Genomic DNA, 230024 nt, shown 5'->3' on the forward strand with positions numbered 1-230024 from the left:
AACGGCCTGGATAAACTCAATCTATCCAGCAAGGCGGCCTCGAAAGTGGAATGGTTATCCGGTGGCGAGGCGCAACGGGTGGCTATCGTTCGCGCCTTGATCAACGATCCGCAGATCATCATTGCCGACGAGCCGACCGCGCATCTGGATACCAAGCTGTCGTACCGCTTCATGGAAATCGTCGAACAATTCAAGGCTCAGGGCAAGACCGTAATTATCACCAGCCACGATCCGTTGGTCTACGATTCCAAGATAGTCGATGACGTGGTGAACCTGCGCGACGGCAAACTCGAGGACAAGCCGGCGTGATCCTGAATCCCACCGTCATCGCCAACTTGCTGGCATCGTATATCTCCAGCTTCATGCTGGTCTATGCGGCCTATTACGGCGCGCAAATCCTGAAGCACTGGAATATCGAAAGTGGCGACGAATTGCAGCTGATATTGGAGCGCAAGACCTATCTGATTTCGACCGTCCTCAGTTATGTGTTCGGTCTGCAATTATTGTCATTATTTTTGTACATCTTCACCGCCGATGCGCTATGTCCGTTATTCGTCGGCGCGATGTGCGCGGCCGGCACCTTGAATGTGAATGCCTTCGGCTATCCGACCCTGGAATTGAAAATTCTCAATTTCATCCTGGCCGGGCTTTGGCTGGTACTGAATCACGCCGATAATCAGGGCTACGACTACCCGCTGATCAAGAAAAAATACCTGCTGCTGGTTTTGGTCGCGCCATTCATCGTCATCGAAACCGTGCTGGAAAGCTTTTATTTCCTGGGGATGCGGGCCGACGTGATCACTTCCTGCTGCGGTAGTCTGTTCAGCAGCGAAAAGGCTGGCGGCTTGGGTTCGGAAATCGCCTCGTTGCCGGCAAGGCCGATACTGTGGACTTTTTATGTCCCGATGAGCGTCACCTTGATTTATGGGCTGTTCTTTTACCTCAAACGCATCGGCGCTTATTTTTATGCCGGTTTGAGTCTGTTGATGTTCATCGTCTCGATGTTGGCCATCGTCTCGGCGATTTCGTTGTACATCTACGAACTGCCGACTCATCACTGCCCGTTCTGCATCATCATGCAGGACTATCATTACATCGGCTATTTGCTGTATGTGCTGTTGTTCGGCGGAGTGGTGTCGGGCATGGGCGTGGGCGTATTGACGCCTTTTCGCGGGGTGGAAAGTCTAAAGCAGGTGTTGGATGGTTTCATCGGCAAGTTAGCGTTGGCATCCGTGCTGTTTTATGCGGCGTTTACCGCGCTGGTGACTTATGAAATCGTTAGCTCCAGTTTGGTGATCAGTTATGAAGTGGTCTATTAAGTTCGGGGGAACCATGAAAATAAAAATTCAGTTTGCCAGGATAGGTGCGGGCTTGTTGGTGCTATGGCTGTTTTTCGGTGCCGTCAATAGCCGTGCCGAAGAACAAAAAGTCGAAATCACCAAACAGGATCGCTGCCCGGTCTGCGGCATGTTCGTCTACAAATACCCTAAATGGGTCGCGCAAATCTATTTCAAGGACGGCAGCGCTTATTTCTACGACGGCGCCAAGGATATGTTCAAGCATATCTTTAATACCGAAAAATACACACCGGGCAAGACCGTGGAGATGATGACCGAGATACTGGTCACCGATTATTACGAAGTGGAACTGATAGATGCCAAATCGGCGTATTACGTGATTGGCTCCGACGTATTGGGGCCCATGGGGCATGAATTGTTGCCGTTCAAGGATCAGGACGCGGCGAAGGAGTTTCTGGAGGATCACAAGGGTAATTCCATTATCCGTTATCAGGATGTGACACCGACGATCATCGAATCCTTGGATAGACGTGGATGAGCACGGCGAAATTTCGGAATAGGCTCCGATTGATACTCCTGATTTTAATCGTATTAACCGGCTGTCATAAACGCAGTGGGCTGCAAATCGACGATCCAGTTCCGGTCGTTAGTTTGCAAGATTTTCACGGTCGGAGCCTTACCTTGCCGCAAGACTTGCAAGGCAAGACGATGTTGATCCGCTTCTGGTCACTGGAGTGCGGTTTTTGCGACAAGGAGGTTTTGCTCGGTTTGGAACAGCTCTATCAAAAGTATAAGGGTCGCGGCTTCGTGCCGGTGGCGGTCAATGTCAGCAAAATCGATCCCAACGACGAGCGCTTGCAACGTTTCGAGCACCTGACTTATCCGATGTTGGTGGACGAGCGGGGGCTAGTGGCGAAAAAGTTCGGCGTGATCGGTTTGCCGACCAGTTTTGTAATCGATAGTGAAGGTGTATTGAAGGGAAAAATTACCGGCGAAGCCGGGCTGGATGAATTTGAAAAGCTGTTTACGGCAGTCTTAAAATAAGGAGAAAGTGATGAAGACAAAAACAATGTTATGGATGGTATTGCTGTTTCAATTGTTGCTGATGCCGGCCTGGGTAGTGGCTGAAGAGCAGCAGATGAAGCCTGTCGTGGTAACTCCGCACGATAACGAGAAGCGGCCTAGCTGCCGGGTCTGCGGGATGTGGATAGACCAGTACATCAAGACCGCCGGTGTCATTACCTATAAGGACGACAGCAAGGAATATACCTGCGGCGTGGCTTGCTTGTTGCGCGAAGTCGAGGATGCCGGCGGCATCTCCGAATTGAAGTCGGCCAAGGTAACCGACTGGGTATCCGGTGAATTGGTCGATGCGGATGCCGCGACTTATGTGGTTGGCAGCAAGGTGATTCCCGACATGCTGCCCAACTATATCGCCTTTGCCAAACGTAGCGAAGCCGAAGAATTCGCAGCCAAAGAGGGCGGAGAAATCATGGAGTTTGGCGTTGCATTTCAAGACTCCTCGCCGGTCGGCACTACCGCGCCGTTTCGGATTCGGACCGCGGTAACGCCGGGAGCGGGCAACTTCAGCGTGGGCATGGTATATGGCTACACCGAGAAAAATAACGTCAAGAATGGTTCGAACGGTATTGATGCCAGCGAATTCATTCACAATAACAGGGGGCAAGCTCAGGCGCCTGGCGATGTTCAAATCCATTCGCAAGCGATTACCTTCAACTATTCGCCCACCGATAGCCTGGCGTTGTTCATGAATATTCCGATGGCTGAAAGAAGAACGCATACACTTACGCAAACAGCCCCCAATGTAGCGCAGCGCTTTAACGAGACGGTTGCCGATGAAAGCGGTATCGGCGATATTCAGTTAGAAGGCCGCTATAACTTCTGGCATAGCACCCGATACGATCAGTTTGCCAGTTTGCTGCTCGGTACCAGTTTGCCTACCGGCGATTTCGACGGCACACGAGCCTTCAATGCGCGTGTCGGACGAGATCTAGTTGCGAGGGGACCCGCGTTGCAATCAGGCAAGGAGGTTGCGACATTTACCGCCGGTTTGTTGTATTCGCAACGTTGGAAAGACATCTGGTTTCATGCCTCCGCGCTTCACACGGTCAATCCCGAAAATGATCAACAGTTCAAGTTCGGTGATGTCACCACCGGCGGCTTGGCCTTGCATTACACACCCAATTACGATTTGATGCTGGGCATTGAAATGGACGCCAGCTATACCCAGAAGAACCAGGATATGGGCTATAACGTCGGTAACAGCGGTGGTGTCGTCACCAATCTGGCATTCGTCGGCGATTATCGGTTTCTCAACGCCTTTGGCGGTAACTTCAAGTTGCGAGGTTCGGTGGGTCTGCCGATCTACGAAGACTTGAATTCACAACAGATAAACTATGTATCCAACGGGCCGCGGTCGCTGACACAAGTACAAGCTGGCGACGGTTTCTTCGCCAACTTAGCCGTTCAATGGACTTTCCGCGACGCGCCCGATTACCATAATCACTAACACCTATTCCGTGGGCCTGTTTGTCCGAGTCGGGCAAATCGGCGCAAATGCCGGTTAGTTGCAAATGTTTTCGCCAGCCATGGTGACTGAGGCGATTTATGGTAATAAATGTACCCAATCCAAGCAATTTACCGTTGACTGAGCGGAGTCGAAGTCAACCGTTCGCTTCGGCTACTTCGGCTTTGCTCCGCACAAGTCCGCTCAGCGAACGACACATATTTGATATTGGCAATGGGTACAAACTTTCTCAAAAATCACCTAAAGGAGACATCGTGAGAAGCCCGTTCGTCTCAAGGCCATGGCTATTAGTGGTATTCATGTTCGCGGTCAATCCGGCGCTGCTGTTAGCTGGCGAACAAACGCTGGAATCAGAGCAGGCTTTTGAATTGAGTGCCGACCTCAAGGATGCCGAGACGGTGCGCTTGTCTTGGAATATTGCCGATGGCTATTATCTGTATCGGCAAAAATTCAAATTCGTCTCGTTGACGCCCGGCCCAAGGCTCGGCGAACCGTTGTTCCCAGTAGGGCAAAGCAGACAGGACAAGTCTCTTGGTTTGGTGGAAGTCTACCGGGAAAGCCTGGAACTGGAACTCCCCATTCGGCCGCCGGCGGCTAAAGCGGAGCCTTTGAGTCTGGAAGTAACATTTCAGGGCTGCGCGGATGCCGGGTTTTGTTATATGCCGGTTAAAAAAGTCATCACGCTTGATCTGAGCGATTAACCCGAGCCGGCCTGAGCCTGGCGATGTTTTATTGATGGAGCAATATTTTGATACCGCTCGGTCAACAGCGCGGACCGAGCGGCATCTCGCCAGCAAGAGTTTATTTTTGATTAACTAGACCCAGTCCGAGTCGGATTCGCTATCGTCAAAAAAACTGTCGCTGTCATCGCTGGCCAAATAATTATGCTCTGAGGCGGGAAAATGATCGTCGCCGTAATAATTGTTGATGACGGTTTGGTCGGGTGTCTGTTCCGGTGTGTGTTCTGAATGTGCCTGTTGATCGGGGACCGGCTGATGATGGCCCATCAGGTTTTGAATGCCTTGAAATAAAAACGAGCCGGCTACCACGCCAGCCGCCGTGGTGGCAACATTGCCCAGAAAACTGGAGCCAAAGCCGGCCGCACCTGGTGTTTGGGGTGCGGCCCGTGAAAATCCCGGATTCATTGCTCCCGAGGCTGCGGCAGGCATTTGGTAATTGGAGGCGCCCGGTACTGGTTGGGCGTTGGCTGGTGTTTGCGCCCAGGGATCGCCGTTCAGAAAACTATTGCCACTGGAAGCCGTGTTTGTTTGTTGTAGCTGATTTTGCAATTCAGCAATTTTGGCTTGAGCAGTCGCCAGGGCCTGGTTCTGTAGTAAACAGCGTTGCACCAACAAATAGGCTGCATCCGGCTGGCGGGCAATGGCCTCTCGAATCAGGTTTTCCGCTTCGTTGTTTTTGCCGGTTAATTTGACCTCGACCAATTGGCTTAAAAATTGATTCAGTTGTTCGCGTTCTTGTATGTTCATATTCATCTCTCCAGTCGGTTCGGGTATGCGCGGGGGGCGATCAAGGATTCAATTGCTGTTTGTCCAGTATGGTGCCGTTGTCCTTGATTGCCACTTTCCAGTTTTTCCCCGCGCTGGCCAAATAAATTTCGTATTCTTCGCCGACGCTGTTGGGGTTGACGATCAGTTCGGCTCTTTGCAGCTCGTAATTGGGAAATTCCTGTTTTAGGCTGGCGATGACCGGTGGAGTGATCTCGCTAAGATCTTCGATCTTGATTTCGTTGGTGAATAGATGGCCCTTGGCGGTAAATAACTCCAGAATTTCTTGGCCGGTTTCGTCCTTAAAACTGACTTCCAGCAATTTTTGCCCAAAATGAGTTTCCTGGGTCGCCAGCATGTCCTGTGCTTTGGGGTGCCTTTTTAGAATGTTGCTGCTGACTTTTTCCGGAATGCTGACGGATGGGCCTGGCTCCGCATTGACAGCCAATGCCAGAGACAAAGCGAAAAAGCCGAGTGATGAAGCAAAAAGTTGAAGCATGGTTTCCTCATTGAGTTGAAAAAAGATCGCTGGAACCGGTTTGATGTCAAGAAACAGGTTTTGTTCGCCGTGGTTCAACGAACCCGTCTAAATTATGCCATGAGCTGTGCCGTTCTTGATGGCCAATTTGGAGAGGTCAGCCTCGAAAGTCAGAATTCTCCGGCATTTACCTAGCGGTTTTAACCAAAAAAAATTATGTGGGCCATTGCAAATTTGTTCTTCACTTAAACTCTAAATAAAGGCTATTATTTGTTGAAAGTTTTGGTGATTATTTGCCAACTATTTAACCAATCGCAGCAAAGCTGATCCTGTTGAATCAACCCACAAAAGACCATGAATCGACTGATCCTAAGAGTGTCCCTGTTACCCGTGATTTTGCTGCTGTTAAATGCTTGTGGCGGCAATAGCTCGGTCGTCAAGCGCGATAATAAAACCACGGTGTACAGAGCTAACGCACAGAAACAGCCTATCCAGTCCGTTCAGCCTCGACAGACTTATCAACCGGCAACCTATTCCGGGATTTTTCCGAAACCCGCCGCGCTGGAGCCGGCGGTCGACTTTTGGCGTAAAACCTATGCGGTCTGGCAGCGCTCGGAAGTGGCATTTCACGACGATCGCTATATGGATGTGGTTTACGAGGTGATGAGGTTTCCCGGCTATGTGGCCGAGGGGCTGACTAGCGAGCAAAAGCAGATCATGAATGAGCGGCGGGAGTTTTGGAAATCGCGACTGGCTGCCTTGGAATCCAAATTACGCTACAACGCCGCCTTGAATGCCGACGATAGGCAATTGATTGCCAAGCTGGAAAGCAACGGCCATTCGTTGAACAGTATCTTACCGGGTGCCAGCGATCGGGTCCGATCTCAACGGGGAACGCGCGAACGATTCAAGCGAGGCTTGGAAATCAGTGGCCGTTATAATTTGCAATTTAGACAAATCTTCCGTGATGCCGGATTGCCGGAGGAATTGGCTTATCTGCCGCATGTGGAATCTTCGTTTCAGCCCGCGGCCAGATCGTCGGCCGGTGCGGTAGGGATGTGGCAGTTCACCAAGGCTGCGGCGCAAACCTTTATGCCCGGCAACGATAGAGTCGATCAGCGCCTGGACCCTATTGCTTCGGCCAATGGCGCGGCCCGCTATCTGAGTTATGCCTATGCCAAGCTAGGCGATTGGCCGGCGGCATTGACCTCCTATAATCATGGGGTAGGTGGTATGAAACGGGCGCAAAATCAAATGGGTAGGGACTTTGTCCAAATTGTCGAACAATATGACGGGCCGGCATTCGGTTTTGCCTCTCGTAATTACTATGCGCAATTTTTGGCCGCGCGCGAGATCGCGGCAAATCCGGAACCCTTTTTCCGCGAAGGTATCTTGTACGAGTCTCCGCTAAGTCCTGGACAGTATCTGGCCGCGGAATAAACCGTAAGTCAGGTTAGTTCCTGTCTGTATGAAGTGTGTCCCCTTAAAATGGCGGCGTCAGCCGCCGTGCATCATTTGCTTGCTGCTTGGTGTAATCGCCATCGGTGCGGTTATCGCCTTGCAAATATCGGGCAGTTTACAAGGCTTTGAATTGCGGGCTTTCGACCAGTATTTGTTGCATCGCCCCACTGTAGCCATCGATGACCGTATTGTTTTAATCGACGAAACCGAAGCCGATATCAGGCGCCATGGTCATCCCTTGCCGGATCAGGTTTTGGCGGATGCCTTGTTGGCGTTGGAAAAGGCCGGTGCCAGGGTTATCGGTGTCGACAAATACCGTGATGTCGCGGTCGAGCCGGGCACCGAGGCTTTGAATGCCGTATTGCAGCAACACAACAATATCGTCTGGATTTTTTTTGCCGGTAATTCGACCGAAGAATATATCCCGGCACCCTCGGTATTGCTGAACAATCCGGAACGGGCCGGATTTAACGACATCATCGAAGACCCTGACGGCGTGTCGCGTCGTGGGCTGTTGTTTCTGGATCTCGACGGCAACAGCTACTACGCGTTTCCATTATTATTGACTCTGCATTATCTGGCTCACGAAAACATCGGTGCTCAAAGCGATTCCGACGGCTATCTCAGCCTGAACGGTGTCAGTCTTCCCCGCATCGATGCGGATTTTGGCGCCTACAGCGGGATTGATGCCGCCGGTTATCAGATTATGCTGGATTTTCCGGGATTGCAGCAGCCCTTCAAAATTTTTAGCCTTTCCGATTTGCTGGATGGAAAGATCCCGGTAGACGTTTTGCGGGATAAGCTGGTACTGCTGGGCAGCACCTCGCCCAGTTTGCATGATTACCGGTTGTTGCCGAATGAATTCAGGGGCTTCGGGATCGACTACCATGCCTATTTTAGTAGCCAGCTACTGAATTCGGCCTTGAATCGGAAACAACCCTTACGTGCTTGGCCGAATGCCATCGAGTATGTTTGGCTGGGTTTATGGTGTCTGGTAGGCGTGTTTACCGGCTTGCGCCGTGGCGGTTTACGCCGCTTGATGCTGTTGATCGTAGCCGAACTGTTACTGCTATTGATCTGTAGCCAGTTGTTATTCAATCAGGGCTGGTGGTTACCCTTGGTGATGCCGCTGCTAGGCTGGGCCGCGGCCCTGGGGGCCAGTGTGCTGTTCTTTTTTACCCGAGAGCGGGCCGAACGCCGACAACTGATGCAGTTATTTGCCAGTCATGTGTCGCCGGAAGTGGCGAATCGGCTTTGGGAAGTGCGTGACCAATTTTTCAGCGAAGGCGGGGTGCGTCCCGATACCTTGACGGCGACCGTGTTGTTTACCGATTTGTCGAATTTCACCACGGTGGCCGAATCGATGGAACCGCTGGTATTGATGAGCTGGCTCAATCAATACATGGATGAAATGAGCCGTATCGTCATTGATCATGGCGGCATCATTAACAAATATATCGGCGATGCGATCATGGCGGTGTTCGGCGTGCCGGTTAAACGTGAAACGGAAACCGATATTGCCATTGATGCCCGGCATGCGGTTCAATGCGCACTGGATTTCAATTTTAGATTGCGAGAACTGAACCAGCAATGGCAGGCGCAAGGGCTACCCACTATTACCATGCGTACCGGAATTCAAACCGGGCCATTGGTTGCCGGTAGTTTCGGCGGGGCGCTTAGGATGGAGTACACTGTGATAGGTGATACAGTAAATACTGCTTCGCGCCTCGAAAGCTTTGATAAAACTGTTGCCACGCCTGATTCGGATCATCCTTGTAGGATTTTGATTGGCGAAACAACTTACAAATATGTTTATCATAGCTGTAAGGCCTTAATGGTCGGAGAATGTCAGCTGAAGGGTAAAAATAAACAATTAAAAATTTATCGGGTTATCCCGCCCGGGATGTAAGAACAACTGTTTAACCGGAGTCTTGCAATGCACAAAAAAATCATGCCTTTACTTGTTTTAGCCAGCTTAACCCCTAACTGGGCCAATGCCGAAGGCTTATTATTATACAAGCCGCCGCAAACTGGCGCGCCGGCCGCCCGAATCGGTGGCGGTACGCGGGGGCTGAGCTTGTCCGTGGCCAATATTCAGGTGCTGGCGCCTCAGCAGATGGCTTTAACCGGCGAGGCCCAGCCGGTCTTATACTGGTATGCATCCGAAGCCAGTCAACAATGGATTGAAATTACCTTGCTGAAGGACGGCACCGATCAACCTGTTTTGCAAAAACAATTACCGCCTATCGCCAGCGCCGGGTTACAAAGCTTTTCCTTGGCCGACCATGATGTGTCACTGGAAGCCGGACAGGATTATCATTGGTCGGTTGCGCTGATTAATGATGTTGAAAACCTCAAGCAAGAGACCTCCAAGGCCGGGCTGCGTTATCAAATGCCGCCATCCAAGTTGAACAGTGCGGAAAAGTTAGCCGAGGCCGGTTATTGGTACGATGCATTGCAACAGTTGGTTGAAAGTCGCTCGCCCCGGGCCAATGAGTTGTTGTCGCAAATCGGTTTGTCGGTATCGCTTTGGTAATCATTGTGCGCAATCTATTTTTGCGACTGGCGGGAAATAAGTGACTCGATCCGAGAAATTGACCAATATCGCTGGGATTTAACCTTACAAATACAGCCTGTTATGAGTGATCGTGGAATTATCCAACAAATAGACAAGCTGATCGATATTGGTATTGCTTTATCGAACGAGCGGGATAAGGAAATTCTGCTGGAGAAAATTCTGCTTTCCGCAAAAGCCATCGCCGGGGCGGATGGCGGCAGTTTGTACCGGATCGAAGGTAGTGATATTTGCGCGGCCATCATTCATTCCGATGGCCTCAAAATTCACTTGGGTGGTTGTTCGGGAATGCCGGTGAAGATGGCGAAAGTACCGCTGTATCTTGATAACGGCGCGATCAATTTAAGCCATGTAGTCAGCTATGCCTACCATAGTCAACGCGCGGTCAATATCCCGGACGTTTATGATCCCAATGATGATTTCGACTTTTCGGGGCCAAGGGAATTTGATCAGACTTATCACTATCGGACCAAATCATTATTGACTATCCCGCTAAAAAATCACAAAGACGATGTGATCGGCGTCTTGCAACTGATCAATGCGATGGACTCGGAAACCGGCCAGGTGATCGAGTTCGACGACATCTCGCAGAAAATGACCACCGCAATGGCTTCGCAGGCGGCCATTGTGTTGACGCAACAACAATTGATCGGCGATCTGGAAAAATTATTTCAATCGCTGGTCAAATTGGTCGCTACCGCCATCGATCAAAAATCGCCGTATACCGGGGCTCATTCACGCCGGGTGCCGGTGATTACGATGCTGTTGGCGGAAGCCGTGCATGAAATCGATCATGGCTGTTTCAAGGATTTTTGCTTGAGCGATGCCGATCGTTACGAACTTGAAATCGCTTCCTGGCTGCATGATTGCGGAAAAATCACCACGCCTGAATTTGTGATGGATAAGGCGACCAAGTTGGAAACCATCTTCGATCGTATCGAATTGGTCGAAACCCGCTTCGAGATAGTCAAGCGGGATTTGGAAATCGAAAAGTTGAAGCGGCAAGTCGCCGCAATCGAAAACGGAGTGGCTTTGGACGAGGAGGTCGAACGGCATTTTCAACGGCAAATCGCCCAACTCGAGGACGATCTGGCCTTTATCAGGCGCGTGAATATCGGAGCGGAATTCATGTCCGAACAGGATCAGGCGCGGATCAAGGCCTTAAGCAGTCAAGTTTGTAGGTTTGGCCAGCAGGATAGGCCGTTGCTGTCGGATGACGAAGCCTATAACCTGAGTATTTCGCGCGGAACACTCACTCAAGAAGAACGGCAAGTGATCAATCATCATATTGTCGCCACCATTGAGATGTTAAAAACCATCGATTTTCCCAAGCATTTGAAAAATGTGCCGGAATTTGCCGGCGGTCATCATGAAAGAATGGATGGCAAGGGCTACCCAAACGGCCTGCGTCGAGAACAAATGTCGGTACAAGCCCGGATAATGGGGATTGCCGATATTTTCGAAGCCTTGATGGATTCCGATCGGCCTTATAAAAAAGGCAAAAAATTGTCCGAAGCCCTATCCATCTTAAAAAACATGAAGGAAAACGGCCATATCGATCCTGATCTATATGATGTGTTCATGGAGAAAAAGGTTTATAAAGCCTATGCCGACAATTATGTCCCGGCCGAACAGATTGATGTGGATTAAGCGTGTAAGTCGGCAATCAGCTTCTGATGTAACGGCTGTCATGGATGTTGGTTCAGATAGGTTTGCAAAATCATCGGCCAAATGTCGATCCAACAACAGGCGTGTTCATATTCCGGTTGGGCAAGATATAAGGCGTTCTGTTGGGTTAGGCTGAAGGACTCGATGATTTTGGCCGGTACATTGTCGTCTTTAAGCCCGGCCAGATGAATTTGACGTACGCTGGCCGGAATATGCGCATCATTGATCGGATTTAAAGAGCCGGCGGGTTGCAGGTAGCCATGATAATCGCTCCAAGCTTTAACGTTCAGATTGGCGGCGATGGTTACCACGGCCGAGGTGTTTTTGATGCGCGTGGCCAGTAAGGTGGCCAACGTGCCTCCGCCGCTGAAACCGATCAGCACCAGTTTTTTGACTTTTTTGGTCGACAACCAATTCTCAAGCGCCGTTTGCATGCTGCTTACTACTTCGGCCGAATAGCGATGCGAAGTCCATAAGGAATTGTTGCATGAGTGCGACAAACTGATTTCGTAGTAGCAAGGTCTGCCTAATAGAATGGAGGCCGCCGGATCCGTTGCCATCAATTCCAAAATCAGTGGATTCCTGGGGGTCGGATCGTCGGCGACGCCGGTTCGGGTCCAAGGAGTGCCGTCTCCATCCAGATATACGTGTAATTCTTCGATGGCATCGGCATGGTGGGCTTGGTTATTGCTGAACAATCGATGTCTATGATCCATGCCATCGACCAACTGGTTGCCGAATCCCATTCGGGTTGCCGTGGTGATGAATTTTTCCGAGGGTGTAGCGCATCCTTGGAGTAATAAGACCAGGCCAAGGCATAGGGCTGAAGGCAAATTGACTAGGGTAAAAAAATCATTCATTTTTGAAAATTGTACTAGAATAACAACAGTTGTTGTTTTGTAGGTGTCTGGATACGGGATTGTTTCCAGGTTGCCATAAATAACATGAATTGAGCGGCCAGCGTTTCAATCGATTTTGTTAATTTTTATTTAGGTGATTTTATGGCAAGTTATAAACAAATGCGGTTACTGTTTTCCGCGGGGGTTCTAAGTGGAATGGCTCTCAACGCCGCCCATGCTTCGGGTGTGGAAGACATTATTTCGGATCAGCGCGCAAGACAGATTTCCCGTCAAATCAGTGATAACATCGCTCGGCGGGTAACGAGCGATATCGACGCCACCTTTACCGGGCCTTTAACCGAAAAAGCCAAGGGAGCCTCGGCGGATCGTAATTCTCTGTTACCCGACTCTTTGTGGTCGTCCTTTTCATGGTCAAGAATTAGCGATGACGCGGACCTTGGTAGTTCATTTGACGTCGACATCTACCAAACCACGACCGGCATCGACAAGAATATCGGCAATTTTTATTTCGGTACTACTTTGACTTATGCGGGGACCGTCAGCGAGATTGCTCCGGGTGACCCTTTTGAAATCGATGGTTCGGTTCATTCGGTAGGTATGACACCTTATGCCGCTTATGTGATTAACAAAAATGTGTTTTTGTCGGCCATGTCCGGTTATACCTATTCAAATAGCAACTCTAAGGGAGCTTTCGAGATTCCGGAATCTGAATCCGATGCTTACCAAACCGAGATTGATTTGAACGGTCTGCATGTGATCGATCAATGGTTCATGAAAGGTAAAATCGGTACCCGGTACCAACATACCCATACTAAAACCGATCCATTCTTCCCTGGCGGCGATGTTGCACGCATCAATGGAGACAGCTGGACCTATTTGGTGGACTCCGAAATAGGCTATGCTTTCAACAATGGCATAAAAGCCTTCACTGGCGTGTTATTCGAGTATAACAACCCATCGAAAGATCAAGGATTGGCCGATGGCGTTTTCTATTACAGCGCGGGAATGGATTATTCGGTCACCAAAAAACTGAATTTGGGTGCAAAAGTTCAGACCGATTTGTCGAATGAGGATATCGATTTGACTACCGTGGCGTTGACCGCCCGGTTGGCATTAGACTAAACATTAAATTGGTCCGCACTCCTGTTGGATGATAGGCGTGCGGCCACTTGTTTGTTTCTTTCTAGCTCAAGAGCATAAATCAAGGAACGCAAAGGTCTTTCGTAATCTGGGAGAAATTTTGTAGTTGTAAAAACGTTACTGGAGCTTTTTTAGTGAGCCTCGTGAGTGGTGATTTCAAAAATCGCTAAACGTTTTTTTGTATTGGAGTCAGCACTTAAATACAACCAGTAATTTCAACAAATATATAACGGTAATTTTATGATTAGCAGAAAACATATCCATTTATCGTTGCCTTTGTGGATTGTAGGTTTGGCTACAAGCAATATTGCAAACGCAGCTCCTTTTTTCACCTGCCCTAGTGGAGACATCATAGACCTTGCAGTCACTACTTCCGCATCCTGTCCTACTATAACTCCCACTGCCACGTCTACCCCGACTTCTTCGCATGCCGAGAACGAACAGCGTATCGTTTCTGACCAACAAACCCGGCAAGTATTCAGGCAAATCAGCAGTTACATCAATAGCCGAATCGAAAGAGATATTAATCCGGAGTTTTTCGGTCCTTCGATGGCGGTAACTAGAGGGGCTTCGGCGGACGGCAATTCCTTATTACCCGACTCATTATGGTCTGCTTTTTCCTGGTCTCGGCTTAGTAACGATGTCAAGGCTAATGGCGATTTTGATGCCAATATCTATCAAACCACCACGGGCGTGGATAAAAAATTCGGGAATTTTTATATAGGCACAACGTTGAACTATGCCGGTACCAGTGTCGATATTAACCCAAACACGGTTGGCGGCATGGTGGGATCTAACCATAACGTGGGTTTGACACCTTACGCGGCTTATATCATCAATAAAAATTTCTTTGTTTCCGCCTTGACGGGTTACATGTATTCAAACAGCAGCTACAGAGGCGCGGCGCCAGGGTCAGAGATGGATGCCTATCAATCCGAGGTCGATCTGAATGGGTTGCACGTTATCGACCAATGGTTCATGAAAGGTAAGGCCGGCGCTCGGTATATTCATTCGCATACGAAAACCGACCCAGTCATTGCCGGCGGGGAGATCGTAAGGGATAATCAGGATAGCTGGACCTATTTAGCCGAGGTTGAAGGCGGCTATGCTTTCAAGAACGGCCTAAGAGCGTTTACCGGTGTGCTGTACGAATATAACGATTCTTCGGAACAAAATCTGAATGGTGTGATTAATGTCGCGGGGAAGAGCACCTTTTATTACAGTGCCGGGGCCGATTATTCGGTCAGCAACAAACTCAGTCTGGGTGCAAAAGTCCAGACCGATTTGAATAATCATTACGTTGATTTGACCACGGTGACCCTGACTGCGCGTTTATGGTTTGACTAGGTTTCCATTATTTCTGTTTATGACAAGCCCCCGGCTCCATAAGGAACGGGGGTTTTTGTTTTAGGGGGTATCATGAAAATGCATGTTGCAAAAACAAGCTTTATCGTTATTTTGCCTTTGTTATCGGAACTGGCATACGCGCAAGCCATAGATGGCTTTATAGCCGATCAAATCCAGAACCAAGTTTCACGCCAAATCAGTTCCGGAATTTCCAAGAATCTGAACGAAAACTTGCTGATTCCGATGCTCAAGATTCGCAACGAGTCCGGAGAGGTCAAGGACTTTAGCCTGAGTAGCGACGAGCGTTACTACAATCTGCTGCATCAGGATGGCACGGTTCGGGTTTGGGATTCCAAACAAGGCGTGCAAAGACCGACCATACAGCCGGCGGGAAGGCGGTTTAGCAAGGTCGTTTCCAGTTCGGCCGCCGGCATCGTCTGTGTCGGTGGCGAGGATGGTAGGGTCAATGTTTTCGACATTCCGACCGCTAAACCGGTCACTGAATTAGCAGGCGTTTCCGGCGAGGCCGTCGTGGCGATGTCGGTATCCAAGGCCGAGAATAAACTGGCTGCGGCCTTTGCCGACGGCACTATTGTGGTATGGGATTTAAACGGTTATCAAAATGTTGCCAAATTGAATACCCGGCATGAAAACGAGCTGACGCGGATTGCCTTTACCGATTCCGATAAATCTTTGTTGATCGCGGGCGAGGGCGGTTTTTCCGAAGTCTGGGATTTGGACCAAGCTCGGAAAAAATCTTCTCTGCCCAAGCAGTCCGGCGATCCCTTGGGGGCCTGGGAAAGCAATTCCGGTGATCTGATCAATGTGGATAGCGACGGTAATCTGCAGTGGCTTGAACAACCTGGAGGGCAGGTTCGGCTTAATAAAAAAATAGACGCTGGAGACGATTTGGTTTCCGTTGCGGTTAGTTTTAATGCCAATTTACTGGCGCTGTCGACCAATGCCAATCAAATCAAATTATTCAATCTCAACGGCTTAACCCTAGCCAAGCAAATTGCAACTCCAGAATCTATTTCGCATCTGCAATTCATCAATCAAGGCAAGCAGTTAGTGGGCGCGGATCAGAAAGGCGTTCTGCACGTTTGGGATAGCGGCATGGCTACCGAGCTGTTGAAATTGATCTCGACCGATAGTGGCTGGACCGTGGTCGATAATGCCGGACGGTTTGACAGTTCCGAAGCGGGAATGCCAAATGTATCCTGGGTGGCGGCGGACAAGGATATCCCCATCGATAACTTTTCCGGAAACTATTACGAGCCGGGTTTGTTGGCGACCCATTTGACTAAGGACGCCTTTATCAACCAACCGCCGCGTAAAGTGCAGGAGGGTATCACGCTTCCGCCGGATGTCAGTTTGACTCTGCCTGCTAGCGGGGCGGCGGGTGACGAAATCGAAGTGTCTTTCCTGATGCTGGACGCCGGAGGCGGGTTAGGCGATCACCGTTTGTACCATAATGGTAAAATCGTCGACAAAAGCCTGTTGGAGGATAGCAGCGACAGTGAAGTCAACGGCAAGGCCCAGCGTAAAGTCAGTTATAACGTCGTACTTACGGCCGGAGCCAACACCTTCAAAGTGGTCGCCGCCAATATGATGGGGATAGACAGCCAACCCCAGCAACAAATTGTGCAGGTCGGCGGTGCCGATACGCCGGCTAAATTGCACGTGCTGACGGTCGGTATCGACAAGTATTCCGACAGCAAGCTGAATCTGGCCTACAGCGTGGCGGATGCCAAGGCGATTGAGTCGACCTTGAACGCAAACAGTAAAGTGGTGTTTCGCGATGTGGTTATGCATGATTTATTGGATCAAAATGCCACCAAAAGCTCGATTACCGACAAGTTGACCGAAATAGCGGCGGATTCGCAGAATGATGTGTTGGTCGTTTATCTGGCCGGACATGGGATTGCGATGAAAGGTGAGTGGTATTTTCTGCCCCACGAAACCCGGTTGCCGATCAGCGAGCAGTACATCAGCAATGTCGGTGTTTCGGCTAAGCAGATTCAGGCTTTACTGGCTAAAATACCAGTTCAGAAAGTGCTGGTGATGATCGATTCCTGTTATTCCGGGGCGGGCTTGAGTGCATTGCAAAACCTGCAAAATACCCAGCGCCATTTCAGTCGGGCGTTGAGTAAAACGGTCGGAGTCGTGGTATTGACCGCTACCCGTCAAGATCAGGAAGCAATGGAATTGACCGAACTGGGGCATGGTTTGTTCACTTATGTAACCAATAATGGTATGCAGGGCGCGGCCGACACGTCTCCTCGCGATCAAAAAATCAGCGCGCATGAGCTGGTGACATATTCGACGGCGACCATTCCGACCTTTTCCAAAAAGTATTCGGCCGCATCGCAAGAGCCATCCTCGTTTACCATTGGCGACGACTTTGTTTTATTGAAACAATAATTGAACGCTAGGTTTGGTTTCGGGGGTATTGTCATAATGTAATGGGTTGATCCGGCTACCGGCTGGGACCGGATATATCAAACACTAGCTCTTAAGCACTATGGGTTGATTTCATCTTTTTTTGGGAGGTTATTATGGGTTTTCAACAACGAAACAGTTTGTTTATAGTGCCGTTGCTATTGCTTCTGTCGAATGCGCAAGCACAACAACATGAAGAAAACTTCGGCAAGAGTACGCCGAGTCAGGAACAAATCATCGACTTGTTTAAATCCGGCGAGGCTGACTCGGAAGTAACGCCGGGGGTTAAAACTCGCGGCCTGAATATCATCGACAGCGGCAAATCGAAACCGAAACATAAACCGGTTACGCCGGCGATGGAAGAAAAAGCCATTTCGATGGAAATTCTGTTTGATTACAATTCGGCAACCTTGACCGCCGAGGCTAAGCAGCAGTTGGGACCGGTTGGGATGGCCTTGGCCTCCGACGATTTAAAAGGCTTGAATTTCAGAATCGAGGGCCATACCGATGCCATCGGCAGCGATCAGTATAATATCGACTTATCTCGCCAGCGCGCGGAAGCGGTCAAGCAGTTTTTGACCGAGCAATATGGACTGGCCGGTGTTTCGATTGAGATTGTCGGTAAAGGCAAAAATGATCTGGCCGACAAGGACAATCCGACCAGCGAAGCCAACCGGCGGGTCCGAATCGTTCGGTTGGGCAAATGAATGTAACTTGCGCCCGACCCAAGTGGGTTGTAAGCGCGAGGCGATGGATAATTTTTAACAGAGAACATTGAGCTTGTGACGGACGACGATAAAACGCATTTGCAGCAAGACAACAAGACAGTAGCGACCGGGTTTAATCCAAACCGCCCAACAGCCACTGTCGCGCCACATGGTCAATCTCCCGTCGTCCATTCGGTCGGCAAGGATAGCGCCTTAGCCATGGATGCCGAAAAAACCAGGATGACTACCGGGCCGGGTGTGGTAACCCCCGCACCTGCCAATCCGGTAGCACAACCAACCAGCTATCCGACTCAATTGATTACGCCGTCGGGCCAAACCGCATCGTTGGCGGTTGGCGATGTGTTGAAAGGCCGCTTCGAAATCGTGGAGGCGCTTGGCGAGGGCGGAATGGGGATGGTGTTCAAGGCGATCGATGCGCGCAAGTTGGAAGCGAAGTCTCGAAATCCCTATGTCGCGATCAAGGTTTTGAGTCCGGCGTTAGCCCAAAACGCCGTGTTGATTGCCGGTCTGCAGCGCGAGTGCGAAAAAGCCCAGGAATTGTCGCATCCCAATATCATCACCGTATATGACTTCGACAGGGATGGCGATTTTGTCTTTATGTCTATGGAATATCTGGCGGGACAACCGTTATCTAAAATCATTCGGCAATCCGCGGTATCAGGCGGTCTCAAACTGGAACGGGCCTGGCCCATTATTCGGAAAATGGGCGAAGCCCTGGTTTACGCGCACAAAAAACATATTGTTCACAGCGATTTCAAGCCGGCCAATGTGTTTGTCACCGATAACGATGACGTCAAGGTGTTGGATTTCGGCATTGCGTCCCGGCTCGGTCAAACCGAGGCGGACGAAACCATTTTTGATGCCCGCGCCGAAGGTGGTTTGACACCACCCTATGCCAGTTTCGAAATGCTGAACGGTTCCAGGGCCGATCCACGCGACGATATCTATGCCTTCGGCTTGGTGGTTTATGAGTTGTTGAGCGGCAAGCATCCCTACGATCGTAAGCCGGCCTCCAAGGTGTTTCTGGAGCAGCGTAGCGGCCAGCAGGCGATGCCGAAGCCGGTGGCGGGACTCAACCGGAAACAATGGCAGCTGTTGAAATCGGCGATCGAGATCTTGCAAGAGCAACGGCCCATGCGTTTGGACGAATGGCTGGAACTGTTCGAACCGAATAATCAACCGAAATGGGCTTATGGGGTGACGGGTGGCTTGTTACTACTGCTGCTGGGTGGCGGCGGCTTTTATTATTTACAGTCACAATCACGGCCGGATCGCCCTGTTGAAGCTCAATCGCCGCCGGTAGCACCAGCTGAGGTAGCGCGGCCGCAAGTTGAAAACTCGGTAATACCCGCCGAACCGCCCCTGGCAAATGCGGGTGACAATCTCAACGCAATCGTAGGCCAGACTGTGGTATTAAACGGCGGCCAGTCCCGCTCGCGCGATGGCGGCCCGTTAAAATATGCATGGCGCATTATTACGCGCCCGGCCGATAGCAAAGCCGCCTTAACCGACGCCGATAGCGCGACCCCACGTTTCATTCCGGACCAAGCCGGCAATTACACGGCCGAGTTGAGTGTGACCGATACCGGCAACCAATTGTCGCAGCCGGTTACGGTATCAATCAATGTCGATCAAGCGATGCCGTCGGCGCCCGAGATAGAGGCGGTGCTGCATGAATCGACCAGTAGAGACGGGGTGCTCTATTTGGCCGCCAGTAAACCTAAATACCTTATTGGCGACCAACTCGCGCTGAATTTTCGAGTTGCCAAAGCTGGTTACTTGCGGGTGGCTTATTTGAGTAGCATGGGGGAGATCAGTGAATTGCTGCCTAACAAGTATCAACCGGGTAAAGTCAAGCCGGGCGTGGAATACCGGATACCGCCCAAGGCGCAGTCATTCAAATTACAAGTGACGGGTCCCGCTGGGATAGACCGGATCGTGGCGGTTTTCAGTGAATCGCCGATAGCCAAAGTCAAAAATATTGCGACCGCGGAGGGAACGCTGGTCAACGAGTTGCAGGATTTGGCCGCATCCTCCGTCATGGTTCAATACGATGTGTTGAACAAGCAATAGCCGTATAAGGTGCAGGTCCGGTTCTGCTCGGGAAAAGGCTCGATCAAGCCAATTTCTTGATGCCGACAAACTTGCGTTGCGGAGTCAGTTCCATTTCGAAATAACCTTGTATGCCGGCTTTGGTTAAAAAACGCCGAATGTTGCCGGCCGGAAAGACGATACGGCGGCCATCGTCCGCAATCACCGATACGGTCTTGGCGATACCCTGATAAAACGCCAGGTACTGGTCGTAACTGATGTTCATGCTGAAGCGGATGAATTGATTATCGGACATGCAAAAAGACTGTGCCGGTAAAACCGGCACAGTAGGGATAGGTTAACGATTGTTTTGCAGCGCCGCGATGCGTTCTTCCAGCGGCGGATGGCTCATGAACAGCCGTTGCACGCCGCCACCGTTGATGCCGAAGGCGGCCAGTTCGCCCGGCAACTGAGCAGGTTCATGCGAGCGTTGCAGGGCTTGTAAAGCGGAGATCATTTTTTGGCGTCCGGCCAGTTGCGCGCCGCCAGCGTCCGCTCGGTATTCGCGGTAACGCGAGAACCACATCACCAGCATTGAGGCCAGAATAGACAAGGCGATTTGCGCCACCATTTGGGTGACGTAATAGGCCGGGCCATAGCCGCGTTCGGTTTTGAACACCAGGCGGTCGACCAGATGGCCGATCACAGTGGCGAAGAAATACACAAAGGTATTGACCACGCCTTGCATCAACGCCATGGTCACCATGTCGCCGTTGGCAACGTGGCTGATTTCGTGACCGACTACCGCTTCCACTTCGTCGGCATTCATGTTTTGCAGTAATCCGGTACTGACGGCAACCAGCGCGCTATTGCGGTTGGCGCCGGTAGCGAAGGCGTTGGGTTCGGCGGTATCGAATATGCCCACTTCCGGCATGCCGATACCGGCTTGTTGCGCTTGTCTGGCCACGATGCCGACCAGCCATTGTTCGGTTTGGTTTTGCGGTCTATCGATCACATGCACGCCCATGGCGTTTTTGGCCGACCATTTGGACATGAATAATGAAATTACCGAGCCGGTCATGCCGATAATCGCCGACATCATTAACAGTGCATCTAGGTTGAGATTGACGCCCTGCGCATCCAGTGTGCTTTTCAGGCCTAGTACATTGAAAATCACGCTAATCGCGATCATGATGGCCACGTTGGTAGCCAGGAACAGCAATATTCTCATCATGGTAAAAAATCCTGTGTTGTAAGGGATGGAAACGAGGTGGGTGCTGAATGGTTAAATTCAAGGGTTAGAGTGGTAAGATGCGGCAAAGTTTATTTGAGGGGGGAGAAAAATGAAAGGCATAAAATTGCTATGGCTACTGCTGGTAATGACACCGTTGTGTTTTGCCGCCAAACCGGAGCACGAAGCGGTGTTGAAGCAGCTTCATCTGCCGTATGGATTTAAAATCTCGATATTCGCCGACAATCTGCCCAATGCCAGACAAATGGCGTTGGGCGAGCGTGGGGTGCTGTTCGTCGGGACTCGGGAAGGTAACGTTTATGCCGTGCAAGATCAGGATAATGACGGTTTTGCCGAGCAGCATTATACGCTGGCCCGAGATCTTTATTTGCCTAATGGGGTAGCGTATAAGAGCGGGGCTTTGTATGTCGCCGAAGTCAATCGGATCATACGTTTTGATGAAATTGAAGCCCATCTGGATAATCCGCCCGCTCCTGTAGTGGTTTTCGACAAATTGCCTTCCGATAAACACCATGGCTGGAAATATCTGCGTTTTGGTCCAGACGGCAAGTTATATAGCGCGGTCGGTGCCCCTTGCAATATTTGTAATCCTGAGCAGCAAATTTATGCCTCATTGTTTCGCATCAATCCGGATGGCAGCGGTTTCCAGATTTTAGCCCAGGGTGTCCGTAACAGCGTGGGCTTTGACTGGGAACCTCACACCCATCACTTGTTTTTCAACGAAAACGGCCGCGACTATCTGGGGGAGGATGTGCCGCCCGACGAATTGAATCAATGGACCGGAGACAATGAACATTACGGATTTCCGTATTGTCATGCCGGAACCATTCCCGATCCCGATCATGCCGGGGACAAGAAATGCGGACAGTTCAAGGGGCCGGTCTGGCGTTATAAAGCGCATATCGCGCCGTTGGGCATGCGGTTTTATACCGGTTCGCAATTTCCCGAGCACTATTACAAGCAGCTGTTCGTGGCGCAACATGGTTCCTGGAATCGTTCCGCGCCGCAAGGTTATCAAGTGGCGCTGATCAAATTCAGCGCGGGTCATCCATTTAGCGAACAACCCTTTGTATCCGGTTGGCTGACGCCAGCGGGCGAGGTTTTGGGGCGGCCGGTAGATATTCTACAATTGCCGAATGGTAGCTTATTGATCAGCGACGACAAATTGGGCGTGATTTATAAAGTCGAGTACACCCAGTGAGCGCCAAGCAATTCGAGGTATTGGAAAAAGAAACCGTCTACCAAGGTTTCTTCAGATTAGAGCAATATACGCTCAAACATACCTTGTTCAAGGGCGGTTGGAGCGCGCCGATCACCCGTGAGCTGTTTCGTCGAGGTAATTGCGTGGCCGTGCTGTTGTACGACCCCGAACGCGACGAAGTGGTGTTGATAGAGCAGTTTCGGGTCGGAGCGGTACATCAACCCCACAGGGCCTGGTTGATAGAAATCGTGGCCGGTGCTATCGAGGAGGGCGAAACCGCCGAGGAAGTGGCCTATCGGGAAGCGCGGGAAGAAGCTGGTTGTGAAATCGAGGAATTAATCGAAATTCAGCAATTCTATACCACGCCAGGCGGTTGCTCGGAACGCATCACGCTGTTTTGCGGGCGGGTGGATAGCCGCGATGTCGGCGGTGTGCATGGCCTGGTAGAAGAGGATGAAGATATACATGTCAGCGCCGTCAAATTCGATGAGGTGTTCAAAATGCTAGAGGATGGCGAAATTGAGTCGGGGATTCCGATCATCGCCATTCAATGGCTGTATATTCACCGTAATAAACTTAGGGCTCGCTGGAGTAAAACCGAATTATAAAATTGACAGCGTTCATGCGAGAATAATCAGGCTCGGCCGCTTAGCGGGTAAGTTGGGCGCTTTCGTTTTTGCCGCAATCGGATGAATTGTTACAGAGCTAAAATAAGAAAAATTACGTGGCCAATATTCTGATTTATTCCAATAATCCGCGGCTCACCGCCGAGTGGACCCATACATTGATTAGCGAGCATAGCGTTAGCAGGTTATTGAATATGCAGCATGAATACCATGCCGACGCCGTCATTTTCGATGCACGCAAGCTGGACGAGGATGCCAGTCTGATAGCGGTTTTTGCCAATAAAAACACCCGTTTTTTGGTGATGGGCTCGAATTGGCCCGAGCAAAAACAAATCGATGTGTTGGTACATGGCGCGGCGGGCTATTGCGAGGAAGCCGAAGCGACGCTATTATTGAAACGCGCGGTGGAGTGTATCCTAAAGGGCGATATCTGGATCCGGCGGGCGTTGGTGCCGAAAGTGATAGGCGTGTTAACCGGCAGCCTAAACAACGGACATAATAACCACCATCTATCCGCCACCGATATTGATAAGTTTAACAAGATGGCCGATTCATTGTCGGCGCGGGAATTGGAAGTCGCCAATATGATCAGGCAGGGTGAAAACAATAAAACGATCGCTCAGGCCATGAATATTTCCGAACGCACGGTCAAGGCCCACTTATCCTCCATTTTTAGAAAGTTCGAAGTCGACGATCGCTTGCGGCTGGCCATACGTCTGAAAGAAATCGATCAATATCGGTAACAAACCGGTTCAGTCATCCCCGTCGGATGGCGGCGCAAGGGCTAGCTGTTTGATGCGCTCAGCTTAAAAAGTCGTCCAGTTCCAGCCCGATAAAGCCCCGTTGATACGCTAGTGTTTTGTCTTCGGCGGTGTTGTAACCCCACGAAGCGAACAACAATTCAACCTCGGCCAGTTCCGGCTGTTTTTGCACATTAATCAAGGTCGGTAAGCGGTCTTCGACAAAATGCATGGCTTGATGGGGATGGGTTCTCAACAGGCCTTTCAAGACTTCCGATTTACTCATATTACGGTCCAGCCCGAAAATCCGTTCCTCGGCCAGTTCGATGGCATTGGCTTGCAAAATCTGTTTTACAAAACGTTCTTGTTTGGTGGTGATCACATACCAGGTATTGGTTTGACTCAGTTTTCGCAGCTTTTCGGCAACGCCGGGAAATAAGGGGTTCATGGCTATCCAGTCGGCCAAGTCGGCGGCTATCCAGTGATCTCGAGTTTCGCCGAACAGTTTTTTCAAGTCGTCGCTGCCGACCTTGGCTTGCTGCAATAACTGCCCGGTTTTTTCGGCATAGTCGCTGAAAATGGCTTCGCAGCTTACGCCCAAATCCAGCAGCCGCATCGCCAGGATGGCTTCGTAGCCGGTTTCGATGATGGGGCGTACCCGGCGGAATTGATCTATCATGATTTGCGGAGCGGAGGCGGGCATATCTTCCCAGATTTGGCTGGCCGCTTTCCAGCCGGTGATGGCGGTTTCCACCGCGCTGTCACAGATGACGCCGTCAAAATCGAGGGCATGGATAATCGAGTCGTTCATGTGCTTGTTCGTGTAATGGGATAGGATTAAAGGTAGAGGGTTCGGCTCCGCCAAGCCAACCGGTAATTCATCAGAATGCATGCGGGGAAGGGGCGCTTCAGGACGCGTCCATTTTGTAGCCGTAGCCTCGCACGGTTTTCAGCAGTTTCAGTTCGTATTCGTCATCGATCTTGCGTCGCAATTGCCGGATATACACATCCACCACATTGGTCAACGGGTCGGCGCTGTAACCCCAGACTTGCTCCAGAATGCGGGTGCGGCTCAATACCTTGCCGGGCATGCGCATGAAACATTCCAACAGGGCGAATTCCTTTGGCGTCAGCTCGATCTGGTTGGCGCCACGTCTGACGTCATGGGTGGAGACGTTCAGGATCAGGTCGGCAATCTGCAATTCCTTCAGGTCCAGTTTGATCTCGCCGGTGCGCCGCCGCATCAGCACTTCTATCCGCGCCAGCAGTTCCTCGAAGGCGAAGGGTTTGGTCATGTAGTCGTCGGCACCGGAGCGCAAGCCCGTGACTTTATCCTGTACCGTATCGCGCGCGGTCAGCATCAGTATCGGGGTGTCTATGCCCATGCCGCGCAAGCGTTCACAGACTTCCCGGCCGTCCACGATCGGCAGGCCCAGGTCCAGAATGATGGCCTGAAATTGGCCTTCGCCGCCAATCGCGATGGCTTCCTGGCCGTTGCGAGCCACCTCGACCGCATAGCCTTCGGCCTTGAGACCCCGCTCGACAAAGTCGGCGATCCGTTTGTCGTCTTCCACCAGCAGAATGCGCATGTAACCATCGTCGGTTTGGAAATTGGACTTAAGTTGTCGTTCACTCATGGCTGTCATTATCCCCTTCCGCGGAAATTAGCGGTAGTGTCACGGTAAAGGTGGAGCCCGAGTTTTCAATGCTGGTCACGGTGATGTTACCTCCATGTGCCTTCAGAATGGATCGGGCCAGCGGTAAGCCCAGACCCGAGCCATCGCTACGGGACTGTTGGGCGTTATCGCTACGAAAATGGCGCTCGAAAACCCGCTCCAGATCCTGGGCGGGAATGCCTATGCCTTGATCACTCAGGCTAAAAAAGGCTTGATTGTGCTCCAACCACAGCGCCATGGCAATATGGCCGCCAGGCTTGGAATAGCGGCAGGCATTGTCGCCTAATATGAACAACACCTGCCGCAGCCTTTGTTTATCGCCTTGAACCCAAACAGGTTGGCCGGGAGCGTCGAATGAAACCGCAATGGCGTTTTCCTCGGCCATGACTTGAAAGTCTTCAACGCTAGCGGCAATCAGTTCCTTCAGATCCAGTATATCCCATTCGAATTGTAGGTTGGCGGTTTCGGCGCGGGCCAGAAACAACAAATCGTTAACGTATTTTCCCAGTTGCATCGACAGTTCGACTATGCGCTGCAAGGTGTCCTTGTAATCCTCGGCATCGTGTCCGCTCCCGCGCAGCGTGACTTCGGCTTCGCCGCGAATGACCGTAATCGGCGTGCGCAGTTCGTGGCTGATATCGGCTAAAAATTCGCGTCGCTCGCTATCCATGCGCTTCAATTCTTCATTGAGTTGATTCAACTCATGGGTGCGGGCGGCCACCCGATTTTCCAGTTCAAGCCGGCCCTGATGCAATTTTTCCTGCTGCACGCCGAGTTCGAGCGCCATTTTATTGAAGTGGCTGGCGAGGTAGGCAAACTCGTCCCGGCTATTCAGCGCGATGCGGTAATTCAGATTGCCCGAGGCAATCTCGTTGGTGCCTTTCATCAAGGCTTCGATCGGCTTTTTGACTCTGCCCAGCAGTAATATGCCGGCCGTCAGGCTGAAGATGGCGGCGGTCACCGATGCTAAAATAGCGATCCAGCGCGACTGGCTAACCAGGCTCTCCAACTCCTGTTTGGCTTTCGCGGCTTTTTGGCGCTCGGCGTCGATGGCGGCATCGATTAGCGGTTGAAACTTGATGTCGATTTCTTCGTCGGAAAACTTGGACAAGGCTTGCACGGCCTGATCGCGCTTGCCTTGCTGGTACAAATGCTCGACTTCGTTGAAACGGTATTCGCTGGCGTCCAGAAAGGCGGTCAAATTGGCCACCCGTTCCAGTTCGGCCGGTTTGTCCTGCTGGTCGGCGTCGTTAGTCGGCTCCTTGACCGCCTCATTCCGCAAGGTCTGCATCGCTTCGAACAAACGTTGTTTGGAGGCGCCCACGCCGGCCTCGGCATCCGGCCCACCCGTTATCAAACGATCCATCTGCTGTTTGAAATAACGATAGGCTTCCTGCGACAAATTTTCGTAACGGTCGAAGGCCTGGTAGGCGCGCTGGCTACGTTGAAAATGGCCGGCGACCTGATCCGACCCCCAGTGCATCACGGCGCCCAACAGTAATACGAAGCCGAAGGATACGATGATCACCAAGGCCAGTCTGAAACGGAACATCGGGATTAATTACTCTCCACGCTCTCATCCATTTGTTTTTCCATCGATCGGATGGCGTCCAGTTTTTCTCGCAACAATCGGTTTTCGTCCTTTTTGGGTTCCGCGGTTTCTTTCGATTCAAGCACGGTTTTGACTTTTTTCTGTTTTTGTTCGGCCGTGTTCAATTTTTTCGACTGGTTATGCATGCGCGTCAAGGTCTGGGTGTGAATGGCTATCAGCCTTTGCACCCGTTCATCGGAAGCATAGCCGGGACTGACCGCTTGGACGCCGTCCAGAATCCTCGGAATGTCGCCGCAAGCCTCGGAAAGCAGTCTGCCTACCATCAGGTGTAACTGTTTGCCGTCCGAAGGCGAGAGCTTTTGGGTATTCAGCAACGATCTGCAAACATCGGCCCGGCCGGATTCCGGCATATTGGCCATGCTGGCGCCGAAGGCAAGTAGTTCATCGATACCGGATTGGGCGTAAGGATCGTAAATATCGGCCGGCCGGTTCGAATAGGCGGAATTGTAGCCGGCGCAGCCGGGCAGTAAAAAAAACAGCGAAGATAACAGCAGTAAACGCATGGCTAAATAGAGTGACATTAGAAAATTCCGGGGTTTCAGGCTTCAATATCCAGCGGTAGTTGCACCCTGACTCGGGCGCCTTGATGATCCTGTCTGGGGTCGATGAATTCGATATTGCCTTGGTGATGGGTGACATACTCGCGAACCATGGCCAAGCCTAAACCGGGATTGTCGCCGGGCTGATCGGCGAGGGTTTTGTTACCGCGGTAAAACGGCTCGAATACATGGATACGCTGGTCGGATTCAATGCCGGGGCCGTCGTCCTCGATTTCCAATTCCAGGTGTTCCCCGGCATCGCGCAGCATGATGCGAATTTCACCGTTTGCCGGCGAATAATGGATGGCGTTGGTTAGCAATTGTTCGAATATACCGCGCAGTTGCTCCGGTATACCGTCAATCCGGATCGGACGCAGCAGTTTTTTGATGCGTATTGACTTGGTTTGTATCGAGTCCTGAAAGGACTCGATCACTGTTTCCAGCAGTTCCTTCATGTCGACCGCTTGTTTTTGATGCGGGGCCGGCGCCGCATGGAGCTGGCTGTATTTCAGCAATTGCTCGGAGACGAGCTTCAGCTTATCGACACCGGTTCCCATTTGTTGGACGATGCCCGCTTCCGGGATCAATTCGGGTTGATCGAGCGGGTTGGTCAGGTGTTCGCTAGCCTCGCGGATGGCTTGCAGCGGTTGCTCGATTTCACGGGCTAGATTCTGCATCAATTGCTGTTTGGAGGATTCCAGCACGATCAAATGCGTGCGCAGCCACTCCAGGCGGTCGCCCAGATAACGCAAATCGGCCGGGCCATTGACTTCGATCGGTTCTTGCAAATCGTTGGAACCCAAGCGGCGGATCGAGCTATCCAGTTGCCGCATCGAGCGGGACAGCACCGTCAGCAAGGCCAAAACAAATGCACATGACATCGCCAGTAAAACCAATCCCTTGATCAATAGGCCTTGTTCCAGCGATTCCGATAGCTGGCGCAACTCGTTGAAAGTGTGTTCGACATGGTTTTCGAACTCGCGCGACAGGGTATTCGAGGATTCGCGCAAACCCTGAAAGGCTTCGTCTATGGGTAGTTTGAAACTATCCTCGGTTTCCGAGCCGATGATTTGCTGGTAAATCAAATTTTCCTTTTCCGACAGTTCATTGACCAGCAACGCGATTTTGTTGTCGACGTGCAGTTTCAGCAAATCGCTCAAGGCTTGTTTGAACGAAGCCCGAGCCGATTCGTAAGACTCGCGTTCATAAGGTTGCCGCAAGGCGGGGTCCGACAACAGCACGAACAGCCGGGCCTTGCGCTCGATGTCCGAGGATTTTTGCAGCACCAGGCGTATGGTTTTGGTTTGTTCGAATACTTGGGAGTTGATGGTTCTGCCCAGGGCGGCTGTTTCCCTCAGCCCGAAAGCCGCATAGATGACGCCGACAAAAAGCGGAATCACGGCCACGGCAAAGCCCAGCACGATCAGGGATTTAAGCGATAAAAGATTTTTGAATTTCATCCGCGCGCAAGAAGTAAATAACCCGTCCATGGTAACGGTAAATCCGATTTTAATGAAAATTTCAGGTCAAAGCCTGTGATGATCGGGTACATTGGTTTTTTGAAGTGATCCGGTACGGCGTCGGTTTGCTAATGCTTTGATTTATCTATTCCAAACAGGCAACGGAAACATCCGCTCATTTGACTTGTAAATGCTTATGATACGCTTAAAGTCCGGTTGCTTGTCACCTTACCATCCGTTGCCGCCGATTTGCCAGGTTAAAACATTATGAGACGAGTTTCCGCGATGGTGATCGCATTGTTCGCGATAGCTGCTTTGTGCTTGGCGCATGCCGATAACGCGGCGACACTACCGATTCAGACCTCGAGTTCATGGCCGGCTTTATTGCTCGATCTGGGCGGCGAGAGCATGGCAACGGCCGGCAAAGCCGATGCCATCCAGGTAATCCAGGGAGCGGCTTCAACCCAGGAAGCCGGTATTTCGCTGCGGGCCGATAACAGCGAAGTCACGGTTTTGCATCCCGGCTTCGGCAGTTGGAAGGTCGATTTTCGGTTTCCGTTAACGGCGGCTCCGCCGGCAACGGCGTATCGATTTTGGGCCCGTTGGCGTCAAGGCGGCGAGCCGGATGTGTGTGTGCAAACTTTCGAGATTTGGGCCGGGCCGGATGCCGATCATCTGCAACAGCGGGCCACATATCAGCTAAAACCCAAGGGCTGGGAGTCGGCCTGGATCAGCAGTCAGTCCCTGGTCAGTTTAAAAGCCGACGACAAGCTAATCGAAATCCGCGACAGCGGCGCCGGGCATGATGCCAAGGTTTTTGATGCCTTTTTACTGGCGCCGCCCTTGGCTACCTTGCCCGTTAACGGAACTGTGGAAAATCCCGCCGTGCTGTTGGAACTGGGAAAATCTCCCGTTTTCGCCGGCATGGCGGCGCAACCCGGATTACGGGTTCTGGCCGGCGGCGCGCAAGCCGGCCCAGGCGCCGAATCGCTATTGACCGAAACCGATGAAGTACAGGTTTTTCACCAGGGTTTCGGGGCGTGGCAAGCCGATTTTCGTTTTCAACTCGATCCCTCGATTAAGCCTGGACGTTACCGTTTTTTCGCCCGCTACAAAAGCGGCGGCGAAGTGTCGCAAGTCACGCAGCGTTTTGTCGTCAAGGCCGGCGCCAGTCCAGAGCAAATGGCGAATCGTGCCGAATTGACCACGCTGAACAACACGCCATGGGAATATCAATGGCTGCAAGCCGAAGATATGCTGACACTATTGCCTGGCGATCGCTGGCTGGAAATCAACAACAGTGGGCAGGCGGACGGCGCCAAGGTGTTCGATGGTTTTGTGCTGAAAATGGATGCCGGAATAGGCAACTGGATGAGTGCCGAACAGGCCCGGGCCAGAAACCGGTTTTTGGCCTTGACTCAACCTGTGTCCAATCCGAAGCGGTATCTGTATGTTTTGGACGGCAAAGGCGAAAACGACAAGCTATTGTTTGCCGGGCTGGCAAGCGCGCAAGCTAAAACCCAGTATGCGCAGTTGCCGGTTTCCTACCTGATCGGCGAGCAGGCCGAGACGCTGGCAAACCGTTTGAACATCAGCCAATTTCCCGCTGCGGTAATCAGTGACGATCATCATACCTTGCTGGGCGTATTGAGCCGGCCCAAGAGCGAAACCGAGGTGGTGCAATTCTTGGCCGAACCCGAAAAAGCCGGCGGCATGCCGACCCCAACCGTAGCCGTGGCCGATAAAGCCACAACCATGCAACACGGCATGCCCGCCGCCTGGTTGGTGGGTGGCGTGCAGGATGGTCTGGCGGGGATGTCGGTAGCCGGTCTGGACAGCGAAAGCGTGTTGCGGCCCAATCCCGGCCAAGCCTATTTGAGTTTGCAAATGATGGGCGGCGAAATGAAAACCTGGCAGCCCGCGCAACCCCAGCTCGACGGCAGTGTCGACATTTTGAAATCTACTCCGCATGCCTACGGCTGGTCGCGCGGCACCGGTTATGCCCAGCTTTATCTGCATACCGGGCAGGCGACCCAGGCCTGGTTGCATCTAACCCAATCCGGCATCAAAACCGCCGTCTGGCTGGATGGAAAAACATTGGAGGTTGTCGATGATCCCCGGCCGCCGGCGGGATGGGGAACGGCCGGCGAGCGGATTAAAACCTTGCTGAAAGGGCTGAAGACCGAAGGCTTGACGGCAACCGCTGTTGCCGAACAGCACGAAACGCCACGGATGGCCAAGCTGGAACTGGCGCCGGGTTGGCATAGCTTGCTGCTGAAACTGGCAATGCAGCACGATGAAGGCCAGCGCTTCTTCTTTAAGGCGCTATTCACCGATAGCCAGGGGCAAGCTATCAATGGTTTGCAAACCCAACTTGATGATCCTACCGTTAATCCGGCGCTGAATCGGATCGCGTCCCAAATCCGGCCGCTGATCCGTGTCGATGCGCCGGCCAATTTACCGCATCCGGGTGACAGGATAAAACTGAAGCTGGATATGCGCTGGCATCCGATATTGGAACAAACTCGATTGCCGGCTCCGCTGCCGCGCTTTAAAGCCAAATTGCTGCTGCGGTTGCTGGACTATAACGGCAAACAAATCGGGCAGAGGGAAGTTCATGATCTGTTTCCGGGACAGGTTGAAATCGATTTCGACCGGATCGAACTGCCGGGTTACTACGCGGTTTATCCGTCTCTGCACGCCGAGGATGGGCAATTGATCATGAACTATCCCGCCGACGGCTTTTCGGTGGTGGCGGGCGCGGCCGAACAAAAGCAGCGGCTGGCCGACAAAAAACTGTGGAACAACGATTATTACGCGCTGGCCGATGGCGATAAAAGCTTTAGCCAAACGGGCGATTATTTTAGCTGGCTGCAACGCATGGGAATTTTTAACAGCTACGGTAGTTATCCGGGCTTCGATGCCCAATACCGAGCTAAATGGGAACAAGCCAAACAATCGGGTTTGCAAGTGTTTGCCGATTCGGCCGGCGATAGCCACTGGCTGAACGACAAGCCGGAAGATGGTCGGCGTTTCATCGACGCCGCCGCCGGCTATAGCCGTTATTTCAAGTCCAGCAACGAGATAGACATTCGCCACGAACCCGAATGGCAAAAATTGCGCGAGCCGGCGCATTGGCTGGAACGGGCTAAATCTGAATATCAGCGGATTCATCAAGCGCGCAAGGACGGTCATTATGTCGGAGGCAGTCTGGTGCGTCCGGCGGAGGGCGACTGGTTCAAACAAGTGCTGCAACTGGGTCTGGATCGCTATCAGGATGCCTGGGATGTGCATGCCTATCCGCAAAAATCCCCGCGTTTCGGCCAGCCTTTGGGTAACGGCGAGACCGAGGACGAACGCGGCGTGCTGGCGGTGTATGCAGGTTTGGGTAAAAAAAATACCCTGCCGTTCTGGTTGGGCGAAACCGGTGCCAAAGCCATGCATGGTTTTAGCGGCAGGCGCTGGCAGGCGGAGCAGGTGGCTAAAATGATCGCCTGGGTCAACAGTCGCCGGGATTATCTGGGCCTGGCCTTTTGTATCGCGCATGAGTACGATCAGGCCTATGGCCGGATCTGGGATTATTCCATGGGCCACAAACCCGGCGAGGCGGCCTTATACACCGCCGGCGCCTTGATCGACGGTTTGCCGTATCAAGCCGTCGATACGCGCGATGCGGCTATCCAAGCGGCCAAGTTTGGTTCAACCTTCATGGTCTGGCGCGATGACGCGGCCGTTAGCGAATGGCCGTTACGGCTCGATCCGGGCAAAACCTGGGTGATGGTGGATGTGGTGGGGAATAATCAGGCATTAACAGTCGACGCTACTTCCGGCAATGCGAATATCCCTATTTCCGCCAGTCCGGTCTATGTGCTGCCGAAAACCGACTATGAGCGGTTGACCCGAAATTAGTGCCGATTAACCAAGCGGGCGGTTGTAGTGTTAGAACTCATATTGCAGGACTTCATAACTCTGATGCGTTAGTCAGGCAGTGTTCATAGAACGCCCTATCCTCGGCGGACAAAACGAGGCGATTGAATCCCGGCCAGCCTTGTAACTGCGCGACCGCCAAGTTCCATGCATCTTTGAAATAGCTGTCATCAAGAGTATGCCGGTCTAAGTCGTGAAAAAGGATAAGCCTCGCGATCCAAAGGTCAGCTAATTTTTCGCGGCCATCTTCGGAGAGCCCAACGATGAAAAGCCCCTCATCGTCCCAGACTAAGCAACCCTTCAGTGCTTCGTAACCGGGTTTCAAGCTTGGGTTGTACTCAAGACTCTCGATTAGCTGGCGGTCTTCAGCGCTGAAATACATCTTTAATACTCGCTGATAGGAGCTAATGATAGGCATGATCCACGCAGCGAAGCGAAGCCGGGCTGATGCGTTGGTTGGGCTATCATTTCAGAAATTCTGAGATTTCAAGTGCTGCCGTACTAAGAGTTACACCGACAAAGAGCCACGATGCACCAATAGCAGAAATGTGTACTCCACCAGTACCGGTTGCTTCAAGTTTACTATGAAGCGAATCAACTTCCGATTGTCTCTCGCGTTCCTCGTTTTTCAGAGCATCAGAAACTTTTCGGAACTCGTCATCCATTTCCTTTTCAGTTCCAGTAATTCGCTCATGAATCAAAGTGATATTTCGCTCAAGAGATGCAATGCGATCCTCAATAGTAGGGTTTGTACCAGGGTTATGAGTTGAGTGGGCCCGTGCTTTTCCGGTCGTAAGAAAGCCCGAACCCGAAACAGTAGCTGTATATTGTCGTCGAAGTAGTGGAAACCCTGTTAACCAGGATTTTGCCTTAGCAACAAAAGAAGGTTGCCCGAAGAGAACTCTTGTTTCAGATATACCCCAAATGACGGTGGCAATCCCAAGAATTTGAAGTGCCAGACCTGTGATGCGAATAACCGGCTCCGGGGTATTTGGCCGAAGAGATATGATGAGAGCGACTAAAATCACACCTACCGAGAACCAAGTGTAGCGAGCCTCAGCCAACCAAGGCCTAATGGCTTTAATTCGTGAGATATTTATTTGCATGGGAACCCTTTTCTATATTCCTAACAAATGATTGGATAGTTTTCGTATATCTACCAAGAAACTTGCATCCTCCTAATAAGTCTTTGATAGGCAAGGATTCTCCCTTTTTGTATATCATTCAGCTCGTACTTATCAGGGCTTTTAGAGGTTGTGATGCGACAACTTCGGCGGGCGTTCGAAGCTCTGCTGGTCGCTGTTGGATTCGGTCGAGTCAATTATTCAGTTGCCCGAGAATGCCGAAGCCAAGTCCTTGGGACGGCAATCTTATCCGGAACAGGCGTCGCTTCAACGCTTTACTGACACGGTGATTTGGTTGGAAATAATTTCCTTGAATTCATTGTAGGGGCGATTTTAATCGCCCAAGGCGAATGAATTCGCCCCTACGGGATATTCGAATATCGGGAACTTATTTGTCACGGAACCTTAGTGCGCTTACAGTTTTTTTACCGCTTCGGCCACGATGTCCATTAACTCCGCGCCGCCATTTTCAAGATAGGCAACGATCTGGTGGCGCATGCGCGGTTCCCAGAAATTTCTGATGTGCTGCTCCACGCCTTGAATGGCGAGATTTCTGTCGGGTTCGGATTTAAAAAAAGCGCCGATGTTATTGGCCATTTTGATCAAATTGCTGTTGTCCATGAGTTACGCGACCGATTCTTGAAAATGTTGTAAACGATGAGGGTGAGTATAGATGACGTGATTGTCATTGCGGGCGAAGCCAATTAGAGTCAGGCCGCATTCTTCGGCCAACTGTATCGCCAGTCCGGTGGGGGCCGAGATGGCCGCCAGCAGGGTGATGCCGACGCTGGCGGCTTTTTGTACCATTTCATAACTGGCGCGGCTGGTGACCAGCAGCCAGCCCGCATCAAAATTGCAGCCGGCCTTGGCCAGCGAGCCTATCAATTTGTCCAGGGCATTATGTCGGCCCACATCCTCGCGCACGGCAATGATGCCGCGATCAGGATCCAGCCAGGCGGCGGCATGCACGGCGCCGGTCAATTGGTTCAGGATTTGTTTGCCGGGCATTTCCCGCAAGGCGTTAGCTAATAACTCGGCATCCAACGGCAAGCCTATACCCACCGGTTTTGGCGGGCGGATAGCTTGTTCCAGCGTGCTGGCGCCGCACAGGCCGCAACCGGTGCGGCCCGTCATGTTGCGGCCCTTGCCATGCATGTTTTCGAAACGTTGTTCCGGAATGGTCATGCGCACTTCAACGCCCTTGGAGCGCTGTACCACTCTGACTGATTGCAGTTCAGCCGGATGCGGAATGATGCCTTCGGTCAGGCTAAAGCCCAGCGCAAAATCCTCCAGATTTAATGGCGTGGCCAGCATCACCACATGAGGAATGGTGTTGTAGACCAGCACCACCGGTACTTCCTCGGCCACCGAATCTTCCTTGTTCTGATGGGCTGGGCCGCGCCAGACATCGTAATGACCTTTGCGGTAACTGCTCCAGCCCAACTCACTGATTGCATCCATATCCAAGATTGCGGCTTATTCGTCCGCCGAGATACGGTTTTCCAGCAGTGACAATTGCTTGTCGGAGAAGCTTTGGTATTGCTGCTGCCATTCCGACGGTTGCGCGACTTTGGCGACATGCACGGCGGTTACCTTGTATTCCGGACAATTGGTGGCCCAGTCCGAGTTGTCGGTGGTGATGACGTTGGCGCCGGAATGCGGGAAGTGGAAGGTAGTATAGACCACGCCCGGTTGCATGCGGTCGGTGACCCGCGCGCGCAACACGGTCTCGCCGGTACGACTCTTGACGCCGACCCAGTCGTCATCGGCGATCCCCAGAACTTCGGCATCGTGCGGATGGATTTCCAGCTTGTCTTCTCCGTGCCAGGCGACATTGTCGGTACGGCGAGTTTGGGCGCCGACGTTGTATTGCGACAGAATCCGGCCCGTGGTCAGAATCAGCGGATATTTACTGCTGGTGCGCTCTGCGGTGGGGATGTACTCGGTCAGCAGGAAACGGCCCTTGCCACGCACGAAATGATCGGCATGCATGATGGGCGTGCCATTGGGTGATTCATCGTTGCAAGGCCACTGTATGCTGCCCATTTCGTCGATTTTCCGGTAGCTGACGCCGGCAAATTGCGGAGTCAGGCTGGCAATTTCGTCCATGATTTCCGACGGATGGCTGTAGTTCATCGGATAACCCAACGCATTGGCCAAATCCTGGGTGACTTGCCAGTCTTCCTTGCCTGCCAGCGGCGTCATTACCTTGCGCACCGGCGAAATACGGCGTTCGGCATTGGTAAAGGTGCCGTTTTTCTCCAGGAAGGAAGAACCCGGCAAAAATACATGGGCAAACTTGGCGGTTTCATTGAGGAATATATCCTGGACGACGATGCATTCCATTTCCCGCAAGGCATGATGCACATGGTTGATGTCGGGGTCGGACTGAGCGATGTCTTCGCCTTGCACGTACAAACCCTTGAAGCTGCCTTCAATGGCGGCAGCAAACATGTTGGGGATGCGTAGGCCGGGTTCCGATGCCAATTTGACGCCCCAAGCGGCTTCGAATTGGGCGTGAACTTGCGGGTCGGATACATGGCGGTAACCGACGAATTCGTGCGGGAATGAACCCATGTCGCAGGAACCTTGCACGTTGTTTTGACCGCGCAATGGATTGACGCCGACGCCTTCGCGACCGATGTTGCCGGTGGCCATCGCCAGATTGGCGATGCCGATCACGGTGGTCGAGCCTTGGCTGTGTTCGGTAACGCCCAGGCCATAGTAAATCGCGCCATTACCGCCGGTTGCATACAATCGAGCTGCGCCGCGAATGGTCTCGGCGTCGACGCCGGTTAATTCGGCGACGGCTTCGGGCGAATTTTGCGGCAGAGCGACAAAAGTTTTCCATTTATTGAAGGATTCGACATCGCAACGCTCGCTGGCGAACTGTTCGTCGGCCAAGCCTTCGGTGACGATGACATGAGCCAGGGCGGTGACCACGGCGACATTGGTGCCGGGACGCAGTTTCAAGTGATAATCGGCTTTGACATGCGGACTGTTGCGCACGAGGTCGATGCTGCGCGGGTCGATCACAATCAGTTTGGCGCCTTGGCGCAGACGACGTTTCATCATCGAACCGAACACCGGGTGGCCGTCGGTCGGATTGGCGCCAATCACCAGTATCACGTCGGATTTTAATACCGAGTCGAAGGTCTGGGTGCCGGACGATTCGCCGAAGGTGGTTTTCAGGCCGTAACCGGTCGGGGAGTGGCAGACGCGGGCGCAAGTGTCGACGTTGTTGTTGCCGAAGCCGGCGCGGATCAGTTTTTGCACCAGATAGGTTTCTTCGTTGGTGCAGCGTGACGAGGTAATACCGCCGATCGAGTCTTTACCGTATTTGGCTTGCAGTTGTTTGAAACGGTCGGCGGCGAACTGGATGGCTTCTTGCCAGCTGACTTCGCGCCAGGGATCGGAAATCTTGTCGCGCACCATTGGCGTGGTGATACGGTCTTTGTGGGTGGCGTAACCGAAGGCGAATCGGCCCTTGACGCAGGAGTGTCCGTGGTTGGCCTGGCCGTTTTTATCGGGCACCATGCGTACCAGTTGTTCGCCTTTCATGTCGGCGCGGAACGAGCAACCGACGCCGCAATAGGCGCAAGTGGTGATGGTGCTGTGTTCCGGTTGGCCGAGATCGATCACGGCTTTTTCCATCAAGGTCGCGGTTGGGCAGGCTTGCACGCAGGCGCCGCAGGAGACGCATTCCGATTCCATGAACGGCTGGTCCTGGCCCGGAGAAACTTTGGAGTCGAAGCCACGGCCATCGATGGTTAGCGCGAAAGTGCCTTGCACTTCCTCGCAAGCACGCACGCAACGCGAACAGACGATACATTTGGCTGGATCGAACGCAAAATAGGGGTTGCTGGTGTCCTTTTCGCTATCGAGGTGATTTTCGCCTTCGAAACCGTAGCGTACTTCGCGCAGACCGACTTGGCCGACGGTATCCTGCAATTCGCAATCACCGTTGGCCGCGCAAGTCAGACAGTCCAGAGGGTGGTCCGAGATATACAGTTCGGCGATCCCGCGCCGGATATTGGCCAGTTTGTCATTCTGGGTGCAGACCTTCATGCCTTCGGCAACCGGTGTGGTGCAAGAGGCCGGATAGCCGCGCGCGCCTTCGATTTGCACCAGACACATGCGGCAGGAACCGAAAGGGTCGAGACTATCGGTGGCGCACAGTTTGGGGATGCTGATTCCCGCTTCGGCGGCTGCGCGCATCACGGAGCTGCCGGCATTGACGGTCACCTGGCGGCCGTCGATCTCCAGGGTGACTTGATTTTCGGACGGACTGGCGGGTGTTCCGTAATCGATTTCTATATTGGCTGACATGAGCTACCTCCGGGTGATCGATCAGGCTTTGGCGGCTGGAAGGCCAAAGTCTTCGGGAAAATGATTCAGCGAACTCAACACCGGATAAGGTGTCATGCCGCCCATCGCACACAAGGAACCGTACATCATGGTGTCGCACAAATCGCGTAGCAGTACGGTATTTTTGTCTTTTTGAGTGCCGTCGACGATGCGGTCTATTACCTCGACGCCTCGGGTCGAACCAATCCGGCAGGGTGTGCACTTGCCGCAGGATTCTTCGACGCAAAACTCCATCGCATAGCGGGCCATATCGGCCATATTGACGCTGTCGTCGTGGACGACGATACCGCCGTGGCCCAATACCGCCGAAATCGCCGCGAAAGCTTCGTAGTCTAGTGGTGTGTCGAACTGGCCTTCATGCAGATAGGCGCCCAAGGGGCCGCCGACTTGCACGGCACGGATCGGCCGGCCGCTGGCGGAACCACCGCCGTAAGCGTAGAGAATTTCGCGCAAGGTCATACCGAACGCGGCTTCGAACAAACCGGGATGTTTGATGTTGCCGGCCAGTTGCAGGGGTAGGGTGCCGCGCGAACGGCCCATGCCATAGTTTTTATAGTATTCGCCGCCCTTGTCCAGAATGACCGGAATCGAAGCGAGTGAAATGACGTTGTTGACGACGGTTGGTTTACCGAACAAGCCGACGATGGCGGGAAGCGGTGGTTTGAAGCGGACCAGGCCGCGTTTGCCTTCCAGACTTTCCAGCAACGAAGTTTCCTCGCCGCAGATATAAGCGCCGGCACCGCTGCGCACTTCCAGATGGAAGGTCTTACCGCTGCCTTGAATGTTTTCGCCCAGATAACCGTTTTTATACGCGGCTGCTATCGCTTGGTTCAGTGCAACCTTGGCATGCGGGTATTCGACGCGCAAGTAGATGTAACCTTGAGTCGCACCGACCGCCAAGCCGGCGATGGTCATGCCTTCGATCAGTACGAAAGGGTCGCCCTCCATGATCATCCGGTCGGAGAAGGTGCCGGAGTCGCCTTCGTCGGCGTTGCAGACGATGTATTTTTGCTCGGCGGGTGCGTTCAGCACGGTGTTCCATTTGATGCCGGTCGGAAACGCCGCGCCGCCGCGGCCGCGCAATCCGGAATCGGTGACGTGCTTGACGATGTCGGCCGGTTGCAGAGCCAGTGCGTTTTTCAAGCCGCGATAGCCGTCGTGAGCAATGTAGTCATCGATATTGACCGGATCGGTCAGGCCGACGCGGGCGAAAGTCAGGCGGTTTTGATTTTTGAAATAAGGCAATTCTTCGATATTGCCCAAATACAGCGGGTGCTGTTTACCTTCCAATAATCCGGTTTCCAACAAGGAGGCCACATCTTCGGCTTGAACAGGTCCGTAAGCGACTCGGCCTTGGTCGGTTTCGACCTCGATCAGTGGCTCCAGCCAAAATAACCCGCGCGAGCCGTTGCGGACGATTTCGATCTTCAAACCTTTAGTGTCGGACAATTGTTGCAAGGTGGCCGCTACTTTTTCGGCACCCAGGGACAGCGCGGTGGAATCGCGGGAAATGAATACACGGCTCATTATTTGGCACCTTTGCATGCGGCTAACAGTTGATCGAATTTTTCCGGAGTAACACGGCCATGAACTTCGTCATCGATAGTGATGGAGGGCGAACATGCGCAGTTTCCGAGGCAGTAGACAGGCTCGAGGGAAAAATGTTCATCGGAGCTGGTTTCGTGGAAATCGATACCCAGGGTTTGTTTGGCGTGACTTTCCAGGGCCTTGCCGTTCATGGCTTGGCAAGATTCGGCTCGGCAGATGCGGATGGTATGTTTGCCTGGCGGCGTGGTGCGGAAATAATGATAAAAACTGATGACGCCATGCACTTCGGCTTTGGACAAATTCAACGACCTGGCAATGTCTTCTACCGCCGCCGACGGGATATAACCCAGCGTATCCTGAATGCCGTGAAGGATAGGAAGCAGATTGCCCGGCATGGTCCGGTGGGCATCCAGTATGTCAAGCACGATAGGTTTTTGGCTTTGGTAGTCTTGCATCATGGGCTCTGTAAGTAATGATGAAATGTTCAGCGAGCTATTTAATCATGAACAAACGCGCATTTGCAATGCAAGGTAACGCCTCAATCCCGCGAATTACCTAACGTTTACGTGGTTTTTTAAGGGCTTACAGGTTTGGTTTCAAAAAAGGCAACAATTAATTAATCGGAAGGGCTTTACTTTCAAATGATAATCGTTATCATTAGTAGCCATTCATCAGAGAGTTTGGTTCGCGAGGTAGCTATGTACGTTTGTGTGTGTAAAGCCGTTACCGATAATCAAGTGGTTCGGGCAATCGATCAGGGTGCTTGTACGCGCAGACAGTTGATGCAATGCACCGGTGCCGGTGGGGTATGCGGGAAATGTACGCAAAGCATCAAAAGTTTGCTGGATGAGAGAGTGTGTCGGCAGCGGACTATGCAACAGGCTTAGGCCGTTGGTTGGTCGGCGAATGCATTTACATTGGTAACCGGCATGGGATTCGTATTCTGAGCGGATACGGTTTGAAAAAGCAGGATGATCAAGCCATCCTGCTTTTTGTGGTCGCTTTATTGAGCCGGAACTGCTTCGGGCTTGGCGGGTTCCACGGGAGCAGGTGCCGCTTCAGTAGTGGCTGGGGCTGCTTGGGTTGTGGTATTTTCAGCGGCTGGTTGAGCTTCGCTGGCTGGTTCGGACGCAGCCGGAGCGGGTGCTTCGCTAGGTTTTGCCTCGGCCGGTTTTAATTCGGCTGGCGGTAAAAGCACTTCGACTTTTGCGCTATTGCGCAAGTTTTCTATCATGGTCTGGGCTTTTTGACGTTGCAGCATTGGGCGGATTTGCTCCTTGACTGCGTCAAACGGAGGCGGAGTCAGCGCCCTGGCTTCTTCTCTCAAGATAACGTGCCAGCCGAATTGAGTTTGTACCGGTTGTTTGCTGTATTTGCCGTTTTCCAGCGCGACCACGGCTTCCGAAAAGGGTGGGACCATGCGGTCAGCGGTAAACCAGCCCAGGTCTCCGCCTTCGGCACCCATCGGATCAATCGAGTGTTTTTTGGCCAGGGCCTGAAAGTCCCCGCCTTTTTCCAATTCCTCGATGATTTTCTTGGCTTCATCCTCGGTTTTTACCAAAATATGGCGGGCCTTGTATTCTTCGCCCATGTTTGCCATTTTGGAGTCATATTCGGCCTTGATTTCTTCTTCGGTCACCGGGTTGGCTTTTAAATAATCCTGTAAAGCGGCTTGAGACAACAATGAATTTTTCACGGTTGCCATTCGCTCAATCACTTCGGGTGATTGATCCAGTTTCTTTTGCAGAGCTTGTTGAATCAGCAATTCGCGCTGGATCAGCTCTTCCAATAATTGTTCCTTGGGGAAGGATTGGCCTTGGCTACGCTCGGCAATTTCTTTTTCCAGGGTTTCCAAGGTTTTTTTACTGATATAAACGCCATTGACCGATGCGACCGCATCTTGCTTGCTGACGGTGGGGGCGGCGGCAGCGGGTGTTTCCGGTTTTTCGCAGCCGGAGACCATGGCGGCACCGGCCAGAATCAGTGGGATGATTTTTATTTTCATTGATTAATTTCCTTTACTGTTTTCGGAGGGGGTTAAGGCGTTAATACCAAGCGCATGGATTTCATCTTTCATCATGTCGCCTAATATTTGATAAATCAGTTGATGTCTTTGTACCAGGGATTTGCCTTCAAATTTTTCGGAAACCAGGGTGACATTGTAATGACCGCCGCCTTTGTTGCCGGCATGTCCGGCGTGGGCGGCACTATGGTCAATAATTTCGATTAAATCCGGCTTAAGAGCTTCTTCCAGTTTTTGTCTGATTTGGGTAGCGGTCATTGTGGAAATACTTGTTTGAAAGGTTTGACGGTAACGCGAGCATATACGCCCGCATCGATATAAGGATCGGCATCGGCCCATAGCCGGGCGTCTGTCAGGCTTTGGAAGTCGGCAACGATCAAGCTGCCGCTAAAACCGGCCTCGCCGGGGTTTTCCGCGTCGATCGCGGGATGCGGGCCCGCCAGGATTAGCCGACCTTGGTTTTGTAAATCCTGAAGTCTTTGTAAATGAGCGGGACGGGCGGCCAGGCGTTTTGCCAGGCTATCGTTCGCATCTTCACTGATGATGGCGTAAAGCATTATTTTTTGGCCTCTGTTTCCGGGGCATATTTATATAAAAACGCCATTTGGATCACGATAAAAGCCACCATCAAGCCGGGGACTCCGAAGGTTTTGAAACTGACCCACTCGTCGGTGCTGTAATGGTTCATTACATAAAGGTTTACACAGCCCACGCCAATAAAAAAACAGGCCCAACTCAGATTTAACCGTTTCCAGATGCGGGCGGGTAATTCCAGATTGGCGCCCATCATGCGTTCGATGAAGGTTTTAGGGCCGATGAATTGGCTAGCCAAGAAAGCGCCCCCAAATAGCCATTCGATAATGGTCAATTTCCATTTGATAAATTGTTCATCCTGCAGGTAAAGCGTTGCTCCCCCCATCACCAGGATCAAACCCAGCGTAATCCATTGCATGGTTTCTACTTTACGATACATCAGCCAATAGCTGATGACTTGAATAATGGTTGCCGCAATCACAACCGCGGTGGCGATGTAGATGTCGTAAAGTTTATAGGCAATAAAAAATAGAACAATAGGGAAAAATTCTAAAAATGGTTTCATCTAGGGTTGGGAAGCAATGGAAAGTAAAAAATTAAACGTAAATATCGAGATGGAAAAGGTCGGCGGCAAGTTCGGTCTGAATCGGTTGGTTACGGGCTTCGGCGTAGGCGATTAACGCTTTAGCCGTGCGGGAGCTACCGGATTGCTCGTAACTGTTGACTTTATTCAGCTCACTTTTGTCCAGGGCCGCCTTAACTTGCTCCGGGGTCGAAACCGGTCCGGTAAGTTGCTGATTGTTGGAGGAGCCAGCATTGGCTTCAGCCGGGTTGGCTGGATTTTTTTCAAAACGATCCGGCTCCGGTTTGATGTAACCGATACGATACGACGCCAGCGATGAACTGTGTATGGTGTTCACAAGTTAGTATTAAACGCACGGATAAATAATCGCCAATTGTAGATTCTTTACTTTCAAATGTACATGAGGCGAACGGCTTTACTGATAAAATGCAAATTTTAGGAGGAAGTTGATGCAAGACAAAACTATTGAATTTGAGGCTGCCGCATTCAGACGCTTAGTAGAGCATCTGCGGCTACACACCGAAGTACAGAACATTGAATTGATGATTCTGGCCGATTTTTGCCGTAATTGCTTGGCTAAATGGTATGCGGCGGCGGCGGCCGATCGTGGCGGCGACGTCACTTACGAGCAAGCCAGGGAAATCGTCTACGGCATGCCTTACAGCGAGTGGAAAGAGCGCTATCAAACCGAGGCTACGGCGGAGCAATTGGCCGCTTATGACGCCAAACAAAAAGCAAAAGCGCAATCATGAGAGCCGATTATAGTCTTGATGCGATGTTCTCCGGGATCATCGGTCATGAATACCGGATGTTGAAACAGATTTGCCCATCCGCTACCGAAATGAGTCAGCTGGTCGGGGGTGAAGTTGGTGAATACTGCCGGACCAAAGCCTACCCGCTGACCGTGGTTGAATTAGGCGGCGGTACCGGTATCACCACATTGTCCCTGTTGTCGGCCGACGACCGGCTACGGCTGCTGAGCGTCGATAATGAGCCGACCATGCAAAACCAGGCAAGGCAAAGTCTACAGGATTGGGTCGATGCTGGCCGTTTGCGGTTTTCCGGCGATGATGCCTTAACCGCCTTGAAAAAACTGGACGACGACAGCGTTGATCTGGTGGCGTCGGCTTATACACTGCATAATTTCGAAGCCGGTTATCGGGAACAAGTTTTGCATGAGATATTTCGGGTACTAAAACCCGACGCTCGGTTTGTCAACGGCGATCGCTATGCCTTGGACGATGTCGCTACCCATACGCGCAATACTCAGCTGGAAGTGGCTGGCTATTTCAAGGTCTTGACTGAAATCAATCGTCTGGATTTATTGGAACATTGGGTTATTCACCTGTTCAGCGACGAGTCCGAGAATCGCATCATGCGCGAGTCCGTGGCCATGCAACAGCTGATCGCCGCCGGTTTTAAACAAATTCAGTTCAAGATGCGTAAAGATGTGAATGCTCTGATGACTGCGGTTAAATGACAAAAAGCTGTCGGGTTTCGTTTTTGAGATACATGATTAGGGTGCGAGGTTAACAATGGCTGAGTCTAAAAACGATAAAAAACCAAAATCACAGGGTAGTTTTGCCGATGATCTGGATTCGATGCTGAATCTCGATGAGACGAACGAACAGCAAGTCGGGCTGATTGACGATGACGAGGCTATCGATCGATTATTGGTCGGCGATGTGTTTCCGGAGGAAGACGAGAACGCCGAGTCTGGCGGGTTAAATGACATCGACCAGTTGCTTGCCGAGCAAGTCGGCAAGGATCAGTCGTTGGCGGCGGAATACGATGAATTTGGCGATGATGTCGACGATATTATCGCCGAGATTAATATCACGCCCAAGCCCAAGAACGAACCGGATGCGGACGAGATAAGTCCGTTCGATCAGGTTGATGAGGATGAGCATGTCGATCTGAGTCCATTGGAAAGCGTGGAAGAGATCGATGAGTTTGCTGACACCGCCCCGGCCTTTCCCGATTTCAAGGCCGATCCCGTTCCTCTAAAAGACGAACTGGAAAACATGGCTGAAATTGATGAGTTTTCCGATGTGCCTGGACAGTTTAACCGCGACAATGCTGATTTCTTGCTGGCCGATTTCGATATTTCAGCGGATGACCATATCGATAGCGCCGCTAAATCGGCCATCACCGCCGATCTTGAAGCGAAAGTCGAAAGTCTTGATGCAGATCTTGCAATACACGCTAGCGAGCGGGACATCGAGGCCGAGCATGACGACTTTGCCGCGGACATTGGTGAGCCGCTAGCGGAAACGCCGAAAACCGTCGATTTATCCGGTATCGATACGGCTCAAGCCGACGGCGCCGTGCGGACTATGCCTGAAAAGTCCGGCGCGATAATCGACCATGGCGCTGAACTGGCGGGGTTAAGCCGTCAAATCAACGATTTGAAAAAACAGCAAACCTTGGTCAAGCAGGAAATTCAGCTCAAAAGCAATAAGGATGAACTGAACGCCTGCCTGGATAGCATCGATATGCTAAAGACCGAGCAAAAGAAAGCCAAGCGCAATTTCGATGCACTGGCCAATAAAAAACCGCTATCCGCTTATGTAGCCAATGCCATTGCGGGCGTGGCGCTGATCGTCGGAGGCGGATTGGGCTTTCAGGGCTATATCGCCAAGTTGCAGGTTAGCCAATTAGTGGAGCACATCGGTAAGTTGCAGGAACAGATTAGTAGCGCGCCGGCCGCCGATGCCGCCGAAACGGAAATGTTACGAAAACAACTGGATGAATTGACCTTGGCCAATACGGTTACGGCCAATCAGCTTGCCGATTTAACCAAATCCCTTCAAGGTGGTGGCGATACCGGCAAACCGGCCGGAGATTTGGCCAAACACCTGAGCGACCTGAGTAATCAGGATATGCAAATGGGGGCCGCGATCGAAGCGTTGCAGAGTAAACTGGCGGCCTTGGAAAAAGGCAAAGTCGGCTCGGCGCCGAAACCGGCAGTTCAAAAGCCGCCGGCGGTTCAGGAAAATTGGATAGTCAATTTGGTGGCATTCAAGCAAGATTGGTATGCAAAGCGCAAAGCCGAGGAATTCACGGCCAAGGGCGTGCCGGCCAGAGTCGACAAAGCTGTGACCAAGGGTGAAACTTGGTACCGGTTGGTGGTCGACGGTTTTAAAACCCAATACGAGGCCGCGGCTTACGCGGCGCGGGTCAAGAAAACCCTTAACTTGGATTCGGTCTGGGTTGCCAAAATCAAAAATTAGCCGGTAGCTTCCATGCAGCAGAATCAGAAATTGGTGGTTGCGATCTCTTCCAGGGCCTTGTTTAATCTGGATGAATCGCATGCGATATTCGAAACTCAAGGCAAGGAAGCGTTCTGCCGTTATCAAATCGAACACGAAAACGAAGTTCTGCAACCGGGCTTTGGATTCCAGTTGGTGAAAAAGTTTCTCGATATCAACCAGGCCTTTCCGGCTCAACCGTTGGTGGAAATCATCCTGTTGTCGCAAAACAGCGCCGACACCGGGTTGCGGATCTTCAATTCGATCAACCACTACGGTTTGGCGATTAGCCGGGCGGCGTTTACCAGCGGGGTATCGCCTTATGAGTATATTCCGGCCTTCGGGGCTCATCTTTTCTTGTCCGCCAACGGCGAGGATGTCAAAAAAGCGCTGGCGGCCGGCTATGCCGCCGCAACCATCGTCTCGGGTTCGGGCAGCAATGCTTCGAATCAACTACGGATTGCCTTCGATGGCGATTCCGTGCTGTTTTCCGACCAGTCCGAGCGCATCTATCAACAGCAGGGGCTGGCCGCATTTGCCGCCAATGAGCGAGATCAAGCACACAAGCCCTTGTCCGACGGGCCGTTGAAAGAGTTTTTGAGTGCTTTGCATCGGATTCAGAACCATTTCGAGCCGGAGGTTTCTCCGATTCGCACGGCTTTGGTGACGGCGCGGGCGGCACCGGCGCATGAGCGGGTGGTGCGGACCTTGAGAGCCTGGGAAATTCGTATCGATGAAGCCTTGTTCTTGGGCGGCATGCCGAAGGGTGCGTTTCTAAAGGCGTTTGGCGCGGATATTTTCTTCGACGATCAAAAAGGTCATTGCGAGTCGGCCGAAATGCATCAAGTCGCTTCGGCCCATGTACCGCATGGGATTACGAATCAAAGCTGAATTTGAAACGGGCAAAATAAGCGTTGCTCTCCAGGCAGGCCGTCAAAATCAATGAGTGGCCTATCGATAATTGAATTTTACCGCCGACGTTGTATTTGCCGCTGGCTAAAAATACTTGCGGGTGTTCACTGTCTTCGCCAACAATGATGGCATGAGGAACAATCGCGTTTTTAGCCAGGCTGTAGATGGTGCATTGGCCGGGTACCATTTCCAGCAGAACGTGATTGGCATTGGAAAGATCGTTGAAGTTTTGTTGGCGGATGATAGCCAACGACACCGGATGTTGCTCTTTATACAGTAAGGCAAGATCGCCGGTGCTACAGTCGAGCCCGCGGCTTTCGGCAATCTGATAGAGTTTGTTGGGGGTTTTCAACACATTGACCGATTTGCCGACGCTTTGTTGTTTGGCGGAAAAGGGCTGGTCAAGGGCCTCGAAAACATTGCGTTGATGTTCCAAGGGTACCAAGGATAAATCCCGTTTCAGGCTTTTCTCGCCAGACAAGGAGCTGAGTTGCTGAATCTTGACTAATTTATTCAGTTCCTGCAAATAGTTGGTTATCCCGCCAAAACCCAAAATCAATTTCGAATAGGACGGCAGGCCGGGAATAATGGATCCGAAGACTTGATGATAGCCACTCAGGAACAGCGCCAGTTTGTTTTGGGTGCTTGGGGGCAGCTTGGTCGCAATGCCTCCCAGTTGTAAGTCATGGCTGATCCGCTGACTGTCGATTGCAATATAGCCCTCGGGTAGGGATTTGTTGGTTTTCCTAACCGGGCAGGGCGGCAGTTCGTCGTTCAAATCCCAGTAAAACCCGAAATTCCAGGCCTGGCGATCGCTGGTGATTTCCAGCAGATCGGCGTGTTGATTGGCGAGCAGGAAAAACTGGTTGATTTCTTCACGGCTAAACTGGTTGGGCATCAAAACACTGAACAGCAGATTGCGTTTGACGACGGTTTCTATCGTGGTTTGCGACTTGAATTCGGCTAACTTTGTCGCTTGGCTGGTATTTAAACAATCGTTTGTGCTGGCCAGTTTGAATAGCGCTGCGGATTTTTTCCAGAGCGTGGCGGACGGCGCTTCGTAAAACAGGCTGTAGCTGCGAAAACAGATGCCGATTAACTGCAAGGCATAATAAATCGCCGTTTGTAAATCCGTCCCTTCAAGTGTGTTGCTTTCCGCTAATTGGCAAAAAAGCAAACCCAGTTGTCTGGGTAATTGCATGCTCAATTTTCCAAGCTTATACGCCGTGCCCGAGCTACTCGGCTCATTGCTTGCCGAGGCCGATAGGCTGCCGGAAAAATGCAGGGTTAGCGGGGTTAAATTGGTCAAAAGCGCTAACAATACTCCGGTCTGGCATTTTTCGTCCTTGAGTTGTTTCAGAACTTGATTCAATTGATGGGCGGCTTGGGCATGCGGCAGCTTGCTCAAGGAATCCAGCCAGCCGGCTAACGCCTCTGACGTCGGTTCAAACGGTAAATTACGGTTGGCTGTCATTGTTATTCTTTTTTAAGGTCTGTCATATACCGTGCAAGTCTAGCCGAAATAAGTTTGATTATGAAAACAGAACTTTAGACTAAACATGATCAAGGCATAATAATGCGCCGGTTTTTACATCCTACAATAGACAATGACTCGAATAATGCAATGGAAATGGGAAATGGTAGCGCCGTTGTTTGGCGTTATGCTGACACTGGCATTTGCGCCTTACGATTATGGTTACGCCGCATTAGTGGCGCTGGTATTTTTTTATTCGGCCTGTCTGAATCGGCCAGTTAAACGAGCCGCCCTGATCGGCTATCTTTTCGGTTTGGGTTTATTCGGCTCAGGTATCTGGTGGGTCTACATCAGTATCCATGATTTCGGCGGGGCCGATCCTGTCAGTTCAGGTTTCTTGACGTTGTTGCTGGTGGCTTTATGGGCGCTATTTCCGGCGTTGACGGCGGCGTTGTCGGCAAAAGTGTTCGGCATGGCGGGTGCCTGGTTCAGGGTCTTGGCGCTGGCCTTACTTTGGGTGGCCGTGGAATATTTTCGCGGCTACTGGTTGTTAAACGGATTTCCCTGGTTGCAAATCGCTTATAGCCAGTTGGATACGCCGCTAGCCGGCTATGCGGCCGTCAGTGGTGTCTATGGTGTCGGATTTTTGTTGTCGGCTTCGGCCGCCGCGTTGGTTGAAATAGGGCGCGGCAAGTTGCCGCCATGGCCGGGCTTGATATTCCCCGGCTTGATTTGGGGCTGCGGCTGGATTTTGATGGGCGTGCAATGGACCCAGGCGGTTGGCGAGCCGATTAACATCACATTGGTGCAAGGCAATATCCAGCAAAATCTAAAATGGCTGCCTAATCAAAAGTTGAATACCTTGACGCTGTATCAACAACTGACTAATCGGCATTGGGACTCCGATGTGATTATCTGGCCGGAAACCTCGATTCCGGTCTTTTGGTCGGAAGTGAAGGATTTTTATCTGGAGCCATTGGCGGCGACGGCGCGAGAAAAGGGTGTGGATTTGGTGGTCAGTCTGCCGGTCGAAGGTTCTGGCGGGGAATATTACAACAGCGTGATGACTCTGGGCCGGACCCAAGCCTTGTATCACAAAAATCATTTATTGCCATTCGGCGAATATCTGCCGTTGCAGCCCCTGTCGGGTTGGGTCTTGGACCGATTGCAAATTCCGCTGGGCAATTTTGCCGCGGGTGGCGACAGACAGCCGCTGTTGCAAGCCGGCGGCCATGCCTTTGTCACCACTATTTGCTATGAAGACGCGTTTGGCGAATTGGTCATTCGGCAGGTGGAAAAGGCCGCTTATCTGGTCAATGTCACCAACGATGCCTGGTTCGGCGACACCTCGCAGCCTCATCAACATATGCAAATGGCCCGGATGCGCGCACTGGAAACCGGGCGCTATTTGCTGCGCGCTACCAACACCGGTCTGACCGGATTCGTGCTGCCCAACGGCAAGATCGCTAAACAAGCGCCGCTATACACGACAACCACCGTGACCGACAGCATCATCCCGATGGCCGGCATGACACCTTATGCTCAATTGGGCGACCAGCTTTTGTTCGCCGGCATGAGTTTGTTGGTGTTGGCCGTGCTTGGGATTAGCCGCTATTCGAGCCGGAATCAAGGTTTAAGGCGCAAGATTTTAACCGCCGCTCGAGCTAGCCACTTGGTTTAGTCCGTCAAATGGACATAAGCCGGAAAGGTTTGCAGGCGATTGTCATTCAGCGCTTCGCCCACCGTGAAGTGATACAAACTCTGCCAAGCATTATCCTTTAATCCCAAAACCCCATGCACTGCGTCGTCGAAGAAGCAACCGATGCCTGTGCCCCTGACGCCGGCCGCCTCGGCTTCCAGATATAAAATCTGTCCGATCAGGCCGCATTCCCAGAACAAGCGCCGGTAGCGCCAGGCTTCGGCTTCAACATTGCTGGCGAAGCGGGCCAGCATGCCCAGGCTGAAAGCGCTGTCGCTGGCAATCGGTTGATGGCAGGATAGGGTTTTGGCGGCTTGGCGCACATTGCCGGGAGTCAGTTGATAAAACTCGAATGGCGCTTCGGCTTTTTGCCAGACGAACTCGGCGGAAAAGGCCTGCCTCAGTTCCTCTATATCGCCGGCCTCCCGTGGCAGCAGATATAGCCCCGGCTCCATTTCGGCCACCCGGTGCACGAATAGCACTATATGCACTTGAGCCGGCCAGTTCCAGGCGCTGAACGGCGGTTTCGCGCTGGGCAGCAGTGCCAGTAGCATGCGTTGAAAATCCGCCAGCGGCAACGGTTCGGCCTTGCCGTTGAAATGCTGGGCGCTACGGCGTTGGCGTATCAGACTACTGGCGGCGCCGTTATGGCTGGGTATCGGTAGTTCCGAAACCGGGGCTTGCCAACGTTCGGCCGCGGTGACCGGTTTTTGCGCCTGTTGCGAGACTTCCTCGATGATGGGCCAACGGTAAAAATGCCGGCCGCTCAGTTTGTCGGCCGTGCCGAACCATTCGGCCGATTGTAGGATTTGCGACAATTGCTCGAAATCCAAGCCCGATACGGCTTGGTGGCCAATATGCAGTCGGCAGAACAGATCGGCCGCTTCATGCTCACTAGCGACAAAGTCGCCTACTCGATCCAGCCCCAGCCAGCCGGCGATCTGGCTATCGCCGGCTTCGCCGCACAATTCCAACGACCAGCCCAGACAGGCGGCGGCGTAACTCAAGGCGGCCAGGGCGTGGCCGATGTCGTGTTGGCAATAACGGAACGCACGTTCGCCGTATTTCCAGGCTTCGCGCCAGTGTATCGATGACAGGCCTATGTACAACTCGGATTGCAAATCGCCGGCATCGAAGCGGCAGCGGCGTTCCAATAGATGGTCGCGGCTGACGTAATGATAGACACCGGGCTGGAGTAGGGCTGAATCGGTGCAAAGCAGATAAGCCTCGGTCGGATGCAGGTTGCCGCTGGACGGATTGCAGCGCAAGGCCCAACGGTCCGGGCCGAATTGTTTCCAAGCCGACAAGCCGAACGACAATTCCAGCAGCAGGCCCAGATTCGCCAACGTCAACGGCCGTGGGGCAATCCGCTCGGGTTTGTCCAAATCGGCGAACAGACAATCCAGTTCGGTGCCGGGTGTCGGCAGTTTCACCGTCTCGCAGCCGCTGAAACGCCGAAACGGGTTGGGTTGGTCGTCCCAATCCAGGGATTCCGGACCCTTGGCGTAAGCGTTGAGTTGGTGTTTGCTGCGGTTGTGATATTGAATGACTGCGTTGGGGTCAGTGGTCATGGCGGCTGGTTAAATTAGGGGAATACGATACAGAGCCTATCAATCGGCGGCTTCGGAAACAGACGGAACAGGCTCTGCAACGGTGCAATATCCAAGATCACGGCGCAGGCACACAACCTGTCCAGAATTATCCATGGCTAACCGACCTATAGCACTGCCTCCGGCGCAGCGATCGGGAACATGCGCTTCTCTACGCCGGATTGCCCGGACGCCAGCGAAGATCAGCATGGCGCCGAGTATGGTTGCGGCCCAATCGATAAATTCCATTCACTTTCTCCGGAGGAGTATGAGATTAGAATAGACGATGCTCGCTTGCGCCGATGATTTTATTCGTTTAGGCAGTCATTTCCGGCGCCATCAAATCCTCGATCCAGCAGCCGATCGGCCGCCCCAGATTCAATTCCTTGTCTTCGAACCGTACCAGAAACACGCTACGGCCTGGATCTTCTTCCACATAGCCTTTCATCACGATCACGCCGCGAGTGCCTTCCTCGGCCAGAACCTCGCCTTCCTCGCTTTCGGGCATGCTGCCGTCATCGACGATGGTGTGCGCGGCATAAACCACATCGCCTAAATCCAAGTCTTCTATGTTCATTTGATTCTCCTGTGCGTAATTTGTAGCAAAACCGACAATAACAGATGGATTGTTATGAAACGGCTTGCCCATTGAGGGTGGCCGGCTGCCTTGATTCGAATAAATACAGTGGCTTAGCCGGTATTTTCTCGCATGGCATGCTGGTTGCTTTAACTGTTTACAAGATCAATGCCAACCCGTTCAGGAGATTTAAAAATGATTACATTAACCGAAAGCGCCATTCAGGCCGTGGGCCGTTTTATCAGTAGTTCCGACAAGCCGACCGGCGGGTTGCGCATCGAAGTGACCGATGGCGGTTGTTCCGGCTTGTCTTATGGAATGAAGTTGGAAGCGAAAGAAAATCCGGATGACAGCGTGATCGATTGCGGCGCGGTCAAAGTGTTTGTCGATCCGCTCAGTCTGCCCAAGCTGGACGGTATGTCCATCGATTTTGTCGATAGCCTGGAGGGCTCGGGCTTTAAATTTACCAATCCCAACGCGGTTAAAAGCTGTGCCTGCGGATCATCATTTACCACCGGCGAGAGCGGCGGCACCCCAAAAACCTGTTCTTAAGAACTCGAGGAAATAGCTATGTGGGATTATTCAGATAAAGTTAAAGATCATTTTTTCAACCCGAAAAACGCCGGTGCGGTGGAAGGGGCCAATGCGATTGGCGAAGTGGGTTCCATCAGTTGTGGCGACGCCCTGAGGCTGACCCTGAAGGTGAATGAAGAATCGGAAGTCATCGAAGATGCCGGTTTCCAAACTTTCGGTTGCGGTTCGGCGATTGCATCGTCATCGGTATTAACCGAAATCATCAAAGGCATGACGCTGGACGACGCCTTGAAAGTCACCAACCAGGACATCGCCGCCGAATTGGATGGCCTGCCGCCGGAAAAAATGCACTGTTCGGTCATGGGCCGCGAAGCGCTGCAAGCCGCCGTCGCCAACTATCGGGGCGAGGAATGGAAAGACGATCACGAAGAAGGCGCCTTGGTGTGCAAATGTTTTGCCATCGACGCGGTGATGATCGAGGAAATGGTTTGGGCCAACAAACTACGCACGGTCGAGGACGTCACCAACTTTACCAAGGCCGGCGGTGGTTGCGCGGCTTGCCACGAAGACATCGAAGCTATTTTGGAAAAAGTCTTGAAGGAACGCGGCGAAAGCTTCGATCCGAGTGCGGCGCCGATCGAGAAAGTCGAGGCCAAGGCCGAGAAAAAACCGCTGACCAATCTGCAACGCATCAAGAAAATCGAGGAAGTGCTGACCGCATTGCGGCCGCAATTGATGGCCGACGGCGGTGACGTCGAGTTGGTGGAAGTGATCGGTAATACCGCCTATGTCAACATGACCGGCGCTTGCAACGGTTGCCAAATGGCGGCAATGACTATCGCCGGCATTCAACAGCGCCTGATGGAAGTATTGGGCGAATTCATCAAAGTGGTGCCGGCTTCGCAAATGCCCAGCAGCGAATTGGTGAACATCAAGGAGGCCGGTCATGCCTGATATTTATCTGGATAACAACGCCACCACCAAGGTGGACCGGGCGGTGGTCGATGCGATGATCCCGTATTTTACCGAACAATTCGGCAATCCGTCCTCAATCCACCGTTTCGCCGACGGCGTGGCCAAGGCGATCAAGAAGGCTAGAGGCCAGGTGCAGGAATTGTTGGGCGCCGAACACGATTCGGAGATCATCTTTACCTCTTGCGGCACCGAGTCGGATTCGACCGCGATTTTATCGGCGATCAAAGCCCAGCCCAACCGCAAGGAAATCATCACCACGGCGGTCGAGCATCCGGCGATTTTGAGCCTGTGCGATTATCTGGAAAAGGAAGGCTATACCATACACCGGATGCCGGTGGATAAGTGCGGCCGCCTGAATCTGGAGGCCTACAAAAATCTGTTGTCGGATCAAGTCGCCATCGTCTCGGTGATGTGGGCCAACAACGAAACCGGCACCATTTTTCCAGTCGAGCAAATGGCCGATATGGCCAATGCCGCCGGCGTGATGTTCCATACCGATGCGGTGCAGGCGGTCGGCAAAATTCCGATGATGTTGCAGGATACCAAGATCGATATGTTATCTCTGTCAGGACATAAGCTGCATGCGCCCAAAGGCATAGGCGTGTTGTACTTGCGCCGCGGTACCCGCTATCGGCCGTTGTTGCGTGGCGGACATCAGGAGCGCGGCCGCCGGGCCGGCACCGAGAACACCGCGTCCATCGTCGGCTTGGGCGTGGCCTGCGAACTGGCGATGCAGCACATGGAGTTCGAGAACAACCAAGTCAAGGCCATGCGCGACCGGTTGGAACGCGGCATCGTCGAGCAAATCCCGCATTGTTTTATTACCGGCGATATGAACAACCGTTTGCCGAATACCACCGATATTGCTTTTGAATACATCGAGGGCGAGGCGATTTTGATGCTGCTGAACAAGGCCGGCATCGCGGCCTCCAGCGGATCGGCTTGTACTTCGGGTTCGCTGGAACCGTCGCATGTGATGCGGGCGATGGACATTCCGTACACCGCCGCTCACGGCACCATCCGTTTCTCGTTTTCGCGTTACAACAGCATGCACGAAGTCGATGAAGTGTTGAAGGTGATGCCGGATATTGCCGCCGCCTTACGGAAGTTGTCACCCTACTGGGATAGCAGTATCAACGCCCCGGTTGCCAATCCCGAACAGGCGTTTCAACCGACTTACGCCTAACACATTAGGGCGATAGAAAAAGCCCGTATTCGGTAAATGCCGATACGGGCGGCTATGGTCGCGCTACGCCGCAACCATCTTCATCCCATGGACGCCTGTGCAAGTCGATCCGGTAGCTCGATTGATTTCGCGCTTTTAGCCGGCTTACCGCTGTTATAAGAAATCACCAGCATGACCGGGCGCCGCAATTAGCGATCGGATAAGGCTCTCAACCCTACTTCTAATCGGGCTGGCTTCGCCTTTCTCGTCATCCAATTTCAGTTATTCCTCGCCAATTTTGTTCCGGAAAAAAGAATTTGGCTATACTCAGGGCCTAACAGCTCCCCTCACTTTTAATGGCGATAATGGAGCCGATACTTGCCTTCTTCAACTATAAGGAATTGTTTCATGCGACTTCTAGCATCAGAACCCGTCAGTATTGCAAAAGTGTTGGATACCAGTATTAAGCTGTACGCGGCCGGCTTTAACAAGCAAATCGGCATTCTTTCAATTTTGGCCGTGCTTTATATCGCGATGGCATTGCTAACCGTGCAATTGCAACCCGATCCGGCCACCATCACCGACGTGGCGACTGAATTTCCAATCGGGCATCTTCCGTTGCTGGGTTTCATTGCTGTGTTTTCTATCCTGTCCTTCGTGCTTTACGCCGCCTTGATCTATCGGGTGGATAACGTGGCCAACGGCCGTCAGGACAGCTTTATGGAGGCGATCAGTGTAGGCTTCGGGAAATTTCCGGCCATGTTTTTGGCTTTGATTCTGTACGTGCTTGCGGTAATGCTGGGTACCCTCTTGTTGATAATACCAGGCTTGATCTTGATGCTGTCGCTGGCGTTTTATCTTTACTTTATCGTGATCGATTCCTACGGCGGCTATTCCGCCTTGAGGGCTAGCCATTCGCTGGTTTGGGGGCATTGGTGGCGCACCATGGCGATATTTACCGTGCCTATGGCCATCTGGATGGCCGTCCTGTTTACCTTGGGTTTTCTGCTTGCCTTACTGGTACCGGGCAACCCGGTTTTGATGCAGGTTTTGATGAATGTCCTGTCGGTTTTTTTTACACCCTATTTTTTCACATTAGGCTATGTGTTGTTCAACGACCTGAAATTGCGTAAATCGGGTAGCGATCTGGCATCGCGTCTTGCCCGCTAATGCGGTTTCCGGTTTTATGGTTGCTAGCCTGTCTGGCAATGCCGGCTCAAGCTGGCGACAAAAACCTGCAAGCTTGCCTGAGTCTGGCGGAACAGCGGATCGATCGAGCGCTGAATTTATCGCAAGACTGCCCGCTGCTGTATGACGAGTTGAAAAATCAAGGCCTGTTGAACAGTGTCGAGCCGCCGTTAACAGCGGAGGTTAGTGTTGCGCAATTGGTGTTTTTGGCTGACAGCCGGCTCAACATGCGTCCAACCGGCCTTATCGATCGAGACGGCTTGGAGGGGCTGTTGGCCGATATTTTAACCGCCGAAACCGGCGACCCGGAGTCGGCATGGTGGCAAGCCGTGCTGGAATGGCTGGATAGTCTGCAACCGGCCGAATACGAGGCCGAATATCAATGGCTGATGCACTGGTTGAAGGGCATGAAACCCTCCGAACGCACAGCGCTGATGCTGCTCTACGGTTCAATACTGCTATTGTCGGCTGCCTCCGCTTGGCTGGTGCTGCGCGAGTTCTATCAAGCCGGTTTTTTCCGCAACCTATACGGCCGGCAGCGGCCGGTGCTACAGGCCGCCACGCGGCCGCAAACCTCCCGGCCAGCTCTGCTACACCCATTTGGTGATTTGCCGCCCCAACTACAAATGGCCGCTTTGCTGGCGCAACTGGTGCAAACACTGGCCGAACGCCGGTTGATTCCCCTCGATCCTAGCCTGACCCATCGCCAGCTTCTGGCGGATTTAGGCCGTCAACCGGGCCTACCGAATCGGGAATTGGCTCATCTGGTTTACCGGGCCGAGCCGGTGTTGTTCGGCAATCGCACGCTTGATTCGGATGCGCTGGGCCAATATCGGCTCGAAGTGCAAGCCCTATTGGACAAACTGGTTTCATGAAAGAACGGTTTATGACGTTGCTGACCGCCTTGGCGGCTCTGGCGCTGGTGATATTTTTGTTTTCGCCGCCTAGGAGCCAACAAAAGCCGGTGTCGCTACCGACCAGCGAAGATCGCGGCCCCGACGGACTTAAAGGGCTTTATAGCTGGCTAGGCCGCGAAGGTCTTGCGGTGGTCAGTTTCCGCAAACGCTTTACCGACCTGCGGACTGAGCGCGGTCTCCCGGAACAGGGTAATGTGCTGATCGTCAGCATGCCCGCGCCAACAGAAATCAGGGGCACGGAATGGTCGGCCTTGTCGAGTTGGCTGGATCAAGGCAACACGCTGATCGTTCTGGGCGCGGTTTATCAGCATCCCGCTTGGGTCGCGGCCGGCGATTGCTTTTGCGATATTCAGGAGTTTTTATCCTGGTACGATTGGACCCTAGAGGCTGAAACCGACAAGTCTCAAGCTGCCGCTGCAGATGTAGAGGCGGGCAAAACCCTGCGGGGAACGATAGAAGCCTTGCAAGCCGGCGTGAAAGAAGCTGTTCCGCAACCTAATCAATTACTTGCCCAATCCGGGCACCCGTTGTTGCAGGGTGTTCGAACCCTTGATACTCAAACTAGGGCGGATCTGTTAAAACAGCCTTGGACATTGAGCGCCGGCGGCAAGCACAGCTTGGCCTTGCGCTTGCTGGGTCTGGCCGAGGGCAATCTCGCCAGCGCTTGGCAGTTGAATGCCGGTTCGGGTCGGATAGTGCTGCTGTTGACGCCCGACCTATTCAGCAATAGTCGGCTGGGCCGGGCCGATAACGCGCGGTTTATCGGTAATCTACTCGACCAGTCCCTGGCGCCGGATGGGCGGTTGCTGTTCGACGACTATCATTTTGGTTTATCGGAACTTTACGATCCGGAACATTTTTTTAAGGACGAACGCTTGCATAATACCTTGGCCTGCCTGGGTATATTCTGGTTACTTTATCTGATTGGTTATACCACGCGTTTGGCGCCGGTCAGGCCGCCTATCATCCAATTGTCCAGCCGTGATTTCATTCAAGTGACGGCCGAATTCTTCGCTCGCCGGCTGACAAAAGCCGTATTGGCCGAAGCCTTGGTCAAACATCTGCTGGCGGATATTCATCATCGGCGCCGGTTGCGGGATGAGGCGGAAGTCTGGCATTGGCTGGCACAGCATGGCCGGGTGACCGGCGAACAACTTAGGTTGCTGAAAAAAGCGCTGAACGGGCAACGCATTTCGCTATTTCGTTTATCCAACACTATCACTTACATCAGGACAGTCACCTTATGATCCACAATGCGGCACGAAGTTTTGAACTTCATCTGCGCCATGAATTAGGGAAAGTAGTATTTGGTATGGAGCAGGTACTCCACGGACTGGCCATCGCCCGAATCGCCGATGGGCATGTGCTGCTGGAAGGGGCACCGGGTTTGGGGAAAACCCTATTGGCAAAAGCCCTGGCGCAGATGCTGGGCGGCAGTTTCGGACGCATCCAGGGCACCGCCGACCTGATGCCGTCGGACATTACCGGCCTGCATATTTTTAATGCCGAGCGTAACCGCTTCGAATTCGTACCGGGGCCGTTATTCAATGACGTGGTGATGGTCGATGAAATCAATCGCGCCGGCCCCAAAACCCAATCGGCATTGTTGCAGGCGATGGAGGAAAAACTGGTCACCTTGGATCGGCAAACCTATCCGCTGGCGGACAATTTTTTTCTGATAGCCGCCCAAAATCCGTTCGATTTCGAAGGGGTCTATCCCTTGCTGGAGTCGCAATTGGACCGGTTTTTAGTCCGCCTGGACCTGGCTTATCCCGAAATGGACATGGAACTGGCTGTACTTAATCATTACGACAAACCGGGCGGCGGACACGGAGCGGCGCTGCGGCAAATTCGGGCGCTGCCGGATAATCTGTTGCAACAGGCGCGCGAGCAGGCGGCGGCCGTGCATGTCGAAGAGTGTTTATACCGTTACACGATATTGCTGGCCGAAGCCAGCCGCCATCATCCGCGCGTCAGTTTGGGCTTGTCGACGCGCGGCGCGCTTTCCATCATGCGTTGCGCTCGAGTCGAAGCGGCGCTGGATGGCCGTGATTACCTGATCCCCGACGATATAAAAGCGGCTGCGCCGCTAGTGGTCGGACATCGTCTATTGCTGACTTCGGAGGCGTTATTGGAAGGCTTTTCCGCCGTGCAGATCTACCGGGAAATCGAAAGTCAGGTTGTTGTTCCCAGGTCGCCGGAAACGGTCTAATGTCCATTTCTCGTTTAACCCTGCTGCTGGCCGGGCTGATTATTCTGCTCGCCATTGCCGGGATCTGGACAGCCGAGCCGCTGCAAGGCTTTTGGCGTTGGCCGGCCGCCCTATTGGCGGCAATGATTGCCTGGGAACGCTTTAAACTAACCGACAGCGTTAGCGTGAGGCGGTTGCCGCCGGCCGTCTTGACGCTGGGCGAGCCCGGCCTTTATTCGGTCATAGTCAGTAATCGGGCCGCGTCCAGGGTCTGTTTCGAAACCCAAACCGATTATCCGGTCGGCATCGCAGGCGACAATTCATTACAGCATTGGCGGCTGAAGGCCTATGAAACCCAGACCAGGCAGTTTTCGATGACGCCTACCCGCTTGGGCAGCGCGAGCCTGGGCGAATTGTATTTGAAGCAACTGGGCTTATTCGGTTTATGCTGGTGGCCGCGGCGGATCGAGGATGAAAGCGCTTTCCGAATCGAGCCGGCCCGGATGCGCGACAGCGTCCAAATCTCCGGCTTGCAACCGCCGGGTAGCCGCGGTAGCGCCCAATATCACAGCAGCGGTGTCGAGTTTCTGGATTTGAATGATTATCGGCCCGGTGATTCCCCGCGCAATATAGACTGGAAAGCGACCGCCCGGCGCGGAAAGCCGATGGTGCGTCGTTTCGAACGCGAGCACCAGCTGGAAATCGTGGTGCTGATTGATTGCGGACACGGCAGCCGCGTGCAATGCGGGCAGCTCGAGCGTCTGCATCATTACATCAATGTCGCGGCTAAATTGACTGAATTCGCAGCTTCCCAAGGGGATAGAGTTGCTTGCCTGGCTTATGCTCAACAGACAGTCGAGAAAACGCCGATGACGGGCGGCATTAACTCGGTCCGCTCCGTGCGGCGTTTGTTGCATCGCCTGGCGGTGGTCAACGAAAACGCCAATGCCCTCAACGCGGCACTGGAGATTCGGCAATTGCTTAAACGGCGAGGATTGGTGGTGTTTTTGACGGAATTGGAACAGCCCGAAGCCGCTAGACAATTAATCCAGGCCGGAAAATTGCTATCCGCCAAACATCAAGTATTGGTCGCCACGCTGGAGGAACCTGAGCTCATGCAAGAGCTAACGCAAAGCCCCCGGCACTGGCAAGATCCTTATCGGCAATTTGCCATTCTCGAGTATCAGCATGGCCGCGAATTGACGCGCAAGCATTTACAAGGCGGCGGGGTGGCTGTTATCGCTGCGGCGGCCCGCTATTTGGATCGGCAGGTTCTGGCTTATTACCGGGATAAGCGCGACACGATAGGGGCCGCGTAATGGCGGCCCGCTTACTTACGATTTATTGGTGATTTTTTATGCGCGATAACAGATTGGAAGAAGCCGGCCGTGCCGCCGATTATCTACGGATTCAATCGGCCGAAGGCATGGAGTATCAGCTGGAAATTGCCGGGATGGGCGCTCGTTCGTATGCATTCCTGATCGACTGGCATATTCGTTTGCTACTGGCGATCACCTGGGTGGCCTCCGTTGGCTGGGCTTTTTTTAGCTGGGAAGAACTGCGCAACCTGTTCGAACATGGACATGCCTCCGCTGCGTTGGCCTTGTTAGTCCCGCCCGCATCGATCTATCTTTTTTACCACCCGTTGCTGGAAATTTTGATGGGTGGACGCACTCCCGGCAAGCGGATGACCGGCGTGCGCTTGGTCGATTCGCAAGGACACACGCCGGGTATCGGCGCCCTGTTACTCCGCAATGTGTTTCGCCTGATAGACTCGCTGCCGGGTTTTTATTTTTTGGGCTTGGCCGCCGTCGCGTTGACCAGTAAGCAGCAGCGTATCGGTGATTTGGCGGCCGGCTTGGTATTGGTTTACGACAAGGCTGCTGAAGCCGGCTCATTGCGAGGGATTTCCGATTTAGCGATCCATTCCGGGCTAAGCGCTAACGATCAGGCCTTGCTGCTTGATTTATTAATGCGTTGGAACGAATTGCCGCAAGAACGGCGTACGTTGTTTGCGCGGCAATTTTTAACCCGTATCGGTCGAACGGTTCCCCCCATCGACGAAAAACTAAAACCGGACCGAGCACTGAAGCAGGCCTTGGACGATTTGCTAACCAAGCATTGAGCGCTAATGATACCTAACGACCAAAACCGAGCGCTGGCGCATTGGTTAAATGCCAGGAAAAGCCAATGGGAAATCCTGGAAAACAAACTCGGTCGGCGTGGCGGTGGCCGTGGCCGGGAGTTGGACGATGCCCGCGATTTGTTATCAGGCTATCGCGCGTTGCTGAGCGATCTGTCTCTGTCTCGCCGAATCCACGGTGAAATCATGGTTACCCGTTATCTGGAAAACCTGTGTTTAAAAGCTCATGAAGAAATATATCGTCCCGCCAACCGTCCGTTAGCCCGGCTGATCGATTTATACCACTGGCAAGTGCCGAGCTTGATGCGGCAACTGAACAATGCCATCGCCAGTGCATGGGCGCTGTTCATGCTGAGCATGGTGGCCGGCTGGTTGCTGGTCCGTGCCTATCCGGAATTAATCAGTTTGATTGCGTCGCCGGAGATGATAAGCCAGGTTCAACATGGCGAACTGTGGACTGACGGCTTGCTTAACCTGATGCCTTCGTCGATCCTGTCGGTCAGTATTGCCGCGAACAATATCGCGGTGACCTTGTTTGCCTTTGCGCTAGGGGCGTTTTACGGCGTCGGTACCCTGTATATTCTCGGCCTGAATGGTTTTATGCTGGGCGGCATATTTGCGTTTACCGCCGAATATGATCTGCAGCAACGGCTGTTTGCCTTTATAGTCGCGCATGGCGTGGTCGAATTGAGCGTGATCATCATCGCCGGCGCCATGGGCTTGCAACTCGGCGAGGCGTTGATACGTCCTGGGTCTCGAAATCGGCTGCAAGCGTTTCAGGCTACCAGTATCGACGCCGGCAAAGTTTTGCTGGCGGCAACGCCGTTTCTGATTTTTGCCGGTTTGATAGAGGGGTTTGTCTCCCCCGATCAGGCGTTCAATTTGCTTCAGCGCGGCATCATCGGTATTTGCAGCGGGACGATTTTCTGGTTGATCATGTTATTCGGCATACCGGGGAAATCGCGCCGGTAAAAAAAACGCAGATGACTTTTTCGGGTTCGGTAACGCCGCTGAGCGAGTTTATTGACCCAAGCCCGTGGTGTTTGTGTTTAATCGGAATTGCTGGCGGCCGCGAGTAGGGGTTCTAAATCGGCTTGGATCGCGCCGGGTTTCGTCATCGGCGAGTAACGCCTGACGGCTAGTCCATCGCGGTCGATCAGAAATTTGGTGAAATTCCATTTGATGGCTTGGCTGCCGAGTAGGCCGGGCGCGGCTGATTTCAGGTACCGGTACAACGGGTGGGCTTGACTGCCATTGACTTCGATCTTTTCAAATAGCGGGAAACTGATTCGAAAATTCGACTCGCAGAAATCGGCTATTTCTCCACTACTTCCAGGCTCCTGCTTGCCGAACTGGTTGCAAGGAAAGCCTAAAATCGCAAAGCCTCGGTCCTTCAGTGCCCGATACAAATCTTCCAATTCCCGGTATTGCGGGGTGAAGCCACAGCGGCTGGCCGTGTTGACGATCAGCAATACCTTACCGCGATAGCTTTCCAGTGCAACGGGCTGGCCGGCAAGGTTGTTGGCGCTGAACGAATAGACGTTATCCATGATGATGACTCAGGCGGTTTGCGTTTGTTGAATTTGTACCCTAAGGAAATTTTTGAAATAGGGCATGAAACTGGCGGTAATCGGAATCGAGTAAAAACAATAGATGGCGGCCGCTTCGCCGGTGGATACGCCCAACAACCACTGCGGCATGAACAAGGTCATCAACGCCATGAATAGGTGGTATGAGGAAATTTTCCAGTTATCTTTCCAGACAAAGCCGCTCAGGGCCAGCGCAAACAGCGAACCGTGGGTGACGAACAAGCCGAACGCACTGGGAATGGCGTAGCCGATGTGATAAATCCCCATATATAAACAGGCGACCATGTCGCCGATGAAGTTGGGATTAATACCGAACAATTGCCATTGCTTGGGCAAAAAGGTGCAGATCAGAAACAGCGCGCTTAAGCTGGTGCCGGCCAATGTGGCATTTTTCAAGGCCTGTTTGTCGCTGGAATAAGTCGCCAGCGCCGGCATGATGGCGAAGGCCTGCAAGGCGATGTGGTAGGTCGATAATTCACTGAGAAACAGATTGGTGCCGTAACCGCACTGGTCGGCCACCGGATAGGCGAAATATTGTATAAATTCCATTAATGAGAAATGGAAAATAGCGTAGGCGCGAGCCAGTCGCACCCAAAAGGCTTCGTCTTTATCTAAAAAAGTCACACTGGAGGCCAGTAGTCCGGCCACGCCAAGACCTAACGACATATTTGCACTAAAACACATGATCAATCCGTATATATTTTTTTTAGCAAAACGATACGGGTATTCTTAATAATCGTTATTGCTGGGTTGAAGAAATGTTCTATTAAAATCAGCCGAACGGCAAACGGTTAAATCGGCACCCAGTTAGGGGTAATCCGCGAAATTTGCTCGATCATTGATTTGAACGGCCGCCGATTTTAACAAAGTTCGAGCATCGGAAGGGTAAAACACGCGTCTGCTTGCCTGAATATCAATCGATTTTTAGTACTTAGCCTTATTGGCCAACAGCTGTTCAAGCCGCTGTTGCATGCCGGATAACTCGAATATGCCGATCTTTTGCATGACAATCGCTCCGGTCCCGTCAATCAAAAATGTGGTGGGCGTCAATTGCACGTTACCGAAAGCCTGGGCCAGCATGCCCGTCGGATCGAGCGCGACGGCATAGGGTAATTGCTTGGATGCCGCCATCTCCAGTACGTGATTGGGTGGATCGTAATGCATGGCCACCGCGATAATATTCACTCCGCGCCGGCTGTATTGTTGATGTAGGCTGATCAGGTGCGGGATTTCCTCGATGCAGCCAGGGCAATCGGTGGCCCAGAAGGTGACGATGACAGGATTGCCTTTCAAGCCGGTCAGATCGATACTTTCGCCTTTGATGGTTTGGAAACTTACGGCGGGCGCCGAAGCGACTGTTTGGGTTTGCCAAAACCAGATGCCCGTACTCAGCAGGCCAAGAATAAAAAAGGTGACAACGATGGGTTTGATGCGCATAAATTTAAGCGTTAATGGATGAGTCCGGCCGATGCCGATTACGGCGATAAAGGTAAAGCTGCTAAAATAATCATCTTATCCAATAATCTCGGGACATGACGATGAAAAAGATACTGGTTTCCGACAAGCTGGCAGATGATGGTATCAACTTTTTGAATGAACAGGACGGCATTCAAATTCACATCCAGACCGGTCTGAGCGAAGAGGCCTTGTGTGAAATCATTCCCGATTACGATGCCTTGTTGATTCGTAGCGATACCCAGGTCACGGCGCGGGTATTAAAGGCCGCCAAAAATCTGAAAGTGGTCGGACGGGCCGGGATCGGGGTGGATAATGTCGATCTGGCGGTGGCGATGGAGCAGGGCATCATCGTCATGAATACCCCGGACGCCAACGCTACCACCACGGCGGAACTGGCGATCGCGCACATGTTTTCCTTGAGTCGGAACCTGCCTATCGCCAACCAATCGGTACGAGAAGGCAAATGGGAACGCTCCAAACTGATGGGGGCTGAAATCAGCCATAAAACCCTGGCGATTTTGGGTTTCGGAACCATCGGTCGGATTGTGGCTCAGCGTGGCATTGGCCTGGGGATGCGGGTGATTGCCCACGATCCTTTCGTGGCCCCGGAAATATTCGAAAAATACGGCGCCGAAATGGTCGATCTGGACACGCTGGTGAAGCAGGCCGATTATCTGACCTTGCATTGTCCGTTGCTGGAAAAAACCCGTAACATCATCGGCCGCGAACAATTCGCGCTGATGAAAAAATCGGCGCGCTTGATCAACTGTGCCCGCGGAGGTCTGGTGGATGAAGCCGGGCTGTACGATGCTTTGAAAGAAGGCCGAATCGCCGGAGCGGCGCTGGATGTCTACGAACACGAACCGCCCAAGGATTCGCCGCTATTGGAGTTGAGCAATGTGGTGTTCACCCCGCATCTAGGCGCATCGACCAAGGAAGCGCAGGTGGCGGTCAGCGTCGAAATCGCCCGGCAGGTAGTCAAATATCTGCAAACCGGCGAAGCCGTCAATGCGTTGAATTTACCGCGATTATCAGCGGAGGAATTGAAGCAGGCCCAGCCCTTCATGAATTTGGCGCATATCTTGGGTAAAGTTTTGCTAGGTTTGATCGATCAGCCGATTCAAAAGTTGGAAGTCGCGGTCTACGGCAAGGCGGCCCTGGGTAAAATCCGGCCGATTTCCAGCGAAGCCATGGTCGGATTGTTGTCGGGCCAGTTTTCCACGCCGGTCAACCGGGTCAATGTCGAGAATATCGCCAAGCGCCAGGGGATTACTCTGATCGAATCGCAATCCGAGGAATCCGAAGGTTACCAATCCTTGATCAAAATCACCGGACATTGCGCCGATAAATCGGTGTCGCTGGCGGGGACGCTGCTGGGGCATCATCACCCTCGCTTGGTCAGCATCAATCATTTTGAGATCGAAGTGGTGCCGGAAGGGGCTCTGCTGATTACCCGGCATGACGACAAGCCCGGCGTGATCGCGGCGATCAGTTCCATTTTGGGTGTGTCCAATATCAATATCACCCGGATGCAAGTCAGCGTGGCGGACCAAAATCAATCGGCAATGATGGTGATCAGTGTGTCCGATCCATTGAATGAACAAGTTTTGAAAGCGGTCTGCGATGTAACGGCCGTGCACAGCGCCAGGCAGATCGTACTATGAGTTTCGATGTTGTCTGCTTCGATTGCGATAGCACCTTGAGCCGGGTTGAAGGCATAGACGAACTGGCGCGGCGCCACGGCCTGTTTGAACAAGTGGCGGCATTGACCGATGCGGCCATGAATGGCGAACTGGCGTTGGAACAAGTCTACGGCCATCGCCTGGATTTGATTAGGCCCGACAAGGCTTCGATGGATTGGCTGGCGGATTTATATATCGCCGAAATCGTCGACGGTGTCGGTGAAACCATCAAAACCCTGCGGGAGAACGGCAAACTGATTCATATCATCAGCGGTGGTTTACGGCAGGCAATTCTACCCTTGGCCGCCCTGCTGGGCATCGATGAAGATCACGTGCATGCGGTGGATGTAGTGTTTGACGAACAGGGCGGCTATCTGGATTTTGCACGGCATTCGCCGTTGGCGGTCAGTGGCGGCAAGGCCCGGATCTGTCGCCGGCTTAGGATGCATCATTCGTCCTTGGTGATGATAGGTGACGGCAAGACCGATCTGGAAGCCAAGCAGGCCGGCGCCTTCATGATTGGTTTCGGCGGCGTGGTGGCTAGGCCGTTGGTCCAGGAGCAGGCCGATGTGTTTGTCTCGGAGGCCTCGTTGACGGCGATATTGCCTTATGTGCTGTAGTTGGGGTCGATAAGCCGGGAAGACGATGATAAAATTCAATATTTTTTTAAAGCTTTAGAGAGAGACCATGGCAGGGCATAGCAAGTGGGCCAATATCAAACATCGCAAAGGCGCGCAGGACGCCAAGCGCGGCAAGATTTTTACCAAGCTCATTCGGGAAATTACCGTGGCGGCAAAAGGTTCCGGCGGTGGCGACCCGACTAACAATCCCAGTTTGCGTACCGCGATCGACAAGGCGCTGGGCGCCAACATGAAGCGCGATACCATCGACAACACCATCAAAAAGGCCATTGGTGCTGTCGATGGCGTGGTTTATGAAGAAGTGCGCTACGAAGGCTACGGCCCCGGTGGTACCGCGGTGATGGTGAACTGCCTGACCGATAACCGCAATCGTACCGTGGCCGATGTGCGCCATGCCTTTTCCAAGCACGGCGGCAATTTGGGAACCGATGGTTCGGTGGCCTATCTGTTCCGCAAGGCCGGCATCATCGGTTTTTCCAGCGAAGTCGATGAGGATTCCGTGATGGAGGCGGCAATGGAAGCCGGTGCCGAGGATGTGGTGACCAACGATGACGGATCAATTGATGTTTTCACAACACCCGAAGACTATTTGACGGTCAAGGAAGCGCTATTGGCTGCGGGATTTGAGCCGGAAAATGCCGAAGTCACCATGCATGCCGACGTCAAGACCGAACTGGATGCCGATGCGGCCGAAAAAATGCTGAAGTTGATCGATCGATTGGAAGATTTGGACGATGTGCAGGACGTCTATTCCAACGCCGACATCAGTGATGACATCATGGACAGCATGGGGGCGGGCTAACCGACCTTTAATATTATTATTTCCGACAAATTGATTAGAATCCTCGGGATAGATCCCGGTTCGCGCATTACCGGATACGGGGTGGTGGAAACCACGCCGCGCGGTATCCGCTATGTCGCCAGTGGCTGTATTCGGGTGAAGGCCGAGGATTTTCCGGCTCGGCTCAAGCAAATTTTTGATGGTGTCACCGAGATCATTGCGGTCTATCAACCCCAACAAATGGCCATAGAGCAAGTGTTTATGCACAAGAACGCCGATTCGGCCTTGAAACTGGGCCAAGCGCGCGGCGCGGCTATTTGCGCGACCCTCAATCAACACTTGCCGGTGTATGAATATGCGGCCCGGCAAGTCAAGCAGGCCTTGGTCGGCAAGGGTAGCGCCGAAAAGCAGCAAGTCCAGCATATGGTGAAAATTTTGCTGGGTATTCAGGGCGAGATGCAGATCGATGCCAGCGATGCGTTGGCGATAGGGCTTTGCCATCATCATTATCACCAAACCGCGCAGCGCATAAGGCAGGCGATGTCATGATCGGATTTTTACGTGGGATCTTGATCGGCAAGGCACCGCCGCAATTGCTGCTGGACGTGCATGGAGTCGGTTACGAAGTGGAAGCGCCGATGACCACTTTCTATGATCTGCCGGCCCTGGGCGAAGAAGTTAAATTGCACACGCATCTGGTGGTGCGGGAAGATGCCCATATTCTGTTCGGTTTTGCCAGCGAAACCGAGCGCATGTTATTCAGAGTCCTGATCAAGGTCAACGGTGTCGGCCCCAAGTTGGCGTTGACCATATTATCCGGGCAAAGCGTCGAGGAGTTTTACCGTTGCGTGCATGACAATGACGTTAAGGCCCTGGTGCGCTTGCCGGGGGTTGGTCAGAAGACCGCCGAGCGCCTGATCATCGAAATGCGCGGACGCCTACCGGAATTAAGTGATACGCCTCAAACCAAGGGCCAATCCGGCTTGGGCGCCAGTTTGGCGGCCAGTCCCAAGCAAGAAGCGGTCACTGCGTTATGCGCCCTGGGTTATAAACCCCAGGATGCGGCAAAAATGGTGCAAGCCATCGCCACCGAGGACAAGAGTTGCGAAGACATCATTCGGCTGGCGCTGAGAGGCTCGATTAAATGATAGAAAGCGACAGGTTGATAACCGCCCAGGGCAGCAATGACGAAGAGCGCTTGGATCGGGCGATAAGGCCCAAACGTTTGAAAGACTATGTCGGGCAGAAGGAGTTGCGGCTGCAGATGGAAATCTTCATTCAGGCAGCCGTTAGCCGTTCCGAAGCCTTGGACCATGTCTTGATTTTCGGACCGCCCGGTCTGGGTAAAACCACGCTGGCCAATATCGTCGCCACCGAGATGAATGTCAATATTCGCCAGACTTCCGGGCCTGTTTTGGATAAAGCCGGCGATCTGGCGGCTTTGTTGACCAATTTACAGGCGCACGATGTATTGTTCATCGACGAGATCCATAGACTCAGCCCGGCGGTGGAAGAGGTGCTGTATCCGGCTATGGAAGACTACCAGATTGATATTATAATAGGCGAAGGTCCCGCGGCACGCTCGATCAAACTGGATTTGCCGCCGTTTACCCTGGTGGGCGCCACCACGCGGGCCGGTTTGTTGACCTCGCCGCTACGCGACCGCTTCGGTATTGTCCAGCGTTTGGAGTTTTATTCGGTCGAGGAGTTGTCCACTATCGTCGGCCGCTCCGCTAAATTGCTGGGTATCGGTATGGATAGCGCCGGCGCGGATGAAATTGCTTGCCGATCGCGGGGGACGCCACGTATCGCCAACCGCTTGTTGCGCCGGGTGCGGGATTTTGCCGAGGTCAAGGGCAATGGCACGGTCACCCGAACCATTGCCGAACAAGCATTGGAAATGTTGAAAATCGATCAGCACGGTTTTGACATGCTGGACCGTAAATTGCTAATGGCGATGATCGAACATTTTCAAGGCGGGCCGGTCGGTCTGGATACCTTGGCGGCGGCGATCAGCGAAGAGCGTGGAACGGTCGAGGATGTGTTGGAGCCCTATTTATTGCAACAGGGTTTTATCATGCGCACACCGCGCGGACGGGTAGCGACGCACAAGGCTTATACCCATTTTGGCTTGCAAGCGCCCCGGCGGCAACCCGGCACCGATGACATTTTTGAACATTAATAATTCGTTAAGAGGCGAATGAAACAATTTAATTGGCCGGTCAGGGTTTATTATGAAGACACCGATGCCGGTGGTGTAGTGTTTTACGCCAATTACCTTAAATTTTTTGAGCGTGCCAGAACCGAAATGTTGCGCAGTTTCGGTTTCGAGCAAGATCGGCTGATTGCCGAACAGAATGTATTGTTTGTGGTGCGTTCGGTCAGCATCGATTATTTAAAACCGGCCCGTTTCAACGAACAGATTGACGTTAGCGCCAAAATCATTGAAAACAAAAAAGCCAGCCTCACATTTGAACAATCCATCACCCGCCAACAAGATCTGTTATGTAACGGAAAAATACGCATAGCCTGCCTCGATGCGAAAAGCATGAAACCCAAACTTATTCCTATTGCCATTTTGGAGCAATTAACTTAAATGAATACCGATTTATCCATACTGCATCTGGTTAAAGAAGCCAGTATTGTCGTTCAGTTTGTCATGTTTATCCTGTTGTCGGCCTCGGTCGCGTCCTGGACCTTTATCTTCAGCAAACGCAAGGAGTTGAGCCAGGCCATCGCCATCACCGATGATTTCGAACAGGAATTCTGGTCTGGGGTTGGTTTGGCGGAATTGTATAAAAAAATGTCAGGCGACCGCTTCGATCCGGAAGGTATTGAAAAAATCTTCCTGGCCGGTTATCGAGAGTTTGCCCGGATGCGGCAAAAAGGCGATGTCGAACCGGTGGTGCAAGTCGAAAGCGCGCAACGGGCCATGCGTATCGAATTGATGCGTGAACTGGATCGGTTGGACGAGACTTTGCCGTTTCTGGCCACTGTCGGTTCCACCAGTCCTTACATCGGTCTGTTCGGTACGGTCTGGGGCATCATGAATTCGTTCCGCGCCCTCGGCGAAATTAAAAATGCCACGCTGGCCAATGTTGCGCCCGGTATTTCCGAAGCCTTGATCGCCACCGCGATCGGCTTATTCGCCGCGATTCCGGCGGTTATTGCCTACAACCGTTTTTCGACGCGCCTGGACAGGTTGGCCGGACGTTATGAATTATTTATCGACGAATTCGTCGTGTTGTTACAAAGACAGGCGCACAGCAAATGAATGTAAGCGGTGGCGGTAATCGCAGGTCGCGTAAAAAGCGCGGGCCGATGGCGGAAATCAATGTCGTGCCCTATATCGACGTTACTTTTGTGTTGTTGATGATTTTCATGATCACGGCGCCGCTGGTACAGACCGGTGTCGATGTCGATTTGCCCGAAGCCGAAGCGGAATCGGTCGATCTACAAGACCAGACCCCGGTGATAGTATCAATCAAGCAAGACGGCAGCTTGTATGTCGATATCGGCAATGGCGACGAAGACGCCGATACTCCGGTGGACGTCGAAACCGTCAAGACACGGGTCGCGGCGGTGTTCAGAAATAATCCGAAGGCGCAACTCTACGTCAGGGGCGATCACGCGGTCGATTACGGCAGTATCGTCAAGGTCATGGTCGAATTGAAGAAAACCGGAGCGCCCAAGGTAGGCTTGATGACCGCTCCGCCGCCCGAAGGTAAATAACACATCGCCATGAAAAGTTTCAAACCCTCGTTTGTATTGGCGGTGGCGCTGCATGTCCTGATCGTGCTGTTATTCAGCTTCAGCTTTCTGACCGAAACCGATAATACCGCCCGGACCTCGCCGCCGTCCGAGATTATCGAAGCTACGATGATCGATGGCTCGGAAATCGACGCCGAAGCTGAACGCCTGAAACAGGCCGAAGCCAACAAGCAAGCGGCGGAGCAGCAGCATCGGGAACAGTTGGAAAACGCCAGGAAATCCGAAGAGCAATTGTTACAGCAAGCCCAAAAACAGCGGGTGTTGGAAGAGCAAAAGGCCTTGGAGCTTGCCGAAAAGCGCAGGCAGGAAGCGCTCGCGGAGCAGAAAAAGCAGGAGCAATTGGAGGCCAAGCGCCAGGAGCAGGAACGAAAGCTGGAAGAGGCCAAGCTGAAGCAGGCGCTCGAGGAAAAAAAGGCCAAGGAAGCGGCTGAAAAACAGAAAGAAATCGAAAAACAGGTGTCGGTGGAACAGGAAAAACAGGCGGCCGCCGAACGGGAAGCTAAAATCAAGGAACAAAAAGCTCTCGAGCAACAAAAGCAGCAGGAGCGGAAAGCCGCCGAAGCCAAGGCTAAAGCGGAAAAAGATAAACAGCTAGCCGTGGAAAAAGCCAGGGCCGAGCAGGAACAGAAAGCCGCGGAGTTAAAGGCAAAAGCCGAAGCGGAAAAGCAGGCGGATTTGGCGGCTGAAAAAGCCGAGAAAGCCCGTCAAGTGGCCGAAGCCGATGCAAAGGCCAAGGCGGAAAAAGAAAAACAAGTAGCCGAAGAAAAGTCGAGCAAGGAGCGCCAGGCCAAGCAAGCGGCTGAAAGGGCTGAAAAAGAGCGTCAGGCTAACGAAGCGTCCGCTAGGGCTAAGGCTGAAAAGGATAAACAGGAAGCCGCCGCTAAAGCCAGGGCCGAGCAGGAAAGGCAGGCAGCCGAGGCAAGGGTCAAGGCGGAGAAGGAAAAGCAATTAGCCACGGAAAAAGCCGAGAAGGAACGCCAAGCTAAACTGGCGGCCGAGAAGGCTGAAAAAGAACGTCAAGCCGCCGAAGCGGCCGCCAAGGCCAAGGCGGAAGTCGATGCAAAAGCCAAGGCGGAGGCTGCCGCCAAAGCCAGGGCGGAACAGGAAAGACAAGCGGCCATTGCCGCGGCTGAAAAGGCTGAAAAAGAACGCCAGGCTGCCGAAGCCGCCGCAGCAGCCAAGGCCGAACAGGAAAGACAGGCAGCTGCGGCGGCTAAGGCTGAATCCGACAAGCAAGCCAGTCAGGAGGCCAAACAGGCTATTGCTCGCAAGGTGGAAGGTGCCTGGACTAGGCCGATGAACGCAACGGCGGGCTTGAAATGCACAATTCAGGTAAAATTACTGGCCAGTGGCGAAGTGATGGATGCGGTGGTGGTGAGCAGTAGCGGTGATGCGGTTTTCGACCGTTCGGCCGAAAATGCGGTGAGAAAAGCCTCGCCGTTGCCAGTTCCGCAAGATAGGGCGCTGTTCAATCAGGAATTTAGAGTCTTTTCGTTTGTGTTTAAACCGGAATAATCAAAACAAATCGGATCAATAGAATGATTTTAGTAGCAAGAGTTTTCTTCATTGGCCTAATGGCTTCATGGATAGGCGTGGCGCAAGCCGATGGTTTAACCATTGAAATCACCAAGGGCTCGCAAGCGGCAGTGCCAATTGCCATCGTGCCGTTTGAGCAGCAAGGTTCCGTGGGCAATGTCAAACTTTCCGATGTGGTTAATTCGGATTTGGCCGGCAGTGGTTTTTTCAAGACACTGTCCGAAGACGATATGCTGACCAAGCCCAGCGAGCCGGATAAGGTCAATTTCCGTGACTGGCAGGCCTTGGGCCAGGATTATATGGTGATTGGGCAGGTAGTTGGTAACGGCGGCAGTTTCAATATCCAGTTCCATTTGTTCAATGTGCATAACGGCCAATTGTTGATGGGATATAAATTGACGGTGGGCGGTAACGAACTGCGCCGCGCCGCGCACCATATCAGCGATTTGATCTATGAAAAACTCACCGGCCGCAAGGGTGCGTTCAATACCCGCATTGCTTATGTGACCAGTGCGTCCAGAGGTCAAGGCAAACAATTCATGTTGCAAGTGGCGGATGCGGATGGTTATAACCCCAGAACCATAGCCGAATCGCCGGAACCCATCATGGCGCCGGCTTGGTCGCCGGACGGTTCGAAAATCGCCTATGTATCATTCCATACCAAGCGTTCGGAAATCTTCGTGCAAACACTGGCGACCGGACAGCGCGAAAGCGTTGCCTCCTATCCGGGCATCAACGGCGCGCCGGCCTTTTCGCCGGACGGTAGCCGGTTGGCGGTTACCTTGTCCAAGGACGGTAGTCCCGATGTCTATATCCTGAATCTGGCGAACAAGGGCTTAACCCGGTTGACTTCAAGCTTGTCTATCGATACCGAACCGACATGGTCGCCCGACGGCAGTACCATCGTGTTTACCTCGGATCAAGGCGGCAAGCCGCAGTTGTACACGGTTCCCAGTTCGGGCGGTAGAGCGACGCGATTGACTTTTCAGGGTGATTACAATGCCAGGGGCCGGTTCTCCGCCGATGGTAGAAGCTTGGCAATGGTTAGCGGCAACGGCGGCAGTTACCGGATAGCGGTAATGGACATGGCCTCTCGCACGGTCAATGTGTTGAGCGACGGTAATCTCGACGAGTCGCCCAGCTTCGCGCCGAATGGCAGCATGATACTGTTTTCAGCCAACAAAGGCGGTCGCTCGGTATTGTCGGTGGTTTCAACCGATGGCGCCATGCAGCAAAAACTGGACTTCCAAAGCGGCGGTGTCAGAGAACCGGCCTGGGCACCTTAAATCGTATTGATAAATTTTTTTCGTTTGAACTTTAAAATTTTGGAGAGGATGTATGAAATTGAATAAAACCTATTTGGCATTGGCGATGAGCGCTATTTTGATCAGCGGTTGTAGCTCAACAGAAGAGGAAGGCAGTTTGACCGATGCGGCGCAAGGTACCGATGCTTCCACCAGCGGCTATAGCGACGGCTCGATGTCCGGCAGTCAGATCGGTTCGGGCAATGGTTACAATACCGGTTCAGGTTATGGCTCGGGATCGGGTGCTAACTTAGGCCCCGAATTCAGCGATCCCAATAATCCGCTGTCAAAACAAACTATTTACTTCGAACTCGATAGCAGTCAAGTGAAACAGGAATTCGTGCCGGTGGTTGCCGCCCATGCCCAATACCTGGCATCGCATCCTAATCAACATGTGATTTTGTCCGGTCATGCCGATGAACGCGGTTCAAGCGAATACAACATCGCCTTGGGCGAACAACGCGCCAAGTCGGTGGAAAGAATGATGCGTTCGCAAGGCGTTACCGCCGGCCAGTTGGAAATCGTTAGTTACGGCGAAGAAAAACCGGCGGTTTCCGGTGGCGGCGAATCGGCTTGGCAAATGAATCGTCGAGTAGAAGTAGGCTATCAATGAAAAAAACCGCACTTTTGATGCTGTGCGCGGGTTTCGGTGTTTGCACCGAAGCCGGCGCGCTGCCGGTTGATAATTCCGGATATCAGGGAAATGCCGGCTACGGAGCGCCTTCGGCGGCATCCGATGGCGCCATTTTTGAAGTACTGGGAAGACTTGAGCAGTTGCAATCGGAAGTGCAGCAATTAAGAGGCATGGTGGAGGAGCAGTCGCAAACCATCGCTGATCTGCAACGTAAGCAAGGCAACATGTATTCGGATTTGGATGAAAGAATCCAGATGTTGACGCCGGCTAATCAACAGGCCGGCGGCCAAGCGGTGCCCGCGCCGGCAACGGCGGGCACGGATGCGGGTCAAGCCATTACGCCGCCGGCGGCGGCTTCAACGCCAACTCCAGCCTCATCTCCGGCTCCCGCGACCGCGGCCCAGCCGGCGGCTCCGGTTGCCGGTTCGACCGCCCCCGTGGTTGCGGCCGAAAGCAAGCCGGTGGCGCCCCCCGCCGCCACATCCAAGGCCAGCGAAAAAGAACGTTATCAGGAAGCTTACGATACCTTGCGCAATGGACATAATGCACAGGCCATCAAAATGTTCGAAGCGCTGCAAGCCGATTATCCGGCCGGCGAGTTCAGCGATAATTCTCAGTATTGGTTGGGCGAGGCCTACAAGATTAATCGGGAATATGACAAGGCCCGCGCGGCATTTACCAAGGTGATCGGTCAGTATCCCAATAGCTCCAAGGTGCCCGATGCGATATTGAAGCTGGGATATATCGAGTTCGACCAGCAGAATCTGGCCAAGGCCCGCGATTATCTGACCCGCGTCACCACCAGTTATCCGGGCACTACCGCCGCCCATTTGGCTTCAAAAAAATTGGCGCAAATGCCGCAATAATGGCGCGAATGGATTCAACACTGCGTATTAGCGAAATATTTTATTCATTACAAGGTGAAACCAATACGGTAGGTCTACCTACCGTATTTATTCGCCTGACCGGTTGCCCTTTGCGCTGTGTTTATTGCGATACCGCCTATGCCTTTACCGGCGGCGAAAAGCTTACACTGCGGCAAATACTTGACAAAGTCGAAGGTTTCAATACCAGATATGTGACGGTGACCGGTGGCGAGCCCTTGGCTCAACCGGGTTGCAATACGCTGATGATAGCGTTGTTGGATGCCGGTTATCAGGTATCGCTGGAAACCAGCGGGGCGCTGGATGTGTCCGGCGTCGATCCTCGAGTGGTCAAAGTCATGGATTTAAAAACACCGGCTTCTGGCGAGATGCAGCGGAATCTCCATGCCAATATCGAGCATCTGACCGCGCGGGACCAAGTCAAGTTCGTGATTGCCGACGATGCCGATTACCTTTGGGCCAAACAACAGCTGATCGAACACCGGCTGGCGGAGCGCTGCCAGACCTTGTTTTCTCCGGTGATGGGCGCTATTTCGGCTACCCAACTGGCCGATAAAATTCTGGCGGATCAATTGCCGGTCCGCTTTCAAATTCAATTGCACAAATATCTTTGGGACGATGCGCGAGGAAAATAACCTTAAGGGCATGAATCACGGCGAACAAAAAAAAGCCATCATTTTATTATCCGGCGGATTGGACTCGATTACCGTATTGGCGCATGCCCAACAGCAGGGATATGCTTGTTATGCATTGAGTTTCGATTACGGTCAGCGGCATAATGCCGAACTGGCGGCCGCCAAGGCAATCGCCCAACATTATGAGGTGCTTGTACATAAGGTCATTCACTTGGGATTGGATAGTATTGGTGGTTCGGCGCTGACCGACGAACATATTGCCGTTCCCCAGTCGCCGCAAGAAGGAATCCCGGTAACCTATGTGCCGGCCCGCAATACCATTTTCTTGTCATTTGCCTTGGGTTGGGCGGAAGTGTTGAATGTGCGCGATGTCTTCATCGGCGTCAATGCGGTCGATTTTTCCGGTTATCCCGATTGCCGGCCCGAGTTTATCCAGGCGTTTCAGGACATGGCTAATCTGGCCACCAAGGCAGGTGTCGAAGGCCACCAAATCCGGATACACACACCGCTGATTGCAATGAGTAAGGCCCAAATCATAGCGCAGGGCTTGAGTCTGGGTGTGGATTACGCCAGTACCGTATCCTGTTATGCCGCCGACCACCAGGGCAGGGCTTGTGGCGGTTGCGATGCCTGCCGCTTGCGTAAAGCCGGATTCATGGCTTTGGGGATAACCGATCCCACGCGCTATCAGTAGCCGGGTTTTGACGGCTGGCCAGGGAAAAGGTATACAGCTTCGTGTCGTCGAGTATGCTTGTAGCGTTTTGACTTCAATCCAACCTCAACCGTGAGCCGATGAATATGTCCATGAGCCCTAATAAATCCCAGTTCGTCGCGGTGGCCTCGATCGCCGCCGAATTAAGCGCGGTGATGGATGTTGCCAAGGAAATCTCGCTGGCGGCTGCCAACGCCAAGGCGATTGCCTTTCGGGCCGGCGAAAAAGCCAAGGGTTTTCAACCGATTACCGACTTCATCAATGAGTTGGCGAAGGAAACCATTCAGTTAGTCAATACCATAAACGAACATGCGCTGAAACTCTATCGCTTGACCGTCAAGGAACACCGAATATCGGAAGCCTGCAAGCGCTTTGAACAAGTCGCGGTCAATGCCTCGGCGGCGGCCCATGCCGATTCATTAATCCATGCATTACAACAAGTCAGGCAGCGGCGCGCCGATTGCCGGCGGCAATTTGCCAGCCATGTTGCGGAATTATTGGCCCAGTTGGCCGATGTGATGCATCCGGCCCGGGCCGCGCGAGTGATTGCGGCTAATTCCCGCATAGAAGCCTCGCAGGCGGGTGAATATTTACAGAGTCTACAAGCGGTCGCGGAAAGCGTGGATCACGCGGCTCAGATTATTCATGACAAAGTGCATAAGTGCCGCAGTGCATTGAGTGTCATCAATACCGAAGAATGATATGCGCCAAAATCCAACTATAACCATGAGGTAGCGTCATCCATGAAAATGACCAAAATTTACGAGGGAGCTTATCAATGGATCATGTATGGCCGTGACCCGTATAAGCCCGACAAAATCATCGATACCAATCAATATGTGGTCCGCACCGCCAATCGCTGCTTATTGATCGATCCCGGCGGGATTGAATTGTTTGCACCGATGTTGGCCGCCGTGTTGCATCACGCACCGGTCGATGAAATTACCGATTTGTTCGCTTCGCATCAGGACCCCGACATTATTTCCTCACTGGGTTTATGGGATCAGGCCCTGCCGCACGCCAGACTACATGCGGCCGGATTATGGGAGGGGTTTTTACGCCATTTCGGTTGCGAAAGCATTCAGTATGTTCCGATTCCCGATAATGGCGGCGTGATTAATTTGGGGGCGACCGAACTGCAGATCATTCCGGCGCATTATTTACACTCCTCGGCCAACTTTAATCTGTACGATCCGCAAGCCAAAATATTGTTTTCCGGCGATATCGGAGCGGCGCTGGAAGCGCCGGATGCGCCGGTGTTCGTGGATAATTTCGATGCCCATGTCGAGAAAATGCGCTATTTCCACCAACGCTGGATGCCGTCCAACCAGGCTAAACGGGTCTGGATCGATCGAGTCAGAAACTTGGACATCGAGATACTGGCGCCGCAGCATGGCCGAATGTTCAAGGGCAACGATGTCAAACGCTTTCTGGATTGGTTTGAGGCTTTGCAAGTCGGGATTGCCGTATAAAACAAACATTTGCCATGAATACCGTTTATAATTCCGCCGTTTTAAGCCCCCGTCGCAATACGGGGGTTTTTTGTTGGGGAGGCGCGGCGGCGTTTCCCGGACGATTGTAGTTGGAGTATCTGATCAAGCATGGCGCAAAAACTTTATATACAAACTAACGGTTGTCAGATGAACGAGTACGATTCCGACAAGATGCGGGACGTACTGCAAGCCTCGCACGGTTTGGAGTTGACCGACATACCGGAACAAGCCGATGTGTTGTTGTTGAATACCTGTTCGATTCGGGAAAAGGCCCAGGAAAAAGTCTTTTCCGCCGTCGGCCGTTGGAAGAAAATCAAGGACAAACGTCCGGATGTGATTATCGGCGTCGGCGGCTGTGTCGCTAGCCAGGAAGGGGCGGCGATCCAAAAGCGCGCGCCTTACGTCGATATCGTGTTTGGTCCGCAAACTCTGCATCGCTTGCCGGAACTGTTGAATAAGGCGCGCATGGGCGAGTCGCATTTAGTCGATATTTCTTTCCCGGAAATCGAAAAATTCGACAACTTGCCCGAACCGCGTGCCGAAGGCCCTAAAGCCTACGTCTCGGTGATGGAAGGTTGCAGCAAATATTGTACTTACTGCGTGGTTCCTTACACCCGTGGCGAGGAAGTCAGCCGGCCATTGAACGATGTGATCGCCGAGATCGAAACCCTGGCCCGGCAAGGCGTGCGCGAGATCAACCTGCTCGGCCAAAACGTCAATGCCTATCGCGGCGCAATGGAAGACGGAGACATCGCCAGTTTCGCGTTTTTGCTGCATTGCGTCGCCGCCGTCGACGGCGTGGATAGAATCCGTTTTACCACCTCGCACCCGTTGGAATTTACCGACGACATCATCGAAGCTTTCGCCGAAATTCCACAATTGGTCAATCATCTGCACCTGCCGGTGCAAAGCGGTAGCAATCGGATTTTGGCCGAGATGAAACGCGGCCATGCCCGTGAAGACTATTTGGAAATCATGCGCAAGATCAAGGCCGTGCGTCCGGGCATCTCGTTGTCGTCGGATTTCATCATCGGTTTTCCGGGGGAAACCGAGCAGGATTTCGAGGATACCATGGCGCTGATCGAAGAGGTGGGTTACGACTTTTCCTACAGTTTCATCTTTAGTCCGAGACCCGGTACGCCGGCGGCGAATTATCCGGACGATGTCGGCATGGAGGTTAAGGAGCAACGCCTGCAACACTTGAAGAGCCGCTTGAACGAAATGTTCATGGCTATCTCCGAGTCCATGATAGGTTCGGTACAAAGCATCCTGGTGGAAGGCGTTTCCAAGAAAAATCCGTTGCATTTGACCGGACGCACCGAAAACAACCGGGTGGTCAATTTTGCCGCACATCCGCGCTTAATAGGCCAGTTCGTGGACGTTCGGATCACCGAGGCATTGCCCAATTCATTGCGCGGAAAACTGGTCGAGTCTTCCGTCGAAAAAATATTGCAAAATACCTCTCAGGGCATAAAGGTAGCGTGTTGACAGTCGCCGAATTTTCCAAGGAAATCACCTTGTTGCCGGACGATATTCGCCGGCTTTCTAATTTTTGCGGACAACTCGATGTGCATTTACGCCAGATCGAACAGCGTCTGCATGTCGATATCGCCAATCGCGGCAATCATTTTAAAATTACCGGCGTCGACGCGGCGGTCAAGGCGGCTAGCGCGGTCATGCGGAAGTTATTCGAAATGGCCGAAAAGGAAGAGATTACCCCCGAGCAGGTACACCTGAGTCTGCAGGACGCCAGTATCGATCAGTTGTTGCAATCCGCGCCCGCTATAAAACAGGATCAGGTCGCGATCAGAACCAAGCGCGGCGTGATCAAGGGTAGGGGGGAGAATCAGCAGGATTATCTGCGCAAGATACTCACGCACGACATCAATTTCGGTGTCGGACCGGCCGGTACCGGCAAGACCTATTTGGCGGTGGCCTGCGCGGTGGAAGCCCTGCAAAACGAATCCGTGCGGCGGATTATTCTGGTTCGGCCAGCGGTGGAAGCCGGCGAAAAACTGGGCTTTTTGCCGGGCGACATGGCGCAAAAAGTCGATCCCTATTTGCGGCCCTTGTACGATGCCCTATACGATATGTTGGGTTTCGAGCGGGTCGAGAAACTACTGGAAAAGAACGTTATCGAAGTGGCGCCGTTAGCTTTCATGCGTGGGCGGACCCTGAACGATTCGTTTATCATTCTGGACGAAGCCCAAAACACCACCACCGAACAGATCAAGATGTTCCTGACCCGCGTCGGCTTCGGTTCCACCGCCGTGGTGACCGGCGACGTCACCCAAATCGATTTGCCTAGCGAGAAGATGTCCGGGCTCAAGCATGTGTTGAAAGTGTTGAAGGATGTCGAAGGCATCAGTTTCACCTTTTTCGGCGTGCGCGATGTGGTCAGGCATCCCCTGGTGCAGCGCATCGTTGCCGCGTACGATCGCTACGAGCAGCAGGATCAAGCCCCCACCTAGTCGATGAATTACCTTGAGATACAAGTTGCCACTGAAACCAGCGACTATCCCAGCGAGCAGCAGTTTCAGCACTGGGTGGACACCGTGCTGACCGATCGGAGCCAGGACAGCGAAATCGTTATTCGTCTGGTCGATGAAGCCGAAAGCGCCGAATTAAATCAACAGTATAGACATAAGCAAGGTCCTACGAATATACTCAGTTTTCCGTTTGAAGCCCCCGAGGGCGTCGAACTGGATTTGCTCGGCGATCTGGTTATTTGTGCGCCGTTGATAGCCCAAGAAGCTAGCCAACAAAACAAGCAAACTTCGCATCATTGGGCGCATATCACACTACATGGGGTATTGCATTTGTTAGGTTATGACCATATAGAGGACAGCGAAGCCGAGGAAATGGAAACGCTGGAAATTAAACTATTGAACATGTTAAATATAGCAAACCCTTATCAGGAAGAGAGTCCGCAATGAGCGACGGTAACCCCCCGAGTAGTCAGTCCCATCAGAAAAGTTTGCTGGAACGCATCAGCCATTTTCTGACTGGGGAGCCGCAGGATCAGGAAGATTTACTTGAAATTCTACGGGAATCCGAAGAAAAACATCTGCTGGATTCCGATTCGTTGAGCATGATCGAAGGCGTCATGCAAGTCTCGGAACTGCGGGTGCGGGACATCATGATCCCCCGTTCGCAAATGGTGGTGGTGCCGAGAGACGCCGAGCTGGAAACCATTTTTCCGTTGGTCATCGAGTTTGCCCATTCCCGTTTTCCGGTAATTGAGGAAGACCGCAGCAAGGTCGTCGGGGTGCTGTTGGCCAAGGATTTACTGGGACACGTATTGCGCGATAAAACCATCAAGGTCGAGGACGTGATGCGGCCCGTTAGCGTGGTGCCGGAAAGCAAACGTTTGAATGTGTTATTGAAAGAATTCCGCACCGAACGCAATCACATGGCGATCGTGGTCGATGAATATGGTAATGCCGCCGGACTGATCACCATCGAAGACGTGCTGGAACAAATCGTCGGCAAAATCGAAGACGAACACGACGAAGACGAAACCCGCGAATACATATCGCAACGCAGCGAACGCGAGTTCATCGTCAGCGCGTTGACCCCAATCTCCCAGTTTAACGAGTATTTTTCCGCCGACCTGGAAGATAGCGACTGCGATACCGTGGGCGGCTTGATCTTGCAAAGGCTCGAACATTTTCCGAAAAAGGGCGAGAAAGTCGAGTTGGAGGATTTTTGTTTCGAGGTGTTGCGGGCCGATAATCGGCGGGTGCATCTGCTGAAATTGAAAATCAAATAAAGCAAAACGCCGGATCGAATCCGGCGATTTAGTGTGTGGTCATGTATTTGATTCCCAGCAAAGGCTTGCAGGCTCAATAGGCTACGCTGCTGGGCGCGGGCGTAACAGCCGTTCAAACTCCTCGGCGGGCAATGGTTTAGCAAACAAAAAACCCTGGCCGAAATCGCAGTCCGCCTCCAGCAATAAATCACGCTGCCGCGATGTTTCTATGCCTTCGGCGATAACTTTCATGCCCAGTTTATGCGCCATCACGATGATGGCTTCGCACAGTGCCATGTCGTTGGAATGAGGCGAAAGATGGCTGACGAAGGAGCGGTCGATTTTGATGTAGTCTATATCGAATTTCTTTAGATACGCCAGCGACGAGTAACCGGTGCCGAAATCATCCAACGACACTTTAATGCCGGCTTTGCGAAATGCCGACAATATCTCGGTGACTTCCTGATTGGCGTCCAGCAGCAGGCCTTCGGTGATCTCGATGACGACACTGTCTCCCGGCAAGCCCAATGACTGTAAATGATCCAGCCACAACTGGTGTTGATTGATGTTTTTGAAAAATTGCAGCGGCGATTTATTGACGCTGATTTGGAATTGTGGAGAGTATTGGGCTCGCCATTCAGCCGCCTGGCGGGTAGCCTCCTTAAATACCCAGTCGCCGATTTCGCCAATGATCCCTATATCTTCGGCAATCGAAATAAAGTTGTTCGGATTGAACAATGCACTGTTGGTCGGATGTAGCCAACGTAGCAATGCCTCGGCTTTGCGGATCTCGCCCGTTCGCAGATTTACGATGGGCTGATAATATAATTTGAATTGATCGTCGGCCAGGGCATGGCGTAAATCGCCGGCGGTTTGCATCTTAACCATGGCCGCCTCCTGCATCGAGGCGGTAAAGAAACTGTAGCGGTTACGGCCCTGATGTTTAGCCGCGTACATCGCTTGATCGGCGTTTTTAATCAAGGTGTCGATGTTGTCGCTGTCTCTGGGGTAATAGGTGATGCCGATACTGGCCGACACATAAGCCTGTTTATCCTTCAGTTGAAACGGTTCGGCCAATTTTTGCAGAATAGTCTGAATGATGCGTTCCACGCCGGATAAATCCTCCAGTTCGTCCAGTATCAGGGTGAACTCGTCGCCGCCCAACCTGGCTACGGTATCGGATTCCCGCACGCAACCGAGCAGGCGGTGGGCCGCATCGGTCAGCAACAGATCGCCCATGTCGTGCCCCAGGGTATCGTTGACCTCTTTAAAATGGTCAAGATCCAGCAGAATCAAGGCCAGCGGCAACCCGGTTCGATGCGCTTTCTTCATCAGCAAGGTCAGCCGGTCGTGAAACATGCGGCGATTGGGCAGGCGGGTAAGAGGATCGAAGTTGGCTTGTTGCCAGATCAGTTGTTCCGACTGTTTTTTCTGAGTAATGTCTTCGACGATGGACCAGATATATTGCTGACCATCACTGTCGCTAATCAAAACCCCATTCAGTCGAATCGGAATTCTATGGCCATCGCGATGTAGATATTCTTTTTCATACGGGCCGTATTTACCCGTTTCCGATAAGGATTGAAGCTGGAACATTTCCTGTTGTTCATATTCCTGGGGGGTCAACTCCCAATAACTCATTTGGTTGAGTTCTTGCAAACTATAGCCGACCATATCCAACAAGGCCTTATTGGCCTCGATATAACGTCCATCCGTGGCATTTTGCGCGATGCCCAGGGGCGACATCGCAAACATGGTCCGCAGCTTTTCCTCGCTGGAACGCAATATCTGTTCGGCTTGCCTGCGTTCGGTGATGTCGATCGCAATACCGATCGCCGCATGGGATGTTCCGGTATGATCCTTCAGCCGCACTTGATTGACTTCCAACAAATGCTGGCGTCCATCGCTGAAACTGACGATTTCCTGACGAGGTTGGGCATCGCTTGCGACCGAATGATTATCGTCAAGCTGCAGCAAATGGGCCAGACGCGGGTCGGTAAAAAAATCTCGGTCGCTAATACCCAATGCGGTCTGAAAGGTTTTGTTTAAAAACCTGGATTCGCCATCGCTTCCGACTAGCCAGATGCCCAGCGGCAAGTTGTCGAGGATGGTCTGCAACTTGGTTTCGGAGGCGTGCAGCGCCGCGACTTGTTGATTCAATTTGGTGATCATCGTCGAAAAACTGGTCGCCAGATAGCCGATTTCGTCGTTTCGGTGGCTCGGTAAATCGGATAGCGGCTTGCCCGGTTCGAATTGGGCGACGGTCTTGGTCATCAAATTCAGCGGCTTTGCCAGAATGCGGGCCAGTATCACTGACATCAATACCGCCAGTACGCTGAACAAGGCGGTGACTTGAATCACGTTGACACCCAGGGTTTCGCTTTCGGCCAACACCTTCTCCAGCGGGGTATACAATCCCAGCATAACCATGCGCCGCGCATCGGCCGATCCGAACGGAACCCGCATGAAAGCCGCAAGCGCGGCCCCGCCGGATATGGCTTCGGCGCCGGTCGTGATTACCGCGTGCTCTTTTTCACCATTCAGCAGCGCCCGGCTGGCCTGGATGTCGTCTTGAATCAGAAATTGCCGTCCTCGTTCAAACGCAAAAGTTTTAGTTGGATCGGGATGAATCAGGTAATCGCCATGGCTGTTAGTCAGCAGAACCTTGATGTTTTCAGGCAAGTCGGCGCGTATTCGGTTGAACAGGTCGTCGAGATTGACGTTGATGACAATAATGCCCAGTTGTTTATGGTCCTGGCTAGCGATAGGCGTGGCGATTCTGACCGTCGGTTTGCCGAAGCCGAGATGGGCGCCCAGCTCCTGATTCAAATTGATTTCGGAAACATACAGTTGTCCGGCCGGCAGACGCATAGCCTCGAAAACATAGGGGAAATGATTTTTCTCCTGTAATTGATTGCCGGTGACGATTTTGATGCCGATCAGATCGCGGTCGACCCGCACCCGCTCCTTGCCGTGATTGAGGCCGTCTATCAGCCTGATTTGCGAGTATTCCGGCCGGGAGGCCAGTAAGCTGGAAAAAACCGCCGCCAGTTGCTGTTCGGTTTTCGGATTGGCCGATGGCTCGATGCTTTGCAAGGTCAGCGGTAGCGTTTCGATGAATTTGACGTCGGCGGCAATCTCAGTTAAGGCGTCGGTGAAACGGTGAGCCAAAACTTGCGTTGCGGTTAGTAATTTATCCCGCGAGGATTGGATCAATAATTCCTGGCTGCGGCCGTGGATGTAATAACCGAATAGCCCGATGGATAAGCTGCCGAAAAGCGCAAGCCAGAAACCGAGTTTAATGCCTACGGTTAATTTCATGGATTAAAATGTCTCGGGGCTGTCGCCTGAAATGATGCGGTCCCACAATTCCTTCCGTTTTATCGGTTCCGCCAAGGGTTCCAGCCAGATGATCTTGTCGTTATGCCGGCTTTCCGGAAACGGGGTAATGGTGTTGGCGAGCCCGTGCTTGTCGGTTAATTGTTGGCTGATGGTTTTTTCCAGCATGAAATCGATCCATTGTTCGGCCAATTTCTTGTTGCCGGCTTCCGGCGTGATTGCCCAGCAATCCAGCCAGGCCAGCGCGCCTTCCTTCGGAATAATGTAACCGATGTCGGCACCCTGTTCGCGCAGAGTTTTGAGTTGCTGGGCGCCGTAATTGCCGAAAATCAACGCGATGTCGTATTTGGCAAATAGCGCGGCGGCTTCCTCGGCGGTGGCGTAAAAGGTCAATACATTGCGGCGCAGGCCGATTAATTGCTTGGCGGCCTGCCCGAGTTCGGCGTCATTCATGTTGAAAGGATTTTGCACCCCCATCAGCAGGCCCACGACCGAAAAGTTATGATTGCTGGCATTAAACGCCAGCACCCGGCCGCGATAGTCGGGGTCCCACATCGCGGACATCGAGTCCGGAATGGTCTTGACGGTTTTTCGGTTATAGATCAACCCCATTTCCGAATAGGTATACGGAATGGCGTAAACATTGTTGTGATGCACCAGGCCGGGAATCTCGGCCAAATTGAGGAAGCGCGGCAGTTGGCCGGCATGGTTGGGGATGTTGCCCAGATCTATCGGTACCGCCAGATTGTGCTTGATATAGCGTTGTAATTCCGCCGTGTTGACGGCGAATACATCGAATTTACCCGTGCTGATTTTATGCCAGAGGTCGTCGTCCGAACTGACGGAGGTTACCTCGACTTCAACCTTGAAGCGCCGTTCAAACATTGCGACCACATTGGCATCGGCATAGCCGGGCCAAGCCAGCACCCGCAAGGTTGTTCCCTCGGCGCGAACCTTGCCCGGTTGGGCAAGTATCAGCAGTAGGGCACAAAGACTATGAAACAGCCATTTCGAAAGCTTGGTGTTCATATCGGACAGCACGGTAATTAATTGCCAACGCCACCCGGTGGGGTGGGGGTAGTTCAAGCTTGCAGGGTCGACATGTCGATTACGAACCGGTATTTGACATCGCTTTTCAACATTCTTTCATAGGCTGTGTTGATGGCTTGAATCGGGATTAATTCGATGTCCGAGACAATGTTATGTTGAGCGCAAAAATCCAGCATTTCCTGGGTTTCGCGGATACCGCCTATCAAGGAACCCGCCAGTGTCCGGCGCCGGAAAATCAGATTGCCGACACTGGGCGTCGGATGCGGACTATCCGGTACACCGATCAGGCACAAGGTGCCGTCGCGTTTCAGCAAGGTCAGGTACTGGTCCAGATCGTGCGGGGCGGCTACCGTGTTCAGAATGAAATCGAAGCTTTGCGGATGTTGTTGCATCTGGTCTGGGTCGGTTGAAATCACCACTTCATCCGCGCCCAGACGCAGGCCGTCCTCGACCTTGTTGGGCGAGGTCGTGAATAACACCACATGCGCGCCGAAGGCATGGGCGAATTTAACGCCCATGTGGCCCAGGCCGCCAAGACCGACGATGCCGACCTTGTGACCCTGGCCGATGTTCCAGTGGCGTAACGGCGAATAGGTGGTGATGCCGGCGCACAGCAAGGGTGCCACGGCGGCTAGGTCGAGCGAGTCCGAAATACGCAGCACGAAGCGCTGGTCGACCACAATCTGGTTGGAATAACCACCATAGGTCATTTTGCCTGTATGCGGGTCGGGACTGTTATAGGTAAACACCGTTTGGTCGCAATATTGTTCCTGATGGTCCCGGCATTCCGGGCAGGTGCCGCAGGCATCGACCATGCAACCGACACCGGCCAGATCGCCTTCCTGAAAGGCGGTGACTTTGCCGCCGACTTGGACCACTCGGCCGATGATTTCATGACCCGGCACGATGGGATAGCTGGTGCCTTTCCATTCGTTGCGGGCTTGGTGGATGTCGCTATGACAGACGCCGCAATACAGAATTTCGATCAGCACATCCCCAGGACCAGGGTCGCGGCGGTCGAAATGGTAAGAGCGTAGCGGCGTTTGCGAGTTATAAGCCGCATAACCGTAACTTTTTAGCATGTCCGTGACTCCTCAAAAGACAGTAGGACGCAGTTGAAGGCCGTATCGGCCAACCGGCGGCGCCGGCGTAAACAGTTTACCCGGAGCCGGGGGCTTATCGTAAAAGAAGTTAGCAAACCGGCATCGGAAAGTTGGGTCATGGATTGGTTCCGGTAAGGATTCCGCAAGCGTGCAATCGAAAAAGGTGCCGGCATCAATCAGCTCGCTCGACTTTGATCAGTATTCGCAGTTCGTGTTTGCCGGTGCCGACATTCAAGCCGTTCATGCCTCGGCTATCGGAATCTTCACGAATGCCGCTGCCGCCGATTTCAATCCATTCGCCGAGTCTGGCGCGGACCGATGTCTGGATATTTTGAGTTTCCAGGCCGCCATTAGTCAGAAAACGATCCGACCACGGCGCAATCTCTATCATCACCTGATCGTTGCCTATCAGCCGAGGCGTGGCGGCAAAACCGCTGCTGGCTTCTTGCATTTGGGTGCTGCTGGCCACCCCCGGATAACCATAGCCGGAATCGTAAACCGTGATGTTTTGAACCGGTCTGACCGCTCCCACCTGGATATGGGCGGCTTGGCCTTCCAAGGTGCGTAACTGTTGCGCCGTTTGCCGGCTGTCCAGGTCACTGGTGTCGCCGACCATGCCTTGCATTCGGGTGGTCGAGCGCGAGATGGCAATGGCGGCTTCGGCGTTGAGTTGTTCGGCGGATCGATGGCTGCTTTGCAACACCGAGATGGTCAGATTATGCAAACGGGTATCGAGCTGCTTGACCAAGCCGCGTAGGGTTTGCATGCGTTCCGGGTTGGTTTTGACGATCAGGTTGAAACCGTTGCCGTTGACCACCTCGCCGGCTTCCAGCAAGGGAAGCAACAAGGGTTGAATCTCGGAGGCGGGGCGGTTGCGTAGTTCGAGGACTTCCATCACGCTGTCGTCGGCGATTACTTGGTTCTGAAGCAAGAACAGGCTGAGTACGGCGAATAACAACCGCTGGCGGAAAGATTTAATCCGGGAAGGTTGCCTGGATGCGGATTCAGCCGCGGGTAGCCGGAAGAAGGCTGAAGCCTTGCATCGGCTTGGCCCGCTATCGGGCCAAGCGGGTGCCGGGATACTCCGAGGGTTAGATTTCACGGTAGAGCGCCAGATACTGATTGGCACTGTTTTCCCAGGAAAAATCCTTGCTCATGGCGTTGCGCTGCAACTCCTCCCACAGAGGTTGGTTGGCATGCAAAACCAGAGCGCGCTTGATCGTTTCCATCAGCGCGCCGGGGGCCGCTTCCTTAAATACAAAGCCGCTGGCGCTGCCGTTTTTGATCGTATCCGGCAGCGCATCGACCACGGTGTCGGCCAGTCCGCCGGTCTTTCTGACGATAGGCAAGGTGCCGTAACGCTGGCTATACATCTGGTTCAGGCCGCAGGGTTCGAAGCGGGACGGCATCAAGAACATGTCGGAGCCGGCTTCGATCAGATGCGCCAGATTTTCATCGTAACCGATGGTGATGGAGATTTTGTCCGGATACAGGCGAGCAAAATCCTGTAATCGCAGCTGTATACTGTTATCGCCACTGCCTAATAAAGCGAACTGCAAGGGCATGCCGGTCATTTCCTTTAGACAGTTCAGCACCAGATCGATGCCTTTCTGATCAACTAGTCGGCCGATCAGACCGAACAGCGGCAGTTCCGGGTCGATCGGCAATCCGAGTTTTTCCTGCAATGCGGTTTTGTTGTCGACCTTTTTTCCCAGGGTCTTGCTGGAGTAGTTTCGCGCGATGTGAGGATCGGTTTCCGGATTCCACACCGAGTCATTGATGCCGTTGATGATGCCGGACAGCGTGTGTTGGCGGTGGGCCAGCAAGCCTTCCAGGCCGTAACCGAATTCCGGGGTTTGTATTTCCTGGGCGTAGGTCGGGCTGACCGTGGTGATCCAGTCCGAATAGCTCAAGCCGCCCTTGATAAACGACAGCATGCCATGGTATTCCAGACCGTCCGGATGCCATAACTGGCCTGGCAGATTCAGCAAGGTGTGGGCATTGCTGGGAAAAACACCTTGATAAGCCATGTTGTGGATGGTGAACACGGTGGCTGGCCTATGCTCCTCCAGCGACAACAGGGCCGGGACCAAGCCGGTCTGCCAGTCGTTGCAATGCACCACGTCCGGCTTCCAGTCCAGATAAGCCCGATTCATCGCCACTTCGGCCACGATTCGGCAAAACAATGCAAAACGGTCGCCGATGTCGTGCCAGGGAATGCCGTTTTCGTCGGTGTAGGGATTGCCCGGATGATTGAAGAAGGCGGGGTAATCGACCAGCCAGACGATGACGTTGCTGTTCGGTAAATGGGTTTCCAGCAAATTGACGTCGCAGTTGTTAACCCGCACGGTACACAGATAGCGGCCCGCTTCGCAGTTCCTGATGGACTGGTAATTGGGCATGATCACGCGCACATCCTGGCCCAGGCTGGTTAGCGCGATCGGCAGGCTGCCGGCCACATCCGCCAGTCCGCCGGTTTTGATTAATGGATGGGTTTCGCTGCTGGCGAAGAGTATTTTTTTCATGATCTAAAGTGTTACATTTTAAGAATAATCCCGGCCAAGGGAGGCAGGGTCACCGTAATGGAATGTTGCAAGTTCATCCAGGGCTGCGGTTCGGAGTGGACGTGGCCGTTGCCGAGATTGCCGCCGTCGTAGTATTCCGAATCGGAGTTGAAGATTTCATGGTAAACCCCTTCCCTGGGTACGCCGATCCGATAATTTTCGCGCGGAACCGGGGTAAAGTTAAGGATCACGATCAAATCTTCGTTGGCGGATTTGCGCCGATAACTGATGATGGACTGTTGGTAATCGTGGCAGTCTATCCACTCGAAGCCGTGATGGTCGAAATCGAATTGATACAAGGCCGAATGGCTGGCGTAGAGTTTATTCAAGTCCTTGACCAGGGTTTGCACGCCCCGATGATGGGCATAATCCAGCACATACCAATCCAGATCGCGGTTGACGCTCCATTCGGTGCCTTGGGCAAACTCGCAGCCCATGAACAGTAATTTCTTACCTGGATAAGTAAACATCAGGGTATACAGTAGACGCAAATTGGCGAAGCGTTGCCATTCGTCGCCCGGCATTTTGTTGAGCAGCGACTGTTTACCGTGCACGACTTCGTCGTGCGAGAACGGCAGCACGAAGTTTTCGGTAAAGGCGTACAGCAGGCCGAAGGTCAACGAATCGTGGTGGTAGGAGCGGTGGATGGGTTGTTCCTGCATGTAATGCAGAATGTCGTGCATCCAGCCCATGTTCCATTTCATCGAGAAACCCAGGCCGCCGGTCCAGGTCGGACGGGTCACTTGCGGCCAGGAGGTCGATTCCTCGGCCATGATCACGGTGCCGGGATGCTGCTCGTGGGTGACGGCGTTCATGTGGCGAAGGAAGTCGATGGCTTCCAGATTTTCGTTGCCGCCGTACATGTTGGGTATCCATTCGTTGGCTTCGCGGGAATAATCGAGGTACAGCATCGAGGCCACCGCGTCCACCCGCAGACCGTCCAGGTGAAACTCTTCCAGCCAGAAGAAGGCGCTGGACAGCAGGAAGTTTTTCACTTCGTTGCGGCTGTAGTTGTAGATCAGGGTGCCCCAGTCGCGGTGCTCGCCCTTGCGCGGGTCTTCGTGTTCGTACAGCGGCGTGCCGTCGAAGCGGCCCAGGGCAAAACTGTCTTTCGGAAAGTGGGCGGGTACCCAGTCCAGAATCACGCCGATGCCGTTTTGATGGCAATGGTCGACGAAGTAGCGGAAATCGTCCGGGTTGCCGTGTCGGCTGGTGGGGGCGAAATAGCCGGTGGTCTGGTAGCCCCAGGACAGGTCCAGCGGATGTTCGGTGATCGGCAACAATTCGATATGGGTAAAGCCCATCATCTTGACGTAATCGACCAGCCGGGTCGCCAGCTCGCGGTAATCCAGGAAATTACCACGCGGATCGCGTTGCCACGAACCTAGATGGACTTCGTAGATCGACATCGGGTTATGCAGCCAATCATGCTTGGGCCGGCGTTCCATCCATTCGCCATCTCCCCAAGTATAACTGTCCTCATTGACGACAATGGCGGCGGTCTGCGGGCGGAATTCGAATTGTTGGCCGTAGGGATCGGTCTTGACCAAAACTTGGCCGCTGTGAACGTTACGAATTTCAAATTTATACAAGCAGCCGGTGGTCAATCCGGGAATGAAAATTTCCCAAATACCGCTGCCGCCCAGATTACGCATCGGATGGCAACGGCCATCCCAGCGGTTGAAGTCGCCGATCACGCTGACGCGTTCGGCATTGGGAGCCCAGACCGCAAAGTAGACGCCGTCGATGCCGTCAATCCGATGCAGATGCGAGCCCAGTTTTTGATAAATATGCCAATGTCTGCCTTCGGCGAATAAATGCTGGTCAAACTCGGGCAGGACCGGTCCAAAGCAGTAAGGGTCGTAATCCACGTGGTCGTGGCCGTCCTTGTCGGTCCAGCACAATTGGTAGTGGTCGGCAATCTCATCCTTGGCGGGACGGTATTCGAATAAATCGGTTCCGGGGAGGCGTTGCATGTCCGGACCGCTTTTGCCGATTGTAACGGTTTCGGCGTAAGGCAGGAAGGCTCTGATCACGCCGGCATCCTTCACGAAATGGCGGCCCAGGACGGAAAAGGGATCGTGATGTTTAGCTTCGATGATTTTTATCAAGTCGGAATCAAGCGTGTTTTTTTTGCTTGGTTTGGTCATTTTGCAACGCCTCAGTTATAGTTAAGTTCGTTAGAAGGGGGAGTAGCAATCTTAGGGATGATGGGATTTCAACATCGGGACGCTTGGTTTTTTACTTTTGGGTGAAGAGTAACGATAATGGGCCAGCGCGGCAAGTGGAAGTCAAAACAAATCTGCCGAGAGCGGGTCTTTGCCAATCTCGGCAGTTGAAATAGTTTATTCGGAGAAAAAAATAATGTTAGTCGTCAACTCACAACAACCGCAGAGACGGATCAATGAATTAACCCGCAACACCATCGCCTTGATCTTGGCCGGTGGGCGAGGATCCAGGCTCAAGCAAATGACCGACTGGCGTGCCAAGCCCGCGGTACCTTTCGGAGGTAAATTCCGTATCATCGACTTCCCGCTATCGAATTGCATCAATTCCGATATTCGTAAAATCGGTATTTTGACGCAGTACAAGGCCGATTCGCTGATCCGCCATGTACAGCAAGGCTGGGGCTTCCTCAGGGGCGAGTTCGGCGAGTATGTCGATCTGATGCCGGCTCAGCAGCGGCACGATGAACACTCGTGGTATCAGGGTACCGCCGATGCGGTTTTTCAAAACATCGACATACTGCGAGCCAGAAATCCCGAGTTCGTGTTGGTGTTGGCGGGCGATCATATTTACAAAATGGATTATTCGGCCATGCTGGCGGACCATGTCATCAACAAGGCCGATTTGACTATCGGCTGTATCGAGGTGCCGCTGGAGGAAGCCCGAGCCTTCGGCGTGATGGATGTGGACGATAACCGTAGGGTCAGGGCGTTTGTCGAAAAACCCGAAAATCCCCCGCTGATGCCGGGCCGTGAAAATACGGCGTTGGCCTCGATGGGGATCTACGTATTCAATGCCGGTTTCCTGTTTGAACAACTGATCAAGGATGCCGATTCGAAGGGCTCCAGCCGCGATTTTGGTAAGGACATCATTCCCTCGGTGATCGAGAAATACCGGATCAATGCCTACCCGTTTTTGGATTTGCAAAGCGGACAGCAAAGCTACTGGCGCGATGTGGGAACCATCGATGCCTACTGGGCGGCAAATATGGAGTTGATCGGCGTCAAACCCGACCTGAATTTATACGACAACACCTGGCCGATCTGGACCTATCAAGCACAAACACCGCCGGCCAAGTTTGTATTCGACGATGACGATCGCCGTGGCCAGGCCATAGATTCCATGGTTTCGGGGGGCTGTGTGATTTCCGGGGCGACGGTGCGCCATTCCTTGCTATTTTCCGAAGTTAGGGTAAATTCCTATAGCGAAGTGAATGACTCGGTGATTTTGCCCGAGGTCAATATTGCCAGGCATTGCCGCATAACCAAGGCCATCGTTGAAAAGGCCTGCCAAATCCCGGAAGGAACAGTGATAGGCGAAGACAGAGCGGAAGACGAAAAACGTTTTCAAGTCAGCGAGGGCGGGGTGGTGTTGGTAACCCCAGAGATGTTGGGTCAGAGACGGCACTATGTCAGATAAGACTCTGAAGCTGGTGCTATGTTGGCATATGCACCAGCCGGAGTATAGGGACAGGCATAGTGGCGAGTTCAAACTGCCTTGGACTTATCTGCATGTAATCAAGGATTATGTCGACATGGCCGCGCATCTTGAGGCCGTGCCGACAGCCAAGGCGGTTGTGAATTTTGCCCCGATCCTGCTGGAACAGATCGAGGATTATTCGAATCAGGTCAACAGTTTCTTGCAGGACAGGATTGCGATCAAGGATCCCTTGTTGGCGGCGCTGGTTGAGCCGAGCGTCTCCGCCAATTCCGAAAAACGTTTGAAATTGCTGCGCGATTGCCGCAAAGCCAACCGTCAGCGCCAGATTGAACGTTATCCGATGTTTCGGAAACTGACCGAAATGGCGGAGTGGATTCAATCCCACCAGGATGCGGTAAATTACATCAATGCCCAATTCGTTACCGACAGTCTGGTCTGGTACCATTTGGTCTGGATGGGCGAAACAGTCAAATTGACCGATTACAGGGTTCAGCGCCTGATAGAAAAAGCCAGTGGTTTTTCCTTGCATGACAGGATAGAGTTGCTGGAAGTGATAGGCGATTTGTTGTCCAAGGTTATGTACCGGTATAAATCGTTGGCCCGCAAAGGCAGCGTCGAATTGTCGGTCACCCCTTATGCTCATCCCATCATGCCGCTGATGTTGGATATTAATAGTGCGCTGGAAGCCATGCCAAATGCGCAACTGCCGGGCTTGAAGACATATCCCGGCGGTGAGGAAAGGGTGCGCTGGCATTTGGCCAAGGGCGTGGATACGTTTAAACATTTCTTTGGCTTCGAACCTCTGGGATGTTGGCCATCCGAAGGTAGTATCAGCGAGGATACGCTGAGGTTATTATCCGACTACGGATTTAACTGGACAGCCAGTGGCGGTAATGTACTGCATAATAGTCTGCACGCTTCGGGCATTTCCGGCATAAGTTCGGTGCACCATCCTTTCAGGTTGTTGTCCAGCCATATCCCCTGTTTTTTCCGGGATGATGGTTTGTCGGACTTGATCGGTTTCGAATATTCGAAATGGCACGCGGACGATGCGGTGGCTGATTTGATCCAGCATTTGGAGACTATCGCCGATTGCTCGGACGCGGGATCGGTGGTCTCGATTATCATGGATGGCGAGAATGCCTGGGAATATTTTCCCGATAACGGCTATCATTTTCTGAGCGCTTTATATCAACGCCTAGCGGATCATCCTCGAATAGAATTAACCACCTTTTCCGAATGTTTGCGGCAAGATGTGGTTATAAAATCCTTGCCCAAATTAGTCGCGGGCAGTTGGGTTTATGGTACGTTCTCGACCTGGATCGGTGATGCGGATAAGAATTGCGGTTGGGACATGCTGGGAGATGTCAAAAAAGCTTTCGATAAGGCGGTTTCCAGCGGCCGGCTTTCGGAGTCGGATCAGGCGATAGCCGAAATGCAGCTTGCCGTGTGCGAGGGTTCGGACTGGTTCTGGTGGTTTGGGGATTACAATCCCGGTGAAGCGGTCAGTGATTTCGAGAAACAATACCGGCTTAACCTATCCAATCTGTATCGGCTGTTAGGTGAAGACACGCCGGCATATTTGGCTTTATCCTTTACTCAAGGTAGCGGGGCGCCCGCTATGGGTGGTGCCATGCGGCGCGGAAACGAAATTTAATTTAATACAGGAAATAATGAATGCTCATCCTCGATGAACGCCGCGCCGGAGTCTTGCTACACATCAGTTCTTTGCCAGGGAAAGGTGAATGTGGCGACATGGGGCAGGAGGCATTCAATTTTATTAATTTCCTGCATGATGTGGGGGCAAGCGTCTGGCAGACTTTACCGTTAGGCATGCCGCATGGAGACGGTTCCCCCTACCAGTGCCTTTCCGCTCATGCCGGTAATCCGGCGTTTATCAGTATTGCTTGGCTCGACAAAAAAGGCTGGTTGCCGGCCAGGGAGCATTGTTCCGATTGTCCGCGCGGGCAGACCTTCTGGAAGAACTGCATGATCGGCAAAGCCTATTACGGCTTTCAGGTTTCGGCGGATAAAGCCGACCAACAAGATTTTCAAAATTTTTGTCAGGAACACGAGGCTTGGCTGGAAGATTTTGCGCTGTTCATCGCTTTACGCAATGTATTTGGGCATAAATCCTGGAATCAGTGGCCGGATGCGTTGAAACAGCGGCAGCCGCGAGCACTGAAGGAGTCGAGGCGCCTGCTGAGAAGTGTGATTGAAGGCATCAAGTTTGAACAGTATGTGTTTTTTAAACAATGGCACGAATTGAAAGCCTACGCCGAAGAAAAAGGTGTACTGCTGTTTGGCGATATACCGATTTTCGTGTCCTACGATAGCGCGGATGTCTGGGCTAACAGGGATGTGTTCAAGCTGAATAAAGCCGGTGAAATGGAAGTGGTGGCCGGCGTGCCGCCGGATTATTTCTCCGAATTCGGACAGCGCTGGGGCAATCCGCATTATGACTGGGATTACTTGCGCCGGACCGGTTATCGCTGGTGGCTGGACCGGATCAAGAGCCAGAACGAAATGTTCCATATCCTGCGAATTGATCATTTTCGCGGTTTGGAAGCGGCCTGGGAAATTCCGGCTTCCGAAAGCACCGCGATTAATGGCAAGTGGGTCAAGGCGCCCGGCAGTGAACTGCTGAAAGCCATTCAACTGGAATTTCCGGCTCTGGCCTTGATTGCCGAGGATTTGGGTATTATCACCGAGGAAGTCGAGGCGCTTAGGGATGATTTCGATTTACCCGGCATGAAAATTTTGCAATTCGCCTTCGATGGTCATGCCGACAATCCCTATTTGCCGATGAATTTTTCGCATAATAGTGTCGCCTATACCGGAACCCACGATAACGATACCACGCTGGGCTGGTTTAACAGTTTGAGCGATCCCGATAAGCAAAGGGTGTACGATTATTTAGGCTGGTCCAGTTTGCCCATGCCTTGCGCGTTAGTGCATGCGGTATTGGGTTCGCCCGCCAATCTGGCGATCATTCCGATGCAGGATATTTTACGCTTGGGTTCGGCGGATAGGATGAATACGCCGGGTACCACAGAGGGTAATTGGCGCTGGCGATTCTACTGGTCTCAATTGACCGAGGAAAATGCCGGAAGGTTTGCTCATTTCATCCGGCTATTTGGAAGGCATCTTTAAAGTAATGTTCATGAAGCCCCGGCATCACTCCATCCATGAAAGTAGCCCCCTAGGCGCCTAGGCGTGGTTGCTTGCCGGACGGGCCGCCGTGGCTACGTCCGTCTAGGCTCGATAGAGGCATCCTTGCCGCAAGCGCCTGCCCAACATGCAACCGAGCGCCCCATTTTTACTTTCAGAGTAAGTTCGTAACCGACTTATTCCCATCTGTCATGGCTCCTTATCGGCACCGAATCACCTGATTGTTCGTGACGGCAAGATGCCGCGGGCGGATAGAGCCGATGAGGATGTAGCGGGCGTGCTGAATCAAGCCGGATTAATCATCGTCATCCTTCGCCACCGGTTGAGCGGGGATAGGCAGCACAGGAATGGCATAAGCGCCGATAATGCTCTGAATTTCCGGCAGATTTTTATCGATTAGTTCGTTCAATTGTTGTTTACGGGCATTGTCGCCTTGGCGCACGCCCATCGCGATGGAAAAGTCGAACCGTATGCTGGGTGTGGATTGCATCGGGATCGCAATGTAGCTGTTTTTGGGACTTTGCGATTGAACATAACCCGCCATCGGCCCCCATAGAATCACCATGTCGATTTTGCCGCTGCGCAAATCTTTTTCAATTTGCATGGCGATGTTGTGCTCATCGTCGCCGGTCATGCTTTGATAGGGAACACCTTGTTCCAGCAAGCCGTTCTGCTGTAACCACTCCGTGCCGGGGCCACGGTCAAACATCGCGATTTTCAGGGTTTCCAGTTTTTGTAACGGCTGCTTGCTTAATTGCGAGGCCTCGGAAATATCGTCCCAGCCACGACCCTTGGCGATCAATAAAACGTAGGTCGAATGAAAATAGGGCTTGCTGGTATCGGTCAGATCATAGCCGGCGGGTACACCCATCACCACATCGCATTTAAACCCCTGGCCGTTTTCGTTTTCGGCTTTCAGTGTGTTGCGGATAAAGCCGATACGTTCCGGCAGCCAGGTGTATTCCAGTTCCTGACCCAGTTGTTTGGCAAACAACGCGGCAATCTTATTTTCATAGCCGGTTTGTTCCTTGGTCGAGTAGGGCGGGTGCAGTGGATCGGCACAAACCTTGAATTTATCTTGGGCATGGGCCGTTGCGGCTATGCTAATGGTCGTCGTCAGCAGTAATTTGGCAGCAATCGAGATCATTTTCATCGTGTTTCCTTGGAATGTGGTTCATTACACATAAAAAAGCCTTGGCCGATTGCTCGGCCAAGGCTCGTTTGACGTCAATCTAACGGAGTTAGATCTTATTCAGGCAGAGCGAACACGGTCAGTGTACCACCCAATTTGGTGTAAGAGCTCAAGCTTCTGTATGCACCCACCGCGCCCAGACCTTCGGAGCTGGTTGATGATGTGCCGTCGTCGATACCGGCCGCGATGCCGATACCTGCCCAGCCGCCGATACCCGACAGAACGCCAACGTATTGTTTGCCTTCGAATTCCCAGGTATTGACGTTACCGATGATGCCTGATGGGGTTTTGAATTTGTACAATTCTTTACCGGTTTTAGCATCAACCGCTTTCAGGTAGCCTTCCAGGGTGCCGTAGAATACCACGCCGCCGGCGGTTGCAACCGAACCTGACCATACAGAGAATTGCTCTTTGTTAGACCAAACGATTTTGCCGGTTTTGGCGTCATAGGCAGTGAACTGGCCCAGGTTGGTGGTGCCGTCTTTTTTACCGGTCAGCACGTCAGCGCCGGCAGGCATCATAGACAGCGTAGCACCTACATAAGGTTGGCCTGCTGTGTAAGAGACTTCAAACGGTTCATACTCCATGCACAAGTGGTTGCCCGAGATATAGAACAGGCCGGTTTGTGGAGAGTAGGAAACAGGTTGTTGGTTTTTAGAGCCCAACGCCGCGGGGCAAGTACCTACAGTGTTGACGTCTTCACCGTGGTGTTCGGTAGAGAATTCAGGCACCACTTCCGGACGGCCGGTTTTCATGTCGACGTGAGAAGCCCAGTTGACAGATTTGTCGAATTTCTCGGCAACCAACAGTTCGCCGGTTTCACGGTCCAGGGTGTAACCGAAGCCGTTACGGTCGAAATGCACGATGGTTTTGTGCATTTTGCCTTTAACTTCTTGGTCAACCAGAACGGTTTCGTTGATACCGTCGTAGTCCCACTCGTCGTGTGGAGTCATTTGGTAAACCCATTTAACTTCACCGGTGTCGGCGTCACGAGCCCACAATGACATGGACCATTTGTTGTCGCCAGGACGTTGTACAGGGTTCCAGGTAGAAGGGTTACCTGAACCGTAATAGACCAGGTTCAATTTTGGATCGTAAGAATACCAGCCCCAAGTGGTGCCGCCGCCGATTTTCCATTGGTCGCCTTTCCAGGTGCTGATGCCTGAGTCCGCGCCAACCGGAGTGACTTTGCCGTCTTCCCAAGTGGTGGATTTGCCGGGTTTCAACAAGGTGTCTTTATCGGGACCCATGCTGTAGCCTTTCCATGCCAACTGGCCGGTTTTGATGTCGTAGGCAGCCAAGAAGCCGCGAACACCGAATTCACCGCCGGAGATACCGGTAATGACTTTGTCTTTAACAACCAAGGGAGCGTTGGTGTTGGTCATACCCAGTTTCGGGTCGCCGTTTTGCACGCTCCATACGCGTTTCCCGGTTTTGGCATCCAGAGCGGTCAGAACGGTATCGGATTGTTGCAGGAAAATTTTGCCGTCGCCATAAGCCAGACCACGGTTGACGGTATCGCAGCACATCACGGGGATGGTTACGTCGGCGTCCATGGTTGGGGTGAATTCCCAGATGACCGCTTTGGTTTTTTGGTCGATCGCGTAAACAGTGTTAGGGAACGGAGTATGGATGAACAGAACGCCGTTAACAACCAGAGGACCGCCCTCGTGACCACGCAAAACGCCGGTAGAGAAAGACCAGGCAGGTTGCAGGTTTTTAACGTTTTGAGAATTGATTTGCGACAGTTTACTGTAGCGTGTGCCTGCGTAATCACCGCCCCAGGTAGCCCAGTTGGCGGGATTTTGAGTGAGTTTTTCCAGGTCGCTGTTAGCAGTTGATACAGTCGGTGCAGCAAGTAAAGTAGCTACAGTCGAAGCAAGCAGCCAGTTTTTTACAGGCTTCATATGTTTCCTCCCGGTAATCTGCAGAAAGACAGAGTACGTTTTTGTGTTGTTAAGACTAATATTAGTTTTAAAGCTCTGAGTTGGATGACTGCCTCCGTGGCTTTAATCGACGGCTGCCGAGCCCTGTTGGATAGCCAAACCAGATGCGTAAATTGAAGGATTTTTTCCTAAAAGTCAACCTGAAAAAGTCTGGGGCGGGCCTTGTCCACCAATAAGTTTAGCGCTGATAATAGTTTACCAAATCATTGTTTAAATTCCCGGCGACGGAATCGTATCGATACCATCGCTGTATTTTTCATTTAGTCAGCGATCATGACGGCTTTGATCAAAATAGATTGCCGCCCGATAACACGGGTTCCGCCCTTGGCGCGAGAGCGGTTTCGTCTTTTTAGGTGATTTTTGAGAAAGTTTGTACCCATTGCCAATGTGAAATATGTGTCGTTCGCTGAGCGGAGTCGAAGCGAACGGTTGACTTCGACTCCGCTCAGTCAACGGCAAATTGCTTGGATTGGGTACATTTATTGCCATAAATCGCCTTAGCATTGCCCGAATTCAACATCCAGGCCCCCCAGACCGCAATACCCCCTCGGGTTTTTTGCCAAATATTGCTGATGCTCGTCTTCGGCATAATAAAAAACCGATGCCCGGCGAATTTCGGTGGTGATCTTTCCCAGTCCGGCCGCATCCAGTTTGGTTTGATACTGTTGTAGGCTCTGAAGCGCCGCGGCTTGTTGGTCTTCGCTGAAGCTGTCGATACTGGAACGATACTGGCTGCCGACGTCGTTGCCTTGGCGCATGCCTTGGGTGGGATCGTGCGATTCCCAGAATACCCGGAGCAAATCCATGTAGCCGATCTGGGCCGGATCGAACACCACCAGCACCACCTCGTTATGCCCAGTCATGCCGCTGCAAAGTTCCTGATAAGTAGGATTGGGCGTGTAGCCGCCGGCATAACCGACAGCTGTGCTGAAAATGCCCGGCAGTTGCCAGAACTTACGCTCCGCGCCCCAAAAGCAGCCCATGCCGAATTGGGCTTGTTGCAGATGGGATGGAAACGGCGGCACGATAGTGTTGCCGGTTACCAGATGATGCGATGCGGTAATCATGGCCTGTTGCCGTCCCGGCAGCGCTTGTTCGGGGCTAGGTAGCGCGGTTTTTTTGAATAAAAAACTCATAACTTAAATATCCGAAGTCGAATGAAGGCGGTTGGAGGATTATAATCGCCAGTCTGCTTTAAATTTGCCATAAAAATATGAAACAACAAGATTGCCTAAGACGCTTTTTATTTGAAGAACACGGTGTACGCGGCGAATGGGTGCGGCTCGAGAAAAGCTGGCAACAAGCCAAGCAACACCAGATACTGGTCAATCCCGCCGTGGAATCCCAATTGGGTCAGGCGTTGGCCGCGGTCGTGTTGTTGTCGGCCACCATCAAGTTTAAAGGCGCGATGATCATGCAGGTGCAAGGTAGTGGCGAGCTGAAGGCGCTGGTGGCGCAAGCGACCAACGAACGCAGGATTCGCGGACTGGTGCGTAGCGAAGCCATCGTTTCCGGCGGCAACCTGCGGCAGATGATAGGCGAGGGCGGTCGCATGGTCTTGACCGTGGAGTCGGAAACCGCCGAGCCCTATCAGGGCATTGTCGGCGTGATGGAACAGGATTTGGCCGGGGTATTGAAGACCTATTTTTCTCAGTCCGAGCAGTTGGATACCCGTTTATGGCTGTTCGCCAACGAAACCCATGCAGCCGGATTGTTCATTCAGGAACTGCCGGCGGAGAAACAAGATAAAAACGATTGGCAGCGGCTCGAAATGCTGGCCGATACCGTGACGGCGCAAGAAATGTTGACGCTCGACTGCGAAGAACTTTTACATCGCCTGTTTCACCAGGAAAAAGTCAGGTTGTACGAAGCGGAAGAGGTGGAATTCAGCTGCAATTGCTCCAGACAAAAAATCGGCGGCACTTTATCTGCCTTGGGAAAGTCCGAGCTGGAAGGTATCCTGCAAGAGCGCGACCAAATCGAGGTCGATTGCCAGTTCTGCGGAGCCCAGTACCATTTCGACAAGATTGACGTGGAAAACCTGCTGCTCAATCCCGTGATCAATAATAATGACTCGCCGACTCGGCACTGAGGGTGTCATGAACAAATTGCAACGCTATTTACGGCTGTTCCTGATTTTTGGCTTGCTCGCTACCCAGACTGGTTGTCTGGAATGGTTGCACGCCTACCAAACCTATCTGCAAATGGAAGAATTCGACCGCTATTTTAGCGTGACGGCCAAGGAGGATTTTACCGTGCATTTCAAGGCGCCTCGCCTGGAAAGCGCGGATTTCGTGTCGCTGGCCAAATTGCATGCCAGCAGCGAGGAACAAACCGCCGACGGCAAGCGCTGGCGCTATTGGTTTCGCAAGATCGACAAGAACAACCAATTGGTCAATCCGGAAATCAGTTTTTACTGCGATTTGGCCTTTAACCAGCAAGATAAAGTCACCGAATGGTCGTTTTCCAAGTTGTTTTTACAAATTGCACCGCCCGAATTTTTAGAGGCGTCCTTCCGTTCCTTGGGCGGCGCCGAAATCAACGAAGACAAAAAGCAATTGCGAGCCAAGGCCGAGTTGATCGATAAAATTGCCGCCGATCTGCCTAAAAAAGCTGCCGTGATTAAGGAGTTGGGCGAACCGCTGGAAATTGAGGACCAGGAAAAACTGGAGATTTATAAATACCAGTTCCGCTTGGATGCCCGCGATATCGAAGAAGGTTACGAGGATAGGGCGCTGAGCGAAGTCAAACTTTCCTTCGATAAAACCACGCAGGAGCTGGTCAAAATGGCCGGACGCTTTGCCGGCTTGAAGATCTCCATCAATTACCGTGATTTTCAGGAGGAAGACGAAAAAAAGCTGGCGGGGTTGTAAACCGGCTGCGAGAGTTAAATCTTTGGCTGTCGGATAAATGAGTTGTAGGGTCGAATTCAGTCGACCACTGGATTTTAGTTGAGTCAATTGAATCGACCCTACCTCATCTAGTCAAAAATCAGCCAGGCCAATGTGCCATCTATTCCTTTATTCCCCATGCTCCGAAATAGAAGCTTTCTTCCAGTGGTTTACGGTTGCGTTCACTCAGCTCGATTTGTTTGAAGTCCTCGCTTAACAACTCCGCTTCCGCCTGATAACCGATGGCAATCACCGACATCGGGGTACAGGCCTCGGGTAGTTTGAATAACTCTCGGCAGCGTTCGGCATCGAATCCGCCCATCTGGTGGCTGGCCAAGCCCAGCGCGGTGGCTTGCAAGCATATGCTGACGCTGGCGGCTCCGGTATCGAATGCGGACCAACGGTTGGGTTTATCGTTGTGACCGAAGTTTTGCATCGCTAGCGACAGGATTAAAACCGGCGCATTTTTGGCCCAGAGCTGATTTTTTTCCGCGAGACAGCCCAATAGTTTTTCCCAGGCCGCGGCATCGTTACTCTTGTTGCAAACGATAAAACGCCAGGGTTGGTCGTTAAAACAGGATGGCGCCCAGCGCGCCGCTTCCAGTAAAGCAGTTAAGATTGCTTGGTCGACCGCCTTGTCGGCATCGAATGATCTGGGGCTCCAGCGGTTTCGGATAATGTCGTGGAGCGGGGTGCTGCTGTTTGCCGGTTTATTGTGCATGGTCATGTCCTGGTTTGGTTAACGTAGGGATCATTTCGATTGGCTTGGCCGGCTGGAATCTTAGCGCGGTAAAAAATCGTTTGCTACAAAAATGCCCCAACTGTGGCGATTCCATTAAACGAAGGCATTTCCAGGCCATAGATGCCCGGTGGCGGATGCATCGGTTTCGCTTGCCCAAGAACGGTCCGGATTTGATGATGACCCAGTTTGGGGTACAGTGTTAAAGTAACTTCACTTACATTAACCATCATTATCATCATGAAACACATACATCTGTTATTTGTCGCTCTCGTCGCTATCGGTTTTGTCGGACGCGTTGCCATGGCGCAATACCGGCCCGAAATGTTAGCCGTCAAATGGGTAAAACTATCGCCGCATATTCTGGCCGGACTGTTGCTTTTGACCGGGATTGGCCTGGTCTTTCAGGGTGACTGGCTGAGTGGAAGTTATGCCTGGATCGTTGCCAAAATTATTCTGATGGTGGTTTTCATCGGCTTAGGCTTGTTAACGATGCGCGAACAGGGACAAAACCGCTGGCTTGCTTTTGCCGGTGCGCTGCTGACTTTGTTTTTTATCGTCAAAATCGCCGTTACCAAGCAGGTTTTGTTTTTTCTTTGATCGGATCTCGGATTAGCCTAAGGGAGTTTTGGGGAAATCACCCTTAGTCGGTTTATGTTCGCTAGCGGTGAAATATTATGAATCGGACTATCCTCAATATCGTTATCGATCTGGTGGCGGCGCTGCTGTTCGTGGGCATGATTGCCACCGGTTATTTGCTGCGTTTTCCGTTGCCGCCGGGTAGTAATAAAACCCATGTCCTGTGGGGGTTGACCCGGCATCAATGGGGTGACGTGCATTTCTGGATCAGTCTGGGACTGCTGGTGACCATGCTGATCCATTTGGCGCTGCATTGGAATTGGATCGTGACGGTGATCGGCAAGCGCTGTCATCTGTTGAAAACCTCGCAGCCGTCGTTAGTCCGTAGCGCAATTTGGACCGTGGTTGTTTTTACCGCCATCTGTGTTGGATTTGGCTGGATGGCGCGGCGGGATGTGGAAGAAATGGCGCCAAGCCTCCAGGGGACGGGAGCAATGCATCAGCGGAAGCATAGCCGATTACCAGAGCCGGCCACCGCGCCGCCGGTCAAAGCCGATTCCGAGCATCTGGTCTGGAAAGACATCTACCCGATCCTGGAAAAGCATTGTCTCGGTTGTCACGGTCCGCAAAGGCAGTTGGCGGGTTTTCGTGTCGATGTGTTCCAAGCTTTTTTCGGGCCGGACGCCAAACCGCCCTTAATTGTAGCGAGGCAGAGCGGGTTTAGCCCCTTGATCGAAATCGTTTCAGGCCAACGCCCGACCATGGGCATGGCCGAAAGCCATAAACTAGCGGAAACGGACGTTGCCCGTATTAGGGCGTGGATCGATCAAGGCGCCGAATGACGGGCGCTCTGCGCGCCGTTCGAAACGGTGCCCGTAGAGAAGATTGTCAGGCGGCGCGCTAGAGCAGGGTTTTAGGAAAACCTTAACCGGTATTTCGCATGCCGGCGGCAATCGCGTTGATGGTGCGTAGCAGCGGCTTAGTCCAAATGCTTTGCCCATTATCGTTTTCGTTATCTTGATTAAGCGACCGCAATAAACTGGCTTGAATGTAATTCAGTGGTCCCAGATAATCATTACGACGGCGCAATGAGGCCGCCAGTTCCGGATTTTCCGCCAGCAGGCGGTCACTTTCCGCGATCTCCAAAATCCAGTCCACGCAACGGCGATGTTCGCCGGCAATCAATCCGTGTATGCGTTTGCCCATTTCCGGATCGCTGCACAACGCACTGTATTCCTCGGCAATCGTTATGTCGGATTTACTCAGGGCCATTTGCGCATTACTCAATAGGTTGCGGAAAAACGGCCAGTCCCGATACAGTTCGCGTAACGCGGCCAGCCGCTCCGGCTTGCCGGCGCACCAGCTTTCCAGGCTGGTGCCTATGCCGTACCAGGCCGGAAAGGTTTGCCGCGATTGGGCCCAGGCGAACACCCAGGCGATGGCTCGCACCGAATATTTGGACCTATCCTGCTTCTTACGGTGCGACGGACGCGAGCCGATATTCAACTGGCCGATTTCCGACACCGGCGTGGCTTCGTAGAAATAGTCCAGAAAACCCGGCGTGTGTTCGGTCAGTTGCCGATAGCTGCGCTCGCCCAGTTGCGCCAGCTCGCTCATCAGCGCCAGATTGTCGGTTTTGTCCGGCCGCACCGGTTGCACCAAACTCAGGCTGGCTTTCATTAGGCCGGTGATGCCCATGGTCAGCTCGTAAATCGCGGTTTCCATGTTGTTGTAGCGATAAAACAAGACTTCGCCTTGCTCGGTGAATTTGATTTGTCCGCGCACGCTGGCCGGAGGTTGTGCCAGAATCGCCTCGTGAGTGGGGCCGCCGCCGCGGCCAATGGTGCCGCCACGGCCATGGAACAGGCGGCAAGGCACGCCTTCGCTATCGGAAATCGCCATCACTTGCTGCTGAGCACGGTATAACCCCCAGGCCGAGGCCAGGATACCGCCGTCCTTGCAGGAATCGGAATAACCCAGCATCACTTCCTGTCGCAGGCCCGACGCATCCAGCAAGGCGCGGTAGACAGGTTGCGCCAGCAGGCCGCGCAGTACGCTGTCGATATGGTTGAGGTCGTCGATGGTTTCAAACAGCGGGCTGACGCCGATATGGCAATACCATTGGCCGCTGATACGCCCGGCCAAGCCGTTTTGAGCCGCCAATAACAACACTTCCATGATGTGGCTGGCCGAATGGGTCATCGAAATCACATAACGGCTGAAGCAGTCGTTACCGATTTCGCGCCGCATCTGTGCCATGACCTGGAACACTTCCAATGTTTCCGCGGTGGGGGCCGATAAGCAACTGGCGTCATAACCCAAGCCGCCAGGTATGGCGATAGCTTCGCTTAAGACTTCAATGCGCTGATTTTCATCCAGGTGCAAATAATCGATATTCAGCGCGGCGGATAATATTTCCGCCACGGCCTGGCTATGGCGGCTCGATTCCTGGCGGACATCCAATTGCATCAGATGAAAACCAAAAATGTCCACCAGGCGGATCAAGTCCTGCAAATCCCGATCGGCGATGGCCAGGTCGCCATGGCTGATCAGGGATTCCCGGATCAGCAACAAATCGGCGTGAAAACTTTGAATATTGTTGTATGCCTGGGCATCGGTTTGCGAGCTGTCGCCGGCAATCCGTTGTTCAATCAACTCCAGGCGGCGATGCATCCGAAATTTCATCAGCGACAATTTATGCCGGTAAGGCTCTTGTAGGCAGCCTCGTTCCACGGCAATCGCGCTTTCGCCCAGTAGTTCACGGTCGTGCTCCAGGCTTAGTAAAAAAGTCTCCGTGGGTTGGCACAAGCCGTGAGAATAGGCCAGTTGTTCGCGCAGAATGTCAATGCGGCGCAGATATTCCTGGGTAATCGTGCGCGCTTGCAGACGCAAGGCCAGGGCCGTGGTGTGCGGCTTCACATTGGGATTGCCGTCGCGATCGCCGCCTATCCAGGAACCGAAATTCAAAAAGCCCGGTACGCGGACTTGTTCCGCTGCCTGGTTGCCGTAGACATCAACCAAGGCGCGCTGGAAATTGCGGTACACCTGGGCGGTAGCCTCGAACAGCGACAGTGGAAAATAAAACAGGCCGGAGTCGATTTCATCGATCACCCCCATGCTGCGCGAGCGCACTTCGTCGGTTTTCCATAGCAATTGAATCTGGCTATGGAGTCTATCCAAGGCTTCCTGGCGGAAATAGCCCTTGACGTCGGCATGTTGCAGTTTTTCGTGGCTCAGAAACACGCTGCGTAGGGCGCCGCGTACCGTGCGGCGTTTGGCTTCGGTGGGGTGGGCGGTCATCACCGGCAGATAGTTCAAATCATCCAGCAGTGATTGCAACTGGCTGGCGGTGACCCCGGAATTTTTAAAAGCTAGCAGGGTGTCATGAAAAGAGCCGCGCCAGTAATGTTTGTTTTTTTCGATCTGGCGGCGGCGTTGCTGCAATCCGGTGGATTCCTCGGCGATGTTCAGCAAGCTGAAATATAAACTGAAGGCCCGGATCACTTCATTCAAGGTGTCGGCCGGCAAGTCTTGCAAGGTTTTCAATAATTGCTGGCGCCGGCTCGGATTGCCGTCGCGTTGCAAGGCGGCAAACTGATTTTGTAATTGTTCGACAATATCGGCCACGCGCGGACTTGCCTGGCTTTTGAGGACTTTACTCAGCATGACTTTTAGCAAGCGGATGCTGGCGCGCAAGGATTTATCATCATATTCGGTGATGCTGGGCATGGGGGTTCCAAGTGGTTCAACGGTAGGTGGATAAATTACTTCGATCTTTTGGAATAGTAAATTAGAATAATTCAATATCTTTTATTGGTTTTTTCGATGTATTTGTGGTCATGGAACGCGTCAATTATCAGCATTTGTATTATTTCTGGATGGTAGCCAAACATGGCAGCATCAGCGCGGCTTGCGAGATGCTGCATTTGGCGCAGCCGACTATCAGCGGACAATTGACCGTGTTCGAACAGGCCGTCGGCGCCAAATTATGGCGCAAGGAGGGGCGCCGACTAGTCCTGACGGAGACCGGGCGGGCCGTGTTTCACTATGCCGACGAAATTTTCGCCTTGGGCAGGGAAATGACTCATATGCTGAAAGGACGCGGTACCGGGCGGGGCCCGCGCTTGAACATCGGTGTCAGCGATGCGATGCCGAAATTGATTGCTTACCGTTTGATAGCACCGTTGTTGCGGTTGTCGGAACCCTCGCAAATTAATTGCACGGAAGATAAAACCGAGCGCTTGCTGAATGAAATCAGTTTGCACAGTATCGACATGGTGCTGTCGGATGTACCAGCCACGCCCGCCAGTGGTGCCAGAGTGTTCAATCATTTCCTGGGCGAATCGGCGGTGGCGGTTTTTGCCGCGCCGGCGCTGGCCGAACGTTATCGGCGCAATTACCCGCGCTGTCTGAATGGGGCGCCGTTTCTGCTGCCGACCACCAATACCGCGCTGCGGCGCTCGCTGGATCAATGGTTCGACAGCCAAGAATTGAGTCCGGTGATACAGGCCGAAGTGGAGGACAGCGCATTGTTAAAAACCTTCGGTGCCGCCGGCGCCGGATTGTTTTTTTCGCCACGGGCGGTTGCGAGTGAAATTCAGCGTCAGTACGGCACCGAAATGCTGGGGCTGGCGGATGGGGTGGTGGAGCGCTTTTACGCGATCACCGCCCAGCGCCGGTTAAAGCATCCGTTGGTGGCGGCAATCCTGCAGCATGCGCAACAGGGGTTGTTTGATTTGCTGGATAGGCCGGGACAGGCAGATTCTTGACTGGGCGAAGCAGTTTACTAAGGGGCTGGGTCTTATTGTTTGCCCTAAGCACTTAGCAGCCTGCGACTCAGCAAAGCCTGCATATCTCTTCTATAGTCCGCAATGAGGACAATGTAAATCTTTTGACCCATTACCCGATAAATGATCCGGTATGGTTTGAAAAATGCCTGTCGGTAATCCTGAATACCTAATCCCATTAATTCTTTTGGATAGATTCCCCGATCAGGGAAATGGATCAAACCCTCAACAATTTCCATCAAAGCGTCCAATACATAGTTGGCATTGGCTTCGGAGTCGAACTCGGCAATGTAGTCGTAGATGGTTTCCAAGTCTTGTTCGGCGCCCTTGGTGAGCAAGACTTCGTATTGTTGGCCCGACATTACTTGCCAGATGATTTTGCGCGCAGCCGAGCAAGCACGTCGCCAACAGGGGTGACCTTGCCATGTTCAATATCCTGAGTACCAAGTGCCAGGAGTTTCAAGAGCGCCAACGTCTCTTGGGTTTCCTCATAGGATGCAACATCCTGAATCACTGCTTTGGCCTCGCCATTTTGGGTGATAACCATAGGCTCGCGCCGTTCTGTCAGTTGCAATAACACTTCGGCGGCGTTAGCTTTCAAATAGCTTATGGGTTTTACTTGTGTTGAATAACGCATACAAATCTCGGTAAACCAAGGTATGGACTTAATATAGTCTTTTAATGGTCGTCAAACAAGTTCAAGAAGGTCGCGATTTCCACACCCCCAATTGCAAGCCTGGTCCTGTTCCGCTGGTTTTTTGTGGATGCTTGAATTACCTTACATATGGTAAGCTAATGCCGACTTAGCGTAGTAAGAACGCATACTAACCCTCCGTTATGTACTCTTCATCGATAAGTCGGCAAACCACACGGAAAATCAATCATATAACTCGCCTGGAGACAATGATGAGGCAAATACTGAAACGGAAATATCAGGTCGGAAGCCTAGCGCTTACTCTTATGCTGGGAAGCTCCGCGGCTCTGGCCAGCGGCAGCGTACAAATTATAGGTTATCTCGGCAACTCCGATGTCTACAACCGTACAGGCTCGGAGATGGAAGGCTTTGCGGTCGACCTGAGCGGCATGAGCACCAGCGATCTGATGTCGACTTACTGCGGCTCGGCCTTCGGCTGCGGTAGCGGCTACAACACCTCCGGCGGACTCAGTGTCGTTCATGACGGCAACAAGCCCGGCTCGTACTCTTCCTCTGTTGGAATCGACGGCATTACTCATTTCGGCGTGCATTTGATGAAGGCGCCGGGCAGCATCAGTTACAACTGGTTGGACAGAAATTCGTCCGACGGCCAACTTTATTACGCCGGCACCAATACCCTGGCGGCAGCCCAATCAGCTCCGGTCACGCCGCCCGCACCGCCCGCACCGGTGGAGCAACCGGCAATCGTTACGCCAGACTGGACACTGGAAGGCAGCCAATTGGTCGCGACCGTCACCAACAACGGTAGTCGTCCTATTTGGGTGCAAGGGGTCAGCGCCGAAGATACTACCGCAGTATCACTGGACGATTTGATGGCGACCAACCCATTGTTCGAAAACTTAACGATGGCCGAGGCGCAACTGCTCGAACCCGGCGATACCTTGCGCGAAATTGGCGACATCATGGCCTCGACCATAGGAGGCAGAGCTATGTTTTGGGTCTATTCCTTTACCGGTGCCGAGATCGTCTCGGATACTCAAAACGGCGTCGATATTTACAATGCCGATTGTGGAGCGGATGGCTGTGATTTCGCCACGATGCACGGCGACCTGCAAAGCCGGATGATGACGTCGGCTTCCATCGGCGTGGCTCCTGTGCCGGTGCCGGCGGCGATGCCGTTATTCTTGTCGGCATTGGGCGCGATGACGTTCTTCGGTCGCAAACGCACCGTTAATCGTAATATTCGCTAAGAAAATTTCTCCGGCTATAGGGTTGGCATCGATCAAGGATGATTCGACCTTATCGCCGGCCCTAATAAGATCAAGCCCGAAGATGGGCGCCGCGCGAAGCTAGACGCATTAATCGCGACCGATGCGGTTAGTGCTTCATCGCATATGCTCCATGGTTTGCGGAGCATTGCGTTCAAACACATGAAGGCTCTTGGATATTGTCCGCCGCAAGCCGTTGTGTTCCGAAAAGTGTCAGCAATGGCCCGGTCAGCATCGTTGTCAACAACGCCATGAGCACCAACATCGTAAACAGACGCGGCGAGAGGATGCCCAGGTCATAACCGATATTCAACGCGATGAGCTCCATCAGTCCGCGCGTATTCATCAATGCGCCAAGCTGCAAGGATACGCGCCAACTCATGCCGGTCAATCGCGCCGCAATCGCGCTGCCGCCCAGTTTTCCGAGCGTGGCGACTAGGATGATCAACAGACATAACAGCCAGCCCTGCAAATCGTCGAGTAAGCCGATTTGCGTGCGCAAGCCGGTGAAGGCGAAGAACAAGGGCAACAGCAGCACAGAACTGAAGTCTTCCACCCGCATGCTGATTTTGTGCCGAAAATCATGGCTTTCCGGCATGATTGCCCCAGCCAAAAACGCGCCGAACAGGGCGTGAATACCAATCACCTCCGTACTCAAGGCCGAGGCAACCACTATACAGACGATAGTCGCCAGCGTTCCCTTGGATGGCTCCTCGCGCGCCAGCCGTTCATCGCCTAGCCAGCGCGGCAACAGACACCGCACGCCGGCAACCATGAGGGCAACAAACGCCAGAACCAGTAGGAGGTTCAGTGCGGAACCGCTTAGGCTGGTCGCCTTGGCAATCGCCACCACAACAGCCAGTATGCTCCAGGCCGTCACATCATCCACCGCCGCGCAGGTGATGGCCGTGCTACCCAGCAAAGTTTTAGACAAGCCGCGCTCTCGCAAAATACGGGCGAGAACCGGAAAAGCCGTAATGCTCATGGAAATACCCATGAACAAGGCAAAAGCGGTGAAGGTGGCGCCGGGCACCGCCAGTTCGCTATATAGGAAGTATGCCAACAGCACGCCAAGCAGATAAGGGATCACGATGCTGGCATGGCTGACGACTAGCGCTGCGTGGGCCTTGCCGCGCAGATGCTTGATGTTTACATCCATGCCCACGGCGAACATGAAAAAACAGACACCGATCTGGCTTAATAGCCCGAGCGTAGCTAGCGAATCCTTGGCAAACACGAATGTGAACGCCTCGGGGGCTAGCCATCCAAACAAGGACGGTCCCAGCAAGATGCCGGCCGCCATTTCTCCGACGACCGCTGGCTGACCAAGGCGTGTAAACAACTTTCCCATTATGCGAGATGCCGCGATGATGACCAGCAATTGGACAAACAAATGGCTCAATGGGTGATCAAGGTTTGCCATCAGTCCTTCCAGCATGCTGGAAAGCCCTGAATTATGAGCCATTGCCGTGACGGCTTTTCCCGGCGGGTCCCCTGTCGTGCTTCGAGGCATGGGCAGTGTAGAGCCCAACTGCAACACGCCGACGATAGCGGCTCCTACCACCGCCAACATCAGAATATAAAGTAGAGACAGTCGCTTCATCGGTTTACGGACCTTAGGTGATTTTTGAGAAAGTTTGTACCCATTGCCAATGTTAAATATGTGTCGTTCGCTGAGCGGATTTGTGCTGAGCAAAGCCGAAGTGGCCGAAGCGAACAGTTGACTTCGACTCCGCTCAGTCAACGGCAAATTGCTTGGATTGGGTACATTCATTGCAATACACCAGTATCGTCATGACCACCAGGCCGGGTATCCAATCCCAGTACTATCCTTGCAGCCTAGCAGCCGGTCTGACTTCGGTTCATGTCGTACGATTCGCGTAGCGTAATCGGATGGCCCGTGGGATAAAAACCGCATTCGTGCGATTAAGCTGAATCTAAGCGGAGCCAAGGCAAGGCGCGACTAACAGCGGTTTATCATCCCCTACTGCAACTTAATTAATAAACTGACCATTAGCCAAGCAATCCCGCCCGCGGCCGGAATCGTCAAAATCCATGCCCAAACAATTTTTTCAATGACGGAAAGTCTAAGTGTATAGGGGTTTTTGGCAAAGCCTACGCCCATAATTGCGGTTGAAATGCTATGCGTGGTGGAAACCGGCATACCGAAATGGGCGGCCGCCAACAAAATGGTTGCCGAACTGGTTTCCGCGGCGAAACCGTTGATCGGATGCAGTTTGACCATTTTATGGCCCAAAGTCTTAATAATGCGCCAGCCGCCTACTGCCGTACCAAGCGCCATCACCAAAGCGCAAGCAAAGACGACCCAAGTGTCGATATCCTTCTCGCCCCCATCCGGGCGCAAGAATTCAGCCCAGTGCGGTAACTGATCGAGTGTGCCGCCGCTGTTTGCGGTAAAAATTGCTAGGGCGATGATACCCATGGTTTTTTGCGCATCATTGCTGCCATGAGCAAAGCCCATGTAACCGGCCGACAATAGTTGTGCCTTGCCGAATACTGCATTAATCCATTTCGGACGCGATATTCTCGCCAGTACGCCACCGGCCGAATTCATGCCGCTAATGATGGCCATCAAGCCGCCCATAATGGCGATACCCAAGACAAAACCGGCGACCGGCGAACTGACCATCGGAATCACAACTTTCCAAAGCAAACCTTTATTCTCGGTCCAGACGGCCGCGGTTTTTGACCATATCAAAACATCGGGATTATTGTGTCCCGCGGCCAGTGCCGCCCCGCACAAGCCGCCGATCAAGGCGTGACTGGAAGAAGAAGGTAGCCCCAAGGCCCAGGTAATCAGATTCCAGATAATGGCGCCGGTCAGTGCGCAGATCAGAACTTCGGATGTGATATTCACCATGCCGGTATCGACTAATCCGGACGAAATGGTTTTAGCTACCGCGGTACCGGATAACGCGCCGACTAGATTAGTCGCCGCGGCCAGAATGACAGCTTGGGTTGGGGTCAAAACCTTGGTGGCAACCACCGTGGCGATAGAGTTGGCTGTATCGTGGAATCCGTTGACAAACTCAAATATCAGCGCGACCAGAATGACCAGCAAAAGCAATGTCAGCATGAAAATCCTTTTATGAATTTTTTAAAACGATGTGGTACACGACATTGCCGGCATCGCGGCAGCGGTCTATCGCCTTTTCGAGGATTTCAAACAAATTCATTTTGATCAAATAACGGATAGGATCAACTTCGTTGGTATAAATGTCCCGGTATAAATCCAGGATTTGATTATCGGCATCGGCTTCAATGGCTTGCAGCTGATCGTTTAATCTTTTGACCTCGTCCAAATCCATGCCTTTACGCAACTGCCTGACCATTTGTTCCAAGACTTTGCAGGCTTGTTCCAACATCCGCGCACGGCTGATGAAATCCACATCGCCGACACGCTCCAAGGCTAGCGTATAACGTTCGGCAAACTTTTCCACGACCTTGGGGATTTTGTAAAGAGCGCTGTTAAGAGCTTCAATGTCCTCGCGATCCAACACGGTAACAAAAGTATTGACCAGTTCCTCGCTGATTTGGGCAAATAAGTTCTTTTCACGGCGGCGGGCTTGTTTAAACTTTTCCAATGATTGCTGGGTTGCCGGGGAACTTAGCAGCTCGATCAAGGCGCTGGCCGACGAACACGCGGATTCCGCGCTGGCTTCCAATAAGCCATAAAATTTATCACCTTTGCCGAAGATGGTTTGCAATGAGAACATCGTGTTTCCTTAATTTATTAAGCCCGGTGGCTGTGTTGAACTCAGTGATGCGCATTGATCTCGCGCCTCCCGATTGCGTCATTTTACAAACTTGATGGAAAATTTTCCTTAAATCCACTTTGCCTCGCGGCAAAACGCGTGTTGGCTGGATAAAATTCGACGGCCCAATAAGCCATAAAACTCCTGATTAGCCGGTTGCTGTAGCTGATTCAACGGTCCGCCGCGTAAGTCGCCATTGGGGCGAGGCTGCATTCATTTCTGTTGGTTCTATTGATTCCAAGCCGTTAGAATGCCGAACTAGCCTGTATTTCCACTGCGCTAATCCCAACTCCAAACCGGAAACAGCACATGAAAATTATCTCCTGGAATGTCAACGGCATACGGGCCGTTCAGACCAAAGGTTTTCGCGACACTCTGACTCAACTGGACGCCGATTGTATTTTGTTGCAAGAAACCAAGGCCCAAGATGATCAAGTCGATAAAGCCCTGGAAAATCTCGACCATTATCATATTTACAGCAACTCGGCCGAACGCAAGGGGTATTCGGGCGTGGCGCTGCTAACCCGGCAACAGCCACTGCGGGTTATCCATGACATGGGCATAGATGAACACGACCGGGAAGGCCGGGTGATCGTGGCCGAATTCGACAAGTTTTTTTTGTTGAATGTCTATGTGCCCAATTCGGGCGATCAATTGGTACGCCTGGATTATCGGCAAACTTGGGATCTCGAACTGCTGGCCTACATGCAAAGCTTACAGGCGCAAAAGCCGTTGATCGCTTGCGGTGATTTCAACGTGGCTCATCAGGCCATCGACATCGCCAGACCCAAGGCCAATTACAATAAATCCGCCGGTTATACCCAAACTGAAATCGACGGCTTTAGCCGCTTTGTCGAGGCCGGCCTGATTGACAGCTTTCGGCATTTCCATCCGGAAACCGTGGCTTACAGTTGGTGGAGTTACCGCGCCAATGCCCGCGAAAAAAACATCGGTTGGCGGATCGATTATGTATTGACCAGCCGGTCTTTGCTCGGGCAAGTCAAAGATAGCTTTATTCTGCCGGACATTCTAGGATCCGATCATTGCCCGGTTGGCCTTGGCATTGAGATATAAGCCGACTATAAAATTAGCTTATGTTCGCGTGATTAAGTATTTTTTGATAAAGCTTGTAACTATTGCCGATGCCAAAATTATCGTTCGCTGAGTGGACTTGTGCTGAGCGAAGCTTTCGCAAGCGAAGCGAATAGTTGACTTCGACTCCGCTCAGTCAACGACAGTTTCTTGGGATAGGTACATTTATTGCCATCAATTATCTAGGGCTTCTGCCGAAATGGGTCAATGGCTTATCCGAATCTTCCACGGTAAGTTTTATGTTAATTTGCATTTATCCGGCAACCACATTAGTGTCGCCAACCGAGACCTTTATCGATAGGACCGCGCTTTATCATGAGTGAGAACGACATCTCTCCAGTCAAAAACTATTTGCTGAATTTACAAGATCGGATTTGTGACACTTTAGAAACCGAAGAACCTTCGGCGCGCTTCGTCGAAGATGCTTGGGACCGCGATGAAGGCGGCGGCGGACGTTCTCGGGTATTGGTGAATGGAGAGGTGTTCGAGCAAGGCGGGGTTAATTTTTCGCACGTGTTCGGCAGCCACTTACCGCCATCGGCAACCGCCAAGCGCCCCGAACTGGCTAACCGCCAATTCGAAGCCATGGGCGTATCCTTGGTGATTCATCCCCGCAACCCTTATGTGCCGACCTCGCATGCCAATGTCCGATTTTTTATCGCCAAAAAAGCAGGTGAACCGTCGATCTGGTGGTTTGGCGGCGGTTTCGATTTAACGCCGTTTTATCCTTTCCGGGAAGATGTCGTGCATTGGCATCAAACCGCGCGACTAGCCTGCCAGCCTTTTGGCGACGACGTCTATGCCCGCTATAAAAAATGGTGTGACGAATATTTCTTTCTGAAACACCGCAACGAAACTCGAGGCGCCGGCGGCTTGTTTTTCGACGATTTGAACCAGCCGGATTTTGCCCAAGCCTTCGCCTTTATGCAAAGCGTCGGCGACCACTATATTCCGGCTTATTTACCCATCGTCCAGAAACGCAAAAATACGGCTTACGGGGAACGGGAACGCAACTTCCAGTTGTATCGGCGCGGCCGTTATGTGGAATTTAATCTGGTATACGATCGCGGCACCCTGTTCGGCTTGCAGTCGGGCGGTAGAACCGAATCCATTTTAATGTCCATGCCCCCAATCGCGCATTGGCAATACAATTGGCAACCGGAGGCGGACAGCCCGGAAACCGAGCTATACCAAACCTATTTGAAACCGCAAAATTGGCTGGGAATTTAGGGTAGGTCGGTTAGATAAGCTTGCACGCCGCATCTCAACTTGGGGGCGGGCAAGTTTCTGATTTCCATTTCCCTACAAAAATGAATACGCAGCTTGTTTTTGTTGCAGCCTCAAGGTGCGCAGCTGATGACCAATTTGTCGTTAAATTGGCTGATTTCCTGATCGTTTATCACATAAACAGCGGTATAGCGGCGTAATACCTGTCGCTACGGAAACCCTGTTGAAACAGGCTGAAATGGTTGCGAGTGAGTTGGTTGCCTAATCCCAAAATGACAGATAACTAAGCTATGGAAATTGAAAAAGGTAAACTGCTTCGCTGGATAGATGAGAAAGGCTTTGGTTTCATAAAACCGGATAATGGCGGCGCTGATATTTTTATCCACATATCGGCATTGAAAAGTATGAGTCGTGCACCTGTAGTAGGTGACATTATTTATTACCAAACGAGTCTTGATGATAACGGTAAGCTACGAGCAGTCAACGCAAAAATAGACGGTGTGTCTCAGGTTTTGACTGTCAGCCCGATAGACAGAAAACCCAAAATACAAAAAGCAACCCCCTCAATTCAAAGGCATCATAAAGGCCAAAACACCTATAGGCCGCCGTATAAGAAAAGCGGGTTTAAGTTTGTTCCGGTTCTGCTAGTGGTCGCCGCTGTTTCAATTTACGGCAAGTTTGCGAATCAAAATGTATCTGGCAGTCAACAAGGATTGCCGATTGCTGAACCTTCAGAATCTACTCAACAGTTTCAATGTCAGGGCAAGGTACATTGCTCTGAAATGGCTTCGTATGAGGAAGCCGCCTATTACCTGCAAAATTGCCCTGGTACAAAGATGGATGGCGACAATGATGGCATTCCATGCGAACAACAGTTTTAACTCTTAGACAGCCATTCATTCCGCATGGCATCCAGACGCTGCATCATCTCGTCCAAAGCTTTAACTGATTCCTTATGTAGCGGATGAGCGCGATTGTGGACCGGGTGCTTGCTGTCGTTCATCAGTTCGTCAATGAAACGTTCGGTGTCCATGATTTCTTGTGGAAGTGGGTCGGGTCTTTCGGCCATCTGAATAACTAGTTGGTTTAGAAAATTACAGACATAAAAAAGCCCACATGAAGTGGGCCTCGTCCGGTGTTATTTTTATGTTTTGTGGACGCCTACCGTCAGTGACGGCAGGTTAATAGCTTGCGCTCTTATTATTATTGTACCGTATCACGGTCGCTTCCCTCCCCCTCAAAAGATACGAAGCTTTCAGCTCGTATTGACCTAAGTCAAGGTGGGCGCATTCTAATGAATTAAAAATGCTTTGTCCAGAATAAATGCGACAGTTTGTCGCAGCAATTTTCCGTAGCTGTTCAGGACGACGACTCTAGCGCGGAACGGAAAATTTTCTAGGATCAGTTTAATGTTGCTCAGGGCTATACCAGGCCTCGGAAACCATATTGACCAATTCTTGTATAACGACTTTTAATAGCTGGAAGGCTGAAATCATTATCAGTGCGGCGATAGTGAGCCCCGCCATTGCGACAAGTGCTATTTTCATGCTGTCTCCTTTTAATATTTGAAGAATGTGCTGGCGGCGTGGAAATGCCGGTAAGCACATGATTTTCCTCTATTAAATGCGGATTTCAAGTGGTTTTTAAACCACAGCTGTCGCGTGTTTTTTCAATATTGAGCATGATCAGAGACTTATAATTTGACGTTAATGTGGTTTGCTAAAATACTTTTTTTACCGACGCTATTTCTTTGTCAGATAAGTGTGATTGTTGGTCGGCCGTAGGAGGAATGGAAAGTTACTGGACAAAATACTGCCTATCGATTGATCAACAATACCGCGACGATCATCGCCAAGATAAGGGAAACACCTTTCCAGAAAGCCACCGGATTACGCTCCAACAAGGCTTGACCGGTTTTGTGTAAGAAAGCGGGATTGGGGTGGCGCAAATCGAAGATAAACTCTGACAGATCTTCATAGCGCTTGTCGGGATTCGGATCAGCCGCCTTTCTGATGGTATCGTCGATCCAGCCGGGAATCTCCTGATTGCGATAAAGCGTGGCGTCGAATTTTAATTTGTTTAGCTCGGCCCTGGATTTGCATTTGGCCACTTCGGCGCCGTAAGGCAGCTTGCCGGTCAACATCTGGTAGCTAATCACTGCCAGCGAAAATAGTTCCGAACGCACCGTGCCTTGTTGTCCCAGAAAGTATTCCGGGGCGGTATATTGAGCGGTGCCGAGCAGATTCTCGTGCTTGATGGGCGAGCCGATTTCCATGATACCGGCCACTCTGGTCGAGCCAAAATCGATGATCTTCACCGTGCCGGTACTATCGATCATGATGTTGTCGGGCCGCAAATCCTGATGCAGCATTTCCAGGCGGTGGAACGCCCGCAGCCCCTTGGCGATTTGTTCGACGATGTCGCGCACGGTTTCCAGGTCCGGTTGCGGATGGTCTATCATCCACTGCTTCAAGGTCCGGCCCTCGATAAATTCCGTGGCGACGTAAAGAAAGTGGCGTTTGCGGGTCTGCGCGCACGGTTTAAGTACATGAGCATTATTGATGCGCCGCGCAATCCAGTCCTCCATCAGGAAGCGCTCCAGATAAGCCGGGTCGCCGCGCAAGTCAATCGACGGGGTTTTGATCACCACCTGTGCCTGGGTCTCGTTGTCTACCGCCAAATAAATGTGGCTACGGCTGCTGGCGTGTAACTCCCTGACGATGGTGTAACCGTCGAACGCCATCCTGGCCTCCAAAACCGGCGGGAACGGCAGTTCGGTTAAGGACTGATAATGCTCATTGGCATTGGGTGTCGGCAAGTTTTCGATTCTGGCGATCTGAATCGTCAGATTGTCGCGACTACCTTGCTGGTAAGCCTGATCGACGATCGCTTTGGCCGCGCTATCCAGATCGTCGCCCGCCTGATGAATGGCCTGGGCGATGAAACACGAACTGGCATATTCATAAACGCCATCGGTGGCCAACACGAAAATATCGCCCTTGCTGACGGTCAGCACTTGATAATCGATTTCAAGATGGGAGTCCATCCCCAGGGCGCGGCTCAGATAGCTTTTATCCTGCGAAACCCACAGACGATGATCTTGGGTTAGCTGTTCCAGATCGTCGCTCTGCACTCGGTAAATCCGGGTGTCGCCGACGTGAAAAATATGCGCGGTCGTGGATTTGATCACCATCGCGCTCAAGGTACAAACATAGCCGCGATCCATGTCGTAACAATAACGGCTGTGCCGGGTTTGCGCGTGCAACCAGGAGTTGTTGGCCGCCAACACCCGTTGCACCGATTTCTTGACCGACCAGGCTTCCGAGGTACAAAAATAATCCTCTAAAAAACCGGCCACGGCGGCCTGGCTGGCGATGTGACTGACATCGCTGCTGCTGATACCGTCGGCCACGGCCAGCGCAATACCTTTTGAACTCAACTGCGGTTCTTTCGGAATATAAACGCCGTGAAAATCCTGATTGATGCCCTTACGGCCTTTATCGGAATATTGGCCGACGGCAATTTTTAATTGGCGGGACATTATTCGGCAAAATCCGCCTTAATAACTTTTATAGGGCAAGAACTTCCCGCTCATCACGATCTTGACCCGGTCGCCTTTCGGATCGGCTTCTCGCTGCAAATCCATGCTGAAATCAATAGCACTCATAATGCCGTCGCCGAACTCTTCGTGAATTAGCGCTTTAAAGGTGGTGCCGTAGACATTGACCAACTCGTGGAAACGGTAAATCAACGGATCGGTTGGTACGGCACTGGGCAGTGACCCTTTATACGGAACCACTTGCAGTTGTTCGATTGCCTCGGCGGGCAATTCCAGCAATGCTCCAACTTTGGCGGCCTGCTCGGCGTTCAGGGTCATCTGCCCCAGCAAAGCGGCCGTGGTCCACTCCTTACTTTGCCCTATCGCCTCGGCCAGTTGCGGCCAGCTCAGTTGCTTGCGCAGTTTTTGCGTGACAATCAATTCGGTAACTTCGTTGCGTGTCATGGCTCACTCCTTTATCAAGAATAACGATGATAGTGAAGTCTCAGTCTACAGAGAGCCGAGGCTTCTAATGAATGGCGGTTAATTGAAGGAACGCTTGGGCGCGGTCCTGATGTGGGTGGAATAAAGGGTCAAGCCGGTAAATGCCAAGCCACCAATCAGATTGCCCAACACAGTGGGGATCTCGTTCCAGATAAAATAATCCGCAATCGAGAAATTGCCGCCCATGATCAAACCGGAAGGAAACAAAAACATGTTAACCACCGAATGTTCGAAGGTCATGCCGAAAAACAGCATGATCGGCATCCACATCGCGATCACCTTGCCGCTGACGGAGGTCGAAATCATCGCCCCCACCACGCCGGTGGACACCATCCAGTTACACAACATGCCGCGAATAAAAATCGTAAACCAGCCGGCGATACCGTATTTGGCATAGCCCAGCGTCCGCGCTTCGCCGATGCCGGCCAGTTTTTTACCGACGGCGTCGGGTTCGACGGAAAAACCGTAAGTAAAGACAATCGACATCATCACCGCCACGGTCAAGGCGCCCAGAAAATTACCGACAAACACCAAACCCCAGTTTCTTAGAATGCCTCCCAGCGTCACGCCCGCGCGTTTATCGATCCAGGCCAGCGGTGTCAACACAAACACGCCTGTCAGAAGATCGAAGCCCAGTAAATACAACATGCAAAAACCGACGGGAAATAAAATGGCACCGAAGATTGGCGAGTTGGTCTGGACGGTAATCGCGACCGCAAATACCGCCGCCAGCGCCAAGATGGCGCCGGCCATATACGCCCTGATCAAGGTATCTCGGGTTGACATGAAGATTTTGGATTCACCCGCGTCGACCATCTTTGTGACAAATTCTGAAGGAATCAGATAGGACATAACTCACCCTTATTAAAGTTAGGAAAGCAGTGAATGAAGGGTTTGGATACCGCTTCATTCGTTTGATTAGGCTTGGGTATGCAAGCTGTGGCCTTCCCTTAAAACGAGCGTCACTTAGTCGTACATTGCGGATGTCCTAACAGGTATCAAGGCAGGATCAATGGACGAATCAAGTTTTAGCCGCCAATTAAAACCAGCGGTTTTTCAACGCCATTGTTGAAGAGAAGATGAGGTGCGCCGTTGCACCGTTGTTTTACCAGCATAGCCCGTGCCAATCATTTTAATCCCGCCGTTTAGCGTGGCGCAGCGAGGTTTAACGAGTCATCACCCGGCATGCTTTGCACCAAAGTAGCTTGTGTTTGCACCAAAACAGGTGCCTGCAAAGTGCGGCCGTATCAATGAGCTGGCGACTTGCAAAGGCGTCCATTGGAAATGCTGATAGCCAAGCTCCTCAAAAGACCTTATCTTCGCCATTAATTTCATGCCAAATCACCATTTAATGTCTTCGATCATTCGCTTCGAGCAGGTTTCAGTGGCCGCTCACGAAAAAATGATTCTTTCCAACATCAGCTTTGCGCTAATGCGGGGAGATAAAGCCGCGTTATGCGGCAAATCCGGCTCCGGCAAAAGTAGCGTGCTGAGAACCATTATGGGACTTCACACCTTGCAATCAGGAACGGTTTATTTTCAGGAACAGCCTTTAACGCCTCTATCCCTTCAGACTGTCCGTAGCGGCATAGCCTACATCGGCCAAGAACCGATGCTGGGGGCCGATGAGGTCAGAGATGCGCTGCTACTGCCTTTTCAATTTAAAGCCCATCACCATCAGCGGCCCAGTGAAAATCAACTGCTTGAGGTTTTACATCGGTTGCGGTTGTCAGCCGATATTTTAAATGCGAAAAGCAGCCGTATTTCCGGTGGCGAAAAACAGCGCATTGCACTGGCACGGGGTCTGTTATTAGATAAAAAACTGTACTTGCTGGACGAAGTCACCAGCGCGCTGGACATGGAAAGCAAACAAGCTGTTTTCGATGTTTTCTCCGATCCTCAATTTACTGTTCTGTCGGTCACTCATGATCAGGATTGGATGGAGCGCAGTGATAGCGTTTTTGAACTGGAAGCAGGTCATCTGATTAAGCTGGGGCGCCATGGAAACACTTGATATTGCATTACCACGGATGGCGATCCTCTACGCTCTGTGTTTGATACCCTGGTTTATGCTCTGGCTGATCGGTTTGCGATTAAGCCGGGATATTGGCGTCGGCATGCTGCGGATGACTATTCAGTTAGCGCTGGTTGGTATCTATTTAAAAGCGCTGTTCGACCTGAACGAGCCTTGGCTGAACGGATTATGGATACTGATCATGCTGATTGTCGCTGATCTGAGTATTCTCCGGCGAGCGGGCATTAAAGCGCGCTATTTTGCACTAGCCACTTTTATGGCAATTGGATCAAGCATATTGTTCGCCACCGCCTATCTGGTGGCTCTGGTTATTCAGCCTGCTCATTTTTACGATGCCCGCTATGTTGTACCGTTGGCCGGTATGATCCTTGGTAACTGTTTGCAAGGAAACGTCATCGCGCTGGAACGCTTCTATTCGGCATTGCGCAAAAACGAAAATGAATACGTGACCTTTCTGATGCTGGGAGCGACACGTTGGGAAGCTGTCCGCCCTTATTTTCGAGATGCGGTTAAAGCGGCGATCAACCCTACCATCGCCAACATGGCAACGATGGGATTGGTTTCGCTGCCGGGCATGATGACAGGACAAATCCTGGGTGGCAGCGAACCGTGGTTGGCAGTGAAATACCAAATCGCCATCATGATCTGTATTTTTACCGGCACCACAATCGCTTGCATCATCAACCTGAAGCTCAGTTTGAAAATTGCATTCAACGAATTTGATGTGTTGAAAGATGAAGTTTTTGATCGCTGTTGATAATCTTTGACCAAGCTTTTTCATCGTGAATGCAGGCCCCGTAAGCTCGTGGCATCACAGCAACCTTTCTATCAAGCCGGACAACCTTCCATTTTGTAAATGAAGTAACCCTGACGATTAATCGTTTCAATCACGTCAACCGGTGCCTGTTGAGTGTGGCAAAAACGGCATTCCTTGCTGGACACTATCGCGTCGCTTTCGCCGATTGAAGTCAGCCACTGTTTGGCATATTGAATGGCTTGCTCGCTGTCTTTGCGGGCGGTGAATACATCAAAGTGCATGACATGGTTGTCGCGCCCTTTAACATAGGTGTCGTAAACGTGGATTTCCATCAAAAACTCCCAGGTGAAAAGGTAAAAAATCAGCTCACATTACTAAAGCAGTGGCCAAATAAGCGACACCCAATACGGTGGAAAATAGCCGCAATTTGTAGGGCAAGGTCAACGAAAGCCAATACATCTGCAATTCGGTTTTTCGGCGTAGCCAAGCCTGCTGCACGAACTGTTTTAAAACCGCATAAAAGCGCGGTAAGCACCGGCTCAACCAGAACAACATTCCGCAGCCAAGCAGAAACAGGATATAAAAGGTGACGATCTGGCTGCCATGGCGCGAGGTATGAAAAAAATGCTCCACGGTATGCTCGATTCCCAGTTCCAGCCATTCAAAAGCGAAATGCAGCATCTCAAACAGCAGATGCAGCAGGCTGAGGAAGAGATCCAACGTCACATCGTACAGGGCGAGGGTCAATACAACGATCGCCGCAATGATTAAATCAAAATGCTCTTTAATCATGTCAATACCTGAAGGTTTGGCTTTGGAAATTGTCTGACAATGTCAGTGCAAACATGGCGAGATGACGGATTTACATCCGTCATCCACAGAGATCCGCAAGATCGTTCCCCTTGGGGTGAAAACGCCTCAACGGATTCGGTGAAATTCTATACTAATATCGAATCGATATATAAAAGTTTTTCATCGTTTCCTCGCTGGAGCGCCCCAAGCCAGCACAGACAACCATCATGAATAGATGCCGCTACATCGTCGCGGAACCGGACAAGCCTGACTTTATGATTTGCATGGTCGTCGAATGGCTGGGGGGCATAAATATGATTGAGCGATACATTGAAGGTATTGGACGTATGTTTTTTGACAATGAAAATTTAGTCAAACATGTTGACAATAAATCTATTGCTTATTACGATGGCAACATATTTATTGTCAGGAGTCCTTTATGCCTCAATATCAGCCTTTACACGATGTACTTGAAACGCTTACCGATCGTTTGACAAGTGGCGAGCATGTCATTCTCAGTGGTCATCGCCGTATTGGCAAAACCCAGTTGATGCAACATCTGGAAGCCAATGCTCCTGATGCTTTTCTGCCCACTTATTTGATCGTCGAGTCGTCGGATACTGTCGACGAGTTTTATCGCAAGCTGATTTCTCATTTAGTAGACCAAAGCTTTTTGAGCCGATGGGATTCGCTGGGATGGAGTATCACCAGTCGCTTCAAAAGTATCAATATCCAAGAACTGGGCAAGAGTGTACGTTTCGGCGACGCCAAGGCGCTGGATTATCACGCCGAGTTTTGCCGTTTACTGGAAAATCTGGAGCCGGGCCGCCCCATCGTGTTGATGTTGGACGAATTTCCACAGACGTTGGAAAACATCCGCGAAAACGAAGGGGTGCCGCAAGTGCGCAAGTTGCTGACCACCCAGCGCGAATTGCGCCAAGGGCCGCGTTATAAAGGCAAAATCCAATTTCTCTATGCCGGTTCCATTGGCTTGCAGAACGTAGTGGAAGGTATGGGATTTACCAAACACATCAACGATTTGCGCGAAGTTAAAATGCGTCCGTTCCGGCGCGATGAGGCATTGAGTTATACCCAGTGTTTGTTGCGGCGAAAAGGACTGCAAGCCGACGATGCTTGGTTGGAAACGTTGTTGGATCGTGTCGATTGGTTGGCGCCGTTCTACATCAGTTTGCTGATCGACGAACTCCATGCATCTCCGCTCGAAGAAAAGCATATCGACGAGGCCTTTCAAGCCATGATCGGCCATCGCCACAACTTCGAGCATTGGCACAACCGCCTGAAACCGCAAGCGCTAAGCAAAGAAGAATACCGCTTCTGTAAAACCCTGCTCAGTTTGGCGGCCGATCCTGATCGCCTTGGTATCGATTACGGTGAGGCTTGTAATTTGGCCGTACAACACGATGTCATGGATGAAGTGTCACGTTTGCTGAATATCTTGCAACACGATGGCTATCTGGCTCGCGACGAGCAAAACCGTTTCAGATTCATTTCACCGGTGCTGCGCGCCTGGTGGTGGAAAGAAATCGCCAACTGACCGGAGCTCAAAGATGAAAGTTGCCGCCATTTATAACCCCCAGGAAATGCAGGAAGACTTGTTCGTCGAACGCTTCGTGGTGCGCCGCGATACCTTGGCGGAACTGCTCCAACGCATTCGCGAAACCGGGCCCAACCAATTTTTCAAACACACCATCATTCAGGGTTTGCGCGGCCAGGGTAAAACCACCTTGCTGCGCAAATTGTCGATTTGCGTTCGCGACGATACCGAGTTATCGCCCTGGCAGATTCCGGTGTTATTTCGAGAGGAGGAATATTCGGTCACCTCTTTATGCCGTTTGTGGGAACTGGTCGCCGAGCATTTGGCCGACCAACCTGAGTTTGAGACATTGCCGGATCAATATGAAGAAGCTTACCAGTCGCCGCACTACGAAAAGGATTGTTTCTCTATCCTGGGCGATGCGTTGCAAAAGACCGACAAAACCGTCTTGCTGTTGATCGACAATCTGGGAGAAATGCTGGGCAAATTCGATTTGCGCGACCAGCAACGTTTGCGGGAAATATTGCAAACCAGCCGCCGTATTCGCATCGTCGGCGCCTCGGCCGTGATGCTGGAACAGCATTACGATCAGGGTAAACCGTTTTTCCAGTTTTTCACGATGAAAACCCTGGATGGCCTGAATCGAGGAGAAACCCACGAATTGCTGTTAGGCCTGGGTGATCCTGAACAGACCGCAAAAATGCGGGAAATTCTGGAGACCAAGCCCGGCAAGGTGGAAGCCTTGCGCCGCCTGACAGCCGGCGTGCCGCGTACCATGATTCTATTATTCGAGATTTTTCTGGATGACCACGGCAGCGCTTTGGACGATCTGGAAGCATTGTTGGACCGGGTCACGCCGTTGTACAAGCATCGTTTGGACGACTTGCCTGTACAGCAACAGGCTATCGTTCATGCCATCGCTTTGGGTTGGGACGCGATGTCTACCAAGGAAATTGCCGCCAAAACCCGTTTGCCCAGCAAACAGGTGTCGGCACAATTGAGCCAACTGGAAAAAAACCGCCTGATCCGCCGCATCCCAACTTCGACCAAGAATCATCTCTACCAACTGGAAGAGCGCTTCTTTAATATCTGGTGCCTAATGCGGCTGGGGCGTAAAAACGACAAGCAACGGGCGATTTGGTTGGTTAAGTTTTTGGAAAGCTGGTGCGACGAGCAGGAGTTGGCTGAACGCGCCGAGCGGCATATGGATGCGCTGAGGGATGGCAAGTTGGTGCCTCGTCATGCTTTGTTGTGGAGCCAAGCTTTGGCTCAATGCTTGCGCGACCTCGATCTGCAACAACGAATGCTAGATACGACGAGGGAGTTTGTTCCCCAGATTGCCGAGAGTTTGCCGGAGTCTGATCGGGAATTATTTCTTAAAGGTGGTGAGGCATTTAAACGAGGTGATTTGAAGGATGCGTTGAAACGGGTTTTGCCGTTGGCAGAAAAGGGTTATCCAGCAGCTATGAGTGGTGTGGGCTTGATATATCAAGAGCAAGGTAAGGTTGAACATGCAGAACAGTACTATTTGAAAGCCATTGAAAATGGGGCTATCGGTAGCATGTTTGGTTTAGCTAACTTGTACCGAGATCAAAAAAAGTTTGAACAGGCTGAAAAGTATTATTTGATGGCGGTCGAAAACGGGCACTCTAAAGCCATGATTAATCTTGCCGCAACGTACGAGGATCAAGACAACTTGGAAAAAGCTGAGCATTACTACGCAAAGGCGGCTAATGAAGGTAGTGTCGAAGCTATGTTCGATTTATCGTTTTATTACTTAATGAATGGAAAGCAGCCGCGGGAAGCCCTGGCGCTGCTCCGTAAAGTCGCCGAAACGGAGCCGGAGGCTGTTTCAAAAAGGTTGTTTGGCTTGGTGACTCTGTGGAACGAAGAGTACCTTGAGGCTCTTTCTGTCATTGATATGGAGTTGGCCAATCTCGCAGGGGAAGATGAGGAGATGACGATATTAGTTTCCATGTTAGTTATGATGTTGGCCGCCAAAGGACAAACCGCATTTGCGTTGAAATTATTCGAAGACGAACGTTATCGGCATTTGAATCTCAAGGAACGCCTCAAACCCTATTACTACGCCATCCTGCAGGAAATCGGCGAATCCCGCCGCGACGAGGCTTTGCGCATGGGGCCGGAATTGGAGCAAACCGTCGCCGAAATCCGAACCAATATCGAAGGCTTTAGGTTGCAATATCGTTTGCCGCCCACCGAATCATCCGATGCAAAAGCCGTATAATCGCCCCTTTTTTTCACTGGTATCAAGATCCGGCTTGGATACCCAATCTTGGAAGCTCTTGCTTCCTGTCCCATAAAGAAAGCTGGAGCTTTCAAGGCTCAGTTACCAAGCTGGAGCTTGGTAACTAGTGTAAAGCTCATATAAAACCTCTCCTTCACCCCTTATAATGCCCACCTTTTTACGATATTCACCGCCCCATGTCCGTCCACGACAACCTGAAACAACTCGCCAAAAATCTCCACGACTGCATGAGCATCGACCGCCACGGCTTGAAAAGGCAACTGGATCGTTTGCGTAGCGAGGCGGGTAGGGGGAAGGACATCGCGGCGGGCTTGCAGCAAGTTTCCGGCAAGATCGAGCGTTCGGTGAGCCGCCGCAACCAGCGCCGCGCTTCGGTGCCGGTGATCAACTATCCGGACTTGCCGGTCAGCGGCAAGAAGGACGAGATCGCCGAGTTGATCAAAAACAATCAGGTGACCATCGTCTGCGGCGAGACCGGTTCCGGCAAGACTACGCAGTTGCCGAAGATTTGTCTGGAGATAGGCCGGGGCATTAGCGGCTTGATCGGTCACACCCAACCGCGCCGGATCGCCGCCCGCACTGTGGCCGACCGCATCGCCGAGGAACTGGGCCAGACTATCGGTCAGGCGGTGGGTTACAAGGTGCGCTTCCACGATCAGACCCATCCCAATTCACTGGTCAAACTAATGACCGACGGTATTCTGCTGGCCGAGTCGCAGAACGATCCCTATCTGAATCAGTACGACACCATCATCATCGACGAGGCGCACGAGCGCAGCCTGAATATCGACTTCCTGCTGGGTTATTTGTGCTGGCTGCTGCCGAAACGGCCCGATCTGAAGGTGGTCATCACCTCGGCGACCATCGATCCCGAGCGTTTCGCCAAGCATTTCGGCAATGCGCCGATTGTGAATGTCTCCGGCCGCACCTATCCGGTGGATGTGCGTTACCGGCCCATCGAATTGATAGAGGAAGACGACGAAACCGACGCCGATTTGCAGCAGGCTATCCTGGATGCGGTCGACGAGTTGTACCGGGATTTGCGCGGCGACATTCTGATTTTCCTAAGCGGCGAGCACGAGATACGCGAGACCACCGAGTCCTTGCGCAAGTCGCAGCACAATGCCCGTTACGACGTGTTGCCGCTGTATTCCAAACTCAGTGTCGCCGAGCAGGAGCGGGTGTTCAAGCCCAGCGGTAACAAGCCGCGTATCGTGCTGGCGACCAACGTCGCCGAGACTTCGCTGACCGTGCCCGGCATCCGTTGCGTGATCGATTCCGGCCACGCCCGCATCAGCCGGTACAGCCATAAGAGCAAGATTCAGCGTTTGCCGATAGAACGCATCTCGCAGGCCAGCGCCAACCAAAGGGCGGGGCGCTGCGGACGGGTGGCGGAGGGCATCTGTATTCGGCTATATTCCAAGGAAGATTATATTGCCCGGCCGGAATTTACCGAACCGGAAATCTTGCGCACCAATCTGTCGTCAGTGATCTTGCAGATGGCGGCGCTGAAGCTGGGCGACATCGAGGATTTCCCGTTCATCGAGCCGCCCGACGACAAGATGATACGCGACGGCAAGAGCGCGTTGTTCGAAGTCGATGCGCTGGATAAACAAGGTCAGCTGACCGACACCGGCCGGCAATTGGCGAAGATTCCGACCGACCCCAAGCTGGCGCGGATGCTGCTTTCCGCCGCCGAACTGGCGTCGTTGAGCGAGGTGGCGATTATTGTTTCGGCCTTGAGCATTCAGGACCCGCGCGAAAAGCCGGCCGATAAGATGCCGCAGGCCGAAGCCAAGCATGCCCAGTTCAAGGCCGAGGATTCCGACTTCCTGAGCCTGTTGAATCTGTGGAATGCCTTCGAAGAACAAAAAAAACATTTGTCCAACAGCAAGCTACGCAAATATTGTCAGGATAATTTCCTGTCCTATATCCGCATGCGCGAGTGGTACGACATTCACGCCCAGATCATGCAGGTGGCGCGCGGCGACTTGAAGCTGAAGTTCAACGATAATCCGGCCAATTACGAGCAGATTCATTGCGCGCTGTTGCCGGGCTTGTTGTCCAACATCGGTTTCCGCCACGAGCAATACGAATATCTGGGTGCGCGCGGTTTGAAGTTCTTTATCTTCCCCGGTTCCGGCCAGCATAAGGCCAAGCCGAAATGGATCATGGCCGCCGAACAGGTGGAAACCAGCAAGGTTTACGCTCGCACCGTCGCCAAGGTTGAGCCGGAATGGATAGAGGCCGCCGCCCAGCATCTGGTCAAGCGCAATTATTACGACCCGCATTGGGAGAAGAACGCCGGCCGCAGCGGCGTCTTCGAGCGCACCTTGTTGTACGGTTTGACCTTGCAGGCCAAGCGCAAGGTGCCTTACGAGAATGTCGACGCCAAGGCCGCGCGGGAGATGTTCATCCGCCATGCCTTGGTCAACCACGATTATCACAGCAATGCGCCGTTCTTCAAGGCCAACGAAAAGCTGCTGGAAGAGGTGGGTTATATCCAGCATAAGGGCCGCCGCGTCGATTTGATCGAGGACGAGGAATGGCTGTATCAGTTTTACGACAAAAAACTGCCGGCCGAGGTGGTCAGCGGTATCACGCTGGACCAATGGCGCAAGAAGGTCGAGCGGGATAATCCGAAGATTTTGTTCCTGACCAAGGAAGACCTGACTCGCCACGACGACGGCAAGATCAACGATTGGGATTTTCCAGACAGTAAGAAGCTCGGCGATTTGACGATCGAATTGCATTACCGCTTCGAGCCCGGCCACGACGAGGACGGCGTCACGGCCATCATTCCGGTGCATCAGCTTAACCAGATCAGGCAAGCACCTTTCGACTGGTTGGTGCCTGGCATGTTGGAGGAAAAGGTGGTGGCGCTGATCAAGTCCTTGCCCAAGCACTTACGCAAGCATTTCGTGCCGGTGCCGAACACTGCCAAGGCTTGTCTGGAGATCGAACCGGATTTCAAGGGTTCGTTGTTCGAATGGTTGAGCAATCGGTTGCGTAAGCTGACCGGCGAAGCGATTCCTCTGAACGAATGGCAGCCGGAGACCTTGCCCGATCATTTGAAGATGAACTTCCGGGTGGTCGACGATCAAGGCAAGGCATTGGGTTACGGACGTAATCTTGCCAAGCTGCAAGCCGATTACGCGACCAAGGCCGGCGATAGTTTCGACAAGCTGGCGCAAGAAGAATTGAATCATACCGGCTGCATTACCTGGGCTTTCGACGACTTGCCGGAAACCATGCAGTTCATGCAGAAGGGCCAGACTTTCATCGGCTATCCGGCCATCGTCGACGAGGGCGAGACGGTCGGCGTCAAAATATTGGAAACCCAGCACAAGGCCGAGTTGGCGCATTTCGACGGCTTGACCAAGTTGTTTCAACTGCAATGCCGCAAGGATGCCCAATATCTGGTCAAGAACAGCGGCGTGGCGCCGGCGCTGCAACTGGCCTACAACCAGTTGCCCAAGCATCCGTTGATAAAGGATAGGCCGGGCGGCGATTTCAAGAGCGATTTTTTATTTGCGATTTTCAGCGGTGTGTTTGTCGAGGCTGGGGCGATACGCAGTCAGCAGCAGTTCGAGGCGGCGTTGGCGGCGAAAAAATCCATGCTGGTGACGGCCGGCAATCAAGTCGGCAAGCAGGTCACGGAAATCATGGCAAACTATCAGCATGTCAAACAGCGCTTGAAGCAGTCTTCGGTCAATCCTGTTTTACGGGGTGATGTGGAAAATCAACTGGATTTGTTGTTATACGGCGGCTTTATTCGGCATACGCCGTTGGCGCAATTGCAAGCCATGCCTCGCTATCTGAAGGCGATTGAGTGCCGTCTCGACAAACAAAAACCAGATTCGGCCGAAATCCAGGGTTTACAGCGCCTGTGGCAACGTTATTGGCAGCATGTGCAAAAACAGCTGAAAACCGCCCAGCCTCGGCCCGAGCGGGAGCCTTTCCGCTGGAATTTGGAGGAACTGCGGGTCTCGCTATTTGCCCAGCAATTGAAAACCGCTTATCCGGTTTCGGTGCAGCGTTTGGAAAAGCTATGGAACGAAAAGTTTTAAAGAGGCTCTTAATGTTGATTTAAACCCTTGGGTAGGACGATATGATACCAATTAGAGATTCGATACCTTGCAACATCAAGCCGTATGTGACTTGGGCTATCATGGTCATCTGTACATTGGTGTTTTTAGCGATGTTGCTGATGCCGAATCATATGGCGCAGCACTTCCTGCATTTATACGGTATGGTGCCGATACGTTACACCAATCCGCAATGGGCTCAGCATTTCGGTTTGCCGCCGGATCATTATCTGTCATTCGTCACCAATCTTTTCCTGCATGGCGGCTGGGGGCACATCGCCGTCAATCTGATGTTTTTATGGATATTTGCCGACAATATCGAAGACTTGATGGGGCATGGCCGCTTCATCGTGTTTTACTTGTTGTGCGGAGTATTGGCCACCTATGCGCAATGGTATTTTTCGCAAAATCTGGTGGTGCCGGTGGTTGGCGCATCCGGGGCGATTGCGGGTGTGTTGGGTGCGTATTTTTTTCGCTTTCCTTATGCCAGAGTCGTTATTCTGGTGCCGATTTTGTTTTTTCCGCTGTTTTTCGAAATTCCGGCGATTGCCTTTCTCGGCGTTTGGGTCATCCTGCAACTGCAGGAACTCAGTACCGCTGCACTGTTTCCGGGTATGAGCACCAATTCGGCATGGTGGGCGCATCTGGGCGGATTTGTGGCGGGCGCGGTATTACACCCGCTATTTATCGAAAAAGTCAGTGTGCTTGAAATCGACGCCGAAACCACCGAATAGAGGTTGCATTGGGCCTTTTCTGGCAAAAAAAGAAGTCATCCACGGGGCTTTTATTTTATAATGCGCGCCAGTCCACGGCTGGAAACCGGAGTTAATCAATGCCGTCGTCGCCGTAAACAGATTACTTAATTGACCCGAGAAATATAAATCATGAAAAACCTTAATGTTGCATTGGTAAGGCTGCTGCAGTTTGTAGTATTCGCATTGTTCACGTTCATCGTGTTGGTGTATTTCGGCACCATGATCCTGTTGCCGTTGGATATTGTGGTATTGATTACCAAGGCCCTGCATTTACTGGGTATCGGCACCTTGTTCGGCGCCATCCTGGCCGTGCCGGTGGTGGCTTATCTGGGCAAGATTGTTTACAACACGCCGGGTCTGATTCAAATGATCATCGAAGGCGGTATTGATCTGGTAAATACCGGCAAACAACGGGTTGAAGCTTTTAACAAATTCGCCGTCCCGGCCAAATAAGAATTCTGCAAATCAAAAAAGGGGCTGTTTAGCCCCTTTTTTTATGCTCGTTTTTCGTCGAGATTCGAATCGGCCAGTCATTGTTTAAACCAGCGATTGAAATAATCCTAGGCCGGATTTAATAACCTTTGCCGTTTGTTGGCCATTCCACGTTTAGCCAACGGTTGTTCCTTGACGGCTAAGAATTCAGGTCGGCCTTTTTCGCCACTGCGGGCAAAATCGGATTCCAAGGCCTGTTTGACGGTTGCGGCCGGTATTTGCAAGGTGTTAGTCATGCCGGTGTAGAGCAGTTCGAACAAGCGTTTCAACGCGATTTTCCAGGTGCTGCCGCCGGCGGCGTACAAGGCATCGCTTAATTGTAAAAAACGGGCAAAGGGCTGGTCGGCAAGAATGATCGGCAGCGTGGCGCCGAACCGGCCCGAATTGCCGATTAAATCCCAGTAACGGGCGAAGCGGTTGATGCGTTGCATATCGGCAAAACTGATGTCGCCGGTGCTGAGGATGGAATAAGGCGGATTGGGATCGTAGCGCATCCGATAACTGTCGTTATGCCGGTTGATCGGAGCGCCTCGCAAGCGTTTCAGGATGCCGACTTGAATTTCTTGAGGGTTCAACCCAACCAGTCTGTCAAAGCCGCGGCCAAATCCTTCGAGGGTATCGCCCGGCAGGCCGGCAATCAGATCGGCGTGTATGTGGGCGTTCGAATGTTGCCGTAGCCAGCCTAGATTGGCTTGGGTTTTATCATTGTCCTGTTTGCGGCTAATACGCTGTTGAATCACCGGGTCGAAGCTTTGTACCCCTACTTCAAATTGCAGGCTGCCGGCCGGAAACTGTTGTATCACTTGCTTTAACCGATCGGGCAGATTGTCCGGTATCACTTCGAAATGCAGATATAAGTCGTCCGTCATTTTCCGCAGGAAAAACTCCAATATAGCCACGCTGTTGTCGACTTTGAGATTGAAGGTGCGGTCGATGAATTTGAAATTCCTGGCGCCGCGTTGATACAGATTATCCATCTGCCGCAAGAAATCCGGCAAGGCAAACGGTTTGGCGGTGGTGTCCAGGGAAGATAGGCAAAATTCGCATTTGAACGGACAGCCACGCGAGGCTTCGACATAAACGATGCGTTGCTTTAAGTCGGTGTCGGTGTAATAAGGATAGGGCGTCGCCAGCGCGTCCAAAGTCACGGTTTCACCGCTGACGATTTTTTGCTCGGGTGCTTGGCCGGACAGGATTTGCCCGCATAGCCGAGGAAAACTGATTTCGCCGTGGCCGGTGATGATGTAATCGGCCAGATTGGCGACATCTGGTAAATCCGGCGGGTGGCTGACTTCGGGTCCACCCAATATCACGCGTATTTCCGGCGCGACTTGTTTCAAAATTGCCACGATGGCGCTTATTTCGGCCACATTCCAGATATAAACGCCCAGACCAATGATTAGAGGTTGCTGTTGCAACAGTTGTTCGGCTATATCGATCGGACGTTGTTGAATGCCGAACTCCAGTATCCGGGTGTCGGGTTGCAAATCGCCCATGTTGGCGTAGAGATAACGAAGGCCAAAAGCTGTGTGGATATAGCGGGCGTTGAGGGTGCCGAGAACAATGCGTGTCATGCCGGTTTGTGGGCGTTAGGCTGCTGAAAAGGCGGTCAGCATAGCATTGATTGGCTTTAGTTAAGTATTTCGGATTAGCTTCCCTGCGGATATGACAATCCTCCCATGAAACATCGCTCGAAAGTCATGGCGGTTCAGATAGGACTGCTCCTTGAATTGATATAGCCGCTTTACCTCGCAACTTGCAAAGCACCATGCTCATTAACCTGCAGTTTAAGTTTCGGTTGACTGTCTGATGGCTTGTTCAAATTCCCAGTGGCAAAACAGCGGCATCTCGTGGCCAAAGGAAGCGTCATGGCTTAAGGTCCAGATATTGGCAATACACCATCGATCGAATACCCTGACACTACCATCGTTAAACTGGCCATATAGCAGGGTCATGCTGCCTTCATCTTCAAGCTGATGGTTTTCAACCACCATTTTGAATAATAACCCCATTATCAACAGTACATCGGCATAGTGCATTTGAACCTTGACTTTGGATAGGTAGTAGCTGTCGCCGGTGTAAAAGGCTGGTTCGGTTTTAACGCAGCCAATCACATCGAATTGGCACTGGCATTTGTCTAAATAACGATTTAAAAGGTTGTCGGTTACTTCGAATGTGGTGTTGAAATCAGCGAAGAAAAAATAACGGTATTCCTTGTCGTTGGGCGGGAACGGTGTTTTGGCGTCTGTCCAAGGGATGAAGACGTTGATGTTTCTCAATGGATCGACATAATGCTCGCCGATCAGCATTTCATTTTCGGAAAACTCATAGGTTTTAAATTCGTAGGGGAAAAGATCTTCGAGTTTACGATAAAAATCCGCTATGTCTTTTTTGTTGATAACGAACATGTTGTATCGCTTGTTCAGAACCATGTTTTGAATTGCGGGGCAATTTGCCCTTATTGTGGATTCTGATAGTTCAACGTCATGCGTCAAATAATCATGAGCCAGCCAAAGATATGTTTTTTCCATCTTAGTGCCCCTTATCGTTTGCCAAGTAGTTTTTTTATTGCTGGCGGGATTGTGCCTTTTGCCGATCATTTTAGTTCTAATACTAGCGCGGCTGCCGGATGTCAAGGATGTTGATGGTGCCGGGTTTGAGTTGAGCCGATTTAAAGCTATTTTCGAATTTTTCCGACCTGTCGACGATGGAATGGTTTCACCGGGACAAACCCCTTGCTGGATGATGGATGCAACCTATCGCGAGAACTAATTCGCCAGTCTGAACTTAAAGCCGGCGGTATTGTCAAGCTACTAGAATAAGTTTCCTACTCGGGTCGATCAAGTACGTAGACCTACATATTTATTCCTAACGGCTAATCAGGTAAAAGCGGAAGGTGTTTTTGTTTAAATACGAGGGCACGATTTCCATTGTTTCTCGCGGCACCCAGCGTTTTTCATCATCCAACAAAACTAGGGAGCACTGACATGAAAAAAGTATTTTTAATATTTGTGATTCTGTTGTTTTTTACTACTCTGCTTCACGCAGCCGAACACAATCCCAATACACCATCCAAGAACTTGCCGCAACGCATGAAAGAGATTTTGCCATACGCGGTCGATCAGACCGTGCAAACCTATTCCAAAACAGTTCATGGCGGCGTGCAGCATCTGGTTGCCAAATCGGCCGACGATACCTTGCAAATTAAGTTAATCAGAGACCATCTGCGGAAAATGGCCGAACAATTTAGAAACGGGGATTTTTCCTTACCGGAACGTTTGCATGGTGCCGATATGCCAGGGCTGGCTCAACTGAAATTGGCAAAACCCGACGATATAAGATTCGATTATAAGCCGTTGGAGAAAGGCGGGCAGATTCATTATTCGAGCGAATATCCGCAATTTGTCGGGGCGCTGCATGAATGGATCGATGCGCAAAATAGCGAACACGGCAATCCGGTACTACCCGGTCATGCTCAACATCATTCGACGACGGCGGAATAAGATTAGCGTAAGTTTTATCTAACCGGCGGAAATTGATAAGGCGGTATTGATAAAGGCGTCCACGAAAAACACTAAAGAAATCGCCCAGTTCATCTATTGTGTTTTTCGTGGGGCCGCCGATTCAGGCTTATCCCTTGCCCGGTAACATGCCGACGCTGCCTGGCTTAATCCGTTTGCAAGTCACGACCACATCTTCCTGAAAGCATTGTTGTAAACCGGATTTATCGGTGCATGGGCTGCAAACAGTATTTCCGGCGGTTTTAATTTCATCCAAATGCCAACCATAACCTTGGGTTTGGCAGAAGCGTTTGCTGAATCTGTCAACCGTGTAGGGCTTTTCCGAGGCTTGTTTTGCTTTTGATTCCACATCGCAATGGGCTGGCAGGGTATTGGCCATCAGATCCCGATAGATATATTCGGTGGCACCCGCCGGACCGGCTAGGGACAGGGCTAGTAATAATCCGCTGATAAAATGTTTTTTCATGGTGTCATTCCCCGCGGTTAGCGATTACACGTATGTTCATTTGCTTATTTTCTTCTTCTAATTGTTGTTTGATAGGCTCGAATTTTTCGTTTTCGTTCAGTTTAACCGCCAGGATAGCGCCTACCAGAACGACGGTCGCCAGCACCATATACAGGACAAAATTATCTTTTTCGGGTTGTTCAACTTGTGTATTCATGGTGGTCACCTTCAGGCTTTCAGGTCGGCCAGCGCCGCGCCGAAATTGATATGAAATATTTGCCCATCCAACAGCAGGGCGGGAACGGATTGGACGCCGGCGGCTTCCGCCTCGGCGATGCGGCCGGATTGCCGGCCTAGATGCACGCTTTCGATCGGATATTTATCGCGATCGAGTGCGTTGGCCAGCATCTGTTCCGCGCCCAGGCAGACCGGACAGCCGGCGTGATAGAAAATTGCTTTTGACATGTTCGACTCCTCTTTTTATTAGTAGCGAGTCGAAACATTAAGCTAAAGGCGGGGCTTTGTCAAACAAATATCGTGTCGATATATTATTCCTGTTGCGGTGGCGGGTCAAAAGAAAGATATTGATTTTTTAGCCGAATATAATGTTGATACGAATATTCCAAAAATGCCTTTTCCGCCTTATCCAGTATCCGCACCGGCTTTGCCGGCGCGCCGACATACAAGTGGCCACTTTCCAGTTTCTTACCCGGAGGAACCAAGGCGCCGGCCGCCAACATCACATAATCGCCCAGTTCGGCGCCGTCCATCACGATGGCGCCTATGCCTATCAGACAATAATTGCCTATGCGGCAGCCATGCACCACGGCGCGGTGGCCGATGGTGACGCCTTGGCCGATCAGTAGTTTATGTCCGGTGGGTGAATAATCGCCGGCATGCGAGACATGCAGTACCGAACCATCCTGCACATTACTGCCGGCGCCGATGCCGATGGCTTCCACATCGCCCCTGATCACCGTGTTTGGCCAGATTGACACATCATCGCCGATACTGACATCGCCGATGACCACGGCGCTCGGATCGATATAAACGTTGTTGCCGATCCGGGGTTGTTTATCGTTGAACGTTCTTATTGCCACAAAGACTCCTGATATTTGCCATAATTGAAGCATGGATGTTACGCAATTGCGGCATGCTTCACCACCCACTCATGAGGTTGATATGGCACTTATCGATGGAATTAAACGCCAGTTACGCTCGGTCATCGAATGGCAAAATCCCGATTCGGATGTTTTGTTGGAGCAGTGGACCGAAAACGGCGACGAAATCAAAAACGCATCCAAATTGATCGTTGGGCCCGGGCAGGGCTGTATTTTCGTCTATCAAGGCCAGGTCAGGGCGGTGATCGAGGAACAATGCATGATTAATTTGCAGACGGACAACGTGCCGTTCTGGACCACCATCAAAAAATTCATGCAATTTTTCGAGAGCGAACACAAGGTCGGGATTTATTTCTTCAAAAAAACCAAGATACTCGATCAGAAATGGGGAACCACCTCCTTGATTAAGTACCAAGACCCGAAATATCGGTTTCCAATCGGTCTGAAGGCCTACGGCAATTACAGTTACCAGATCGCCGACGCCCAGGCTTTTTTCGTCAATATCGTCGGCAGCCATAATCGTATGGGCATAGACGAATTTCGCCAGGTCATCTCGGCTCGCATCATTCAACCTATCAGCGATTACCTGGCCGAATGCGGTTACAGCTATGCCGACATCGATGCCAATCGCGATGAAATAGCGCGTGGTATCGCCATCAAACTGGCGATTACGTTCCGCAAACTGGGTTTTAGCATCGGCGATTTCAGAATTGAAGGTACCGATTTCGATGACGATACCTTGCGCCGCATCAATCGCATCGCCGATTTGACCGCCGAAGCCCAGGCCGCGCAAGCCGTGGGACTGGATTACGCCAAGGTGCAACAGCTGGATGCGATGCGCGAGGCGGCCCGGAACGAAAGCGGGGCGGCCGGAGCCGGGATGGGATTGGGCGCGGGCGTGGCGCTGGGGCAAAACATGGCGCAAGGCTTGAGCGAAGTTCCGCGCAGTATGACTAACAACGTTGAAGACATCTCCGCCAAGTTGGCGCAATTGAAACAGTTGTTCGAGTCCGAGCTGATCTCCGAAGCCGAATATGCCGCCAAAAAACAAGAATTACTGGCCAAGCTGTAGATATGGCCAAATGTCAAAGTTGTTCCGCGCCATTGCCCGCCAATACCCAGCATTGCAGTTATTGTGGGGTACGCAACGATGTCGATATTCATGGCAAACACGATTACCGGATAGTGGAACGGGAATCACCGCGCATCTGTCCGGAATGCAATGCCATTCTGCAATCCATTGAACTGGATATAGAGCCGCCATTACAAATCGAGCGTTGCGGTACCTGTTATGGCTTGTTTTTTGATCCCGGCGAGGTCGAAGCCTTATTGGAAAGTTCGGTAATGCCGGTGTTTTCCGTCAACTTGGAATTGTTGGGGAATATCAATCAGGATCGTTATCGACGGGATAAAACCGTCAAATACCTGAAATGTCCGGTATGTGGAACGTTGATGAACCGGGTGGTATTCGGCCACCGCAGTGGCGTGGTGATCGATCAATGCATCAGTCACGGCGTCTGGTTGGATGGTGGCGAGATCAGCCATTTGTTGGAGTGGAAAAAAGCCGGCGGCCAAATCCTGGACCGGAAAAAACAAGCGGAGCGGCGGCAAAAACAACGCCGTCCTGCCGATTCCAGGGCCGAAATTGAAGTGTTGATGGAGCGTTATGGCAAGCAGGACAATCAGGCAGACTTGTTGGAGTCGGTTGCCAGCCTGATTTTCAACGTGTTCGAATAGAGGGTTTTTCGAGACTAAGGCGATTTATGGCAATAAATATACCCAATCCAAGCAATTTGCCGTTGACTGAGCGGAGCCGAAGTCAACCGTTCGCTTCGACTACTTCGGCTTTGCTCAGCACAAGCCCGCTCAGCGAACGACACATATTTGACATTGGCAATGGGTACAAACTTTCTCAAAAATCACCTAAGCCAATCAAATATTTCTCAACATATCCGGCAGAAAAAATTCGCTGACCAGTAACGGTTGCTGATGAATGGCGTATAAGGTTCTCCGACCCCAAGTGGCCTGTTGGACTTGATACTGGCTTTGGATCGCCGCTGTCCAATGCTGGGGGGCGGCCTGGCTGAAATCACGCCGCCTCAGTTCAAGATCGGGGTAGGCGAATATGACCTCGCCCAGGGGGCGGGTACCCAGGTGGGACAGGTTGCGCCGAGCAATGCGGATGGTCGGTTCCGGCAAGATGGTGCGCGCCAATACCAAAGGGATACAGTCGACATGCAGCAAGACTTCGCGGATGAGTTGGTAGCGATGGTGGGCAACTCCCAGACACTGGCATTCTTCGGCAAACGCCGGTTTCCATTGGTGAAACAAAAGGCTCACAGCCAGATTATGGCCATAGTGGTTACGCAAACGTTTGGTCAACGAACCGGTTTCGTCCAGCCAGGATTGTAATGCAACAGGTGGGCGCGCGCGCGCGCCGCGTAGCCGAGTTTTCCAGACTGGCGGGCGGCTGAATAAGTAACTGTTATTTGACAAGGTTTTGAAGGGGTAGGGGTGTGAGTGGTGGTCAAAATATATGCGCTATTGTACCGATTGTTTTGTTATTGTTTAAAAACTGTTTGAAACCGAAGACTTAACAACAGATGAATCTATTCACAAGCGCAAGCTTCCATGCTTATTGGGCTAGTCCGTCGATCCAGGCCAATGTCATGATAGTGGTCAATATCCTGATCGCATTTTTGCTTGGTATCATCGCCGGCTACGAGCGTTCCTACCATGGCCGGGCGGCGGGCATGCGCACCTACGGTTTGGTCTGCATGGCTTCAGCGGCAGTTACCGTAATTGCCGGTTTTCCGCATTATTGGTATGGCGGTTTGCAACTGATTCCGATTAATGCCGAACCTACGCGAGTGATCCAGGGGGTGGTAACCGGCATTGGCTTTTTGGGAGCCGGGGTCATCATGCGCGAAGGGCTCAATATCAGCGGTTTGACCACGGCGGCCTCGATTTGGTCCTCGGCCGCGATAGGGGTTTTATGCGGGTCGGGTTTTTATTTCGCCGCCGTGACCTTGACCGTGTTGTCCTTGCTGGCCATGATCTGGGGGATGCGGCTGGAAAATCTGTTGCCTTCGAGGCATGCGGTCGTCGTGACCTTGTATTTCGATCAACACTGGATTCCCAATGAATTGGAGATCACTAGCCTGATCGCACATTTGGGCTATCGGATTGCCGATGGCTCAATCACTATTCATTACCACAATAATCAACAGGAATGGCATTTGGTGTTATTAGCCGCATCCAACCAGAAAGTTTCAATTCCGCAACTGGCCGCGGGCTTGCATCAACAATCGGTTTTACAGGGATTTCAAGTGGCATATGCCAGGAATTAAACCTCCAGCAGCTTACTGTGAAAGTAAAAAAATTGGGATGGCGCGGTTGCTTTGTTGGGCAGGCGTCGGCGGCAAGGATGCCGCTGTCGAGCCTACATGGACGTATTCACGGCGTCCTGTCCGGCAAGCAACCGCGCCCAGGAACGCAACTTTCTTGGGACGGGGCGATGCCGAGCCTTTATGAGCGTTAGGTGAATGAATATAAAAGCAAAATTAGCCGGATATCGGAGTATGATGAGATCGAACGGCAGATTTGCCGTATTTTCAGCGAGTTAGTTTTATTGGAGTAACTATGGCTTCACTTGAAATGCAGGGCGTTTACGACCTGACCAATGCCAGAATCGACGAACTGGTTACCGAAACCTCCGAAGGTAATTATGCGTTGGGCAGCATCAATCAAAAGACCCGCAAATTCATCGTCAAGTATGTCGGCCGCTCGGGAACCGATCTGAACGTGCGGCTTAAGCAGCATGTCGGCAAGTATCCGAATTTCAAGTTCAGTTATGCGGCTTCTCCTAAGGCGGCGTACGAAAAAGTTTGCCGCAATTTTCATGATTTTGGCGGCACCAAGAAGCTGATCAATGCCATCCATCCTACCCGCCCCAAGAATAGCGATTGGAAATGCCCTTGCTGCGACCATGCGGGATGATTGCGGGATCGTTGTAGTTTTCGCGATACTCGGCTGGAATAGGCTAAAAACCGTTGATATTGGCGAGAGCAAGCATGGATAAAGAATTTTGGCATCAGCGTTGGCAATTGAACCAGATCGGTTTTCACAACGAAGAAATCAATCCCCATCTGCAAAATTATTGGCCGGCTCTTCGGGTAGCCCCAGGTAGCCGGATATTCGTGCCGATGTGCGGTAAAACTAACGACATGTTGTGGTTATTGGCGCGAGACTATGACGTGATCGGCGTCGAACTCAGTCCGCTGGCCGTGCAAGCGTTTTTCGATGAAAACCGGCTGACGCCGACTATTTCCGAGCATGGCCGTTTCAGAATCCATCGGGTCGATGGACTCAGTATTTATTGCGGCGATTTTTTCGATCTTAGCGCTGACGATTTGGCCGGCGTAAGCGCCGTTTACGATAGAGCTTCGCTAGTCGCCTTGCCGCCCGGCATGCGGCTAGCCTACGCGGAGCATATGCAGAATCTGCTGGCAGCCGGAACTCAAACATTATTAGTCTCGTTTGATTATCCCCAGCAGGAAATGCCGGGGCCGCCGTTTAGCGTGCAAGCGCCTGAAGTGCATGCGCTGTATAAACAGTGTAATCGGGTGGAATTGTTATATACGGAAGATATTTTGGAGCGGGAAGCGCATTTTCGCGACAAGGGCTTGAGCCGGATGCGGGAACAAGTCTACTTGCTGACGAACTGATCAATCAAAGTTTCAACAAGTTCATGGTAGGGTCGAATTTATTCGACTTTTTCACCTTGGCATGGACAGCGGGGCGAATAAATTCGACCCTAGATCCGGTAAGGCAAGCTTGTCAGACTTTTAGACTTGATAATAGCCTTTATACCAAGTCACAAAACGTTCTATACCTTGCTCGATAGTGGTGCCGGGTTTATAACCCACATCCGCCACCAGAGCCTCGACATCGGCATAGGTATCGGGTACGTCGCCCGGTTGCAGAGGCAACAGGTTTTTCTCGGCGGTTTTGCCTAGGAAACGTTCCAGGGTTTCGATATACGCCATCAATTCCACCGGATTCTGATTGCCGATGTTATACACGCGCCACGGTGCCTTGCTGGTGCCGGGATCGGGTTTGGCGCCGCTCCAGTCGGGGTTGGGTTCGGCATTGTGATCCAGCGTCCGAATCACGCCTTCGACGATGTCGTCGATGTAGGTGAAATCGCGGCGATGTTTGCCGTAGTTGAAGACATCGATCTTCTCGCCGGCCAGGATGGCTTTAGTGAACAAAAACAGCGCCATGTCCGGCCGCCCCCACGGGCCGTAAACAGTGAAGAAACGCAATCCGGTGGTCGGCAACTGATACAAGTTGCTGTAGGTGTGCGCCATCAGTTCGTTGGCTTTTTTCGATGCCGCATATAGGCTCAGCGGGTGGTCGACGTTGTCGTGTACCGAAAACGGCATGGCTTCGTTGGCACCGTATACCGAACTGCTGGAGGCGTAGACCAGATGCTCGACATTGTGATGGCGGCAGCCTTCCAGAATATTGATGAAACCGACGATGTTACTGTCGATATAGGCATGCGGATTTTGTATCGAATAACGTACGCCGGCCTGGGCGGCCAAATTGACGACTTTTTGCGGCTGGTGTTTTTTAAAGGCTTGTTCCAAGCCGGCCCGGTCGGCGATGTCCAGCCGCAGGTCGGTGAAATTCGGGTGGTCCTTGATGCGGGCTAGGCGGGCGAGCTTTAAATTGACGTCGTAGTAGTCGTTCAGATTATCGATGCCGATGACTTCGTCGCCGCGCTCCAGCAGTCTTAAAGCCAGATGATTGCCTATAAAACCGGCGGTGCCGGTCACCATGATTTTCATTAATTACAGCCTCGCATCGGTTTGATCGGCGGGAAACAGATATTTCAAGTCGTAGATAATCGCTTGCGGTTTACCTAAGCCTCTAATTTCGGCGATCGGCATTTCCTTGAATTCCTGATGGGCGACGGCCAGGATGATGGCGTCATATTTACCGGGAATTGCATTTTCGACCGGGCGTATGCCGTATTCCTCGAAGGTTTCGTCGCCATCGACCCAAGGGTCGTAGACGTCGACGTTGATGCCATAGGTTTTCAATTCCGCGATGATGTCGACTACTCGGGTGTTGCGGATATCGGGGCAGTTTTCCTTGAAGGTCAGGCCCATGATCAACACCTTGGCGTCTTGCACCTGGATGCGCTTTTTCAGCATCAGCTTGATCAATTGCGATACCACATAGGCGCCCATGCCGTCGTTGATCCGGCGGCCCGACAAAATCACTTCCGGGTTATAGCCTATGGCTTGGGCCTTGTGAGTCAAATAATAGGGATCGACGCCTATGCAGTGGCCGCCGACCAGGCCGGGGCGAAACGGCAGGAAATTCCATTTGGTGCCCGCCGCTAGCAGGACTTCCTCGGTATCGATGCCCAATTTGTTGAAAATCAGCGCCAATTCGTTGATCAGCGCAATATTGACGTCGCGCTGAGTGTTTTCGATGACCTTGGCGGCCTCGGCCACCTTGATGCAACTGGCCTTGTGGGTACCGGCAGTGATGATGCTTTTATAGAGTTGATCGACTCTTTCGGCGATTTCAGGCGTCGAACCGGAGGTGACTTTCAGAATATTGGTGACCCGGTGCTGTTTATCGCCGGGATTGATGCGTTCCGGGCTGTAGCCGACGAAAAAGTCCTTGTTAAAGCTCAGGCCGGAAACTTTCTCCAGAATCGGCACACAGACTTCCTCGGTGGCGCCTGGGTAAACGGTGGATTCGTAGATCACGATGTCGCCAGCCTTGATGACCTTTCCCAGTGTCGCGCTGGCTTTTTCCAGCGGAGTTAGGTCCGGTTGTTTGTGCTGGTTGATCGGAGTCGGTACCGTGACGATGTAGACGTTGCAATCGGCGATGTCTTCGATATTGGCGCTGTAGGACAAGTGCGTCGCTTGGGCCAGCTCTTCCGGGCTGACTTCCAGCGTATGATCGTTACCGGAACGTAATTCGGCGATACGATGCTGATTGACGTCGAAGCCAACCGTGGCATAGTGGTGGCCAAATTCCACGGCCAGCGGCAAGCCTACATAGCCTAGGCCTATCATGCCGATTTTGATGTCGTTTAGCATAGTCGTCACTCCTTTATTCCGTGTTTAGACGATTAAATATAGATTACTAACATTATTTTTTAACGATGCATCCCCAGGCTGTCAGCCAAGCTTGGGATTGATAACTGTCGGCCGATTTCGGCAACGAGCCATTCAACACCATCGCCAGGGTTTGGTTGATGATGCCGAAAAAATAACAGTAAGCCAGCATAGGGTCTATGGACCTGATTTCGCCTTCCTTAATGCCGTTTTGCACGATACGCTTGATCTTGTTGAAAGCGGCGGTGTCCAATAAGGCGACCGATTCGGGCAGGAAATCCTCGGCTTTTACGAACAGTAAAAACTGAATGATTTCAGGCGCGTCATCGGTCAATTTAAACAGCAGATCGACGATTTCTCGAAGTTGTTCGGAAGACTTGCGGTTCCTGCGGCGAATATCGTCGATCGAGATACTTAAGCTATCGAGTATATTTTCACGCAGGGTCTGGGCAATAGCCTGTTTGGTCTTGAAAAACTGATAAATACCGCTGGTGGTTTTCAGGCCCACGGCATCTTTGATATCAGTCAAGGACGTATTGAAATAACCTTTTTGGGCGAATAGTTTTAAGGAGGCCTGTAAAACTTCGTCTTGGCTAAGGAGTTTATTGGGGGTTGTTTCTAATTCTAATTCTTGTTCCATGCTTTTATGTACAGCTTTACCTGCTGTTTGCTCTTTAGGATGTTCGCAGTATCAAACGCTGCGTTTATTATTATTCTGTAATGGTTGAAAGCGCGGCGATAAGATAATTCACCATCGACCATAACGTTAAGACCGCTGACAAGTATAACAGCCAGTAACCCATCTGATTGATTGGCAAGCCAAACAAATCATCCCGATATAACAGCAGGGCGAGGGCCGCCATTTGCGCGGTGGTTTTCCATTTTCCCAGTTGCGAGACCTTGACCTTGGCACGCTGACCGATTTCGGCCATCCATTCTCTGAGCGAGGCAATCGTGATTTCCCGGCCGATAATCACGGCAGAGGGGATGGCAAGCCAGGGACTGGCCTCGGCTTGCACCACCAAAACCAACACGAAAGCTACCATCAACTTGTCGGCGACCGGGTCCAGAAAAGCGCCAAAAGCGGTTTCCAGGTTTAATTTTCGCGCCAGATAACCGTCCAACCAGTCGGTCAATCCGGCGAACATGAAAATAGCGGTGCTGGCAATTCTGCTGTATTCCCACGGTAAATAAAACACGATTGCCAACAAGGGAATCAAGGCAATCCGTAGTAATGTCAGGTTTGTGGGTAAATTAAATTTAACTGCCATCTTGATGGTGAAATGTATCGTAAATTCGTTGCGCCAATTGTCGACTAATACCCTCTATGCTGGCTAGTGCATCGACGCCCGCGCCGGATACGCCTTGTAAGCCACCAAACTGTTTCAGCAAAACCTGGCGCCGTTTCGGTCCCAAGCCCGCTATCTCTTCCAACGCGGATTGGTTTTTGGCCTTTCCGCGCCGCTGCCGGTGTCCGGTGATGGCAAACCGGTGGGCTTCATCCCTGATATGCTGAATCAACAGCAGGGCGCTGGCGCCTGGTGTTACATCCAGCGGTTGCTCCCGGTTCGGCAATATAATCTTCTCCATGCCGGCCTTTCGGTCCGGTCCTTTCGAAACGCCGACTATCATAACATTGTTTATCTGCAATTCCGCCAACGCCTTTTGGGCGGCAGCGACCTGGCCCTTGCCGCCGTCGATCAGCAAAATATCCGGGGCGGGGTGCTCGCCCTGTTTTTGACGTTTAAAGCGGCGGAAAACGGCCTGATGAATCGCCGCATAATCGTCGCCGCCGGTGACGCCTTCGATATTGAAGCGCCGATAATCGGATTTAACAGGGCCTTCGCGGTCGAACACCACACAGGAGGCCACGGTTTGTTCGCCCTGGGTGTGGCTGATGTCGAAACATTCCAACCGTTTCGGCACCTCGGAACAGGCCAGCTCTTGTTGCAGACTTAGAAAACGCCCGCACAAGCCTTGTTTGTCGGCCAGTTTGGCGGCCAACGCATTGTCGGCGTTGGTAATGGCCATCTGCAGCCATTTTTGACGTTCGCCTCGCACGTTCGGACTGATACCAACATTGTGTTTGGCCTGGCTGCTTAACACCTCGATCAATAACGCGGTTTCCGGTAGCGGATGACTGACGATCAATTCGTGCGGGACTGTTTTATCCAGATAATACTGGCTGATGAAGGCCTGCAAAATCGCGCTCGGATCGTTGTCGCCGCCCATTTTAGGAAAAAATTGCCGGTTGCCCAGATTCTGACCGTTGCGGATGAAAAATACCTGCACGCAAGCCATATCGGCCTTGGCGGCGCAAGCCACAATATCGACATCACCTTTTTCGCCCTCGACGAAATGTTTTTCCAGCACCGCCCGTAGGCGTTGAATCTGATCCCGATAGGCGGCGGCCTGCTCAAACTCCAGTTTGCCGGCTGCCGTCTCCATTTTATGCACCAGTTGATCGATCAACTTGCCGCCCTGGCCTTCCAAAAACAGAATGGTGCTGTCGACATCGGCCTGGTATTGCTGCTTGCTGATCAAACCCACGCAAGGCGCGGTGCAACGTTCGATCTGATGTTGCAAACAGGGCCGAGAGCGAGCGTTGTAATAGGAGTCCTCGCATTGGCGTACCGGAAAGATTTTCTGCAGCAGCTTCAAGGTTTCCTTGACCGCGCTGGCGCTGGGGTAGGGGCCGAAATATTTGCCCTTACGCTTCTTGGCGCCGCGATGGTACGACAGTTGCGGAAAGTCGTGAAAACTGGAGATGAATACATAAGGATAGGATTTATCGTCGCGCAGGCTGATGTTGTAACGCGGCTTGTGGCGTTTGATCAGCTGGCTTTCCAACAGCAAGGCTTCGCCTTCGGTATGGGTGACGGTGACTTCGATAGCAGCCACTTTCGCCACCATAGCCGTCTGTTTCGGCGGAGCCGCTTGCTTGCGGAAATAGCTGGAGACGCGGTTCTTGAGGTTCTTGGCCTTGCCTATATAAATGATCTCACCCTTGGCGTCGATCATCTTATAGATGCCCGGCCGCTGGGTCAGGGTCTTTAAAAAGGCTTTGATGTCAAACTCGGCTGGCGCAACTTCGTCGTTCATGGCTATCCTGCCAGTAAGCCCCGAATGTCGGCAAACACCGCCGCCAGCATCTCCATGCTCAGGCGTTTGGTCTGTACGTTGTAGCGGCTGCAATGGTAAGAACTGACCAGTTTGTTGCCGTCCGGCAAGTCGTAGAACTTATGGTGGCCGAACTTGGCGGCTGTAGCCTTCAAGCCGTAGGCGCGTAATACCGCCTGATGGGCGATGTTACCCAAGGCCAGAATCACCGACTTTTCCGGTAATGTTTCGAGTTCCTTTGCCAGATAAGGATTGCATTGCTTGATCTCGTCGCCGGTCGGTTTGTTTTGCGGCGGCAGGCATTTCACGGCGTTGGTGATTCTGGCATTGGTCAGTTGCAAGCCGTCAGTCAAGCTGGTCGATTGCAACTGGTTGCTGAAGCCGAAATCGTACAAAGCTTGATACAGCAACAGGCCGGCATAATCGCCGGTAAACGGCCGGCCGCTGGCATTGGCGCCGTGCATGCCGGGCGCCAGGCCGACGATTAATAGTTTAGCTTGCGGATCGCCGAAGGGGGCTACCGGGCGGGCGTGATAGTCGGGGTGTTTTTGTTTAACGTCGTCTAGGAAATCGGCCAGACGGGGGCATGACCGGCAATCTTGGTTGAAATAGGATGAATGGGACATAATGCGGGCAAGGTTTAAATCGGCATGATTTTACCTGAATGGCAGAATCGGTGTTTTTTGTGTTGCTAGCGCGACCCTTGATTTAATGCCGCTTTCCGCAGCCGCGGGCGGGGTATTTTGCTGCGAAAGCCGTCCAGGGTTTTCGCCCTTCCGGTCCGTCGAGGGTTAAAGATGACTTGTGCCAATTATTGCCATCAAGCCAAGGCTGAATTAGCTAATTCAATTTCCTTTTGTAATCTGCTTAACTCCGCTCTCGCCGCATGTATCTGATTATCCAGTCTAATCAGATCAACCTTGGCGGCACGGCCATCATCGCTATTGGTAGCCTGGAACTCGGGTTGTGATTTTGCTAACGCCTCTTCAAGCTCCTGTTGCTTAACATGGTAATCGGCGCACTTTCTATGTAGATCGAGTTCAATTTCCTTGGCGTCATCCAGTAATTTTGAGTAATAGTCTTTATAGGAACGGGCTTCTTTTAATTTCTGCTTTAATTCGCTGTTTTCTACGGTTAATGCCGTCTCGCGACTGGCGGCGTCAGAAATTGCCTGTTCCAACTTACGGCTATCGGCCAACCAAACCTCTTTTGCTTGAGCTATCCTGGACGCTATCAGCCTCTCGATTTCTTGCTCATGGTTCTGCAATAGTGTTTTCATGCTAAATTCATAGAGTGGTAATGTTTGTAAAATATTGCGTATTTAGCTATTAGTTTATATCACTTACCCTTCATGCCGGCAAAAGTTGCGATCCGCTTGATTACGTTTCACTGGTAGGAGGCGCATCAATCGCGAACGATGCGCCTCGCTTTGTTCGGCACATCCTACCGGTTTACGCATGCAAATCGGCAATCCTGCAGATTTGTCCGATCAAACCCTCCAGGACGCGGCATAATGCAAGTTAGTCCCCTGTCGGGAAATTTGCCTAGCCCATAGCTGCTTGACAGGACAATAGTGAGAATACATACTTCGGCTAAGTTTCATTTTGCTTTGAAATTTCTATCTGAAATGGTGATCTGATGTCTATACAGTTACAGGGGCCATCTTTATTTCTTAACTCTTATCACTTTACCGATATCTTTGGAGGTTGTGGCATGTTCATGGATACAACCTGGAACTGTCCAAGCACTACGACAGTTAAAGATGTTGTGAACTGGATCGGCATCGCTTGTTCATCTGCACCGGGTAAGCGATTAGCAAACATCGTTCTAAATTTTCACGGTAAACCAGGCCTAGTATTTGTCGGAGAGAGTTCCCCCGAAGTCTTTCCAGGGCCAGGTAAAGGCGTTTACATCCCTGCCAAATATAACGTCATCAATAACGACAACGCCGGATTGTTTTGGGCGCTACGCCAATTTCAGATCGGCACGATCTGGTTTCATTCCTGTGAGGTAGCCGGAACCCAGCAAGGGAAAAACCTTTGTCGTCAGGTCGCGATCGCCGCTCACTGTCGCGTGGTTGCTGCGGAGGATTCCCAATACGAGTGGTGGCCTCAATTGAATGTGCTGTTCATGCCAAGAGGGAAGATCGATGACTTTGAGGGGCAAGTCTATCTTTGGGACTCGAAGGGGAACATGGGCAAGTTTGACCCAAATGGGGGAAATTGGTCCTGAGCATTAAAGTTAGAGCTACAAAACAATAGATTTAACAATTCTTCAAAATGAGCCGTCGATAGCAATAAAAAAGGGCCTCACGGCCCTTTCTCATATCAATCAGCGAAACAAGCTTACTCGCTATCGGTATCCTTCATGCTCAATCTTACCCGCCCTTGACGGTCAATTTCCAGCACTTTAACCCGAACCATATCGCCTTCGGACAGCTTGTCGCTGACTTTCTCAACGCGCTCGTCGGAGATTTGCGAAATATGCACCAAACCGTCCTTGCCAGGCAGGATGGTGACGAATGCGCCGAAGTCCATCAAACGCACCACTTTGCCTTCGTAGACTTTACCCACTTCGACTTCGGCGGTGATTTCCTCGATCATACGTCTGGCTTCTTCGCCCGCCGCTCTGTCGACGGAAGCCACATTGACCACGCCGTCGTCGGTCAAATCGATGCTGGCGCCGGTTTGTTCGGTAATGGCGCGTATCGTCACGCCGCCCTTGCCGATGACTTCGCGGATTTTCGCTGGGTCGATTTTGAAGGTGATGATGCGCGGCGCGAAATCGGACATTTCTTCGCGGGTTGCGGACAAGGCTTTGTTCATTTCGCCCAGGATGTGCAGGCGGCCTTGTTTGGCTTGGTCCAGCGCGACTTTCATGATTTCGGCGGTGATGCCGTCGATCTTGATGTCCATTTGCAGCGCGGTGACGCCGTTTTCGGAACCGGCCACTTTAAAGTCCATGTCGCCCAGGTGATCTTCGTCACCCAGGATGTCGGACAACACGGCGAACTGGTCGCCTTCCTTGATCAGGCCCATCGCGATGCCGGCAACCGGTGCTTTGATAGGCACGCCGGCATCCATCAGCGCCAAGCTGCTGCCGCAGACGGAAGCCATGGAGCTGGAGCCGTTGGATTCGGTGATTTCAGAAACCACGCGGATCACGTAAGGGAATTCCGCCATGTTAGGCAGTACGGCCAATACGCCGCGTTTCGCCAGACGGCCGTGACCGATTTCGCGGCGTTTCGGCGAGCCGACGAAGCCGGTTTCGCCCACGCTGTACGGAGGAAAGTTGTAGTGCAGCATGAACGGGTCTTTGTATTCGCCGGACAGCGCGTCGATGATTTGCGCATCGCGTTCGGTACCCAGCGTGGCAACGACCATGGCTTGAGTTTCGCCGCGGGTGAACAGTGCGGAACCGTGGGTTCTGGGCAGGACGCCGGTTCTGATGCTGATCGGTCTGACGGTGGTCAGGTCGCGGCCGTCGATACGTTTACGATCATTCAAAATCGCACCGCGAACGATGTCGTATTCCAGATGTTCGATGACGTTGCGGATGTCTTTTTCGTTGTACAAGCCGTCGGCGGTCAATTTTTCGACCACGTCGCTACGGATGGCGCTGAGTGTATCTTGTCTGACCAATTTTTCCGCGACTTGGTAAGCGGCCTTGATGCCGGCTTCGGCTTCGGCGATAACGGCGGCCTTTAGTTCGCTATTGGTTTCGACCGGCGTCCAGGGCAGGGCAGGGGTGCCGACTTCGGCGGCCAGTTCGTTAATGGCCTTGATGGCGACTTGCATTTGTTCGTGGCCGAACAAGACCGCGCCCAACATGACTTCTTCCGATAGCAAATCGGCTTCGGATTCGACCATCAACACCGCGTGTTGTGTCCCGGCGACGACCAGCTGCAAGCTGGATTCCTTCAATGCAGGCAAAGAAGGGTTCAGTAAATATTGGCCGTCTTTATAACCGACGCAGGCCGCGCCCAATGGGCCGTTGAACGGTAGGCCGGATATGGCCAGAGCGGCAGACGCCCCCAACAGTGCGGGAATCTCGGTGTCCACTTCAGGATTCAGCGAGACTACGGTAGCGATAATCTGTACTTCGTTAGTGAAGCCTTCGGGAAACAATGGGCGGATAGGCCGGTCGATCAGGCGGGAAATCAGGGTTTCGTTTTCGCTGGGACGGCCTTCGCGTTTGAAGAAGCCGCCGGGAATCTTGCCGGCCGCGAATGCTTTTTCCTGATAGTTGACGGTGAGCGGGAAAAAATCTCCGCCAGCCGCTTCTTTTTTGCCAACAACAGTCACCAGTAAAGAGGTGCCATCGACATCGATCATTACCGCGCCATTGGCTTGGCGGGCAATTTCACCGGTTTCTAACGTGACGAGACGATCGCCGTACTGAAATTGTTTCCTGATAGGATTCACTATAAGGTTCCTTTGGGTTAAAGGTTGTTTTGAAAATTTGCCATAAAGCAGAAACGGCACTCGAAGTGCCGTTTCCAGAAAGCGTTACTTACGGATGCCTAGACGCTCGATCAGTGAGCGATAGCGCGCCACGTCGGTATTCTTCAGGTAATCCAGCAGCTTGCGGCGTTGGTTAACCATGCGCAATAAACCACGGCGTGAGTGGTTATCTTTTTTGTTGGCGGCAAAGTGCGGAGTCAACTGATTGATATTGGCGGTCAATAAAGCAACCTGTACTTCGGTGGAGCCGGTGTCGGAATCGGACAAACGATATTCTTCGACGACTGCTTTCTTTTGTTCTGCGGTTAATGCCATTCTTAATCCCTATCGATTAATAAAGTTAAAATAAAGCCATCGGACGATGGCGGGTAATCATCGCTCCCACAATAGGGTGCAGGAACGGATGAATTTTGGCTGAATTATCAAACAACTTGATGGCTCAGGTTAAATATTTTTTTCGGCGCTAGTTTATCATCCAAAAGGATTTCTCCCAACCCCAAAAAGGTTTGATCGTGATACATGCGCACGGCGCCGGGTGTAAGGCCGCTGATTCGAATCGGCTGGCCATGGTTGATATGACTGGCCTGTTCCGGCGATAACGAAATGGCCGGGATTTGGCTTAAAGGCGCATCGACCGCGATCAGGTTGCTCAACAATTCCGATTCGTTCATGGCTTGCAATTGTTCCCATGTGTAAGCTTGCTCGATATTGAACATGCCGGCCGCAGTTCGGCGCAATGCGGTTACCGTGGCGCAGCTACCCATGGCTAGCCCTAAATCTTCCGCTAGTGAGCGGATATAGGTGCCTTTTGAACAACTGACATCCAGCGTGATTCGATCTTGATCGAAATCGAGCAGATGCAAGGCATAAATCGTGATGCGTCGGGCTTGTCTGTCGACGGTTTTGCCTTCCCGCGCCAGCTCATACAGTTTTTTGCCTTGATGTTTCAAGGCCGAATACATCGGCGGCACCTGGTCGATAACGCCGGTAAAGCGCTGTAAATAGACCTGTAAATCGGCTTCTGAAAACGTCGGCACCGGCATTTCGCGAATGACAGTGCCTTCGCTATCGCCGGTATCGGTCATCACGCCCAGTTGCAGCGTGACTTGATAGCGCTTGTCGTCATCCAGCATCAATGCCGAAACCTTGGTGGCCTCGCCAAAGCATAGTGGCAGCAAGCCGGTTGCCAACGGGTCGAGGCTGCCGGTATGGCCGGCCTTATTGGCGTTCAGCAGGCGTCTGACTTCCTGTAGAGCTTTGTTCGACGAGATTCCTAGGCGCTTGTCGAGCAATACGATGCCATGAATATCGCGCCCGGACTTGCGTTTTGCCATCAGTCGTCCCGCGCCGGCGTCTCGGGAGCAACTCCAGTGCCGGTATCTTTCAAGTCGTCCAGTTCGTGCAGCAATTCGGAAACGCGCATGCCGGTATCGAACGAATGGTCGTAATGAAAATGCAGCTCCGAAATGTGGCGCAGACGCATTCTTTTCGCCAACTCATGGCGAATGAACGGCGAAATTTCATTCAACACCTTCACATTGGCTTGCTTGCCGGCCTCATCCTGCGCATTCAGTACGGTGATATAGATCTTGGCCACCGCCAAATCCTTGGATAACACCACTTCGTTGACGGTGATGAATCCCAGGCGTTGGTCGTGTACCTCTCGTTGCAGGATTTCGGCCAGCTCTTTTTGCATCTGTGACGCGACGCGCTGGCTGCGGCCAAACTCTTTAGGCATGCTTATAATTCCCGTTTGACTTCGATGCGTTCGAATACTTCGATTTGATCGCCCTCGCGGACATCGTTGTAGTTCTTGACGCCGATACCGCATTCCATGCCCATTTTCACTTCATTGACATCGTCCTTGAAGCGGCGCAAGGATTCCAGCTGGCCTTCATAAATCACCACGTTGTTGCGCAGCACCCGGATCGGCAGGTTGCGTTTGACGAAACCGTCGACCACCATACAACCGGCGATGGCGCCGAATTTCGGCGAGCGGAACACATCGCGTACTTCGGCCAGACCGACGATTTTTTCCTGAATGTCCGGTGCCAGCATGCCGCTGATCGCGCGTTTGACTTCGTCGATCGCTTCGTAAATGATGCTGTAGTAATGCAGGTCGATGTCTTTTTCTTCGATCAGTTTACGGGCTACCGCATCGGCGCGAACGTTGAAACCGATCAGAATCGCGCTGGAAGCCAAGGCCAGGTTGGCGTCGCCTTCGTTGATGCCGCCGACTCCGCCGTAGATGCATTTAACCTGTACTTCGTCGGTGGACAGTCCGACCAGCGATTCGCGCAAGGCTTCCAAGCTACCTTGTACGTCGGTTTTGATCACGACATTCAATGTAGCGGTTTCGCCGGCAGCCATTCTGGAGAACACGTCGTCCAGTTTGGAGGCGGCGGCGGCCTGACGGCTGGATTTCTTGCGGTCCTCGCGGTGAGCGGCCAGTTCCCGAGCCACACGTTCGTTTTGAACGACAAGGAACTCGTCGCCGGCATCCGGCGTGCCGGACAGACCCAGAATTTCCACCGGCGCACTAGGACCGGCCGATTTGATCGAGTGAGCGTTTTCGTCGAACATGGCCCGGATACGGCCATATTCGTGGCCGCACAGTACGAATTCGCCTTTGCTCAAGGTGCCTTTTTGAATCAGGATTGTCGCCACCGCGCCGCGGCCTCGGTCGAGACGTGATTCGATACAAATCCCGGAAGCAATGCCTTCGGCGGGGGCTTTTAGTTCCAGCACTTCGGCTTGCACGATCAGGGCTTCGATCAATTCGTCGATACCGGTACCGACTTTTGCCGATACTTTCAAGAATTGCACGTCGCCGCCCCATTCTTCGGGAACCACATTCAGCGTTGCCAATTCCTGCATGACTTTGTCGGGATTGGCATCCGGTTTGTCGATCTTGTTCAGGGCCACGATAATGGGCACGTTGGCGGCGCGGGCGTGATCGATGGCTTCCTTGGTTTGCGGCATCACGCCGTCGTCGGCGGCAACCACCACGATGACGATGTCGGTGACCTCGGCGCCGCGAGCCCGCATCGCGGTAAACGCGGCATGGCCAGGGGTATCGAGGAAGGTCACCGAGCCGTGATCGGTTTTAACCTGATAGGCGCCGATATGCTGGGTAATGCCGCCGGCTTCGCCCGCGGCTACTCGAGTTTTACGGATGTAATCCAGCAAGGAGGTTTTACCGTGGTCGACGTGACCCATGATGGTGACGATAGGTGCGCGCGGCAGCAGTTTTTGCTCTTCCGCATCGCCCATCACTTCGGCCAGCATTTCCTGCTCGAAGTCGTCCTCGCTTTGCATGATGGCTTTATGGCCCATTTCTTCAACCAAAATCACCGCCGTTTCCTGGTCGATGGCTTGGTTGATAGTGGTCATGATGCCCAGTTTCATCAAGTGCTTGATGACCTCGGCCGCCTTGATGTTCATTTTGGCGGCCAAATCGGAAACGATGATGGTTTCCGGAATGGTGACATCAAACACGGTAGGCGCAACCGGTTTTTCGAATTTGTGTTTACCGCCTTGCAGTTCGATTTCGTGTTCCGGTTTTTCGCGGCGGCCGGGTTTGCCTTTTTTGCCTTTGCCACGGCGGGCTGCGTCGCTGGTGTCGGCGGCGATGTCGGTCGCGGGGCCGCGGGCAGGTTTGAAGTCCTGTTTTTTCTTGTGCAGGGTTTGTTGTTGCTTGGCTTCGGCGGCTTTTCGGACTTTTTCCGCGTTTTTCTCCACGGAGGCTTCCAGGCGCTGTTTCTTTTCCTGCTCCAGACGCTCTGCTTCGGTTAGTTCCGGTTTGGCGGGTTTAATGTCCGCAACCACAACGGGTTCGGGTTTGGCCGGCGTGGCTGTGGGGGCGGGTGTCTCGGCTTTGATTTCGACTTTTTCCGGTTCCGCTGCCGTAATGATCTCGGCTTTTTCGGCTTCCTCGGCCGGTTTCGGTGCTTCCGCTTCGGCTTTTAATTGTGCTTCGTGCCGACGGCGTTTTTCTTCCTCGATTGCCAGTTGGCGTTTCTGTTCTTCCAGTGCCGCCAGGGCTTGTTTGGCGCGGTCGGCTTCTTGTTGCTCGGGAGAAACTATCGCTTCGCTGCGTTTGATATAGGTCTTTTGCTTGCGAACTTCGACGCTGACTGTCTTCGCGCCCGAACCGGGGGCGGTGGATTGCCGAAGTTCGGTTTTGGTGCTGCGTTTTAAGGTGATGCGTTTGGGCGAACCTGCTTCCTGGTCGGAATCAGCCTTGCCGTGTCGCTTGCGTAAATGGGTGAGCAGTTTGACCTTTTCTTCCTCGGAGATAACGTCATCCGGAGCGCTGGCGTTTATGCCGGCTTCCTTAAGCTGCTCTAGGAAACGTTCCAAAGGGATACCGACTACCTCTGCCAATGCCTGTACTGTTTTATCGTTCATAGTATCCTCCTGCCTTAACCCTTGTCCTCTGCGAACCATGATTCGCGGGCCTTCATAATTAGTTTACCGGCTCGATCTTCATCCATTCCAGTAAATTCGATGATGTCGTCAATCGACTGTTCGGCCAAATCATCCAGGCTAATGATACCCTTGGCGGCCATTTCATGCGCCAGCTTCTCATCCATGCCGTCCATTGCCAGTATTGCGGCGCTGGGTTCGGAGGTTTCGATTTTCTCTTCCGAGGCGATGGCTTTGATCAGTAGGGCGTCCTTGGCGCGGCTGCGCAGCGCTTCCACCAGTTCTTCGTCAAAACCTTCAATCTCAAGCATTTCATCGACCGGGATGTAGGCGATTTCCTCGATATTGCTCAAGCCGACTTCGACCAGTACATCGGCAATTTCTTCGTCGACATCCAGCAGCTCCATGAACTCTTGTTTGGCCTTGGCGGCGGTTTCGTCCAGATTTTTATCCACTTGCGAAGCGTCCTGGATATTCAACTCCCAGCCGGTCAATTCGGATGCCAATCGCACGTTTTGGCCGCCGCGGCCGATGGCTTGCGACAAGCTGTCGGTGGTGACGGCAACATCCATGCTGTGCTTGTCTTCATCGACCACGATAGACTGAATTTCGGCCGGCGACATGGCGTTGATCACAAACTGGGCGTCGTTGGGGTTCCATAAGATAATATCCACCCGTTCGCCGGCCAGTTCGTTGGAAATGGCTTGCACGCGCGATCCGCGCATGCCGACGCAGGCGCCGACCGGGTCCAGGCGCGGGTCGTTGGTTTTGACCGCGATTTTGGCTCGCGATCCGGGATCGCGAGCCGCCGCGATGATGTCAATCAGGCCTTCGCCCACTTCGGGTACTTCCAGACGGAATAGGGCGATCAATAATTCCGGCGCCGTACGGCTGACGAATAATTGCGGCCCGCGCGGCTCGGAGCGTACGGCTTTTAAATAACCGCGCACCCGGTCGCCCATCCGGATCGGTTCTTTCGGAATCATGTCTTCGCGAGCGATGTAGGCCTCGACATGGCCGCCCAGGTCCAGGTAAACGCTACCTTTTTCCAGTCGTTTAACCACGCCCGTGATCAGTTCGCCGACGCGGTCTTGATAGGCTTCGACAATCTTTCTGCGTTCGGCCTCGCGCACTTTCTGGATGATTACCTGCTTGGCGGTTTGAGCGGCGATGCGGCAAAAAGCCACCGATTCGACTTCTTCTTCGATGAAATCGCCGACCTGAACATTCGGATCATCCATCTGGGCAACTTCCAGTAGCGTTTGCCAACTGGGGAATTCCACGTCGCCGTTGATGTCGGGATTGGCTTCCACCACCAGCCAGCGGCGATAAGTGACATAGTCGCCCGTGTGGCGATTGATGGCTACCCGGGCTTTGATAGGGTTCGGGTAGCGTTTGACGGTTGCGGCTTCCAATGCGGACTCAATGGCCTGAAAGATAATTTCTTTGTCGATTTCTTTTTCGTTAGCAAAAACATCCGCTATGAGTAGAATTTCTTTATTTGCCACTACGTCCTCCTTTTTTGAGTAAATATTCCGGCACCAAACGCGCCTTGCTCATCGCTTGGAAAGGAACTTTCAATGTCTGTTCACCTTCCAGCAGTACTACATCGTCACCTTCAACCGCCTGAATCAAGCCGGTCACTTTCCTGCGTTTATCAATTGGCTTAAACAGATTAACCGTTACGGTAGCGCCAATGAATTTTTCAAACTGGCTCAGTTTAAAAAATGGCCTGTCTTCGCCGGGCGAAGAAATTTCCAATTGATATTCGCCTTGAATCGGATCTTCCACGTCCAGCATGCCGCTCAGTTGATGGCTGACTTTGGTGCAGTCATCCAGCAAAATACCGTTCTCGCTATCGATATAGATGCGCAGCATGCCGTGCTGGGGGTGAGGGTTGTATTCAATCCCCACGCATTCATAACCAAGACCTTCGACAATTGGTTCAATGAGTTCGACCAAATGATCTGGAGCCTGTTTCATTTCCGTTTCGCCTTTTAAAACACAAAAAAAAAGAGCCTCAGGCTCTTCCATAAACATTCGTTGACCCATGGCTTGTTTAAAGCCCTAAAAACAAAAAACCCCATAAACGGGGCTCTTTGAAAAACCGGGTAAGCTGGTGCCCAGGGACAGAATCGAACTGTCGACACGAGGATTTTCAGTCCTCTGCTCTACCGACTGAGCTACCTGGGCAATGATTGCTTGTTGCTGATAGCAAGTAATCAACAATCCGGTCATTATACCTATTCAATATCTTCAAGGCAAGGTGGAAGATCAGTTTTACAGAGCAATCGCGCTTAAATTTATTTGAAAGCCGAAATGGCGGACTGGAGCGAAAATAACGCTCCATTTTTCCCGGCCACGCAAGATTTGCATAATCGCTCTGCAGGCGCTGAGCGGCGGCATTGAATAGAACCAACCCCCTTTAACATCAAACAAGGGTTGCTGCTTTACTGATAGAAGCTTCCGCTCCCATTGTTATCACTGAATCCAAGCCACAAAAGGTACGCACTCGTTCCGCCTTACCGGCCATTTACGTTATCCTGATCAGCTGAAGCAACTTGCTAATCGGGCACGCTATTGATCGCCTCCAAAATGGCCGAGTAATCATAATTGTCCGCCAGACGCGCTAGCGCATGTCCTAGGGCTTCATCGATTTGGCCGATTTGCTGGATAACGGCCATGATGTCGTCGCTATCCAAGGTTTCCAGGGCATTGCCGAAGTCCCGCCTCAATGCTAGGGGCAGTTGCGTCAACCTATCGGCGCTAAGCGGAGTAATCTGTTGTTCCTTGGTTTCAGCGCTGTCGGTGTAATACCGGTATTTCAGGCCCAAATGCTTGGCCATGCAGTCGTAGATTTCGTCGAAACGGTAGGGTTTGCGGACGAAGTCATCCATGCCGGCATCCAGCATTTCCTGCTGCTGTTCCTTGAAAGCCGAGGCGGTCAGGGCCGCGATCTTGACGCTCTCGCCGCCCGGCAAGCGGCGGATCTGACGGGTAGCCTCCACCCCATCCATCACCGGCATGCGCCTGTCCATCCAGATGAAATGCGGCGACCAGCTTTGAAATAATTCGACGGCTTCCAGCCCGTTCTCCGCAATCAAGACCTGAAAACCCACGCTGTCCAACAGTTTTTTCAGCAATTGCTGATTTTCCAGCTGATCTTCAACGATCAATATCCGGTAGTTGGGTTGACCGGGTTCCAGCCCCGCGACCTGGCCGCTTTCCGGTTTGAGCGTTCTTACTTCCGCCTGATCGGCAATTTCGACCGGAAATTCGACCCGGAATATGGAACCCTTGCCTAATACGCTATGCACCGTCAGATCGCCGCCCATCAATTGCACGAACTGGCGCGAGATGGCCAGTCCCAGGCCGGTACCTTGATGATTGCTGGTCTTGCCGGCCTGCACGAAGGCCTCGAACACACGCCCCAGATCGGCAGGCGCGATCCCGATGCCGCTATCTTCCACTTCCAGTATTAGCCACTGCGCATCACTTTTGGCCTTGAGTTGCAGGCGCAGGGTAACGCCGCCTTGTTGGGTAAACTTGATGGCATTGCCCAGCAAATTGGTAATAATCTGACGCAATTTGCCTTCGTCGCCACGGATCAAGCGTGGAAAATCGGACGATTGATCAAGCAACAGTTGCAGGCCTTTTTCCTCGGCCCTAAATCGCATCATGTCGGAGATGTCGCGCACCAGCGCCCCCAAATCGAACGCCGCAATTTCCAGCACGATGCGGCCGGCCTCGATCTTGGCCATATCCAGCACATCGTTGATCAGGCTGAGCAGATGCTCCCCGCTACGGTTAATGATGGTCAGATTTTCGCGCTGACTATCGGAAATATCGGGCGAGCGCTGCATCAGACCGGAGAAGCCGAGGATGGCGTTTAGCGGCGTGCGCAATTCGTGGCTCATGTTGGCCAGGAAACTACTTTTCGCTCGGTTGGAGTCCTCCGCCCGGACCTTGGCTTCCGCCAACTCGGCGGTGCGTTCCTTGACCATCTCTTCCAGGTGATCGCTGTAACGCAGGATTTCCGCTTCCGCCCGCTTGCGCCGCCGGTTGCTGCGAATCAGACTGACGATCAGCAGGGTTTCCAGCACGAAGGCTACCAGCACCGCAATGATGTAAACGCGATAACTTTCCCATAAGCCCTTTTCCCTATTCAAAATTACGCTACCCTGCGGCAAGCGTTGGTCGGGTATGCCCCAGCGTTTGAGTTGGCTGTCTTCGAAATAATAACCGTTCAAGGCTTCCCGGAATTGATCCGGCGTCAATTGCAAGGGTTGATCGTTACCGGCGGCAATAATTTTTCCGATCAGATGGCCTTCCTTATCCGCGCTGATCATATACCCGCCCAGCGAAGCTGGGTTCAGAAATGAATCGGCTACGATGAAAACCGGCGCCGAGGCGATTTGTGACAATTTGGGTGCAATCAAGGCCGGGATGCCCTTTTGGCCGAAACGATCCCTAAAGGTAGAAATATAAAGGATGGCGCTATCCTTGGGCAGATGTTTGACCTGATCGAACAGCTCGTCGAACACAATGTCTTCCCAATATTCCAGCTCGACTTTGCCGGCGAAACGGCCGGCAATGCTTTTGATGGCCTGAATGCGGGATTGCGGATGCTCCGTCCATCTGTCGCCGATGATGACGATGCGCCGGGTTTGCGGTAATACGTCCAGGATGGTTTGCAGCGTGATCTCCCAGTCCGACGGCAAGGTTACGAAAACGCCCTGACTGGGGCGGTCGGCGGGCAAGTTGTTCGCGGTAAAATCGAAGTAGTAACGCGGCACGCCGGGGAATAGCTGGGGTCTGTCCAACAGAAAGATTGCCGCGTCCTGCAGTTCTGTGAAGATGGCGTCGAAGGCGATGCCGGCGTATTTTTGCGTCAGGTGTTGGGCGACGTGATCGCTGATGGCCGCCTTGCCCAGGCGAGCCGCATCGAGCTGTTCCTCGTAGATTTCCGGCCGTTGTGCCAGCGGTAGTTGATTGATTTCCTCGAAAATCCCTTCGCGCAGCTTCCTGACCCATGGGTATTCGCTGGTATAGGAATGGATAATCAACACCTTACGCTTGGCTGCCGGCGGCGGAGCGGGCGCGGTTGTAACCGAGGGGTTGCAGGCCGCTCCAGACGTAGGGCAGTCGCCTTCGGTTGCCAAAGACTCGGCAAGGCCGGCCATCAGCAACAAGCCGATAGCGATGAGCCGCCCTCTACTGCCGTTGATCAACACGATACATGCCTCTTAATCGGCTAAAAATTAAAGCGCGTCGAGAACTGCAGCCGGTGCAGATCGCCGGATTGGTCGTCGACCCGCTCGCGCTCGGCATAGATATATTCCAATCCGAAGGTGGTTTGCAAGGTGGGGCTCCATAATAGGTTGGCATGAACCGATTGTGCCCGTTGGGTCACATCCCCGACCACGAAAGCCGGCTGATCGGATGAAACGAAACCATAGGCCAGCGTCGAACGCCAGGCCTTGTCCCACCAATGCTGGTAAGCCACCATTCCGCTATAAATGTTGATCAACTGCAATTGACCATTGGCATTCAGCGCGGCATCCTCGAACGCGTTGAAAGCTCCATAGCGCCCCAGAGCGTTGCCATAATTGAGCATGAAGCGCAAATTATCCATGCCGACAGTGTTAATCTTGCCAGCCAGGCTGACCGCACCGCCCCAATCGCCAGCCTCTTGGGTGCTTGCCGGTTTGGTATAGCGGATTTGTCGGGCCATGGCGGCAAGCGACAGCGAACCCCAATCGGGATTATAGTTGAGACGAGCTATCAAATCGGGATAACGTTCGCCGTTGGGATGGTTAAAGCCATAGGCATCCCTACTTTCCCCCAACACAGGATCGGCCCACAAGCGGCTTCTCGGGGACTCCAGCGCGGCCTGAAACTCCATCGGCGTTCCGGCTAAACTAAAAGGCTGGGTCCATCGCAACTGCGGCTGCCGCTGGTACAACAGCGCGCCGGCGGGTCCGGTCGCATCCTGTGTGTCGGCAATAGCCGCGACATTCAGAAAAGTGGTCCAGGTCTGGCCGGCCAGAAAATTACCGATAGAGCCATAGGCATGGCGTAGACGCGGAGTGTAGTTAAAGGTTTCCGGCGAGCTCAAAAAATCCAGTTCCATAAAGGTATTGATGTCACCCCAAGAACTAGGCGTAAAGGATTTTAACCAGAACCGGCTTTCCTTGGCATGAAAGGTGGATTTGCTGTGTTGGCCGAGTCGATCGTTGCCCACCGGAATTTGACCGACCACTAAAAGCTGATCGCCCGCTTTGTCGCGGCCCATGCTGATGCTGCTGTAATTGGCGTCCAGCTTGACGTAGCCGCCGAAACCGAGCGAAGTATCGGTGCCCGGTATTTTAAAAGTGCCCTTGGTATCGCCGGCCACCACCGGCTGCACGGAGTTGATTTGTCCTTCGGCGGTTGGCGTTGGTATCGATGCGGCACCGGCGGCGGTTGCTTGAACAACCGGCGATTGGCCGGAAGGAGCGGCGGCGATGGTGGAGGTTTGTTCTTGCTGAATTTGCGCCAGTTTCGCTTCCAGTTCGGCGATGCGCCGGTTCGATTGCTTGACCTGATCGCCCAGCTCGGCCATCCGGTCGCTCATCGCCTTGATCAGGGTGCGTAAATCCTCTTCGGCCGAAGCCGAACAAGGCAGTGCGATCAAAACCGGCAGCAATATCAGGACGATTCGTTTGAAATGCATCGTGCTTACCTCAATTGCCGAGTTTTCTGAATAAAGCATGGCAGGACGAGCAAGTCGCGGCTACCTGATCCAAGGCCGGCTCGATGGCATCGATCTGGTTTCGTTCGGCTTGCGCTTTCAAGCTTTCGGTTTGCTCGCGTAATTTGACGGCCAGCGCACGAAATACCGTCTGTTCCTCGGGGCTTAGATTTAATGCCGGCAAGCGCGACAATATACTGTCAACGGTCGCCCCCAGTTTGTCCGCCGCATCGGCTATTTTCAGCGCGTAAATACGGCGCTGGTGGTCGATGTCCGGTTCGGCCATAAAGCGCTCGAACATCAGGCTATTCATACTATCCATCAACTCGCGTAAACGGGTATCGCTGACCGCATGCAAGGCTGGGGTCCCGGTGTCGGGCAGTCCGGTTTGGCTGCTGGCCGGCGGGGTTCCGGCGCAAGCGGCGAGTAAGCCCGATCCGATAAAAATAGCTAGATGTTGCAGAGTCATGCGGTCTCCTACATAACGGCGGATGAGTCTTGTCGATGATTCGCGACAAGGCATTTAAGCACAAGGCAGCGGAAAATTACGCGGAAATATTGGGGGAAATATGCGTGCTCGGCAACAGAAAACCGCCGAGGATTATTCCGGATGAACCCGGTCTCTAGGAGGGGCGATAGCGTTCGATTCCGGAAAGCTCCAACTATCCGCCCTTTCGGAACAGGGAAGAGGGAGCTTCAAAGTTAGGTTCCAAAAACGGAATTTGGCCCGCTGAAGCGGCGAACCTAACCGCCGCCCCCGCCCTTCCTAACCATCATGCCCTTGGACGGGTTATAGCCAAGAATCGCCGCGCCCATGAAAATTAGGAACGCCGCGCCGGTGAAAATCAGCGACTGTTGGTTGAATTGTTCGTATAGCGCAAAGCGGATCAACTCCACGGCTTGCGAGAACGGGTTGTATTGAGCCAAATAATACAAAATTTCGCTGGATTCCTTGATTTTCCACAGCGGATACAAGGCGGTCGACATGAAGAACAGCGGGAAAATGACGAAATTCATCACCCCGGCGAAGTTTTCCAATTGCTTGATGAACGACGACAACAACAAACCCAGCGCGCCCAGCATCATCCCGACCAATACCAGGGCAGGCAGTATCCAGACATAGCCCGTCAACGGCGCCTGAATGTCATACAGCCAGGCGATGCCCAGAAAGGCGTAGGATTGCAACACACCGACGGCAGTACCGGCGATTAGCTTGCTGCACAATAAAAACCAGCGGGGCAGGGGGCAGACCATCAACATCCTCATGCTGCCCATCTCCCGGTCGTAAACCATGGACAACGAGCTTTGCATGCCGTTGAACAGCAGGATCATGCCGAGCAAGCCGGGAGTGATGTAAACCTCGTAGAGAATGTAGGTTTCGTAGGGTGGACTGATGGCGATGCCCAGCGCGGCGCGGAAGCCGGCTGCGAATACGAACAGCCAGACCAACGGCCTGACCAAGGCCGAGACGAAGCGCTCGCGTTGATGTAAAAACCGCAGCAGTTCGCGGCCGACGATGCCGGCCAGCGCCCGCCAATAATGTAACAATCTCATGCCTTGGGTCCTTTATGTCCCTTGCGGGTATTGGGTCAGTTTTTGGAATACCTGGCCGGGGTCGCTCCAGCCGTGGGCTTGCAATATGTCCGACAGTTTACCGCTGGCCTTGACCTGCCCCTTGTGCAACACGATCAGGCTGTCGTCGGCGGCTATTTCGTCGATCAAATGCGTCGCCCACAGCACCGCCAAATTTTGTTGCTTGACCAGATTATGCACATGATTGACGATGGCCTGCCGGCTGGGCATGTCCAGTCCGACGGTCGGTTCGTCCAGCAACAATAGACTGGGTTTGTGCAGCAAGGCTCGGGCGATTTCCACTCGGCGTTTGTGGCCCCCGTTCAGTTGCCGGACTTTTTCGCCGCGCCGCTCGAACATGTTCAGGCGTTCCAACTCTTCCTGTATCCGCGCGTCGGCGGTCTTGCGGCTAATGCCATGCAACGCGGCGTGATAGCGCAAATTTTGCGTTACCGACAAATCCGGGTCCAAGGTGGTTTGTTGAAACACCACGCCCAATTTGGCCAAGGCTTGCAAGCTTTGTTTCTTGATATTGAAACCGCACAATTCGATGCGTCCTTCCCTGGCGTCATACAGCCGGGTAATCAGCGAGAACAGTGTGCTTTTGCCGGCGCCGTTGGGGCCAAGCAATATCGTGCATTCGCCGGACTGGACATTGAAACCGACCCCGTCCAGCGCCTTTTTCGTACCGTAGGCAAAGCTTAGGTTGTCAACCGCTAAGGCAATTTCGGTCATGGCTTAACCGCCACGCCCCACGGATAACGGCCGACCGCCACCGATTTGGTCACTTTATGGTCGCTCAAATCGATGATGGAGATGTCGTTACTGGCGCCGTTGGTGGTGTACAAACGCTTTTGATCCGGCGAGAAGGCTAGGTTCCAGACCCGTTGTCCGACCAGCAGATATTTTTCGACCTTGTAGGTTTTGGCATCGATCACCGCCACCCGATTGGCCGGACCCATCGCCACGTAGGCATAACGGCGTTCCTTGTCGATCACCACACCGACCGGTTGTATCAGTTCGCTACTGACGCCTTGCACTTCCAACTTGATGGTCTGCGATATTTGTTTACTGGCGCAATCCAATACCATCACCGTGCCGGCCATTTCCGACGTGGCCCATAGTTGCTGGCTGTCGGCGGTAAAATTGGCGGCGCGTGGGCGCGGATCGACCAGCGTGTTTTCGACGATCTTGCCGGTTTTGGTATCGATCCAGTGCAGCATATTGGTGGTTTCCGACGCGCTAATCGCCCATTGGTTATCCGGGCTAACCGCAATGCCTTCCGGCTCGACCCCCACCTTGATTTTTTGCACGGCCTTCTTGGCGGCGATGTCGATCACGGTAACTTCGTTGTCGTCTTCGTTGGAAACATACATCAGCTTGCCGTCGGGACTCAAGGCAAAGGTTTCCGGGTCTTCGCCCGACGGTAACTTACCGGTTTCCTTCAGACTTTCGCTGTCCAATATTTTGATGGTGTCGTCGTCGCTGGTCGCCACATACAGCTGCTTGCCATCCAGGCTCAACGCCAAACCACGCGGGCGTTGACCGACCGCAACGGTTTTGAGCAATTTGCCTTCGACCGGATCGACGATAGCGATCGCATTATCTTTTTCCAGGGTGACGAACACGGTTTCGGCCCGCGCGACACCGGCGCATAGCAGGGCGGCGGCAAGTGCGCTGATTTTGAATGTCTGCATGATCTTTTCCTTATTTACAGTTGGATTCGGGTTGATCGTAACCCAGCGTATCGAGTTCGGATTTGGGATGTAAAAAACCGTCCAGCGGCGCCACGCTGACCAGCGAACGAGGCGCGGCCAGTAAAATCGGCTGGCGTAATTGGCCATCCCAAGGGCGGAATGACAACGGCTTGCCTTTGTATCCTTGCAAGGCAAAGGCTTCGGACAACATGTAGTCCTTGATGGCTTGCACTTGATTGGACTTGGCCCGCACGCTGGCTTCGCCTATCGCGCGTACCGCCAGATAAGCGGCATAGTCTTCCTCTTCCATCCAGCGCCCGGATTGCTCTTTAAAGCGGTTCTGCAATTGCACCGCGCCCCATTGTTCATGAGTCCGGTGCCAGGCGGTGGCGACCAGGCCCTGGGTGCCTATCACCGGTCTTGGAATCCAGGTACGGTAATCCAGATATTCGCCGAACAAGCCTTGTTCGTCTGCCGCCACCAGTACATCGTAATCCTCGCCCTGGGTAAACTGCGGCACATCGGATTGGGCGCTGCGGCGGGCGTCGTAATCGTTGGTCCAGGCTTTTTCGGCAACCAGTTTCATGCCAAAGCGCTTGGCGGCACGCTTGATCGCTGCGGCATACAGTTGGTCCTGAGCCGTCGGTCCCACCACCAAAAACCATTCCCGCCAATTTTTTTTCAGCATGTACTGGGCCAACGCATCGGCGCGCATGGCCCGGCTCGGCAGCATATGCAACACATGATGCCTGCACTGTGATCCCCGCAATTCATCGTCGCTGGTGACGGCATCGAACAATAGTTTATGTTGCGCGCCAGGCAAATCGGCCAATTGATTGACTTGCGCTGGCTGGACATTCAACACCACCAAACCAACATCATCGCCCAATTTGTTAAAGGCCTGCACAAGATCGCCATCCATCGGCACTACGACTTTATTCAACTCATACTGCTGCCCGGTAAACTGGCCGGTGGTATTGTTATCGCTGATAGCCAGTTCGGCGCCAAGCTGGCCTTTGTTTTGAATGAACGGGTCCAGATTGGACAATGCGGCTGGCACGGTCCGTTCCTGAGAAAGATAGGCAATTTTAATCACCTGCTTTTCGGCCGCATGTGCATGGCCGGCGGCCAGCGAAAACAGCAGTAACGGTAGCCAGTATTTCATTGTTTTAACCATTTTCGTCATGCAAAAAATTTAAAGCCGGCAATTTTAACGGATAAATTCCGTGACGGCTTGCCCGATTATTCGGCAAGCCGCTATTGAATTTTCACCACTTAGCGTCAATACTTAGCCAAATTTTTTAATCCGGTTCAAGCGAAATGGCTGATAACGATTTCTTTGCAGATGATGAGGACGAACTGGATCAAGAAATCGAGCTTGACAGCTTATTGTTGAATAAGCGCATCTCGGTGCGTTATCGGCGTAAAGATATCAAGGCTATCGTCAAAACCCACAGCCTGTTTTTTCCGCGATTGATCAAAGTCGATTTGTTGGATATTAGCAGCAAGGGCGCGGCCATCCTTAGCGATAAAAAACTAAAGCTCAAAAGTCGCGTCAGTTTCTTTTTGCAATTTAACGACGGCAGACGCTTCACTATCGACGCCATCGTGGCCCACAATCATTCGGCTCCCCGCTATGGTTTAAAGTTTAGTGTCTATCAAACCGAACTCGCCGAACACCTGCTAACCACACAAACCGATTTGCAATTCGGTTAATACGTCAAACAGCCCTCCATGCCCACACTCGATCAGATATATCTTTACCCGGTCAAATCATTGGCCGGCATACAAGTCCAGCAATGGCCGGTCGCTAAAAACGGGTTGCTGTACGATCGAAAATGGATGCTGATTGACCCGCAACATCAATTCTTGAGCCAACGCCGTTTGCCGAAAATGGCCTTGATCAAAACTCGGATCGAACAAGATGCATTGATTTTGTCCGCTCCCGGTCTGGACTCGCTTGAATTGGCCTTGAATCCCGAGGGTGGCGATGACATCGAAGTTGGCATCTGGCGTGACCACTGCATTGCCAAAACCGTTTCATCGGCGGCCGATGCTTGGCTCAGCCAATTTTTACAGGCCGAATGCCGGCTGGTGTATCATCCGGATGACAGAACACGACAAGTAGATCAGCGCTTCGCCCAGTCATCGGATCAAACCGCTTTTTCCGATGGCTTTCCATTTCTGATCGTTTCTAAAAATTCCTTAGCCGCTTTAAATCAAGCTACGCAGCTTGAACTGGATATGAAGCGCTTCCGGCCCAATCTGGTGATTGCCGATTGCGACAGCTATGCGGAAGACAGTTGGCGTCGAATTAGCATCAACGGCATCGAATTCAGATTACCCAAACCCTGCTCCCGCTGCGCGGTACCCGGCATTGACCCCGAGACGGCCATCAGCGGCAAGGAGCCCTTGGCTACATTGAATCGTTTGCGCCGCTGGGAAAATCAGGTCTATTTTGGCCAAAATGCCTTGCATGACCGTAGTGGCAGCCTTGCGATCGGTAATCCGGTCGATATTCTTGAAAGCGGCGATAGGCAACCGCCTATCGGCTAATGGCAGGCTTTAGAGTCTCTTGCAAAATTATCGGCTGATAACTGATGTTATCTGCGCCCAGCGGCTTTTGAGGTTCGGCATAAGCCTGTCGAGTTGCCTTAATAAATAGTGAAAAATCCTCCGGCAAAGCAGGGGAGACTTCATGTTGATAAAAAGCAATAATAAAAATTAACGCCGCAGCCAATTCGGAAAATCTGGCGGCTTATTTCAAAGCGGAGAAACCTCAAATTCCAAACTCAAGGGGCTGAAAAACTGCGCACCCAGTCGCCTGAACGTACGAAAATTTGAGATGAGCCGCCTTCAAGGTTGCCTGCTGCCATCGAAGGCCCTACTTCGGAAATTATCAAAACACCTATCGGGTCAGTGAACCCCATGCCGGCGGAACCGGAAAAACCGGCCGAATACACCATGAATTTGTCTCCGACTTTAATCTTGTCCTGCGCTCCGGCGGCAACCGTAATCCGATTGTTATCCACACGGCTAATCCGTGCCGCGAACGGATAGCAGCCAAACAATTGTTGTATATCTTCACTCGCTTGATGAATGATTTCGCTGATCTTATGCCCGGCCGGACTTGATTCGAATCGTTCGCTACCTACGGTATACCCCGCTGGCAGACTGACATCACCTATTATGGAATCGGTATAGCGGTGCTGAAACAACAAAGCCCCCGTATAACCATCATGAACAAACACATCAATGCCGATACTGCGTCTGGCAATATAGTCACGCATCGCCCATTTAAGCATGGCAAACGCACCGGAACCTCGCATGTATTCGGTGGATTCGATCTTAAAATCGCGTATCACACCGGACAAAACAAACTGAGCATCATGTTGCAGGGCAATATTCAGCAACACCGATTCGGAATAACTACCGAATGAAGCCGTTTCGGGCGCCAAGTCAGGCCGACTATATAAAACGGTACTGGTCATATTACGGGCGATAAAATCACCGCTTTGCATTAACCGGTTACTTATCTCTCTGGGGATACCGCTGAATAAATCCTGACTTTCGATACCGCTGATTTGATCGGGATTCATGACTGGAAAGGCGGTGGCGACAATTTTCTTCCGATAGGCTGAACGGCAAGATTGCTTTTCCGACAACACAGCTAAGGCTTGGACGTGATAGGTCCCCTCTTCCTGCCATTCATCGACTACTTTGACATCGCTGGTCAACATTGTGCTAGCGTTGTTGCGTTTGAGCTGCAGCGAGGCATTTGCGATAGCATCATTTATCGCGGCCTGTCTGGCTGCGGCCACCCCGGCATCGGTAATTGGGGCGCTTCCATGAACGGTAGCCTGTCGACTGATAATAGAATCAGCGTCGGCTAGCTTGTTGGACGGCCCTCCGCCACAGGCGGACAAAACCAGTATTAATAACCAACAAATACCAATGTTATATCGCATCGATAAATCCATTGATCAACAGAGTATTGAAGAAAATCCGCGCGCCGGTATTGATAGTCCATTCCAGATCATAAAAACCGTGATCCAATAGTACAGCGTCCACCGGATTGCGATCGTTGGAAAATCCAGATACATAAAACTGATCGCTACAATCAGCAACTCCACAGGCCAGATTGGCGCTTGTGGTGGCAGCGGTTTTGTAACCCAGCCGAGTAAAAGCCACTTTACCGTCTTCCCGGATACATTGGCGAGCTTGAGCAACATCACCCCCCATGCATTGATAAAACCTTGGCGTAAGCTTCAGGTCCAAGGTAGTTTTTAAGCTGTCCTTGACGGTGCGGTAATCGGAGGCGCGGGCTTCGCGCAAATAGGTATCGAGATAAACTCGGTAAACCTCATGTCCGATCACTTGAGAACCAACGGTTTGGTTTTCCCCAACGGGTTCGTAATAAAGTTGATCGGCCAAACCTCGATAGGCATTTAATTTGGCCAGCTGCTGAGCAGACAGCCAACGATGATTGACACTCAACCGGCCAGCATCCTCAAACCTGCTGTAACCCGTGGCAGTCAGGGTTTTACTCGTGCCGGGCAGGGAATCTACCGCGTCCCGACGACTCAAGCCTGAACACCCGCTTAGCATTACTGCCATCAGTATAATCTTTGATAAAGTACCGCGTTTCATAAGCCCCCCTGCTTCTATGCAATAGTCATCGACTGATTGGGTTTTTTCTTGAACTCACCGGATCATAAAACGCGATTACAAGTAAATATTCCCCGGCGAAGAGCCGGGGTGGGGGATTTCATGCCGTGAACTATCAGTGAGTAAACGAAAAAATACACGATTCAGTGTGTACTTGGCTACTTTTCGTTGGATTGCGTCGGACAATAAAAAACCCGCGAAGCCAGTAAACTTGCGGGTTTTTGGATTGGGTTGCACCCTGTTGGATGCATAATTGGTGCCTCAGACCGGAATCGAACCGGTACGCCCTCACAGGCGCGGGATTTTAAGTCCCGTGCGTCTACCTATTTCGCCACCGAGGCATTAATTATCCTGTCATTTTCAACCAATTAACTATATCTGTCAACTACCAGCGTCATCAACGGACGTGTTTTCCGGCCAGACTACCGCCATAATCGAAAAATCGGCGGATCTGGTCGAAAATGCCATGCACCTGTACTAATATGTTAGTCACAGCTATCGGCGCCGGGGAGAGTTTATGAAACAGCATGAATCCCTCCGATTATCGAGAGTATGTCTTAGGCATAAACCGATGCTGGATTCATGCCATCGGCTAATTCAATAAGCACGGCGGCAACAAAGCGCGCTTAAGTTCATGCAAAAAATGATCTGTCATTCTTGGAGAAGGTGCCGTATTCAAATAGGGCTGTCTTCAGGCTAAATCATGGTGAGCCGGCCATGGATGATTAAATTGGCTGAATCTTTTATCACTTCTACAGCGTGGGGAATTTCGATCATGAGCAAGTTTATCTGGCAAAACCACTACCAAATCGGCAATGCAACGGTCGATGCCCAGCACCGGCATCTGTTCGATCTGGCCAATCAAGTGATGGAAGCGGCCGAAACCGATGAATTAACCCGCCTGATCATGCTGTTCTACCAGCATATCCGCGAGCACTTTCAATCCGAGGAAAATTTGATGAAACAGCATGGCTACCCATGCTATCGGGTTCATGTGGAGAACCACAACCTGATGCTGAACAGGCTGATTGAAATCAGTAAAACCATTCAAGAAAATCGCTGGGACCCCGCCGATATCGATACATTCGTAAGTGATTGGGTCTTGAGGCATATTCTCGAAGTGGATACCTTGCTGGGTGAATTTATCGCAAAACGTAGCCAGGCCATCATAGCATAACGATACGGAATTGCCGGAGCATGTCTTGTTCGGTTTCGGTGCTGAACAAATGGAGTAGGGGGCTTTGGTTGAGCCGCTTGGTTTTATTTCAACCACCGCACGGATAAGCAATAGCCGCTTATCCGTGCGGAATGGATCAACCCGCTAATGGCAATCGAATTGCTTGGGCCAATCCCGATAATTGAACACTTGGCCTTCTTCGCGCACGGTGTCGACGGCGGCTAAATCGACGTCGGCATAGACCCATTGGGCTTTATTGTATTCGCCAATTGCAAGAATGCCGTTGTTGGGGAAGCCTCTATCGACCGGCGTATAAATCGCCGCCGCGCCGCAATTGACGTCCACCGCCTCAGACCATTCGGCATTGCCGACCAAGGAGGCTTGCACCACATAGCACTGATTTTCCAAGGCGCGGGCCTGACAGCCGATCCGCACCCGGTAATAGCCGGCTTCGGTGTCGGTACAGCTTGGCACCAGAATCAAGGTCGCGCCGCGCTCGGCCTGTAGTCTGGCGTAATGCGGGAATTCGCTGTCGTAGCAGATGTTGATCGCGATCTTGCCGAACACGGTATCGAATAGCTTGATTTCCAAGCCGCGGCTGATATGCCATTGCTCGTTTTCGAAACGGGTCATGGTCAGTTTTTCCTGATAATCCACATCGCCTTGCGGGGTGAAGAAATAGGCATGATTGCGGAATTCGCCGCTGTCGTGTTTGACCGGGTAGGTGCCGGCCTGGATATAGACCCTGTGTTCTGCGGCCAGGGTTTTGAACAGGTCCAGATAATCAGGCAGCAGGGTTTGCAGGGCATCGAGCTGGCCGTTCAAGGAGGAATAGACGTCCTTGGCAAACAATGACGCCAGCTCCATGCAGGCATATTCCGGAAACAGCAAAATGTCGGCCTGGTTATCGGCGGCTTCCTTAACCCAACGGCGGGCCTTGGCTTCGAAGTTTTCCCAGCTTTCCAGGAAGCTGATGTCGTATTGGGCGCTGGCGATTTTAGGCACGGTCTTCCCTCAACCAAAATGTCATGGGTTTGGCGGTTTCAGTGGCGTCGTCGAGGTCTTTCCAGGTGTAAGTCGTTTTCAGCTCCGGATACTTGAAATAGCCGCGCTTGTTCCAAAACGCATCCAGCGGCACGTAATCAGCCGGACGGCGAGGGTGGTCAAGCGGGCGTTCGACGCAGCAGAAGGTGATGTGTTTGAAGCCGCCCAAATCTTGAGCATGGGCTTCGCGTTGCTCGAAAAATTTCACGCCGATGCCGAGGCCGCGATAGGCCTTGTTCAATACCGATTCGCCGCAGTAAAACACTTCGTCCGGGTTGTAGCCGTGTTCGACGAAAGGCTTCTTAACTTCGTCGGTTTCGTATTTCAACGGAATCGCGGTGGATGCACCGATGATGGCGTCGCCGTCGAAAGCCAGCACGATCACGCTTTCAGGGCAGTCGATATAGGTTTGCAGATATTTTTTCTCATAGTCGTAATCGCCGTCGTACAAATACGGAAAGTCGCGGAATACTTCGATGCGCAGCCGGGCCAGTTCCGGGATGTATTGAATCAGGGCTTCGCCGCTGAGGCGCTGAATGCGGATGTCTTTGCTCATGGATTGATGTCTGATTGAAAAACAAAACAACGGCCAGTCGCTGATGGCCGAATTGCATATTGTATTGCAGGCAAGGGCGTAATGCCTACGTATTGAAGTTACCTGTGGCGGGAATGGACTGTTATTTCTGTGTAACGGGCACAACTGGTAAAATAGGCGATTAAACGCCCGTAAGGCCTTGTTCCATTCAGTATCTGACTTTTCTCCCACTCGAAAACACTATGAAATTAGAAAAATCTTCTCGTTTTACCGCTTGTCCCGGCCCCGTGGTTACCATCGTACTCGACGGCGTGGGTATTTCGCCCCGCGAAGACGGCGACGCGATCAAATCCGCGCGTACCCCGACTCTGGATCGGCTGATGGCGACTTATCCGATGACCAAATTGCTCGCTCACGGCACTGCGGTCGGCATGCCCAGCGACGAAGACATGGGCAATAGCGAAGTCGGCCACAATGCCTTCGGCGCCGGCCGGGTGTTTGCTCAAGGCGCCAAACTGGTCGCCGAATCCATCGCCAGCGGCCATTTGTGGCAAGGCCGTGCCTGGCACGAGGTGGTGGCGACCGCCAAACAAGGCGGCACCCTGCATTTCCTGGGTTTGTTCTCCGACGGCAACGTGCATTCGCATATCGACCATCTGAAAGCGATGATCGAACAGGCCAAGCAAGAAGGCGTGGCTAAGGTTCGGATACATGTTCTGCTGGATGGCCGCGACGTCGGCGAGACTTCGGCATTGGATTACGTCGATCCGTTCGAAGCCTATCTGGCCGGCTTGCGCAGTCCGGAATTCGACGTGGCGATCGCTTCCGGCGGTGGCCGCATGAGCATCACCATGGACCGCTACGAAGCCGACTGGAGCATGGTGAAACGCGGTTGGGATATTCACGTACTCGGCCAAGGTCGGCAATTCGCCAGCGCCCACGAAGCGATAACAACGTTCCGCAACGAGGCCAACGTGATCGACCAGGATTTACCCGGCTTCGTCATCGCCAAAGACGGTGCGCCGCTGGGTACTATCGTCGACGGTGACGCGGTGGTGTTTTTCAACTTCCGTGGCGACCGGGCCATCGAAATTTCCCGCGCCTTTACCGAAGAGCAATTCAGCCCCTTCGAGCGCGGTCTGCTGCCGAAAGTGACTTACGCCGGCATGATGCAATACGACGGCGATACCAAATTGCCGCCGCGCTTTCTGGTCGAGCCGCCGACCATCGATCGGACCCTGGGCGAATACCTGGCCAAAAACGGCATCAGCCAATATGCGATCAGCGAAACCCAAAAGTTTGGCCACGTCACCTATTTCTGGAATGGCAACCGCTCCGGCAAGTTTGACGAAGCCTTGGAAACTTATGTCGAAATCCCCAGCGACGTCGTGCCGTTCGAACAACGTCCGTGGATGAAATGCGCCGAAATCACCGATACCCTGATTGTTGCGGTGCGCAGCGGTAAATATCGTTATCTGCGGGTCAACTACGCCAACGGCGACATGGTCGGCCATACCGGCAATTTCGAGGCGGCGGTTACCGCAATGCAGGGTCTGGATTTGCAATTGGCGCGTTTGATTCCGGTGATTTTGGAAATGAACGGCACGGCGATCATCACCGCCGACCACGGCAACGCCGACGAAATGTACGAACTGGATAAAAAAGGTAACGTGATACGCAATGCCGAAGGCCGCACCAAATCCAAGACCTCGCACACATTGAATCCAGTACCGTTCGTGTTGATTTCCGGCGAGAACCCAGGCTACAAACTGCGCCAGGATTTAACGAAAGCGGGCCTGTCGAACTCGGCGGCCACGATATTGAATCTGCTCGGCTTCGAAGCGCCTGAAGATTACGATCCTAGTTTGATCGAAGCAGTCTAAAGGCCACCAAGATGCTCGCTACGGATGTTTGGTGCATTCGTAGCGAGCAGCACGGAATGGTTAGCGTGGGTTGTGGCGATGGCAGAAACCCCAAAAAATCAGAATGTTGGGGGGATTGCATTCACGTCCCAACCTACGGGCTTTCAGTCGTGTAGCCTCGATTAGCGTGAGCGTAATCGAGGAGGTTTGTGCTTGTGATGTCCGTATGCTCCATTCGTCCGATTACGCTTCGCTAATCGAACGGCTCTAATTAAGCATGAGTTTGTAGAATGTGGTAAACGGAGTGAACCGCATCATTCCCGATTGATGAGGTTCGTACCTCACTGCATCCTACGTGCTACGCAGGCTTTAGTGTTTCTGAGTTGATATGTTTTTTGTTAGACCAAGTAACCTTCTTGTATGACTAATGTAATGTTCTTTAAATTTGAGTGATCTTCGCTCCAAAAGGTGCCATGAAAGAGTAGCCAACAGAATGGTGAAAATAGTTGAGACTAGTATCATTTGAGTTACAGAGACCCCTGGAATCAATGCTGCAACTGATTGTTGGACTGGAAAAGCATAAATATACATGGCTATGAACTTACCACAGGTTACCCGATCTGAATTTTAGTGGGATATTCTGGAGAGCGGTCATGCAAGCAAAGATCACGAGTTTTTGGGAGTGGCAACAGCACTTTGCCGATGAAAAAAGTTGTCTTCAAGCCATCATCAACCTCAGGTGGCCTGAAGGGTTTTGCTGTCCACGCTGTGGCCATCAGAAAGGTTGGTTGCTCCAGACACGACATGTCTACGAATGTGCAGTTTGTCATCATCACACATCGGTGACAGCCGGCACCTTGTTTCACAACACCAAATTACCGCTCGTGAAATGGTTTTGGAGTCTTTATTGGGTATCGTCGGACAAGGGTAGTATCTCCGCATTGCGGCTGACCAAACTAATTGGTGTTTCCTGGCTGACGGCGCAACGGCTGTTGAGAAAATTACGCACGGCCATGGGTGATCAGAATAATCTGTACAAACTAAGCGGCATTATCGAATTCGATGATGCCTTTATCGGCGGCAAACGTGCCGGTAAACGCGGGCGAGGCGCCGCCGGTAAAACCACTATTTTAGTGGCTTGCGAACATAATGATGGTAAGCCCGGCTTTGTGGCTATGAAGGTGGTTGAGCAGGTGACGCACGAGAGTGTTAGAGCATTCGCCCAACAAACGCTTGCCCCAGGCCAAACCCTGCATACCGATGCGCTGGCTGCGCTCAATGTGCTGGCCGAGGAACATCACCATATCGCCAAGGTAACCCCTCCTGAAATGGCGAGTGAATGGTTACCTTGGGTTCATGTGGTCATCAGTAACCTTAAAAGCTATTTGCTGGGTACTTACCATGGTGTGTCAGGTAACTATGTACAGGAATATCTCGACGAATTTTGCTATCGGTTGAATCGACGATTTTGGGAAAACCAGATTCCTAACCGATTACTCACGCTATGCGTCACACATGACCCGGTATTTCTTCAACCTGCAACTTGTTCATAGCCATTTAAATATAAATGCCATATGAGTAATCCCCTAGCTGATTATATATGCGGATAAACCCCGATGGGACATAAGCTAGATAAAACAAAATATAGGCAATAGAAAATAGGTAGGCTATAAAGAATGCATCTATATTGCTCGTTGCAACCGAGAGTACAATTATCAGGAACCAAAACAGCCAGCGCGTGAGAACGATATATTCTCTTAATATGTAAAAAGTCGAGCCAACAAAGAACATGTAGAACAGTTTATAAAATTGGCTTCCAGAATGGAAATAGAAGTGCCTAGCAAGAATATAAATACCAGCCACCGAAGCAAATGAAACGACAATTATCTTGAATCCAATTAACCGAAATTTTGGGATTATTCGTAAAGTAAGCCAGACAAGGGCTAAAATTGCATACATACGCACTTCATGAGGCATTGTCCAAAGCGACCCGTTAACGGCACTATTATAAGGGTTGTTGTAAAATACCCCAGGCAATTCATAAGCTACCCCGGTGAATAAGGTTGCGCATTTTACAAGATAAATGTAAGTTTTTAACGATGACAAATAAATTAGCGTTCGCAATGAAGTGAATAGCGTTCCAAGCACAAAAACGGTTAATAACAGCATCATCAGAAGGGCTGGAAATATCCGTAATACTCTAGCCCATATGAATTCAATAATACTTTGACGGTTCAGTAGACTGGATGTAACAAGAAAACCGCTGGCAATAAAAAACACATCAACGGCTATTGATCCCATAGTCATGCCAAGGGTTCTTTGGAGTGGTTCGGCATCCCCCGTGCCTGTTGCCAATGCAAAACTGTGAGTCACCAGTACTGCCAAGGCCGCAACGATACGGATAAGGTTGAAATTGTTGTCTCGTCCTTGAGAATAATTCGATAGCTTCATTAATATGTACCTAATTGGAATTAGCCATCCCAAATGACGCAAAATATTGCGTCAAATCGATCTTTCTGTTTTGGGAGTTAGCTTGTTAAGCGATTAGCAAGAAATCAGCAGGTGTTTCACAAAAGCCAAGCCTTGTAACAGTTAGCTTAAGCAGAAAGCAATACATGCGAACTTTCTGCTAGGCACTTATTGTAAGTTATGTAGGGCACGCGGTGCGTACCAGGCTACAGCCCTACATTCAGTTTAAGCCGGTCAACATGAATCATTTCTGCAACCGCCCCCGCCTAGCATCCATCGGATTCTGCTGCAGCGGACGGTAAATTTCGATTCGATCACCATCGGTCAGCGGTTTATCTAACTTACAAATTAACCCAAAAACACCAACTTTCCGCTGACTCAAATCAATCTCCGGAAACTGCTGCAAAATATCGGAGGCAGCTATCGCCTGCTCGGCGGTGCTGCCGGCGGGAAGGGTAACGGCGATGATAGTCTGACGCTCCGGCGTAGCGTAAGCCACTTCGACAGCTATCAACTCATCCGCCATAGATAGCTTTGGCGCGTTGAGTGAACGAACTGACCATGGTGTTACAGATTTGGTTGAACACCGGGCCGAAGGCCAAGTTGGCCAGCACGCCGGAGATTTCGAACTCCAGGTCCAGCGAAATCTTGCTGGCGTCTTCACGCAAGGGCATGAAGCTCCAAAAGCCTTCCAGGGATTTGAACGGCCCGTCCAGCAAGCTGATTTGAATTTTTCCGCCGCGATCGATGCGGTTGCGGGTGGTAAACGATTTATGAAAGCCGGCCTTGGCTATATCGATTTGGCCCTCGACGATGTCGTCTTCCCGCTTTAAAATCCGGCTGCCGCTGCACCAGGGCAGAAATTGCGGGTAGGATTCGATGTCGTCGACCAGGTCGAACATTTGCTTCGCGGAAAATTTTACCAGCGCGCTCTTTTGTACCACCGAGATCATTAAAGCACTCCCAGTACATGTAAAAACACCAGGAATACCGCCGCTGGCGCCACATACTTGATCAAAAATTGCCATGCTTTAAAACCTTCGGCCGGGATCTCCAGTTCTTGTTCCGCGTGCGACTGTTTCATCATCCAGCCGGCGAATATCGCAATCGCCACTCCACCCAGCGGTAACATCAGATTGGCGGTCAGATAGTCGAGCAATTGGAACAGGTTTTTGTCGAACAGCTTGACCTCGGACCAGATGTTGAACGAAAACACCACGCCGACACCCAGTAACCAGCAGGCCGAGCCGGACCAGATGCTGGCCTGGCGGCGGTCGAGGTTCTTGTTTTCGACCAGCCAGGCCACGGCCGGCTCGATCAAGGAAATGGACGAAGACAGTGCGGCAAAAATCAGCAGCACAAAAAACAGCAGGCCAAATAGCCAGCCGCCGCCCATGTGGCCGAAAGCCAGTGGCAGGGTTTGGAAAATCAGGCCGGGTCCGGAGCTGGCTTCCAGGTTGTTGGCGAATACTAACGGAAAGATTGCGATGCCGGCCAGCAAGGCCACGACGGTATCGGCGCCGGCGATGAAGAAGGTGGTTTTGGCGATCGAAACATGGTTGGGTAGATACGATCCGTAGACCATGATGGCGCCCATGCCCAGGCTCAGGGTAAAGAAGGCGTGACCCATCGCGGTCAGTACCGCGTCAGCGTCTATTTTGCTGAAATCGGGATTGAATAAAAAGGCCATGCCTTGTTCATATGCGCCGGACGACATGGCATAAGCCACCAATAAAATCAGGATCACAAACAAGGCAGGCATCAGGAAATGCACGGCTTTTTCCAAGCCATTTTGTACGCCGCGCATCACGTAATGCATGGTGAGTACCATAAATACAGTGTGCCAGAAAATCTGTTGAATCGGGCTTTCCATCAGATTTTCGAACAAGCGTTTGATTTCCTCGGCATTGCTGTTCATGAAAACGCCGAAAAAAGCTTTGACCAGATAGGCCAAGGCCCAGCCGGCTATGACGCTGTAATAGGCCAAAATCAGAAAGCCGGCGAGCATGCCGCACCAACCCAGGTAATGCCAGCGTGGATCGGCGCCGGCTTCGGCGGCCAGAGATTTCATGGTGTTGATCGGGCTTTGCCGTCCGCGCCGGCCCAGCATGATTTCGGCAATCATGATGGGGATGCCCAAAGCGGCCACGCAGAGCAGATACACCATCACAAAGGCGCCACCACCGTTTTCGCCGGTGATGTAGGGGAATTTCCAGATATTACCCAGGCCGACCGCGGAACCGGTGGCGGCCAGAATGAATGCGAAACGCGACGACCACTGGCCGTGGATGGATTGGGTTTTGTCGGTCATGATGCAGGGCTCTGTTATTAAGTCGTTATTTTGTGGGCGGGTCGGGTAAAATAACAAAATTATTGTTTTCAGTCAGTCTAAAAATCGACCCAACGCCATGGCAGCCAAAAAAACCAAAAAAGACAGCAAGCAAACCGATAATACGATCGCCGTCAATCGTCAGGCTAGTCACGAATATTATATCGAGGAACAATTCGAAGCCGGTCTGGTTTTAGAAGGCTGGGAAGTCAAAAGTCTGCGCGACGGCCGGATACAGCTGAAGGAAAGTTACGTGGAAATTCGCAGAGGCGAAGCTTGGCTGTGCGGCGCGCATGTCTCGGCGCTGTTGTCGGCCTCGACCCATGTCAATCCCGAGGCGGTCCGCAAGAAAAAACTGTTGCTGCACAGACGCGAATTGAGCCGCTTGATAGGTTCGGTGGAGCGCAAGGGTTTTACATTGATTCCATTGTCGATGTACTGGGTCAGGGGCCGGGCCAAACTGAAAATCGGCTTGGCCAAGGGTAAAAAACTGCACGATAAACGCGCCGCCAGCAAGGATAAAGATTGGCAGCGGGAAAAAGCACGGGTGATGAAGCATGGGTGAGGCGGTAGAAAATCGACCCGGCTTGCTGAAGGTCGATCGCAGCCTGTTGTTGGTCGTCGATATGCAAACCCGCTTGTTGTCGGTCATGCCGACGGTATCGGCCAACAGCATGCTGAATACCGCGGTCAAATTACTGACGGCGGCCGCTTTGCTGAATGTGCCGGTGTTGGTGACCGAGCAATATCCGAAAGGGCTGGGGCCTACCAGCGATATGATAGGCGGGGTGTTGCCCGAAGATGCCCAGAGTTTCGAGAAAACCGCATTCTCCTGCTGCGGTAGCGATAACTTCAGACAGGCTTTAGCCGCAAGCGGTCGCCGGCAAGTGGTTGTGGTCGGCCAGGAAACCCATGTCTGCGTGTTGCAAACCGCTTTCGAGTTGTTGCAACAAGGCTATCAGGTGTTTGTGGTGGAGGATGCGGTTTGTTCTCGTCTGGATCAGCACAAAGCCAACGCGCTGCAACGCATGCAACAATTTGGCGTTAGCATTGTTTGTCATGAATCGGTGTTGTTCGAATGGCTGCGCGATGCCAAACATACCGATTTCAAAGCCATTTCCGCGCTGGTGCGCTAGATACCATTACCGCAATGAAAAAGTTCATCAAATTATCCGCTTGGCTGGCCGTTTCAGCCGTATTGTCCGCTTGTAGCGAACCCGCGCCGGATGTCGTTAAATTCGAAGGTTTTGCCCAGGGCACGACCTATCACATTAGTTACTGGTCGCAAACGCCGGTCGATGGCAAATCGGTCGAGTCGGAGGTGACTAAGGCCTTTGCCGACATCGATAAGGTGCTGTCCAATTACCGTCCCGATTCGGTGATTGAGGCGTTCAATACCAATCCGACCGACGACAGCCAGTTGGTGGGCGATGAAATCGTCGGCTTGGTCAAGTTGGCCGGTAAAGTCAGTCATGCCAGCCAAGGTTGCTATGATTTGACGATTAAACCCTTGTTCGATTTATGGGGTTTTAGGGGCGAGGCGTTGACCATTCCCGATGAGACCGCCTTGCAACAAGCCTTGGCCGAGATTGGGATGGATAAAGTGCGGATAGTCGACGACAGTCACTTGCAAAAACCGGCCAAGGTCAGGGTTGATGTGTCATCGGTGGCGCAGGGCTATAGCGTGGAAAAAATCAGCCGAGTATTGGAGCAACGCGGGATTCATGATTATCTGGTCGAAATCGGCGGCGAGCTGAAAACCCACGGCCATAAGCCCGATGGACAGGCTTGGCGGATTGCGGTGGAGAAGCCCTTACCTGGCGAACAACGTATGATGAAAATCCTGACCATGCCCAGGGATCAGCCGCTGGCGGTGATGACGTCGGGAACTTATCGGCATTACTTCGATGTCAATGGTCAGCGCTACAGCCATATTCTGGATGCCAGAAACGGTAAACCGGTCACGCATGATCTGGTGGCGGTGACGGTGCTGCACGATAATCCAACGGTTGCCGATGCCTGGTCGACCGCCTTGTTGTGTCTTGGGCAGCCGGAAGGCATGCGGTTGGCCGACGCCGAAAATATCCAGGCGCTGTTCATTCAGCAACAAGGCGATAATTTGTTGGAGAGCAAGTCGCGGGCGTTGATGGCCAGCCATTTGCCGATTGAATGATGCTGTCCAATACGAGCCTGACACGAAAGCATTAGAACCAGGGGGAGGGGAGATGTTTGATTTAGTTACAAGTTTGCAGTTTTCCGTGCATGGCGGAGCCGATTCCGGCGGTGGCGTGGCGGGAGCGGTTGATGGTTTTTTGGGGTTTGTCGAAAGTCTGTTGACATTGTCGCCCGCCGAAATGTTTGCCGGCATCATGCCCGGCCTGGCGGCGATGGAGAATCTGCATCCGCTATTCGTGCATTTTCCGATTGCCTTGTTGTCGCTGTTTTTTCTGCTGGACCTCGTCGGCAGTGTTAGCAATAAACCAGCCTGGCGCGGCGCGGCCGGCTGGTTTTTATATGGCGGAACCCTATTTGCCGCAATTACCGTGGCGGCCGGTTTGATTGCCGCCGGCTCTGTCCCGCACGGCGGCGACGTGCATGAGATTATGGAGCATCACCAACATTTGGGCATTTCGGTGCTACTGCTGGCGAGTACGCTGGCTGGCTGGCGCCTTTTAGCCAAGCAGCCTATCGTTGGGCCGGCCAATACCTTATATCAACTGCTTGCTTGCATTTTGTGCGGTCTGGTGTTTTTTACCGCCGATTTGGGCGGCTTGATGGTTTACAAGTACGGCGTGGCCGTTGAGCCCGTGGCTCGAATCAATCGGGAAGCGGCCGAGCTGCATCAACACGGTGGCGAGAGCGATGAGCACGATCATGCCGGCGCGGACTCCGATGCGGACCCCCTGGAACAGCATCATAATCACGCGCATTAAGCAAACTCCAAGCCGGTAACCGGATGACGGGTTTATAGCCCTGGGGCTAGGCAGTGGTTTGCCGTCTGGTTTTTTTGCTGTTGGGCCACATGAAAACCCTGGCTATTGTGGTATTCTAGCCCACCTTTTTTCCGAGACATTTTATGCGTACCCGCGTTAAAATTTGCGGCTTTACCCAGGTCGAGGATGCGTTGGCCGCGGCCGGTTTGGGCGTGGATGCGATCGGTCTGGTGTTTTATCCGCCCAGTCCGCGCAATGTGTCAATATCTCGGGCTAAGGCGATTGTCCAGGCATTGCCGGCCTTTGTAACGGTAGTAGGATTGTTCGTGGATGCCGAACCGGCTTGGATAGACGAGGTGTTGGCCGAGGTGAATATCGATTGTCTGCAGTTTCATGGCGACGAGACGCCGGAGGAGTGCAAATTGTTCGGAAAGCCTTATATCAAGGCGATACGCATGAAACCGGATACCCAGCTTGCCGAAATTGAACAGCACTATGCCGGCGCGGCCGGTTTACTGTTGGACGCCTATCATCCCGGCGTGCAGGGCGGCAGTGGCAGCGGTTTCGATTGGGACATGATCCCGCCGGACTGCCAATTACCGATTATTCTCGCGGGCGGATTGTCGCCGGATAATGCGGCTCTGGCTGTGCAGCGAGTCAGGCCGTATGCGTTGGATGTCAGTAGCGGTGTCGAAGCCGCGAAGGGTATCAAGGATGCGGCAAAAATGGCTGATTTTATAAGAATAACCAATCAAGCGACTTAAACAACTATGACTGAAAAATATGATATGCCGGATGCTCGGGGCCACTTCGGCCCTTATGGCGGTATTTTTGTAGCGGAAACGCTAATGCCGGCAATTACCGAACTGAATCAGGCTTATCAACGCTATTTGCACGATCCCGAATTTATCGCCGAACTAGATGCCGACCTTAGGGATTATGTCGGCAGGCCTTCGCCGCTGTATCACGCTCAACGCTGGAGCCGGCATTTGGGCGGAGCTCAGGTTTATCTGAAACGGGAAGATCTGAATCATACCGGCGCCCACAAGGTCAATAATACCGTCGGCCAGGCCTTGCTGGCTAAACGCATGGGCAAGACCCGCATCATCGCCGAGACCGGCGCCGGCCAACACGGCGTTGCCACCGCCACCGTCGCGGCGCGCCTAGGGCTGGAATGCGTGGTTTACATGGGTGCGGTCGACGTCGCCCGCCAGGCTTTGAATGTTTACCGGATGAAACTGCTGGGCGCTACCGTGGTGGCTGTCGAGTCCGGTTCCAAAACTCTGAAGGATGCGCTGAACGAAGCCATGCGCGATTGGGTGACCAATATCGACAATACCTTTTATATTATCGGCACCGTGGCGGGTCCGCATCCCTATCCGGCCATGGTGCGGGATTTCCAGGCCGTGATAGGCCGCGAAGCCAAGCAGCAGTGCATTGATCAAGCCGGCCGTTTGCCGGATGCGTTGGTGGCCTGCGTCGGCGGCGGTTCGAATGCGATCGGTTTGTTTTATCCGTTCATCGATGATACTTCGGTGAAAATGTACGGGGTCGAGGCGGCCGGTGATGGCGTCGAAACCGGCCGCCATTCCGCGCCGTTGTGCGCGGGTCGTCCCGGCGTGTTGCACGGCAATCGTACCTACTTGATGGCCGATGACGATGGCGAAATTATCGAAACCCATTCGATTTCGGCCGGCCTGGATTATCCCGGCGTCGGTCCCGAGCATGCCTGGTTGAAGGATACCGGCCGCGCCAATTACGTCAATATCACCGATGACGAAGCGCTGGAGGGTTTCCATGCCTTGACCCGGATGGAAGGCATCATCCCGGCGCTGGAGTCCAGCCATGCCCTGGCTTATACGATGAAACTGGCGCCGACCATGCGCAAGGATCAAATTATTATCGTCAATCTTTCAGGACGCGGCGACAAAGACATGCACACCATTATGCAGCGCGAGGGGATCAGTCTATGAGCCGCCTTGCCAATAAATTTGCCGAGTTAAAAGCCTCGGGTCGTAAAGCCTTGATTCCATTCATCACGGCCGGCGACCCTTATCCGGAGTTTACCGTGCCGCTGTTGCACGAAATGGTGGCCGCCGGCGCCGACGTGATCGAACTGGGCGTGCCGTTTTCCGATCCGATGGCCGATGGGCCGGTGATTCAACGTGCCAGCGAGCGGGCCTTGGCCCATCATGTCGGCTTGCGCAAGGTGCTGAGCATGGCGATGGAATTCAGAAAAACCGATCAAACCACGCCCTTGGTGTTGATGGGCTATCTAAACCCGATCGAAATCATGGGCTACGAAGATTTCGCCAATGCCGCGCAACGGGCCGAGGTCGATGGTGTATTGACCGTCGATTTGCCGCCGGAAGAGTCGGAAAGCTGCGTGGCTTTGCTGCGCGAGCGCGGCGTCGACCAGATTTTTTTGCTGGCGCCGAATAGCGATGCCGAGCGGGTTCGAAAAATGGACGCGGTCGGTAGCGGTTACCTCTATTATGTTTCGCTGAAAGGCGTGACCGGTGCCGGCCATCTGGATACCGACGACGTCAAGGATAAACTGGCTCTGATCCGCGAAAACACCCAATTACCGGTCGGTGTCGGATTTGGGGTGAAAGATGCCGAAACGGCCAAAGTCATTGCCGATATCGCCGATGGCGTGGTGGTGGGTAGCGCGTTGATCAGCAGGATCGAGGCCAACCTCGACGATCCCGAACAGGCAAAACGCGAGATTATCGCCTTATTAAAATCCATGCGCTTGGCGATGGATAGTTAAGAATACAAGCGGAGTAGATTAGGAATGAGTTGGTTTGAAAAATTAGTGCCGTCCGTCATTAGAACCGACACTGCCGCAAAAAAAACTACCGTGCCGGAAGGTTTGTGGAATAAATGCCCACGTTGCGATGCGATATTGTTCAATGCCGAGTTGGTCAAAAACTTTAACGTCTGCCCGAAATGCAGCCATCATCTGCGGATTTCCGCGCGTACCCGCTTGGATTTGTTCCTGGATCAGGGCGAGCGGCATGAAATCGGAGCCGGTTTGAAACCCAGCGATCCGTTGAAATTCAAGGACAGCAAACGTTATAAAGACCGAATCAGCCAAGCGCAAAAGCAAAGCAACGAAAACGATGCCTTGGTGGTGATGAAAGGTACTCTGCAAGGCCATGGCATCGTGGCCGCGGCGTTTGACTTCGGTTTTATGGGCGGTTCGATGGGGTCGGTGGTCGGCGAGCGTTTTGTACGTGGGATCAATGAAAGCCTGCAATTCGGCCTGCCGTTTATCGTGTTTACCGCCAGTGGCGGGGCCAGAATGCAGGAGTCGCTGTATTCCTTGTTTCAAATGACCAAAACCAGTGCGGCGATAGCCCGCTTGGCCGAAGCCGGAATCCCTTATATTTCCTTCATGACCGATCCGACCATGGGTGGGGTTTCGGCCAGTTTGGCCATGTTGGGCGATATTAACGTGGCCGAACCGGATGCCTTGATCGGTTTTGCCGGTCCCCGCGTCATTGAGCAAACCGTGCGGGAAAAGCTGCCTGAAGGTTTTCAACGTAGTGAGTTTTTGCAGGAGCATGGCGCCGTCGATATGATCATCGACCGCCGCGACATGCGCGATAAAATAGCCAATATCCTTTCCATTTTGTATCCACGAACCCTAAATACCGATCAAAATTCCGAACCGGACACTACCGACGGCGAAAGCGACACATTCGTCAATTAGCCCGAGATGGCGCGCTTTGATTCGCTGGATGGCTGGCTGAGTTGGCAGGAACAGTTTCATCCTCGACCGATAGACTTAGGCTTGCAACGGGTGGCGGAGGTTTTCCGCCGGCTCGAGCCACAACCCGGACGGATACCGACCATCACGGTGGCGGGGACTAACGGCAAAGGCTCTTGCGTGGCCTATTTCGAGGCTATTTATCGGGCTCAAGGCTATCGAGTCGGTGCCTATACCTCGCCTCATATCCTGAAATATAACGAACGCATCCGTGTCGATAGCCAGCCGGTGCCGGACCAAGATGTTTGCGCGGCGTTCGAGCGTATCGATGCGGTGCGTGGCGATATCAGCCTTAGTTATTTCGAATTCGGCACCTTGGCGGCTTTGGACATCTTTAGCCGGGCCGGTGTCGATGTGCGAATTTTAGAGGTGGGTTTGGGCGGCCGGCTGGACGCAGTCAATATTGTCGATCCGGACGTGGCTTTGGTCACCACCATTGCCATCGATCATGTCGACTGGTTGGGCCATACCGAAGCCGACATCGGCCGGGAAAAAGCCGGCATCTTTCGCCGCGCCACGCCGGCCGTGATCGGCGATAGCCACGCGCCGGATTCCTTGTTACAAGCCGCGCGCGAAAAACAAGCGGATGTCTTGCAAATCGGCCGGGCGTTCGATTATCAAAAACAGGCCGAGGGCTGGGATTGGTACACGGATCAACTAAAATTACAGCAGTTGCCGGAACCGGTTTTGAAAGGCGAGCATCAATTCCGTAATGCTTCGGCGGTCATTATGGCGGTGACCTGTTTACAGGCGCGGCTACCGGTTTATGAGGCCGCCATTCGTCAGGGTTTGCTGACTGCTGAGTTGAAAGGGCGTTTTCAGTTGATTGCCGGTGACCCCCCGATTTTGCTGGACGTCGGACATAATCCGCAGGCGGTGCGGAGTTTGCTCGACTATTTGCACGGTTCCTTTCAAACAGTCAAAATTCACGCGGTTTTTGCGATGATGAAAGACAAGGATATTCCGGGTGTATTAGCCATGATGCGCGAACGGGTAGCCCAGTGGTATCTGGCGCCGTTGAAAAATCCCAGGGCCGCGCATGAAGAATTATTAGAATATTATTTTCAGCAGCTGGATATTGGAAACGTGAACAAGGGATATGCCGATTTCGCGGCGGCCTTCAACGATGCCAGGCGCCATGCCTTGCCGGGGGAGTTGATCCTGATTTTTGGTTCCTTTTTTCTGGTATCTGAATATTTATCCCAATTTCCATAGAGGTAATGAACATGGATCAAGTGTTGAAACAGAGATTAATTGGCGCGGCGGTGATTACGGCGTTGGCGGCTATTTTTGTACCGATGTTGTTCGATGATCCGATTGATGAATCCGGCAAAAGTATTAACGAATTGAAAATTCCTGAAGTGCCTACTAAAGCTCAGGACGTTGAAATCATGCCGCTACCGGAAAAAGTCGGGGATGTGGCGACGGCGGTGCCGGAAGAAAAACCGCAAGTACCGGTTCCCGCTCCCGCCGCAGTGTTCGAAGGCGATGAAGAAGCCGATATGGCGGTCGTCCGTCCTCAGGCGCGGATTACAGAAAAGGAAACCGCGGTGGCGCCTACTCCGGCAAGAGTCGTGGAGCCCGAGCCGGAGGCGGAAGATGTCGTGGTTCAGCAACTGCCCGCTGAAACCGTAATCAAACAACCAGCCAAGCCTAAACAAATCGCGCCTTCCGTTGAAACCGCGCCGAAAACGGCTACACTCGCGGCAACGGCTGAACCGGTTGCAAAACCGGCTGTCGCGGCGGCGGAAAGCGCTACTACCCGCTGGTATTTGAATGCCGGCACCTTTAGCCAAAAAGCCAATGCCGCGACGTTGCAGGAAAGTCTGAAGAAACAAGGGTTTGCCGCATCGATCAAGGAGGTGGTGGGCGACAAAGGGACGGTTTATAAAGTCCGAATCGGACCGATGCTGGATAAGGCAAAGGCTCAGGCCGTCAAATCCAAGTTGGCGCAAATCAATGTGAATAGTTTCGTGTCGGGTGATGAATAAAAGATTTACAAGTAAAGGTTTTTAGGCATGTTGGATGCTTTGCCGCTCGAGAAAATGATTTGGATAGATTACGCTATCGTTTTTGTGGTATTTGTTTCGGCGATCATTGGTTTGATGCGCGGATTTATCAAGGAAGCGTTTGCCTTACTGACTTGGGGGATTGCGATTGGGGTAGGCATACAGTACAGCCGTGATTTTGCGGTTTTGCTGCAAAATACCATCAGCTATCCCTCCGCTCGCATTGCCACGGCGTTTATTCTGCTGTTTTTTTTGACCCTGATATTAGGCGGTTTAATCAGTTTTATCTTGAATCATCTGATCGAAAAGACCGGCTTAACCGGCACCGACCGTTTGGTAGGCATGCTATTCGGCATCATTCGCGGCGCCGTACTGGTTTCGTTGATGGTGATGCTGGCCGGCGTCACCCCGTTACCGGAAGATCCCTGGTGGAAACAGTCGTTGTTGATTCAGCCTTTCCAATCTCTTGCCGTCTGGTTAAAAGATCTCATCCCGTCCGATATGGCGGGCTATATCCATTATCGTTAGCTATTTAGGTTTGTTATGTGTGGTATTGCCGCGATTGTTTCCAATCAAAATGTCAATCAGGATCTGTATGATGCCTTAACGGTGTTGCAACACCGGGGCCAAGATGCGGCGGGTATTGTAACCTGCGAAGGCTCGAGGCTGCATTTGCGTAAGGACAACGGTTTGACCCGTGATGTGTTTTCCAGCAAGGAAATGTTGAAACTGAAAGGCAGCATGGGTATCGCGCATGTCCGATACCCGACCGCCGGTTGCACCAGTTCCGAAGAAGCCCAGCCCTTTTATGTCAACTCGCCTTTTGGCCTGACCTTGGCGCATAACGGCAACTTGACCAATACCGAGGAATTGAAAATCCAGGTGTTTGTCGATGACCAGCGCCATATCAACACCGGCTCCGATTCCGAAGTGCTGTTAAATGTGTTTGCGCATGAATTGCAACAGGCCGGAAAACTGACTTTGACCATAGACGATGTGTTCAAGGCGGTCACCATGGTGCACAAGCGTTGCCGTGGGGCTTACGCAGTGGTGGTGATGATTGCCGGTTTCGGCATTCTGGGTTTTCGCGATCCGCACGGTATCCGGCCCATCGTGTTTGGCGAGCGTAAAACGGAGGAGGACACTACCGATTATATGATCGCCTCGGAAAGCGTGGCCTTGGATGTATTGGATTTTCGCCTGATTCGGGACATTGCGCCCGGCGAAGCGGTATTCATCGAAGCATCGGGCAAACTGCATACCAAGCAATGCGCCGAAAAAACCAACCATTGCCCTTGTATCTTCGAATACGTTTACTTTGCCCGGCCCGATTCGATCATCGACAACATTTCCGTCTATAAAGCCAGAATGCGGATGGGTAAAAAACTGGCGAAAAAAATTGAAAAGGATTGGCCTAATCACGATATCGATGTGGTGATCCCGATTCCCGACACCAGCCGGACCGCGGCCCTGCAAATCGCCCATGAACTGGGCGTCAAGTTTCGCGAGGGCTTCATGAAGAACCGTTACATCGGCCGTACTTTCATCATGCCCGGACAGAAAATGCGTAAAAAGTCGGTCAAACAGAAGTTGAACGCCATTGCGCTGGAATTCAGCGGCAAGAATGTGTTGCTGGTGGACGATTCGGTCGTGCGCGGCACCACATCGGAACAGATCATTCAAATGGCGCGCGATGCCGGCGCTAAAAAAGTCTATTTTGCTTCGGCCGCGCCACCGGTACGCTATCCCAATGTGTATGGCATCGATATGCCGGCCGCGCACGAATTGATCGCGCATGGCCGGACCGAGCAAGAAGTGTGCAAAGCCATCGGTGCCGATAAATTGATTTATCAGGAACTGGAGGATTTGATCGATGCCGTCGGCAAGGGGAATCCGAACATCAAACAGTTCGATACCTCCTGCTTCAGCCATGAATATATTACCGGCGATATCGATGATGAATATTTGGCGCGCATCGAAGCCTTGCGTAACGATGGCGCTCAGGAACAGAGAAACTCCGCTAACACGGGCGCCACCAAATAATTGGAAGGAAACATGAGCGATTTTGATTGGCGGGATTATTCCCTGGAAACTCAAGCCATTCGGGTAGGGCATAAGCGCACCCACGAGGATGAACACAGTATCCCGATTTTTGCCACGTCCAGTTATGTGTTCGAATCCGCCGAGCAGGCCTCGTTGAGATTCACCGGCAAACAGCCCGGCAATATTTACTCGCGTTTCACCAATCCGACCGTCAGCGCCTTCCAGGATAGATTGGCCTTGATGGAGAAGGGCGAACGCTGCTTGGCCTTTTCGTCCGGCATGGCGGCGATCATGGCTGTCGGCATGGCTTTGCTGAAAGCTGGCGATCATGTGGTTTGTTCGCGGAGCGTGTTCGGCAATACGGTTTTGACCTTCCAAAACTATTTCGGCAAGTTCGGCGTAACCACCGATTTCGTCAGCCTGACCGATCTATCGGCCTGGGAAGCCGCGATTAAGCCGAATACCCGGTTTTTATTTTTGGAAACCCCGTCCAATCCGCTGATCGAAATTGCGGATATTCAGGCGCTGGCCGACTTGGCTCATCGGCATGGTTGTTTGCTGGTAGTGGATAACGTTTTTTGCACGCCGGCTCTGCAAACCCCCTTGAGTTTGGGAGCCGATTTGGTGGTGCAATCCACCACCAAATTTATCGACGGACAGGGGCGTTGTGTCGGCGGCGCGGTGATCGGTAGCGAGGAACTGATCGAAAAAGACATTTATCCCTATTTGCGCACCGGCGGCGCGACCATGAGCCCATTTAACGCTTGGGTGTTTTTGGCGGGATTGGAAACCTTGGCGTTACGGATGAAGGCACATTGCGACAGCGCTTTCGAGTTGGCCAAATGGCTCGAGCAGCAACCGGCGGTGGCAAAAGTCCATTATCCGGGATTGCCTTCTCATGCCCAGCATGAACTGGCCAAGCGTCAGCAAGGCCACTTCGGCGCGGTGGTCAGCTTTGAATTGACCGGCGGCAAGGAGCATGCCTGGCGCCTGATTGACGCCACCCGTATGCTGTCGATTACCGCCAATCTGGGCGACGTGAAAACCACGATCACTCATCCGGCCACTACCACCCATGGTCGACTCAGCGCGGAAGCCAGGGCCGAAGCCGGCATCACCGATAGCCTGGTCAGAATATCGGTGGGGCTTGAGAATATCGAAGATATTAAAACCGATCTGCTTAGAGGGCTGTAGGGGGATGGGTGGAATTTGCCAAGAATTTACTCAGCGATAATGTCAGAGTATTAAAAAGTCAGGTTTCGAAGACCGCCTACCAAGGCGTGGCGATTGCGATAGGCAGCATAGTGATTGCAACCTTGGTTGTCGGTTATTACCAAACCGGCGGTATTTCACTGGAGGCTATCGCCAAGGCCCATTCCGAAAATTACGCGCTGTGGATGTTGGATAGCATTCCGTTTGTGTTCGGGTTCTGGGGGCAATATTCCAGCTCGGTGATGGCCTATCAGGCGGGGGCGATGATTTTCGATCAAACCCAGGAATTGCGTTTTAGGGCCGAGTCGATGGAGAAGCAGGCTAACTATTCGGCCACGCACGACCCGGCCACCGACTTGCCGAACCGGGCCTTGTTTTATGACCGGGTCGAGCAAGCCATCTTGTCGGCCAATAGTCAAAACAAATTGTTGTCTATCCTGTTGGTGGAGTTTGCCAACTTTAAGGAAGTCTACGACACCTTGGGCCGCAACAGCAGCGATCAAATTCTGAAGCAAATGGCCACCCGTCTGCAAAGCGTGGTGTTGGGCGCCGATAGCGTGGCTCGAATCGACGGTAATATATTCAGTTTGTTAATGCCGGCGACCGACAACGAAAATGCCGCGATCGTGCTGGCAAAAAATGTGCAGGCGGCATTGGACCCGCCGTTTAAAGCCGAGCACCTGAACTTGGCGATCCACAGCAATATCGGTATCGTCAATTTTCCGGAACATGGCGAGGATGTCGATACCTTGGTGCAAAAAGCCGGGGTTGCGTTGTTCATGGCGGCTAAGTCCCACGAAGGCTATGTGGTTTATACGCCGTCGTTTGATGACCATAGCCCGCGGCGCCTGACCTTGATGAGCGAATTGCGGCAGGCTATCGACAAGGAACATTTGCATATTTATTACCAACCCAAGGTATCGATCAAAACCGGACGGCTTTATGGGGCCGAGGCCTTGGTGCGTTGGCAGCATCCCAGACATGGCTTCATCGCGCCGGATGAGTTCATCCCAATGGCCGAAAGAACCCGCACGATCAAGCATCTGACCCGCTGGGCCTTGCATAAAACCTTTAAACAATGCGCCGAATGGCACCGGCAGGGTTTGGATATGACGGTTTCGGTCAATTTATCCGCCCGGGATTTGCATGATCCGGAATTGCCCGACATCGTGGCGGGAGTGGCCGCGTCTACCGGCGTCAAGCCGGCCTGGATGATGCTGGAAATTACCGAAAGCTCCATCATGACCGATCCCGAACGAAGTCTCGATATTATTCTGCGCCTGCACGAAATGGGTTATAAACTGTCGATCGATGATTTCGGAACCGGATACTCCTCGTTGGCTTATCTGAAAAAAATGCCGTTGACGGAGCTAAAAATCGATAAGTCGTTCGTTTGCGATGTGCTGCACAGTGAAAACGATGCAGTGATTGTGAAGGCAACCATTAATCTTGCGCATAATCTAGGTTTGCAAGTCACCGCCGAGGGTGTCGAAAGTCAGCAAGTGATGGAACTGCTGGAAGGTTATGAATGCGATGTGGCCCAAGGTTATTTATTAAGCAGGCCAATTCCTCTCGACCAGTTCAATCAGTGGATGCGGGTGGAGGCTGCGGCATTCCATAAACCGGGCTGTTGAGGCTGGGCTTTTGCGATGACTGATTTAAAGCGGGGAATATAAAAATAAGCTATCTTTGATAGACCTAAAGGTTAAGATACTTGGGACCACCCAGGGCTATGAAGGCAGCAAGTTTCTTGGTCGTTCTCTCTACGCCGGGTGGCGAGAGGGAAGAATGTGTCGCTTCGCGGCTTTCACGGTAAGGATTTATAAAAGAGATTTTCAGCATGTTTCACGAACGAAAAGAGTACAGAAAAAATTTCAGCGCGGTCGGGCAGTTGAATGTTGGCGGTGAAACGTTGCATTTCAATTGTTACGATGTTTCCGTGAAAGGGGCGATGATCGAGGTGACGCCGGGAAAGTTGCTGGCGAGTGTGGCTGATTTCGAAAACCTGATGGTTGAAGACAGCCGGGCCGAAATCTTCGTCGAAGAATTAATGCTGTCGGGTGAAGTCAGGATCGTTTGGGTGCGGGAAGAACGGAACCGGATATTGATGGGCCTGGAGTTCGAGGCCGTGGTTCATAACGCCGAAAAGCTATGGATCAAGCGCAGGGGCTACCGAAAGACCGAACCGTTTACCGCCGAATTGTTTGTGGACAAGGAAAGGCTATACGTCGAAGGTATCAACCGTTCGACCAAGGGCTTATGCGTCAGGTTAGCCGGGCAACATCCGGCAATCAGGGCCAATGCTCCGGTGAAACTACAGATCAAGGAGTTCGGTCTGGCTGCCTTGGGTAAGGTGGTATGGCTGAGCAATTCCGATCAACACACCTTGGTCGGCTTGCAAATTATCTCAATTTCTTAATCCGCTTCAGGCCAACAGCAAGGGATCCAGTTCCTTTTTCATGTCCAGTGCTTGTAGATCGTCAAAGCCGCCAATGTGGCGGTCACCAATGTAAATCTGCGGAATGGTGCGGCGTTTGGACTTTTCCATCAACTCTTGACGAAGGCCGGGCGCCGAATCGACATCGATTTCGGTATAAGTCGCGCCTTTGCGGTCGAGCAGTCTTTTGGCCATGGTGCAGTAAGGGCACAGCCGGCCGGTATAAATGATGATTTCTGGCATGGGTTAAATTAATAAATGCTAATAATGATGCTATTCTACCGAGCAATACCGCTTTGCTCAATAGCCAAGGCTTGCGCTAACAGCGTTATTAAAGCTAGGGCGGCCGCGGTAAGCGACTCGCCGAAGGCAACGATTCCATCTTGATGGCCGAGCATGCTGAAAATCGGCCGTTGGTTAAGTTGGCCGGAAATGAATAGTTGCTCCACGGCCTCTGCCATTGCCACGCTGCCATAGGCAATCTCGGCTTCGGTACAGGGCAATCCTAAAGTCTTGGTCTGGCGCCAGATTTCCGGGCAGTGCACGTGAATGACCGCCTGAACGTTAGGGGCGTGCAAATAAACGCTGGCATGGGTCAATGCTTCGGATGAGGGTTTGCTGGGGCCGCTGGAATGAATTACGTTATTTAGGGGCGAAGCCGTTTCGACAATGGCGAAATGTTTTGCCCGCAGGCTGTCGAGATGGCCGGTTTGCGTACCGGAGATCAAAAAACGCGGACTATCGGGCGCCAAAAGTCGGCTGATATTGCCGTAACCCAGACCGCCGTATTTTTCCGCTGATTGGCCAATTAATTGCAATCGAAACAGCAGGCCGCGCCAAGCGTTGATCTGGCTGATATCGACCGAGGCCGCCAACGCGCACTCCCGATGTTCAAGCCGATATTTGATTACACCTTCTTGCTCAATCATGCTATTTTCATGCCCCATTTCCGCTCTTTCGTTTAGCTTTCAAATACATGAGTCTTAATTTTTTCAAGTTTGGTTTTTTGTCCGGGTTGATGTTGTTGCTGGTCAGTGTAAGCCTTGCCCATGCCGCTAATCAAAAACAAGAAATTAAAAGCGTGACGTTGGATGAGATTCAGCAACGCATTCAATCCCTTAAGGATAAGCAGAACTTGTCGGAGGAACTGAAGAATCGCATTCTAGCCTCCTACCAGGAAAGCGCGGACAATCTCAGGGAATTACAAAACCAGGATAATCAGGCCAATGCATTGAAACGTTCGGCCAACAGTTTGCCGTTGGATGCCAAGCAATTACAAGCTCAGATAGCCGAAGCCGAAACTTATCTGAAAGATAGAAAACCGGAAAAATTGGCTTTGGTGCCCACCGACGAGTTGGATCAACGCTTGGTTATAGAAAAAACCCGGCTTAGCGATCTGGATGCCGAGATTGCCCGGAGCGAAGCCTTAACCAGCGATCTGACCAACAGTCCGCAAGCGATCCGGGAAAAAATTTCCGAACTCAAGGCCAAGCAATCAGCCAGCCTACAGGAACAACAATCGTTAACTAGTAAAAACGGTGAAAACCTGCTGGAAAAGGAAGCACATCAAATTCAGCTGGATTCCCGGATCCGCTTGTTCAACAGTACGTTGAAAACCCTCGAGTTGGAAAACATCAGTTATCCGATGCGCTCGCAATTGCAAAAAGATCGCATGCATCTGTTGAATTTGCAGCGGGAACGGCAAATGCTGTTAATTGCCGAACTGGATAATTTCCTGCTCGAGAGACGTCAGCAGGAGATTGATAAGGAGCAAGCGGCCTTGTTGCAAGCCGAAAAAGAAGCCGAGGGCAAGCATCCCTTGATCCGGGCCGCGACCAAGGACAACATGCGTTTCAACCGGAATTTGCAGGAAGTCAATAAAAATATCGAACAGTATCTGGCGCAAAAAAATGATATTGATGCGCGCTATAAACAAATCGAAAAAGATTTTCAGAGTGCCGAACAAAAAATTAGCCTAGCCGGCTTAAGCCCTGCCTTGGGTAATTTGTTGCGCGAGCAGCGGCGCAACTTGCCACAGAGCAAGCAATACAGCGCCTTGAATGTCACCATTCAAAACGAGATTGCCTCCAGCAGTCTGGAAATGTTCAAACTCGATGAAGTCAAAAAGCAGTTGCTGGACGTCAATCAAACCTTGTTGACCCGTCTGGAGCAGGAATTGCCGGCCGACGTGGATGCCGGCGAGGCCTTAAGGATCAGGACCGAACTCCGCATGCTGCTGAACGATCAGAAGGATCTGGTTAGCCGCTTGTCGACGGCCTATACCGAATATTCCCGTATGCTGGGTGACGTCGATTTTACCTTGCAGCAAATGTTGAACACGGCCGACAAATTTGGCGCCTACCTGGATCAACGCCTGTTATGGGTGCCCAGTGCGCCGGTGATTACTCAGGCTTATTTGCAAAATATCGTTCATTCGAGTCTGTGGTTTCTGGCGCCGTCAAATTGGTTAAAGGTAGGCGAGAATTTGCTACAAGGTATCGGCACCTATCCGGTGTTTTTGGTGCTGATCGGGCTGGCCATCATCGTTTTACACTGGCGTTTCAAAAGTATCCTGAAATCCAACTTGCTGGATTTATTAAATAAGAGCCATTCGAACCAATATCTGATTGGCTTCAGTCAGACGCTGACTAGCCTGGCCTATATCCTGCTTTTGTCCTTGCCCATCCCTTTGCTGATGGGCTGGACAGCCTGGGTGTTGACGCTTAATCATAGCGCGGATATGTTCAGTCGTTCATTCACGGCCGGTTTGTTGGTCGCGGCCGCCTCATTGGCCGTATTGCAGTTTTTCTACCGTTTGTTAAAACCGGCGGGCGTGGCGGAATCGCTGTTTCATTGGCCACGGCGTTCGGTAAATTTGTTGTACCAACAGTTCAAATGGGCGCGTTTTGTGATTATTCCGAGTATTTTTATCGTGACCATGACCGGTAACGATATTTTTTCGGAACACAGCCATGCGCTAGGTAGAACGGCGCAGATCATTCTGATGCTGACAATGTCCTATATCTTGCATCGGTTGATGCACCCGTTGACCGGTTTGGGTAAAACCTTTTACCAGGTTTCGGATAGTTGGATTAGCCGGTTGCGTTACGTCTGGTATCTGATTGCCGTTACCATGCCTTGGGTAGTGATCGGCTTTGCGGTCAGCGGTTACTACCAGAGTGCCTTGGAATTGCAGGGCAAATTGATAATCACCCTGCGTCTGGTTTTTTTCACTGCGTTATTTCATGCCTTGGCGCTACGCTGGTTGGCGGTCACCAAGCGTCAATTGGCCATGCAACATGCACGGCAAAAACGTAGGCAGGCGGTCGATCAGGCTAATGCCAATGCCGAGGGCAGTTTTCTGCCGGACGAAAACTTGCCGGACATATCCAAGATTAGTCAGCAAAGCGATAAGCTGTTGGTGACTTTAATCGTTGCGATAGTAACGGTGGGTTTTTGGATGATTTGGCGCGACATTTTGCCGGCTTTTTCGGTATTCGACCGGATTGAGCTCTGGCAACACAGGGATATGGTCGATGGCAAGGAAGTCATGATGCCGATCACCTTGATCAATCTGCTGATCAGTCTGCTGTATGTCGGCCTGACATTTGTCTTCGTCAGCAACTTTCCGGCCTTGGTCGATTTGCTGTCGGTGGGCAAGTTCGCGATGGCGGCCGGCAGCCGTTATGCCTTGATTCAATTGGTGCGCTACCTGCTGGTCAGCATCGCATTCTTGGCCATCGCCAATGAACTAGGAGGAAGCTGGTCGCAAGTTCAATGGTTGGTGGCCGCGCTCAGTGTCGGTTTGGGTTTCGGTTTACAGGAAATTTTTGCCAATATGGTTTCGGGCATCATTTTATTATTCGAACGCCCGATCAGGGTCGGCGATACCGTGACGGTCGGCGATGTGACCGGCCGTGTCAGCCGGATACAAATGCGCGCGACCCATATCGTCGATTGGGACCGAAAAGAACTGGTGGTGCCGAACAAAACCTTTATTACCGAGCGGCTGATGAACTGGACTCTATCGGATACCGTAACTAGGGTAGTCATCATGATTGATGTGGCTTACGGTAGCGATATCGAACTGGTCGAGAAAATTCTGACCGACGCCATCAATGAGACCGAACTGGTGCTCGACGATCCCGAGCCGCAGGTCAGTTTTATTGGATTCGGCGAAAGTAGCCTGCATTTCAAAATCAGTGTCTATGCGCGCGAGTTGGGTGACCGCATTCCGCTGACCCATCAGTTGCATAAACATATTTATGCGGCGTTACAGCAACACCATATCGAAATTCCTTTCCCGCAGCGGGACGTGCATATCCGCTCGATAGCCGATGGCTTTATGCCGCGAGTAAGCGGTGCGTGACCCGCGATTGAACAATCTGGAACACCACGGTATGAATTTTCATCCGCTCCGGTGCGGTCGAGTTTTATCTTCGGCCGGACCGGAGCGGCTTCAAAACGGACTTTCGGCACGGATCGTGTTAAGTACCCGATTTCAAATAAAAACCATTCTGTAATAAAATGGCCGACCTTTGAATAAAGATTCGGCTTTTTAACATGCGTTGTCCATTTTGCTCAGCACAAGATACCCGGGTGATCGATACCCGCTTGGCCGACGACGGCGATCAGGTCAAGCGCCGTCGGGAGTGCGTGGCTTGCAGGGAACGTTTTACCACCTTTGAGGTGGTCGAACTGACGCTGCCGCGCATCATCAAGCGCAACGGTGCCCGCGAAGCCTTTGACGAGGCTAAGTTGCGGGCCGGCATGCAGAGGGCCTTGGAAAAACGCCCGGTCAAGGTCGATGCGGTGGAAGCGGCGATTAACCGGATCAAGAAAGCCCTGGTCGGAAAGGGCGAGCGGGAAATTCATGCGCATGAATTGGGCGAATTGGTGATGAAAGAGTTGAGCGCCTTGGATCATGTGGCTTTCGTGCGTTTTGCCTCGGTCTATCGTAGTTTCGAGGATGTCAGCGAATTTACCCGGATGATCGAAAATCTGCAAAAGCATGACGCCTAACCAAGACAGCGCCTACATGGCGCGTGCCGTCAAACTGGCGCAAAACGGGATTTATACCACCGATCCCAATCCGCATGTCGGTTGTGTGCTGGTCAAAAATGGCGACGTTATTGCCGAAGGTTGGACCCAACGCGCGGGCTTTGCCCATGCCGAAATCGATGCCTTGGCCAAGGCCGGCGATGCGCGTGGCGCTACGGCCTATGTGACGTTGGAACCCTGTAGCCACCACGGCAAGACCGGTCCGTGCTGCGATGCGTTGATCGCCGCCGGTATCAGCCGGGCGGTAGTGGCAATGTCCGACCCCAATCCGCTAGTATCCGGGCGCGGCTTGCAAAAAATGCGGGAGGCCGGTATCGAAGTGGTCTGCGGCGTGTTGCAACAGGAAGCGGAAAAACTCAATCGCGGCTTTTTCAAGCGCATGACGCTGGGTTTGCCCTGGGTATTCAGCAAGCTGGCGATGAGCCTGGATGGCCGTACCGCGATGGCGTCCGGCGAAAGCCAATGGATCACTTCGCCCGAGTCCAGGCGGGACGTGCAGCGCTTTCGCGCGCAAAGCAGCGCGATTGTCACCGGCATAGAGACCGTGCTGTATGATGATCCACAACTGAACGCACGCGTCGATTTTGATCTGGTGCAACCGGTCAAGGTGGTGCTGGATTCTCAATTGCGGATGCCTTTGACGGCAAAAATGCTGCAAAATTCGGTGGAAGTCTGGATCATGACTTGTAACGCCGACGCGGAAAAACAACAACAGTTAAGGGATGCTGGCTGCAAAGTCTTTCAGGTCGATGCAAGCATGGGCCGGGTCGATTTGCCGGCGGTATTTAACTTGCTGGCCGAGCTGCAAATCAACACGGTCTGGGTCGAAGCCGGCGCTACCTTGAATGGTGCCTTGCTCGATAGCGGCTTGGTCGACGAATGGCTGGTTTATATGGCGCCCTGCGTATTGGGCGATCAGGGGCGTGGCTTATTTCATCTACCCGGCTTGAGGAACATGACGGATAAAAAACAATTGAACTTACTTGAAGTTAGACCGATTGGCCCCGATTTAAGGTTGAGGTTTAATTCGCGTACGGAAGGCTAAACATGTTTACAGGCATTATTCTCGCGGTCGGTAGTATCGCCGCCATCCAGCCACGCGGCGGCGATTGCCGGCTGAAAATTAGCACCGGCAAGCTGCCGATGGCCGATTGCGCGTTGGGCGACAGCATCGCGGTCAATGGTGTCTGCCTGACTGCGGTGGAATTGGGCAAGGATTATTTTTGCGCCGATGTTTCCAACGAGACCTTGTCGCGCACCACGTTGAAATCCGCCAAGACCGGTACTCCGGTGAATCTGGAATTGGCATTGACGCCGTCGACCCGTCTGGGCGGCCATATCGTCAGCGGCCATGTCGACGGCATCGGTAAAGTGGCCGAAAAAAAGGCCGACGCCCGGTCTATCCGTTTCAAATTCAAGGCGCCGGACAGTTTGGCCAAATACATCGCCGAAAAAGGCTCGATTTGCATCGACGGAATCAGTCTGACCGTCAACAGCGTCGACGGCGCCTATTTTTCGGTCAATATCGTTCCGCATACCTTGCAGGAAACCACGCTGGGTAATACCGGCGTAGGCAGCGAGGTAAATCTGGAAGTCGATCTGCTGGCCCGCTACATGGAACGCCTGATGAAGGGCGAAGCGGCGGCGCAATGCCACGGTAGTGTCACCGAGGCTCTATTACAAAACGCAGGCTTTATTAAATGAATAGCATAGAAGAAATCATCGACGACCTGCGCCACGGCAAAATGGTCATCATCATGGACGACGAAGACCGGGAAAACGAGGGCGACCTGTTGATGGCGGCGGCCTTTACCCGGCCGGAAGACGTTAATTTCATGGCCAAGTACGGCCGCGGCTTGATTTGTTTGACCTTGACCCGCGAACGCTGCCAGCAACTACGCTTGCCGTTGATGGTCAACGACAACAAAACACCGTATACGACCAATTTTACGGTCTCGATCGAAGCCGCCGAAGGCGTCACTACCGGTATTTCCGCCGCCGATCGGGCCTTGACCATACAAAAGGCCGTGGCCGCTAACGCGCAGCCTTGTGACTTGGTGCAGCCCGGCCATGTGTTTCCGCTGATGGCGCAAGCCGGCGGCGTGTTGAACCGGGCCGGGCATACCGAAGCCGGTTGCGACCTGGCTCGGCTGGCCGGCGTGGAGCCGGCGGCGGTCATCGTCGAGATTCTGAACGACGATGGCTCGATGGCGAGGCGTCCTGACCTGGAAGTGTTCGCCCAACAACATAATCTGAAGATCGGCACCATCGCCGACTTGATTCATTACCGCATCAAGCACGAAAACACCCTGGAGCGGATCAGCGAATGCGCCTATCCGACCGAATTCGGCGATTTCAGGCTGTATGCCTATCAGGATCACAACGACGAGAACGTGCATTTGGCGCTGGTGATGGGCAATGTGGCCGGCGATGAGCCGGTGCTGGTGCGGGTCCACGCCCGTAATCTGATCGACGACCTGTTTTTCTCCCAACGTAGCGATTGCAGTTTGCCGGTGCGGGAAGCCTTGAAAAAAATCGCCGAGGCTGGCCGTGGCGTGCTGGTGATCATCCGTCAGAAGGAAGACAATAAGTCGCTGGTCGAACTGATTCATGCCTATCAGATGCAGGATAACGGCATCAAGAATGTGCCCGATCTGACCGCCGATGCCGACTGGCGCACCACCGGCACCGGTTCCCGAATTTTGTCTGACTTAGGTGTGCGCCGGCTTAAAGTGATAGGCACCCAGAAAAAATACATCGGTTTGTCGGGCTTCGATCTGGAAGTGGTCGAGCATATCGACAGCGCGCATTGATACATTCATCTCAAAAGATTTCAACCATTAACCCAAGGTAAACATATGGCAACAGTCACTACCCTAGAAGGCAACCTTTCCGCGCAAGGCGGTAAATTTTGCATCGTTTCCTCGCGCTTCAACAGCTTCATCGTCGAGCAGTTGGAAGGCGGCGCCATCGATGCGCTGGTGCGTCACGGCGCCGACAAAAACGCCATCACGCTGGTAAAAGCCCCCGGTGCCTTCGAGTTGCCGATGGTGGTGCAGCGCATCGCCGCCAGCAAAAAATATGATGCGATCATTGCGCTAGGCGCGGTGATTCGTGGCGGCACTCCGCATTTCGAATACGTGGCCGGCGAATGCGTCAAAGGCATTGCCCAGGTGGCGCTTCAATACGACATTCCGGTTGCCTTCGGTGTGTTGACGGTCGACAGCATTGAACAAGCCATCGAACGTGCCGGCACCAAGGCCGGTAACAAAGGCGCGGAAGCCGCTTTGTCGGCGATCGAAATGGTCAGTCTGTTCAACGCCTTAATTGACCACAACCAGGGCAATTAATGAGTCAAGCAAAAACCAATGCCAGAAAATGCGCGGTGCAAGCACTGTATCAGTGGCAAATGTCCGGCGATAGCCTGGTCCGCATCGAAACCTATTTCCTGGAAGAAGAACATCTGAAGGGTGCGCAAAAAACCTATTTCAGCGAGCTTTTCCACGGCGTGCCCAAGCAGCTGGATGTGATCGATGCGGCGTTGGCCGAATTCGTCGACCGGCCGGTGGAAAAAATCGATCCGGTCGAGCGGGCCATTTTGCGCATCGGCGTCTACGAACTGATCAACCGTCTGGAAACGCCCTATAAAGTGATCATCAACGAAGGCGTCAATTTGGCCAAGGATTTCGGCGCCGAAGGCAGTCATAAATACATCAACGGCATTCTCGACAAGGTGTGCCAGAAACAGCGCGCGGTCGAAATCGCCGCCAAGCAGACGAAGTCGCAAAATTGATGGTGTTGGCCGACGACCTCAAGGATGCAGGAGGTAGAACAATGTCTGGAACAATTGCCGAGTTCGATTTGATCCAGCGCTATTTCGCGGTACATGCGCCTCGGCATCCATTCAATCAGCTCGGCATAGGCGACGATTGCGCGTTAATCAATATTCCCGCCGGTTTTCAGCTGGCGCTGACTACCGACACCATGGTCGAAAACGTGCATTTTTTTGCCGACGCCGATCCTGAATCGCTCGGGCATAAATTGCTGGCGGTCAATCTGAGTGATTTGGCGGCGATGGGCGCCGAACCGTTTGCGGTGACACTGGCTTTGACTTTGCCAAAAGTCGATGAATGCTGGCTGCGGGCCTTTTCAAATGGCTTCATGGCCTTGGCTCGGCAACATAAAGTCGATTTGATCGGTGGCGATACCACCTCCGGACCGTTGACGTTGACGGTACAGGCGATGGGTGTGGTGCCGCTGGGCGGCGCGCTATTGCGCTCCGGTGCCAAGGTTGGCGATCGGATTTATGTCAGCGGCCCTATCGGTGATGCCGGTTTGGGGTTGAAGATCAAGCAAGGCTATATTTGCAATGCTCCCGAGCAAGCGTTAAATGCCTTCAACAAGCCGCTGCCGCGCGTCGACGAAGGCCTGGTGTTACGTGATGTTGCCAATGCTTGCATCGATATTTCCGACGGATTGGCGGCCGACCTGGGGCATATCCTGGAAAGAAGCGGTGTCGGAGCCTGTCTGCAGTGGAAGTGTCTGCCGTTGTCCGCCGAGGTATTCGATTATGTTGAAAACAGCGGTGACTGGCGCATGCCGTTGACGGCCGGCGACGACTACGAATTGTGTTTTACCGTTCCATCCGATAGCTCGCCGCAGTTGCCGGCCGGTTGCCGTTGCATCGGCGTGATCGAGGCCGAATCCGGCTTGCGGATCGAGCGGGCAGGGCGGTTGGAAAGCCTTGGGGCGACTGGTTTTGAGCATTTTTCTTAGAGAGTATTACGGCAATAGCCGCTTGACGGCAAGGCAGATCCTCAAGGATCCCGTACTGCTGCTGGCGTTCGGTTTCGGTTCGGGTTTGTCCAAAAAAATGCCCGGCACGCTGGGGACGGTCGCGGCAATTCCCTTGTATTGGGTTTTGGCGCAATCCAATGGCTGGATTTATCTGTCCGTAACGTTGATCAGTATATTAGCCGGGATTGCGATTTGCGATAAAGCCGCGCAAAAACTGCGGGTGCACGATTATGGCGGCATAGTCTGGGACGAAATTGCCGGCTTTTTGGTTACGATGTTTTGGATACCGCTTTCCTGGGAAAGCGTTTTGGCCGGCTTTACGCTGTTCCGTTTTTTTGACATCGTCAAGCCCTGGCCGATCAAATGGTTGGATCGGCACGTACAGGGCGGTTTCGGTATCATGATCGACGATGTGCTGGCGGGCATTTTTGCCGCGATTATTTTGCGTTTTTGGTTTTAAAACTCGATTTTATTCGGCTAAATTAAGTGCCAATCGAGCCGCGTCACCGATCTCCGGATTAGAATGTTTAGTGAGTTGTTTTAAGCGGGTTATTAATTTTTTGTCGTCGACCAGATTAATAGTCAGCAGAGTTTCCAGCACGATTTCATCATTAGGATGTTGCAATGCGGCCAGTAGCATATCAATGCGTTCGGACGGATTCGGCCATTTACTGATTTGTCGAATGGTCTGCGTAACCACTAATCCGGATGTGTCCTGTAAAGCGTTCAACAAGCCGAGTTTGGCTTGGTTGCCGCTCATCTCCCCCAGTGTCATGACAGCCACTTCCCGGTCATGTTCGTCTTCGGCATGATCAAGTTCCGACAGCGCATGGTCCAACATTTCCTGCTTTTCTTCCTTGCTTGATGGTTTTTGCTCCGAGGCCTGCTGCTGACTGAGTAATTTTTGATACTGTTGCTGAATTTGAACATCAATTTCAGCTTTTTGCGTGGGTGTTAGTGGCGAGGGTAGGGTTTTTGGCGCTGCATTTGGGGTGGTAAGCTTGCGATATAAATTATAGATAGCGTATTCAGATTGACTTGAGCCGATTATGTAGCCGAGTCCAAATATTAGGGGAATAACCAATAATAATAGTTTGAAGTTTTTCATGTTTTTATATTATTCGGCTTGATTATTTGCTGGATGAGCAATTGACCAAGTGAGTGGCTAGCGTCTAAAATCCGTTCGCTTCGTGACTGGCAGTGACGCAAGCGTTTAGGTTCGCTTCAGAATGAGTTTCGAGAATCAATAGTTTATAACAGTGATAAGAGGGTGGTATATGAAGAAAAAAATAATTCTATGTGCTTCAGTGGTTGCCTTTGCTGCGGCGGGTGCAGTTAATGCCGATTCCAAGAAAGGCGATGATAATGGTACCGCCAGAAATAATTGCCCGGTAACTCATGCGGCTTTGGAAAATGCAATTAAAGCGGCGCAATTAAAAGCTAACGGTGGTTTGGGCTTTCATATGTGGGCAACGGTTGTTAACGCCGATGGCGTGGTGTGCGCGGTTGCCAAATCAGGTAATGGTTTGAATAGCCAATGGTTGGGCAGTAGGGTGATTTCGGCGCAAAAAGCTAATACCGCCAATTCATTCAGTCTGACTGCGGGCGGTAATGCCGGCAATGGGCTGGATGGTCTGGCGTTGTCGACAGCCAATTTATACGCACCGACTCAGCCTGGCGGCAGCTTGTTTGGTTTACAACACAGCAATCCGGTTGATACTCAGTGGGCTTATGCCGGTAATGCCAATAAATTCGGGCGCGCCGACGATCCGATGACCGGACGTCGCATTGGCGGTGTTAATGTGTTTGGTGGTGGTCTGGCACTTTACAATTCGGAGCATAAATTGGTGGGTGCTGTGGGTGTGAGTGGTGATACTTCATGCGCGGACCACAACATCGCCTGGCGTGTGCGTGATTTGTTAGCGCTTGATAACGTGATGGCCGGTGTTGCCGGTGTAGGTGACAATATCATCTTCGACGCAACGAGTGCTGCTCCAAACGGTATCGTGGATGGTTTTGAGCACGCGGCTTGCGCGGAGGATGTGCAGGACAATATTAATGCCAATACTGCTGTTCTAGCGGATGCGCCGATTGGTCCGAATCCTTAAACAATCCTAGGTAGCGACAACAAAAAAGGGCGATTTTCATCGCCCTTTTTTATGCGCTAGTATTTAATTTACTCGTCGCAAATATGCCGCGGTTTGTCTTCATCGTCATGCGGTTGAGTAACTTTAGGCATGTTCGGCATCATATTTTTCATGCCTTCTCCGCATTTTTTCATTTGTTGCATCGCTTTGTTTTGGGCTGTTTCCTTACCGAAAGCCATCGCGCGGGCCATGGCTGCGTCGCGTTTGCCGGCGGCACATAGCGCTTCCACTTCTGAATTCATTTCTTCCGCCTGTTTTTGAAAGGCATCCATTTCCGCCTGGTCGATGTTGGCCATGCAGTCCTGCATTTTTTGGGCTTGTTGCATCATTTGTTGCATTTGCGCTTCATCCATTTGCATGCCGCCAGGGTTTTGAGCCGAGCTGGTCAGCGAGATGAGTAACAGCGTGGTCGCTAATAGTGTTTTATACATATTGGTCTCCAAGAAGAAAACGATAAAAATCGGCTGTAATTTTCAGCCATGGCCGCGTCGTTAATTTTGTAAATATTGGTTGATTTGCAATAAATCCAGTTCGCTAAGGCTGCCGGCGGCTTGCTTGAGTTTAACGCCGTTGATTAGATAATCGTAACGGCTGCGGGCATAATCGCTTTTGGCCTTGTACAGGTTGCGCTGGATCGCGAGTACGTCGACCATGGTGCGGGTGCCAACTTCAAAACCGGCTTCGGCGGCTTCCACCGCCAGTTCGGCGGATTTGGTGGTGCTGTCCAGGGCTTTGACCTGATCGATGCTGGATAGCATGCCGCGATAAGCGTCTTTTACCTCACGGATGACGCTGCGCTTGACTTTAGTCAGCTCTTCCTTGGCGGATTCGTATTCGTACTGGGCTTGCCGGGTACGGGAAACGGTGCCGCCGCCTTCATACAGGGGTAAATTGAATTGTAGTCCGAAGCTTTCGTTATCGCCGCGGAATCCGAATTGGTTGCCGTTATCCTGTTGCCGGTATTGGGCGACAATGTCGACAGTCGGCATGTGCTTGGATTGTTGCAGGTCGATGGTTTTTCTGACGTATTCGGCCTGATTGAATTGGGCGACTATCGAGAAATTATTGCTTTCGGCGGTATTAGCCCAGGCGGAAATGTCTTCGGGTACCGGCGCGTTCAACGGGATAGTGGGCTGTAGGGTTTTCAAATGCGCGGGATTATCGCCGATGATTTCCCGCAGCGCTTCCTTGCTGTTATCCAACAGATTTTCCGCTTCAATTTGCGCTGCCTTGGCCCGGTCGAAACCGGCTTGTGCTTCGTAAACATCGGTGATGGCGATGATGCCGACATCAAAACGTTGTTTGGCTTGTTCCAGTTGTTTCTCGATCGATTTTTTTTCCGCGATAATAAATTCCAAGTTGTCTTGCGCGGCCAAAATGTTGAAATAGGCTTCGACGGTTCGAGTCATCAGGTTTTGTTGTTTGGCCTGGAATTGGGCTTCGGCCTGGGCGATTTTATTGTCGGCCTGATCCAGCTGCACCCAATGGCCCCAGTTGAAAACCGGCTGTGTTAAATTAACAGCCAGACTACTGTCCCAGTAATGCTGCAAGCCTGAACCTAAAAAGCTGGTTTTGGCATTGTTGAGGCGATTGCGAGCGCTGCCGGCGGTGAAGCCGACATTGGGCAACATTTGAGCAATGCTTTGCGATTTGATTTCCGAGGCTGCTAATTGATTGATATCGCTGATTTTATACTCGGGATCATTTTGCGCCGCCAATTGATAGATTTCCATCAGGTCATCGGCGAAAGCCAGATTAAACGGTATCGACGCTAGCCATAGCGTCGCCAACAGTCTTGTCATTGCAAATTCTCGTGCGAAGGTGTGAAAATTATTATGTATTATGGCCTAAAATACAGATACTTCTGCAGCTTTATTTAAGTTTTGCATAAGGTTAGGCCTTCAATATGGATTCGTCAAAATAAAACCTCAACCATTAAGAGCTACTATGACTAAAAAAGTGACTAAAGCCGTTTTTCCTGTTGCCGGTCTTGGCACCCGTTCGCTGCCAGCTACCAAGGCCGTGGCCAAGGAAATGTTGCCAGTTGTGGATAAGCCACTGATTCAATATGCTGTCGAAGAGGCTATCGCCGCCGGTATCGACACCATGATTTTCGTGACCGGCCGTAATAAAAATTCGATTCCCGACCATTTCGATAAATCCTACGAGCTGGAAAAGGAATTGGAAAAAAGCGGCAAAACCGAATTATTAAAAATGCTGCGTGAACTGTTACCGCCGCATGTGTCTTGCGTATTCGTGCGCCAGGCCGAAGCCTTGGGTTTGGGACATGCCGTGCATTGCGCCAAACCGGTGGTCGGTGATGAGCCGTTTGCGGTGATTCTGCCGGATGACTTGATCGAGGACGGTGAGCGCGGCTGCATGCAGCAAATGGTGGAGTTGTTCAATCAACAACAAAGTAGCATTTTGGGCGTCGAACGAGTCGATCCCAAGGAAACCCACAAGTACGGCATTGTCGAACACACGGAAACCGCTTCCGGCGTCGGCCGCTTGAAATCCATCGTCGAGAAACCCAAACCGGAAGTAGCCCCTTCCAATATTGCCGTGGTGGGACGTTACATTCTGACGCCGGCCATTTTCGAGAAAATCGAAAACACCGGCCGTGGCGCGGGCGGCGAAATCCAATTGACCGACGCCATCGCGGCCTTGATGCGCGATGAACAAGTGCTGTCATATGAGTTTGAAGGCAATCGTTACGATTGCGGCTCCAAGTTCGGCTTCTTGCTGGCTAACGTGGAATACGGCTTGTTGCATAAAGAAATCAAGGCCGAGTTTTCCGATTATCTGAAACAACGCGTCGCCAAAATTTAGTGTCGACCAATGTGGTGGCCATGCGAGTGGCTTAGACATGGCCATTCGTTTGCCATCGGGTAAAAAAGAATTTTTCCTATAGTCGTTTTGTCGCTGGCCGTCGATAATGGCCGGTTTCAAAGCGACTTTGCCCGATGAGCCTGCGTTATCAGATTATTTTTCGTATTTTGTTGTCATCGTTTTGCATCTTGGTGCTGGGTGGCGCAATTGCCGTCTGGCAGGCAAGGCTGGCGGTGGAGAAGGAGGTGGATGCCTCCACCCATCTGGCGTTACAGCTGATTACGCTGGGTATCGCCGACACTTCCTCGTTTCGGCAAATCGACGATCTATCCCGCTTCAGCAGCTTGCAACAAACCCGCCATTTGAGTATTCAGCTGCGAAAACCGGACGGACAATTGGTGCATTTTGCCGGCGAACAGCAGCCCAGCCATCCCGAAGACATGCCGCCGGCCTGGTTCATCCGCTGGGTTAAGAGCGAGTACCCTAAGGTCGAGCATAGATTAAAGACCCGAGATGGCGACACCTTGACCTTGATTATCAAGGCCCAGCCCTTGGATGAAATCACCGAGGTTTGGCAGGAAAGTGTCGGATTTTTCGCATCGATTACCTTGATGACTTTGCTGACTTTTTTAGCGGTTAATCTGGTGTTCAATAAATCCTTGAAAACCATCGGCGTGATTGTCGACGCCTTGCGCGTGATCGAGACCGGCCAATATCGGCAACAACTACCGCAGTTTTCCACCGCAGAATTCGACAGTATCGCCAAGGCCATCAATCATATGACGGTCGAGTTGGAAAAAACCCGGCAGGAAAATCGCGCCTTGACCCAGCATTCGCTGGCGATTCAGGAAGAGGAGCGCCAGCGGTTGTCGCAGGAATTGCATGACGAATTCGGGCAATCGTTGACGGCCGTCAAAGTGATGGCGGTTACCGCCGCGCACCAGGGTGCCGATACCGCTAAAATCACCGCCGCGATTAGCGAGATTTGCGATCATTTGATGATGGTGGTGCGTTCAATGATGCAACAATTGCATCCCTTGGTGTTGACCGAGCTAGGCCTGAAAGCCACGCTGGAGGATATGGTCAATCACTGGTCCGAGCGTAACCCCGATCTGGATTTGAGAATAACTTGCGCCGACGAGGTGGATGGGCTCGAAAAAAATATTACCCGACAGATATTCAGAGTGATACAGGAATGTTTGACTAATATTGTGCGGCATGCTCAAGCCAACCGGGTAGAAATCGATTTACACCTGCGGGAGTCGGAAAACGCGATACGGCTTAAAGTGCAGGATGACGGTCAAGGTTGCGATTTAAACACGATCAGTCGCGGCTTCGGTTTGCGCGGCATCAGGGAGCGCATCAAGTCATTGGATGGTGAACTCAATGTGGCGTCTCAACCTGGCGACGGCATGACCATTACCGCCTGGATTCCATTGCCATGACCGACAAGATTAAAATCATTCTGGTTGACGATCACGCCGTGGTCAGGGCCGGTTTTAAAATGTTGCTGGCGACCGGCGGGACTATCGATGTAATCGGCGAGGCGTCTCGGGGGGAGCAGGCGATTCAGCTTTATCAAGAACTGGAGCCGGATATGGTGGTGATGGATTTATCCATGCCGGGCATCGGCGGCTTGGAAACCATACGCCGCATCGTCCAGCGCGATAATCAAGCCTTGATTTTGGTGTTCAGCGTTCATCACGAACAGGTTTACGTCAATCGGGCCTTGAGCGCTGGCGCCAAAGGTTATATCACCAAAAACAGCGCACCGGAAATTCTGTCGGAGGCCATAGTCGCTATCATGCAAGGCGATTGCTATATCGAAAGCGGTTTGATCAAAGCCGTCGATCATCAAAGTTGCCACGGCGATTACCAAGTGGTGATTGCGGCTTTTTCCGCGCGCGAATTCGATGTATTCAACCTATTGGCCAAGGGCCTGACCGTGCATAAGATAGCCGATCAGCTCTGTTTGGGGCATAAAACCGTCGCCAACTACGCTACACAGATCAAGAAAAAACTGAATGTGAATACGACTGCCGAACTGGCGCACATCGCCGTAAACCTGGGCGTCAGTAGCTAATGGGAATGCATCTGAGCTTAGGTGATTTACGGCAATAAATTTAACCCATCCCCAAAAGCTGCCGTTGAGCGAGCGATTTGTTGGGCTTCAGCAATGGCTACAAGATTTCTCAACATAGCCTTAGGCCCAGTTTTCCTCTATAGCGCCGTCATGGCCGCAAAATACCGCAGTCGCCAGCTGAGCGAATATGCCATGCTCGACAATGCCGGGTATCGCGTTGAGCCGACCGTTCAGCGTTATGCCGTCGGTAATGGGATCGAATATTGTGTCCAGCACTAAACTGCCGTAAGCGGTCACGAATAGGCCGTCGCCGTTGGCGCGCAATGTGGCTTTACCGCCGATTTCGGCCAAACTGCGTTGCACCAGTTGCCAGGCAAACGGCATCACTTCAATCGGAATCGGGAAGTTTTGACCGATGCGCTCGACCCGTTTGCCTTGATCAATCAATACCCAAAATGCCTGACTGGCTTTGGCCAGCAACTTTTCCCGTACCAGATCCGAGCCGCGACCTTTCAGTAGCGTCAAATCCGGAGCAACTTCATCGGCGCCGTCGACATACAGGTCCAGGATAGCAATGTGTTCGATGCCGCGTAGCGGTAAACCCAATTGCCGCGCTTTGATGGCGCTGACCACCGAGCTGGCCACCACCTGAATTTGCAGGCTTTCTTCCCGTTGGCGGCGGGCCAGGGCTTCGATGAAATAATTGGCGGTGGAACCGGTTCCCAAGCCGATCAGCATAGCGTTTTCAATCTGTTGGGCGGCGTGTTCCGCAACGCGTTGTTTATCGTTCATGATCGGCTCCGGTGATGGGAGAAACGTTATTCTTCCAATTTAGTCAGGCGGCTTTCCAAAGCCTTGATTTTTTGTATCAGTTCCGGCAGTTTCGCCAATGCCGCCAATTCGCGCCAAGCCACCTTCTTGTCCTTGGCCGGGCTACCGAATACCTGCGCGCCGGGTTCGACGTCTTGCGAGATGCCGCTACGGGCCATGATTACCGCGCGGCTGCCGATTTTGACATGATCGGCCAGACCGACGCTGCCGGCCAGAATCGCGCCGTCTTCAATGGTGCAGGAGCCGGAAATACCGCTCTGGCCGCAAATGATGACATTTCGGCCGACAGTATTGTTATGTCCCAGTTGTACCAGATTGTCAATTTTGCTGCCCAGACCGATGCGGGTGGAGCCCAGCGCGCCACGATCGATACAGGTATTGGCACCGATCTCGACGTTGTCCTCGATTACCACGTTGCCGACATGCGGCACCTTGATATGTTGATTGTCGCGAAATTTGTAACCGAAACCGTCCGCGCCGATGATGGCGCCGGCATGAATAATGACGTTGTTGCCGATCACGCTGTGGTCGTAAATCACCACGTTAGGATGTATACGGCAGTTTTTGCCGATGGCGACATGATTGCCGATATGCACGCTGGCCTCGATGGTGCTGCTGTCGCCGACGCTGCTATGTTGACCTATGCTTGCGAACGGTCCGACATAGGTATCGTAGCCCAAGGTTGTGGTATCGGCCAGCACCGCATGTTCGGAAACCTGGCGTTTTAGATGCGGTTCGGGATGCAGGGCTTTAACCGCGTTCAGAAAACTGATTTCCGGATCTTGGCAGATCAACAAGGTCAAGTTTTTGGGGGCTTCGCTGCCCTCCGCCAACTGTTGCGAGATAAAACAGGCCGATGCTTGGCAGTCTTTCAGGTATTTTTTGTATTTGCCGTCGCTCAGTACCGTGACCTGATAGGCGTGAGCGGACATGATGTCGGCCGCGGAGGTAATGGAGGCCGATGCATTTCCTCCCTGGGGCTGGGCGTTGCAAAGTTGGGCAAGTTCCGTAATCAGCATGATATTTCCTATTTCCAGATTCCTATGATGTGTGTGAAGTCGTCGGTCCATGGTTGCAAACCGAAGGTCAGAGGCAATTTTTGCCAATGGCCGAGCCGACTTTGCCGCAGGCGCTCCAGGCGTTGCGGCTGCTTGGCAATCACCACCCAGTCGGTGGCGACCACTAATGGGACAGCATTTTCCGGCTTAAATTCCTGCAGCAAGCCGGAAAGCTGCAAACTCTCGACATGATCGGCCAAGACTTTTTTCAAGGCCAAGTGGCGATTGGTGATATGGAAGGCCAGCAAGCCGTCATCCTTCAGTTTGCTGAAGTATAACTGCATGGCTTCGCGGGTTAACAAATGCGTCGGTACGGCGTCGGAACTGAAAGCATCCATGATCAGTAAATCGAAGCTGTGGTCGGCTTCCTTGATCAGCGACAAGCGGGCGTCGCCGACGATCATTTCGGCATGCTGGGCGCAGCGCTCCAGATAATGAAACCAGGTCGGATCTTGCGCCACTTCCACGATCAGCGGATCGATTTCATAAAATTTCCAGTGTTGTTGTTCCTTGGCGTAGCAAGCCAGCGCGCCGGCGCCCAAACCCACCGCTCCGATGTTCCAGTTTTGGTTGTCGCGGTCGAACTCCGCAAACAGCTGACCGATCGGGCCGGGACGGCTGTAATAGGTGAGGGGAGTGGTGATGTTGGCGGCGGTCAGGCGTTCGGCGCCATGTTTGGTAGTGCCGTGGTAGAGCTCGCGGACCTTTTCCGGACGCTGGTTTTCGTCGGCGATCACGGTATCACGCACCGACAATACGCCGAAAAAGGTACGTTCCTGATACAAAATGCTGGAGGCCAGGCTATGCAAGCCGAGGGTGAAGACTAAAATCACGCCGGTCAGCAAGCCAAGTCCCAACGGTTGATGCCTTAACGAATAAGTCAGGCCGGCCAGCAAAATCAGCGCGCCGCCGATGATGTCCAAATAATCCCACAAGTTCTCGCTGCCCAGATAAATGCCGAATCCAAGCAGTAGTAACAGCAGCGGAAAAATCGGCTGCAAATACCAGCGGCCATTGAAAAAGCCGGGCCGCAGCAACAGGGCGGCCACGATCATGATCGGATATTCGTAGACAGCATTGAATACGAACGGCGCGACAAAGGTATTGAACAAGCCGCCCAGCATGCCGGCGAATGACATCACCAGGTAGTAACGGGTCAAATGGTGCGGGTGCGGACGGTGTTTGGCCAGTTCGCCGTGGCAGACCATCACCGCCAGGAAAAACGCCAAACAGTGCAGGATCAAATCAAGCCAGTACGGCAAGACCGCCGGATTGATGAACGAATAGGCGATAAACACCAATAACACGGCCGGTTGCGCGGTTATCATGGCCGGATGGATGCGGTCGGCCCATTTGGAAAAGACCAAAATGAACGACAGCAAATACAATGTCAGTGGCAATATCCACAGCAGCGGGACGGCGGCAATGTCGGTGCTGATATATTGCGTCAATCCGAGCAACAGCGTGGAGGGTACGAAGGCTAATGCCAGCCAATGCAATTGCTGGCGCATCGGCGGCGCTTGAATAGGATCATCGCGCTCGGCCTCGGCTAAGTCATCATCGGCATCCGGCTGGCTGCGCCACAGCGCCGTCGCGCAGACGATGATCAATACGCATAGCAAGCCGTATCCCACGCTCCAGAACAGGCGTTGATCGACCAAACCGATATTGGGTTCGATCAGAAACGGGTAGCTAAGCAAGGCCAGAAGGCTGCCGGCATTGCTGGCGGCATATAAATAATAAGGGTCGTCGCTGCTGTGATGCCCCAGCTGCGAAAACCATTTTTGCAGCAACGGCGCCGTGGCCGATACCACGAAAAAAGGCAGGCCGATCGCCAGAAACAAGGTCCAGATCAGCCAAAAAGTCGGATCGGATTCGGTGGGCGGATTGGCGTCGGACGGTAAAGCCACCGGCAGCGCGAACAAGCTGAATATCATCAACGCCGTATGGATTTGAATTTGGCGTTGATTGCCGGAGCGGCGGGTCAACCAGTGCGCATACCAATAACCGCCGAACAGCAAGGTCTGGTAAAACACCATGCAAGTATTCCAAACCGCCGGGGTACCGCCCAACAACGGTAACAGTATCTTGCCGAACATCGGTTGCAACACGAACATCAGCATCGCGCTGACGAACAAGGTGCCGGCAAACAGAATAACCGGCGATATCAAGGATTTGGTGGTGGTTTGCGAGGTTTGGTTCATTATTATTATGATTTTAGTGCTTGGCCCGAACTAACTGACTCTAGGGGTTTTCCAACGTCCGGCCACATATTCCAAGGCTTCTTGAATATTCAAATCGCGGGTACCGCCGCCGGTGCGGACAAAAAATTTAGGTATGTTGCCTTGGTTCAAAAATACAGGCCGGATGGCCGGGGTAATAATAACCCGACAAACGTCTTTGTGGTCGATCACATGAAACAACACATGCACGTAAGGGCAAAGATCGGCGCCCAAGTTGGCCGAAATGGTTGTTATCAAGGCTTGTTCGAAGCCGTCCTGATTGGGTTTTTTCAAGGTTAGATAGTCTTTTTCCAGGCCGATAATGTCACCGTTATCGCTGACGCCTATCAACAAGGTGCCGCCAATATGGCTGTTGAAAAAACCGGCTAGGGTTTTCAATACCACACCTTCCAGAGTTCGATTGATGCGGTCTTCCCGCATGTCCCAGCGCAACGAGGATTTGAATTCCAGCAGCGGCCCTTCGCCTTGCCGAATGATAGAGGGCAGGTCTTTATCCAGCTCCACTTTCAGCGCATCCAAATCCAGTAGGCGTTTGTGCAGCATCTGGTAAAAACCCAACGATAGCAAACCCAGTATCGCGCCGATTTCGGCGTAAAACAGAATGATGTTGTTCTGCTCGACCTGGCCGGTCAAAGTTTGCTTGAATTGGGTCAGCACATACTCGACCGATGACAAGGGATCGGCGTTGCGTTCGCGGGAACTGATGTAGTCGTAGCTGGGTGCCAGCAAAAATATGCCCACCCCAGCTCCGATCCAGCCGGCCAGGAAATAGATTTTTAGTTTTTGTTTCCAGATGGCGAGAAGTTGGAGGAGAAAGCGTTTCATGGAAGTTTCATATGTAGGGTGTTTTCGTGCTGGCAAAACACCGTAAAATTCTCAAGGTCATGGCGGATTGCCTAGCGGCGAATCCGTCTTACGCACGTTACAACGGTTGAAGACAAATTGATATTGCCGAAGCGGGTTGGGCTAATGCCCATACACTGTTCTACAGTGGAGTCCGGCATTGTCGCAGACCGTGGATTTTTTCCAACGGGTAGGGGCTTTCAGGTCGGCCGGCTCATCGTCCTCTGTTTCAGTCGGTTGCGGTGGTTGCGCGGAAGATAGGTTGCGCTCGGTTTCGTCAATTTGCGCCGGATTGCTATTGGCAACCAAGGTCAAACTATTTTCCGTCTGAGTCATGCGGAAATGTTTCAAGGTATTCATGCCTATCAATACTTCTTCCAGATGCTGATTGGTCACCACATCAATGTTCCTCAGCTCGGCATTGCCGATTTTCAGGCTGTCTGCTCGAGTCAGTTGCCCAATCACCTCGCCCCCAGCCGTTTGCGATTGTATGCTGCGGCCGGCCGGCAGGCGTGCCATGTTGGCCATTCCCATGGGTAGCGTGGTGTGAGAGGCGCCGGTGTCGATCAGGAACGGCATGGGCACATCATTGATGATCACCGTCCCTTTAAAATAGCCGGTCCGATCTCGTTGCAGTATCACGCCACCCGCTATGATTTGCGGCTCGATCGGGCTATTTTCATTCCGGATCGATTCAAGCTCCGTTTGCGGACGAGCTTGGACGGTCTGTTGTTGAGTCTTTTGTGGAAGTTGGTGGGCCGCCAACCAAAGTAGGCCCAAAACTAAGCTGGGATAAAGCAGATATTTGATTCCGGAGCCGTGGTTGGCCGGACGCCGCGTTAAACAATGATGCCGCGTCGCGGTTGTCGGGCGCGAAGCTTGGATTTGTGCACGATCTTGATGATTGCCCAGGTTAGCCTGACGGGTATTTCGATCCGATGATGCCATACTTTCTCCGTTGCTGTTGCGGCCAAATACGGGTCATCAAACTGATGACAATAAACCCAAGAACGAGTTAACCGCGCATATTCCAATATTTTCAACTGGCGAAAGCTTAAAACGTATCCCAGCCGCTGGAGCGGCGGCGCCAGCTGATTTTAGGCAATATAAAACCCAGCAGGACGCCGAACAGTGACAGGCCTCCGCCGTACAAAAACCAGTCTTGATTGGTGCTGTCGGCCAAGGCCTGATTCTCGCGCTTGAGCTGTTGCAGTTCTCTTTCGACGGTAATTACCCTTTCCTGCAATTGGTCGCGCTGTTGTTTCAGCTGGATGGCATTGGCGGCGGTTTGTTGCAATTCGGCAAGTTCGGCGCTGAGCCGGTCGCGTTCCACGCCCAGTTCCTGGCCATTGGCCTGCGCGGCTTTAAGGCTTTTGTTTTCTTCCTGCAAGGCATCCAATTTTTTGGTGACGGCTTCCAATTGGCTGCGACTGATCGGTTCATGGCTGATGTAGCGGGTCAGGATATAACCTTCGGCGCCATTGGCGGCTTGTACGTAGGTGTAGCCGTTTTCGGTATTATCGCCAAGCAGGTTAAGCGCCATGCCATTCGGTAACATTTTTACGATTTTACTGCGTTCGCTCTCGCCACTGCGTAACGGAATATCGATGCTATCGGTCACATAACCCGTCCTGGCCTGCGCCAGACCGCAGGTCGCGAGTAAAACAATCATACTGGCAAGGACTTTTTTCACGGTGACACTCATTTTCGGCTTACTAAAAATCATCGATTCTAGCGAAATTATTGGCGGATGAGAAATTCCAGCAGAGCTTTTTGCGCATGCAGGCGGTTTTCCGCCTCGGAAAAAACCACGCTTTGCGGGCCGTCCATGACGGCGGCTTCCACTTCTTCGCCACGATGGGCCGGCAGGCAGTGCATAAATAAGGCATCCGGGTTGGCGGCTTGCATCACTTCGGTAGTGACCTGGAAATCCCGAAATGCAAACTCGCGTTTTTTTTGTTCTTCTTCCTGACCCATGCTGGCCCATACATCGGTGACCACCAAATCCGCGCTGCGGGCTGCGGGTTCCGGCGCGTTAAAAAACGCTATTCTGTCCGCGGCCGGGTCGACGATGCTTTGCAAGGGCCGATAATCGATAGGGCAGGCAATATTCAATTTAAAGTCGAACTGGCGGGCGGCGTTGATATAGGAATGGCACATATTGTTGCCATCGCCGATCCAGGCCACCGTTTTGCCGGCGATGTCGCCGCGTTGTTCGAAATAGGTCTGCATGTCGGCCAGCAGCTGGCAGGGGTGCAGCAAGTCGGTCAGGCCGTTGATGACCGGGACCCTTGAATATTGGGCGAAGGTTGTGACGGTTTCGTGAGCATGGGTGCGCAGCATGATGCAATCCACCATGCTGGAGATGACTTTGGCGCTGTCTTCCAAGGGTTCGCCGCGTCCAAGTTGGGTGTCCCGAGGCGATAAAAAAATGGCGCTGCCGCCAAACTGTACCATGCCGGCCTCAAACGACAGGCGGGTGCGAGTGGAGGATTTTTCAAACACCATCGCCAGAACTTTGCCCTTTAACGGTTGAAAATCGGCGTCGCGGTGATTTTTTAGCTCTATCGCCCGATGAATCAGGTTGCGCAATTCGGTGCTGGTCAAATCCAGCAGACTGGTAAAGTGTCTGGGTTGCATAGGGTTACTAAAGAGTATGTTCTTGTATGAGTTCGGACAGAGTCGTGGTCAACAGAGCAATCTGTTCATCATCGATCACTAGGGGTGGCAGTAAGCGTATGGTGTTGTCGGCGGTGACATTGATCAGTAGACCTTTCTCCAAGGCTTTACCGACCAGTTCTCCACAGGGAGCGTCCAATTCGATGCCTATCATCAAACCTTTGTGACGGATCGAGCTGATGCGCGGATTATCGCCGGTTTGCCGGGCAATGCCGTCGCATATCGCTTGTCCCTTGTGCTCGGCGCCGGCAATCAGATTGGTGGTCGTCAATGTATCAATGACAGCCAGCGCGGCGCTGCAGGCCAGGGGATTGCCGCCAAAAGTGGAGCCATGGTTGCCCGCGGTCAAAATGGAGGCGGCTTTTCCTTGTGCCATGCAGGCACCGATCGGGAAGCCGTTGCCGAGTGCCTTGGCCAGAGTGCAAACATCGGGCAAAATACCGTTGTGCTGATAAGCCAAAAATTGTCCGGTACGGCCGATGCCGGTCTGGATTTCATCCAGCATCATCAACAAATGATGTTCGTCGCACAGTGTCCGGATCTGGTTTAAATAATCGCCGGCGGGAATGTTGACGCCACCTTCGCCTTGAATCGGTTCAACCAAAATTGCCACGATGTTGGGATCGGCCTTGATGGCGGCCTTGATGGCGGCTATGTCGTTATAAGGCACATGGATAAAGCCCTCCAGCAACGGGGAGAAGTCTTGCTTGACCTTGTTGTTGCCGGTTGCGCTCAAGGCGCCCAGGGTGCGGCCGTGAAAGCTTTTGTCCATCGTGACGATCACGGGATGGTTGATGCCTTGTTGATGGCCATATTTACGAGCTAACTTGATAGCCGCTTCGTTGGCTTCGGTACCGGAATTACAAAAAAACACATTGTGCATGCCGCTGAGTTGGCAAAGCTTGTCGGCCAATTCTTCCTGTAACTTCACGCCATAGATGTTGGAGGTGTGTATCAGTTTTTGGCTTTGCTGGCATAAAGCCCTATGCACGGCGGGATGAGCGTGGCCCAGATTACACACGGCAATCCCCGCCAATGCATCCAGATAGCGTTGGCCGTTACAGTCCCAAAGCCACGCGCCTTCGCCGTGATCAAAAGTAACCGCCTGACGGGCATAAGTCGGCATGATGTGAGTCGTCATTTTGCTAGGGCTGTTGATGGGTTATGGAAAGCGGGTAAGGTTTAAAAAAAGGGTGGGATTATATTTTTTTGAAGTAGGGGAAGCAATACATTGTTTTTTTACAGGACGTGTCGGAAATGGCCGACTCGGCAAAGTTGAAGATTTTTTCGCTGGGCTTGTGATATTGTAACGTGTAAGAAAAGGAGTTCTTATACAAATTTGCAGTTGATTTTGATGCGAAGTGCTTTTTTATTGCATCCAAAGTCGAAATTTGAAACGAATACTATGTTGCAACGAATATTAGAAAACCGAACCCGTGATGATGGCGACATCGTGATGTCAAGACGCCGCTTCATTCGTCACCTGGCCTGTGGCTCATTATTAACCTTGGGCTCTCCCGTCATCGCCGAAGCCGCCAAAGCGCGCTTTCCGGCCCATAAATCCTTGGCCCTGCAAAACTTGAATACCGGCGACAAACTGAAGCTGACTTATTTCGAAAAGGGGCGCTATATCAAGTCCGCTTTGCAAGAAATTGATTACGTCTTACGCGATTATCGCACCGGCGACGTGCATCGAATCGATCCGGCCTTGCTTGATCAATTGCACGAGCTGAAATTGATGTTGGGGGTAAACCGGCCCTTCGAAATTATTTGCGGCTATCGCTCACCCTTAACTAATGCCCATTTGCACCACCACGGTTCCGGTGTTGCCAATAATAGTCTGCACATGCAGGGGCGGGCGATCGATATTCGTTTGGAAGGCCACGATACCAAGCATGTTAAAAATGCAGCGCTTGTGATGCGCCGCGGAGGCGTGGGCTATTATCCCAAGTCCGATTTCGTGCATCTGGATACCGGGAAATTCAGAACCTGGTAATCTTTGTCCGCTTTCATAATCAGCTTAACTTTCATGAAGGGTTGGTATCGCCACGTCCCATGAAAGTTGCGTTCCAGGGCGCGGTTGCTTGTCGGACAGGACGCCGTGAATACGTCCATGTAGGCTCGGCAGCGGCATCCTTGCCGCCGACGCCTGCCCAACAAGCAACCGCACCTTCCTAATTTTAACTTTTAGAGTAACGATCATGAGGTCTGTGCGTCGCCCAGGCCCATGAAAGTATCGTCCCAGAGGGTGCGCCGGCTTGTGAAGACGGCTTGCATCACCCTGGCAAATGAACCTGATCGGGCGGCATATCCATTGCTTTCATAGGGATTGTTGCGCTTGTCTATAGGGCAGGCGTGGCGGTTTGAGCGGTCGCCAGACTGTTGTTTTCGGAACTTATGCCTAATGCTTTTTCCAATGCGGCATCTTGTTGGTAAATGTCCCGGTAGAAATGTATTTGATTGTCTTGATCGACATAGGACGTGGCATATAAAAACAGCACCGGTATAGGTTGTTTCAGGGTGACACGCCGCGTTTTGGAGCCGGACATGGCCTGCTGGATAGCCGTAATATCCCAGTCTGACTCCGGTTGTTTGCTTAACACGAATTCAGCCAGCTTTTCCGCGTCCTCTACTCTGACACAGCCATGGCTAAAGTCACGGCGGCTTCGGCTGAACAAACTATGAGTCGAAGTGTCGTGCAGGTAAACGTCTTCCTTGTTGGGGAAGATGAACTTGACTTTACCCAAGGGATTTTTCCGGCCGGGACGTTGTCTGGCTCGCACTTTGCCGCGCCTGATGTCGTCGAAAATACCATCCCACGAATCCACCTCGTTTTCATCGGTTTGGCGTTGCACCAGTTCGATATTCTGGTTTTGCAGATAGCCGAAGTCGTTATACAGTTTCGGCAGAATTTCCTTGTCCATAATACTTTTTGGAATGTTCCAATACGGCATGAATTCCAGGTACTGCATTTCCTCAAACAATACCGGTGTCTGGTTTTGCAAGGCTTTGCCGACGATCACTTTCATAGTTATCGCATTCGGGTCATCCAGGGCATTAAAAGCCCAAAGTTGAAATGCGGGAATATTGACAATAATCAACGGTCCTGAAATATCATCGGGTAGCCAGCGTAGTCTCTCCATGGATAGCTCGATTTGGCTGATTTTCTGTTCCAATGATTGATTCAGTAGCGCGGCGGTTTCCTTGCCGATGATGCCGTCGGCTTTCAGGCCTTGTTGCTCCTGAAAATTTTTCACGGCTTCCTGCAGGCGTTCCGAGTAGGTGTTTTCGGAGTTGGATGTCTGAGTGTCCTCGGCCATGGCACCCAAAGTAATCAGCCGTTGCCGTAGCTCGGCGAGTTGAGGGTGACTATCGCCGGGCCGTAGCGATTGTTGAAAAACCAACGGTTGGGAAACCGAGGCTTGGGGTGCTTGCCGGTAGCTGGCCAACGCCTGCTTTAATTGCTGATATTGCCTGAATTTAGGTTGAACTTGTTGCGCTAAATTGGCCAAGGATTGTTGCTCTATCGCTTGTTTGATCAAGTGTACGCTGTCGAGTCCCGGTTTGTTGCCGAATGGCGCGGGGTAATCGAGCGATTGTGGTTGGACTCGGCCGTAATGCAGGTCGTTGATAAATCTGAGTAAGGAAATGGACAGGGCCGTATCGAATTTCGCCAATTCATCGACAGCGTTTAACGGCAGAGTCATAGCCAACTCAAAATTGCGTTTTAAGCTGTCGGCATCGTAATCGATTGGGTTGAGGCCGTCCGCCTTGGCATTCGCCAAAACAGCCAATGCGCTGTCGATAAGGCTTTGTGACCTGTTTTCGCCTAGCCACAATAATTGGTTGCCGCCCGCTTGGTACAGCAGTGCCAGATCATTGGCCTGTTTCGAAAAATCCGCTTTAACCAGCAAGGGATTTTGTCCGCCGGCGATCAGCGAGTTAATGGCGGCACCGATTTCATTATTGCCGGGTGTCGCATCGGCGACGGTGGCCGGCTGCGCGAAAAAGAATAAAACCAGCATAATCGACACCAAAAAGCCGATATTCAAGGCTAGCCTTTGAGGGGCGATGTTATGGATGAAATTCAATCGGATGGGCACGGCGCATTAATCAGTGAGTTGAAGTGGGTTAGGATACTATGGTTTGCTAAGCGGCATATATGAACCTTTATACAATACTTTGCCAACTATTGGCCGGTTCGCTATGAGATTTCTTACCGGCGGTAAAGGCGATGCTGCCGTAAATTGAAACCAGCACGGCATTTTCGGCGCTCGGTTCAAGGATAAGTTTGATTATGAGCCATGGACACTCGCGCCGATCTAGTAAACAATGAATTGCCGGACGGTCAATCAGAGCTTTCGATCGGAGCGCTCGGCTTAGGAATGGTCATAAAATAACGTATGCAAGTGTCGGTATGGGCGCGGATTTATCCGCGCAATGCGAATTAAGTCGCAGCTGCCGTGGCCGAACTTGTTTCATGCGGATGACTTAGTTATTGTGTTAACCACGTATCGCGGGAATGAAGATGAACGAATTCAGTTGGCAGGATCAGTATCGAATAGGCGACGAAAAGATCGATCGACAGCATCGGCAGCTATTCGATCTAGCCAATCAGCTAGCCAATTCGCAAACGCAACAGGATATGACCGAGAACTTCATGCTTCTGTACAAACATGTCAGAGAGCACTTTCAGGAAGAAGAGCGGTTTATGAAAGACCTGCACTATCCCGAATATCAAAATCATGTCAACGAACATAATCTGATGTTGGATAAGCTGGTCGATGTCAGCGCCAAAATCAACCAGCCTCAATGGCAACAGCTCAATGTGGCGAAATTCATGAGCCAGTGGTTGACTCATATTGCCGAAAAAGATCGGGCGATTAGCGAATATGTCCTAGCGGATTCGCTTCGGCAAGGCTCGAAAAGCTAAAGGCCACGGCGGTTCATCGTTCAGCTCGCGGTTTCGCGTTTAGCCCCGGATCCTGGAGTTATGCGGCTTATCCGATAATTCCGGGTCTTGCCATGCCGGATTCGGTGTCCAACTTTTAATCCAATCCGGCAACATTTCAGCCGGCATGGGGTGGGCGATGGCGTAACCTTGGGCATTGTCGCAGCCGAGTTTTAACAATTGCAAGCCATGTTCCACGGTTTCCACGCCTTCGGCGATTACCTGTTTGTCAAAGGTTTGGGTTAAGTTGATGATGCCTTCCACGATGGCCAAATCTTCCGTATTTTGTAGCATCCCAAGCACGAACGACTTATCAATTTTCAAGGTTTCGGTCGGCAAGGCCTTCAGATAAGTCATCGAAGAATAACCGGTGCCGAAATCGTCCAGGGCGAAACCTATTCCGAGTTCCCGGCATTCTTTCATCACGCGGGATACTCTGCCTATATCCTCCAACGCGGCGTTTTCCAGTATCTCCAGCTCGAGTGCATCACCCGGCAGTTGTTGATATTTTGCCAGGTTTGTTTTCAGAACCTCGGTAAAACTGGGGTGTAGCAAGTGGCTCGGTGCAATATTGATGCTGATCGTGATATTCAATCCCATCCCTCGCCAATTTGCTAGATGATCCAGGGCCGTGGACAAAACCCATTTGCCGAGGGCAATCTCCAGGTCCATGCCCTCAATGTCCGGTAAAAAAGTCGAAGGCTGCAGTAAGCCTAATTGCGGATGTTGCCAGCGAATCAAGGCTTCGGCTCCCAATATCCGGCCCAGGCGCATATTCACCTTGGGTTGGAAATACAGCACAAATTCGTCATTTGTCAGGCCGGCTTCGATTCTTGCCAGTATTTCGCCGCGTGCTTGAGCTAATCGATCCTGTTGCCGGTCGAAAAGATGAAAACGGTTTTTGCCGTGCAGCTTGGCGATATACATGGCCTGGTCGGCATGGCGTATCAATGTATCGGGGTCGGATAAATCATCGGGGAACAGCGTGAAGCCCAAACTGGCCGAAACATTCAGGCAGTGTTTTTCGATGGTGATGGGCTCGGCGACTTTGGTTAGCGTGCGTTCCAAAACCGTCTGGCATTCTTGTAGTTGGTTAAAATCCAACAGCAGCAGCATGAATTCGTCGCCGCCGAGCCGCGCGATCGTGTCGCCCGCCCGCAGGCAGCCTTTAATCCGATGGGATACTTCTATCAGCAATTGGTCGCCCACGTCATGGCCGTATTGGTCGTTGACCGGCTTGAAACCGTCCAGATCCAGATAACATACCGCCATGAAATTGCCCGAACGGCGGGTGTGTGCAATAGCCTGTTCGAGACGGTCGGCCAGCAAGACCCGGTTGGGAATCCCGGTTAGCGCATCGAAATGGGCGATGCGCTCCAGATCTTTCTGATGGTTTTTTAACGAGGTAATGTCGGAAAACAAGCCGATAAAATGATGGATTTTACCCTGTTCGTCGCGCACGACCGAAATGGAGGTCAAGGCCGCGTAGACCCCACCGTTTTTGTTGCGATTCCAGATTTCGCCGCTCCAGTGATCGTGATCCAGCAGCGCTTGCCATAAGGACTGATAGAATTCCTGGGTCTGCCGGCCCGATTTCAGAATACTGGGATTTTTGCCCTTGATTTCGTCTAGTTGGTAGCCCGTGATGCGGGTGAAAGCGCTGTTGACATCGATGATGCGATTTTCGGCATCGGTAATCACGATGCCGTCGTGGCTATGGGCATAGACGCTGGCCGCAAGGCGTTGCGCGGCCTCCTTGTATTGCAGTTCCCGCCGCAGTTGTTCCCGTTCCAACAAGTTGCGGATGCGTAAACGAGCGATTTCGATATTGAACGGCTTGGTCAGATAATCGGCCGCGCCCAGCGTAAAGCCTTTGATTTCGGCATCGATTTCCGACAAGGCGGTTATAAAAATCACCGGAATATGTTGCAGCAGCGGATCGGATTTCAGCCGTCCGCAGGTTTCGTAGCCATCCATGTTGGGCATCATGATGTCCAGCAGGATCAGGTCGGGTGGATCTTCGCCGGCCAGTTGCAGGCCCTTGGCGCCGGAAGTGGCGATTTGAATTGTGTAATCGTCTTGCAAGGCCAAGCCTAATAAGGTCAGGTTGGCCGGCGTATCGTCAATGGCGAGAATTTTTAATCGGGTGTTGCCCGCGTCCTCAGAGTTCATATTGGCCCAAGGCTTTTCTAAGTTGTTGTAATTGACTGCGGGCTTGTTCAAATTTCATTTGGTAAACCAGTTCACCGATAGGTAAAAAGCGTCCGGCAAGCTGATTGTCTTCAAGCATGTCTTGTACTAGCTTGAATTGGCTAATCGCATCAAACATGTTTTTCGCCAGCAAGCGGTCAAGTTCATCGAGTAGTGGTTTTAACCGAGGATGCTGGTCGAATAAGGCTATTTCCTTGGCTTGAATGGTATCAGTTTCAAGCAGCGCGCGGATGGGTTGTTGATGCGGTTTGTGCTGTATTTCCATTATTGGCGAAACTTGGGCCTTGGTTTTTGCCGGTGTAAGGCTCTTGTTCCGTGTTTTGAAGCATAGAATCCTAAACCAGAAACGCGAGCCCTGGCCCAGGCTGCTGTCGACTCCGACATCGCCATGCATCAGTTCGGCAAAATGCTGTACCAACGACAGGCCTAAACCGGTACCGTCATAGCGCCGGGTGGAACCACTGTCAATCTGGATAAAAGGTTTGAACAATTCGTTTTGTTTGTTCTTGGCTACTCCGATGCCGGTATCTCGAACCGAAAATTCCAGGGCGGTGTGGATTCCGTCAAGACTAACTTCCTGGGCTTCGATATGGATTGAACCCCGCTCGGTAAATTTGATCGCGTTACTGACCAGGTTTGACAACATTTGCTTGACCCGTAATTGATCCAGCTGACAATAGGTTTCAGGGCCTAGCCAGGAGGCCGTCAAACTCAGGTTTTTTTGTTCCGCGCTGCCGGAAAACAGCGATAAAACTTCCGCCAGAATTTCCTTCGGGTTGACGGCGGAATAAATCAGTTCGAGGCGGTTAGCTTCGATTTTGGATAGGTCCAGAACGTCGTTTAATAACGCCAGCAAGGTCTTGCCCGAGCACAGGATGGTTTGCGCGCATTTTAACCGTTTATCGTTTGTGCAGTCCGGTGCGGTCAATAATTGAGCCAT

223 protein-coding genes and 2 tRNA genes (2 of these 225 only partly in view) are annotated in these 230024 nt (G+C 52.3%); 117 read left to right on the forward strand and 108 right to left on the reverse strand.

The features are described from left to right. The 6 genes from IVG45_RS01525 to IVG45_RS01550 form a co-directional block, all read left to right on the forward strand. On the forward strand, window positions 1-309 hold the 3' portion of the coding sequence (locus IVG45_RS01525) for an ABC transporter ATP-binding protein (RefSeq protein WP_196436141.1). 372 nt of this gene lie to the left of the window's left edge; the window shows 309 of its 681 coding nt (coding positions 373-681); the start codon falls outside the window, past its left edge; its stop codon occupies window positions 307-309. Continuing rightward, window positions 306-1319, forward strand: a complete 1014-nt coding sequence (locus tag IVG45_RS01530; RefSeq protein ID WP_196436142.1) for a hypothetical protein — start codon at window positions 306-308, stop codon at window positions 1317-1319. The genes IVG45_RS01525 and IVG45_RS01530 overlap by 4 nt, the downstream gene beginning before the upstream one ends. Before the next feature lie 13 nt (window positions 1320-1332). Next, window positions 1333-1836: a nitrous oxide reductase accessory protein NosL gene (locus IVG45_RS01535; protein ID WP_196436143.1), complete on the forward strand. Its 504-nt coding sequence runs from the start codon at window positions 1333-1335 to the stop codon at window positions 1834-1836. A 29-nt stretch (window positions 1837-1865) separates the two neighbouring features. Then, complete coding sequence (locus tag IVG45_RS01540) at window positions 1866-2342, forward strand: peroxiredoxin family protein (RefSeq protein ID WP_196436144.1); 477 nt, start codon at window positions 1866-1868, stop codon at window positions 2340-2342. 10 nt (window positions 2343-2352) lie between these two features. Next, window positions 2353-3828 (forward strand): nitrous oxide reductase accessory protein NosL, encoded by a 1476-nt coding sequence (locus IVG45_RS01545; protein WP_196436145.1) that lies wholly within the window; start codon window positions 2353-2355, stop codon window positions 3826-3828. Between the two features lie 272 nt (window positions 3829-4100). After that, window positions 4101-4547 carry a protein-disulfide reductase DsbD domain-containing protein gene (locus IVG45_RS01550; protein WP_196436146.1) on the forward strand — a complete coding sequence of 149 codons (447 nt, stop codon included), beginning with the start codon at window positions 4101-4103 and terminating at the stop codon, window positions 4545-4547. A 114-nt stretch (window positions 4548-4661) separates the two neighbouring features. Here IVG45_RS01550 and IVG45_RS01555 read toward each other — a convergent pair whose 3' ends face one another. Both IVG45_RS01555 and IVG45_RS01560 read right to left on the reverse strand, forming a co-directional pair. Then, entirely contained in the window at window positions 4662-5333 is a 672-nt protein-coding gene (locus IVG45_RS01555) for a DUF2076 domain-containing protein (RefSeq protein WP_196436147.1), read from the reverse strand. A 40-nt stretch (window positions 5334-5373) separates the two neighbouring features. After that, window positions 5374-5850, reverse strand: coding sequence for a hypothetical protein (locus IVG45_RS01560; RefSeq protein ID WP_196436148.1), 477 nt, complete (start codon window positions 5848-5850; stop codon window positions 5374-5376). Window positions 5851-6183: 333 nt separating this feature from the next. Here IVG45_RS01560 and IVG45_RS01565 point away from each other — a divergent pair, with 333 nt between their 5' ends. From IVG45_RS01565 to IVG45_RS01580, 4 genes are all read left to right on the forward strand, one after another. Then, window positions 6184-7269 carry a lytic transglycosylase domain-containing protein gene (locus IVG45_RS01565; protein ID WP_196436149.1) on the forward strand — a complete coding sequence of 362 codons (1086 nt, stop codon included), beginning with the start codon at window positions 6184-6186 and terminating at the stop codon, window positions 7267-7269. A gap of 79 nt (window positions 7270-7348) precedes the next feature. Then, complete coding sequence (locus tag IVG45_RS01570; RefSeq protein ID WP_196436150.1) at window positions 7349-9199, forward strand: CHASE2 domain-containing protein; 1851 nt, start codon at window positions 7349-7351, stop codon at window positions 9197-9199. A 27-nt stretch (window positions 9200-9226) separates the two neighbouring features. Continuing rightward, window positions 9227-9826 carry a DUF928 domain-containing protein gene (locus tag IVG45_RS01575; protein ID WP_196436151.1) on the forward strand — a complete coding sequence of 200 codons (600 nt, stop codon included), beginning with the start codon at window positions 9227-9229 and terminating at the stop codon, window positions 9824-9826. 102 nt (window positions 9827-9928) lie between these two features. Beyond that, window positions 9929-11515 (forward strand): HD family phosphohydrolase, encoded by a 1587-nt coding sequence (locus tag IVG45_RS01580; RefSeq protein WP_196436152.1) that lies wholly within the window; start codon window positions 9929-9931, stop codon window positions 11513-11515. 38 nt (window positions 11516-11553) lie between these two features. Here the strand turns inward: IVG45_RS01580 and IVG45_RS01585 are convergent, their stop codons facing one another. Next, window positions 11554-12393, reverse strand: coding sequence for a dienelactone hydrolase family protein (locus IVG45_RS01585; RefSeq protein ID WP_196436153.1), 840 nt, complete (start codon window positions 12391-12393; stop codon window positions 11554-11556). Window positions 12394-12534: 141 nt separating this feature from the next. Between IVG45_RS01585 and IVG45_RS01590 the strand changes: the two genes are divergently transcribed. From IVG45_RS01590 to IVG45_RS01610, 5 genes are all read left to right on the forward strand, one after another. Beyond that, window positions 12535-13515 (forward strand): autotransporter domain-containing protein, encoded by a 981-nt coding sequence (locus IVG45_RS01590; protein ID WP_196436154.1) that lies wholly within the window; start codon window positions 12535-12537, stop codon window positions 13513-13515. Between the two features lie 258 nt (window positions 13516-13773). Then, window positions 13774-14880: an autotransporter outer membrane beta-barrel domain-containing protein gene (locus IVG45_RS01595; protein WP_196436155.1), complete on the forward strand. Its 1107-nt coding sequence runs from the start codon at window positions 13774-13776 to the stop codon at window positions 14878-14880. 72 nt (window positions 14881-14952) lie between these two features. Then, the gene (locus IVG45_RS01600) at window positions 14953-17304 is read left to right on the forward strand and encodes a caspase family protein (RefSeq protein WP_196436156.1); all 2352 of its coding nucleotides are present in this window, start codon (window positions 14953-14955) and stop codon (window positions 17302-17304) included. Window positions 17305-17438: 134 nt separating this feature from the next. After that, entirely contained in the window at window positions 17439-18029 is a 591-nt protein-coding gene (locus tag IVG45_RS01605; protein WP_196436157.1) for an OmpA family protein, read from the forward strand. A 75-nt stretch (window positions 18030-18104) separates the two neighbouring features. Continuing rightward, a complete protein-coding gene (locus IVG45_RS01610) occupies window positions 18105-20123 on the forward strand; it encodes a serine/threonine-protein kinase (protein WP_196436158.1) in 2019 nt (672 codons plus the stop codon). A gap of 43 nt (window positions 20124-20166) precedes the next feature. Here the strand turns inward: IVG45_RS01610 and IVG45_RS01615 are convergent, their stop codons facing one another. Beyond that, on the reverse strand, window positions 20167-20397 hold the full coding sequence (locus IVG45_RS01615) for a DUF2835 domain-containing protein (protein WP_196436159.1): 231 nt from the start codon (window positions 20395-20397) through the stop codon (window positions 20167-20169). A gap of 42 nt (window positions 20398-20439) precedes the next feature. Then, window positions 20440-21315 (reverse strand): protease HtpX, encoded by an 876-nt coding sequence (gene htpX, locus IVG45_RS01620; RefSeq protein ID WP_196436160.1) that lies wholly within the window; start codon window positions 21313-21315, stop codon window positions 20440-20442. 109 nt (window positions 21316-21424) lie between these two features. Between htpX and IVG45_RS01625 the strand changes: the two genes are divergently transcribed. The 3 genes from IVG45_RS01625 (at window position 21425) to IVG45_RS01635 (ending at window position 23903) form a co-directional block, all read left to right on the forward strand. Then, a complete protein-coding gene (locus IVG45_RS01625; RefSeq protein ID WP_196436161.1) occupies window positions 21425-22534 on the forward strand; it encodes a PQQ-dependent sugar dehydrogenase in 1110 nt (369 codons plus the stop codon). Then, window positions 22531-23142 (forward strand): NUDIX domain-containing protein, encoded by a 612-nt coding sequence (locus IVG45_RS01630; RefSeq protein WP_196436162.1) that lies wholly within the window; start codon window positions 22531-22533, stop codon window positions 23140-23142. The genes IVG45_RS01625 and IVG45_RS01630 overlap by 4 nt, the downstream gene beginning before the upstream one ends. A 116-nt stretch (window positions 23143-23258) precedes the next feature. Beyond that, window positions 23259-23903: a response regulator transcription factor gene (locus IVG45_RS01635; protein ID WP_196436163.1), complete on the forward strand. Its 645-nt coding sequence runs from the start codon at window positions 23259-23261 to the stop codon at window positions 23901-23903. 58 nt (window positions 23904-23961) lie between these two features. Here IVG45_RS01635 and IVG45_RS01640 read toward each other — a convergent pair whose 3' ends face one another. The 5 genes from IVG45_RS01640 to IVG45_RS01660 form a co-directional block, all read right to left on the reverse strand. After that, a complete protein-coding gene (locus IVG45_RS01640; protein ID WP_196436164.1) occupies window positions 23962-24711 on the reverse strand; it encodes an HAD family hydrolase in 750 nt (249 codons plus the stop codon). Window positions 24712-24808: 97 nt separating this feature from the next. Continuing rightward, a complete protein-coding gene (locus IVG45_RS01645; RefSeq protein ID WP_230874716.1) occupies window positions 24809-25537 on the reverse strand; it encodes a response regulator transcription factor in 729 nt (242 codons plus the stop codon). Continuing rightward, window positions 25530-27128 (reverse strand): sensor histidine kinase, encoded by a 1599-nt coding sequence (locus IVG45_RS01650; protein WP_196436165.1) that lies wholly within the window; start codon window positions 27126-27128, stop codon window positions 25530-25532. The genes IVG45_RS01645 and IVG45_RS01650 overlap by 8 nt, the downstream gene beginning before the upstream one ends. A gap of 5 nt (window positions 27129-27133) precedes the next feature. After that, window positions 27134-27709, reverse strand: coding sequence for a hypothetical protein (locus IVG45_RS01655; RefSeq protein ID WP_196436166.1), 576 nt, complete (start codon window positions 27707-27709; stop codon window positions 27134-27136). 17 nt (window positions 27710-27726) lie between these two features. Next, window positions 27727-29217 (reverse strand): sensor histidine kinase, encoded by a 1491-nt coding sequence (locus tag IVG45_RS01660; RefSeq protein WP_230874717.1) that lies wholly within the window; start codon window positions 29215-29217, stop codon window positions 27727-27729. Window positions 29218-29454: 237 nt separating this feature from the next. Here IVG45_RS01660 and IVG45_RS01665 point away from each other — a divergent pair, with 237 nt between their 5' ends. Continuing rightward, window positions 29455-33096, forward strand: coding sequence for a hypothetical protein (locus IVG45_RS01665; protein WP_196436167.1), 3642 nt, complete (start codon window positions 29455-29457; stop codon window positions 33094-33096). A gap of 52 nt (window positions 33097-33148) precedes the next feature. On the opposite strand, the gene IVG45_RS01670 is transcribed toward IVG45_RS01665, so the two are convergent. From IVG45_RS01670 to IVG45_RS01700, 7 genes are all read right to left on the reverse strand, one after another. Beyond that, window positions 33149-33532, reverse strand: a complete 384-nt coding sequence (locus IVG45_RS01670; RefSeq protein WP_196436168.1) for a hypothetical protein — start codon at window positions 33530-33532, stop codon at window positions 33149-33151. Between the two features lie 46 nt (window positions 33533-33578). Further along, window positions 33579-34220 (reverse strand): hypothetical protein, encoded by a 642-nt coding sequence (locus IVG45_RS01675; protein ID WP_196436169.1) that lies wholly within the window; start codon window positions 34218-34220, stop codon window positions 33579-33581. 432 nt (window positions 34221-34652) lie between these two features. Then, window positions 34653-34859: a formate dehydrogenase subunit delta gene (locus IVG45_RS01680; RefSeq protein WP_196436170.1), complete on the reverse strand. Its 207-nt coding sequence runs from the start codon at window positions 34857-34859 to the stop codon at window positions 34653-34655. A gap of 3 nt (window positions 34860-34862) precedes the next feature. Then, on the reverse strand, window positions 34863-35699 hold the full coding sequence (gene fdhD / locus IVG45_RS01685) for a formate dehydrogenase accessory sulfurtransferase FdhD (protein WP_196436171.1): 837 nt from the start codon (window positions 35697-35699) through the stop codon (window positions 34863-34865). Window positions 35700-35714: 15 nt separating this feature from the next. Beyond that, entirely contained in the window at window positions 35715-38567 is a 2853-nt protein-coding gene (gene fdhF / locus IVG45_RS01690; protein WP_196436172.1) for a formate dehydrogenase subunit alpha, read from the reverse strand. A 21-nt stretch (window positions 38568-38588) separates the two neighbouring features. After that, window positions 38589-40133: a formate dehydrogenase beta subunit gene (locus IVG45_RS01695; RefSeq protein WP_196436173.1), complete on the reverse strand. Its 1545-nt coding sequence runs from the start codon at window positions 40131-40133 to the stop codon at window positions 38589-38591. Continuing rightward, entirely contained in the window at window positions 40133-40609 is a 477-nt protein-coding gene (locus IVG45_RS01700) for a formate dehydrogenase subunit gamma (protein WP_196437892.1), read from the reverse strand. Before IVG45_RS01700 ends, IVG45_RS01695 begins: the two co-directional genes overlap by 1 nt. Window positions 40610-40852: 243 nt before the next feature. Between IVG45_RS01700 and IVG45_RS01705 the strand changes: the two genes are divergently transcribed. After that, window positions 40853-41041, forward strand: coding sequence for a (2Fe-2S)-binding protein (locus IVG45_RS01705; protein ID WP_196436174.1), 189 nt, complete (start codon window positions 40853-40855; stop codon window positions 41039-41041). Window positions 41042-41157: 116 nt separating this feature from the next. On the opposite strand, the gene IVG45_RS01710 is transcribed toward IVG45_RS01705, so the two are convergent. The 5 genes from IVG45_RS01710 to IVG45_RS01730 are packed head-to-tail and all read right to left on the reverse strand — an operon-like array spanning window position 41158 to window position 43631. Further along, window positions 41158-42159, reverse strand: a complete 1002-nt coding sequence (locus tag IVG45_RS01710) for a peptidylprolyl isomerase (protein WP_196436175.1) — start codon at window positions 42157-42159, stop codon at window positions 41158-41160. A 3-nt stretch (window positions 42160-42162) separates the two neighbouring features. After that, a complete protein-coding gene (locus IVG45_RS01715; protein WP_196436176.1) occupies window positions 42163-42435 on the reverse strand; it encodes a BolA family protein in 273 nt (90 codons plus the stop codon). Then, complete coding sequence (locus IVG45_RS01720) at window positions 42432-42734, reverse strand: YciI family protein (RefSeq protein WP_196436177.1); 303 nt, start codon at window positions 42732-42734, stop codon at window positions 42432-42434. Before IVG45_RS01720 ends, IVG45_RS01715 begins: the two co-directional genes overlap by 4 nt. Next, window positions 42734-43276: a septation protein A gene (locus IVG45_RS01725; RefSeq protein WP_196436178.1), complete on the reverse strand. Its 543-nt coding sequence runs from the start codon at window positions 43274-43276 to the stop codon at window positions 42734-42736. Before IVG45_RS01725 ends, IVG45_RS01720 begins: the two co-directional genes overlap by 1 nt. Before the next feature lie 31 nt (window positions 43277-43307). Further along, window positions 43308-43631, reverse strand: a complete 324-nt coding sequence (locus IVG45_RS01730) for a hypothetical protein (RefSeq protein WP_196436179.1) — start codon at window positions 43629-43631, stop codon at window positions 43308-43310. A gap of 112 nt (window positions 43632-43743) precedes the next feature. Here IVG45_RS01730 and IVG45_RS01735 point away from each other — a divergent pair, with 112 nt between their 5' ends. Genes IVG45_RS01735 through IVG45_RS01750 form a run of 4 tightly spaced genes read left to right on the forward strand, consistent with a single transcriptional unit; the run spans window position 43744 to window position 47436 of the window. After that, entirely contained in the window at window positions 43744-44046 is a 303-nt protein-coding gene (locus IVG45_RS01735; protein WP_196436180.1) for a DUF1244 domain-containing protein, read from the forward strand. Continuing rightward, window positions 44043-44774: a class I SAM-dependent methyltransferase gene (locus IVG45_RS01740; protein WP_196436181.1), complete on the forward strand. Its 732-nt coding sequence runs from the start codon at window positions 44043-44045 to the stop codon at window positions 44772-44774. The genes IVG45_RS01735 and IVG45_RS01740 overlap by 4 nt, the downstream gene beginning before the upstream one ends. A 55-nt stretch (window positions 44775-44829) precedes the next feature. Further along, window positions 44830-46527, forward strand: coding sequence for an SPOR domain-containing protein (locus tag IVG45_RS01745; protein ID WP_196436182.1), 1698 nt, complete (start codon window positions 44830-44832; stop codon window positions 46525-46527). A 12-nt stretch (window positions 46528-46539) separates the two neighbouring features. Beyond that, complete coding sequence (locus IVG45_RS01750) at window positions 46540-47436, forward strand: 5'-nucleotidase (RefSeq protein WP_196436183.1); 897 nt, start codon at window positions 46540-46542, stop codon at window positions 47434-47436. Here the strand turns inward: IVG45_RS01750 and IVG45_RS01755 are convergent. Then, window positions 47420-48931: a hypothetical protein gene (locus tag IVG45_RS01755; RefSeq protein WP_196436184.1), complete on the reverse strand. Its 1512-nt coding sequence runs from the start codon at window positions 48929-48931 to the stop codon at window positions 47420-47422. The two genes, IVG45_RS01750 and IVG45_RS01755, sit on opposite strands and share 17 nt — an antisense overlap. Window positions 48932-49076: 145 nt before the next feature. Here IVG45_RS01755 and lnt point away from each other — a divergent pair, with 145 nt between their 5' ends. Continuing rightward, window positions 49077-50612: an apolipoprotein N-acyltransferase gene (gene lnt, locus IVG45_RS01760; protein ID WP_230874718.1), complete on the forward strand. Its 1536-nt coding sequence runs from the start codon at window positions 49077-49079 to the stop codon at window positions 50610-50612. Here lnt and IVG45_RS01765 read toward each other — a convergent pair. The 3 genes from IVG45_RS01765 to IVG45_RS01775 form a co-directional block, all read right to left on the reverse strand. Further along, the gene (locus IVG45_RS01765; RefSeq protein WP_196436185.1) at window positions 50609-52201 is read right to left on the reverse strand and encodes a SagB/ThcOx family dehydrogenase; all 1593 of its coding nucleotides are present in this window, start codon (window positions 52199-52201) and stop codon (window positions 50609-50611) included. The genes lnt and IVG45_RS01765 overlap by 4 nt on opposite strands. 39 nt (window positions 52202-52240) lie before the next feature. Then, complete coding sequence (locus tag IVG45_RS01770) at window positions 52241-52468, reverse strand: hypothetical protein (RefSeq protein WP_196436186.1); 228 nt, start codon at window positions 52466-52468, stop codon at window positions 52241-52243. A 67-nt stretch (window positions 52469-52535) separates the two neighbouring features. Beyond that, a complete protein-coding gene (locus IVG45_RS01775) occupies window positions 52536-52796 on the reverse strand; it encodes a nitrogen fixation protein NifZ (RefSeq protein WP_196436187.1) in 261 nt (86 codons plus the stop codon). A 195-nt stretch (window positions 52797-52991) separates the two neighbouring features. Here IVG45_RS01775 and IVG45_RS01780 point away from each other — a divergent pair, with 195 nt between their 5' ends. From IVG45_RS01780 to IVG45_RS01825, 10 genes are all read left to right on the forward strand, one after another. Next, window positions 52992-53348, forward strand: coding sequence for a HesB/IscA family protein (locus IVG45_RS01780; RefSeq protein WP_196436188.1), 357 nt, complete (start codon window positions 52992-52994; stop codon window positions 53346-53348). Between the two features lie 18 nt (window positions 53349-53366). Beyond that, the gene (gene nifU, locus IVG45_RS01785) at window positions 53367-54284 is read left to right on the forward strand and encodes a Fe-S cluster assembly protein NifU (protein WP_196436189.1); all 918 of its coding nucleotides are present in this window, start codon (window positions 53367-53369) and stop codon (window positions 54282-54284) included. Beyond that, on the forward strand, window positions 54277-55491 hold the full coding sequence (nifS, locus tag IVG45_RS01790; protein WP_196436190.1) for a cysteine desulfurase NifS: 1215 nt from the start codon (window positions 54277-54279) through the stop codon (window positions 55489-55491). Before nifU ends, nifS begins: the two co-directional genes overlap by 8 nt. A gap of 387 nt (window positions 55492-55878) precedes the next feature. Next, window positions 55879-56640, forward strand: coding sequence for a YciC family protein (locus IVG45_RS01795; RefSeq protein ID WP_196436191.1), 762 nt, complete (start codon window positions 55879-55881; stop codon window positions 56638-56640). Beyond that, window positions 56640-57533, forward strand: a complete 894-nt coding sequence (locus IVG45_RS01800) for a DUF4129 domain-containing protein (RefSeq protein WP_196436192.1) — start codon at window positions 56640-56642, stop codon at window positions 57531-57533. Before IVG45_RS01795 ends, IVG45_RS01800 begins: the two co-directional genes overlap by 1 nt. Continuing rightward, a complete protein-coding gene (locus IVG45_RS01805; protein ID WP_196436193.1) occupies window positions 57530-58822 on the forward strand; it encodes a DUF4350 domain-containing protein in 1293 nt (430 codons plus the stop codon). The genes IVG45_RS01800 and IVG45_RS01805 overlap by 4 nt, the downstream gene beginning before the upstream one ends. Window positions 58823-58887: 65 nt before the next feature. Next, window positions 58888-59787: an AAA family ATPase gene (locus tag IVG45_RS01810; protein WP_196436194.1), complete on the forward strand. Its 900-nt coding sequence runs from the start codon at window positions 58888-58890 to the stop codon at window positions 59785-59787. After that, complete coding sequence (locus IVG45_RS01815; RefSeq protein ID WP_196436195.1) at window positions 59787-61085, forward strand: DUF58 domain-containing protein; 1299 nt, start codon at window positions 59787-59789, stop codon at window positions 61083-61085. Before IVG45_RS01810 ends, IVG45_RS01815 begins: the two co-directional genes overlap by 1 nt. Before the next feature lie 38 nt (window positions 61086-61123). Further along, a complete protein-coding gene (locus IVG45_RS01820) occupies window positions 61124-61891 on the forward strand; it encodes an RDD family protein (protein WP_196436196.1) in 768 nt (255 codons plus the stop codon). 6 nt (window positions 61892-61897) lie between these two features. Then, on the forward strand, window positions 61898-62881 hold the full coding sequence (locus IVG45_RS01825; protein ID WP_196436197.1) for a stage II sporulation protein M: 984 nt from the start codon (window positions 61898-61900) through the stop codon (window positions 62879-62881). 77 nt (window positions 62882-62958) lie between these two features. Here the strand turns inward: IVG45_RS01825 and IVG45_RS01830 are convergent, their stop codons facing one another. The 3 genes from IVG45_RS01830 to IVG45_RS01840 all read right to left on the reverse strand — a co-directional run bounded on the left by IVG45_RS01830 (window position 62959) and on the right by IVG45_RS01840 (window position 64935). Beyond that, window positions 62959-63459 carry a glutathione peroxidase gene (locus IVG45_RS01830; protein ID WP_196436198.1) on the reverse strand — a complete coding sequence of 167 codons (501 nt, stop codon included), beginning with the start codon at window positions 63457-63459 and terminating at the stop codon, window positions 62959-62961. Between the two features lie 9 nt (window positions 63460-63468). Next, window positions 63469-64182 carry a DUF5765 domain-containing protein gene (locus IVG45_RS01835; protein WP_196436199.1) on the reverse strand — a complete coding sequence of 238 codons (714 nt, stop codon included), beginning with the start codon at window positions 64180-64182 and terminating at the stop codon, window positions 63469-63471. Window positions 64183-64422: 240 nt separating this feature from the next. Beyond that, complete coding sequence (locus tag IVG45_RS01840) at window positions 64423-64935, reverse strand: peroxiredoxin family protein (RefSeq protein WP_196436200.1); 513 nt, start codon at window positions 64933-64935, stop codon at window positions 64423-64425. 101 nt (window positions 64936-65036) lie between these two features. Between IVG45_RS01840 and serA the strand changes: the two genes are divergently transcribed. The 21 genes from serA (at window position 65037) to IVG45_RS01945 (ending at window position 82801) form a co-directional block, all read left to right on the forward strand. Next, entirely contained in the window at window positions 65037-66620 is a 1584-nt protein-coding gene (serA, locus tag IVG45_RS01845; RefSeq protein ID WP_196436201.1) for a phosphoglycerate dehydrogenase, read from the forward strand. Further along, window positions 66617-67258: an HAD-IB family phosphatase gene (locus tag IVG45_RS01850; protein ID WP_196436202.1), complete on the forward strand. Its 642-nt coding sequence runs from the start codon at window positions 66617-66619 to the stop codon at window positions 67256-67258. The genes serA and IVG45_RS01850 overlap by 4 nt, the downstream gene beginning before the upstream one ends. Window positions 67259-67325: 67 nt before the next feature. Further along, on the forward strand, window positions 67326-68081 hold the full coding sequence (locus IVG45_RS01855; protein ID WP_196436203.1) for a YebC/PmpR family DNA-binding transcriptional regulator: 756 nt from the start codon (window positions 67326-67328) through the stop codon (window positions 68079-68081). A 30-nt stretch (window positions 68082-68111) separates the two neighbouring features. After that, a complete protein-coding gene (gene ruvC / locus IVG45_RS01860) occupies window positions 68112-68609 on the forward strand; it encodes a crossover junction endodeoxyribonuclease RuvC (protein ID WP_196436204.1) in 498 nt (165 codons plus the stop codon). Continuing rightward, window positions 68606-69208, forward strand: coding sequence for a Holliday junction branch migration protein RuvA (ruvA, locus tag IVG45_RS01865; protein ID WP_196436205.1), 603 nt, complete (start codon window positions 68606-68608; stop codon window positions 69206-69208). Before ruvC ends, ruvA begins: the two co-directional genes overlap by 4 nt. Continuing rightward, entirely contained in the window at window positions 69208-70242 is a 1035-nt protein-coding gene (gene ruvB, locus IVG45_RS01870; protein ID WP_230874868.1) for a Holliday junction branch migration DNA helicase RuvB, read from the forward strand. Before ruvA ends, ruvB begins: the two co-directional genes overlap by 1 nt. An 18-nt stretch (window positions 70243-70260) precedes the next feature. Next, window positions 70261-70656, forward strand: coding sequence for a tol-pal system-associated acyl-CoA thioesterase (gene ybgC, locus IVG45_RS01875; RefSeq protein WP_196436207.1), 396 nt, complete (start codon window positions 70261-70263; stop codon window positions 70654-70656). Further along, window positions 70657-71334, forward strand: coding sequence for a protein TolQ (gene tolQ / locus IVG45_RS01880; protein WP_196436208.1), 678 nt, complete (start codon window positions 70657-70659; stop codon window positions 71332-71334). Further along, a complete protein-coding gene (gene tolR, locus IVG45_RS01885) occupies window positions 71331-71792 on the forward strand; it encodes a protein TolR (RefSeq protein ID WP_196436209.1) in 462 nt (153 codons plus the stop codon). The genes tolQ and tolR overlap by 4 nt, the downstream gene beginning before the upstream one ends. Window positions 71793-71801: 9 nt before the next feature. Next, on the forward strand, window positions 71802-73346 hold the full coding sequence (gene tolA, locus IVG45_RS01890) for a cell envelope integrity protein TolA (protein ID WP_196436210.1): 1545 nt from the start codon (window positions 71802-71804) through the stop codon (window positions 73344-73346). A gap of 14 nt (window positions 73347-73360) precedes the next feature. Further along, window positions 73361-74653, forward strand: a complete 1293-nt coding sequence (gene tolB, locus IVG45_RS01895; RefSeq protein ID WP_196437894.1) for a Tol-Pal system beta propeller repeat protein TolB — start codon at window positions 73361-73363, stop codon at window positions 74651-74653. A 52-nt stretch (window positions 74654-74705) separates the two neighbouring features. After that, window positions 74706-75284, forward strand: coding sequence for a peptidoglycan-associated lipoprotein Pal (gene pal, locus IVG45_RS01900; protein ID WP_196436211.1), 579 nt, complete (start codon window positions 74706-74708; stop codon window positions 75282-75284). Next, window positions 75281-76171, forward strand: a complete 891-nt coding sequence (gene ybgF, locus IVG45_RS01905) for a tol-pal system protein YbgF (protein ID WP_196436212.1) — start codon at window positions 75281-75283, stop codon at window positions 76169-76171. The genes pal and ybgF overlap by 4 nt, the downstream gene beginning before the upstream one ends. An 8-nt stretch (window positions 76172-76179) precedes the next feature. Further along, window positions 76180-76824: a 7-carboxy-7-deazaguanine synthase QueE gene (gene queE / locus IVG45_RS01910; RefSeq protein WP_196436213.1), complete on the forward strand. Its 645-nt coding sequence runs from the start codon at window positions 76180-76182 to the stop codon at window positions 76822-76824. A gap of 10 nt (window positions 76825-76834) precedes the next feature. Then, window positions 76835-77518: a 7-cyano-7-deazaguanine synthase QueC gene (gene queC / locus IVG45_RS01915; RefSeq protein WP_230874719.1), complete on the forward strand. Its 684-nt coding sequence runs from the start codon at window positions 76835-76837 to the stop codon at window positions 77516-77518. Window positions 77519-77622: 104 nt separating this feature from the next. Further along, on the forward strand, window positions 77623-78237 hold the full coding sequence (locus tag IVG45_RS01920) for a chemotaxis protein (protein ID WP_196437895.1): 615 nt from the start codon (window positions 77623-77625) through the stop codon (window positions 78235-78237). Between the two features lie 42 nt (window positions 78238-78279). Further along, window positions 78280-79008, forward strand: a complete 729-nt coding sequence (locus tag IVG45_RS01925; RefSeq protein ID WP_196436215.1) for an MBL fold metallo-hydrolase — start codon at window positions 78280-78282, stop codon at window positions 79006-79008. A gap of 129 nt (window positions 79009-79137) precedes the next feature. Next, window positions 79138-80517 carry a tRNA (N6-isopentenyl adenosine(37)-C2)-methylthiotransferase MiaB gene (gene miaB / locus IVG45_RS01930; RefSeq protein ID WP_196436216.1) on the forward strand — a complete coding sequence of 460 codons (1380 nt, stop codon included), beginning with the start codon at window positions 79138-79140 and terminating at the stop codon, window positions 80515-80517. Continuing rightward, window positions 80511-81500 (forward strand): PhoH family protein, encoded by a 990-nt coding sequence (locus IVG45_RS01935; protein ID WP_196436217.1) that lies wholly within the window; start codon window positions 80511-80513, stop codon window positions 81498-81500. The genes miaB and IVG45_RS01935 overlap by 7 nt, the downstream gene beginning before the upstream one ends. 3 nt (window positions 81501-81503) lie before the next feature. Beyond that, complete coding sequence (gene ybeY / locus IVG45_RS01940) at window positions 81504-81965, forward strand: rRNA maturation RNase YbeY (protein WP_196436218.1); 462 nt, start codon at window positions 81504-81506, stop codon at window positions 81963-81965. Continuing rightward, window positions 81962-82801, forward strand: coding sequence for an HlyC/CorC family transporter (locus IVG45_RS01945; RefSeq protein WP_196436219.1), 840 nt, complete (start codon window positions 81962-81964; stop codon window positions 82799-82801). Before ybeY ends, IVG45_RS01945 begins: the two co-directional genes overlap by 4 nt. An 81-nt stretch (window positions 82802-82882) precedes the next feature. Here IVG45_RS01945 and IVG45_RS01950 read toward each other — a convergent pair whose 3' ends face one another. From IVG45_RS01950 to glgB, 6 genes are all read right to left on the reverse strand, one after another. Continuing rightward, complete coding sequence (locus IVG45_RS01950; protein ID WP_196436220.1) at window positions 82883-86101, reverse strand: bifunctional diguanylate cyclase/phosphodiesterase; 3219 nt, start codon at window positions 86099-86101, stop codon at window positions 82883-82885. Between the two features lie 3 nt (window positions 86102-86104). Continuing rightward, complete coding sequence (locus IVG45_RS01955) at window positions 86105-87148, reverse strand: extracellular solute-binding protein (RefSeq protein ID WP_196436221.1); 1044 nt, start codon at window positions 87146-87148, stop codon at window positions 86105-86107. A gap of 53 nt (window positions 87149-87201) precedes the next feature. Next, complete coding sequence (locus tag IVG45_RS01960; protein ID WP_196436222.1) at window positions 87202-88251, reverse strand: NAD(P)-dependent alcohol dehydrogenase; 1050 nt, start codon at window positions 88249-88251, stop codon at window positions 87202-87204. 193 nt (window positions 88252-88444) lie between these two features. After that, window positions 88445-89203 carry a type II and III secretion system protein gene (locus IVG45_RS01965; RefSeq protein WP_230874720.1) on the reverse strand — a complete coding sequence of 253 codons (759 nt, stop codon included), beginning with the start codon at window positions 89201-89203 and terminating at the stop codon, window positions 88445-88447. Window positions 89204-89363: 160 nt separating this feature from the next. Continuing rightward, window positions 89364-90797, reverse strand: a complete 1434-nt coding sequence (gene glgA, locus IVG45_RS01970) for a glycogen synthase GlgA (RefSeq protein WP_196436223.1) — start codon at window positions 90795-90797, stop codon at window positions 89364-89366. 11 nt (window positions 90798-90808) lie between these two features. After that, window positions 90809-92986 carry a 1,4-alpha-glucan branching protein GlgB gene (glgB, locus tag IVG45_RS01975; protein ID WP_196436224.1) on the reverse strand — a complete coding sequence of 726 codons (2178 nt, stop codon included), beginning with the start codon at window positions 92984-92986 and terminating at the stop codon, window positions 90809-90811. 214 nt (window positions 92987-93200) lie between these two features. Between glgB and glgC the strand changes: the two genes are divergently transcribed. The 3 genes from glgC to malQ are packed head-to-tail and all read left to right on the forward strand — an operon-like array spanning window position 93201 to window position 97655. Further along, window positions 93201-94481, forward strand: a complete 1281-nt coding sequence (glgC, locus tag IVG45_RS01980) for a glucose-1-phosphate adenylyltransferase (protein WP_196436225.1) — start codon at window positions 93201-93203, stop codon at window positions 94479-94481. After that, complete coding sequence (locus tag IVG45_RS01985) at window positions 94471-96159, forward strand: glycoside hydrolase family 57 protein (RefSeq protein ID WP_196436226.1); 1689 nt, start codon at window positions 94471-94473, stop codon at window positions 96157-96159. The genes glgC and IVG45_RS01985 overlap by 11 nt, the downstream gene beginning before the upstream one ends. Before the next feature lie 20 nt (window positions 96160-96179). Beyond that, window positions 96180-97655, forward strand: a complete 1476-nt coding sequence (gene malQ, locus IVG45_RS01990; RefSeq protein WP_196436227.1) for a 4-alpha-glucanotransferase — start codon at window positions 96180-96182, stop codon at window positions 97653-97655. 313 nt (window positions 97656-97968) lie between these two features. On the opposite strand, the gene IVG45_RS01995 is transcribed toward malQ, so the two are convergent. The 3 genes from IVG45_RS01995 to msrA all read right to left on the reverse strand — a co-directional run bounded on the left by IVG45_RS01995 (window position 97969) and on the right by msrA (window position 101947). After that, window positions 97969-98826: a quinoprotein dehydrogenase-associated putative ABC transporter substrate-binding protein gene (locus tag IVG45_RS01995; protein WP_196436228.1), complete on the reverse strand. Its 858-nt coding sequence runs from the start codon at window positions 98824-98826 to the stop codon at window positions 97969-97971. A 95-nt stretch (window positions 98827-98921) separates the two neighbouring features. After that, on the reverse strand, window positions 98922-100772 hold the full coding sequence (locus IVG45_RS02000; RefSeq protein WP_196436229.1) for a methanol/ethanol family PQQ-dependent dehydrogenase: 1851 nt from the start codon (window positions 100770-100772) through the stop codon (window positions 98922-98924). A gap of 536 nt (window positions 100773-101308) precedes the next feature. Beyond that, window positions 101309-101947 carry a peptide-methionine (S)-S-oxide reductase MsrA gene (gene msrA, locus IVG45_RS02005; protein ID WP_196436230.1) on the reverse strand — a complete coding sequence of 213 codons (639 nt, stop codon included), beginning with the start codon at window positions 101945-101947 and terminating at the stop codon, window positions 101309-101311. A gap of 77 nt (window positions 101948-102024) precedes the next feature. On the opposite strand from msrA, the gene hslO reads away from it, so the two are divergent. Both hslO and IVG45_RS02015 read left to right on the forward strand, forming a co-directional pair. Continuing rightward, window positions 102025-102903 carry an Hsp33 family molecular chaperone HslO gene (gene hslO, locus IVG45_RS02010; RefSeq protein ID WP_196436231.1) on the forward strand — a complete coding sequence of 293 codons (879 nt, stop codon included), beginning with the start codon at window positions 102025-102027 and terminating at the stop codon, window positions 102901-102903. 7 nt (window positions 102904-102910) lie between these two features. Next, window positions 102911-103684: a hypothetical protein gene (locus IVG45_RS02015; protein WP_196436232.1), complete on the forward strand. Its 774-nt coding sequence runs from the start codon at window positions 102911-102913 to the stop codon at window positions 103682-103684. Window positions 103685-103823: 139 nt separating this feature from the next. Here IVG45_RS02015 and IVG45_RS02020 read toward each other — a convergent pair whose 3' ends face one another. Continuing rightward, a complete protein-coding gene (locus IVG45_RS02020) occupies window positions 103824-104423 on the reverse strand; it encodes a nitroreductase family protein (RefSeq protein WP_196436233.1) in 600 nt (199 codons plus the stop codon). 258 nt (window positions 104424-104681) lie between these two features. On the opposite strand from IVG45_RS02020, the gene IVG45_RS02025 reads away from it, so the two are divergent. After that, a complete protein-coding gene (locus tag IVG45_RS02025) occupies window positions 104682-105041 on the forward strand; it encodes a SirB2 family protein (RefSeq protein ID WP_330165376.1) in 360 nt (119 codons plus the stop codon). A 77-nt stretch (window positions 105042-105118) separates the two neighbouring features. Further along, window positions 105119-105862, forward strand: a complete 744-nt coding sequence (locus IVG45_RS02030; RefSeq protein ID WP_196436234.1) for a DUF4405 domain-containing protein — start codon at window positions 105119-105121, stop codon at window positions 105860-105862. 82 nt (window positions 105863-105944) lie between these two features. Here the strand turns inward: IVG45_RS02030 and ppc are convergent, their stop codons facing one another. Beyond that, window positions 105945-108749 (reverse strand): phosphoenolpyruvate carboxylase, encoded by a 2805-nt coding sequence (ppc, locus tag IVG45_RS02035; RefSeq protein WP_196436235.1) that lies wholly within the window; start codon window positions 108747-108749, stop codon window positions 105945-105947. Window positions 108750-108859: 110 nt separating this feature from the next. Here ppc and nhaR point away from each other — a divergent pair, with 110 nt between their 5' ends. Next, a complete protein-coding gene (nhaR, locus tag IVG45_RS02040) occupies window positions 108860-109789 on the forward strand; it encodes a transcriptional activator NhaR (RefSeq protein ID WP_196436236.1) in 930 nt (309 codons plus the stop codon). A gap of 44 nt (window positions 109790-109833) precedes the next feature. Here nhaR and IVG45_RS02045 read toward each other — a convergent pair whose 3' ends face one another. Both IVG45_RS02045 and IVG45_RS02050 read right to left on the reverse strand, forming a co-directional pair. Next, on the reverse strand, window positions 109834-110169 hold the full coding sequence (locus IVG45_RS02045) for a type II toxin-antitoxin system RelE/ParE family toxin (RefSeq protein WP_196436237.1): 336 nt from the start codon (window positions 110167-110169) through the stop codon (window positions 109834-109836). After that, window positions 110169-110444, reverse strand: a complete 276-nt coding sequence (locus tag IVG45_RS02050) for a type II toxin-antitoxin system Phd/YefM family antitoxin (protein WP_196436238.1) — start codon at window positions 110442-110444, stop codon at window positions 110169-110171. Before IVG45_RS02050 ends, IVG45_RS02045 begins: the two co-directional genes overlap by 1 nt. A 323-nt stretch (window positions 110445-110767) precedes the next feature. Between IVG45_RS02050 and IVG45_RS02055 the strand changes: the two genes are divergently transcribed. Next, a complete protein-coding gene (locus tag IVG45_RS02055; protein WP_196436239.1) occupies window positions 110768-111712 on the forward strand; it encodes a hypothetical protein in 945 nt (314 codons plus the stop codon). 172 nt (window positions 111713-111884) lie between these two features. Here the strand turns inward: IVG45_RS02055 and IVG45_RS02060 are convergent, their stop codons facing one another. The 3 genes from IVG45_RS02060 to IVG45_RS02070 all read right to left on the reverse strand — a co-directional run bounded on the left by IVG45_RS02060 (window position 111885) and on the right by IVG45_RS02070 (window position 115467). Beyond that, entirely contained in the window at window positions 111885-113333 is a 1449-nt protein-coding gene (locus tag IVG45_RS02060) for a cation:proton antiporter (protein WP_196436240.1), read from the reverse strand. A gap of 381 nt (window positions 113334-113714) precedes the next feature. Next, window positions 113715-114827, reverse strand: coding sequence for an inorganic phosphate transporter (locus IVG45_RS02065; protein WP_196436241.1), 1113 nt, complete (start codon window positions 114825-114827; stop codon window positions 113715-113717). 10 nt (window positions 114828-114837) lie between these two features. Further along, on the reverse strand, window positions 114838-115467 hold the full coding sequence (locus tag IVG45_RS02070; RefSeq protein ID WP_196436242.1) for a DUF47 domain-containing protein: 630 nt from the start codon (window positions 115465-115467) through the stop codon (window positions 114838-114840). 348 nt (window positions 115468-115815) lie between these two features. On the opposite strand from IVG45_RS02070, the gene IVG45_RS02075 reads away from it, so the two are divergent. The 3 genes from IVG45_RS02075 (at window position 115816) to IVG45_RS02085 (ending at window position 118706) form a co-directional block, all read left to right on the forward strand. Further along, complete coding sequence (locus IVG45_RS02075) at window positions 115816-116580, forward strand: exodeoxyribonuclease III (protein WP_196436243.1); 765 nt, start codon at window positions 115816-115818, stop codon at window positions 116578-116580. Between the two features lie 333 nt (window positions 116581-116913). Beyond that, window positions 116914-117828 (forward strand): oxygen-dependent coproporphyrinogen oxidase, encoded by a 915-nt coding sequence (hemF, locus tag IVG45_RS02080; RefSeq protein ID WP_196436244.1) that lies wholly within the window; start codon window positions 116914-116916, stop codon window positions 117826-117828. A gap of 287 nt (window positions 117829-118115) precedes the next feature. Further along, window positions 118116-118706, forward strand: coding sequence for an excalibur calcium-binding domain-containing protein (locus IVG45_RS02085; protein WP_196436245.1), 591 nt, complete (start codon window positions 118116-118118; stop codon window positions 118704-118706). Here IVG45_RS02085 and IVG45_RS02090 read toward each other — a convergent pair. The 6 genes from IVG45_RS02090 to IVG45_RS02115 form a co-directional block, all read right to left on the reverse strand. Beyond that, window positions 118703-118858, reverse strand: coding sequence for a hypothetical protein (locus IVG45_RS02090; protein WP_196436246.1), 156 nt, complete (start codon window positions 118856-118858; stop codon window positions 118703-118705). The genes IVG45_RS02085 and IVG45_RS02090 overlap by 4 nt on opposite strands. A 373-nt stretch (window positions 118859-119231) precedes the next feature. Next, window positions 119232-119372 carry a hypothetical protein gene (locus tag IVG45_RS02095; RefSeq protein ID WP_196436247.1) on the reverse strand — a complete coding sequence of 47 codons (141 nt, stop codon included), beginning with the start codon at window positions 119370-119372 and terminating at the stop codon, window positions 119232-119234. Window positions 119373-119641: 269 nt separating this feature from the next. After that, entirely contained in the window at window positions 119642-121366 is a 1725-nt protein-coding gene (locus tag IVG45_RS02100) for a bifunctional protein-serine/threonine kinase/phosphatase (RefSeq protein ID WP_196436248.1), read from the reverse strand. An 18-nt stretch (window positions 121367-121384) separates the two neighbouring features. After that, entirely contained in the window at window positions 121385-121828 is a 444-nt protein-coding gene (gene cynS, locus IVG45_RS02105; RefSeq protein WP_196436249.1) for a cyanase, read from the reverse strand. 78 nt (window positions 121829-121906) lie between these two features. Next, a complete protein-coding gene (locus IVG45_RS02110) occupies window positions 121907-122719 on the reverse strand; it encodes a formate/nitrite transporter family protein (RefSeq protein WP_196436250.1) in 813 nt (270 codons plus the stop codon). 324 nt (window positions 122720-123043) lie between these two features. Beyond that, on the reverse strand, window positions 123044-123202 hold the full coding sequence (locus IVG45_RS02115; protein ID WP_196436251.1) for a hypothetical protein: 159 nt from the start codon (window positions 123200-123202) through the stop codon (window positions 123044-123046). A gap of 16 nt (window positions 123203-123218) precedes the next feature. Between IVG45_RS02115 and IVG45_RS02120 the strand changes: the two genes are divergently transcribed. Beyond that, on the forward strand, window positions 123219-123881 hold the full coding sequence (locus IVG45_RS02120) for an ABC transporter ATP-binding protein (protein WP_196436252.1): 663 nt from the start codon (window positions 123219-123221) through the stop codon (window positions 123879-123881). Further along, the gene (locus IVG45_RS02125) at window positions 123868-124659 is read left to right on the forward strand and encodes an ABC transporter permease (RefSeq protein WP_196436253.1); all 792 of its coding nucleotides are present in this window, start codon (window positions 123868-123870) and stop codon (window positions 124657-124659) included. Before IVG45_RS02120 ends, IVG45_RS02125 begins: the two co-directional genes overlap by 14 nt. A 71-nt stretch (window positions 124660-124730) precedes the next feature. Here the strand turns inward: IVG45_RS02125 and IVG45_RS02130 are convergent, their stop codons facing one another. Together IVG45_RS02130 and IVG45_RS02135 are read right to left on the reverse strand one after the other, a co-directional pair. Next, window positions 124731-124991 carry a DUF2024 family protein gene (locus tag IVG45_RS02130; protein WP_196436254.1) on the reverse strand — a complete coding sequence of 87 codons (261 nt, stop codon included), beginning with the start codon at window positions 124989-124991 and terminating at the stop codon, window positions 124731-124733. A gap of 34 nt (window positions 124992-125025) precedes the next feature. After that, complete coding sequence (locus IVG45_RS02135) at window positions 125026-125451, reverse strand: hypothetical protein (protein WP_196436255.1); 426 nt, start codon at window positions 125449-125451, stop codon at window positions 125026-125028. A gap of 439 nt (window positions 125452-125890) precedes the next feature. On the opposite strand from IVG45_RS02135, the gene IVG45_RS02140 reads away from it, so the two are divergent. From IVG45_RS02140 to IVG45_RS02160, 5 genes are all read left to right on the forward strand, one after another. Continuing rightward, complete coding sequence (locus IVG45_RS02140) at window positions 125891-127006, forward strand: AAA family ATPase (RefSeq protein WP_196436256.1); 1116 nt, start codon at window positions 125891-125893, stop codon at window positions 127004-127006. 13 nt (window positions 127007-127019) lie between these two features. Further along, window positions 127020-129254 carry a tetratricopeptide repeat protein gene (locus tag IVG45_RS02145; protein ID WP_196436257.1) on the forward strand — a complete coding sequence of 745 codons (2235 nt, stop codon included), beginning with the start codon at window positions 127020-127022 and terminating at the stop codon, window positions 129252-129254. Between the two features lie 197 nt (window positions 129255-129451). Beyond that, window positions 129452-133345 (forward strand): ATP-dependent RNA helicase HrpA, encoded by a 3894-nt coding sequence (gene hrpA, locus IVG45_RS02150; RefSeq protein ID WP_196436258.1) that lies wholly within the window; start codon window positions 129452-129454, stop codon window positions 133343-133345. A 41-nt stretch (window positions 133346-133386) separates the two neighbouring features. Beyond that, on the forward strand, window positions 133387-134097 hold the full coding sequence (locus IVG45_RS02155; protein ID WP_196436259.1) for a rhomboid family intramembrane serine protease: 711 nt from the start codon (window positions 133387-133389) through the stop codon (window positions 134095-134097). Between the two features lie 150 nt (window positions 134098-134247). Continuing rightward, window positions 134248-134571, forward strand: coding sequence for a hypothetical protein (locus IVG45_RS02160; protein WP_196436260.1), 324 nt, complete (start codon window positions 134248-134250; stop codon window positions 134569-134571). Between the two features lie 107 nt (window positions 134572-134678). Here IVG45_RS02160 and IVG45_RS02165 read toward each other — a convergent pair whose 3' ends face one another. Together IVG45_RS02165 and IVG45_RS02170 are read right to left on the reverse strand one after the other, a co-directional pair. Further along, window positions 134679-136184, reverse strand: coding sequence for a B12-binding domain-containing radical SAM protein (locus IVG45_RS02165; RefSeq protein WP_196436261.1), 1506 nt, complete (start codon window positions 136182-136184; stop codon window positions 134679-134681). Between the two features lie 213 nt (window positions 136185-136397). Continuing rightward, window positions 136398-137210, reverse strand: coding sequence for a hypothetical protein (locus IVG45_RS02170; RefSeq protein WP_196436262.1), 813 nt, complete (start codon window positions 137208-137210; stop codon window positions 136398-136400). Between the two features lie 387 nt (window positions 137211-137597). On the opposite strand from IVG45_RS02170, the gene IVG45_RS02175 reads away from it, so the two are divergent. Further along, a complete protein-coding gene (locus IVG45_RS02175; protein WP_196436263.1) occupies window positions 137598-138113 on the forward strand; it encodes an aspartate carbamoyltransferase in 516 nt (171 codons plus the stop codon). 127 nt (window positions 138114-138240) lie between these two features. Here IVG45_RS02175 and IVG45_RS02180 read toward each other — a convergent pair whose 3' ends face one another. The 4 genes from IVG45_RS02180 to IVG45_RS02195 all read right to left on the reverse strand — a co-directional run bounded on the left by IVG45_RS02180 (window position 138241) and on the right by IVG45_RS02195 (window position 139676). After that, window positions 138241-138597: a hypothetical protein gene (locus IVG45_RS02180; RefSeq protein WP_196436264.1), complete on the reverse strand. Its 357-nt coding sequence runs from the start codon at window positions 138595-138597 to the stop codon at window positions 138241-138243. Window positions 138598-138601: 4 nt separating this feature from the next. Beyond that, window positions 138602-138793, reverse strand: coding sequence for a hypothetical protein (locus IVG45_RS02185; protein WP_196436265.1), 192 nt, complete (start codon window positions 138791-138793; stop codon window positions 138602-138604). Window positions 138794-138804: 11 nt separating this feature from the next. Beyond that, window positions 138805-139041 carry a thioredoxin family protein gene (locus IVG45_RS02190; protein WP_196436266.1) on the reverse strand — a complete coding sequence of 79 codons (237 nt, stop codon included), beginning with the start codon at window positions 139039-139041 and terminating at the stop codon, window positions 138805-138807. An 83-nt stretch (window positions 139042-139124) separates the two neighbouring features. Further along, window positions 139125-139676: a gamma carbonic anhydrase family protein gene (locus tag IVG45_RS02195; RefSeq protein WP_196436267.1), complete on the reverse strand. Its 552-nt coding sequence runs from the start codon at window positions 139674-139676 to the stop codon at window positions 139125-139127. Window positions 139677-139758: 82 nt separating this feature from the next. Between IVG45_RS02195 and IVG45_RS02200 the strand changes: the two genes are divergently transcribed. Both IVG45_RS02200 and IVG45_RS02205 read left to right on the forward strand, forming a co-directional pair. Beyond that, complete coding sequence (locus tag IVG45_RS02200; RefSeq protein ID WP_196436268.1) at window positions 139759-140769, forward strand: SPFH domain-containing protein; 1011 nt, start codon at window positions 139759-139761, stop codon at window positions 140767-140769. Window positions 140770-140771: 2 nt separating this feature from the next. Then, a complete protein-coding gene (locus tag IVG45_RS02205; protein WP_196436269.1) occupies window positions 140772-141434 on the forward strand; it encodes a TFIIB-type zinc ribbon-containing protein in 663 nt (220 codons plus the stop codon). Between the two features lie 195 nt (window positions 141435-141629). Here IVG45_RS02205 and IVG45_RS02210 read toward each other — a convergent pair whose 3' ends face one another. Continuing rightward, window positions 141630-142193: a chorismate--pyruvate lyase family protein gene (locus tag IVG45_RS02210; RefSeq protein ID WP_196436270.1), complete on the reverse strand. Its 564-nt coding sequence runs from the start codon at window positions 142191-142193 to the stop codon at window positions 141630-141632. Window positions 142194-142300: 107 nt separating this feature from the next. Between IVG45_RS02210 and IVG45_RS02215 the strand changes: the two genes are divergently transcribed. The 3 genes from IVG45_RS02215 to IVG45_RS02225 all read left to right on the forward strand — a co-directional run bounded on the left by IVG45_RS02215 (window position 142301) and on the right by IVG45_RS02225 (window position 144424). Then, window positions 142301-143047: an MgtC/SapB family protein gene (locus IVG45_RS02215; RefSeq protein WP_196436271.1), complete on the forward strand. Its 747-nt coding sequence runs from the start codon at window positions 142301-142303 to the stop codon at window positions 143045-143047. A gap of 292 nt (window positions 143048-143339) precedes the next feature. Next, entirely contained in the window at window positions 143340-143696 is a 357-nt protein-coding gene (locus IVG45_RS02220; protein WP_196436272.1) for a hypothetical protein, read from the forward strand. Between the two features lie 74 nt (window positions 143697-143770). Further along, window positions 143771-144424 carry a thiopurine S-methyltransferase gene (locus IVG45_RS02225; protein ID WP_196436273.1) on the forward strand — a complete coding sequence of 218 codons (654 nt, stop codon included), beginning with the start codon at window positions 143771-143773 and terminating at the stop codon, window positions 144422-144424. A 120-nt stretch (window positions 144425-144544) separates the two neighbouring features. On the opposite strand, the gene IVG45_RS02230 is transcribed toward IVG45_RS02225, so the two are convergent. The 7 genes from IVG45_RS02230 to IVG45_RS02260 form a co-directional block, all read right to left on the reverse strand. Next, window positions 144545-145552, reverse strand: a complete 1008-nt coding sequence (locus tag IVG45_RS02230) for an NAD-dependent epimerase (RefSeq protein ID WP_196436274.1) — start codon at window positions 145550-145552, stop codon at window positions 144545-144547. Window positions 145553-145555: 3 nt separating this feature from the next. Continuing rightward, window positions 145556-146827 (reverse strand): Vi polysaccharide biosynthesis UDP-N-acetylglucosamine C-6 dehydrogenase TviB, encoded by a 1272-nt coding sequence (gene tviB / locus IVG45_RS02235; RefSeq protein ID WP_196436275.1) that lies wholly within the window; start codon window positions 146825-146827, stop codon window positions 145556-145558. A 52-nt stretch (window positions 146828-146879) separates the two neighbouring features. Then, a complete protein-coding gene (locus IVG45_RS02240; protein ID WP_196436276.1) occupies window positions 146880-147485 on the reverse strand; it encodes a TetR/AcrR family transcriptional regulator in 606 nt (201 codons plus the stop codon). A gap of 70 nt (window positions 147486-147555) precedes the next feature. Beyond that, a complete protein-coding gene (gene pgsA, locus IVG45_RS02245) occupies window positions 147556-148116 on the reverse strand; it encodes a CDP-diacylglycerol--glycerol-3-phosphate 3-phosphatidyltransferase (protein ID WP_196436277.1) in 561 nt (186 codons plus the stop codon). Then, the gene (uvrC, locus tag IVG45_RS02250; protein ID WP_196436278.1) at window positions 148106-149947 is read right to left on the reverse strand and encodes an excinuclease ABC subunit UvrC; all 1842 of its coding nucleotides are present in this window, start codon (window positions 149945-149947) and stop codon (window positions 148106-148108) included. Before uvrC ends, pgsA begins: the two co-directional genes overlap by 11 nt. A gap of 2 nt (window positions 149948-149949) precedes the next feature. Then, entirely contained in the window at window positions 149950-150591 is a 642-nt protein-coding gene (locus tag IVG45_RS02255; protein WP_196436279.1) for a uracil-DNA glycosylase, read from the reverse strand. A gap of 194 nt (window positions 150592-150785) precedes the next feature. Then, a complete protein-coding gene (locus tag IVG45_RS02260; protein ID WP_196436280.1) occupies window positions 150786-151244 on the reverse strand; it encodes a hypothetical protein in 459 nt (152 codons plus the stop codon). 359 nt (window positions 151245-151603) lie between these two features. On the opposite strand from IVG45_RS02260, the gene IVG45_RS02265 reads away from it, so the two are divergent. Further along, complete coding sequence (locus IVG45_RS02265; protein WP_196436281.1) at window positions 151604-152197, forward strand: hypothetical protein; 594 nt, start codon at window positions 151604-151606, stop codon at window positions 152195-152197. A gap of 113 nt (window positions 152198-152310) precedes the next feature. Here IVG45_RS02265 and pnp read toward each other — a convergent pair whose 3' ends face one another. The 15 genes from pnp to IVG45_RS02340 form a co-directional block, all read right to left on the reverse strand. After that, entirely contained in the window at window positions 152311-154389 is a 2079-nt protein-coding gene (pnp, locus tag IVG45_RS02270) for a polyribonucleotide nucleotidyltransferase (protein WP_196436282.1), read from the reverse strand. An 84-nt stretch (window positions 154390-154473) separates the two neighbouring features. Continuing rightward, window positions 154474-154743, reverse strand: coding sequence for a 30S ribosomal protein S15 (rpsO, locus tag IVG45_RS02275; RefSeq protein ID WP_196436283.1), 270 nt, complete (start codon window positions 154741-154743; stop codon window positions 154474-154476). Window positions 154744-154850: 107 nt separating this feature from the next. Further along, complete coding sequence (truB, locus tag IVG45_RS02280; RefSeq protein ID WP_196436284.1) at window positions 154851-155762, reverse strand: tRNA pseudouridine(55) synthase TruB; 912 nt, start codon at window positions 155760-155762, stop codon at window positions 154851-154853. Further along, a complete protein-coding gene (rbfA, locus tag IVG45_RS02285; protein WP_196436285.1) occupies window positions 155762-156166 on the reverse strand; it encodes a 30S ribosome-binding factor RbfA in 405 nt (134 codons plus the stop codon). Before rbfA ends, truB begins: the two co-directional genes overlap by 1 nt. Before the next feature lie 2 nt (window positions 156167-156168). Beyond that, complete coding sequence (gene infB, locus IVG45_RS02290; RefSeq protein ID WP_196436286.1) at window positions 156169-158838, reverse strand: translation initiation factor IF-2; 2670 nt, start codon at window positions 158836-158838, stop codon at window positions 156169-156171. Between the two features lie 14 nt (window positions 158839-158852). Beyond that, a complete protein-coding gene (nusA, locus tag IVG45_RS02295; RefSeq protein ID WP_196436287.1) occupies window positions 158853-160364 on the reverse strand; it encodes a transcription termination factor NusA in 1512 nt (503 codons plus the stop codon). Beyond that, window positions 160354-160839, reverse strand: a complete 486-nt coding sequence (gene rimP / locus IVG45_RS02300; protein ID WP_196437898.1) for a ribosome maturation factor RimP — start codon at window positions 160837-160839, stop codon at window positions 160354-160356. Before rimP ends, nusA begins: the two co-directional genes overlap by 11 nt. A 134-nt stretch (window positions 160840-160973) precedes the next feature. Next, window positions 160974-161049, reverse strand: a tRNA-Phe gene (locus tag IVG45_RS02305). A 371-nt stretch (window positions 161050-161420) separates the two neighbouring features. After that, window positions 161421-164090 carry an ATP-binding protein gene (locus tag IVG45_RS02310; RefSeq protein ID WP_196436288.1) on the reverse strand — a complete coding sequence of 890 codons (2670 nt, stop codon included), beginning with the start codon at window positions 164088-164090 and terminating at the stop codon, window positions 161421-161423. 20 nt (window positions 164091-164110) lie between these two features. Then, complete coding sequence (locus IVG45_RS02315) at window positions 164111-165571, reverse strand: DcaP family trimeric outer membrane transporter (protein WP_196436289.1); 1461 nt, start codon at window positions 165569-165571, stop codon at window positions 164111-164113. Between the two features lie 10 nt (window positions 165572-165581). Then, window positions 165582-166058, reverse strand: a complete 477-nt coding sequence (locus IVG45_RS02320) for a cytochrome c (RefSeq protein ID WP_196436290.1) — start codon at window positions 166056-166058, stop codon at window positions 165582-165584. A 275-nt stretch (window positions 166059-166333) separates the two neighbouring features. Next, entirely contained in the window at window positions 166334-167143 is an 810-nt protein-coding gene (locus tag IVG45_RS02325) for an ABC transporter permease (RefSeq protein ID WP_196436291.1), read from the reverse strand. Between the two features lie 12 nt (window positions 167144-167155). Further along, window positions 167156-167896 (reverse strand): ABC transporter ATP-binding protein, encoded by a 741-nt coding sequence (locus IVG45_RS02330; protein WP_196436292.1) that lies wholly within the window; start codon window positions 167894-167896, stop codon window positions 167156-167158. After that, the gene (locus tag IVG45_RS02335; RefSeq protein WP_196436293.1) at window positions 167893-168858 is read right to left on the reverse strand and encodes a PQQ-dependent catabolism-associated beta-propeller protein; all 966 of its coding nucleotides are present in this window, start codon (window positions 168856-168858) and stop codon (window positions 167893-167895) included. Before IVG45_RS02335 ends, IVG45_RS02330 begins: the two co-directional genes overlap by 4 nt. A 10-nt stretch (window positions 168859-168868) precedes the next feature. After that, window positions 168869-170023 (reverse strand): ABC transporter substrate-binding protein, encoded by a 1155-nt coding sequence (locus IVG45_RS02340; RefSeq protein WP_230874722.1) that lies wholly within the window; start codon window positions 170021-170023, stop codon window positions 168869-168871. A 155-nt stretch (window positions 170024-170178) separates the two neighbouring features. Here IVG45_RS02340 and IVG45_RS02345 point away from each other — a divergent pair, with 155 nt between their 5' ends. After that, on the forward strand, window positions 170179-170574 hold the full coding sequence (locus tag IVG45_RS02345) for a PilZ domain-containing protein (RefSeq protein WP_196436295.1): 396 nt from the start codon (window positions 170179-170181) through the stop codon (window positions 170572-170574). Between the two features lie 18 nt (window positions 170575-170592). Next, window positions 170593-171414 (forward strand): MOSC domain-containing protein, encoded by an 822-nt coding sequence (locus IVG45_RS02350; protein ID WP_196436296.1) that lies wholly within the window; start codon window positions 170593-170595, stop codon window positions 171412-171414. Here IVG45_RS02350 and IVG45_RS02355 read toward each other — a convergent pair. From IVG45_RS02355 to IVG45_RS02370, 4 genes are all read right to left on the reverse strand, one after another. Then, entirely contained in the window at window positions 171404-171598 is a 195-nt protein-coding gene (locus tag IVG45_RS02355) for a type I toxin-antitoxin system ptaRNA1 family toxin (protein WP_196436297.1), read from the reverse strand. The genes IVG45_RS02350 and IVG45_RS02355 overlap by 11 nt on opposite strands. A gap of 52 nt (window positions 171599-171650) precedes the next feature. Beyond that, window positions 171651-172826: a flagella assembly protein FlgT middle domain-containing protein gene (locus IVG45_RS02360; RefSeq protein WP_196436298.1), complete on the reverse strand. Its 1176-nt coding sequence runs from the start codon at window positions 172824-172826 to the stop codon at window positions 171651-171653. Beyond that, the gene (locus tag IVG45_RS02365; protein WP_230874723.1) at window positions 172816-173475 is read right to left on the reverse strand and encodes a hypothetical protein; all 660 of its coding nucleotides are present in this window, start codon (window positions 173473-173475) and stop codon (window positions 172816-172818) included. Before IVG45_RS02365 ends, IVG45_RS02360 begins: the two co-directional genes overlap by 11 nt. A gap of 305 nt (window positions 173476-173780) precedes the next feature. Further along, window positions 173781-173867: transfer RNA gene (locus IVG45_RS02370), tRNA-Leu, on the reverse strand. 434 nt (window positions 173868-174301) lie between these two features. Here IVG45_RS02370 and IVG45_RS02375 point away from each other — a divergent pair. Continuing rightward, on the forward strand, window positions 174302-174703 hold the full coding sequence (locus IVG45_RS02375; protein ID WP_196436300.1) for a bacteriohemerythrin: 402 nt from the start codon (window positions 174302-174304) through the stop codon (window positions 174701-174703). A gap of 144 nt (window positions 174704-174847) precedes the next feature. Here IVG45_RS02375 and IVG45_RS02380 read toward each other — a convergent pair whose 3' ends face one another. Together IVG45_RS02380 and IVG45_RS02385 are read right to left on the reverse strand one after the other, a co-directional pair. Next, a complete protein-coding gene (locus tag IVG45_RS02380) occupies window positions 174848-175708 on the reverse strand; it encodes a carbon-nitrogen hydrolase family protein (RefSeq protein ID WP_196436301.1) in 861 nt (286 codons plus the stop codon). Then, window positions 175701-176303: a GNAT family N-acetyltransferase gene (locus tag IVG45_RS02385; RefSeq protein ID WP_196436302.1), complete on the reverse strand. Its 603-nt coding sequence runs from the start codon at window positions 176301-176303 to the stop codon at window positions 175701-175703. The genes IVG45_RS02380 and IVG45_RS02385 overlap by 8 nt, the downstream gene beginning before the upstream one ends. Before the next feature lie 221 nt (window positions 176304-176524). Between IVG45_RS02385 and gpmI the strand changes: the two genes are divergently transcribed. Both gpmI and IVG45_RS02395 read left to right on the forward strand, forming a co-directional pair. Beyond that, window positions 176525-178165, forward strand: coding sequence for a 2,3-bisphosphoglycerate-independent phosphoglycerate mutase (gpmI, locus tag IVG45_RS02390; protein WP_196436303.1), 1641 nt, complete (start codon window positions 176525-176527; stop codon window positions 178163-178165). Between the two features lie 632 nt (window positions 178166-178797). Next, on the forward strand, window positions 178798-179697 hold the full coding sequence (locus tag IVG45_RS02395) for an IS1595 family transposase (protein WP_196434642.1): 900 nt from the start codon (window positions 178798-178800) through the stop codon (window positions 179695-179697). A 4-nt stretch (window positions 179698-179701) separates the two neighbouring features. Here the strand turns inward: IVG45_RS02395 and IVG45_RS02400 are convergent, their stop codons facing one another. The 4 genes from IVG45_RS02400 to IVG45_RS02415 form a co-directional block, all read right to left on the reverse strand. Next, a complete protein-coding gene (locus IVG45_RS02400) occupies window positions 179702-180595 on the reverse strand; it encodes an acyltransferase family protein (RefSeq protein ID WP_196436304.1) in 894 nt (297 codons plus the stop codon). Between the two features lie 262 nt (window positions 180596-180857). After that, a complete protein-coding gene (locus IVG45_RS02405; RefSeq protein ID WP_442923352.1) occupies window positions 180858-181139 on the reverse strand; it encodes an RnfH family protein in 282 nt (93 codons plus the stop codon). Further along, window positions 181129-181566, reverse strand: coding sequence for a type II toxin-antitoxin system RatA family toxin (locus IVG45_RS02410; RefSeq protein WP_230874724.1), 438 nt, complete (start codon window positions 181564-181566; stop codon window positions 181129-181131). Before IVG45_RS02410 ends, IVG45_RS02405 begins: the two co-directional genes overlap by 11 nt. Then, window positions 181566-182924: a sodium-dependent transporter gene (locus tag IVG45_RS02415; RefSeq protein WP_196436305.1), complete on the reverse strand. Its 1359-nt coding sequence runs from the start codon at window positions 182922-182924 to the stop codon at window positions 181566-181568. The genes IVG45_RS02410 and IVG45_RS02415 overlap by 1 nt, the downstream gene beginning before the upstream one ends. Before the next feature lie 97 nt (window positions 182925-183021). Between IVG45_RS02415 and smpB the strand changes: the two genes are divergently transcribed. The 15 genes from smpB (at window position 183022) to IVG45_RS02490 (ending at window position 197333) form a co-directional block, all read left to right on the forward strand. After that, on the forward strand, window positions 183022-183507 hold the full coding sequence (smpB, locus tag IVG45_RS02420; protein ID WP_196436306.1) for an SsrA-binding protein SmpB: 486 nt from the start codon (window positions 183022-183024) through the stop codon (window positions 183505-183507). After that, window positions 183500-184078 carry a hydrolase gene (locus IVG45_RS02425; RefSeq protein WP_196436307.1) on the forward strand — a complete coding sequence of 193 codons (579 nt, stop codon included), beginning with the start codon at window positions 183500-183502 and terminating at the stop codon, window positions 184076-184078. Before smpB ends, IVG45_RS02425 begins: the two co-directional genes overlap by 8 nt. A 14-nt stretch (window positions 184079-184092) precedes the next feature. Continuing rightward, window positions 184093-185115, forward strand: coding sequence for an FAD:protein FMN transferase (locus tag IVG45_RS02430; RefSeq protein WP_196436308.1), 1023 nt, complete (start codon window positions 184093-184095; stop codon window positions 185113-185115). A gap of 52 nt (window positions 185116-185167) precedes the next feature. Beyond that, window positions 185168-185875 (forward strand): DUF2231 domain-containing protein, encoded by a 708-nt coding sequence (locus tag IVG45_RS02435; protein ID WP_196436309.1) that lies wholly within the window; start codon window positions 185168-185170, stop codon window positions 185873-185875. A gap of 143 nt (window positions 185876-186018) precedes the next feature. Next, on the forward strand, window positions 186019-186639 hold the full coding sequence (locus tag IVG45_RS02440; protein WP_196436310.1) for a phosphoribosylanthranilate isomerase: 621 nt from the start codon (window positions 186019-186021) through the stop codon (window positions 186637-186639). A 6-nt stretch (window positions 186640-186645) separates the two neighbouring features. Beyond that, window positions 186646-187848, forward strand: coding sequence for a tryptophan synthase subunit beta (gene trpB, locus IVG45_RS02445; RefSeq protein WP_196436311.1), 1203 nt, complete (start codon window positions 186646-186648; stop codon window positions 187846-187848). Next, window positions 187845-188648: a tryptophan synthase subunit alpha gene (gene trpA / locus IVG45_RS02450; protein WP_196436312.1), complete on the forward strand. Its 804-nt coding sequence runs from the start codon at window positions 187845-187847 to the stop codon at window positions 188646-188648. Before trpB ends, trpA begins: the two co-directional genes overlap by 4 nt. 24 nt (window positions 188649-188672) lie before the next feature. After that, the gene (gene accD, locus IVG45_RS02455; RefSeq protein ID WP_196436313.1) at window positions 188673-189593 is read left to right on the forward strand and encodes an acetyl-CoA carboxylase, carboxyltransferase subunit beta; all 921 of its coding nucleotides are present in this window, start codon (window positions 188673-188675) and stop codon (window positions 189591-189593) included. A 6-nt stretch (window positions 189594-189599) separates the two neighbouring features. Beyond that, window positions 189600-190865 carry a bifunctional tetrahydrofolate synthase/dihydrofolate synthase gene (gene folC, locus IVG45_RS02460; RefSeq protein ID WP_196436314.1) on the forward strand — a complete coding sequence of 422 codons (1266 nt, stop codon included), beginning with the start codon at window positions 189600-189602 and terminating at the stop codon, window positions 190863-190865. Window positions 190866-190876: 11 nt separating this feature from the next. Beyond that, the gene (locus IVG45_RS02465) at window positions 190877-191641 is read left to right on the forward strand and encodes an SPOR domain-containing protein (protein WP_196436315.1); all 765 of its coding nucleotides are present in this window, start codon (window positions 190877-190879) and stop codon (window positions 191639-191641) included. Between the two features lie 27 nt (window positions 191642-191668). After that, window positions 191669-192187: a CvpA family protein gene (locus tag IVG45_RS02470; RefSeq protein ID WP_196436316.1), complete on the forward strand. Its 519-nt coding sequence runs from the start codon at window positions 191669-191671 to the stop codon at window positions 192185-192187. 15 nt (window positions 192188-192202) lie between these two features. Continuing rightward, complete coding sequence (gene purF / locus IVG45_RS02475) at window positions 192203-193702, forward strand: amidophosphoribosyltransferase (RefSeq protein ID WP_196436317.1); 1500 nt, start codon at window positions 192203-192205, stop codon at window positions 193700-193702. 12 nt (window positions 193703-193714) lie between these two features. Further along, window positions 193715-194896, forward strand: coding sequence for an O-succinylhomoserine sulfhydrylase (locus IVG45_RS02480; RefSeq protein WP_196436318.1), 1182 nt, complete (start codon window positions 193715-193717; stop codon window positions 194894-194896). An 8-nt stretch (window positions 194897-194904) separates the two neighbouring features. Continuing rightward, window positions 194905-196548: a putative bifunctional diguanylate cyclase/phosphodiesterase gene (locus IVG45_RS02485; RefSeq protein WP_196436319.1), complete on the forward strand. Its 1644-nt coding sequence runs from the start codon at window positions 194905-194907 to the stop codon at window positions 196546-196548. Between the two features lie 206 nt (window positions 196549-196754). Beyond that, window positions 196755-197333 carry a PilZ domain-containing protein gene (locus IVG45_RS02490; RefSeq protein ID WP_196436320.1) on the forward strand — a complete coding sequence of 193 codons (579 nt, stop codon included), beginning with the start codon at window positions 196755-196757 and terminating at the stop codon, window positions 197331-197333. Between the two features lie 6 nt (window positions 197334-197339). Here IVG45_RS02490 and grxC read toward each other — a convergent pair whose 3' ends face one another. Together grxC and IVG45_RS02500 are read right to left on the reverse strand one after the other, a co-directional pair. Beyond that, the gene (gene grxC / locus IVG45_RS02495) at window positions 197340-197594 is read right to left on the reverse strand and encodes a glutaredoxin 3 (RefSeq protein WP_196436321.1); all 255 of its coding nucleotides are present in this window, start codon (window positions 197592-197594) and stop codon (window positions 197340-197342) included. A 35-nt stretch (window positions 197595-197629) separates the two neighbouring features. Continuing rightward, on the reverse strand, window positions 197630-198280 hold the full coding sequence (locus tag IVG45_RS02500; protein WP_196436322.1) for a class II aldolase/adducin family protein: 651 nt from the start codon (window positions 198278-198280) through the stop codon (window positions 197630-197632). Between the two features lie 47 nt (window positions 198281-198327). Here IVG45_RS02500 and IVG45_RS02505 point away from each other — a divergent pair, with 47 nt between their 5' ends. The 9 genes from IVG45_RS02505 to IVG45_RS02545 all read left to right on the forward strand — a co-directional run bounded on the left by IVG45_RS02505 (window position 198328) and on the right by IVG45_RS02545 (window position 207669). After that, the gene (locus IVG45_RS02505) at window positions 198328-201720 is read left to right on the forward strand and encodes a mechanosensitive ion channel domain-containing protein (protein WP_196436323.1); all 3393 of its coding nucleotides are present in this window, start codon (window positions 198328-198330) and stop codon (window positions 201718-201720) included. 194 nt (window positions 201721-201914) lie between these two features. Next, a complete protein-coding gene (gene nrdR / locus IVG45_RS02510) occupies window positions 201915-202373 on the forward strand; it encodes a transcriptional regulator NrdR (protein WP_196436324.1) in 459 nt (152 codons plus the stop codon). Continuing rightward, complete coding sequence (gene ribD / locus IVG45_RS02515; RefSeq protein ID WP_196436325.1) at window positions 202363-203457, forward strand: bifunctional diaminohydroxyphosphoribosylaminopyrimidine deaminase/5-amino-6-(5-phosphoribosylamino)uracil reductase RibD; 1095 nt, start codon at window positions 202363-202365, stop codon at window positions 203455-203457. Before nrdR ends, ribD begins: the two co-directional genes overlap by 11 nt. 2 nt (window positions 203458-203459) lie before the next feature. Then, window positions 203460-204116, forward strand: a complete 657-nt coding sequence (locus IVG45_RS02520; protein WP_196436326.1) for a riboflavin synthase — start codon at window positions 203460-203462, stop codon at window positions 204114-204116. Continuing rightward, window positions 204113-205225, forward strand: coding sequence for a bifunctional 3,4-dihydroxy-2-butanone-4-phosphate synthase/GTP cyclohydrolase II (gene ribBA, locus IVG45_RS02525; protein ID WP_196436327.1), 1113 nt, complete (start codon window positions 204113-204115; stop codon window positions 205223-205225). Before IVG45_RS02520 ends, ribBA begins: the two co-directional genes overlap by 4 nt. Before the next feature lie 45 nt (window positions 205226-205270). Continuing rightward, window positions 205271-205762, forward strand: coding sequence for a 6,7-dimethyl-8-ribityllumazine synthase (gene ribH / locus IVG45_RS02530; RefSeq protein ID WP_196436328.1), 492 nt, complete (start codon window positions 205271-205273; stop codon window positions 205760-205762). Then, complete coding sequence (gene nusB / locus IVG45_RS02535; RefSeq protein ID WP_196436329.1) at window positions 205762-206205, forward strand: transcription antitermination factor NusB; 444 nt, start codon at window positions 205762-205764, stop codon at window positions 206203-206205. The genes ribH and nusB overlap by 1 nt, the downstream gene beginning before the upstream one ends. A gap of 41 nt (window positions 206206-206246) precedes the next feature. After that, window positions 206247-207188, forward strand: a complete 942-nt coding sequence (thiL, locus tag IVG45_RS02540) for a thiamine-phosphate kinase (RefSeq protein WP_196436330.1) — start codon at window positions 206247-206249, stop codon at window positions 207186-207188. Continuing rightward, on the forward strand, window positions 207172-207669 hold the full coding sequence (locus tag IVG45_RS02545) for a phosphatidylglycerophosphatase A family protein (protein ID WP_196436331.1): 498 nt from the start codon (window positions 207172-207174) through the stop codon (window positions 207667-207669). The genes thiL and IVG45_RS02545 overlap by 17 nt, the downstream gene beginning before the upstream one ends. Window positions 207670-207678: 9 nt before the next feature. Here the strand turns inward: IVG45_RS02545 and IVG45_RS02550 are convergent, their stop codons facing one another. After that, entirely contained in the window at window positions 207679-208317 is a 639-nt protein-coding gene (locus IVG45_RS02550) for a HEAT repeat domain-containing protein (RefSeq protein WP_196436332.1), read from the reverse strand. Window positions 208318-208486: 169 nt separating this feature from the next. Between IVG45_RS02550 and IVG45_RS02555 the strand changes: the two genes are divergently transcribed. Next, window positions 208487-209317: a GlcG/HbpS family heme-binding protein gene (locus tag IVG45_RS02555; RefSeq protein ID WP_196436333.1), complete on the forward strand. Its 831-nt coding sequence runs from the start codon at window positions 208487-208489 to the stop codon at window positions 209315-209317. A gap of 68 nt (window positions 209318-209385) precedes the next feature. Here IVG45_RS02555 and IVG45_RS02560 read toward each other — a convergent pair whose 3' ends face one another. Both IVG45_RS02560 and IVG45_RS02565 read right to left on the reverse strand, forming a co-directional pair. Next, complete coding sequence (locus tag IVG45_RS02560; protein WP_196436334.1) at window positions 209386-209787, reverse strand: hypothetical protein; 402 nt, start codon at window positions 209785-209787, stop codon at window positions 209386-209388. 60 nt (window positions 209788-209847) lie between these two features. Next, window positions 209848-211158 carry a TolC family outer membrane protein gene (locus tag IVG45_RS02565; protein ID WP_196436335.1) on the reverse strand — a complete coding sequence of 437 codons (1311 nt, stop codon included), beginning with the start codon at window positions 211156-211158 and terminating at the stop codon, window positions 209848-209850. A 145-nt stretch (window positions 211159-211303) separates the two neighbouring features. On the opposite strand from IVG45_RS02565, the gene galU reads away from it, so the two are divergent. The 3 genes from galU (at window position 211304) to IVG45_RS02580 (ending at window position 214268) form a co-directional block, all read left to right on the forward strand. Then, a complete protein-coding gene (gene galU, locus IVG45_RS02570; RefSeq protein ID WP_196436336.1) occupies window positions 211304-212185 on the forward strand; it encodes a UTP--glucose-1-phosphate uridylyltransferase GalU in 882 nt (293 codons plus the stop codon). Window positions 212186-212319: 134 nt separating this feature from the next. Then, window positions 212320-213630 (forward strand): ATP-binding protein, encoded by a 1311-nt coding sequence (locus IVG45_RS02575; protein ID WP_196436337.1) that lies wholly within the window; start codon window positions 212320-212322, stop codon window positions 213628-213630. Further along, a complete protein-coding gene (locus tag IVG45_RS02580; RefSeq protein WP_196436338.1) occupies window positions 213627-214268 on the forward strand; it encodes a response regulator transcription factor in 642 nt (213 codons plus the stop codon). Before IVG45_RS02575 ends, IVG45_RS02580 begins: the two co-directional genes overlap by 4 nt. A 120-nt stretch (window positions 214269-214388) precedes the next feature. On the opposite strand, the gene rpiA is transcribed toward IVG45_RS02580, so the two are convergent. The 8 genes from rpiA to IVG45_RS02620 form a co-directional block, all read right to left on the reverse strand. Beyond that, window positions 214389-215060, reverse strand: coding sequence for a ribose-5-phosphate isomerase RpiA (rpiA, locus tag IVG45_RS02585; protein WP_196436339.1), 672 nt, complete (start codon window positions 215058-215060; stop codon window positions 214389-214391). A gap of 26 nt (window positions 215061-215086) precedes the next feature. After that, window positions 215087-216118 carry a UDP-3-O-(3-hydroxymyristoyl)glucosamine N-acyltransferase gene (gene lpxD / locus IVG45_RS02590; protein WP_196436340.1) on the reverse strand — a complete coding sequence of 344 codons (1032 nt, stop codon included), beginning with the start codon at window positions 216116-216118 and terminating at the stop codon, window positions 215087-215089. Between the two features lie 8 nt (window positions 216119-216126). Further along, window positions 216127-218361: a fused MFS/spermidine synthase gene (locus IVG45_RS02595; RefSeq protein WP_196436341.1), complete on the reverse strand. Its 2235-nt coding sequence runs from the start codon at window positions 218359-218361 to the stop codon at window positions 216127-216129. Between the two features lie 30 nt (window positions 218362-218391). Beyond that, a complete protein-coding gene (locus tag IVG45_RS02600; RefSeq protein ID WP_196436342.1) occupies window positions 218392-219225 on the reverse strand; it encodes an AlbA family DNA-binding domain-containing protein in 834 nt (277 codons plus the stop codon). A 141-nt stretch (window positions 219226-219366) separates the two neighbouring features. Then, window positions 219367-220191: a retropepsin-like aspartic protease family protein gene (locus IVG45_RS02605; RefSeq protein ID WP_196436343.1), complete on the reverse strand. Its 825-nt coding sequence runs from the start codon at window positions 220189-220191 to the stop codon at window positions 219367-219369. Window positions 220192-220297: 106 nt separating this feature from the next. After that, window positions 220298-220936 (reverse strand): TIGR04211 family SH3 domain-containing protein, encoded by a 639-nt coding sequence (locus tag IVG45_RS02610; protein WP_230874725.1) that lies wholly within the window; start codon window positions 220934-220936, stop codon window positions 220298-220300. A 47-nt stretch (window positions 220937-220983) separates the two neighbouring features. Beyond that, complete coding sequence (gene argF, locus IVG45_RS02615; protein WP_196436345.1) at window positions 220984-221883, reverse strand: ornithine carbamoyltransferase; 900 nt, start codon at window positions 221881-221883, stop codon at window positions 220984-220986. A 7-nt stretch (window positions 221884-221890) separates the two neighbouring features. Then, window positions 221891-223063 carry an acetylornithine transaminase gene (locus IVG45_RS02620; RefSeq protein WP_196436346.1) on the reverse strand — a complete coding sequence of 391 codons (1173 nt, stop codon included), beginning with the start codon at window positions 223061-223063 and terminating at the stop codon, window positions 221891-221893. A gap of 264 nt (window positions 223064-223327) precedes the next feature. On the opposite strand from IVG45_RS02620, the gene IVG45_RS02625 reads away from it, so the two are divergent. Then, the gene (locus IVG45_RS02625) at window positions 223328-223918 is read left to right on the forward strand and encodes a YcbK family protein (RefSeq protein WP_196436347.1); all 591 of its coding nucleotides are present in this window, start codon (window positions 223328-223330) and stop codon (window positions 223916-223918) included. Between the two features lie 346 nt (window positions 223919-224264). On the opposite strand, the gene IVG45_RS02630 is transcribed toward IVG45_RS02625, so the two are convergent. Further along, window positions 224265-225947 carry a L,D-transpeptidase family protein gene (locus IVG45_RS02630; RefSeq protein ID WP_230874726.1) on the reverse strand — a complete coding sequence of 561 codons (1683 nt, stop codon included), beginning with the start codon at window positions 225945-225947 and terminating at the stop codon, window positions 224265-224267. Window positions 225948-226450: 503 nt separating this feature from the next. Between IVG45_RS02630 and IVG45_RS02635 the strand changes: the two genes are divergently transcribed. Further along, the gene (locus IVG45_RS02635) at window positions 226451-226855 is read left to right on the forward strand and encodes a bacteriohemerythrin (RefSeq protein ID WP_196436348.1); all 405 of its coding nucleotides are present in this window, start codon (window positions 226451-226453) and stop codon (window positions 226853-226855) included. Between the two features lie 39 nt (window positions 226856-226894). On the opposite strand, the gene IVG45_RS02640 is transcribed toward IVG45_RS02635, so the two are convergent. Continuing rightward, window positions 226895-229045, reverse strand: a complete 2151-nt coding sequence (locus tag IVG45_RS02640) for a putative bifunctional diguanylate cyclase/phosphodiesterase (protein ID WP_196436349.1) — start codon at window positions 229043-229045, stop codon at window positions 226895-226897. Next, window positions 229035-230024, reverse strand: partial view of a sensor histidine kinase gene (locus IVG45_RS02645; protein ID WP_196436350.1) — the 3' portion only. Its footprint extends 615 nt past the window's final position; the window shows 990 of its 1605 coding nt (coding positions 616-1605); the start codon falls outside the window, past its right edge; its stop codon occupies window positions 229035-229037. Before IVG45_RS02645 ends, IVG45_RS02640 begins: the two co-directional genes overlap by 11 nt.

This window comes from Methylomonas sp. LL1, from assembly GCF_015711015.1.
Lineage (GTDB): Bacteria > Pseudomonadota > Gammaproteobacteria > Methylococcales > Methylomonadaceae > Methylomonas.

Bases quoted from the DNA above. Each gene is read 5' to 3' on its own strand.
- IVG45_RS01535 (WP_196436143.1), top strand. From the start codon at position 1,333: ATGAAAATAAAAATTCAGTTTGCCAGGATAGGTGCGGGCTTGTTGGTG.
- IVG45_RS01545 (WP_196436145.1), top strand. From the start codon at position 2,353: ATGAAGACAAAAACAATGTTATGGATGGTATTGCTGTTTCAATTGTTG.
- IVG45_RS01555 (WP_196436147.1), bottom strand. From the start codon at position 5,333: ATGAACATACAAGAACGCGAACAACTGAATCAATTTTTAAGCCAATTG.
- IVG45_RS01560 (WP_196436148.1), bottom strand. From the start codon at position 5,850: ATGCTTCAACTTTTTGCTTCATCACTCGGCTTTTTCGCTTTGTCTCTG.
- IVG45_RS01565 (WP_196436149.1), top strand. From the start codon at position 6,184: ATGAATCGACTGATCCTAAGAGTGTCCCTGTTACCCGTGATTTTGCTG.
- IVG45_RS01575 (WP_196436151.1), top strand. From the start codon at position 9,227: ATGCACAAAAAAATCATGCCTTTACTTGTTTTAGCCAGCTTAACCCCT.
- IVG45_RS01580 (WP_196436152.1), top strand. From the start codon at position 9,929: ATGAGTGATCGTGGAATTATCCAACAAATAGACAAGCTGATCGATATT.
- IVG45_RS01585 (WP_196436153.1), bottom strand. From the start codon at position 12,393: ATGAATGATTTTTTTACCCTAGTCAATTTGCCTTCAGCCCTATGCCTT.
- IVG45_RS01590 (WP_196436154.1), top strand. From the start codon at position 12,535: ATGGCAAGTTATAAACAAATGCGGTTACTGTTTTCCGCGGGGGTTCTA.
- IVG45_RS01595 (WP_196436155.1), top strand. From the start codon at position 13,774: ATGATTAGCAGAAAACATATCCATTTATCGTTGCCTTTGTGGATTGTA.
- IVG45_RS01600 (WP_196436156.1), top strand. From the start codon at position 14,953: ATGAAAATGCATGTTGCAAAAACAAGCTTTATCGTTATTTTGCCTTTG.
- IVG45_RS01605 (WP_196436157.1), top strand. From the start codon at position 17,439: ATGGGTTTTCAACAACGAAACAGTTTGTTTATAGTGCCGTTGCTATTG.
- IVG45_RS01615 (WP_196436159.1), bottom strand. From the start codon at position 20,397: ATGTCCGATAATCAATTCATCCGCTTCAGCATGAACATCAGTTACGAC.
- htpX (WP_196436160.1), bottom strand. From the start codon at position 21,315: ATGATGAGAATATTGCTGTTCCTGGCTACCAACGTGGCCATCATGATC.
- IVG45_RS01625 (WP_196436161.1), top strand. From the start codon at position 21,425: ATGAAAGGCATAAAATTGCTATGGCTACTGCTGGTAATGACACCGTTG.
- IVG45_RS01640 (WP_196436164.1), bottom strand. From the start codon at position 24,711: ATGAACGACTCGATTATCCATGCCCTCGATTTTGACGGCGTCATCTGT.
- IVG45_RS01645 (WP_230874716.1), bottom strand. From the start codon at position 25,537: ATGAGTGAACGACAACTTAAGTCCAATTTCCAAACCGACGATGGTTAC.
- IVG45_RS01650 (WP_196436165.1), bottom strand. From the start codon at position 27,128: ATGTTCCGTTTCAGACTGGCCTTGGTGATCATCGTATCCTTCGGCTTC.
- IVG45_RS01655 (WP_196436166.1), bottom strand. From the start codon at position 27,709: ATGTCACTCTATTTAGCCATGCGTTTACTGCTGTTATCTTCGCTGTTT.
- IVG45_RS01660 (WP_230874717.1), bottom strand. From the start codon at position 29,217: ATGGACGGGTTATTTACTTCTTGCGCGCGGATGAAATTCAAAAATCTT.
- IVG45_RS01665 (WP_196436167.1), top strand. From the start codon at position 29,455: ATGAGACGAGTTTCCGCGATGGTGATCGCATTGTTCGCGATAGCTGCT.
- IVG45_RS01670 (WP_196436168.1), bottom strand. From the start codon at position 33,532: ATGCCTATCATTAGCTCCTATCAGCGAGTATTAAAGATGTATTTCAGC.
- IVG45_RS01675 (WP_196436169.1), bottom strand. From the start codon at position 34,220: ATGCAAATAAATATCTCACGAATTAAAGCCATTAGGCCTTGGTTGGCT.
- IVG45_RS01680 (WP_196436170.1), bottom strand. From the start codon at position 34,859: ATGGACAACAGCAATTTGATCAAAATGGCCAATAACATCGGCGCTTTT.
- fdhD (WP_196436171.1), bottom strand. From the start codon at position 35,699: ATGGATGCAATCAGTGAGTTGGGCTGGAGCAGTTACCGCAAAGGTCAT.
- fdhF (WP_196436172.1), bottom strand. From the start codon at position 38,567: ATGTCAGCCAATATAGAAATCGATTACGGAACACCCGCCAGTCCGTCC.
- IVG45_RS01695 (WP_196436173.1), bottom strand. From the start codon at position 40,133: ATGAGCCGTGTATTCATTTCCCGCGATTCCACCGCGCTGTCCCTGGGT.
- IVG45_RS01700 (WP_196437892.1), bottom strand. From the start codon at position 40,609: ATGCAAGACTACCAAAGCCAAAAACCTATCGTGCTTGACATACTGGAT.
- IVG45_RS01705 (WP_196436174.1), top strand. From the start codon at position 40,853: ATGTACGTTTGTGTGTGTAAAGCCGTTACCGATAATCAAGTGGTTCGG.
- IVG45_RS01710 (WP_196436175.1), bottom strand. From the start codon at position 42,159: ATGAAAATAAAAATCATCCCACTGATTCTGGCCGGTGCCGCCATGGTC.
- IVG45_RS01715 (WP_196436176.1), bottom strand. From the start codon at position 42,435: ATGACCGCTACCCAAATCAGACAAAAACTGGAAGAAGCTCTTAAGCCG.
- IVG45_RS01720 (WP_196436177.1), bottom strand. From the start codon at position 42,734: ATGCTTTACGCCATCATCAGTGAAGATGCGAACGATAGCCTGGCAAAA.
- IVG45_RS01725 (WP_196436178.1), bottom strand. From the start codon at position 43,276: ATGAAACCATTTTTAGAATTTTTCCCTATTGTTCTATTTTTTATTGCC.
- IVG45_RS01735 (WP_196436180.1), top strand. From the start codon at position 43,744: ATGCAAGACAAAACTATTGAATTTGAGGCTGCCGCATTCAGACGCTTA.
- IVG45_RS01740 (WP_196436181.1), top strand. From the start codon at position 44,043: ATGAGAGCCGATTATAGTCTTGATGCGATGTTCTCCGGGATCATCGGT.
- IVG45_RS01745 (WP_196436182.1), top strand. From the start codon at position 44,830: ATGGCTGAGTCTAAAAACGATAAAAAACCAAAATCACAGGGTAGTTTT.
- IVG45_RS01750 (WP_196436183.1), top strand. From the start codon at position 46,540: ATGCAGCAGAATCAGAAATTGGTGGTTGCGATCTCTTCCAGGGCCTTG.
- IVG45_RS01755 (WP_196436184.1), bottom strand. From the start codon at position 48,931: ATGACAGCCAACCGTAATTTACCGTTTGAACCGACGTCAGAGGCGTTA.
- lnt (WP_230874718.1), top strand. From the start codon at position 49,077: ATGCAATGGAAATGGGAAATGGTAGCGCCGTTGTTTGGCGTTATGCTG.
- IVG45_RS01765 (WP_196436185.1), bottom strand. From the start codon at position 52,201: ATGACCACTGACCCCAACGCAGTCATTCAATATCACAACCGCAGCAAA.
- IVG45_RS01770 (WP_196436186.1), bottom strand. From the start codon at position 52,468: ATGGAATTTATCGATTGGGCCGCAACCATACTCGGCGCCATGCTGATC.
- IVG45_RS01775 (WP_196436187.1), bottom strand. From the start codon at position 52,796: ATGAACATAGAAGACTTGGATTTAGGCGATGTGGTTTATGCCGCGCAC.
- IVG45_RS01780 (WP_196436188.1), top strand. From the start codon at position 52,992: ATGATTACATTAACCGAAAGCGCCATTCAGGCCGTGGGCCGTTTTATC.
- nifU (WP_196436189.1), top strand. From the start codon at position 53,367: ATGTGGGATTATTCAGATAAAGTTAAAGATCATTTTTTCAACCCGAAA.
- nifS (WP_196436190.1), top strand. From the start codon at position 54,277: ATGCCTGATATTTATCTGGATAACAACGCCACCACCAAGGTGGACCGG.
- IVG45_RS01795 (WP_196436191.1), top strand. From the start codon at position 55,879: ATGCGACTTCTAGCATCAGAACCCGTCAGTATTGCAAAAGTGTTGGAT.
- IVG45_RS01800 (WP_196436192.1), top strand. From the start codon at position 56,640: ATGCGGTTTCCGGTTTTATGGTTGCTAGCCTGTCTGGCAATGCCGGCT.
- IVG45_RS01805 (WP_196436193.1), top strand. From the start codon at position 57,530: ATGAAAGAACGGTTTATGACGTTGCTGACCGCCTTGGCGGCTCTGGCG.
- IVG45_RS01810 (WP_196436194.1), top strand. From the start codon at position 58,888: ATGGAGCAGGTACTCCACGGACTGGCCATCGCCCGAATCGCCGATGGG.
- IVG45_RS01815 (WP_196436195.1), top strand. From the start codon at position 59,787: ATGTCCATTTCTCGTTTAACCCTGCTGCTGGCCGGGCTGATTATTCTG.
- IVG45_RS01820 (WP_196436196.1), top strand. From the start codon at position 61,124: ATGCGCGATAACAGATTGGAAGAAGCCGGCCGTGCCGCCGATTATCTA.
- IVG45_RS01825 (WP_196436197.1), top strand. From the start codon at position 61,898: ATGATACCTAACGACCAAAACCGAGCGCTGGCGCATTGGTTAAATGCC.
- IVG45_RS01830 (WP_196436198.1), bottom strand. From the start codon at position 63,459: ATGGATAACGTCTATTCGTTCAGCGCCAACAACCTTGCCGGCCAGCCC.
- IVG45_RS01835 (WP_196436199.1), bottom strand. From the start codon at position 64,182: ATGTGTTTTAGTGCAAATATGTCGTTAGGTCTTGGCGTGGCCGGACTA.
- IVG45_RS01840 (WP_196436200.1), bottom strand. From the start codon at position 64,935: ATGCGCATCAAACCCATCGTTGTCACCTTTTTTATTCTTGGCCTGCTG.
- serA (WP_196436201.1), top strand. From the start codon at position 65,037: ATGAAAAAGATACTGGTTTCCGACAAGCTGGCAGATGATGGTATCAAC.
- IVG45_RS01850 (WP_196436202.1), top strand. From the start codon at position 66,617: ATGAGTTTCGATGTTGTCTGCTTCGATTGCGATAGCACCTTGAGCCGG.
- IVG45_RS01855 (WP_196436203.1), top strand. From the start codon at position 67,326: ATGGCAGGGCATAGCAAGTGGGCCAATATCAAACATCGCAAAGGCGCG.
- ruvA (WP_196436205.1), top strand. From the start codon at position 68,606: ATGATCGGATTTTTACGTGGGATCTTGATCGGCAAGGCACCGCCGCAA.
- ybgC (WP_196436207.1), top strand. From the start codon at position 70,261: ATGAAACAATTTAATTGGCCGGTCAGGGTTTATTATGAAGACACCGAT.
- tolQ (WP_196436208.1), top strand. From the start codon at position 70,657: ATGAATACCGATTTATCCATACTGCATCTGGTTAAAGAAGCCAGTATT.
- tolR (WP_196436209.1), top strand. From the start codon at position 71,331: ATGAATGTAAGCGGTGGCGGTAATCGCAGGTCGCGTAAAAAGCGCGGG.
- tolA (WP_196436210.1), top strand. From the start codon at position 71,802: ATGAAAAGTTTCAAACCCTCGTTTGTATTGGCGGTGGCGCTGCATGTC.
- pal (WP_196436211.1), top strand. From the start codon at position 74,706: ATGAAATTGAATAAAACCTATTTGGCATTGGCGATGAGCGCTATTTTG.
- ybgF (WP_196436212.1), top strand. From the start codon at position 75,281: ATGAAAAAAACCGCACTTTTGATGCTGTGCGCGGGTTTCGGTGTTTGC.
- queE (WP_196436213.1), top strand. From the start codon at position 76,180: ATGGATTCAACACTGCGTATTAGCGAAATATTTTATTCATTACAAGGT.
- queC (WP_230874719.1), top strand. From the start codon at position 76,835: ATGAATCACGGCGAACAAAAAAAAGCCATCATTTTATTATCCGGCGGA.
- IVG45_RS01920 (WP_196437895.1), top strand. From the start codon at position 77,623: ATGTCCATGAGCCCTAATAAATCCCAGTTCGTCGCGGTGGCCTCGATC.
- IVG45_RS01925 (WP_196436215.1), top strand. From the start codon at position 78,280: ATGAAAATGACCAAAATTTACGAGGGAGCTTATCAATGGATCATGTAT.
- miaB (WP_196436216.1), top strand. From the start codon at position 79,138: ATGGCGCAAAAACTTTATATACAAACTAACGGTTGTCAGATGAACGAG.
- ybeY (WP_196436218.1), top strand. From the start codon at position 81,504: ATGAATTACCTTGAGATACAAGTTGCCACTGAAACCAGCGACTATCCC.
- IVG45_RS01945 (WP_196436219.1), top strand. From the start codon at position 81,962: ATGAGCGACGGTAACCCCCCGAGTAGTCAGTCCCATCAGAAAAGTTTG.
- IVG45_RS01950 (WP_196436220.1), bottom strand. From the start codon at position 86,101: ATGAAATTAACCGTAGGCATTAAACTCGGTTTCTGGCTTGCGCTTTTC.
- IVG45_RS01955 (WP_196436221.1), bottom strand. From the start codon at position 87,148: ATGAACACCAAGCTTTCGAAATGGCTGTTTCATAGTCTTTGTGCCCTA.
- IVG45_RS01960 (WP_196436222.1), bottom strand. From the start codon at position 88,251: ATGCTAAAAAGTTACGGTTATGCGGCTTATAACTCGCAAACGCCGCTA.
- glgA (WP_196436223.1), bottom strand. From the start codon at position 90,797: ATGAAAAAAATACTCTTCGCCAGCAGCGAAACCCATCCATTAATCAAA.
- glgB (WP_196436224.1), bottom strand. From the start codon at position 92,986: ATGACCAAACCAAGCAAAAAAAACACGCTTGATTCCGACTTGATAAAA.
- glgC (WP_196436225.1), top strand. From the start codon at position 93,201: ATGTTAGTCGTCAACTCACAACAACCGCAGAGACGGATCAATGAATTA.
- IVG45_RS01985 (WP_196436226.1), top strand. From the start codon at position 94,471: ATGTCAGATAAGACTCTGAAGCTGGTGCTATGTTGGCATATGCACCAG.
- malQ (WP_196436227.1), top strand. From the start codon at position 96,180: ATGCTCATCCTCGATGAACGCCGCGCCGGAGTCTTGCTACACATCAGT.
- IVG45_RS01995 (WP_196436228.1), bottom strand. From the start codon at position 98,826: ATGAAAATGATCTCGATTGCTGCCAAATTACTGCTGACGACGACCATT.
- IVG45_RS02000 (WP_196436229.1), bottom strand. From the start codon at position 100,772: ATGAAGCCTGTAAAAAACTGGCTGCTTGCTTCGACTGTAGCTACTTTA.
- msrA (WP_196436230.1), bottom strand. From the start codon at position 101,947: ATGAGTTTTTTATTCAAAAAAACCGCGCTACCTAGCCCCGAACAAGCG.
- hslO (WP_196436231.1), top strand. From the start codon at position 102,025: ATGAAACAACAAGATTGCCTAAGACGCTTTTTATTTGAAGAACACGGT.
- IVG45_RS02015 (WP_196436232.1), top strand. From the start codon at position 102,911: ATGAACAAATTGCAACGCTATTTACGGCTGTTCCTGATTTTTGGCTTG.
- IVG45_RS02020 (WP_196436233.1), bottom strand. From the start codon at position 104,423: ATGCACAATAAACCGGCAAACAGCAGCACCCCGCTCCACGACATTATC.
- IVG45_RS02025 (WP_330165376.1), top strand. From the start codon at position 104,682: ATGAAACACATACATCTGTTATTTGTCGCTCTCGTCGCTATCGGTTTT.
- IVG45_RS02030 (WP_196436234.1), top strand. From the start codon at position 105,119: ATGAATCGGACTATCCTCAATATCGTTATCGATCTGGTGGCGGCGCTG.
- ppc (WP_196436235.1), bottom strand. From the start codon at position 108,749: ATGCCCAGCATCACCGAATATGATGATAAATCCTTGCGCGCCAGCATC.
- nhaR (WP_196436236.1), top strand. From the start codon at position 108,860: ATGGAACGCGTCAATTATCAGCATTTGTATTATTTCTGGATGGTAGCC.
- IVG45_RS02045 (WP_196436237.1), bottom strand. From the start codon at position 110,169: ATGTCGGGCCAACAATACGAAGTCTTGCTCACCAAGGGCGCCGAACAA.
- IVG45_RS02050 (WP_196436238.1), bottom strand. From the start codon at position 110,444: ATGCGTTATTCAACACAAGTAAAACCCATAAGCTATTTGAAAGCTAAC.
- IVG45_RS02055 (WP_196436239.1), top strand. From the start codon at position 110,768: ATGCTGGGAAGCTCCGCGGCTCTGGCCAGCGGCAGCGTACAAATTATA.
- IVG45_RS02060 (WP_196436240.1), bottom strand. From the start codon at position 113,333: ATGAAGCGACTGTCTCTACTTTATATTCTGATGTTGGCGGTGGTAGGA.
- IVG45_RS02065 (WP_196436241.1), bottom strand. From the start codon at position 114,827: ATGCTGACATTGCTTTTGCTGGTCATTCTGGTCGCGCTGATATTTGAG.
- IVG45_RS02070 (WP_196436242.1), bottom strand. From the start codon at position 115,467: ATGTTCTCATTGCAAACCATCTTCGGCAAAGGTGATAAATTTTATGGC.
- IVG45_RS02075 (WP_196436243.1), top strand. From the start codon at position 115,816: ATGAAAATTATCTCCTGGAATGTCAACGGCATACGGGCCGTTCAGACC.
- hemF (WP_196436244.1), top strand. From the start codon at position 116,914: ATGAGTGAGAACGACATCTCTCCAGTCAAAAACTATTTGCTGAATTTA.
- IVG45_RS02085 (WP_196436245.1), top strand. From the start codon at position 118,116: ATGGAAATTGAAAAAGGTAAACTGCTTCGCTGGATAGATGAGAAAGGC.
- IVG45_RS02090 (WP_196436246.1), bottom strand. From the start codon at position 118,858: ATGGACACCGAACGTTTCATTGACGAACTGATGAACGACAGCAAGCAC.
- IVG45_RS02095 (WP_196436247.1), bottom strand. From the start codon at position 119,372: ATGAAAATAGCACTTGTCGCAATGGCGGGGCTCACTATCGCCGCACTG.
- IVG45_RS02100 (WP_196436248.1), bottom strand. From the start codon at position 121,366: ATGTCCCGCCAATTAAAAATTGCCGTCGGCCAATATTCCGATAAAGGC.
- cynS (WP_196436249.1), bottom strand. From the start codon at position 121,828: ATGACACGCAACGAAGTTACCGAATTGATTGTCACGCAAAAACTGCGC.
- IVG45_RS02110 (WP_196436250.1), bottom strand. From the start codon at position 122,719: ATGTCCTATCTGATTCCTTCAGAATTTGTCACAAAGATGGTCGACGCG.
- IVG45_RS02115 (WP_196436251.1), bottom strand. From the start codon at position 123,202: ATGAAATTAATGGCGAAGATAAGGTCTTTTGAGGAGCTTGGCTATCAG.
- IVG45_RS02120 (WP_196436252.1), top strand. From the start codon at position 123,219: ATGTCTTCGATCATTCGCTTCGAGCAGGTTTCAGTGGCCGCTCACGAA.
- IVG45_RS02125 (WP_196436253.1), top strand. From the start codon at position 123,868: ATGGAAACACTTGATATTGCATTACCACGGATGGCGATCCTCTACGCT.
- IVG45_RS02130 (WP_196436254.1), bottom strand. From the start codon at position 124,991: ATGGAAATCCACGTTTACGACACCTATGTTAAAGGGCGCGACAACCAT.
- IVG45_RS02135 (WP_196436255.1), bottom strand. From the start codon at position 125,451: ATGATTAAAGAGCATTTTGATTTAATCATTGCGGCGATCGTTGTATTG.
- IVG45_RS02140 (WP_196436256.1), top strand. From the start codon at position 125,891: ATGCCTCAATATCAGCCTTTACACGATGTACTTGAAACGCTTACCGAT.
- IVG45_RS02145 (WP_196436257.1), top strand. From the start codon at position 127,020: ATGAAAGTTGCCGCCATTTATAACCCCCAGGAAATGCAGGAAGACTTG.
- hrpA (WP_196436258.1), top strand. From the start codon at position 129,452: ATGTCCGTCCACGACAACCTGAAACAACTCGCCAAAAATCTCCACGAC.
- IVG45_RS02155 (WP_196436259.1), top strand. From the start codon at position 133,387: ATGATACCAATTAGAGATTCGATACCTTGCAACATCAAGCCGTATGTG.
- IVG45_RS02160 (WP_196436260.1), top strand. From the start codon at position 134,248: ATGAAAAACCTTAATGTTGCATTGGTAAGGCTGCTGCAGTTTGTAGTA.
- IVG45_RS02165 (WP_196436261.1), bottom strand. From the start codon at position 136,184: ATGACACGCATTGTTCTCGGCACCCTCAACGCCCGCTATATCCACACA.
- IVG45_RS02170 (WP_196436262.1), bottom strand. From the start codon at position 137,210: ATGATCGGCAAAAGGCACAATCCCGCCAGCAATAAAAAAACTACTTGG.
- IVG45_RS02175 (WP_196436263.1), top strand. From the start codon at position 137,598: ATGAAAAAAGTATTTTTAATATTTGTGATTCTGTTGTTTTTTACTACT.
- IVG45_RS02180 (WP_196436264.1), bottom strand. From the start codon at position 138,597: ATGAAAAAACATTTTATCAGCGGATTATTACTAGCCCTGTCCCTAGCC.
- IVG45_RS02185 (WP_196436265.1), bottom strand. From the start codon at position 138,793: ATGAATACACAAGTTGAACAACCCGAAAAAGATAATTTTGTCCTGTAT.
- IVG45_RS02190 (WP_196436266.1), bottom strand. From the start codon at position 139,041: ATGTCAAAAGCAATTTTCTATCACGCCGGCTGTCCGGTCTGCCTGGGC.
- IVG45_RS02200 (WP_196436268.1), top strand. From the start codon at position 139,759: ATGGCACTTATCGATGGAATTAAACGCCAGTTACGCTCGGTCATCGAA.
- IVG45_RS02205 (WP_196436269.1), top strand. From the start codon at position 140,772: ATGGCCAAATGTCAAAGTTGTTCCGCGCCATTGCCCGCCAATACCCAG.
- IVG45_RS02215 (WP_196436271.1), top strand. From the start codon at position 142,301: ATGAATCTATTCACAAGCGCAAGCTTCCATGCTTATTGGGCTAGTCCG.
- IVG45_RS02220 (WP_196436272.1), top strand. From the start codon at position 143,340: ATGGCTTCACTTGAAATGCAGGGCGTTTACGACCTGACCAATGCCAGA.
- IVG45_RS02225 (WP_196436273.1), top strand. From the start codon at position 143,771: ATGGATAAAGAATTTTGGCATCAGCGTTGGCAATTGAACCAGATCGGT.
- IVG45_RS02230 (WP_196436274.1), bottom strand. From the start codon at position 145,552: ATGAAAATCATGGTGACCGGCACCGCCGGTTTTATAGGCAATCATCTG.
- tviB (WP_196436275.1), bottom strand. From the start codon at position 146,827: ATGCTAAACGACATCAAAATCGGCATGATAGGCCTAGGCTATGTAGGC.
- IVG45_RS02240 (WP_196436276.1), bottom strand. From the start codon at position 147,485: ATGGAACAAGAATTAGAATTAGAAACAACCCCCAATAAACTCCTTAGC.
- pgsA (WP_196436277.1), bottom strand. From the start codon at position 148,116: ATGGCAGTTAAATTTAATTTACCCACAAACCTGACATTACTACGGATT.
- uvrC (WP_196436278.1), bottom strand. From the start codon at position 149,947: ATGAACGACGAAGTTGCGCCAGCCGAGTTTGACATCAAAGCCTTTTTA.
- IVG45_RS02255 (WP_196436279.1), bottom strand. From the start codon at position 150,591: ATGTCCCATTCATCCTATTTCAACCAAGATTGCCGGTCATGCCCCCGT.
- IVG45_RS02260 (WP_196436280.1), bottom strand. From the start codon at position 151,244: ATGAAAACACTATTGCAGAACCATGAGCAAGAAATCGAGAGGCTGATA.
- IVG45_RS02265 (WP_196436281.1), top strand. From the start codon at position 151,604: ATGTCTATACAGTTACAGGGGCCATCTTTATTTCTTAACTCTTATCAC.
- rpsO (WP_196436283.1), bottom strand. From the start codon at position 154,743: ATGGCATTAACCGCAGAACAAAAGAAAGCAGTCGTCGAAGAATATCGT.
- truB (WP_196436284.1), bottom strand. From the start codon at position 155,762: ATGGCAAAACGCAAGTCCGGGCGCGATATTCATGGCATCGTATTGCTC.
- rbfA (WP_196436285.1), bottom strand. From the start codon at position 156,166: ATGCCTAAAGAGTTTGGCCGCAGCCAGCGCGTCGCGTCACAGATGCAA.
- infB (WP_196436286.1), bottom strand. From the start codon at position 158,838: ATGAACGATAAAACAGTACAGGCATTGGCAGAGGTAGTCGGTATCCCT.
- rimP (WP_196437898.1), bottom strand. From the start codon at position 160,839: ATGAAACAGGCTCCAGATCATTTGGTCGAACTCATTGAACCAATTGTC.
- IVG45_RS02315 (WP_196436289.1), bottom strand. From the start codon at position 165,571: ATGCATTTCAAACGAATCGTCCTGATATTGCTGCCGGTTTTGATCGCA.
- IVG45_RS02320 (WP_196436290.1), bottom strand. From the start codon at position 166,058: ATGACTCTGCAACATCTAGCTATTTTTATCGGATCGGGCTTACTCGCC.
- IVG45_RS02325 (WP_196436291.1), bottom strand. From the start codon at position 167,143: ATGAGATTGTTACATTATTGGCGGGCGCTGGCCGGCATCGTCGGCCGC.
- IVG45_RS02330 (WP_196436292.1), bottom strand. From the start codon at position 167,896: ATGACCGAAATTGCCTTAGCGGTTGACAACCTAAGCTTTGCCTACGGT.
- IVG45_RS02335 (WP_196436293.1), bottom strand. From the start codon at position 168,858: ATGCAGACATTCAAAATCAGCGCACTTGCCGCCGCCCTGCTATGCGCC.
- IVG45_RS02340 (WP_230874722.1), bottom strand. From the start codon at position 170,023: ATGAAATACTGGCTACCGTTACTGCTGTTTTCGCTGGCCGCCGGCCAT.
- IVG45_RS02345 (WP_196436295.1), top strand. From the start codon at position 170,179: ATGGCTGATAACGATTTCTTTGCAGATGATGAGGACGAACTGGATCAA.
- IVG45_RS02350 (WP_196436296.1), top strand. From the start codon at position 170,593: ATGCCCACACTCGATCAGATATATCTTTACCCGGTCAAATCATTGGCC.
- IVG45_RS02360 (WP_196436298.1), bottom strand. From the start codon at position 172,826: ATGCGATATAACATTGGTATTTGTTGGTTATTAATACTGGTTTTGTCC.
- IVG45_RS02365 (WP_230874723.1), bottom strand. From the start codon at position 173,475: ATGGCAGTAATGCTAAGCGGGTGTTCAGGCTTGAGTCGTCGGGACGCG.
- IVG45_RS02375 (WP_196436300.1), top strand. From the start codon at position 174,302: ATGAGCAAGTTTATCTGGCAAAACCACTACCAAATCGGCAATGCAACG.
- IVG45_RS02385 (WP_196436302.1), bottom strand. From the start codon at position 176,303: ATGAGCAAAGACATCCGCATTCAGCGCCTCAGCGGCGAAGCCCTGATT.
- gpmI (WP_196436303.1), top strand. From the start codon at position 176,525: ATGAAATTAGAAAAATCTTCTCGTTTTACCGCTTGTCCCGGCCCCGTG.
- IVG45_RS02395 (WP_196434642.1), top strand. From the start codon at position 178,798: ATGCAAGCAAAGATCACGAGTTTTTGGGAGTGGCAACAGCACTTTGCC.
- IVG45_RS02400 (WP_196436304.1), bottom strand. From the start codon at position 180,595: ATGAAGCTATCGAATTATTCTCAAGGACGAGACAACAATTTCAACCTT.
- IVG45_RS02405 (WP_442923352.1), bottom strand. From the start codon at position 181,139: ATGGCGGATGAGTTGATAGCTGTCGAAGTGGCTTACGCTACGCCGGAG.
- IVG45_RS02410 (WP_230874724.1), bottom strand. From the start codon at position 181,566: ATGATCTCGGTGGTACAAAAGAGCGCGCTGGTAAAATTTTCCGCGAAG.
- IVG45_RS02415 (WP_196436305.1), bottom strand. From the start codon at position 182,924: ATGACCGACAAAACCCAATCCATCCACGGCCAGTGGTCGTCGCGTTTC.
- smpB (WP_196436306.1), top strand. From the start codon at position 183,022: ATGGCAGCCAAAAAAACCAAAAAAGACAGCAAGCAAACCGATAATACG.
- IVG45_RS02425 (WP_196436307.1), top strand. From the start codon at position 183,500: ATGGGTGAGGCGGTAGAAAATCGACCCGGCTTGCTGAAGGTCGATCGC.
- IVG45_RS02430 (WP_196436308.1), top strand. From the start codon at position 184,093: ATGAAAAAGTTCATCAAATTATCCGCTTGGCTGGCCGTTTCAGCCGTA.
- IVG45_RS02435 (WP_196436309.1), top strand. From the start codon at position 185,168: ATGTTTGATTTAGTTACAAGTTTGCAGTTTTCCGTGCATGGCGGAGCC.
- IVG45_RS02440 (WP_196436310.1), top strand. From the start codon at position 186,019: ATGCGTACCCGCGTTAAAATTTGCGGCTTTACCCAGGTCGAGGATGCG.
- trpB (WP_196436311.1), top strand. From the start codon at position 186,646: ATGACTGAAAAATATGATATGCCGGATGCTCGGGGCCACTTCGGCCCT.
- trpA (WP_196436312.1), top strand. From the start codon at position 187,845: ATGAGCCGCCTTGCCAATAAATTTGCCGAGTTAAAAGCCTCGGGTCGT.
- accD (WP_196436313.1), top strand. From the start codon at position 188,673: ATGAGTTGGTTTGAAAAATTAGTGCCGTCCGTCATTAGAACCGACACT.
- folC (WP_196436314.1), top strand. From the start codon at position 189,600: ATGGCGCGCTTTGATTCGCTGGATGGCTGGCTGAGTTGGCAGGAACAG.
- IVG45_RS02465 (WP_196436315.1), top strand. From the start codon at position 190,877: ATGGATCAAGTGTTGAAACAGAGATTAATTGGCGCGGCGGTGATTACG.
- IVG45_RS02470 (WP_196436316.1), top strand. From the start codon at position 191,669: ATGTTGGATGCTTTGCCGCTCGAGAAAATGATTTGGATAGATTACGCT.
- purF (WP_196436317.1), top strand. From the start codon at position 192,203: ATGTGTGGTATTGCCGCGATTGTTTCCAATCAAAATGTCAATCAGGAT.
- IVG45_RS02480 (WP_196436318.1), top strand. From the start codon at position 193,715: ATGAGCGATTTTGATTGGCGGGATTATTCCCTGGAAACTCAAGCCATT.
- IVG45_RS02490 (WP_196436320.1), top strand. From the start codon at position 196,755: ATGTTTCACGAACGAAAAGAGTACAGAAAAAATTTCAGCGCGGTCGGG.
- grxC (WP_196436321.1), bottom strand. From the start codon at position 197,594: ATGCCAGAAATCATCATTTATACCGGCCGGCTGTGCCCTTACTGCACC.
- IVG45_RS02500 (WP_196436322.1), bottom strand. From the start codon at position 198,280: ATGATTGAGCAAGAAGGTGTAATCAAATATCGGCTTGAACATCGGGAG.
- IVG45_RS02505 (WP_196436323.1), top strand. From the start codon at position 198,328: ATGAGTCTTAATTTTTTCAAGTTTGGTTTTTTGTCCGGGTTGATGTTG.
- nrdR (WP_196436324.1), top strand. From the start codon at position 201,915: ATGCGTTGTCCATTTTGCTCAGCACAAGATACCCGGGTGATCGATACC.
- ribD (WP_196436325.1), top strand. From the start codon at position 202,363: ATGACGCCTAACCAAGACAGCGCCTACATGGCGCGTGCCGTCAAACTG.
- IVG45_RS02520 (WP_196436326.1), top strand. From the start codon at position 203,460: ATGTTTACAGGCATTATTCTCGCGGTCGGTAGTATCGCCGCCATCCAG.
- ribBA (WP_196436327.1), top strand. From the start codon at position 204,113: ATGAATAGCATAGAAGAAATCATCGACGACCTGCGCCACGGCAAAATG.
- ribH (WP_196436328.1), top strand. From the start codon at position 205,271: ATGGCAACAGTCACTACCCTAGAAGGCAACCTTTCCGCGCAAGGCGGT.
- nusB (WP_196436329.1), top strand. From the start codon at position 205,762: ATGAGTCAAGCAAAAACCAATGCCAGAAAATGCGCGGTGCAAGCACTG.
- thiL (WP_196436330.1), top strand. From the start codon at position 206,247: ATGTCTGGAACAATTGCCGAGTTCGATTTGATCCAGCGCTATTTCGCG.
- IVG45_RS02550 (WP_196436332.1), bottom strand. From the start codon at position 208,317: ATGAAAAACTTCAAACTATTATTATTGGTTATTCCCCTAATATTTGGA.
- IVG45_RS02555 (WP_196436333.1), top strand. From the start codon at position 208,487: ATGAAGAAAAAAATAATTCTATGTGCTTCAGTGGTTGCCTTTGCTGCG.
- IVG45_RS02560 (WP_196436334.1), bottom strand. From the start codon at position 209,787: ATGTATAAAACACTATTAGCGACCACGCTGTTACTCATCTCGCTGACC.
- IVG45_RS02565 (WP_196436335.1), bottom strand. From the start codon at position 211,158: ATGACAAGACTGTTGGCGACGCTATGGCTAGCGTCGATACCGTTTAAT.
- galU (WP_196436336.1), top strand. From the start codon at position 211,304: ATGACTAAAAAAGTGACTAAAGCCGTTTTTCCTGTTGCCGGTCTTGGC.
- IVG45_RS02575 (WP_196436337.1), top strand. From the start codon at position 212,320: ATGAGCCTGCGTTATCAGATTATTTTTCGTATTTTGTTGTCATCGTTT.
- IVG45_RS02580 (WP_196436338.1), top strand. From the start codon at position 213,627: ATGACCGACAAGATTAAAATCATTCTGGTTGACGATCACGCCGTGGTC.
- rpiA (WP_196436339.1), bottom strand. From the start codon at position 215,060: ATGAACGATAAACAACGCGTTGCGGAACACGCCGCCCAACAGATTGAA.
- lpxD (WP_196436340.1), bottom strand. From the start codon at position 216,118: ATGCTGATTACGGAACTTGCCCAACTTTGCAACGCCCAGCCCCAGGGA.
- IVG45_RS02595 (WP_196436341.1), bottom strand. From the start codon at position 218,361: ATGAACCAAACCTCGCAAACCACCACCAAATCCTTGATATCGCCGGTT.
- IVG45_RS02600 (WP_196436342.1), bottom strand. From the start codon at position 219,225: ATGAAACGCTTTCTCCTCCAACTTCTCGCCATCTGGAAACAAAAACTA.
- IVG45_RS02605 (WP_196436343.1), bottom strand. From the start codon at position 220,191: ATGGCATCATCGGATCGAAATACCCGTCAGGCTAACCTGGGCAATCAT.
- argF (WP_196436345.1), bottom strand. From the start codon at position 221,883: ATGCAACCCAGACACTTTACCAGTCTGCTGGATTTGACCAGCACCGAA.
- IVG45_RS02620 (WP_196436346.1), bottom strand. From the start codon at position 223,063: ATGACGACTCACATCATGCCGACTTATGCCCGTCAGGCGGTTACTTTT.
- IVG45_RS02625 (WP_196436347.1), top strand. From the start codon at position 223,328: ATGTTGCAACGAATATTAGAAAACCGAACCCGTGATGATGGCGACATC.
- IVG45_RS02630 (WP_230874726.1), bottom strand. From the start codon at position 225,947: ATGCTGGTTTTATTCTTTTTCGCGCAGCCGGCCACCGTCGCCGATGCG.
- IVG45_RS02635 (WP_196436348.1), top strand. From the start codon at position 226,451: ATGAACGAATTCAGTTGGCAGGATCAGTATCGAATAGGCGACGAAAAG.
- IVG45_RS02640 (WP_196436349.1), bottom strand. From the start codon at position 229,045: ATGAACTCTGAGGACGCGGGCAACACCCGATTAAAAATTCTCGCCATT.